The 227,089-nt window shown below is 62.6% G+C and carries 200 protein-coding genes, 2 tRNA genes, 5 pseudogenes and 2 riboswitches (2 of these 209 cut by a window edge); of the genes and pseudogenes, 118 read left to right on the top strand and 89 right to left on the bottom strand.

Features of this window, described 5'->3' with window-relative positions; genetic code table 11:
- The 5 genes from ACXAEH_RS14400 to ACXAEH_RS14380 form a co-directional block, all read left to right on the top strand.
- A protein-coding gene (locus ACXAEH_RS14400; RefSeq protein ID WP_475033726.1) for an acyl-CoA dehydrogenase family protein crosses the window boundary here: on the top strand, positions 1-260 show its final stretch. It extends 904 nt beyond the left edge of the window; the window shows 260 of its 1,164 coding nt (coding positions 905-1,164); its start codon lies off the left edge, out of view; it ends in the stop codon at positions 258-260.
- Between the two features lie 3 nt (positions 261-263).
- Positions 264-560: an Rdx family protein gene (locus tag ACXAEH_RS14395; protein ID WP_475033725.1), complete on the top strand. Its 297-nt coding sequence runs from the start codon at positions 264-266 to the stop codon at positions 558-560.
- 241 nt (positions 561-801) lie between these two features.
- Positions 802-2,832 carry an acetate--CoA ligase family protein gene (locus ACXAEH_RS14390; protein WP_475033723.1) on the top strand — a complete coding sequence of 677 codons (2,031 nt, stop codon included), beginning with the start codon at positions 802-804 and terminating at the stop codon, positions 2,830-2,832.
- A 3-nt stretch (positions 2,833-2,835) separates the two neighbouring features.
- Complete coding sequence (locus ACXAEH_RS14385) at positions 2,836-3,441, top strand: DJ-1/PfpI family protein (protein WP_475033722.1); 606 nt, start codon at positions 2,836-2,838, stop codon at positions 3,439-3,441.
- A gap of 1 nt (position 3,442) precedes the next feature.
- Positions 3,443-4,240 (top strand): carnitinyl-CoA dehydratase, encoded by a 798-nt coding sequence (locus ACXAEH_RS14380; protein WP_475033721.1) that lies wholly within the window; start codon positions 3,443-3,445, stop codon positions 4,238-4,240.
- Positions 4,241-4,588: 348 nt separating this feature from the next.
- On the opposite strand, the gene ACXAEH_RS14375 is transcribed toward ACXAEH_RS14380, so the two are convergent.
- Positions 4,589-5,224 (bottom strand): class I SAM-dependent DNA methyltransferase, encoded by a 636-nt coding sequence (locus tag ACXAEH_RS14375; protein WP_475033720.1) that lies wholly within the window; start codon positions 5,222-5,224, stop codon positions 4,589-4,591.
- A 74-nt stretch (positions 5,225-5,298) separates the two neighbouring features.
- Between ACXAEH_RS14375 and ACXAEH_RS14370 the strand changes: the two genes are divergently transcribed.
- A complete protein-coding gene (locus tag ACXAEH_RS14370; RefSeq protein ID WP_475033718.1) occupies positions 5,299-6,168 on the top strand; it encodes an SDR family oxidoreductase in 870 nt (289 codons plus the stop codon).
- Here the strand turns inward: ACXAEH_RS14370 and ACXAEH_RS14365 are convergent, their stop codons facing one another.
- The 7 genes from ACXAEH_RS14365 to ACXAEH_RS14335 all read right to left on the bottom strand — a co-directional run bounded on the left by ACXAEH_RS14365 (position 6,169) and on the right by ACXAEH_RS14335 (position 12,518).
- Positions 6,169-7,116: a restriction endonuclease gene (locus tag ACXAEH_RS14365; RefSeq protein ID WP_475033716.1), complete on the bottom strand. Its 948-nt coding sequence runs from the start codon at positions 7,114-7,116 to the stop codon at positions 6,169-6,171.
- Positions 7,117-7,138: 22 nt separating this feature from the next.
- A complete protein-coding gene (dxs, locus tag ACXAEH_RS14360; RefSeq protein WP_475033714.1) occupies positions 7,139-9,067 on the bottom strand; it encodes a 1-deoxy-D-xylulose-5-phosphate synthase in 1,929 nt (642 codons plus the stop codon).
- Positions 9,068-9,110: 43 nt separating this feature from the next.
- Entirely contained in the window at positions 9,111-10,010 is a 900-nt protein-coding gene (locus ACXAEH_RS14355; protein WP_475033712.1) for a polyprenyl synthetase family protein, read from the bottom strand.
- 3 nt (positions 10,011-10,013) lie between these two features.
- Positions 10,014-10,256, bottom strand: coding sequence for an exodeoxyribonuclease VII small subunit (locus tag ACXAEH_RS14350; protein ID WP_475033711.1), 243 nt, complete (start codon positions 10,254-10,256; stop codon positions 10,014-10,016).
- Positions 10,253-11,179: a histone deacetylase family protein gene (locus ACXAEH_RS14345; protein WP_475033710.1), complete on the bottom strand. Its 927-nt coding sequence runs from the start codon at positions 11,177-11,179 to the stop codon at positions 10,253-10,255. Before ACXAEH_RS14345 ends, ACXAEH_RS14350 begins: the two co-directional genes overlap by 4 nt.
- A gap of 128 nt (positions 11,180-11,307) precedes the next feature.
- Positions 11,308-12,009, bottom strand: a complete 702-nt coding sequence (locus ACXAEH_RS14340) for a response regulator (RefSeq protein WP_475033708.1) — start codon at positions 12,007-12,009, stop codon at positions 11,308-11,310.
- 5 nt (positions 12,010-12,014) lie between these two features.
- Positions 12,015-12,518: a MarR family winged helix-turn-helix transcriptional regulator gene (locus tag ACXAEH_RS14335; RefSeq protein ID WP_475033706.1), complete on the bottom strand. Its 504-nt coding sequence runs from the start codon at positions 12,516-12,518 to the stop codon at positions 12,015-12,017.
- Between the two features lie 160 nt (positions 12,519-12,678).
- Between ACXAEH_RS14335 and ACXAEH_RS14330 the strand changes: the two genes are divergently transcribed.
- The 4 genes from ACXAEH_RS14330 (at position 12,679) to ACXAEH_RS14315 (ending at position 15,590) form a co-directional block, all read left to right on the top strand.
- Entirely contained in the window at positions 12,679-13,545 is an 867-nt protein-coding gene (locus ACXAEH_RS14330; RefSeq protein WP_475033704.1) for a branched-chain amino acid aminotransferase, read from the top strand.
- A 172-nt stretch (positions 13,546-13,717) separates the two neighbouring features.
- On the top strand, positions 13,718-14,011 hold the full coding sequence (locus ACXAEH_RS14325) for a DUF1330 domain-containing protein (protein ID WP_475033702.1): 294 nt from the start codon (positions 13,718-13,720) through the stop codon (positions 14,009-14,011).
- 105 nt (positions 14,012-14,116) lie between these two features.
- On the top strand, positions 14,117-15,076 hold the full coding sequence (locus tag ACXAEH_RS14320; protein WP_475033700.1) for an AraC family transcriptional regulator: 960 nt from the start codon (positions 14,117-14,119) through the stop codon (positions 15,074-15,076).
- A gap of 142 nt (positions 15,077-15,218) precedes the next feature.
- A complete protein-coding gene (locus tag ACXAEH_RS14315) occupies positions 15,219-15,590 on the top strand; it encodes an SPW repeat domain-containing protein (RefSeq protein WP_475033698.1) in 372 nt (123 codons plus the stop codon).
- A gap of 3 nt (positions 15,591-15,593) precedes the next feature.
- On the opposite strand, the gene ACXAEH_RS14310 is transcribed toward ACXAEH_RS14315, so the two are convergent.
- Positions 15,594-16,430 carry a LysR substrate-binding domain-containing protein gene (locus ACXAEH_RS14310; protein WP_475033697.1) on the bottom strand — a complete coding sequence of 279 codons (837 nt, stop codon included), beginning with the start codon at positions 16,428-16,430 and terminating at the stop codon, positions 15,594-15,596.
- A 95-nt stretch (positions 16,431-16,525) separates the two neighbouring features.
- Here ACXAEH_RS14310 and ACXAEH_RS14305 point away from each other — a divergent pair, with 95 nt between their 5' ends.
- Positions 16,526-17,230, top strand: a complete 705-nt coding sequence (locus ACXAEH_RS14305; protein WP_475033695.1) for an SDR family oxidoreductase — start codon at positions 16,526-16,528, stop codon at positions 17,228-17,230.
- Between the two features lie 103 nt (positions 17,231-17,333).
- Here ACXAEH_RS14305 and ACXAEH_RS14300 read toward each other — a convergent pair whose 3' ends face one another.
- Positions 17,334-18,269 (bottom strand): DMT family transporter, encoded by a 936-nt coding sequence (locus ACXAEH_RS14300; RefSeq protein ID WP_475033694.1) that lies wholly within the window; start codon positions 18,267-18,269, stop codon positions 17,334-17,336.
- A 94-nt stretch (positions 18,270-18,363) separates the two neighbouring features.
- On the opposite strand from ACXAEH_RS14300, the gene ACXAEH_RS14295 reads away from it, so the two are divergent.
- Entirely contained in the window at positions 18,364-19,866 is a 1,503-nt protein-coding gene (locus ACXAEH_RS14295; protein ID WP_475033692.1) for a malonate--CoA ligase, read from the top strand.
- Positions 19,867-19,952: 86 nt separating this feature from the next.
- On the opposite strand, the gene ACXAEH_RS14290 is transcribed toward ACXAEH_RS14295, so the two are convergent.
- Positions 19,953-20,585 carry a cation efflux transmembrane domain-containing protein gene (locus tag ACXAEH_RS14290; RefSeq protein ID WP_475033691.1) on the bottom strand — a complete coding sequence of 211 codons (633 nt, stop codon included), beginning with the start codon at positions 20,583-20,585 and terminating at the stop codon, positions 19,953-19,955.
- A 74-nt stretch (positions 20,586-20,659) separates the two neighbouring features.
- Here ACXAEH_RS14290 and ACXAEH_RS14285 point away from each other — a divergent pair, with 74 nt between their 5' ends.
- Positions 20,660-21,076, top strand: coding sequence for a MerR family transcriptional regulator (locus tag ACXAEH_RS14285; RefSeq protein WP_475033690.1), 417 nt, complete (start codon positions 20,660-20,662; stop codon positions 21,074-21,076).
- A 2-nt stretch (positions 21,077-21,078) separates the two neighbouring features.
- On the opposite strand, the gene ACXAEH_RS14280 is transcribed toward ACXAEH_RS14285, so the two are convergent.
- Positions 21,079-21,765, bottom strand: a complete 687-nt coding sequence (locus tag ACXAEH_RS14280; protein ID WP_475033688.1) for an HD domain-containing protein — start codon at positions 21,763-21,765, stop codon at positions 21,079-21,081.
- Positions 21,762-22,868, bottom strand: a complete 1,107-nt coding sequence (gene aroC / locus ACXAEH_RS14275; RefSeq protein WP_475033687.1) for a chorismate synthase — start codon at positions 22,866-22,868, stop codon at positions 21,762-21,764. Before aroC ends, ACXAEH_RS14280 begins: the two co-directional genes overlap by 4 nt.
- Before the next feature lie 234 nt (positions 22,869-23,102).
- Positions 23,103-23,194: riboswitch (TPP riboswitch) on the top strand.
- Between the two features lie 32 nt (positions 23,195-23,226).
- Between aroC and thiB the strand changes: the two genes are divergently transcribed.
- The 3 genes from thiB to ACXAEH_RS14260 are packed head-to-tail and all read left to right on the top strand — an operon-like array spanning position 23,227 to position 26,421.
- Positions 23,227-24,204: a thiamine ABC transporter substrate binding subunit gene (thiB, locus tag ACXAEH_RS14270; RefSeq protein ID WP_475033686.1), complete on the top strand. Its 978-nt coding sequence runs from the start codon at positions 23,227-23,229 to the stop codon at positions 24,202-24,204.
- Positions 24,180-25,736 carry a thiamine/thiamine pyrophosphate ABC transporter permease ThiP gene (locus tag ACXAEH_RS14265; protein WP_475033685.1) on the top strand — a complete coding sequence of 519 codons (1,557 nt, stop codon included), beginning with the start codon at positions 24,180-24,182 and terminating at the stop codon, positions 25,734-25,736. Before thiB ends, ACXAEH_RS14265 begins: the two co-directional genes overlap by 25 nt.
- On the top strand, positions 25,723-26,421 hold the full coding sequence (locus ACXAEH_RS14260) for a thiamine ABC transporter ATP-binding protein (RefSeq protein ID WP_475033683.1): 699 nt from the start codon (positions 25,723-25,725) through the stop codon (positions 26,419-26,421). The genes ACXAEH_RS14265 and ACXAEH_RS14260 overlap by 14 nt, the downstream gene beginning before the upstream one ends.
- Positions 26,422-26,541: 120 nt before the next feature.
- Here ACXAEH_RS14260 and ACXAEH_RS14255 read toward each other — a convergent pair whose 3' ends face one another.
- Positions 26,542-26,979, bottom strand: coding sequence for a 6,7-dimethyl-8-ribityllumazine synthase (locus ACXAEH_RS14255; RefSeq protein ID WP_475033682.1), 438 nt, complete (start codon positions 26,977-26,979; stop codon positions 26,542-26,544).
- Positions 26,980-27,071: 92 nt separating this feature from the next.
- Positions 27,072-27,280: riboswitch (FMN riboswitch) on the bottom strand.
- A 157-nt stretch (positions 27,281-27,437) separates the two neighbouring features.
- On the opposite strand from ACXAEH_RS14255, the gene ACXAEH_RS14250 reads away from it, so the two are divergent.
- From ACXAEH_RS14250 to ACXAEH_RS14230, 5 genes are all read left to right on the top strand, one after another.
- Entirely contained in the window at positions 27,438-28,061 is a 624-nt protein-coding gene (locus ACXAEH_RS14250) for an FMN-binding negative transcriptional regulator (RefSeq protein ID WP_475033680.1), read from the top strand.
- A 122-nt stretch (positions 28,062-28,183) separates the two neighbouring features.
- On the top strand, positions 28,184-28,783 hold the full coding sequence (locus ACXAEH_RS14245; RefSeq protein WP_475033679.1) for a glutathione S-transferase: 600 nt from the start codon (positions 28,184-28,186) through the stop codon (positions 28,781-28,783).
- 213 nt (positions 28,784-28,996) lie between these two features.
- The gene (petA, locus tag ACXAEH_RS14240) at positions 28,997-29,557 is read left to right on the top strand and encodes a ubiquinol-cytochrome c reductase iron-sulfur subunit (RefSeq protein WP_475033678.1); all 561 of its coding nucleotides are present in this window, start codon (positions 28,997-28,999) and stop codon (positions 29,555-29,557) included.
- A gap of 12 nt (positions 29,558-29,569) precedes the next feature.
- Positions 29,570-30,904, top strand: coding sequence for a cytochrome b (petB, locus tag ACXAEH_RS14235; protein ID WP_475033676.1), 1,335 nt, complete (start codon positions 29,570-29,572; stop codon positions 30,902-30,904).
- Positions 30,905-30,923: 19 nt separating this feature from the next.
- Positions 30,924-31,709, top strand: coding sequence for a cytochrome c1 (locus ACXAEH_RS14230; protein ID WP_475033674.1), 786 nt, complete (start codon positions 30,924-30,926; stop codon positions 31,707-31,709).
- 155 nt (positions 31,710-31,864) lie between these two features.
- Here ACXAEH_RS14230 and ACXAEH_RS14225 read toward each other — a convergent pair whose 3' ends face one another.
- The 3 genes from ACXAEH_RS14225 to dapF form a co-directional block, all read right to left on the bottom strand.
- Entirely contained in the window at positions 31,865-32,302 is a 438-nt protein-coding gene (locus tag ACXAEH_RS14225) for a glyoxalase superfamily protein (protein WP_475033672.1), read from the bottom strand.
- Between the two features lie 193 nt (positions 32,303-32,495).
- Positions 32,496-33,758 (bottom strand): tRNA (N(6)-L-threonylcarbamoyladenosine(37)-C(2))-methylthiotransferase MtaB, encoded by a 1,263-nt coding sequence (gene mtaB / locus ACXAEH_RS14220; RefSeq protein WP_475033670.1) that lies wholly within the window; start codon positions 33,756-33,758, stop codon positions 32,496-32,498.
- Positions 33,755-34,597, bottom strand: coding sequence for a diaminopimelate epimerase (gene dapF, locus ACXAEH_RS14215; RefSeq protein ID WP_475033668.1), 843 nt, complete (start codon positions 34,595-34,597; stop codon positions 33,755-33,757). The genes mtaB and dapF overlap by 4 nt, the downstream gene beginning before the upstream one ends.
- A 187-nt stretch (positions 34,598-34,784) precedes the next feature.
- Between dapF and ACXAEH_RS14210 the strand changes: the two genes are divergently transcribed.
- Positions 34,785-34,860: transfer RNA gene (locus tag ACXAEH_RS14210), tRNA-Lys, on the top strand.
- A 264-nt stretch (positions 34,861-35,124) separates the two neighbouring features.
- Here ACXAEH_RS14210 and ACXAEH_RS14205 read toward each other — a convergent pair.
- A pseudogene (locus ACXAEH_RS14205) lies at positions 35,125-35,923 on the bottom strand (IS5 family transposase).
- A 362-nt stretch (positions 35,924-36,285) separates the two neighbouring features.
- Between ACXAEH_RS14205 and ACXAEH_RS14200 the strand changes: the two are divergent.
- Together ACXAEH_RS14200 and ACXAEH_RS14195 are read left to right on the top strand one after the other, a co-directional pair.
- A complete protein-coding gene (locus ACXAEH_RS14200; protein WP_475033666.1) occupies positions 36,286-36,498 on the top strand; it encodes a hypothetical protein in 213 nt (70 codons plus the stop codon).
- Positions 36,464-37,593 (top strand): IS3 family transposase gene (locus tag ACXAEH_RS14195; RefSeq protein ID WP_475033665.1). Its coding sequence is split into 2 segments (ribosomal slippage): positions 36,464-36,695 and positions 36,695-37,593, totalling 1,131 coding nucleotides; the frame shifts between segments, so codons are not numbered across the junction. Before ACXAEH_RS14200 ends, ACXAEH_RS14195 begins: the two co-directional genes overlap by 35 nt.
- A 378-nt stretch (positions 37,594-37,971) precedes the next feature.
- On the opposite strand, the gene ACXAEH_RS14190 is transcribed toward ACXAEH_RS14195, so the two are convergent.
- From ACXAEH_RS14190 to ACXAEH_RS14170, 5 genes are all read right to left on the bottom strand, one after another.
- Positions 37,972-39,633, bottom strand: a complete 1,662-nt coding sequence (locus tag ACXAEH_RS14190) for an amidohydrolase family protein (protein WP_475033664.1) — start codon at positions 39,631-39,633, stop codon at positions 37,972-37,974.
- A gap of 9 nt (positions 39,634-39,642) precedes the next feature.
- Positions 39,643-43,329, bottom strand: a complete 3,687-nt coding sequence (locus tag ACXAEH_RS14185; RefSeq protein ID WP_475033662.1) for a hypothetical protein — start codon at positions 43,327-43,329, stop codon at positions 39,643-39,645.
- A complete protein-coding gene (locus ACXAEH_RS14180) occupies positions 43,265-44,887 on the bottom strand; it encodes a trypsin-like serine peptidase (protein WP_475033661.1) in 1,623 nt (540 codons plus the stop codon). The genes ACXAEH_RS14185 and ACXAEH_RS14180 overlap by 65 nt, the downstream gene beginning before the upstream one ends.
- Positions 44,888-45,038: 151 nt before the next feature.
- Positions 45,039-46,643 carry a M12 family metallopeptidase gene (locus tag ACXAEH_RS14175; RefSeq protein WP_475033660.1) on the bottom strand — a complete coding sequence of 535 codons (1,605 nt, stop codon included), beginning with the start codon at positions 46,641-46,643 and terminating at the stop codon, positions 45,039-45,041.
- 809 nt (positions 46,644-47,452) lie between these two features.
- A complete protein-coding gene (locus ACXAEH_RS14170) occupies positions 47,453-48,085 on the bottom strand; it encodes a tyrosine-type recombinase/integrase (RefSeq protein ID WP_475033658.1) in 633 nt (210 codons plus the stop codon).
- Positions 48,086-48,748: 663 nt separating this feature from the next.
- Between ACXAEH_RS14170 and ACXAEH_RS14165 the strand changes: the two genes are divergently transcribed.
- The 13 genes and pseudogenes from ACXAEH_RS14165 (at position 48,749) to ACXAEH_RS14105 (ending at position 66,797) form a co-directional block, all read left to right on the top strand.
- Positions 48,749-49,024: a hypothetical protein gene (locus ACXAEH_RS14165; protein ID WP_475033657.1), complete on the top strand. Its 276-nt coding sequence runs from the start codon at positions 48,749-48,751 to the stop codon at positions 49,022-49,024.
- A 105-nt stretch (positions 49,025-49,129) separates the two neighbouring features.
- Positions 49,130-50,302: an IS5 family transposase gene (locus tag ACXAEH_RS14160; RefSeq protein WP_475030626.1), complete on the top strand. Its 1,173-nt coding sequence runs from the start codon at positions 49,130-49,132 to the stop codon at positions 50,300-50,302.
- A gap of 1,997 nt (positions 50,303-52,299) precedes the next feature.
- A complete protein-coding gene (locus ACXAEH_RS14155; RefSeq protein ID WP_475033655.1) occupies positions 52,300-54,615 on the top strand; it encodes a calcium-binding protein in 2,316 nt (771 codons plus the stop codon).
- 399 nt (positions 54,616-55,014) lie between these two features.
- A complete protein-coding gene (locus tag ACXAEH_RS14150) occupies positions 55,015-56,913 on the top strand; it encodes a hypothetical protein (RefSeq protein ID WP_475033653.1) in 1,899 nt (632 codons plus the stop codon).
- Positions 56,914-57,063: 150 nt separating this feature from the next.
- Positions 57,064-57,429, top strand: coding sequence for a hypothetical protein (locus ACXAEH_RS14145; protein ID WP_475033652.1), 366 nt, complete (start codon positions 57,064-57,066; stop codon positions 57,427-57,429).
- Between the two features lie 600 nt (positions 57,430-58,029).
- Positions 58,030-58,560, top strand: a complete 531-nt coding sequence (locus tag ACXAEH_RS14140) for a hypothetical protein (RefSeq protein WP_475033651.1) — start codon at positions 58,030-58,032, stop codon at positions 58,558-58,560.
- Between the two features lie 69 nt (positions 58,561-58,629).
- Complete coding sequence (locus ACXAEH_RS14135) at positions 58,630-59,802, top strand: IS5 family transposase (RefSeq protein WP_475030626.1); 1,173 nt, start codon at positions 58,630-58,632, stop codon at positions 59,800-59,802.
- Positions 59,803-60,390: 588 nt separating this feature from the next.
- Positions 60,391-62,265 carry a hypothetical protein gene (locus ACXAEH_RS14130; RefSeq protein ID WP_475033649.1) on the top strand — a complete coding sequence of 625 codons (1,875 nt, stop codon included), beginning with the start codon at positions 60,391-60,393 and terminating at the stop codon, positions 62,263-62,265.
- The gene (locus ACXAEH_RS14125) at positions 62,258-63,259 is read left to right on the top strand and encodes a TniB family NTP-binding protein (protein WP_475033648.1); all 1,002 of its coding nucleotides are present in this window, start codon (positions 62,258-62,260) and stop codon (positions 63,257-63,259) included. The genes ACXAEH_RS14130 and ACXAEH_RS14125 overlap by 8 nt, the downstream gene beginning before the upstream one ends.
- An 11-nt stretch (positions 63,260-63,270) precedes the next feature.
- Complete coding sequence (locus ACXAEH_RS14120; RefSeq protein ID WP_475033647.1) at positions 63,271-65,127, top strand: TniQ family protein; 1,857 nt, start codon at positions 63,271-63,273, stop codon at positions 65,125-65,127.
- Complete coding sequence (locus tag ACXAEH_RS14115) at positions 65,127-65,489, top strand: hypothetical protein (RefSeq protein ID WP_475030617.1); 363 nt, start codon at positions 65,127-65,129, stop codon at positions 65,487-65,489. Before ACXAEH_RS14120 ends, ACXAEH_RS14115 begins: the two co-directional genes overlap by 1 nt.
- A 210-nt stretch (positions 65,490-65,699) precedes the next feature.
- A pseudogene (locus tag ACXAEH_RS14110) lies at positions 65,700-66,605 on the top strand (tyrosine-type recombinase/integrase); the annotation flags it as partial.
- Between the two features lie 114 nt (positions 66,606-66,719).
- Positions 66,720-66,797 (top strand): helix-turn-helix domain-containing protein, encoded by a 78-nt coding sequence (locus ACXAEH_RS14105; protein WP_475035584.1) that lies wholly within the window; start codon positions 66,720-66,722, stop codon positions 66,795-66,797.
- Positions 66,798-67,031: 234 nt separating this feature from the next.
- Here the strand turns inward: ACXAEH_RS14105 and ACXAEH_RS14100 are convergent, their stop codons facing one another.
- A complete protein-coding gene (locus tag ACXAEH_RS14100; protein ID WP_475033645.1) occupies positions 67,032-67,937 on the bottom strand; it encodes a tyrosine-type recombinase/integrase in 906 nt (301 codons plus the stop codon).
- Positions 67,938-67,990: 53 nt separating this feature from the next.
- Positions 67,991-68,338, bottom strand: a complete 348-nt coding sequence (locus ACXAEH_RS14095; protein ID WP_475033643.1) for a DNA-binding domain-containing protein — start codon at positions 68,336-68,338, stop codon at positions 67,991-67,993.
- A gap of 41 nt (positions 68,339-68,379) precedes the next feature.
- On the opposite strand from ACXAEH_RS14095, the gene ACXAEH_RS14090 reads away from it, so the two are divergent.
- The 9 genes from ACXAEH_RS14090 (at position 68,380) to ACXAEH_RS14050 (ending at position 75,615) form a co-directional block, all read left to right on the top strand.
- Complete coding sequence (locus ACXAEH_RS14090) at positions 68,380-68,916, top strand: helix-turn-helix domain-containing protein (RefSeq protein ID WP_475033641.1); 537 nt, start codon at positions 68,380-68,382, stop codon at positions 68,914-68,916.
- Between the two features lie 4 nt (positions 68,917-68,920).
- Entirely contained in the window at positions 68,921-69,217 is a 297-nt protein-coding gene (locus ACXAEH_RS14085; RefSeq protein ID WP_475033639.1) for a hypothetical protein, read from the top strand.
- A 79-nt stretch (positions 69,218-69,296) separates the two neighbouring features.
- Entirely contained in the window at positions 69,297-70,196 is a 900-nt protein-coding gene (locus ACXAEH_RS14080) for an HNH endonuclease (RefSeq protein ID WP_475033637.1), read from the top strand.
- A gap of 174 nt (positions 70,197-70,370) precedes the next feature.
- Entirely contained in the window at positions 70,371-72,644 is a 2,274-nt protein-coding gene (locus ACXAEH_RS14075) for a hypothetical protein (RefSeq protein ID WP_475033635.1), read from the top strand.
- Positions 72,645-72,800: 156 nt separating this feature from the next.
- Positions 72,801-73,082: a type II toxin-antitoxin system RelE/ParE family toxin gene (locus tag ACXAEH_RS14070; protein WP_072780005.1), complete on the top strand. Its 282-nt coding sequence runs from the start codon at positions 72,801-72,803 to the stop codon at positions 73,080-73,082.
- 12 nt (positions 73,083-73,094) lie between these two features.
- Entirely contained in the window at positions 73,095-73,385 is a 291-nt protein-coding gene (locus tag ACXAEH_RS14065; protein ID WP_475033633.1) for a HigA family addiction module antitoxin, read from the top strand.
- Positions 73,386-73,599: 214 nt separating this feature from the next.
- Entirely contained in the window at positions 73,600-74,469 is an 870-nt protein-coding gene (locus ACXAEH_RS14060; RefSeq protein WP_475033631.1) for a sensor histidine kinase, read from the top strand.
- Positions 74,466-74,900, top strand: coding sequence for a response regulator (locus ACXAEH_RS14055; RefSeq protein WP_475033629.1), 435 nt, complete (start codon positions 74,466-74,468; stop codon positions 74,898-74,900). The genes ACXAEH_RS14060 and ACXAEH_RS14055 overlap by 4 nt, the downstream gene beginning before the upstream one ends.
- 1 nt (position 74,901) lies before the next feature.
- Entirely contained in the window at positions 74,902-75,615 is a 714-nt protein-coding gene (locus ACXAEH_RS14050) for a hypothetical protein (RefSeq protein WP_475033628.1), read from the top strand.
- Between the two features lie 126 nt (positions 75,616-75,741).
- Here the strand turns inward: ACXAEH_RS14050 and ACXAEH_RS14045 are convergent, their stop codons facing one another.
- The 4 genes from ACXAEH_RS14045 to ACXAEH_RS14030 all read right to left on the bottom strand — a co-directional run bounded on the left by ACXAEH_RS14045 (position 75,742) and on the right by ACXAEH_RS14030 (position 78,845).
- Positions 75,742-77,295 carry a relaxase family protein gene (locus tag ACXAEH_RS14045; RefSeq protein WP_475033627.1) on the bottom strand — a complete coding sequence of 518 codons (1,554 nt, stop codon included), beginning with the start codon at positions 77,293-77,295 and terminating at the stop codon, positions 75,742-75,744.
- Entirely contained in the window at positions 77,289-77,762 is a 474-nt protein-coding gene (locus ACXAEH_RS14040; RefSeq protein ID WP_475033626.1) for a plasmid mobilization protein, read from the bottom strand. Before ACXAEH_RS14040 ends, ACXAEH_RS14045 begins: the two co-directional genes overlap by 7 nt.
- On the bottom strand, positions 77,762-78,613 hold the full coding sequence (locus ACXAEH_RS14035) for a hypothetical protein (RefSeq protein WP_475033624.1): 852 nt from the start codon (positions 78,611-78,613) through the stop codon (positions 77,762-77,764). The genes ACXAEH_RS14040 and ACXAEH_RS14035 overlap by 1 nt, the downstream gene beginning before the upstream one ends.
- Before the next feature lie 155 nt (positions 78,614-78,768).
- Positions 78,769-78,845, bottom strand: a tRNA-Arg gene (locus ACXAEH_RS14030).
- Positions 78,846-78,992: 147 nt separating this feature from the next.
- Here ACXAEH_RS14030 and ACXAEH_RS14025 point away from each other — a divergent pair.
- Both ACXAEH_RS14025 and ACXAEH_RS14020 read left to right on the top strand, forming a co-directional pair.
- On the top strand, positions 78,993-80,018 hold the full coding sequence (locus ACXAEH_RS14025) for a LacI family DNA-binding transcriptional regulator (RefSeq protein WP_475033623.1): 1,026 nt from the start codon (positions 78,993-78,995) through the stop codon (positions 80,016-80,018).
- Complete coding sequence (locus ACXAEH_RS14020; protein ID WP_475033622.1) at positions 80,018-81,232, top strand: winged helix-turn-helix domain-containing protein; 1,215 nt, start codon at positions 80,018-80,020, stop codon at positions 81,230-81,232. Before ACXAEH_RS14025 ends, ACXAEH_RS14020 begins: the two co-directional genes overlap by 1 nt.
- 87 nt (positions 81,233-81,319) lie before the next feature.
- On the opposite strand, the pseudogene ACXAEH_RS14015 reads toward ACXAEH_RS14020, so the two are convergent.
- The 6 genes and pseudogenes from ACXAEH_RS14015 to ACXAEH_RS13990 all read right to left on the bottom strand — a co-directional run.
- Positions 81,320-82,205, bottom strand: a pseudogene (locus ACXAEH_RS14015) (IS3 family transposase); the annotation flags it as partial.
- 196 nt (positions 82,206-82,401) lie between these two features.
- Positions 82,402-82,830, bottom strand: coding sequence for an acyl-CoA thioesterase (locus ACXAEH_RS14010; protein WP_475033621.1), 429 nt, complete (start codon positions 82,828-82,830; stop codon positions 82,402-82,404).
- An 88-nt stretch (positions 82,831-82,918) separates the two neighbouring features.
- The gene (locus ACXAEH_RS14005) at positions 82,919-83,095 is read right to left on the bottom strand and encodes a hypothetical protein (protein ID WP_475033619.1); all 177 of its coding nucleotides are present in this window, start codon (positions 83,093-83,095) and stop codon (positions 82,919-82,921) included.
- A 153-nt stretch (positions 83,096-83,248) separates the two neighbouring features.
- The gene (locus ACXAEH_RS14000; RefSeq protein WP_475033618.1) at positions 83,249-84,754 is read right to left on the bottom strand and encodes a TRAP transporter large permease; all 1,506 of its coding nucleotides are present in this window, start codon (positions 84,752-84,754) and stop codon (positions 83,249-83,251) included.
- A complete protein-coding gene (locus ACXAEH_RS13995; protein WP_475033617.1) occupies positions 84,751-85,332 on the bottom strand; it encodes a TRAP transporter small permease in 582 nt (193 codons plus the stop codon). The genes ACXAEH_RS14000 and ACXAEH_RS13995 overlap by 4 nt, the downstream gene beginning before the upstream one ends.
- Before the next feature lie 79 nt (positions 85,333-85,411).
- A complete protein-coding gene (locus ACXAEH_RS13990) occupies positions 85,412-86,455 on the bottom strand; it encodes a TRAP transporter substrate-binding protein (protein ID WP_475033615.1) in 1,044 nt (347 codons plus the stop codon).
- A 546-nt stretch (positions 86,456-87,001) separates the two neighbouring features.
- On the opposite strand from ACXAEH_RS13990, the gene ACXAEH_RS13985 reads away from it, so the two are divergent.
- The 3 genes from ACXAEH_RS13985 (at position 87,002) to ACXAEH_RS13975 (ending at position 91,406) form a co-directional block, all read left to right on the top strand.
- Complete coding sequence (locus ACXAEH_RS13985; protein ID WP_475033613.1) at positions 87,002-88,021, top strand: DMT family transporter; 1,020 nt, start codon at positions 87,002-87,004, stop codon at positions 88,019-88,021.
- A 164-nt stretch (positions 88,022-88,185) separates the two neighbouring features.
- Positions 88,186-90,375: a dehydrogenase E1 component subunit alpha/beta gene (locus ACXAEH_RS13980; RefSeq protein ID WP_475033611.1), complete on the top strand. Its 2,190-nt coding sequence runs from the start codon at positions 88,186-88,188 to the stop codon at positions 90,373-90,375.
- Complete coding sequence (locus ACXAEH_RS13975) at positions 90,372-91,406, top strand: ACP S-malonyltransferase (protein ID WP_475033609.1); 1,035 nt, start codon at positions 90,372-90,374, stop codon at positions 91,404-91,406. The genes ACXAEH_RS13980 and ACXAEH_RS13975 overlap by 4 nt, the downstream gene beginning before the upstream one ends.
- 240 nt (positions 91,407-91,646) lie before the next feature.
- Here the strand turns inward: ACXAEH_RS13975 and ACXAEH_RS13970 are convergent, their stop codons facing one another.
- The 3 genes from ACXAEH_RS13970 to ACXAEH_RS13960 all read right to left on the bottom strand — a co-directional run bounded on the left by ACXAEH_RS13970 (position 91,647) and on the right by ACXAEH_RS13960 (position 94,348).
- Positions 91,647-93,236 carry a DUF427 domain-containing protein gene (locus ACXAEH_RS13970; RefSeq protein WP_475033607.1) on the bottom strand — a complete coding sequence of 530 codons (1,590 nt, stop codon included), beginning with the start codon at positions 93,234-93,236 and terminating at the stop codon, positions 91,647-91,649.
- Between the two features lie 145 nt (positions 93,237-93,381).
- Entirely contained in the window at positions 93,382-94,083 is a 702-nt protein-coding gene (locus tag ACXAEH_RS13965; protein ID WP_475033605.1) for a winged helix-turn-helix domain-containing protein, read from the bottom strand.
- The gene (locus ACXAEH_RS13960) at positions 94,055-94,348 is read right to left on the bottom strand and encodes a hypothetical protein (RefSeq protein ID WP_475035582.1); all 294 of its coding nucleotides are present in this window, start codon (positions 94,346-94,348) and stop codon (positions 94,055-94,057) included. Before ACXAEH_RS13960 ends, ACXAEH_RS13965 begins: the two co-directional genes overlap by 29 nt.
- A gap of 170 nt (positions 94,349-94,518) precedes the next feature.
- Here ACXAEH_RS13960 and ACXAEH_RS13955 point away from each other — a divergent pair, with 170 nt between their 5' ends.
- From ACXAEH_RS13955 to ACXAEH_RS13940, 4 genes are all read left to right on the top strand, one after another.
- Positions 94,519-95,031 carry a hypothetical protein gene (locus ACXAEH_RS13955; RefSeq protein WP_475033603.1) on the top strand — a complete coding sequence of 171 codons (513 nt, stop codon included), beginning with the start codon at positions 94,519-94,521 and terminating at the stop codon, positions 95,029-95,031.
- 100 nt (positions 95,032-95,131) lie between these two features.
- On the top strand, positions 95,132-95,749 hold the full coding sequence (locus ACXAEH_RS13950) for a ribonuclease HII (RefSeq protein WP_475033601.1): 618 nt from the start codon (positions 95,132-95,134) through the stop codon (positions 95,747-95,749).
- 107 nt (positions 95,750-95,856) lie between these two features.
- The gene (locus tag ACXAEH_RS13945; RefSeq protein ID WP_039164156.1) at positions 95,857-96,960 is read left to right on the top strand and encodes a site-specific DNA-methyltransferase; all 1,104 of its coding nucleotides are present in this window, start codon (positions 95,857-95,859) and stop codon (positions 96,958-96,960) included.
- Between the two features lie 190 nt (positions 96,961-97,150).
- Positions 97,151-98,542, top strand: a complete 1,392-nt coding sequence (locus tag ACXAEH_RS13940) for an adenylate/guanylate cyclase domain-containing protein (RefSeq protein ID WP_475033599.1) — start codon at positions 97,151-97,153, stop codon at positions 98,540-98,542.
- A 3-nt stretch (positions 98,543-98,545) separates the two neighbouring features.
- Here the strand turns inward: ACXAEH_RS13940 and ACXAEH_RS13935 are convergent, their stop codons facing one another.
- Complete coding sequence (locus ACXAEH_RS13935; RefSeq protein ID WP_475033597.1) at positions 98,546-99,679, bottom strand: alkane 1-monooxygenase; 1,134 nt, start codon at positions 99,677-99,679, stop codon at positions 98,546-98,548.
- Between the two features lie 227 nt (positions 99,680-99,906).
- Positions 99,907-100,971 (bottom strand): A/G-specific adenine glycosylase, encoded by a 1,065-nt coding sequence (gene mutY / locus ACXAEH_RS13930; RefSeq protein WP_475033595.1) that lies wholly within the window; start codon positions 100,969-100,971, stop codon positions 99,907-99,909.
- Positions 100,972-101,055: 84 nt separating this feature from the next.
- Here mutY and ACXAEH_RS13925 point away from each other — a divergent pair, with 84 nt between their 5' ends.
- Positions 101,056-101,583: a DUF721 domain-containing protein gene (locus ACXAEH_RS13925; protein ID WP_475033593.1), complete on the top strand. Its 528-nt coding sequence runs from the start codon at positions 101,056-101,058 to the stop codon at positions 101,581-101,583.
- Positions 101,580-102,251, top strand: a complete 672-nt coding sequence (locus ACXAEH_RS13920) for a DsbA family protein (protein WP_475033591.1) — start codon at positions 101,580-101,582, stop codon at positions 102,249-102,251. The genes ACXAEH_RS13925 and ACXAEH_RS13920 overlap by 4 nt, the downstream gene beginning before the upstream one ends.
- A 79-nt stretch (positions 102,252-102,330) precedes the next feature.
- On the opposite strand, the pseudogene lpxK reads toward ACXAEH_RS13920, so the two are convergent.
- The 4 genes and pseudogenes from lpxK to ACXAEH_RS13900 all read right to left on the bottom strand — a co-directional run bounded on the left by lpxK (position 102,331) and on the right by ACXAEH_RS13900 (position 106,755).
- Positions 102,331-103,328, bottom strand: a pseudogene (gene lpxK / locus ACXAEH_RS13915) (tetraacyldisaccharide 4'-kinase).
- A complete protein-coding gene (locus ACXAEH_RS13910) occupies positions 103,315-104,508 on the bottom strand; it encodes a 3-deoxy-D-manno-octulosonic acid transferase (protein WP_475033590.1) in 1,194 nt (397 codons plus the stop codon). The pseudogene lpxK and the gene ACXAEH_RS13910 overlap by 14 nt, the downstream one beginning before the upstream one ends.
- A 110-nt stretch (positions 104,509-104,618) precedes the next feature.
- Positions 104,619-105,422: an inositol monophosphatase family protein gene (locus tag ACXAEH_RS13905; protein ID WP_475033588.1), complete on the bottom strand. Its 804-nt coding sequence runs from the start codon at positions 105,420-105,422 to the stop codon at positions 104,619-104,621.
- A complete protein-coding gene (locus ACXAEH_RS13900; RefSeq protein WP_475033587.1) occupies positions 105,409-106,755 on the bottom strand; it encodes a TldD/PmbA family protein in 1,347 nt (448 codons plus the stop codon). Before ACXAEH_RS13900 ends, ACXAEH_RS13905 begins: the two co-directional genes overlap by 14 nt.
- On the opposite strand from ACXAEH_RS13900, the gene ACXAEH_RS13895 reads away from it, so the two are divergent.
- Complete coding sequence (locus ACXAEH_RS13895) at positions 106,754-106,885, top strand: hypothetical protein (protein ID WP_475033585.1); 132 nt, start codon at positions 106,754-106,756, stop codon at positions 106,883-106,885. The genes ACXAEH_RS13900 and ACXAEH_RS13895 overlap by 2 nt on opposite strands.
- Here ACXAEH_RS13895 and ACXAEH_RS13890 read toward each other — a convergent pair.
- Positions 106,878-108,401 (bottom strand): DUF2125 domain-containing protein, encoded by a 1,524-nt coding sequence (locus tag ACXAEH_RS13890; protein WP_475033584.1) that lies wholly within the window; start codon positions 108,399-108,401, stop codon positions 106,878-106,880. The two genes, ACXAEH_RS13895 and ACXAEH_RS13890, sit on opposite strands and share 8 nt — an antisense overlap.
- 135 nt (positions 108,402-108,536) lie before the next feature.
- Between ACXAEH_RS13890 and ACXAEH_RS13885 the strand changes: the two genes are divergently transcribed.
- The 3 genes from ACXAEH_RS13885 to ACXAEH_RS13875 are packed head-to-tail and all read left to right on the top strand — an operon-like array spanning position 108,537 to position 110,577.
- Positions 108,537-109,286: an SDR family oxidoreductase gene (locus tag ACXAEH_RS13885; RefSeq protein WP_475033582.1), complete on the top strand. Its 750-nt coding sequence runs from the start codon at positions 108,537-108,539 to the stop codon at positions 109,284-109,286.
- Entirely contained in the window at positions 109,283-109,894 is a 612-nt protein-coding gene (locus tag ACXAEH_RS13880; RefSeq protein ID WP_475033580.1) for an enoyl-CoA hydratase/isomerase family protein, read from the top strand. The genes ACXAEH_RS13885 and ACXAEH_RS13880 overlap by 4 nt, the downstream gene beginning before the upstream one ends.
- Positions 109,891-110,577: a VOC family protein gene (locus ACXAEH_RS13875; protein WP_475033579.1), complete on the top strand. Its 687-nt coding sequence runs from the start codon at positions 109,891-109,893 to the stop codon at positions 110,575-110,577. The genes ACXAEH_RS13880 and ACXAEH_RS13875 overlap by 4 nt, the downstream gene beginning before the upstream one ends.
- Before the next feature lie 10 nt (positions 110,578-110,587).
- Here the strand turns inward: ACXAEH_RS13875 and ACXAEH_RS13870 are convergent, their stop codons facing one another.
- Complete coding sequence (locus ACXAEH_RS13870) at positions 110,588-110,881, bottom strand: HNH endonuclease (protein ID WP_475033578.1); 294 nt, start codon at positions 110,879-110,881, stop codon at positions 110,588-110,590.
- Between the two features lie 68 nt (positions 110,882-110,949).
- Here ACXAEH_RS13870 and ACXAEH_RS13865 point away from each other — a divergent pair, with 68 nt between their 5' ends.
- Positions 110,950-112,149 carry a TIGR03862 family flavoprotein gene (locus ACXAEH_RS13865; RefSeq protein ID WP_475033577.1) on the top strand — a complete coding sequence of 400 codons (1,200 nt, stop codon included), beginning with the start codon at positions 110,950-110,952 and terminating at the stop codon, positions 112,147-112,149.
- Here the strand turns inward: ACXAEH_RS13865 and ACXAEH_RS13860 are convergent.
- From ACXAEH_RS13860 to ACXAEH_RS13840, 5 genes are all read right to left on the bottom strand, one after another.
- Positions 112,122-112,712 (bottom strand): glutathione S-transferase family protein, encoded by a 591-nt coding sequence (locus tag ACXAEH_RS13860; RefSeq protein ID WP_475033575.1) that lies wholly within the window; start codon positions 112,710-112,712, stop codon positions 112,122-112,124. The genes ACXAEH_RS13865 and ACXAEH_RS13860 overlap by 28 nt on opposite strands.
- Positions 112,713-112,782: 70 nt before the next feature.
- The gene (holA, locus tag ACXAEH_RS13855; RefSeq protein WP_475033574.1) at positions 112,783-113,811 is read right to left on the bottom strand and encodes a DNA polymerase III subunit delta; all 1,029 of its coding nucleotides are present in this window, start codon (positions 113,809-113,811) and stop codon (positions 112,783-112,785) included.
- Positions 113,808-114,323, bottom strand: a complete 516-nt coding sequence (gene lptE / locus ACXAEH_RS13850) for an LPS assembly lipoprotein LptE (protein WP_475033573.1) — start codon at positions 114,321-114,323, stop codon at positions 113,808-113,810. Before lptE ends, holA begins: the two co-directional genes overlap by 4 nt.
- Positions 114,310-116,904, bottom strand: a complete 2,595-nt coding sequence (gene leuS, locus ACXAEH_RS13845; RefSeq protein WP_475035580.1) for a leucine--tRNA ligase — start codon at positions 116,902-116,904, stop codon at positions 114,310-114,312. Before leuS ends, lptE begins: the two co-directional genes overlap by 14 nt.
- Before the next feature lie 88 nt (positions 116,905-116,992).
- Positions 116,993-117,481 (bottom strand): DUF3576 domain-containing protein, encoded by a 489-nt coding sequence (locus tag ACXAEH_RS13840; RefSeq protein ID WP_475033572.1) that lies wholly within the window; start codon positions 117,479-117,481, stop codon positions 116,993-116,995.
- Positions 117,482-117,792: 311 nt separating this feature from the next.
- Here ACXAEH_RS13840 and ACXAEH_RS13835 point away from each other — a divergent pair, with 311 nt between their 5' ends.
- Together ACXAEH_RS13835 and ACXAEH_RS13830 are read left to right on the top strand one after the other, a co-directional pair.
- A complete protein-coding gene (locus ACXAEH_RS13835; RefSeq protein ID WP_475033570.1) occupies positions 117,793-118,803 on the top strand; it encodes a porin in 1,011 nt (336 codons plus the stop codon).
- Between the two features lie 123 nt (positions 118,804-118,926).
- Positions 118,927-119,577 (top strand): YggS family pyridoxal phosphate-dependent enzyme, encoded by a 651-nt coding sequence (locus ACXAEH_RS13830; protein ID WP_475035578.1) that lies wholly within the window; start codon positions 118,927-118,929, stop codon positions 119,575-119,577.
- 57 nt (positions 119,578-119,634) lie between these two features.
- Here the strand turns inward: ACXAEH_RS13830 and ACXAEH_RS13825 are convergent, their stop codons facing one another.
- Positions 119,635-120,147, bottom strand: coding sequence for a L,D-transpeptidase family protein (locus ACXAEH_RS13825; RefSeq protein ID WP_475033569.1), 513 nt, complete (start codon positions 120,145-120,147; stop codon positions 119,635-119,637).
- Complete coding sequence (gene ribA / locus ACXAEH_RS13820; RefSeq protein WP_475033568.1) at positions 120,144-121,232, bottom strand: GTP cyclohydrolase II; 1,089 nt, start codon at positions 121,230-121,232, stop codon at positions 120,144-120,146. The genes ACXAEH_RS13825 and ribA overlap by 4 nt, the downstream gene beginning before the upstream one ends.
- 173 nt (positions 121,233-121,405) lie before the next feature.
- On the opposite strand from ribA, the gene ACXAEH_RS13815 reads away from it, so the two are divergent.
- Positions 121,406-122,092 carry a response regulator transcription factor gene (locus ACXAEH_RS13815; RefSeq protein WP_039164198.1) on the top strand — a complete coding sequence of 229 codons (687 nt, stop codon included), beginning with the start codon at positions 121,406-121,408 and terminating at the stop codon, positions 122,090-122,092.
- Positions 122,093-122,335: 243 nt separating this feature from the next.
- Positions 122,336-123,124: an exodeoxyribonuclease III gene (locus tag ACXAEH_RS13810; protein WP_475033566.1), complete on the top strand. Its 789-nt coding sequence runs from the start codon at positions 122,336-122,338 to the stop codon at positions 123,122-123,124.
- A 176-nt stretch (positions 123,125-123,300) separates the two neighbouring features.
- Here ACXAEH_RS13810 and ACXAEH_RS13805 read toward each other — a convergent pair whose 3' ends face one another.
- A complete protein-coding gene (locus tag ACXAEH_RS13805) occupies positions 123,301-123,822 on the bottom strand; it encodes a DUF6653 family protein (protein WP_475033565.1) in 522 nt (173 codons plus the stop codon).
- 75 nt (positions 123,823-123,897) lie between these two features.
- On the opposite strand from ACXAEH_RS13805, the gene ACXAEH_RS13800 reads away from it, so the two are divergent.
- The 3 genes from ACXAEH_RS13800 to ACXAEH_RS13790 are packed head-to-tail and all read left to right on the top strand — an operon-like array spanning position 123,898 to position 125,681.
- Positions 123,898-124,824, top strand: a complete 927-nt coding sequence (locus ACXAEH_RS13800) for a tetratricopeptide repeat protein (RefSeq protein WP_475033564.1) — start codon at positions 123,898-123,900, stop codon at positions 124,822-124,824.
- Positions 124,825-124,851: 27 nt separating this feature from the next.
- Positions 124,852-125,496, top strand: coding sequence for an LON peptidase substrate-binding domain-containing protein (locus ACXAEH_RS13795; RefSeq protein WP_475033562.1), 645 nt, complete (start codon positions 124,852-124,854; stop codon positions 125,494-125,496).
- Positions 125,493-125,681, top strand: coding sequence for a Trm112 family protein (locus tag ACXAEH_RS13790; protein WP_475033561.1), 189 nt, complete (start codon positions 125,493-125,495; stop codon positions 125,679-125,681). The genes ACXAEH_RS13795 and ACXAEH_RS13790 overlap by 4 nt, the downstream gene beginning before the upstream one ends.
- Positions 125,682-125,950: 269 nt before the next feature.
- Here ACXAEH_RS13790 and ACXAEH_RS13785 read toward each other — a convergent pair whose 3' ends face one another.
- Positions 125,951-127,177 (bottom strand): FAD-dependent monooxygenase, encoded by a 1,227-nt coding sequence (locus ACXAEH_RS13785; RefSeq protein WP_475033559.1) that lies wholly within the window; start codon positions 127,175-127,177, stop codon positions 125,951-125,953.
- Between the two features lie 109 nt (positions 127,178-127,286).
- Here ACXAEH_RS13785 and ACXAEH_RS13780 point away from each other — a divergent pair, with 109 nt between their 5' ends.
- The 4 genes from ACXAEH_RS13780 to ACXAEH_RS13765 all read left to right on the top strand — a co-directional run bounded on the left by ACXAEH_RS13780 (position 127,287) and on the right by ACXAEH_RS13765 (position 133,740).
- On the top strand, positions 127,287-128,618 hold the full coding sequence (locus tag ACXAEH_RS13780) for an amidase (protein WP_475033557.1): 1,332 nt from the start codon (positions 127,287-127,289) through the stop codon (positions 128,616-128,618).
- Positions 128,619-128,740: 122 nt separating this feature from the next.
- Positions 128,741-129,919, top strand: a complete 1,179-nt coding sequence (locus ACXAEH_RS13775; protein ID WP_475033556.1) for an aminotransferase class I/II-fold pyridoxal phosphate-dependent enzyme — start codon at positions 128,741-128,743, stop codon at positions 129,917-129,919.
- 117 nt (positions 129,920-130,036) lie between these two features.
- Positions 130,037-133,069, top strand: coding sequence for a DNA translocase FtsK (locus ACXAEH_RS13770; RefSeq protein WP_475033554.1), 3,033 nt, complete (start codon positions 130,037-130,039; stop codon positions 133,067-133,069).
- Between the two features lie 80 nt (positions 133,070-133,149).
- Complete coding sequence (locus tag ACXAEH_RS13765) at positions 133,150-133,740, top strand: LolA family protein (protein WP_475033552.1); 591 nt, start codon at positions 133,150-133,152, stop codon at positions 133,738-133,740.
- A 14-nt stretch (positions 133,741-133,754) separates the two neighbouring features.
- On the opposite strand, the gene ACXAEH_RS13760 is transcribed toward ACXAEH_RS13765, so the two are convergent.
- The 4 genes from ACXAEH_RS13760 to ACXAEH_RS13745 all read right to left on the bottom strand — a co-directional run bounded on the left by ACXAEH_RS13760 (position 133,755) and on the right by ACXAEH_RS13745 (position 136,740).
- On the bottom strand, positions 133,755-134,696 hold the full coding sequence (locus ACXAEH_RS13760) for an alpha/beta fold hydrolase (RefSeq protein WP_475033551.1): 942 nt from the start codon (positions 134,694-134,696) through the stop codon (positions 133,755-133,757).
- Entirely contained in the window at positions 134,657-135,145 is a 489-nt protein-coding gene (locus ACXAEH_RS13755; protein WP_475033549.1) for an adenylate/guanylate cyclase domain-containing protein, read from the bottom strand. The genes ACXAEH_RS13760 and ACXAEH_RS13755 overlap by 40 nt, the downstream gene beginning before the upstream one ends.
- Before the next feature lie 61 nt (positions 135,146-135,206).
- Positions 135,207-135,794 (bottom strand): transglycosylase SLT domain-containing protein, encoded by a 588-nt coding sequence (locus ACXAEH_RS13750; RefSeq protein ID WP_475033547.1) that lies wholly within the window; start codon positions 135,792-135,794, stop codon positions 135,207-135,209.
- A 58-nt stretch (positions 135,795-135,852) separates the two neighbouring features.
- Positions 135,853-136,740: an AEC family transporter gene (locus ACXAEH_RS13745; RefSeq protein WP_475033545.1), complete on the bottom strand. Its 888-nt coding sequence runs from the start codon at positions 136,738-136,740 to the stop codon at positions 135,853-135,855.
- Between the two features lie 85 nt (positions 136,741-136,825).
- Here ACXAEH_RS13745 and hspQ point away from each other — a divergent pair, with 85 nt between their 5' ends.
- Positions 136,826-137,152 carry a heat shock protein HspQ gene (hspQ, locus tag ACXAEH_RS13740; protein WP_039128385.1) on the top strand — a complete coding sequence of 109 codons (327 nt, stop codon included), beginning with the start codon at positions 136,826-136,828 and terminating at the stop codon, positions 137,150-137,152.
- Between the two features lie 23 nt (positions 137,153-137,175).
- Here the strand turns inward: hspQ and ACXAEH_RS13735 are convergent, their stop codons facing one another.
- The 3 genes from ACXAEH_RS13735 to ACXAEH_RS13725 form a co-directional block, all read right to left on the bottom strand.
- The gene (locus ACXAEH_RS13735; protein ID WP_475033543.1) at positions 137,176-138,750 is read right to left on the bottom strand and encodes a gamma-glutamyltransferase family protein; all 1,575 of its coding nucleotides are present in this window, start codon (positions 138,748-138,750) and stop codon (positions 137,176-137,178) included.
- A gap of 306 nt (positions 138,751-139,056) precedes the next feature.
- On the bottom strand, positions 139,057-139,506 hold the full coding sequence (locus tag ACXAEH_RS13730) for an ATP-binding protein (RefSeq protein WP_475033541.1): 450 nt from the start codon (positions 139,504-139,506) through the stop codon (positions 139,057-139,059).
- A 35-nt stretch (positions 139,507-139,541) separates the two neighbouring features.
- The gene (locus tag ACXAEH_RS13725) at positions 139,542-139,886 is read right to left on the bottom strand and encodes an STAS domain-containing protein (protein ID WP_475033539.1); all 345 of its coding nucleotides are present in this window, start codon (positions 139,884-139,886) and stop codon (positions 139,542-139,544) included.
- A gap of 95 nt (positions 139,887-139,981) precedes the next feature.
- Between ACXAEH_RS13725 and ACXAEH_RS13720 the strand changes: the two genes are divergently transcribed.
- The 14 genes and pseudogenes from ACXAEH_RS13720 to ACXAEH_RS13655 form a co-directional block, all read left to right on the top strand.
- A complete protein-coding gene (locus ACXAEH_RS13720) occupies positions 139,982-141,154 on the top strand; it encodes a thiolase family protein (protein WP_475033538.1) in 1,173 nt (390 codons plus the stop codon).
- A 99-nt stretch (positions 141,155-141,253) separates the two neighbouring features.
- Positions 141,254-141,709 carry a GAF domain-containing protein gene (locus ACXAEH_RS13715; RefSeq protein WP_475033536.1) on the top strand — a complete coding sequence of 152 codons (456 nt, stop codon included), beginning with the start codon at positions 141,254-141,256 and terminating at the stop codon, positions 141,707-141,709.
- Positions 141,710-141,890: 181 nt separating this feature from the next.
- Entirely contained in the window at positions 141,891-142,478 is a 588-nt protein-coding gene (locus ACXAEH_RS13710; protein ID WP_475033534.1) for a helix-turn-helix domain-containing protein, read from the top strand.
- A gap of 10 nt (positions 142,479-142,488) precedes the next feature.
- On the top strand, positions 142,489-142,875 hold the full coding sequence (locus ACXAEH_RS13705) for a GFA family protein (RefSeq protein WP_475033532.1): 387 nt from the start codon (positions 142,489-142,491) through the stop codon (positions 142,873-142,875).
- Positions 142,875-143,246: a GFA family protein gene (locus ACXAEH_RS13700; RefSeq protein WP_475033530.1), complete on the top strand. Its 372-nt coding sequence runs from the start codon at positions 142,875-142,877 to the stop codon at positions 143,244-143,246. The genes ACXAEH_RS13705 and ACXAEH_RS13700 overlap by 1 nt, the downstream gene beginning before the upstream one ends.
- 15 nt (positions 143,247-143,261) lie before the next feature.
- Entirely contained in the window at positions 143,262-145,709 is a 2,448-nt protein-coding gene (locus ACXAEH_RS13695) for a GcvT family protein (protein WP_475033529.1), read from the top strand.
- Between the two features lie 122 nt (positions 145,710-145,831).
- Positions 145,832-146,728: a homocysteine S-methyltransferase family protein gene (locus ACXAEH_RS13690; protein WP_475033527.1), complete on the top strand. Its 897-nt coding sequence runs from the start codon at positions 145,832-145,834 to the stop codon at positions 146,726-146,728.
- A 17-nt stretch (positions 146,729-146,745) separates the two neighbouring features.
- Positions 146,746-147,759, top strand: a complete 1,014-nt coding sequence (locus ACXAEH_RS13685) for a GlxA family transcriptional regulator (RefSeq protein ID WP_475033525.1) — start codon at positions 146,746-146,748, stop codon at positions 147,757-147,759.
- Between the two features lie 83 nt (positions 147,760-147,842).
- Positions 147,843-150,293: a GcvT family protein gene (locus ACXAEH_RS13680; RefSeq protein WP_475033523.1), complete on the top strand. Its 2,451-nt coding sequence runs from the start codon at positions 147,843-147,845 to the stop codon at positions 150,291-150,293.
- Between the two features lie 294 nt (positions 150,294-150,587).
- Positions 150,588-151,706, top strand: coding sequence for a DNA polymerase III subunit beta (gene dnaN / locus ACXAEH_RS13675; protein WP_475035576.1), 1,119 nt, complete (start codon positions 150,588-150,590; stop codon positions 151,704-151,706).
- A gap of 97 nt (positions 151,707-151,803) precedes the next feature.
- Positions 151,804-152,901 carry a DNA replication/repair protein RecF gene (gene recF / locus ACXAEH_RS13670; protein ID WP_475033522.1) on the top strand — a complete coding sequence of 366 codons (1,098 nt, stop codon included), beginning with the start codon at positions 151,804-151,806 and terminating at the stop codon, positions 152,899-152,901.
- On the top strand, positions 152,898-153,518 hold the full coding sequence (locus ACXAEH_RS13665) for a LysE family translocator (RefSeq protein WP_475033520.1): 621 nt from the start codon (positions 152,898-152,900) through the stop codon (positions 153,516-153,518). Before recF ends, ACXAEH_RS13665 begins: the two co-directional genes overlap by 4 nt.
- Positions 153,519-153,647: 129 nt before the next feature.
- On the top strand, positions 153,648-156,065 hold the full coding sequence (gene gyrB / locus ACXAEH_RS13660; protein WP_475033518.1) for a DNA topoisomerase (ATP-hydrolyzing) subunit B: 2,418 nt from the start codon (positions 153,648-153,650) through the stop codon (positions 156,063-156,065).
- Positions 156,066-156,614: 549 nt separating this feature from the next.
- Positions 156,615-156,758, top strand: a pseudogene (locus ACXAEH_RS13655) (transposase); the annotation flags it as partial.
- Between the two features lie 179 nt (positions 156,759-156,937).
- Here the strand turns inward: ACXAEH_RS13655 and ACXAEH_RS13650 are convergent.
- On the bottom strand, positions 156,938-157,822 hold the full coding sequence (locus tag ACXAEH_RS13650) for a LysR family transcriptional regulator (protein ID WP_475033517.1): 885 nt from the start codon (positions 157,820-157,822) through the stop codon (positions 156,938-156,940).
- Positions 157,823-157,932: 110 nt separating this feature from the next.
- Here ACXAEH_RS13650 and ACXAEH_RS13645 point away from each other — a divergent pair, with 110 nt between their 5' ends.
- Both ACXAEH_RS13645 and leuB read left to right on the top strand, forming a co-directional pair.
- The gene (locus ACXAEH_RS13645) at positions 157,933-159,129 is read left to right on the top strand and encodes a TauD/TfdA family dioxygenase (protein WP_475033515.1); all 1,197 of its coding nucleotides are present in this window, start codon (positions 157,933-157,935) and stop codon (positions 159,127-159,129) included.
- Complete coding sequence (leuB, locus tag ACXAEH_RS13640; RefSeq protein WP_475033513.1) at positions 159,126-160,238, top strand: 3-isopropylmalate dehydrogenase; 1,113 nt, start codon at positions 159,126-159,128, stop codon at positions 160,236-160,238. The genes ACXAEH_RS13645 and leuB overlap by 4 nt, the downstream gene beginning before the upstream one ends.
- A gap of 52 nt (positions 160,239-160,290) precedes the next feature.
- Here the strand turns inward: leuB and ACXAEH_RS13635 are convergent, their stop codons facing one another.
- The 4 genes from ACXAEH_RS13635 to xrtT are packed head-to-tail and all read right to left on the bottom strand — an operon-like array spanning position 160,291 to position 166,034.
- Positions 160,291-161,817 carry a histidine kinase dimerization/phospho-acceptor domain-containing protein gene (locus ACXAEH_RS13635; RefSeq protein WP_475033511.1) on the bottom strand — a complete coding sequence of 509 codons (1,527 nt, stop codon included), beginning with the start codon at positions 161,815-161,817 and terminating at the stop codon, positions 160,291-160,293.
- On the bottom strand, positions 161,814-162,548 hold the full coding sequence (locus ACXAEH_RS13630; protein WP_475033509.1) for a response regulator transcription factor: 735 nt from the start codon (positions 162,546-162,548) through the stop codon (positions 161,814-161,816). Before ACXAEH_RS13630 ends, ACXAEH_RS13635 begins: the two co-directional genes overlap by 4 nt.
- A gap of 11 nt (positions 162,549-162,559) precedes the next feature.
- Positions 162,560-164,590 carry a VIT and vWA domain-containing protein gene (locus ACXAEH_RS13625; protein ID WP_475033507.1) on the bottom strand — a complete coding sequence of 677 codons (2,031 nt, stop codon included), beginning with the start codon at positions 164,588-164,590 and terminating at the stop codon, positions 162,560-162,562.
- 22 nt (positions 164,591-164,612) lie between these two features.
- Positions 164,613-166,034 (bottom strand): exosortase T, encoded by a 1,422-nt coding sequence (gene xrtT / locus ACXAEH_RS13620; RefSeq protein WP_475033505.1) that lies wholly within the window; start codon positions 166,032-166,034, stop codon positions 164,613-164,615.
- A gap of 170 nt (positions 166,035-166,204) precedes the next feature.
- Between xrtT and ACXAEH_RS13615 the strand changes: the two genes are divergently transcribed.
- The 15 genes from ACXAEH_RS13615 (at position 166,205) to ACXAEH_RS13545 (ending at position 179,682) form a co-directional block, all read left to right on the top strand.
- A complete protein-coding gene (locus ACXAEH_RS13615) occupies positions 166,205-167,332 on the top strand; it encodes an MHYT domain-containing protein (RefSeq protein ID WP_475033503.1) in 1,128 nt (375 codons plus the stop codon).
- A gap of 127 nt (positions 167,333-167,459) precedes the next feature.
- On the top strand, positions 167,460-168,314 hold the full coding sequence (locus tag ACXAEH_RS13610) for an FAD binding domain-containing protein (protein ID WP_475033501.1): 855 nt from the start codon (positions 167,460-167,462) through the stop codon (positions 168,312-168,314).
- 13 nt (positions 168,315-168,327) lie between these two features.
- Complete coding sequence (locus ACXAEH_RS13605) at positions 168,328-168,822, top strand: (2Fe-2S)-binding protein (RefSeq protein WP_475033499.1); 495 nt, start codon at positions 168,328-168,330, stop codon at positions 168,820-168,822.
- A complete protein-coding gene (locus ACXAEH_RS13600; protein WP_475033498.1) occupies positions 168,819-171,236 on the top strand; it encodes an aerobic carbon-monoxide dehydrogenase large subunit in 2,418 nt (805 codons plus the stop codon). The genes ACXAEH_RS13605 and ACXAEH_RS13600 overlap by 4 nt, the downstream gene beginning before the upstream one ends.
- Before the next feature lie 104 nt (positions 171,237-171,340).
- Complete coding sequence (locus ACXAEH_RS13595) at positions 171,341-172,216, top strand: AAA family ATPase (protein WP_475033496.1); 876 nt, start codon at positions 171,341-171,343, stop codon at positions 172,214-172,216.
- Positions 172,213-173,391 carry a vWA domain-containing protein gene (locus ACXAEH_RS13590; protein WP_475033494.1) on the top strand — a complete coding sequence of 393 codons (1,179 nt, stop codon included), beginning with the start codon at positions 172,213-172,215 and terminating at the stop codon, positions 173,389-173,391. The genes ACXAEH_RS13595 and ACXAEH_RS13590 overlap by 4 nt, the downstream gene beginning before the upstream one ends.
- Positions 173,388-174,188, top strand: coding sequence for an XdhC family protein (locus tag ACXAEH_RS13585; protein WP_475033492.1), 801 nt, complete (start codon positions 173,388-173,390; stop codon positions 174,186-174,188). Before ACXAEH_RS13590 ends, ACXAEH_RS13585 begins: the two co-directional genes overlap by 4 nt.
- Positions 174,181-174,318 (top strand): hypothetical protein, encoded by a 138-nt coding sequence (locus ACXAEH_RS13580; protein WP_475033490.1) that lies wholly within the window; start codon positions 174,181-174,183, stop codon positions 174,316-174,318. Before ACXAEH_RS13585 ends, ACXAEH_RS13580 begins: the two co-directional genes overlap by 8 nt.
- Positions 174,319-174,331: 13 nt before the next feature.
- Positions 174,332-174,781 (top strand): CoxG family protein, encoded by a 450-nt coding sequence (locus tag ACXAEH_RS13575; RefSeq protein ID WP_475033488.1) that lies wholly within the window; start codon positions 174,332-174,334, stop codon positions 174,779-174,781.
- Positions 174,782-175,081: 300 nt separating this feature from the next.
- Entirely contained in the window at positions 175,082-175,231 is a 150-nt protein-coding gene (gene napE, locus ACXAEH_RS13570; protein ID WP_039128533.1) for a periplasmic nitrate reductase, NapE protein, read from the top strand.
- A gap of 12 nt (positions 175,232-175,243) precedes the next feature.
- The gene (napF, locus tag ACXAEH_RS13565) at positions 175,244-175,759 is read left to right on the top strand and encodes a ferredoxin-type protein NapF (RefSeq protein WP_475033486.1); all 516 of its coding nucleotides are present in this window, start codon (positions 175,244-175,246) and stop codon (positions 175,757-175,759) included.
- Complete coding sequence (locus ACXAEH_RS13560; protein WP_475033484.1) at positions 175,756-176,034, top strand: chaperone NapD; 279 nt, start codon at positions 175,756-175,758, stop codon at positions 176,032-176,034. Before napF ends, ACXAEH_RS13560 begins: the two co-directional genes overlap by 4 nt.
- Positions 176,031-178,529 (top strand): nitrate reductase catalytic subunit NapA, encoded by a 2,499-nt coding sequence (napA, locus tag ACXAEH_RS13555; RefSeq protein WP_475033482.1) that lies wholly within the window; start codon positions 176,031-176,033, stop codon positions 178,527-178,529. The genes ACXAEH_RS13560 and napA overlap by 4 nt, the downstream gene beginning before the upstream one ends.
- A gap of 8 nt (positions 178,530-178,537) precedes the next feature.
- Positions 178,538-179,008 carry a nitrate reductase cytochrome c-type subunit gene (locus ACXAEH_RS13550; protein ID WP_475033480.1) on the top strand — a complete coding sequence of 157 codons (471 nt, stop codon included), beginning with the start codon at positions 178,538-178,540 and terminating at the stop codon, positions 179,006-179,008.
- Positions 179,008-179,682, top strand: coding sequence for a cytochrome c3 family protein (locus ACXAEH_RS13545; protein WP_475033478.1), 675 nt, complete (start codon positions 179,008-179,010; stop codon positions 179,680-179,682). The genes ACXAEH_RS13550 and ACXAEH_RS13545 overlap by 1 nt, the downstream gene beginning before the upstream one ends.
- A gap of 83 nt (positions 179,683-179,765) precedes the next feature.
- Here ACXAEH_RS13545 and trhO read toward each other — a convergent pair whose 3' ends face one another.
- A complete protein-coding gene (trhO, locus tag ACXAEH_RS13540) occupies positions 179,766-180,677 on the bottom strand; it encodes an oxygen-dependent tRNA uridine(34) hydroxylase TrhO (protein WP_475033476.1) in 912 nt (303 codons plus the stop codon).
- A 180-nt stretch (positions 180,678-180,857) separates the two neighbouring features.
- Between trhO and pncA the strand changes: the two genes are divergently transcribed.
- From pncA to pncB, 3 genes are all read left to right on the top strand, one after another.
- On the top strand, positions 180,858-181,454 hold the full coding sequence (gene pncA / locus ACXAEH_RS13535) for a bifunctional nicotinamidase/pyrazinamidase (RefSeq protein ID WP_475033474.1): 597 nt from the start codon (positions 180,858-180,860) through the stop codon (positions 181,452-181,454).
- 69 nt (positions 181,455-181,523) lie between these two features.
- Positions 181,524-183,788: a hybrid sensor histidine kinase/response regulator gene (locus ACXAEH_RS13530; RefSeq protein ID WP_475033472.1), complete on the top strand. Its 2,265-nt coding sequence runs from the start codon at positions 181,524-181,526 to the stop codon at positions 183,786-183,788.
- A gap of 63 nt (positions 183,789-183,851) precedes the next feature.
- Positions 183,852-185,141 carry a nicotinate phosphoribosyltransferase gene (gene pncB, locus ACXAEH_RS13525; protein ID WP_475033470.1) on the top strand — a complete coding sequence of 430 codons (1,290 nt, stop codon included), beginning with the start codon at positions 183,852-183,854 and terminating at the stop codon, positions 185,139-185,141.
- A 120-nt stretch (positions 185,142-185,261) separates the two neighbouring features.
- Here the strand turns inward: pncB and ACXAEH_RS13520 are convergent, their stop codons facing one another.
- From ACXAEH_RS13520 to ACXAEH_RS13500, 5 genes are read right to left on the bottom strand one after another with little or no spacing between them, the layout of a single operon-like run.
- Positions 185,262-186,719 (bottom strand): aldehyde dehydrogenase family protein, encoded by a 1,458-nt coding sequence (locus ACXAEH_RS13520; protein ID WP_475033469.1) that lies wholly within the window; start codon positions 186,717-186,719, stop codon positions 185,262-185,264.
- Positions 186,712-187,185: a GNAT family N-acetyltransferase gene (locus ACXAEH_RS13515; RefSeq protein ID WP_475033467.1), complete on the bottom strand. Its 474-nt coding sequence runs from the start codon at positions 187,183-187,185 to the stop codon at positions 186,712-186,714. Before ACXAEH_RS13515 ends, ACXAEH_RS13520 begins: the two co-directional genes overlap by 8 nt.
- On the bottom strand, positions 187,182-188,774 hold the full coding sequence (locus ACXAEH_RS13510; RefSeq protein ID WP_475033465.1) for an ABC transporter ATP-binding protein: 1,593 nt from the start codon (positions 188,772-188,774) through the stop codon (positions 187,182-187,184). Before ACXAEH_RS13510 ends, ACXAEH_RS13515 begins: the two co-directional genes overlap by 4 nt.
- Positions 188,771-189,586, bottom strand: a complete 816-nt coding sequence (locus ACXAEH_RS13505) for an ABC transporter permease (RefSeq protein ID WP_475033463.1) — start codon at positions 189,584-189,586, stop codon at positions 188,771-188,773. The genes ACXAEH_RS13510 and ACXAEH_RS13505 overlap by 4 nt, the downstream gene beginning before the upstream one ends.
- Positions 189,583-190,530, bottom strand: coding sequence for an ABC transporter permease (locus ACXAEH_RS13500; RefSeq protein ID WP_475033461.1), 948 nt, complete (start codon positions 190,528-190,530; stop codon positions 189,583-189,585). Before ACXAEH_RS13500 ends, ACXAEH_RS13505 begins: the two co-directional genes overlap by 4 nt.
- 160 nt (positions 190,531-190,690) lie before the next feature.
- On the opposite strand from ACXAEH_RS13500, the gene ACXAEH_RS13495 reads away from it, so the two are divergent.
- Positions 190,691-191,809, top strand: coding sequence for an acetoin utilization protein AcuC (locus tag ACXAEH_RS13495; RefSeq protein WP_475033459.1), 1,119 nt, complete (start codon positions 190,691-190,693; stop codon positions 191,807-191,809).
- A 109-nt stretch (positions 191,810-191,918) separates the two neighbouring features.
- On the opposite strand, the gene ACXAEH_RS13490 is transcribed toward ACXAEH_RS13495, so the two are convergent.
- Positions 191,919-193,397, bottom strand: coding sequence for an ABC transporter substrate-binding protein (locus ACXAEH_RS13490; RefSeq protein ID WP_475033458.1), 1,479 nt, complete (start codon positions 193,395-193,397; stop codon positions 191,919-191,921).
- Between the two features lie 166 nt (positions 193,398-193,563).
- Between ACXAEH_RS13490 and panB the strand changes: the two genes are divergently transcribed.
- From panB to glpK, 3 genes are all read left to right on the top strand, one after another.
- On the top strand, positions 193,564-194,394 hold the full coding sequence (panB, locus tag ACXAEH_RS13485) for a 3-methyl-2-oxobutanoate hydroxymethyltransferase (RefSeq protein WP_475033456.1): 831 nt from the start codon (positions 193,564-193,566) through the stop codon (positions 194,392-194,394).
- Between the two features lie 8 nt (positions 194,395-194,402).
- The gene (gene panC / locus ACXAEH_RS13480) at positions 194,403-195,263 is read left to right on the top strand and encodes a pantoate--beta-alanine ligase (RefSeq protein ID WP_475033454.1); all 861 of its coding nucleotides are present in this window, start codon (positions 194,403-194,405) and stop codon (positions 195,261-195,263) included.
- 67 nt (positions 195,264-195,330) lie between these two features.
- On the top strand, positions 195,331-196,815 hold the full coding sequence (gene glpK, locus ACXAEH_RS13475) for a glycerol kinase GlpK (protein ID WP_475033452.1): 1,485 nt from the start codon (positions 195,331-195,333) through the stop codon (positions 196,813-196,815).
- 237 nt (positions 196,816-197,052) lie between these two features.
- On the opposite strand, the gene ACXAEH_RS13470 is transcribed toward glpK, so the two are convergent.
- From ACXAEH_RS13470 to ACXAEH_RS13415, 12 genes are all read right to left on the bottom strand, one after another.
- Entirely contained in the window at positions 197,053-198,309 is a 1,257-nt protein-coding gene (locus ACXAEH_RS13470) for a flavin-dependent oxidoreductase (RefSeq protein WP_475033450.1), read from the bottom strand.
- Between the two features lie 75 nt (positions 198,310-198,384).
- On the bottom strand, positions 198,385-198,927 hold the full coding sequence (gene idi, locus ACXAEH_RS13465) for an isopentenyl-diphosphate Delta-isomerase (RefSeq protein WP_475033448.1): 543 nt from the start codon (positions 198,925-198,927) through the stop codon (positions 198,385-198,387).
- A gap of 153 nt (positions 198,928-199,080) precedes the next feature.
- Positions 199,081-199,542 carry a c-type cytochrome gene (locus tag ACXAEH_RS13460; RefSeq protein ID WP_475033446.1) on the bottom strand — a complete coding sequence of 154 codons (462 nt, stop codon included), beginning with the start codon at positions 199,540-199,542 and terminating at the stop codon, positions 199,081-199,083.
- 109 nt (positions 199,543-199,651) lie between these two features.
- Positions 199,652-200,674 carry a P1 family peptidase gene (locus ACXAEH_RS13455; RefSeq protein ID WP_475033445.1) on the bottom strand — a complete coding sequence of 341 codons (1,023 nt, stop codon included), beginning with the start codon at positions 200,672-200,674 and terminating at the stop codon, positions 199,652-199,654.
- Positions 200,675-200,757: 83 nt separating this feature from the next.
- On the bottom strand, positions 200,758-201,111 hold the full coding sequence (locus ACXAEH_RS13450) for a cupin domain-containing protein (RefSeq protein ID WP_475033443.1): 354 nt from the start codon (positions 201,109-201,111) through the stop codon (positions 200,758-200,760).
- On the bottom strand, positions 201,108-201,854 hold the full coding sequence (locus ACXAEH_RS13445; protein ID WP_475033442.1) for an SDR family oxidoreductase: 747 nt from the start codon (positions 201,852-201,854) through the stop codon (positions 201,108-201,110). Before ACXAEH_RS13445 ends, ACXAEH_RS13450 begins: the two co-directional genes overlap by 4 nt.
- A 63-nt stretch (positions 201,855-201,917) precedes the next feature.
- Positions 201,918-202,337 carry an alternative ribosome rescue aminoacyl-tRNA hydrolase ArfB gene (gene arfB, locus ACXAEH_RS13440; protein WP_475033441.1) on the bottom strand — a complete coding sequence of 140 codons (420 nt, stop codon included), beginning with the start codon at positions 202,335-202,337 and terminating at the stop codon, positions 201,918-201,920.
- Between the two features lie 259 nt (positions 202,338-202,596).
- Complete coding sequence (locus tag ACXAEH_RS13435; protein ID WP_475033439.1) at positions 202,597-203,232, bottom strand: queuosine precursor transporter; 636 nt, start codon at positions 203,230-203,232, stop codon at positions 202,597-202,599.
- 192 nt (positions 203,233-203,424) lie between these two features.
- Positions 203,425-204,333, bottom strand: a complete 909-nt coding sequence (locus ACXAEH_RS13430) for an esterase-like activity of phytase family protein (RefSeq protein WP_475033437.1) — start codon at positions 204,331-204,333, stop codon at positions 203,425-203,427.
- Positions 204,306-205,133 carry a penicillin-insensitive murein endopeptidase gene (gene mepA / locus ACXAEH_RS13425; protein ID WP_475033435.1) on the bottom strand — a complete coding sequence of 276 codons (828 nt, stop codon included), beginning with the start codon at positions 205,131-205,133 and terminating at the stop codon, positions 204,306-204,308. The genes ACXAEH_RS13430 and mepA overlap by 28 nt, the downstream gene beginning before the upstream one ends.
- A 38-nt stretch (positions 205,134-205,171) precedes the next feature.
- Positions 205,172-206,536, bottom strand: coding sequence for an MFS transporter (locus tag ACXAEH_RS13420; RefSeq protein ID WP_475033433.1), 1,365 nt, complete (start codon positions 206,534-206,536; stop codon positions 205,172-205,174).
- 62 nt (positions 206,537-206,598) lie between these two features.
- Positions 206,599-207,147: an acyl-CoA thioesterase gene (locus ACXAEH_RS13415; RefSeq protein ID WP_475033432.1), complete on the bottom strand. Its 549-nt coding sequence runs from the start codon at positions 207,145-207,147 to the stop codon at positions 206,599-206,601.
- Positions 207,148-207,281: 134 nt separating this feature from the next.
- Between ACXAEH_RS13415 and ACXAEH_RS13410 the strand changes: the two genes are divergently transcribed.
- From ACXAEH_RS13410 to yaaA, 3 genes are all read left to right on the top strand, one after another.
- On the top strand, positions 207,282-207,569 hold the full coding sequence (locus ACXAEH_RS13410; RefSeq protein ID WP_039128614.1) for a YggT family protein: 288 nt from the start codon (positions 207,282-207,284) through the stop codon (positions 207,567-207,569).
- 140 nt (positions 207,570-207,709) lie between these two features.
- Positions 207,710-209,767: a DNA helicase RecQ gene (gene recQ / locus ACXAEH_RS13405; RefSeq protein WP_475033431.1), complete on the top strand. Its 2,058-nt coding sequence runs from the start codon at positions 207,710-207,712 to the stop codon at positions 209,765-209,767.
- Between the two features lie 42 nt (positions 209,768-209,809).
- Entirely contained in the window at positions 209,810-210,574 is a 765-nt protein-coding gene (gene yaaA / locus ACXAEH_RS13400; RefSeq protein ID WP_475033429.1) for a peroxide stress protein YaaA, read from the top strand.
- A gap of 531 nt (positions 210,575-211,105) precedes the next feature.
- Here yaaA and ACXAEH_RS13395 read toward each other — a convergent pair.
- On the bottom strand, positions 211,106-213,427 hold the full coding sequence (locus tag ACXAEH_RS13395; protein ID WP_475033428.1) for a response regulator: 2,322 nt from the start codon (positions 213,425-213,427) through the stop codon (positions 211,106-211,108).
- Between the two features lie 150 nt (positions 213,428-213,577).
- Here ACXAEH_RS13395 and ACXAEH_RS13390 point away from each other — a divergent pair, with 150 nt between their 5' ends.
- The 3 genes from ACXAEH_RS13390 (at position 213,578) to ACXAEH_RS13380 (ending at position 222,067) form a co-directional block, all read left to right on the top strand.
- Entirely contained in the window at positions 213,578-219,022 is a 5,445-nt protein-coding gene (locus tag ACXAEH_RS13390) for an alpha-2-macroglobulin family protein (RefSeq protein WP_475033426.1), read from the top strand.
- A 161-nt stretch (positions 219,023-219,183) separates the two neighbouring features.
- Positions 219,184-221,190 (top strand): penicillin-binding protein 1C, encoded by a 2,007-nt coding sequence (pbpC, locus tag ACXAEH_RS13385; RefSeq protein WP_475033424.1) that lies wholly within the window; start codon positions 219,184-219,186, stop codon positions 221,188-221,190.
- A 28-nt stretch (positions 221,191-221,218) separates the two neighbouring features.
- Complete coding sequence (locus ACXAEH_RS13380; RefSeq protein ID WP_475033422.1) at positions 221,219-222,067, top strand: 2-keto-4-pentenoate hydratase; 849 nt, start codon at positions 221,219-221,221, stop codon at positions 222,065-222,067.
- Positions 222,068-222,263: 196 nt separating this feature from the next.
- On the opposite strand, the gene ACXAEH_RS13375 is transcribed toward ACXAEH_RS13380, so the two are convergent.
- A complete protein-coding gene (locus ACXAEH_RS13375) occupies positions 222,264-224,306 on the bottom strand; it encodes a hypothetical protein (RefSeq protein WP_475033420.1) in 2,043 nt (680 codons plus the stop codon).
- Positions 224,307-224,315: 9 nt separating this feature from the next.
- Positions 224,316-227,089, bottom strand: partial view of a DUF4159 domain-containing protein gene (locus tag ACXAEH_RS13370; protein ID WP_475033419.1) — the 3' portion only. The gene runs 10 nt beyond the window's last position; 2,774 of the gene's 2,784 nt are visible here — the last part of the coding sequence; the start codon falls outside the window, past its right edge — the gene reads right to left on this strand; its stop codon occupies positions 224,316-224,318.

Genomic DNA, 227,089 nt, shown 5'->3' with positions numbered 1-227,089 from the left:
TGACCTGGGAAGCCGGCTGGAAATTCGACCAGGGCACCGTCACCGAGAGCGACATGTCGATGGCCAAGCTGAAGGCAACCGAGATGCTGGCGATGGTTGCCGACGAGGCGATCCAGATCCACGGCGGCATGGGCCTGATGGACGAGCTGCCGCTGGAACGCATCTGGCGCGACGCGCGGGTCGAGCGTATCTGGGAGGGCACCAGTGAAATCCAGCGGCATATCATCAGCCGCGAGATGCTGCGCGCCGTCGGAGGCTGATCCATGACCCAACCCGGGAAACCCATTGTAACCATAACCTACTGCACCGGCTGCAACTGGCTGCTGCGGGCGGGCTGGATGGCGCAGGAGCTGCTGCAGACCTTCCAAGGCACCTTGGGCGGGGTGACACTGGTTCCCGGAGATTTGGGCGGGATCTTTGAGATCCATGTTGATAAGGAACTGGTCTGGGAACGCAAACGGGACGGCGGCTTTCCTGATGTGAAAGAGCTGAAAACCCGCGTGCGTGACCGGATTGACCCGGACAGGGATCTGGGCCATCTCGACCGGCCGGAGACTTGAAACGAAGAATTTTTCGCCTTCGGCGAGGATATATGAAGGCCAGAAGAAGAATGAGATCAGATCCAGCCCCCGGAGGGCAGCGCCGCAACCGGGGGCCTTCTCCTGGCGCGGTCATCGGCGTCCCCGCCTGTACCGCGCAATCAGAGTTGCCAATTCTGGTTAATGAATCCCTACCCTTCTTCTGGCTGAAAATATCCCCGCCGGAGGCATCCCAAACTCTCAAACAGCGGATCCGCCAAGAATGACACGCGACCTTTCCCGCCTCTTCCGCCCGAAAACCATTGCTGTGATTGGCGGCGGCGCATGGTGCCGCCTGGTGATCGAGCAGTGTCAGAAAATGGGATTCGAGGGCACCATCTGGCCTGTCCACCCCAAGGCCGAAGAGGTCGCGGGCCTGCCTGCCTTCAAGGATGTGGACAGCCTGCCGGAGGCGCCTGATGCGGCCTTTATCGGGGTGAACCGTTTCATCACCATCGAGGTGGTGCGGGCGCTGTCGGCGCGCGGGGCTGGCGGGGCCGTGTGCTTTGCCTCCGGGTTTCTGGAGGCCGCTGCTGAGGACGCAGAAGGCGCCGATCTTCAGGCGCAGCTGCTGGAAGCGGCGGGCGACATGCCGTTCCTTGGCCCCAACTGCTATGGCTTCATCAACTATCTGGATGGCGCGCTTTTGTGGCCGGACCAGCATGGCGGCGCACGGGCAGAGAAGGGCGTGGCGCTGGTTACCCAAAGCTCCAACATCGCCATCAACCTGACCATGCAGACGCGCGGTTTGCCGGTGGCCTATGTGGTGACTGCGGGCAACCAGGCGCAGTCGGGCATTGCCGCGATTGGCGAGGCGCTGCTGGAAGATGACCGCGTCACCGCGCTGGGCCTGCACATCGAAGGTTTTGGCGATTTGCGCGCCTTTGAGGCCCTGGCAGCCCGCGCGCGCGAATTGGGCAAGCCGGTCATTGCGCTGAAAGTGGGCAAATCGGCCGAGGCCCAGGCCGCAACTGTTTCTCATACCGCCTCGCTTGCGGGCGGTGACGCGGGGGCCGGGGCTTTGCTCTCACGCCTTGGCATTCCGCGTCTGGATGACCTGCCCTCCTTCCTGGAGACGCTGAAGCTGCTGCATGCGGCGGGGCGGCTGCCCTCGAACCGCATCGCAACCATCAGCTGCTCCGGCGGGGAGGCAAGCCTGGCTGCGGATACCGGCCACGGGCGCAACGTTGAATTCCCGCCGCTGAACGATCAGCAGAAAGCAGACCTGCGCGAGGCGCTGGGTCCGATGGTGGCGCTGGCAAATCCGCTCGACTACCACACCTACATCTGGCGCGACACCGAGGCGATGACCAAGGCGTTTGCGGCGATGATGGACCCGCAACTGGCGATGACCATGCTGATTGTTGATTTCCCGCGCAGCGACCGCTGCGATGCCTCGGACTGGGAATGCGCCATTCAGGCGGCAATCGGCGCGCATCAGGCCACCGGCGCCAATGTCGGCCTGGTGGCAACCCTGCCGGAACTGCTGCCAGAGGACGTGGCCGCACGGCTGATGGACGCTGGCGTTGTGCCCTTTGCGGGCCTCAGCGAGGCTATTGCGGCTTGCGAAGCGGCCAGCATGCCGTTGCCGGAAGCGCCGGTACCGCTGCTGTTGCCGACCCCGGTTGTCGAGCCGGATCTGGTGCCCGAAGCCGAAGCCAAGTTTCAGCTTTCCGGCTATGGCTTGCGCGTCCCGCGCTCCAAGCGGGCAGCCTCTGCGACCAATGCCCGTGCAGTGGCGGTGGATGTCGGCTTTCCTGTGGTGCTGAAAGGCGAAGGCGTTGCGCACAAGACCGAAGCCGGTGCCGTGGCGCTGAACCTGAATTCCGGTCAGGAAGTGAGCGATGCAGCGTTCAACATGCCGGCCTCGCACTTCCTGGTGGAGGAGATGGTCACCGGCGCGGTGGCCGAGCTGCTGATCGGTGTGGTCAAGGACCCGGCGCATGGGTTTGTCATGACATTGGCCGCGGGCGGCACCCTGACCGAGCTGATGGAGGACAGCGCCTCCTTCCTGCTGCCGGCCGCGGATACGGAGATTGAAACCGCTCTGAAATCCTTGCGCGTGGCCAAACTGCTGGACGGATACCGCGGCGCCCCGGCTGCGGACCGCGAAGCCATCCTGCGCGCCATCCGGGCGGTTGAGGCCTATGTCATGGAGAACGCGCTGGGGCTGGAGGAGATCGAGATCAACCCGCTCTTGTGCACGCCTGCGGATGCAGTGGCAGCCGATGCGCTGATGCGGAGAAAATACTGAGCCATGCGCACCATCGGAGCGGTCATTTTTGAAGGCTTTGAGATGCTCGACTACTTCGGGCCGCTCCAGATGTTCAAGAATTTCCCCGAGGATTTCCGGATTCTCGCGGTGGCGGAGACCCCGGCGCCGGTGCGCTGTTCCGGCGGGCCGCAGGTGGTGCCGGACCGCAGCTTTTCGGACGGTGCGGCCTACGATCTGCTGCTGGTGCCAGGCGGCATGGGCACAAGGGCGGAGGCCGGGAACGCGGCAATGCTGTCCTGGCTGAGCCAGGCCGCGGGTCATGCGGAGGTCGTGATGAGTGTGTGCACCGGCGCCGCATTGCTGGCCCGGGCCGGCGTGCTGGATGGCTTGCCTGCGACCTCCAACAAGCGCGCCTTTGACTGGGTACGCTGCCAGTCGGACAAGGCGGACTGGCAGGAGCACGCCCGCTGGGTGGAGGCGGGCAAGGTCTTCACCTCCTCCGGCGTTTCTGCCGGGATGGACATGAGCCTGGCCGTGCTGGCCCGCCTGCTGGGCCGCGAAGCCGCCGGAAACGCAGCCCTTTGGGCGGAATACCTGCCCAATCTGGACCCCGATAACGACCCTTTCAGCCTGTCAGGAGAGACATGACATGAGCGACAGCCCCGAGAACAGCCCCGTAAAGACCCGCCGCGACGGCGCCATTCTGGAAGTCACGCTGGACCGGCCCAAGGCCAATGCCATCGATCTTGCGACCAGTAAGGTGATGGGTGAAGTGTTCCGCGATTTCCGCGACGATCCCGAGCTGCGGGTGGCGATCCTGACTGGCGGCGGTGAGAAGTTTTTCTGTCCCGGCTGGGATTTGAAAGCGGCGGCAGGCGGTGATGCAGTTGATGGCGACTACGGCGTTGGCGGCTTCGGCGGGTTGCAGGAGCTGCGCGACATGAACAAGCCGGTGATTGCGGCGGTGAACGGCATTGCCTGCGGCGGCGGGCTGGAGCTGGCCCTGTCGGCAGATATGATCATAGCCGCCGATCACGCCACCTTTGCGCTGCCGGAAATCCGTTCTGGCACTGTGGCGGATGCGGCCAGCGTGAAACTGCCCAAGCGCATCCCCTATCACATCGCCATGGAGCTGTTGCTGACCGGGCGCTGGTTTGATGCCGAAGAAGCCAACCGCTGGGGCCTGGTGAACGAGATCGTGGCGGCGGACCAGCTGATGGACCGGGCCTGGGAACTGGCACGGCTCCTGGCCTCCGGCCCGCCGCTGGTCTATGCGGCGATCAAGGAAATCGTGCGCGACGCCGAGGATTCCAAATTCCAGGACGCCATGAACCGCATCACCCAGCGCCAGCTGGCCACCGTGGATGTGCTTTACGGATCCGAGGACAACCTGGAAGGCGCCCGCGCCTTTGCCGAAAAGCGCGATCCGGTCTGGAAAGGACGCTGACGCAGCGCGCCGCCAGGGGCGCTGCCGGGCCCAAGGCTGCGGGGGGCACCGGAGGTGGCTCCCAAGGGCGCGGGAGCTCCCGCCTGTTTCTGGAACATCTGAAGATGTCCCTGCACAGTTGGGCCGGGCGCCGTGCTGTGCACGGCGGTGTTCACGCTGAGCAGCTCTTGAGGAGCAGGTCTGCTCCTCAAGCAGCCAGTCCAAGTGTATACCCGGTTTCACCGCCTCAAGGGCAAGCCGCGCGTGCCGCGCGGAGGCTTGGGGCTCCGCCCGTTCGCAAGCGAAACGCTCCCCCGGAGCGTTTCCTGGAAGCTTGCTCACCCCATTACCCGGCGATACCGGGGGCGCCTAGACCTTCTGGAACAGGGCAATCAGGGCGGTGTCGTCCTTGTGGTCCCCGGTCGCGCGCGGGCCATAGATGCGCAGCTCGGGCAGGGTGAGGCCTTTGATCCACTGGCCGCGCAGCAGCCGGTCGAAGGCGGCGGCAAAGCCGGCCCTTTCATAGAATTTTGCATTCACTGACAGGGCAAACTGCGCATTGGGCGCGGCGGCCCGCAGCAGGGCAGGCAGGGCTTCGGGACCGACATGGCCATGGGTGAAAGTGCCGGAGGACACCACGCCGCGGTAGGCGCCGCGGGGCACCGGGATCCCGTCCAGAAGGTCGGCCTCGATCACATCCCGGTAGGCATCCTTGCGCAGCGCTTCGGCCAGCATCTCGGGGCTGATGTCACAGGCATCTACTGGCCCCACCCCAAGCGTCTGCAGCGCCTGGCCGCAGAGGCCGGTGCCCGCACCGACGTCGAGCACCGGGCCTTGTCCTCCGGCGGCGGCAAAGGCCTTGGCAGTCAATCCGGGCAGAAGGTAATCCTGCCCGGCAGCGAAATCCTGATCGTATGAGCTGGCCCAGCCTGCATAAAGCCGTTTGGATTCCGAGGGCGTCTGCAGGGCGTAGGCGTCTGAAAGTCCCGGTTTCTGTGTGTCCATGGGCGCCATCAAAAGGCGGATGCGGATTTGAATCAACCCTTGCACAGCGGCCCTCGCCAACGCATCTAAGGGCCATGAAGAAAACGCTGCTTTGTCTTGGATTTGGCTATACCGCCCGCACGCTTGCGCCGCGTCTGCTGGCCGGGGGCTGGAGGGTCATCGGCACCTCGCGCGAGCCGGTTCAGGCGGAAGGGGTGGAGATGCTCACCTGGCCGGGGCAGGAGGTGCCGCTGGAAGGCGTGACGCATGTCCTGAGCTCCATCGGTCCGAATGCGCAGGGCGATCCGGTGCTGGCCGCGATGGGGGAGCGGATTGCCGCGGCCCCGGGCTTGGAGTGGATTGGCTATCTGTCCACCACCGCGGTTTACGGCCACCGGGATGGCGGCTGGGTGGATGAGGCGGCCGCTGTTGCGCCGACCAGCGAACGCGGCGACTGGCGCGCCCTGGCGGAGGCGCAATGGCAGGCCCTCCCTGGCCTGCCGCTGCATATCTTCCGTCTGGCAGGCATCTACGGCCCCGGTCGCGGCCCCTTTGCCAAGCTGATGGCGGGCAAGGCGCGGCGTATCATCAAGCCGGGGCAGGTGTTCTCCCGCATCCATGTAGAGGATATCGCCCAGGTGCTGGCGGCCTCGATCGCGCAGCCGCGCCCGGGCGCCATCTATAACGTCTGCGATGACGACCCCGCGCCGCCGCAGGATGTGCTGGGCCATGCTGCCGAACTGCTGGGCCTGCCGGTGCCGGCCGAGGTGCCCTTTGACGAGGCCGGCATGACTCCGATGGCGCGCAGCTTTTATGGCGAGAACAAGCGCGTCCGCAACCGCCGCATCAAGGAGGAGCTGGGGGTGGAGCTGCTCTATCCCACCTACCGCGAGGGTCTGCGGGCGGTGCTGGAGGCCGAGGATATGGAGAGCTTTGTGCCGCCTGCCGAGCCGCCGGGGGTGTGACTAGTCACCACTGAAGTAATCTTCATCCACGGAGCGCAGTACGTAAGTTTTTCGTGCGCGGACGCCAACTTCATGTTTAATCATCAATCGCGCGAGTTGATCGCCATTTATAGTCACAATCCGGTGCTGCACTCTGTTGAGGTATTCTATCGCCTCTTTAGAGAAATCGCTGGTGGTAACAAAAACGCCTTTTGTCGCCCCCTCTCCGGTCAATGAACCAACAAAGGCATTCATAGCAGGGCGGCCAACTTTGTTGTCAGGATCGTATCTTTTAGCCTGAATAAAGACTGCGTCCAGCCCAAGTTCGTCCTCGTTGATGATACCATCTATACCCCCGTCGTTTGATAACCGGGTTTGCTGGCCACGCTCGAGAAAGCCGCCGCCATAGCCCATCGCCAATAGTAGATCGACAACAAGCTTTTCGAAGCGTGCTGGGGTTAGCGACAAAACAGCTTCAATAACATCGCGTGAAAGGGCATTTTCGATTTCGGAAAAGGCTTCAACTATTCTGTCATCCGGAGTCGCGTCGAGCGAAGGCAAGCGCAGCTTTTCTTCTGGCTCTTGCTTGTAAGATGTTCGCCAACTTTCGAATTCGTCAGATTGTGAAAGTACCGCATTATCGATCCGCTCTGGAAAACGATCCAGATAGTCGCGCCCCTTCTCGGTTATGGCATGATTGTTGCGGCCCACGGTTTCCAGCAAGCCTGCCTTACCCATGTAGCTTCTCGCCCAATGAGCCCGGTTGCTGAAGATCGTTTGCTTGCCACTGGGAAGGAGCTCCTGCGCATCCTTATCCGAAACAGCGAGTTGCTGTTGCAGAGAGGGCAATGCTTCACTCACATTGCGTTTGCCCTCAGCGAACAACTTCAGAAGCGGGCGCATCATAGTTTGATAATCAGGGAGCGGCATAAGAAAACCTATCAGAAATTCTCTGATAGGTTTAGTCACTGGAATGTGTCGTGCAACCGCTTTAAGCCCGCTTCTCGCCAATCGTTGCCACACCCAGAACCTCCAGCACCTTGGCTTCGATTTGCGGTGCGTTCATCGCCGCAACTTCGTACATATCCGCTGGGCTGGCCTGGTCGATGAAGATGTCGGGCAGCACCATGGAGCGGAACTTGAACCCGCTGTCGAACACACCTTCCTCAGCCAAAAGCTGCGCCACGTGGGAGCCAAAGCCGCCGACGGCGCCTTCTTCGATGGTGATCAGCGCTTCGTGGTCTGCGGCCAGCTGCAGGATCAGATCGCGGTCCAGCGGCTTGGCAAAGCGGGCGTCGGCGATGGTCGGTGTGATGCCTTTGGCAGAGAGCGCCTCGGCAGCTTTGCGGACCTCGCCCAGGCGGGTGCCGAAGGACAGGAGGGCGACGCGCTTGCCCTGTTGGATCATACGGCCCTTGCCGATCTCCAGTACTTCAGGGGTTTCCGGCATCTCGACGCCTTCACCCTCACCGCGCGGGTAGCGGAAGGCGATGGGGCCGTCGTCATGGGCCGCAGCGGTGGCGACCATATGGGCCAGTTCGGCCTCATCGGCGGCGGCCATCACCACCATGCCGGGCAGGTTGGTCATGAAGCCGATGTCAAAGCTGCCCGCATGGGTGGCACCGTCGGCCCCCACGAGGCCTGCGCGGTCGATGGCAAAGCGCACCGGCAGGCGCTGGATCGCCACGTCGTGCACCACCTGGTCATAGCCGCGCTGCAGGAAGGTGGAATACATTGCGCAGAAGGGTTTCATGCCGCCGGCCGCCAGCGCTGCGGCAAAGGTCACGCCGTGCTGTTCGGCAATGCCCACGTCAAAGGTGCGCGAGGGGTAGCGTTCGGCCATCAGATTGAGGCCGGTGCCATCGGGCATGGCGGCGGTGACGGCGCAGATCTTGTCGTCCTTGGCGGCCAGTTTCACCAGTTCATTGCCGAAAACCGAGGTGTAGGAGGGGGCGTTGGAGGGCGCTTTCTTCTGCTCGCCGGTCACCATGTCGAATTTGGCGGTGGCATGGCCCTTGTCGCGGGCAGCCTCAGCCGGGGCGTAGCCCTTGCCCTTTTTGGTCAGCACATGGATCAGGATCGGGCCGGTGGCGCGGGCCTTGACCGTGCGCAGGACTGGCAGCAGCTGGTCCATGTTGTGCCCGTCGATGGGGCCGAGATACGAAAATCCGAGCGCCTCGAACAGGGTGCCGCCGACGGCCATGCCTTTCAGCATGTCCTTGGCACGCTTGGCGCCTTCGCGGAAGGGTTCTGGTAGCAGCGAGACCGCGCCTTTGGCGGCGGCCTTCAGCTCCTGGAAAGGTTCGCCCGCATAAAGGCGCGACAGGTAGGAGGACAGTGCCCCCACCGGCGGGGCAATCGACATTTCATTGTCGTTCAGGATCACGATCAGCCGCTTGCCCAGGTGGCCTGCGTTGTTCATCGCCTCAAACGCCATGCCGGCCGACATCGAGCCGTCGCCGATCACCGCGATGGCATCACCGTTGCCCTCGGGGATTACGCCGCCGAGGTCGCGCGCCACGGCAAAGCCAAGCGCCGCGCTGATCGAGGTGGAGCTGTGGGCAGCGCCGAACGGGTCATAGGGCGACTCGGACCGCTTGGTGAAACCGCTGAGCCCGTCCTTCATCCGCAAGGTACGGATGCGGTCGCGGCGTCCCGTGAGGATCTTGTGCGGGTAGCACTGGTGGGAAACGTCCCAGATCACCTTGTCGCGCGGGGTGTCGAACACCGCGTGCAGCGCGGTGGTCAGTTCCACCACTCCCAGGCCCGCGCCCAGGTGGCCGCCGGTGACAGAGACGGCAGCAATGGTTTCCTGCCGCAGTTCCTGCGCAACCTGCACCAGCTGCGCATCCGTCAGCCCCTTCAGATCCGCGGGGCGCGTGATCTGGTCCAGAAGCGGGGTCTTGGGCCGGTCGGACATGGTGTCTCCTTGGGCTGCGCCTTTTAGCGGCGTCGCGCGGGGGTTAGCTGTCGCGCGCAATAACGAAACGCGCGGCTTCCTTCAAGGTTGCAGCGGCCTCACCATAGGGTGACAGTGCGGCACAAGCCTCCTCGCAGAGATCTTTTGCGCGGGCTTTTGCCTCTGTCAGCCCCAGCAGCGAAACAAAGGTCGCCTTGCCGGCATCCGCATCCTTGCGCACGGCCTTGCCAACCTTTGCGGCATCGCCTTCCACATCCAAGATGTCGTCGGCGATCTGGAAAGCAAGGCCCAAGGCGCGTGCGTATTGCCGCAGCGGTGCCGGGTCCGCGCCCGCCAGCACGGCGCCAGCGGTGGCAGACCATTCGATCAGGCAGCCGGTCTTGCGGCTCTGCAGTTTGGTGATTTGTTCCAAAGTCAGCGGTGCGGCCGCAGATTCTGCCGCAATATCAAGAATCTGGCCGGAGACCATGCCGTCTTTGCCGGAGGATTGCGCCAGCCCGCGGATCAGCTCCAGCGCATGGGGGCCAACCTTCGGGCTTGCCAGCAGTTCAAAAGCAAAGGTTTGCAGGCTGTCGCCGGCCAGCACCGCCATTGCCTCATCCCATTTCCGGTGCACGGTGGGCTGGCCGCGGCGCAGGTCGTCGTCGTCCATGCAGGGCAGGTCGTCATGCACCAAGGAGTAGGCGTGAATGCATTCGATCGCCAGTGCCGCCTCGATTGCAGCCTTGGCCGGAACCTCATGCAGGCGGGCGCTTTCCAGCACCAGGAAGCCGCGCAGCATCTTGCCGCCGGTAATGGCATAGCGCATCGCGGCGTGCAGTTCGTCACCGCCTGCGAGCCGCGCCTGCATATGCGCTGTGATGCTGGTCTGTGCGTCTTTCAGCGCCTCCGCAAAGGGGCGCGCAGTTTCTAGGGAGAACTGGGTGTCTGCGGCGGCGGTCATGGCTCAGCCGGCGTCCAGCGGCTGGGTGCCCTTGGGGGCGCCGCCCGCGTCCAGGGTGATGGCGGCAACCTTTTCCTCGGCGCGCTTCAGCTCATCCTCGCAGCGTTTCTTCAGTGCCGCGCCGCGTTCATAGAGGGCAATCGAGGCATCCAGTGCAACGTCGCCGCGTTCCAGCTGGTCCACCACGCCTTCCAGCTCGCGCATCGCCTGTTCAAAGCTCATCTGGTCTACGGGGGTCTCAGTCATGCCGGTGCCTTCATCAATTCTTCCACATGCGCGCGGGTTGCCGCGGCCAGCGCGTTCAGATCATATCCGCCTTCCAAAGTCGAGACGATACGGCCCCCACAGAGTTCACTTGCAAGTTTACACAGCTCGGCGGTGAGCCAGGCGAAATCCGCGGTCGCCCAGTTGAGGCTGGCGAGCGGGTCGTCCTGATGGGCATCAAAGCCCGCGGAGATGATGATCAGCTCCGGCTTGAAGCTGCGCAGGCGCAGGAAGGCCTGGCTTTCATAGGCCGCCTGCATCTCTGCCCTGCCCGATCCCGGCGCCAGCGGCATGTTCAGGATATTGCCATGGGCGCCGTCCTCATCCGGGCGGCCGGAGCCGGGCCAGAGCGGCATCTGCTGGCTGGTGATGACCAGCGCGCGCGGCTCGTCCCACAGAAGGTCCTGTGTGCCGTTGCCGTGGTGCACGTCGAAATCCACCACTGCGACGCGTTTCAGCCCGTGATGGTCCAGCGCGTGTTTTGCCGCCAGCGCTGCATTGCCGAACAGGCAGAAGCCCATGGCGGTTTCGGTTTCGGCGTGATGCCCCGGCGGGCGCACCGCGGCAAAGGCGTTCTGCACCTCGCCGCCCAGCACCATATCGACGCCGCGCACCGCCGCGCCGGCCGCGCGGAAGGCGGCATCCAGCGAGCCCGGGGACATGAAGGTGTCGCCGTCGATCTGCACCCAGCCCTCGGACGGGGAGGATTTGCGCAGGTCCGCGAGGTAAGTGGCCGGGTGAATGCGCAGGATGTCGTCTTCCGCCGCCATCGGTGCGGTGACGCGTTTCAGCTCCAAGGGCTCCAGCGCGTGCAGGATGTGTTCGAGCCGCGCGACCTGCTCCGGGTGGCCGTCAGGGGTCACATGGGCGAGGCAGTCGGCATGGGTGATCAGGGCGGTGGTCATTGGCGGCTTCCTCCTGCGGCGGGTCTTGGCGCGACCCTAGGAGGGGGCAGGGTATGGCTGCAAGGGGATTCCCGGGGCGCTGCCCCGGACCCCGGGATATTTTCAGCCAGAAGAAGTGGCCGGGTGGGTTAGTCGGGGGCGAGCATGTAGCCGGCGCCGCGCACGGTTTGCAGGTACTGCGGCTGTTTCGGGTTCGGCTCGATCTTGCGGCGCAGGCGGGTGATCTGCACGTCCACTGCGCGCTCCTGCGCCTGGCCGCGGTCGCGGCCCAGGTCCTCGACCAGCTTTGTGCGGGAAACCGGCTCGCCGGGCTGGGCCGAGAAAATTTTCATCAGCTGGCTTTCAGTGCCGGTCAGGCGGATCAGCTCGTCGCCCTGCCACATCTCGCCGCGCTCGATGTCGTAGCGGATGGCGCCCAGATGCAGCACCTTCGGGGCGCTGTCCTGCGCCGTGGTATCTGGCATCCGCCGCAGGATGGCATTCACGCGCAGCAAAAGCTCCTTGGGTTCAAAGGGTTTCGGCAGGTAGTCGTCGGCGCCGGCCTTGAGCCCGGCTATCCGGTCTTCGGTCTCGCCCCTGGCGGTCAGCAGCAGGATCGGGGTGGCCATACTCTCGCGCAGCGACTGGGTCAGCGAGATGCCATCCTCGCCCGGCATCATCACATCCATGATGATCAGGTCGAAATCCAGCCCCGCCAGCACCCGGCGGGCATGGGCGGCATCGCGCGCGGCAGTGACCAGAAAGCCCGAGCGCATCAGGAATTTCTTCAGCAATCCGCGGATGCGCTCGTCATCATCCACGATCAGCAGATGGGCGTCGTTCATGCTCATGTGGTTCAATCCCGCAGCTTGGCATAGGCGCGGCGCATGTCCGCATCCATCATCGCTTCCAGCACCTTCTTGAAGCCCTGCACCGCTTCGGGGCCGGCGTCTTTATACGCGGCGCGCATCCGGGCGCGCTGGGCGTCCGACAGCTCCGCCTCCAGCGCCGCGCCCTGTTCGGTCAGGTAGAGATGGCGTTCGCGCTTGTCCAGTTCGCCCACCTTGCTGATCACCAGCCCGTCGCCGATCAGCGTGCGCAGCACCCGGTTCAGCGACTGTTTGGTCACGCCCAGGATGCTGAGGAGGTTGTTCACCGTGGTGCCCGGCGAGCGGTTGATGAAGTGGATTGCCCGGTGATGCGCCCGTCCATAGGACATTTCGGCCAGGATCCGGTCCGGATCGGCGGTGAAGCCGCGGTAGGCAAAGAACATTGCCTCGATCCCTTGGCGCAGCTGCTCATCTGTCAGAAACAGCAGGCTTTCGCCGCCGTAGCCCTGCCCTGATCGCCCTTCCGGCATCGGTGCCCCCTCGTCTGTCTTGGGGGTCAGTTTATGTCAGCCTTGTTGACATTCCAAGGGCGAAGATGTATCGAATCGCAGCTTTGGCGCAAGATTATGACCGAACCGGCCGTATCGGGCGCAATTAATGGAAATTCCGCTGAGTTTAGGAGGGTGCGGTATGGCAGGCTATGATGACCGCGACGGTGTGATCTGGATGGACGGCGAACTGATCGACTGGCGGGATGCCAAGGTGCATATCCTGACCCATGCGATGCATTATGCCTCCTCGGTGTTTGAGGGCGAGCGCGCCTATAACGGCAAGATCTTCAAGAGCCGCGAGCATTCCGAGCGCCTGATTGCTTCGGCCGAGGCGCTGGACATGCCGATGCCCTATACCGTCGACCAGATCGAGGCGGCCAAGGAAGAGACCCTGAAGGCTTCCGGCCTGCAGGACGCCTATGTGCGGGCACTGGTCTGGCGCGGCTCGGGTGACGACATGGGTGTGGCCTCCGCCGCCAACCCGGTGCGCATGGCAATCGCGGTCTGGGGCTGGGGCGCCTACTACGGCGACGCAAAGATGCAGGGCGCCAAACTGGCGATTGCCGAGTGGAAACGCCCCTCGCCGGAAACCATTCCGGTCCACGCCAAGGCGGCCGGCCTCTACATGATCTGCACCATCTCCAAGCACAAGGCGACCGCGCAGGGCTGCTCGGACGCGCTGTTCATGGATTGGCGCGGCTATGTGGCCGAGGCGACCGGTGCTAACATCTTCTTTGTGAAGGATGGCGAGGTGCATACCCCGCTGGCGGACTGCTTCCTTAATGGTATCACCCGCCAGACCGTGATCGGGATGCTCAAGGACAAGGGCATCACTGTGCATGAGCGCCGCATCAAGCCGGAAGAGATGGAAGACTTCGAACAGTGCTGGCTGACTGGCACCGCCGCCGAGGTGACCCCGGTTGGCGAAATCGGCCCCTACAAGTTTGAGGTCGGTGCGCTGACCCGCGAGATCGCTGAAGACTACGAGAAGCTGGTGCGCGCTTAAGCGCCGTTGCCAGCAGCAGTCTCATTAAACCCCCGCCCGCAAGCGGGGGTTTTCTTTGCCCGGGCGCCGCAACGTCAGCTCAATGGTTTATTTGCTGCGTTTGCGGTGGCATAACGCCTGAGGGGCGCGGGGCAGGCCTGCGGAAAAGGGCCTGAAAGGGCAGGTGAGGATAATGGCAGTCACGGTATTTGCGCTGACAACGGTGAACCCGGATGATCTGGAAGCGCTGAGCATGTATTTGGGAACCACCAAGCCGCTGCTGGAGGACGTCGGGGCGGAGATTGTTCAAGGGTTCGAGATTTCCGAGACCATCATCGGAGACGCGCTGCCGGAAATGGTGACCATTGTCCGCTATCCCGACCGGGCCGCGGTAGACCGGGTGTTTGAAAGCGCCGAGTATCAGGCACTGAAAGAGATCCGGCAGCGGGCGTTTCTGCGTTATCAGATCGGCATTGTTGAGGCGTGATCCAGCCGGGGCCGGCCGGGATGCGTCTTTGCCCGGCCGTTCACATTCCCTTGCAGATCGTCCTGAACCATGGACGCCGGGTGCCAGACACCTAACATAGCCGCCATGTTGGACCTGCTCAGCGATATTCTCACCCGGCTCTCCCTCAAGGGGACGTTTTATTTCCGCACATCCTTTACCCCGCCGTTCGGGATTCAAGTGCCGCCTTATGAAAACGTCGCCCGTTTCCATTTCGTGCAGCGGGGCGAGCTGAAAGTGCATGTGCCGTCAACCGGCGAGACCCTGCGGCTGAAACAGGGGGATCTGGTGCTGATCCCGCATGGGGCGGCGCATATGTTGTTGTGCAACGAGGTGCAGCCGCTGGAGGCGCTGCCGCTGGAGCAGGTGCTGGAGGAGGCCGGATATGATGGCGGCGGGGTGCTGGTTTACGGCGGCGAGGGCGCGGGGCGCGATACCCAGCTGATCTGCGGCCACTTCTCCTTTGCCGTCATGCCGGGGCGGCGCGGCACCGGCCATATGCTGATCGACCGGCTGCCGCCCTTCATCGTGATCGAGAACTACGGCGAGGAGGCCGGCGCCTGGATTGAGGCGACCCTGCGGATGATCGGGTCGGAGGTGAATGGCGCCCGCATCGGCGGCGACCTGATTGCGCTGAAACTGTCAGAGGTGCTGTTTGCCCAGGCGATCCGCGCCTATCTGGAGCACCAAAGCCCCAGCGGCTCAGCCCTGGCGGGCTTTGCCGATCCGCGGATTTCGCGGGCGCTGACCGCCTTCCACCAGTCCCCGGCGCAGGAGTGGAGCGTTGAAGGGCTGGCGCGCGAGGCCGGCATGTCGCGCACGGCGTTTGCGCAGGAATTCACCGCCAAGATGGAGGTGACGCCGATGCAATACCTGACCACCTGGCGAATGCAGATTGCCTGCCAGGGGCTGACGGAACAGGGGATGAACGTGGCCGATGCGGCGGAGCTGGCAGGCTATGCCTCCGAGGCGGCGTTCTCGCGCGTGTTCCGCAAGCAGGTCGGAATGTCGCCCGCTGCCTACCGGCAGCAGCATGTGGCGGCGTGATCCGGTTATGCCGCCGGAGTTCCGGACGATCTGCAATGTTTGCCAGATGATCTGAAATTCAACGTCCAGGAGTAAGAGGTCAGATTGGGGTCAGAGCCGCAAAGCTGCGGCCAAGACATCCTCAATCACAAGGACCTGACCCATGTCTCTGCGTTTTGTCACCCGCACCATCCACGCTTACCTCGACTACCCCGTTGCCATCGCCCTGATGGGGCTGCCGTTCCTGCTGGGCCTTGGCGAAAGCAACCCGCTGGCATTGTGGCTGTCTGTGGTGACCGGCATTGCTGCCTTTGTGCTGACAGTGCTGACCGACCATCACCTCGGCCTGATCCGGGTGCTGCCGTACAAGCTGCATCTGACCGTGGATCTGATTGTCGGCCTGACCTTCCTGGCAGCACCTTTCCTGTTCGGCTTTGCCGGGCTGGACGCGGCTTTCTACCTGCTGAATGGCGCAGCCGTGGTGGCGGTGATTTCGCTCAGCGCGCCGGAAAGCGCCGAGGCCGCGTCGGCCTGATCTCTATTGGCGCAGCAGCCAGTCCACCACTGCCTTGGCCCGGCCCTTTGTGCTGGGCCATAGCACGTAGAAGCCCTGATCCCCCAGCCGTGGCGCCTGCCACAGGATCTGCAAAGGCTGACTGCCCAGGAAAATCCGCGGCACCAGCGCGAGCCCCTGGCCATTGAGGGCGGCATCCATCGCCAAGGCGGTCTGGTTGAACTGCAGCACACGGCCTTTGGCTGACAGGCCGGCCTGCCGCAGCAGCAAGTCCCAGTGCCGGTGCCCGTCCTGGATCAGGGTTTGCGCCGCAAGATCGGTCAGTTCGATCTGTTTTCCGTTGTCTAGAGTCATATCTGCCTTGGCCACCGCCACCAGATCCACCAGTGACAGCAGCGCGGAATTCAGCCCGCTTTCCTGCGGTTTGCCGCCCTGGCGGATGGCAATGTCGATGCCGTCCCGCTTGAAATCGGTCAGGCTTTCCTCTGCCACCACCCGCAGGTCGATATCCGGATGCGCGGCCTCGAACTCCGGCAGCCGCGGCACCAGCCATTTGGCGGCAAAGGAGGGCGGCACCGACAGCGTCACCCGCTGCACCGCCGGGGCCAGCTTGTCCGTCGCTTCGCGGATCAGTTCCAGCGCCTGCCGGACCGGGGCGTGGTAGCTGCGCCCTGTGTCGGTCAGCGTCAGGCCGCGGGCATGGCGGTGGAACAGCTTGTGGCCCAGATCCGCTTCCAGTCTGCGCACCTGTTGCGCCACCGCGCCTTGCGTCAGGTGCAGTTCTTCCGCCGCGCGGCCGAAATTCAGGTGGCGGGCGGCGGCGTCAAACATCCGCAGGGCATTGAGGTTGGGCAGGCGCATCAGGTTCAGCCAGTAGTTTTTCTACAGCCTTGCGCGATGAGACATGATTGGTCAAGCGCGTCTGTAGCCCCCATCCTTGGGGCAAGCAAAGGAGTATGGATATGACCAAAGTTGCTCTCTTCACCGCCGCAGGCAGCGGCATGGGCGCAGATGCCGCCCGCCATCTTCACGAACAGGGATATGAGGTCGCCATCCTGTCTTCCTCCGGCAAGGGCGAAGCGTTGGCACAGGAGCTGGGCGGGGTGGGCCATACCGGCTCTAACATGGAGCAAAGCGACTTGCAGGCGCTGGTGGACAAGGCGATGGAGCGCTGGGGGCGGATCGATGTGCTGGTCAACTCGGCAGGCCATGGCCCCAAGGGCGACATCCTGGAGATCAGCGATGACGACTGGCATCTGGGGATGGAGTTCTACCTGATGAACGTGATCCGGCCCACCCGCCTGGTGGCACCGGTCATGGCGGCGCAGGGCAAAGGATCGATCATCAATATCTCGACCTTTGCGGTGTTCGAACCGGATCCGCTGTTCCCGACCTCCGGCGTGTTCCGGGCGGGGCTCGCGAGCTTTTCCAAACTGTTTGCCGACAAGTTCGCCGCCCAGGGCGTGCGGATGAACAACGTGCTGCCGGGGTTCATCGACAGCCTGCCGGAGGCCGAGGACCGCAAGGCGCGGATCCCGATGGGACGCTATGGCACGGCGCGTGAGATCTCGGCGCTGGTGGCCTATCTGGCCTCGGATGATGCCGCCTATACCACCGGCCAGAACATCCGTGTGGATGGCGCACTAACTCGCGCCATCTGACCTGTTCCGCCTGGACGCAGGCGGGGTGCGCCCGCCCCTTAGCTGGGGGGCGGGCGCGTCGCCCTTGCGGGCTCCAGCCGCGAAATACGCTAGTTAGAGCCTGTTATCCGCCTTTTGGGTCGATCATCGGCTTGGCCTTGCCGCGCTGCAGCCCCAGCTGGTGCTCGCGCCAGATCACCAGTCCATTGCCGGCAATCACCAGCGCCGCGCCCGCCAGCATCACCAGCGTCGGCCATTCCGCGAACCAGACATAGCCGATCACGATGGCAAAGATCATCGAGGCATAGTCATAAGGCGCCAGCATCGAGGCGGGCGCAAAGCGGTAGGAGGAGGTGACCAGGATCTGCGCCACCCCGCCGACCAGCCCGGCACCGACCAAGAGCGCCGCGGTTTGCGCATCCGGCATCACCCAGCCGAAGGGAGCCGTCAGCAGTGCCAGGGCAGAGGCGGTCAGCGAGAAATAGAACACGATGGCGGCGGTGTGTTCGGATTGCACCATGCGGCGGATGTGGATCTGAACAAAGCCGCGGGCGACTGTCGCGCCGACCACCAGCAGCACGCCCAGCATGGCGCCGTCCTCCAGATCGCCGCCCAGGCGCGGCCAGATCATGATCAGCACGCCCAAGAGGCCCACCGCCACGGCTGAAATCCGCACCAGCCGGATGGTCTCGCCCAAAAACAGCGCTGCCAGAATCAGTGTGAAGATCGGGGTGGCATAGCCGATGGCGGTGACCTCGGGCAGCGGCAGCAGCGCCAGCCCCATGAAGGTCATCCCCATCGCCGATGTCCCCACCAGCCCGCGCCACACGTGAAACATCGGTTTCCTGGTGATCAGCCCGTGCCGCAGCTCGCCGCGCATCGCCAGCCAGGCCACAATCACCGGAATCGCAAAGAACGAACGGAAAAACACCGCCTCGCCCGCCGGCACGTGCTCGGAGGTGGCCTTGATGATCCCGGAAAGCGCGGTGAACAGCGCAATTGCCGTCACCTTGAGCAGGATCGCCAGCATAGGCCGATGCGATGTTAAGGATTTTGCCATGACGCGAACCTGCGCCCCTGCGCCGCAAAGATCAATGGCTTGATTTCAGCCTTTGGCCGCGCGCAAATGGCGCCGCCAGATGAAGGAGCCGCCGATGTATGACGCCAACCACCTGATCCGCCAGCTGCGGGAATTGTCCCTGGGGCGCGAGGATGATGTCTTTACCCGCCTGCCGGATGGCAGCACAGTGAGTTTTGGCGCGCTGTTTGCAGGGGCGGAGCGGATGGCCGCAGCGCTGGCCGCGCAGGGCGTGCTGCCCGGCGACCGGGTGGCGGTGCAGGTGCAGAAGACCCTTCAGGCGATTGAGCTGTATCTGGGCACGGTTATGGCCGGCGGTATCTTCCTGCCCTTGAACACCGCTTATACCGGGCCGGAGGTGGCCTATTTCATCGGTGATGCGACACCGCGCGTGGTGGTCTGCGATCCGGCCCGGCTGGAGGAGATCCGCGCGGTTGCAGGCGCAGCGCAGGTGCTGACGCTGGACGCCAAAGGGCAGGGCTCCCTGCGCGATCTGGCGGACGGGCAGGGCGGCTTTGCGGCGGTTGCCCGGCAGCCGGGCGATCTGGCTGCAATCCTTTACACCTCGGGCACCACCGGGCGGTCCAAGGGCGCGATGCTGAACCACGATAACCTCTCCTCCAATTCGCTGATGCTGCGGGAGTACTGGCGGTTCACGGCGCAGGATGTGCTGATCCACGCGCTGCCGATCTTCCACACCCACGGGCTGTTTGTGGCAACCAATGTGGCGCTGTTTGCGGGCGCCCAGGTGGTGTTCCTGCCGGGGTTTGATGCCGATGCCATTCTGGACGCGATGCCCAATGCCACTGCGCTGATGGGGGTCCCGACCTTCTATACCCGCCTGCTGGCGGACGCGCGCCTGACTCGGGAGTGTGCGGCGAACATGCGGCTGTTCATCTCCGGTTCTGCGCCCTTGCTGGTGGATACGCATGAGCAGTGGGAGGCCCGCACCGGGCACCGCATCCTGGAACGCTACGGGATGACCGAAACCAATATGAGCACCTCGAACCCTTATGATGGCGAGCGCCGGGCCGGCACCGTCGGCTTCCCGCTGCCGGGGGTTGAAGCACGGGTGATGCAGAATGGTGCCGAGGTGCCCGCCGGTGAGATCGGTGTGCTGGAAGTGCGCGGCGCCAATGTGTTCCAGGGCTACTGGCAGATGCCGGAGAAAACCGCCGAGGAACTGCAGGCCGATGGCTGGTTCATCACCGGCGACATGGCCAAGATCGATGCGGATGGCTATGTCACCATTGTCGGGCGCGAGAAGGATCTGATTATCACCGGCGGCTTCAATGTCTACCCTAAGGAAGTGGAGAGCCTGATCGACGATCTGCCAGGAATTCTGGAAAGCGCGGTGATCGGCGTGCCGCATGCGGATTTCGGCGAGGGGGTGGTTGCGGTGGTGGTGCCGGAAGGTGACGGCACCAGTGCGGAGGCGATCACGGCGGCGCTGTCGGGGCAATTGGCCAAGTTCAAGCAGCCCAAGGAGATCATCCTTCTGGACGCCCTGCCGCGCAACACCATGGGCAAGGTGCAGAAGAAAGCCCTGCGTGAGGAATACGCGGGATTGTTCAGCTGAAAATCAACGCCCGGGCCAATGGCCCGGGCAGCGCCCGTCCGCCCCCATGGGCGGGCGCTACGCTCCGCCCGCGGCCGGGCACCGCCCTAATGCTGGTGGATCGGGGACCCTTCCTCGCGCCATTCCCGCACCGCTTGCACCAGGATCTGGAACGCAGAGCTGAGGAACAGCCCGCCCATGATGCCGGCTACGATTAGGTCCGGCCAGCCGGTCGCGGTGCCCCAGACACCAAGCGCCGCGATCATCACCGCGACATTGCCGATGGCGTCATTGCGCGAGCACAGCCAGACCGACCGCACATTGGCGTCGCCGTCCTTGTAGCGCGCCAGCAGCAGAACCGAGATCAGGTTCGCCGCCAGAGCCATGAAGCCGATCACCCCCATGATCTGCGCTTGCGGCACGCCGACGTAAAACACCTGATACACCGTGGAGCCAAACACCCAGGCGCCCATCATCAAAAGGCTGATCCCCTTGCCCAATGCCGCTAGCGCCCGCGTGCGCAAACTCGCTCCGATCACCGCCAGCGAGATGCCATAGGTCAGTGCATCGCCCAGAAAGTCCAAAGCGTCCGCCTTCAGCGCCTGGCTGCCGGACATCTGCCCCGCCCCCATTTCCACCGCGAACATGCCGGCATTGATGGCGATCACCAGCCATAGCCTGCGTTTATAGTCTGCCGAGACCCCGTCAAACCGGGCTTTGTGATTGCAGCAGCCTGCCATTGCTCTTGTCCTCATTTCTGATTCGAGATCAATGTAGGTGCTCTAGTCACTAGAGCTTCAAGAGGGTGTTGAACATGTTTTCCATCGGCGCATTGTCCAAGGCCACCGGCGTCAAGGTTCCGACCATCCGCTACTACGAGGAGATCGGCCTCTTGCCGCAGCCAGGCCGCAATGCCGGCAACCAGCGCCGCTACGGCCAGGACGGCATGGAGGCGCTGGGCTTTATCAAACATGCCCGCGACCTTGGCTTTGCGCTGGAGGATATCAAGTCGCTGATGGGGCTGGATGGGCAGCTGGGCGAGGATTGCGCCGCGGCCGACCGGATTGCCCGCAGCCAGCTGGCCAATGTGCGCGACCGCATTCGCAAGCTGGAACAGCTGGCGCTGGAGCTGGAGCGGATCAGCCATCTGTGCGACGGCGGCAACGGCGGCTGCTGCAAGGTGCTGACGGCGCTGGGCGACCACAGCCAATGCGCCGGCGACCACGGCTGATCCTATTTCAGCAGCCCCGCCCAATGGTCCGGCAGATCGGTGTCCATTTCCTTGGCCAGCTGGCGCAGGTAGGCGAGCATCAGCCGGGCGCGCTTGGCGGCGATCTTGCGGCCCTTTGCGGTCACCATTTCGCGGGGCAGCTGCAGCAGTTTCAGATGCCAATGGTCGATGGACCACGCCTGGTCATCCAGGGGCCGGCTGGCGGCAAAGGGATCGGCCGGATCGGCCAGCGCCCGGTCCATTGTGCCGGCAACCATGAAGGTACGGGCGATCCCGATGGCGCCAAGCGCATCCAGCCGGTCCGAGTCGCGCAGGATCTCCGCCTCGCGGCTTTGGGCCGGGATGGCGGCGGAATAGCTATGGGCTTCGATCACATGCTGCACCGCGGCTGTTTCCGCGGCGCTGTAGCCCAGTTTGGCCAGAATAGACTCCGCTCTTTCCGCGGACAGAACCGAGGCCCGTTGCCGTTCCGGGTGATCTTTCGGCAGGTTCACCAGATCATGCAGATAGGCGCCTGCGATCAGAACCCGCAGATCGGCGCTGCCCGGGTCGCGCTGGTTCTCGTCTGCGGCGATGCGGCGGGCATTGGCCCATACCCGGTCCAGATGCGCGATGTCATGCGCCGGATCCTGCGCCATTTGCAATTCGGCAGTGCGGCGCAGCTTCTGCAGAAGCTCCTCTAGCGTCATGCGCCGATATGGCCCTGGTTTTCACCGATCTGGCCGCGGTGCAGCAGCAGGTGGTCCAGGATCACGCAGGCCATCATCGCCTCGGCCACTGGCACCGCGCGGATGCCGACGCAGGGGTCGTGGCGGCCCTTGGTGATCACCTCGGTGGCGGAGCCGTCCTTGCGGATCGACTGGCGCGGGGTGAGGATCGAGGAGGTCGGTTTCACCGCAAAGCGCACCACCACATCCTGCCCGGTGGAGATGCCGCCAAGGATGCCGCCGGCGTGGTTGGAGGAATAGACCGGCTGGCCATCTTCGCCCATGAAGATCTCATCGGCGTTTTCCGAGCCTTTGAGGCGTGCGGCATTCATGCCTTCGCCGATCTCCACGCCTTTTACCGCGTTGATTGACATCATCGCAGCGGCCAGATCGGTGTCCAGCTTGCCATAAACCGGCGCGCCGATGCCTGCCGGGACATTGCGGGCAACAACCTCGACCACCGCGCCCACCGAATTGTGGGCTTTGCGCAGGGCTTGCAGATAGTCTTCCCACTCCTGCACCGCGCCTGCGTCGGGGATCCAGAAGTCGTTCTGCTCGATCGCGTCCCAGTCGAACCGGCTGCGGTCAATCTCCAGCTCGCCCATTTGGGTCATGTAGCCTTTGATCTCCAGCCCCGGCGCCAGCGCCTTGATTGCTTCACGTGCAACACCGCCGGCTGCCACACGCGCTGCGGTCTCGCGCGCGGAGGAGCGGCCGCCGCCGCGGTAATCGCGATTGCCGTATTTCTGGAAATAGGTGATGTCGGCGTGGCCCGGACGGAAGGTCTGAGAAATCTCGCCGTAGTCCTTGGAGCGCTGGTCGGTGTTCTCGATCATCAGCTGGATCGGCGTGCCAGTGGACATGCCGTCGAACACGCCGGACAGGATTTTCACCGCGTCCGGTTCATTGCGCTGGGTGGTGTTCTTGTTCTGGCCGGGACGGCGTTTGTCCAGCCACTGCTGCAGCATTTCGGGCGCCAGCGGCACGTTCGGCGGGCAGCCGTCGACAGTGGCGCCAAGCGCGGGCCCGTGGCTTTCACCCCAGGTGGTGACGCGGAAGAGGTGTCCAAAGCTGTTCATCGACATGAGGCGCGGTCTCCTTTGCGGCACGTGCTTAGCGGGCGGGGGGCGGTCTCTCAAGAGGTTTCCTGTTTGGCGGGCCGGGGAGGGGGCGCTGCCCCCGCCGCGCGGCGCGCGGCTCCCCCGGGATATTTTCCGCCAGAAGAACACGGGATCGGCGCCGGCAACGGTCCAGTTTGGGTGAAGCGTAGGTCCTGGCGGGGCTTTGGCTTGTCTTTGCCGCAGCCCGGGCCTAATGTCCGCGCCACCTCGGGGTGCGCGGCAGCGCTGAGAAAACACCCGTTGAACCTGAACCGGATCACACCGGCGGAGGGAAGGTACTGGACAGCCTCCACCCTTGCCCAAAGCCGCAAAGGAGGATGGCATGAAACATCTTGCATTTGCAGCGGGACTGCTCGGCGCATCGGCGGCTTTTGCTGAGACGCCCGAACTGGTCGTATATACCTATGACAGCTTTGTTTCCGACTGGGGCCCGGGGCCTGCGGTGGAGAAAGCGTTTGAGGAGACCTGCGGCTGCGACCTGAAACTGGTTGGTGCGGGCGATGGCGCGGCGCTCTTGGCGCGCATCAAGCTGGAAGGCGCGCGGTCTGATGCGGATGTGGTGCTGGGGCTCGACACCAACCTGACCGCGGCGGCCAAGGAAACCGGCCTGTTTGCCGATCATTCGGTCAGCGCCGACTATGCGCTGCCGGTCGAATGGAATGACGCGGCCTTTGTGCCCTATGACTGGGGCTATTTTGCCTTTGTCCATAACGCGGATGCTGCCGCACCTGCGGATTTCAAGGCGCTGGCGGCCAGCGACAAGAAGATTGTGATCCAGGACCCGCGGTCCTCGACCCCTGGTCTGGGCCTGCTGCTGTGGGTGAAGGCCGCCTATGGCGATGAGGCGCCGGCGATCTGGCAGGGCCTGTCGGACAACGTCGTCACCGTGACCAAGGGCTGGTCCGAGGCTTATGGCATGTTCCTGGAGGGCGAGGCCGACATGGTGCTCTCCTACACCACCTCGCCCGCCTATCACCTGATTGCGGAAGAGGATGCCTCCAAGGCGGCGGCGTCTTTTGACGAGGGCCACTACATGCAGGTGGAAGTTGCCGGCAAGCTGGCGGGGTCCGATCAGCCGGAGCTGGCGGATCAGTTCCTGGCCTTCATGGTGTCGGATGCGTTCCAGTCGATCATCCCGACCACCAACTGGATGTATCCGGCGGTGACCCCGGCGGCGGGTTTGCCGGAAGGGTTCGAGACCCTGGTACAGCCGGGTAAATCGCTGCTGCTGAGCGAGACGGAAGCGGCAGAGGTCCGTGATGCGGCGCTGGGCGAATGGCTGGACGCGCTCAGCCAGTAAGCGCCATTCCCGGGACCGGCGCGGCCCTGCTCGTCGCTGCGCTGATCCTGGGGACACTTGCGGCTGTTGCTTTCCGGGCTGAGGGTGGCACCGGGCTTGCCGCCAGCGATTGGGCCGCGCTGCGGTTCACGCTGACACAAGCCAGCCTGTCGGCACTGTTGAGCGTTGGTCTTGCCGTTCCTGTCGCCCGTGCGCTGGCGCGGCGGCGGTTTCCGGGGCGGAGCCTGCTGATTGCCCTTCTGGGCGCGCCCTTCATTCTGCCTGTCATTGTGGCCATCCTGGGCTTGCTGGCGGTTTTCGGCCGCGCGGGCTGGCTGAGCCAGGGGCTGATTTCCCTTGGGTTAGAGCCTGTTCAGATCTATGGGCTGCACGGGGTGGTGCTGGCGCATGTCTTTTTCAACCTGCCGCTGGCGACCCGGCTGATCCTGCAGGGCTGGCAGGAGATTCCGGCCGAGCAATTCCGCCTGGCCGCACAGCTGGATGCCGGGCCGCTGGCGATGTGGCGGCTGCTGGAGGCGCCAATGCTGCAGCGGGTGGCGCCCGGCACGCTGGCGGTGGTGTTTGCCATTTGCCTGTCGAGCTTTGCAGTGGCGCTGACCTTGGGCGGCGGGCCAAAGGCGACGACCATTGAACTCGCCATCTATCAGGCCTTCCGCTTTGACTTCGACCTCGGCCGTGCGGCGCTGCTGTCGGGCCTGCAGCTGGTGCTGACCGGTGCGGCTGCGCTGGTGGCGCTGCGGGTTTCTGCGGGGGAAGGGTTTGGTGCCGGGCTGGACCGGGCGGTGCGGCGCTGGGATGGGCAAGGCGGTTTGGCGCGCTCCCTGGATGGGTTTTGGATTGTCCTGTCTGCGGCGTTTCTGCTGCTGCCGCTGGCGGCAATCGTGCTGGCGGGGCTGCCGGGGATCACGTCGCTGAAATCGTCTGTCTGGCAGGCAGCGGGGAATTCCATCCTGGTTGCGGTGGTCAGCACTGCGATCCTGCTGATGCTTGCCTTGCCGATGGCGGCGGCTGCCGCTACGGGACGCAAGGGCATGGCTGAGCTGTCGGGGATTCTGGGCCTTGCGGCCTCGCCGCTGGTGATCGGAACCGGGCTGTTCATCCTGATCTACCCGGTTGCCGATCCTTTTGCCCTCGCCTTGCCGGTGACGGCGCTGGTTAATGCGGTGATGGCTTTGCCCTTTGCCATGCGCATCCTGGTGCCGCGTGCGCGGGAGGTGCTGGAGCGCTATGGCAGGTTGTCGCTGTCGCTGGATATGCAGGGCTGGGCGTTTGTGCGCCATGTCTACCTGCCGCGGATGCGGGCGCAGACCGGGTTTGCCGCCGGGCTGGCAGCAGCGCTGTCGATGGGAGACCTCGGGGTGGTTGCGCTGTTTGCCGATCCGGAGTTTGCAACCTTGCCATTGCAGATCTACCGGCTGATGGGGGCCTACCGGATGGAGGCGGCGGCAGGAGCGGCGCTGCTGCTGCTCGTGCTCTCGATGGGGGCATTCTGGATTCTGGACCGCGGAGGGCGCTGGCATGCTGAAGCTTGAGAACTGCCGGATCATCAATGGCGGCTTTGCCGTGGAGGCGGATCTGGCGGTGGCTGCTGGTGTCTGCGCAGCGGTGATCGGGCCATCGGGTGCCGGGAAATCCACGCTGATTGAGGCAATTGCAGGGTTCTTGCCGGTGAGCCGCGGGCGGATCAGCTGGGATGGTGCGGATTTGACGGTGGCGCAGCCCGGCAAACGCCCGATTGCGATGCTGTTTCAGGACGGCAACCTGTTTCCGCATCTGAGCGTGGCGCAGAACGTGGCGCTGGGCATCAATGCAAACCTGCGGCTGGCGGATGCGGACTGGCGCCGGGTGGAAAATGCCCTGGCCCGTGTCGGGCTGGAGGCCATGGGCGCCCGCAAGCCCGCAGCCTTGTCGGGCGGGCAGCAAAGCCGGGTGGCGCTGGCGCGGGTGCTGGTGCAGGGGCGGGATATCCTGCTGCTGGATGAACCTTTTGCAGCACTTGGCCCGGCGTTGAAGGCTGAAATGCTGGATCTGGTTGCGGAGCTGGCACGGGAAAGCGGCGCGACAGTGCTGATGGTGAGCCACGACCCTGGCGACGCCCGCCGGATCGCGGACCAGGTGGTGCTGGTGGCGGAAGGCACGGCGCATCCGCCGCGGGCGACTGCGGAGCTGCTGGACAATCCGCCGCCGGCTCTGAAGGCATATCTGGGCAGCTCCTGATCCTGGCAACAGTGTTGCCCTGGAGTAAGTGAAAAGGGGTTTCGCAGCGAAACCCCTTTTCTTAACAATGCGTTATATATCCGAGTCGCTGTTTCCGGATGACGTGCAACGGGTCCGCCGTCAGGCAGCCAGCGCCGCTTCCCGCGTCTTGGCGATCATCAGCGCGGCATTGGCGGCTTCGCGGCCCTTCTGCACGAAGTGTTCGCGGTAGATGGCAATGTGATGATCGGTTTCCTGAAAATGGTGCGGGGTCAGCGAGACCGACAGCACCGGCACCCCGGTGTCCATGCCTGCGCGCATCAGCCCGTCAACCACGGCCTGGGCGACAAAATCATGCCGGTAGATGCCGCCGTCGACGACCAGCGCCGCGCAGGCCACGGCGGTGTATTTGCCGGTTTTGGCCAGTTCCTGCGCCAGCAGCGGCATCTCAAAGGCGCCGGGCACGTCGAACACGTCGACCTGCTCTGCCGGGATCAGCTGCAGGAACCCCTCCAGCGCGCGGTCAACGATATCGGCATGCCATTGCGCCTTGATGAAGGCATAGCGGGTGTGTGTCATGTCGTAATCTCCTTGTGGTTCTGACACGTCACCCAAGGCGATCACGAACGGCAGGCGCACGCAGGGCTGCAAGGGCCCAAAACGGTCCTGACGCACGTTCTCTTCCATCCGGACTGTGACCGTCGGCTCTGGAGTCGCACCAGATCTGCTGACACTTCTTTGCTGGCTCCACAGCTTGGACCGAAAACCGGTGCCCGCTTTTCGGGCTGTGGACGCGTCAAACGCAGAAGCCGCTCGCGGGCTTACGGGGACAAGCCCGCTTACCGCCGGTGGGGAATTCCGCCCCGCCCTGAGAACGGGACCGACCTTGCCAAGCCGGGGCTGCGGTTTCAAGGGCAAAATGCAGCCATGCCTGTTGGCGCAGCCCGGCGGAATTGGTCTTGTGAAGGGAAACATATTTGGACCTTTCCAGCGGCGGCCCCGGCAGCCACAAAGGTTCCAGGCAGAGGAGAGACAGCATGCACCCGAACCCGGTTTTCCATGATGCTGGAACTGCGCGGAACCTGGCGTTTGCCCGCGCGCGCGGTTTCGGGGTGCTGGCGGTGTCTTCGCAAGCGGCTCCGCTGGTCAGCCATGTGCCGTTTCTGCTGTCTGATGACGGGGAATGGGCAGAGCTGCATCTGGTGCGCTCGAATCCGATCGTCCGGGCGCTCAAGGAGGCAAAACCGGCTCGGATCGCGGTGAGCGGGCCGGATGGCTATGTCTCGCCGGACTGGTACGGGGTGCCGGACCAGGTGCCGACCTGGAATTACGTGGCGGTGCATCTGACCGGAGAGCTGGAATTGCTTCCGGATGAGGAGTTGCGCAGTCTGCTGGACAGGCAATCGGAATACTTTGAAACCCGGCTGGCGCCGAAGCCGCCCTGGACCGCCGGCAAGATGGATGCCGGGGCGCTGGCCCGGATGATGCGGATGATCGTGCCGGCCCGGATGCGGATCACGGGCGTTGATGGCACCTGGAAGCTGAGCCAGAACAAGGCGGATGCGGCGCGGGCGGGGGCTGCTGAGATGGTGTCTGAAGGCATCGGAATGGACACCCGGGCGCTTGCAAGGCTCATGCAGGCCCCCCGCACGCCGGACTAAGCAGTGCAGCGCGGCAAGACTTTTGTGAAAAGTCTTGCCCAAAGTTTTTAGAAAACTTTGGGGCGCTGGCATTTGCCGGCGGCCGGGATAGAGTGGCGGCCAGACAGCGGAGGATATTTCTGATGAAGCTCACTTTTTCCCAAGCATCCCCCTTTGCCCGCAAGGTTGTGGTTTTGCTGCATGAAACCGGGCAGCTGGAGGATGTCGAAATCCTGGACGTCACCACGACGCCCTTGACCCCCAGCCCGGATGTAAAGGCCAGCAACCCGCTGGCCAAGATCCCGGCGCTGGAGCGCAATGACGGCCCGGCCTTGTATGACAGCCGGGTGATCTGCGCCTTTCTGGATGAGCGCGCGGGCGGCAGACTGTCGGGCGGCTGGGACAGCAAGGTGCTGGAGGCCACTGCCGACGGGATCATGGATGCGGCGGTGCTGATGTCCCATGAAAAGCGGCTGCGCCCGGCGGAAAAACAGTGGGACAACTGGCTGGATGCGCAGCTGGGCAAGGTGCTGGGCGGTTGTGCGGCGTTGAATGCGCGCTGGATGAGCCACCTGCAGGGGCCGCTGGATATGGGGCAGATCGCCGTGGCCTGCGCGCTGGCCTATGTGGACTTCCGCCACCCGGACACGAATTGGCGCCAGGGCAATGAAGCGCTGGCGGGCTGGTTTGCGGATTTCAATTCGCGGCCCTCGATGCAGGCCACAAAACCGCCGGCGGCCTGAGGCCTGCCCCTTGAAAACGGCCGGTGCCGCGCGCAGATGGGTGTGGCACTGTCACACAGACGCAGCAGAAAACCGGTCCTGCGGCTTTCTGCGCGCCCATGACCGCTGGACGAATTGCTTTCTCCCCGCTAGACACGCGCCTGAGTCACTGCGAGCAATCGCGGTGCATGCGCATGTTTGCCCTAAACGGGCGCTGGAATTGGAGAAAACCTCGTGTCCCACGCAGAAGACCACGAAGGAACCCGGAGAGATTTCCTCTACTACGCCACTGCCGGCGCCGGGGCAGTGACCGCGGGTGCCGCCGTATGGCCCCTGGTCAACCAGATGAACCCCTCCGCCGACGTGAAAGCGCTGTCCTCGATCCTGGTCGATGTCAGCGGCGTGGAAGTTGGCACGCAGATCTCGGTCATGTTCCTGGGCAAGCCGGTGTTCATCCGCCGCCGCACCCCGGAAGAGATCGAAGAGGCCCGTGCCGTGGAGCTGTCCGAGCTGATCGACCCGCGGTCGGAAAACCCGAACAAGCCGGGCACCGATGCCGCGGACGTCAACCGCACCATGGATGACGCCGGCGAATGGCTGGTGATGATGGGTGTGTGCACCCACCTGGGCTGTGTGCCGCTGGGCGACGGTGCCGGCGAATTCAACGGCTGGTTCTGCCCGTGCCACGGCTCGCACTACGACACCGCCGGCCGTATCCGCAAAGGCCCGGCGCCTGAGAACCTGCACGTGCCGGTGGCTGAGTTCACCGACGCCAACACCATCAAGCTGGGATAAGGAAGCGCGCTCATGTCCGGTATTCCGCACGACCATTACGAGCCGAAGACAGGCGCAGAGAAGTGGCTGCACAGCCGCCTGCCCATCGTCGGCCTGATCTATGACACCATCATGATCCCCACCCCGAAGAACCTGAACTGGTGGTGGATCTGGGGCATCGTCCTGGCGTTCTGCCTGGCGCTGCAAATCGTCACCGGCATCGTCCTGGTGATGCATTACACGCCGCATGTCGACCTGGCCTTTGCCAGCGTTGAGCACATCATGCGCAACGTCAATGGCGGCCATATGATCCGCTATCTGCACATGAACGGCGCCTCGCTGTTCTTTGTTGCCGTCTACATCCACATTTTCCGCGGCCTGTACTATGGCTCCTACAAGGCGCCCCGCGAGATCACATGGATCGTCGGCATGCTGATCTACCTGATGATGATGGGCACCGCCTTCATGGGCTACGTGCTGCCCTGGGGCCAGATGTCCTTCTGGGGCGCCACCGTGATCACCGGCCTGTTCGGCGCGATCCCCTTCATCGGCGAAGCGATCCAGACCTGGCTCCTGGGCGGGCCGGCGGTGGACAATGCCACCCTGAACCGCTTCTTCAGCTTGCACTACCTGCTGCCCTTCGTGATTGCAGCGCTGGTGATCGTGCACATCTGGGCCTTCCACACCACCGGCAACAACAACCCGACCGGCGTTGATGTCCGCAAGGGTTCGAAAGCCGAAGCCGAGAAAGACACCCTGCCGTTCTGGCCGTATTTCGTGATCAAGGACTTCCTGGGCCTGGCCGTTGTGCTGGTGATCTTCTGGGCGATCGTCGGCTTCATGCCGAACTACCTGGGCCACCCGGACAACTACATCGAAGCCAACCCGCTGGTGACGCCCGCGCATATCGTTCCGGAATGGTACTTCCTGCCGTTCTACGCGATCCTGCGTGCCTTCACCTCGGAAGTTTGGGTCGTGCAGTTCGCCTCTTTCATCACCGGCGGCATCGTGGATGCGAAGTTCTTTGGCGTGATCGCCATGTTCGGCGCGATCCTGGCGATGGCTCTGGCACCCTGGCTGGACACCAGCCGCGTCCGTTCGGGCCGCTACCGTCCGATGTTCAAGTGGTGGTTTGCGCTGCTGGTCGTGGACTTCTTTGCCCTGATGTGGCTGGGCGCTATGCCGGCGGAAGAGCCCTATGCATCGTTCTCGCTGATCGCATCGGCCTATTGGTTCGGCTACTTCTTCGTGATCCTGCCGCTCTTGGGTGTGATCGAGAAGCCGCTGGCACAGCCCGCCACCATCGAAGAGGATTTCGACGCCCACTACGGCAAGAAGTCTTCTGCTGAAGCCACTCCTGCCGAGTAAGAAGAAGGAACACCTAGCAATGTTCAAGAAACTGGCAACCGGTGCCGCCTTCGCTCTGGCCCTGATCCCTGCTGCATCCTTTGCAGCAGGCGGGGCAGGCCATGTCGAGGACTACGACTTCTCGTTCGAGGGTCCCTTTGGCACCTATGACCGCAACCAGCTGCAGCGCGGCCTGCAGGTTTACACCGAAGTCTGCGCAGCCTGCCACGGGCTGAAGCTGGTGCCGATCCGCACCCTGTCGGACGAAGGCGGCCCGCAGATGCCCGAGGATCAGGTGCGCGCCTATGCAGCTGACAACTTCAGCGTCTATGACCCGGAACTGGATGAGGACCGCCCGGCCAAGCCGGTCGACTTCTTCCCGGAGAACAACGGTGTGGGCGCCCCGGACCTCAGCATGATGGCCAAGGCGCGTGCGGGCTTTCACGGGCCCTACGGCCTGGGCCTGAACCAGCTGTTCAAAGGCATGGGCGGCGCCGAGTACATCGCGTCGCTGCTGGCTGGCTACACCGGTGAGGAAAAGGTCGAAGCAGGCACGACGTTCTATGAAAACACCGCCTTTCCGGGCGGCTGGATCTCGATGGCACCGCCGATGTCGGATGAGCAGGTGGAGTTTGCCGACGGCCACGCCAACGACGTGGAATCAATGTCGCAGGACGTCGCGGCCTTCCTGATGTGGACTGCTGAGCCCAAGATGATGGCACGCAAGCAGGCAGGTTTTGTCGGCGTGCTGTTCCTGACCGTTCTGTCGGTGCTGCTGTATCTGACCAACAAGAAACTGTGGGCGCCGCACAAGGGCAAGGATTGATCCTTGGCCGGCTGCTGACACAGCGCAGAAAGATCGACCCCCCGCAAGCACCGCTTGCGGGGGTTTTTCGTGGCTCGGGGGCAGGGGCGCTGCCCCTCTGCCCTGCGGGCATTCACCCCGGAGTATTTGCAACCAGAAAGAAGCGGGCTCAGGGGCTAGGCCAGGGGCTTGACCGTCAGATGCGGGAGACCGTTGGAGGTCTTCTGCGGCGAGCGGCCGCCAGCATTGATCACCGCGGATACCCGATGGCGCCAGGATGAGAAGCTGTCGAACCGGACCACGTCCACCGGCGTGTCGAATTGCAATGTGACCCGCCGGTGGCCGCTGTTGCCGCAAGCCGCCAGCGCGTGGATATGACCAGTGAATGGCTGGTCCAGATAGCGGCCTTCGACCCGCATGCCCACCTGTAGCTGCGATGTGCTGGAAGCGCGGGCCGAGAGCGTGTTCCAGTCGCGGTATCCGTAGTACTGGGCGATCCGCTCCAGGGCGGTGCTGTGGGGGATGGGCTGACCCTGGGCCTTGGAATGCTTGCGCAAGATCCGGACCTCGGCCTTGAGCTGCGCAACAGAAGGGAGGGCAGAGTTCGTCTGCATGGGCTTACCTTTCGCAAAAAGGGTGCAATTGCCGTTGCAGACAGGGCTCGCGTTGCTGTCCGGGCGTGCACCCAGGCGTCAGGAAAAACCTTGTCCGGATTTCACCATGGCCAGCGGCCGCGAGCGGCAGGTATCCGGGACCTGTGATGTGAGATTTAGCGGGCCGGGGCGGGGAAAGCAATTCCCCGCGCGCTCATGCCACCAGCTGGCTGGCTTTTACGCCGGTAATCGCGGCGGTGACGATCCGGCCTTCCTCCTGCGGCTGAGCAAAGGCCACCTCGGTGAATTGCTCGGTGCGGCCCATATGCGGGTTTTCCATAAGGATGCGGTGGGTCTTGCCGATCTGCGCCGCCAGGTGGCGTTCCACCTGCGCGTCTCCGGCGGCGCGCAGCCGGGCTGCGCGGTCTTTGATCACATTGCCGTTCACCTGATTCGGGATTTTCGCCGCTGGGGTGCCGTCGCGCTTGGAGTAGGGGAAGACGTGCAGCCAGGTCAGATCGCAGTCGGTGACCAGCTTCAGCGAGTTCTCGAAATGAGAGTCGGTTTCGGTCGGGAAGCCTGCGATGATGTCGGCGCCAAAGGTCATTTCCGGGCGCAGGCGGCGGGCCTCTTCGCAAAATGCGATGGCGTCGTCGCGCAGGTGGCGCCGCGCCATGCGTTTCAGGATCAGGTCGTCGCCGTGCTGCAGTGACAGGTGCAGATGCGGCATCAGGCGCGGCTCGCTGGCAATCGCTTGCATCAGGTTCTCGTCCGCCTCGATTGAATCGATCGAGGAGATGCGCAGCCGCGGCAGGTCCGGCACCAGCTTCAGGATCCGCATCACCAGATCGCCCAGGCGCGGCTGTGCAGGCAGGTCGGCGCCCCAGGAGGTGAGGTCGACGCCGGTCAGAACCACCTCGTTGTAGCCCCTGTCCACCAGCCGCTTGATCTGGTCGATCACCACGCCGGCAGGAACCGAGCGGGAGTTGCCGCGGCCATAAGGAATGATGCAGAAGGTGCAGCGGTGGTCGCAGCCGGTCTGGACCTGCACATAGGCGCGGGAGCGGGTGCCGAAGCCGTCGATCAGGTGGCCTGCGGTTTCCGTCACCGACATGATGTCGTCGACCTGAACCTTTTCCGTCGCGCCGATGAAATCCGGGCCCTTGGCGATGCCCTGCCAGGTCTCGGGCTGCATCTTCTCGGTGTTGCCGATGACGCGGGTGACCTCTTCCATTGCGGCAAAGGTTTCCGGCTCCGTCTGGGCCGCGCAGCCCGTCACGATGATCGGCGCCTCGGGGTTTTCCCGGCGCAGTTTGCGGATCTCCTGGCGGGCTTTGCGCACGGCTTCGGCAGTTACAGCGCAGGTGTTCACCACCACGGCGTTCTCCAGGCCTGCCTGCTGGCTCAGCTCTTTCATCGCCTCGGTCTCATAAGCGTTGAGGCGGCAGCCGAGGGTGGTGAATTTGGGCACGCTCATGCCAGCAATTCCAGGAACTCGCGGGTGAAGCTGCCCTCGAATACATGCATGGTCGGCCCGGTCATCCAGACACCGTCTTCGGCCCAGTCGATCCAGAGCGTGCCGCCGTCGAGATCCACTTGCACCTTGCGGCCTGTGAGCCCGCGGCGGGCGGCGGCAACGGCGGTGGCGCAGGAGGAAGAGCCGGAGGCCAGGGTGACCCCCACACCGCGCTCCCAAACGCGCATGCGGATACGGTCGGGGCCGGTGACCTGGGCAACCTGCACATTGGTGCGCTGCGGGTAGAGCGGGTGGTGCTCATAGCGGGGGCCGAACTCCGCCAGCGGAATGACCTCTGCGTCTTCGACAAAGAATGTGCAATGCGGATTGCCCATGCCGGTGGCCGTCGGGCCGCCTTCGATTGGCAGCTCCAGCGTGTCCGCTTCCTCGGCCAGCGGGATGTTCTGCCAGTCCAGCTGCGGCGCACCCATGTTGACGGAGGTGAGGCCGTTACCGGCATCGCGGGCATAAAGATCGCCCCGGTCGGTGGTCAGATGCAGATCGATCTTGCCGCTTTCCAGGATCAGGTGGCGGGCAATGCAGCGGGTGGCATTGCCGCAGGCCCCGGAGATGGAGCCGTCGGCGTTGTAGAAGGTCAGATGCGCGTCGCCCGGCCCGTTTGAAATCACCGTCAGCTGGTCGAAGCCAACGCCGAACTGGCGGTGGGCGATTCCTTTGGCCATCGCCGGGGTGATGGCAATATCCTGCGCGCGTGCGTCGACAACAACGAAGTCGTTGCCCAGCCCGTGCATCTTCATGAAGGGGAGTGCGGTATCTGCCAGAGTGCTCATGGCGGGCATATAGACCCGGCGTGCAAATGAATCCAGCCTTTGGCGAGAAAAGTTGAAAAAAGGGGTTGACCCTCCGCCGGACTGGCCCTAGATACGCCGCCTATCGGGACAGCGAGACACTAGCTGCCAAGCAGTTCCAAAGCGAAATAAGTGCTTGAACCTCTTGGAAAAAACACTTAGACCGCAACGAAGAAGTGGGCCGTTAGCTCAGTTGGTAGAGCAACTGACTTTTAATCAGTGGGTCGCAGGTTCGAATCCTGCACGGCTCACCACTTCCTTAAGTAAAATTGTCAGGTGACAAAGTAATTGTCCATTTGTGACAGGCTTCTGTCCATTTGCGACAGATATTTTGTCCATTGGTTCAGGATATTCCTTTGTTAACTAAGCTGCCCAATGGGTGAAGTGCCTTTACGGTCATCACATTTTTCGAGTTGTGTTAAGTGGGGCGGAAGACGGACCTTCGCTGCGGGTGCAAAGGGCAACTGCCAGGTTCCAAAGAGCGGACATTCGTTGCTAGGGTCTGGACTCATTGAGTTTCAAAGCCAGTAAATGACGATGGCCGCGAGAGCGATTGCTGACGGGAAGACCTTTGGGCATCTGTCGTATCGCGATGCCACGCGCCGCCAGTCTTTGAGTTTGCCGAACATTATCTCGATCCGGTTACGCCGCTTGTACCGGCGCTTGTCATATCTGATAGTCGTCTTGCGTTGCTTTCGACCAGGGATACACGGGCGTATCCCTTTGTCTTTCAACGCTTCTCTGAACCAGTCGGCGTCATAGCCACGGTCGCCAAGTAGCCAATCGACCTTTGGCAGGCTGCTCAGCAAAGCCCGCGCGCCGATATAGTCACTGACTTGTCCAGAGGTCACGAATAGATCCAGCGGTCGGCCTTGGCTGTCGCAGATGGCGTGCAGCTTTATGTTCGTTCCGCCCTTGGTTCGGCCTATCAGGCGGCCACGCCCCCCTTTTTCACCGCAAGACTGGACGCTGTTCGATGGGCTTTGAGATATTTAGCGTCGATCATGACCGTCTTCTCCTCACCATGATCAGCGGCCAAACCAATCAGCATGTCGGCGAAGATGCCCTTGGCGCTCCACCGTTTCCAACAATTCTAGAGCGTCTTGTGCGGACCGTATTCTTGGGGCGCACCACGCCAGCGTAAGCCATGCCGGTTGATGAAGATAATCCCACTCAACACACGCCTATCATCGACACGAGGTTTGCCGTGGGACTTCGGGAAGAAGGGCTCAAAGCGCGCCATTCTGCGCATCCCCTCTCGGGACATTGCTGCGCAATGCCCTGCCGGGCAGTGGTCAGCCAGAATAGATTAGACATGTTCACCGCTCGTATTTCTAAACGTAAATCATGCGGCCAAGCGGAAATCAATGGGTCCTGAGCCTAGGCCGTCAGCGATGGCCGCCAACATTTGCTGAGTTTAATGGAAACGGCGATAACCACCGAATTCTCAAGCGTCACGTCTGATCACCCGATTGTATTGCCTCTTGGGTGTGTCCGAGAAAAGCCTTACGTCGCGCATGTTGTCTATTTGCTTGTACATCAGGCCGTCATTTTTTGCTTCCGGACTTTATTTAGGCTTTTGGAGGCGTCGCAGATGTCGCGTGTCGCAAAGCTCGGTTGTGGCGAGACGACATTGCCGTACATCGCGGCGCTTTAATTCGAAGTGCATGAGTTCCCGCATGACATCCCGCATGCTGAAGGATTTGTTGCTCGAAGTATTTCATTTTAAGCCATCAAAATTTCAAAATTTTTCACGCAAACATGATTTAGATGGACTCCCTTCGTCTCCGCCATTGGACCTGTCACGGTTTGATGCCGCTCCTTTGATAGCATTTATTGCAGCAAAGGAGACGAACTATGGGAACGAAACGGACGGACGAATTCCGCGCTGATGCGGTGCGGATCGCTCTGACGAGCGGACTGACACGCAAGCAGGTTGCGTCGGATCTGGGTGTGGGCCTATCCACATTGAACAACTGGGTCACAGCGCATCGCGATACCGAGGTGGTATCCGACAAAGACCTAGACCTTGCTCGTGAGAATGAGCGGCTTCGACGCGAGAACCGCATTCTCAAGGAGGAGAGGGAGATCTTAAAAAAAGCAACGCAGTTCTTCGCGGGGCAAAAGCCATGAGGTTCAGGTTCATCGAAGAACACCGTGACGCCTTTTGCACCAAGCGTATGTGTGACGTGCTGGATGTCAGCACTCGCGGTTTGCGCGCTTATCGCAGTCGTCCGGCCAGCCAAAGGCAACGGACTGACATGGTTGTCTTGGCCCATATTAAGGAACAATCCCGTCTCAGCTTGGGCAGCTATGGCAGGCCGAGAATGACCGAAGAGTTGAAAGAGCTTGGCTTGAACGTCGGGCACCGTCGCGTCGGTCGGTTGATGCGTGAGAACGGCATTCGTGTTGAAAGGTCGAAGAAATACAAGGTGACGACCGACAGCAACCACGCCTTCAACATCGCGCCGAACCTGTTGAACAGGGACTTCCATGCCGACCGGCCCAATCAGAAATGGGCCGGTGACATCAGTTATGTCTGGACGCGCGAAGGCTGGCTGTATCTCGCTGTCATTCTCGACCTGCATTCACGGCGTGTGATCGGCTGGGCCGTCAGCAATCGCATGAAGCGGGATTTGGCGATCCGGGCATTGAAGATGGCCGTGGCGCTCCGCCAGCCTCCCAGGGGCTGCATCCACCATACCGATCGCGGCAGTCAATACTGTTCGCACGATTATCAGAAGCTCCTGCGCCAGAACGGCTGCAAGGTATCCATGAGTGGTAAAGACAATTGCTACGATAACTCAGCCGTTGAGACCTTCTTCAAGACAATCAAGGCGGAGCTAATCTGGAGGCCGTCGTGGCAAACCCGGCGGCAGGCTGAAGTGGCCATCTTCGATTACATCAATGGCTTCTACAATCCGCGTCGACGGCACTCAGCATTGGGCTGGAAAAGCCCGGTCGCCTTCGAAAGGAAAGTGGCCTAAACGAGCACTAGGGGCGGCACAAAAGCGTGACAGGTCCACTTTGGTTCATATGGTGCAATGAATACTTATGCGCTGTTTCATTGAATTCTGTGAGCGGTCCTGCATTGAGCTCCTGCATCTTCTAGCCGAACCGCATAGCCGTTCATGGTCTTCGTGTCTTGGGTTTGCCAGAAACGCGGATGTCTCGCCCTTTGAGGTGCCCCCGCACATCAAAGACGCCTCCGCATCGCCGATCATATGTCAGCGCGAAAGTGTGTGCTCCGCGCACCGCGTAGTGTCCCGCGACAGGGTCAATGCTCGATCTGGGACGCGTACAAACCCGTCTAACAGCGGCGTTCAAAAACGCCAAATGAGCGCCAGCTCTGTAGGTGCGGCTTGTCAGGCCGGCGCGGCTTGCAAGGCGCCCTCGTAGATCGGGTGGTTGCGAAAAAACGTTGCGAGGCGCGCTCGCTGCGGTCCGTCTTCATCGAGGCCTAGATAGCGAAGCGCATTTGCTCCCATCACGTTGTTGAAGCTGTCCTCGTCTTCGAGGAGCTGCCGAAGGACGCGCTCCATCCGTCCGATGTATTCGCGATGCCGGGGTACGCGCCCAATCATGGACCAGTCGGAGCCGTACATCATGCGCGTCGCAATTTCAGGGCGACGTTCGATTAACCGGGACGCCCGCACGATAACACGGGTCGCGTCGCCATGGTCGAGACCGGTCGCTTCGGTCCAATATCCAAGATCGAAGTAAAGGTTTGGGTGCGCGAGCGCAAATCGCACCATCTTCTCCTCCCAATCCACCCCTCCGTGCAGGCTTTCTTCGAAACCGCCGAAATGCGCGAGGTTTAGTCGCATGTCCCCAAGGCCTTCTAAACGCAACACGCGGTCCCAGCCGTCTGGATCAGCGAACTGGCCTGTATTTGCACCGGCGGCGACTGAATTGTTGGCATGTGTTTTGATCGGAACGTCATTCTGCACGCACCATCGGTACAAAAGCAGCAACTCGTGATCGAGGGCGGCGCCGCCACCTTTCGGCGCTCGGGGTGCCCATTCACTGACATCGGCGGTGTTTCCTATCGGGCGAAACCCCATCGGCGGGTATAGCTTGACGCCGACGAAACCGCGTTCAAGCACGGCATAGCGAACATTCGCGAGCGTGTCGGCCTCGGGGTCCGCGTCGCGCTCCAATGCAGAGCGCAACGGACAGAACGGTGCAAAGTTGAGTATGAGCCGGTCGTCTGTGCGCCGCGCGATTTCAGAAAAGAGGTCGATCTGCGTGCGTATCGGCGAAACATCGGGTTCCTGCGTTTTAAACCAGCTGCCAAAATCCACCAGCGATGGCGAGAAGACGCTGACCTGCGATCCATAAAGTGACAGGAGTTCTGCCAGGATGTCGCTGCGCGAACGCGTGAGCAGACCGGCCCAGCGAATGGTCTGGATAATCGGGCTGATGAAGCGAAAACTGGACGCTTCGCCCGATCGCCCGCCCGTCGCTCTCTCATAAATGCGGGCAGCAAGTCCGCGGGCTTGCTCCCGGGCCGTCTCTGGCGCGAGAGTGCGCGGGCGTTCGAGCTGCAACTCTGCCGACAAACGAGACAAGAGCGCGAGGTCTTCGTTGGCAAGGCGCCCTTGCACGCCGCTGCGCGCCTCGAGAGTCGTCGCTTCAAGTGCCCTTGCCACATTAGTCTGGTCTTCCGCCAGCACCCGCTCTTGTGACCTGCGAGGCAGACCGCGCAGCCGAATAAGCGCGAGTTCGCGTTCTGCGGTGGGCGTACCCGACAGCAATATGCGCGCCAAAAGCTTCAAGAACGCCCCCGTCAGTTCGTCTGGATTCACGTCCTGATGAGGATCGCGGAAGATGGTTTGTTCCACAAACCCAACGACTGGAACGTCGCGGCCGTTGAAGATATGCGCGTGGATATCGACCCAGAACTGCCCGTCGGGCAGGGGGCCAGGTCGTGGTGATGCCCCGCATCCGCCGAGCGTCGCGGCCCCGGCGAAGAAAGCAAGCTTGGCAAGAAAATGGCGGCGTGTCTGGTCGATCGGTGGCTTCATCGGGTCATCCTACTGGCTGGCGAGCGCGCGGATTTGCGGTACGACTTCGTTAACAGCAGGATCGAGCGCGTCGCTTTCCTGTGCCAACGCGCCGAGCAGCCGCTCGATTTTCGCGCGTGCGGCCTGTTGCACCGTATTGCGTGCGATCCGGACCAAAAGTTCGGCGTGCTGCTTTGGATAGCGGCCCTGCGATACGAGGCCTTGGTGCAAGGCCAGCGCCTGCTCCGGGTCGTCAAGGCAGCGGTCAAACACTTCTGCGGTCCAGAAACTGTAGGCCTCGATATCGCCGGGATCGATCTTGTCGGCTCGGACGTCATGAAGCTTCGCGGCGGCCTGCGCGATGGCTGCGCTACCCGTGCCAAAGGAGGCCGGTGCGAGCTGCCACGCGCTGCAGAAAATTGCCGTCTGAGCCAACCGCTCGAGATATGTTCCCGGCTTGACCGATGTCGCCAGTTCGCGGGCCCCAAACACGTTGGCAGAGAGCCGCAGGCGACCGGACAGAATTTCGCTCAACTGGTCGATCTCGCGGCCTGCTGCGAAAGCGATGCGGTGTTCGGGCCCGGACGCGCTAAGCTTGCCTGTCTCGTCCTGTTCTCCGGCCCTGCCGGCGGAGTTGATCCAGTCCCCGTAGACTGCACCCTCCGGCAGTTTCACGTCAAAAAAGAGCCGGGTTAGCAAGGTCGACCAAGGGGGAGCGGGTTCGGACGCCAAAGACGCAAAGCGTGTGGCATCGCGGACCACACCGTCGGACCAGACGATCAGGTGCCGGTCAGCACGGTCATTGCGCACTGTCAGCGCTGGGAGCTCTGTTCGGAACTGCGATGCCAGGTGCTGCGGAAATACATAGCGCTCGTCGAGCCGGGGCATGTCTCGATCCGAAGGCACGAACTGGGTATCAAGCACGATCACCGCATCATGCTCTCCGAGGGCTTCGGTAATCTCTGAAAGCGAGACCGTGCTACCTGTTTCGAAGAACTCGGGGAACAGCACGATTGGTTCGTTCCGCATCGCCTGCCGGGATCTGTCGGTCAGCCGCGCCTCTTCAAGCACGATCGATGGCTCCCCGGAAACAATGGCACCGCGGCCAGAGAGAACGATGATCAGCAGATCATCGTCCCAACTGTTGTCGGCAAAGGTTTTAAGTGTGGAGAGAACCTGATCTTTGTTGCTTGCACGAGCGGTTCCCGCGCCGCAATCATCGCTTGAACCCGTCGCGCCCGCTGGCGCAAACGTGCCGCGCACCTTCCAGTTTTCCAATCCTCGCAGGATTTCTTGCGCGCCCTGACAGGCAGGACCAAGATCGGGAATTTCCGGAGCCTCATACTCCATCGCGGAGAGAACCAACGGACGGATGCGCGCATCTTGCACCTTAGAAAAGTGGCGGGCGTCGACCGCTTTGATCAGGTCTTCGCGGATCTCAGGCAGAAAGTGATATAGTAGATCGTCTTCGGATGTTGAAACACGGACGTCCGAGAGAATTTCAGAGGCACGATCATAATGTCCGCGGGCTGACCAGCTGCCCGGCTCGGACCTGAGTTCGGTGATGCCGCCGATCCTGAGCCATCGGAGCGCGTCTGTGATGGGCCAGTCTTGCAGCTCCATCTCTGAGAGGTCCTTTACGAGGTCGTCGAGCGGGGTGTCGTCTCCGCCCGACGGGCTTGACAGGACGTGGATCGCGTGGCGCTGTTTACCAGTAAGAACGACCGGGACTCCGTTCGCCGCGCGAAAAGGCATCCAGTATGCAAACGCATCAAGAGCCGCGATATCGGGGCTAGCGCGGTGGCTGGTTTCAAAGTGATGGCGATCTGCGCCGCGCGCACGGTGCCAGCCCAAGGTCGCAGGCACCCATGTCTCGTCCCCAAAATTCACTTTCGACGCCAGTTTCGTGTGGCCTGTGTTGTATTCTGAAATAGCTGATAATCCCAACCCGTCGCTGACCGCTTTGAGCAGAAGGTCAGTGGAGCCTGCGCTTTGCCCCATTCCCCAAAAAGTCATTCCATTGCGTTGACTTGCAGCCAGCAAGATGCTGGCGCGTCGCTGCAAGTTTGGGGACAGCCGGTCTACAAAGGCCGGGCCGAACGGTAAGTCGATCACAATGGTGATGTCTCGTGTGCCGAAGTCGACGAGATTCAGTACGGCGACCGGGTCCACGGGACCAGACACTCGACCATCCGAACTCGCGCTACCGCCAAAGTAAACGAACACATGCTCTGCATCGCCAAATTCGTCTAGCTGCGTGGAAACTTTTGCGGCAATTGCCGCGGGCGGGCCGGACGGGTCTGGCTCCGGATACACAGATCCGACAATGTCAACACTGGCGAGCGCGGACAGCACTGCGGTCCAATCTTGGAGAACTGTTTGGTCTAGAGACCCCTCCGGCCAATTTTGTGGCAGGTCAGGCTTGAACCCCAAAAAGACCGCTGGCACCGGCGCCCGCGGATCCTCTTTATCCCAAAGGGTCGCGATCTGTGATCCAGCCTCTGCGGCACGGCGCGCCGCCTCGAAGGCGTCTGTTCCGCGTCCGTACTCGCCGGCCGCCACATGAGCCCGACCCTGCCAAAGCCGTTTCTCAGCAAGGTCGCGGTTCGACAGCCGGGCCGAACGCTCGAACATGCGGGCGGCGAGGCGGTGCAGCTCTCGTCGGTTCGCCTCCTCCTCCGCATCGAACGCAAGGGCGGCCAGCGCTTCACCCATGAGCTGGCTTTGGTGCGCTGCGAATTCGTTCGTCCGGCCGATGGTCAGTTCGCGTGCTCTGTCGCTCAGTTGATCGCTGAGATCGACCGTCACGAGTTCAAGATCGTCCCAGTTCATCACCTCGCGGAACTCGCGCTGAAGCTCCGACATCCTGGGTGCGAGCTTTGACCAAAGGCTGCCGAGCGTGATGTCCGAACGCTCAGGCTCCGTTGCATGTTTGAGAACGTCCGTCAACGCAAGCGCAAGCAGACTGCCCCTGTCCGGCCATTCGAAGGTAGACTGTTCGCCAACCGCCGCTGGGATGAAGTGCCGCTGGTCGGAGCCGCTTGCGAGCATCTTGATACGGTCCCGCATTACACTCTTGGACACGTTGGCGGCGGCCCCGGGCAGAGCGCCCGCTTTGCACATGTTCAGAATGATGATCGTATTGTTGAGCTTCGGCCCGTTGTTGTGATCGATTTCCAGATACTGGATCGGATAGTCGCGCCGAAACCCCTCTTCAAAATTCGAGGGGAGGAAGGACACACCGGTTCCGGCCCCTTCCTTGGTGTCACCATGGCCGCCGAGATAGATGAAGACGAGTTCTTCGGGCTCGATTTCGCTGGGGTTGCGCCGATCGACCTGGCTGAGGAAAGACTCGATCGTGTCTTGCACGTCGGAACGTGAGATGCCGCCTGGTTTCCATTCGACCTCGATCCCAGCCACCTGGCTTGGCGGGGTGCTGCCTGAGCCGCGCCAGACCCGGTCCGCGAGCAGGACGCGGCTGCGTGTGACGTCAATCTCCGCGATGTCAGCAACCGAACCGACCACGGCCAGTGCGTCTTCCGTGACCCATTCAAGGCGGTTCAGGTGCTCGAGATCATACAGTTCAACACCAATTGCGAGCACAACGGCGCGGGGTTTGTCGGTCTGGGCAAGAGCCGGTAGCGCAGCAAGACTAACGGCACACGCTGTTGCAATGCGCCTTAAGTGTCGGATCATCTGACCAAAGTTCAAATTCATTGTCCTTTCCCCATGCGCAAATGCGAAAGTCCTCTTGCCATGTTGGGACCTTTTGGCCGAGGTCCGCGATCACCAGTTCAATCGGAAGCGCGCCTTCGTGATGCTCCCAACCGGCGGCAAGGGTCTTCTGGAAGTCGAATTGACCTCCACGGAAAACACCGACCATATGATTGTAAAGTTTCGAGAAGACCGGCCCACCCGAGTTCCCGCCATAGGTGTTGGCTTGTAGCCCAATAGTCGGCTGACCACCGAAATGGGCACTGTGGTAGACATAACTGCCAGAGGAAGGCGGTTGCTCGACATAGCTTTCCGTCCAACGCCGGTAGAGCTCGAGAATGTGCTCTTCGTCTGCACCGGCGGCTTCGGCGGCGTCATGTAGGCTGCTGAAAACCAGCCGCGCCAAGTTGCCATAGGCGGAGCTATCAACGCGGTACGGGAAAAGGATTTTAGCCGCATCCGCCACAGTGCGATCGCGTGATTGCGGATGACCGACGACGTAGATCTCCTGTTCTCGGTGCAAGGTGAAAGTCGCAAGACAGATCTGGCGGTCGGCGATGAGGTCCGATCCAACCTCTGGCACACGCCAGACAAAAGATGCATCCGGCGTTTCAGCGATTTCGAGCAGAGCATAGTCGAGTTTCGCAGCCCCACCCGTTCCTGTTGTATCGCCAAGCGCAATGATCCGTGCCACGCCCACATCTCGGCGGGTAATCTGGAACGCCGGATCGGTTTCGAAATCGAAAATAATGCGCAGATTGCCAATCGGACGCTGGCGTATGACGCCGGTCTTTTTGTCGAAGAGGCAGTGACGGGCGGTCAGGACCGTCGAGGGGCCGACCAGCGCTCCAGAGCAATGCGGTGGAACATGTCCCGCTCCGGGCCCCACGCGCTCCCCGATGCCGACCACGCCTTGCGTGTTGTTGGCGATTTGGCGGTAGATGTGCGGACGATACTCGCGGCTGCCGGCATAGATCGATTTCTGAAACTCGGTAAGATCAAGCGGATCCTCGGGCGGCGGGCCGAGCGTACTCAGCTCTTCCTCGATCACCTGCATCAAACCGATTAAGTTGTTCACCTCCTCAAGTGAGGCGTCTGGTGCATCTAACGCTTCGATGAGCGCGCGGGTGGCTTGATCCCCTAGATTGCCCGACCGCTCTCGAAGCAGGGGCACCTTGTCGTCATTCGCCGACATACCAGTTTCGCTCAGGCTATTGTCGACGGCCTCGCGCAACGCTTGTGCGGCGGCGCGCACGCCATCATACCGTGACGCGCGCAGTGTATCCTCCAGCGATTCGAGCGTTGACAGTGACGGTAAGTTCACGTCCCGCGCGACATCCTGTCCTTCCAGAACTCGGGAGATCTCGCCGGCGGTCTGTCCGTCCACCGTCAGGCGGGGAAACTGCCTAAGCGTCTCCCCGCGTAAGCTATCGAGCTCCAGCGGAACGGCTGGAAGCGTGCTACTGTCGGGCACAAAGCGGAAACCGCCTGTTACGTCTTCGACCACGCGGCCAGTGGTCTGCGCGGAGGCGGTGACGCAGCTCACAAGCGTCACGCTCATCAGGATAATGATGAAGGTCCTCAAATGCTTGCCCACCATGGTCAGTCGGCGAACACGAAGTCGACATTCTCCGGCGTCAGGCGCACGTAAATGCCGCCGTCACCGCAGATCAGTCCGTTTGTGGCACTCCCGCCTGCCGTTGCGCGCGAGGTCACGCCCGCAAGCCGGAGAGCTTCCCCCCGGATTCCCCTTCTGGCAGCAGAAACAGAGGCCCGCCGCTGTCGCCGTTGCAGCTGTCACGTCCAAGCCCCGCTCTGCCAGCAACAATCTCAACACCGGCGACGCATCCGAAGGCATTGGCTTCGCTGGCGTTCCAGGCCGCAACGCTACCGGCGCAGTCATTGGTTGCGGACGGCACCGTTGTCTCATGCTTGATCCCAGACATCAGATTTTCCGTGAAGCCGAAGCCCGCCACCGTGTAGAGGGCCGCTGCATCAATCTCATCTTGTGAAGCCAACTTGCGCGGCGTGACATCGTCAATTGGGTCGGCCAAATGCAGCACCGCAATGTCAGGATTGGATTGAACTGCGAGCGGCGCGCAGGCATCGCCCGGAGTCCGGACGCGATCAACCGTGTGCCAGCGGCCGGTCGCATCGTTCGTGCCAACAAGAACGCGGCCACTGATCCCTGAGCAAGCGCAATGGCGCGCCGTCACAACGCGGTCCGACGCGACGAGCGTTCCCGTACATTTGACAATGTCGCTAAAGCTGGCGGCGACACCAACCACATCTGACATGCGCGGCGGAATGACGGGTGTGCCACCGAAAACCTTTTCGATGCCGCCCTCCGCCATCTTACGCACGTTCGAAAGATAGCCGGGGTGATCCTCTATGCTTATCGTGGCTGGCGCGTCCACAGGCCGATCTGGCAGGCCCGGAATGCTCCGTGCTTGCGCGCGTTCTAGCGCGGTGGCAAGGGCCGCATCGGCCTCAGAGTCCCGCAAAGCATCTGGGTCGGGCAGGACGCGGAACGGGGGCCCGTATTCCGCCGCCATGTCCATCCGATCGCCTTTGGACAAGTGTCTACGCTGACCCATGAATCTTGCGAATTCCGAGAAATCCGGCCGCGGCCTAATCGTCGTCCGCGCGAGCCCTGTGTTCGGATCCGGTTTCCCAAAAGCCGTCTGCCCGTAGTGCATCACGGAATCGAAGTCATATCCGGAAGGTGTGCGCATTGGCAGGATGCGGAAGTTCCCGAGACTGCCCGCGGGAATAGCGTCTTTTATGATCTCCACGAAATGATCGCGATCCGGCCGTTGTTGCTCATGTCCAAGACCAAGCGCGTGACCAATTTCGTGGGCGATGATGAATTTCCACTGCCAATTATGCATCTGAAGTCGCTGCATGCCGCCAACACGCCCCAGCATGGACCAATTGCCATCGCCGCTTTCGACCCGGATCCAATCGGCTTCGCTGGTCCGCTTGATGCAACGCACGGCGGCCACTTTGGACCATTCGGCGCAGGCAGCGAAAAAGCGTTTTTGGTTCTTAGGCGAAACGTTCGGATGAAAGCCAATCGGAAGCACGCCGGCAGGCCAAGGTTTGCCCGCAAACCCGCGTTCTCGCAGAGTTTCAGGATCAAAGGCCATATCGCCGATAAAGATCAGCCCCTCGTCGCTGGGTGTCGCTTCTTCGATCAGCCTTGCGACGTCGGATGATCCCGCGGTCCCTTCAAGAAGAAAGCCACCTGCGCGCAACGCGCTTGGCATGATGACAGCCAGTATCAAAAAAAATGACAGAAATGACTTGGTGAACATGTTTCCCTCCGATTTGCATCTGCAAAAAGTTTCATGCACAGGGAAAGTTGTTCTTTTTGTGGGTTTATGCCTGTTCTAAATACAAGCTGCGGCCCTCTTTGTTCTAACTGATCCCCGTTTCAAACGAGATTATGCTCGCATATCGTGTGCTTCTAGGTCAACTTTTTCCTGTGGGGCTTTTGTAAGAGCGGTGTGAGGCGAAAATGCTTTGGCGAAACCGGCACAACCGCTAGTTGAATTCAATCGTTGGCATGGCTCAAACTCAAACACATCTTTTGCATCAGCCAAAACAAAAAGGCGCGCGGGTGCCATTGTCTGTCATTCGACGGATGGCGCTTTGCAATGGGTCTTGACCCTGGAGTTTAGATCCACGCTTTGAGGCAAAGACTGTTTCGCTGACGCTGTCATATTTGGCTGCAACTCTGTGCTTGAGGAGCGGCGAAAGAGTTCAAAGCGGGTTACGGCCTCGTGGAGGTGAGCAGGCGAACGCCTTGCCTTCGGTTGAGCCCGCGTAAGACATGCCTCCTCTCGGCAGGATTTTGTCGCGCCGAAGGCGTGCTTTTGGGACGTCGCAAAAATCGCCTTCCGGTCAATCGGTGCGATCTCTCAAACAACTGGCTTGAAGGCTCCGGTAGTGCTCGATCCTAGGTCGGCTTGTCCCTTGCTGGGTAACCTATGCGTTACGGTGATGGTGTGCGTGTTGCACATACGCGTGCTTGAGCAATGTCAGCTAAACGGGATGCATCTGCAGCATCACAACAAGCCGATGGACGACAACTTTGGGCCGTCCGCGAAGACGGCCCAAGTTGCTAGATTTCAATGGCCTCTGCAATCGCAAGGGCATCTTCAAGTTCGACGCCGAGATACCGGACGGTGCTATCCATCTTGGTGTGCCCAAGTAGGAGCTGGACCGCCCGCAAGTTGCCGGTCTTCTTGTAGATCTGTGTGACTTTTGTCCTCCGCATCGAATGCGTTCCGTATGCGCTAGCCTCCAGCCCGATCGACGTGACCCAATCCCGGACGATCCGGGCATGCTGGCGGGTCGAGATGTGCAGACGTTCATGGAACCGACCCGGCCATAGGTGCTCCGAGCCGACCATGAGCTCGTTCTCCATCCACTTCTCGACCGAGGTCCGGGTGCCTTCGGAAATCTCGAAGCGGACAGGTTTCTGCGTTTTGCTTTGCAGCACCGATGCCCGTTCTTTGATCTGGCCAGACGCCATGACGTCGACGACCTTCATCTTGACCAGATCGCAGCCGCGCAGCTTGCTGTCGATCGCCATGTTGAACAGAGCGAGATCGCGATGGTTTTCTGCGAGTTCCAGTCGAACACGGATTGCCCAGACATGCTTTGGTTTCAGGGGGCGTTTCTGACCGACGATGCGGCCTTTGTTCCAGGCAGGGCGCAGAGCGCGAATGGCTGGTAAGTTTGGTGTTTCCATGACTGATCCTCCGATCCGCCATGCCCTCCCACAACGACAACCCGACGTTGACTAAAACAGTGTATCACGGGATGCTGCGCCGCGTCCGAGGTCTGCTTGGAGCCCACAGCGGACCTTGATCGCTTGCAAGGCCTTCGCTCGTGCAGCACGACGCATTCGGCGATACGCGGCCATTGCAAGGTCCGTCAGGTAAAGACGGCTGAGCAGGACCCTGCCTACTTTCACTGCAGCCGCAGACTTTTCGTGAACGGCAGCTTTTCCCCACCGGAAGCTGACATTCATTTCTCCTGGCTGAAAGATTGTATCTTTGAAGGGCGCTGTGCGGTTGAAGTTCTAGATAGGATGCGAGTCCTGGCGCCAGCCTGCGGGCTCATTGCCGTCGTGGCGAGCGATATCCGCTAGGTAGCTTTCAATCAAACAAGCCATTGGGCGGACTCCTGCATCGGTACGAAGAAAGGCAGCGTAGCGGCGCAATGTTGAAAGGCGCAACTGGCAGCAGTCGAGTTGCTTTGCGAGCTCGTTTACCTTTTGTTCACGTTCATTGTTCATGAATCAACTTAGGTGAACAAAACATGACCATGCTACCAAAGCAGGGCGACGTTGAGGCAACTGGCGCGAAGCTTTCACGAGCACCCACGGGTGGGAAATCGTGGAGAAAACCCTATGTGCAAGCTCTTTGAAAGACCCGAAAACATCAAGTGGGACAATATTCAGCCGATTTCACCTGAGAAGCTAAAAAAGCTGATCAAAGGAAAATTCAAAATTGAAGACTCTCATGAGACGGCTGAACGGCTAGGCAAGCAACTCCCGCCTGTCGACGAGAGCCTCGTTAACGGGATTGTCCGCGAGATAGAAAAACGTGAGAACTCATCCTCAATGGAAACGGTGAGCAAGGAGCACCTGGCAATCGTCCGAGCATCCAAACTGCCTTCCAGCTAGCTTCATCGGAGCGATCCAAGTTTAACAGGCTGCTGAAGAAGTCGGCTCTCGACGCGGCCTGAGGAACATGATTCACCCTCAGCACAATTTCGGCGGGGGTTGGTGATGCGCGGGACGGACGAAGCGAGCGGATCGCTTTTCAGCTATGTCGATCTGGAAGAGCGCATCCCAGCACGGCACCCTCTCCGCAAGATCAGGCAGGTGGTCAACGACGCGCTGGCCAGTCTGGATGCCGATTTCGAGGCGGTCTACACCGATTTCGGCCGCCCCTCGATCCCGCCGGAACGGCTGATCCGGGCCAGCCTGCTGCAGATCCTGTTCTCAATCCGCTCCGAGCGGCAGTTGATGGAACAGATGCAGTATAATCTGCTGTTCCGCTGGTTCGTGGGCCTCGGGATCGACGATCCGGTATGGGTGCCGACGGTGTTCACCAAGAACCGCGACCGGCTGCTGACGGCCGACATGTCGCGCAAGGTGATGGCGGCTATCCTGGCGCATCGCGAGGTCGCGCCGCTCCTGTCGGACGACCACTTCTCGGTCGATGGCACGCTCATAAAGGCCTGGGCATCGATGAAGAGTTTCCAGCCGAAGTCGGCGGGCACGCCGCCCGGCGATGATAGGCCGGATGACCCGCCCGCGACATCCATTGCCCCTGCCGCACAACCCGCCCAGACCGAACCCGAGACCGCTCCAATGCCCCGCTACAGCCGCCGCACCCGAAATCCCGAGGTCAACTTCAAGGGCGAGAAGCGTTCGAATGCGACCCATGCCTCGGTCACCGACCCGGACGCACGGCTCTATAAGAAATCCCCTGGCACAGGTGCGGTGCTGTGCTTCATGGGGCATGCGCTGATGGAGAACCGGCACGGGCTGGTTGTGCAAGGCGACCTAACCCACGCTGACGGCCGCGCCGAGCGAAAGGCTGCGCTGGACATGCTGCACCGCCACTCCCCCGGATCGACCCGGCGGCTGACCTTGGGAGCCGACAAGGGATACGATGCGGCCGAATTCGTCGCAGATCTCCGCCAGGCCTGCGTCACCCCGCACGTCGCCAGGAAGGCGCGGCATTCAGCAATCGACGGTCGCACAACCCGGCACAAAGGCTATGCCCTGTCCCAGAAGCACCGCAAACGGATCGAGGAGGCGTTTGGCTGGGCCAAGACCGTTGGCGGCATGTCCCAGACCGTCTATCGCGGCGCCGAACGGGTGCAGTCGCGCTTCATCCTGACGCTCGCAGCCGGAAATCTCGCCCGGCTGCCCCGGTTGCTGGCGGAATGAGGCTGGAGGGGGGGACGCAGGCCTGCTTCCAGCCACCCAATCCGGAAGACCGATGAGAGAACTCATTCCACCACGGAGAACAGCGTCCCACTGGCCTGACTAATTCAGCGGCCTGTTAAGCAGTGCTCATTCCTGCCGAATGGAGTTTCTCAGTAGAATACTCTACGCATTAAAAATAACGCGAGGCGGTAATTTAACGGAAAGCCGCCTCCGCGACGAAGCCATAGAGCTTCAGAACCGGTAAAACACCAGGGTTGGACTTTCCTCTTACACAGCGGAGCTGTTGACCATGCGAGAGAGCCTTTTGATGCATAAAGGTCAGAAAGCTCTGGGAGCACCTGTTGGGCGGTGACATTTTCCCCTACCGAACCCTCTTGGTTAATTTTCCGCAAAACTGGCGCTCGTTATCTGAAATGTCTTAACTGCTTCAATTTGGGATAACAAAGGCACCTACATCTCGTACGTCTTTTCCAGAAACAGCAACCTGTTGTGGTTAGAGTGTACTAATAGATTAGGAGTTTGTTTACGAACCACTCATAACCTTAGAGCAGTTGGCGAACATCGAGCCCTACCTGCTGTGTGTTTTTAAACGTCGGGGCACTGCAGGGCTGGGGGGCGAGCGGACACGGAAGCGCCGATCCATCCAGCTTCCGAACCACAGGGTTTGCCACTTCTGTGCGGGAATTTCGCTGGTTCCAGCTTGTTCCCATAACTACCACGTGGCGTACGTGAGGAATCTCTTCAGGCCATGGAAGATCAGTCAAATTCGAATGCAATGAATTCTCTTTCGTAGGTAATTCAACGCCACATTTTTTGATAAGACTGAAATAGTAGCACTCACTCCGGCGAACAAACTGAGGTAGTCGAGCGTAAATACTACAGGGGCAAGCCCCCTCAATAACGAGTTGCGACTTAGCGGTCCCAAACTGATGAAGTAGGAACCGCAATCACTCTCTGTAGGAGCTACTGAAATGTGTTCAAGAAATGATGTCACGTCAGAGTCCGGTAGGCACGAACTCCTCTCTTCTACAAAGGAACCGAGCCCCCCAAAAGTCGATGACAATGGAAATTGGCTTAGTGATGAGGAAAAAACTGACAGGTTTGTCGACGGTCTCGACAACGAAGGTTTCGCTTTGGTCATGAGTCTTCTGGCAAGCGAGGGTTACATAATTTCTATCGCCAAAGGTGGAGATGACCCTGCTCGTCCCGATGATGGGAAAGTTTCTCTTCACGCTGAGGAGAGTCCTCATCGAAACCCTGAGTGATCCTTCCCAGGAAACCTACTCTTCGAAGTCGCAGCGCCCCAAAAACTTGGGGCGCTGATATCCAAGGGCGACGGCAACTCGTTCACAGTCTAGTCCCTTGCCGAGGCGAGACATAGGCCTTCAAAAGCAAAAAACCGCACTCGTTCTTTTTCACAAAAGCAGTGAAGAGTTTGAGACCCTTATCCCGTCACCCAGAGTTAGGTTCACAATCGCCCAAAACGTGTCATCGTCATATTCATCAAATACAGATTGAAACAGCTCCACTTCGGAGGGGGAGCTAAAGTTCTTGCGCATCTCTCTCTGGACAATTTTTCGAGCAATCGGCCGCGTTCTTACAATACTGAACCCACACTTCCCTTTGCCACTATTTTTCTCCCTACCCCTCACCACTCAAGCCTTTCCCTCAATCCGAATATCCAAATTTCAAAAATACAGTGCCACAAATAAGAATTTGAGCCAACCTTCAAAGGATTACCCCCCCCCCCCCCCCCCCCGCACACCCCCATTACGTGCAAAAGTCTCTTTTCTCACCTTCTGAAGAACTCCTATTCCCGAAGCGCTCACACACACACAGCTAAATCATTAGAATTTTAGAGAGCTGACAAGTCCGGATTAAGCGGATCTTCACCTCGGACCCCAATTGTTCCCCCATTGTTCACACTTGGTTCTCAGTGAGCGCAGGCGCAATCGGGGCGCAACCGCACGGCTGCCCAAGGAGTTAGGAGATTCAGAATGGTTTCATACGCTCTTGTCGCAACAGGTGGAGAAGCTTACAGCGTTAACCACCAAATGTTCGGTGCGAATATCATTGGCGAGACCAACGAGACTTCTGGCACTCCAAACAGCAAGTTCGTTGATGCAATGGCCGAACTCGGAATCACTCGCCTTAGGTACCCGGCAGGTAAAGCCGAGGTTGAGAACATTACGGAGCTTGACCACTCGAAGACCGGTACAAACAAACTTCGCGCTGATTTGATTCAGTATCTCAATTGGGTGAAGGATTCGCAGACAGAAACCACTTTGGTTCTCCCGGCACTCGAAAGTAAGGCCAGCAGTGCGGACTTCCGCGAGTGGTCAGAGCTTGTCATGGAGTTTATGGGCGACGATGTCGAACTGATTGTCGCTTACGAAATAGGCAACGAGTACTGGGGGACTGCTGACGAAGTAGAGTACGGTTCCAATGCCCGTAAAATTATTGACGCTCTCAATGAAAGCATGGCGGGAGATGGGGTTTCACATGAACCAGGCATTTGGATCCAGACTGCAAACCCGGTTGGCGGTTCATCGAATTACAACAACGGGAAATCTGGATCTGTCAGCGATATCGACGCTGTTAATGCTTTAGAAACTTGGGATGTAGCCGACCGCCCCAGTGAATGGCAATTCGGGCACAGCGCAAGCCAGTTTTACTTTTCGCTCGGCAACTTCGAAAGGAGAATTATCAAAGCGAATTTAGAACTTCTGGAGCAACTTGACGGGGACCGTGACATTTCCAACGGGTTCCAAGCCGGTTTCGAAGGGCTGAGCGTCGATGGAATTGTGGCGCATTTCTACTACACCAAGTCACACAATGAATTTGGTGGCAGCCACGAGGCTTGGCAGAGTAACTACCTGCACCACCGCTTCTCGGTCTGGGAAGCAATGCTGCCCCAGGACGTAGAAATTCAGATCACAGAATGGAATGTGAAATCCAGAAATTCCTTCGAAACCGGAATGAAGGCCGCTGGGGTTGTGCAAGAATTGTTCCAGAGCATGCTTGAATTGGGCGTCGACGGCGCTGACATCTGGGCCTTGAGACACAATACCCCCAATTCAATCGCAGGAGATCACCGGGGTGAAGATCCGGTGTCCTTGACCCCTGCCGGCTATATGTTCAAGTACATTTCGGAGAGTCTTTCACCGGGTTCTCATGATACGATGACGACGCTGGACATTTCCGGGTATGACAGTGCAGACGTTGAGATCAATGCATACGAGGGCGAGTACAAGACTGTCATCTATTTGACATCTCGCTCTGAAGATTTCGGCAAGGAAATTTCCCTTGATATCAGTGGCATCATAAACGGTGCCAAGAGTTGGACTGGCCGGAAAGTTGGCATCGACCAATCCACTTCCAACGGGCTAAGCGAAAATTGGGCGTACGACGAAGACGGGCAGAAGATTGAAGGCACAAGACTTCCGAAGCGCGAAATCTCAACTGAGGAGCGTGACGCCCTCCGGGCTCTGCTTGGCGAAGGTCTTGCGGACCAGCATATAAGCTATGACGAAGTGAAGGGGTACATCACTTACCTTCCCAACGTTGAAGGCATCATCCCGAAGGTAGGCAATCCTTCTTCGCTGGACGATTTCTACTTCGCGACTGAAGCGGACGTTCGAGGCTTGGAGACCATACTTTCGCAACAAGACCTGGGAAGTGATGTAAAGAACCTTTCCCTGGAATTGGACCCGTTCGAGTTCATCGAAATCACCGTAGAAAAAGCACAACGAATCGGCGGCGACAGCTCTGCTGAAAAGCTCGTAGGAGACTGGGGGCGAGACGTGGTTTTCGCCAAGGCCGGAAATGACCAGGTGCATGGTAAACGAGGCGCCGACAAACTATTTGGCGGAAATGGGTCTGATGCTATTTTTGGCGGGCATGGACGCGACACCATCAAGGGCGGCAATGGAGCCGACGCCATTTTTGGCGGCAATTGGCACGACCGGATTGATGGTGGGAATGGCAACGACATCATCCGTGGCGGGAAGGGTAAAGACATCATAGCCGGCGGAGCTGGTGAGGACGTGTTTGTCTTCAATCAAGGGGATCTCTTAAAGTTTGATGCGTCGCACAGACAAAGGTTGGACAAGATCAGCGACTTCACTGTAGGCGAAGACAAAATCCGCCTAGAATTGGATGCTGTTAACAACCTCAGCGACCTAAGAATGTGGCGCGACAACGCGAACGAACAGTTCGTGATCGCGGTTCGGGGTGCTGACGAGCGGATACTCCTCGAAGGTGACTTTCTTTGGTCTGAAATGTACTCCGCTTCGAACTTCGACTTTCTGTGACAGTCTTTGCACCCGAAAGTTGGGCCACTGTTTTCGCAGAGGAAAGGGGGACGGAAGATGGCTCGAAGACGGTATACCTCCTGATAAGTCGGATTCACCGGACGAACACGCATGAAGCGTCTGTTTTGAAGCCAGATCCCGCGACTTTGCAAAGGCCGCTATCTGCGCATTGCGACCATCAGGCACGGACCAGGCTGCATGTGCGGCGAACGGCGGTTCCGTCCCGCATTGTTAAAGTTCGGCGGCCCATTGGTTTCGCACTTGCGGCGAATGACGGGAATGCGGGCTGCGACCGCAGCATCCAAACACGGTTCTGAGAGGCCGCTAAGGGCCGAATATGCCATGCCGCAACTATTTCAACACCTTGTGAAAACCCGTGAGTGCCACCATTTCTGATGAATGAAAGATGAAGCCCCGAATTTTAGCGAGATCGGGCGCGAGAAGGCACGGTGGACCGACTTAACTCTGCGGGCTCACTATCCTTGCGCGCGAACGGAACTTTGGCAAATTGCCACGCACAGCTACCTGCTCTTTGTGCCAATCGAGGATCTTGATGCGGATAAGCATCGAAGCTGGTTCGATGAGACTGTACGGCAGGTGGGGTGTCAGATCGCTCTTACCAACCTGCGTGTAGAGAATGCTATTCGGGTTCCGATCATTCAGGACGAGGATATTGGTGGGGCTCTGGCGGCGATGCCGCTGACCCGGGCGGATGTGGAACTCGTCCTTGCAGGGCGTTTTCCTGCGCTGCCACCAATCCGTCTCGCAAACGAGGGGCCTGGCAGCCGCCACTATACTTGCGACGGCCCCTTAGAGCCTGAACTTGGCGTGGCGGTGCAGGACATGCTGCAGAAAATACTGCCAGGCTTCGATGTAACATTGGAGGGCAAGGAACAATCTACCGAGACACCCTCCAACTCTCCCGATTCCAGAGATGGTCTCCGAACACAGCCATTGTCCCAGCGCCGTGATCTGCCTGAGTTCGTGGGCGATGAGGAAGCGGCATGGTTTGCGAATTTTGAGGCCATGATAGCCGGAGAGTTTAAGGCTGCGGACTTTCCAATCTGCCGCCGGGGGAATGCGACTGCCTGCTTCTTGCCGAGTTCGGTTGGCCAAACCGCCGACTTGCGGCAGGTGTTGATGGCCTTTGACGTCGTGTATCTCGAACTTCCGGTAATAGATATTCCCACCCCAGGCAGTGTCGAGGGGACCTTCGGTATCTCCAGGGAGGATCTGTTTGAACTTGTTCAATGCGGACGTGCCCGGATCGTAACACGGCAACCCGAGGAGCGTATCGATCGTGGCCTGCTGCGTGAGCTGCATGAGGTTCGTTCTGATGCGGTCGCCGGCCGACGGGCAACCGCGGGGGTGGTGGTGTCGGACCTCGTTCGTACAGTGCGGAACTCACTTTTTGCTCAGCCAGAGGTACGTTCCGTCTTGCCAGCGTTGTCAGAAGCGATTGCACGGCAATCCGGGCGCGATAACGCAGAAGAACTGCGCCGTCTTCTCTTGCCAGAAACCATGTTGCGGAGAGCGGTTCCATCCTTCCTGTCGCACGGAATCTCGATGATTGGATCCGTCGGGGTAGGCGAGACTATTGCCAAAGACCTGGAGCGTTTGAAAAATAAAGATTTCCGGGTCGAGGCCTACCACTTTGCGGGCGATATTCACCTGGCCCACGCGCTCGGTGCGACACTTCTGCCGCGACCTGAGCAAGAACTTACGGAATCCTGGCTGCCGCTCATGAGGGGAATGGGCGAGATGCTTAACTTTCATGCTGGCTGCACGCCAGAAATGTTCGAAACATGGCTAGCGAACTCACGTGCGAGAGACCATGGCGAAGTCGTTTTGCCGCCTGTCCCGGTCTTCGCCTTCGAGGACCCTTGGCGAAACGATAGCAGTTTGTGCGATGTACTTGATGTAACCACACGTGGTTCCGACCGGACCCGAGCGCTTGCTCTGATTTCCCGCCTTGCGAATTTGCCGCCTGAAGCACGGGTAGCGGAGGCTGATCGGCTCGCATCTGAGATGGGAACTTGGTTTGGAAAACGTCGCGGCCAAATCAATCGGATCGACTTCGCGGGCGAGGCAGCTGGAGTTTTGGGTATTCCCCTCGCTGGGTTGTTGCTCAAGGCTCTGTCGTTCAGCACAGAGCGCATTGCTTCACATTTTCCCGCGATTGATCAGTTCGCCGACGCCGTTTCCCGCACGGTTCGCCGAGGTCGGAATGAGGATATCGATCTGCTTGCAAAGGTTCACCGAGTAGCGCGCCTTCGTGTGAGTAAAGACAGCTCGTAGTAGGATCGATGTTTGCGGACCTGCGTTGGGCGACTAAGTTCAAACACTACTCGTCAATGTTGAAAGGTGTGCGCGATGTCTCATGATCGGCCTCTTACACCGCTAGAGTTCTATGCCGTGCGGTGTTCGATCAGCTACGGAGAGGTTTGGATGACGCCTGATCGCCTCGCAGCAATCCTTCGCGACGGTGCAGAGCCCACCGACAGTGAAAGGGCGCAGTTGCTTCAAGGGCTGACGGAGACGCCAGCGACTTCCCTCGACAGAAACTCAGCTCAGGATTTGGCGGAAGCGTTGGGAGTGACACTGGACCAGCTCGACGCGCGTTGCCGGGCGCTTTGCTATGGAAAAGGTATGGGTGAAAACGCCTTTTCAGTTCTCGAACAGTTGATCGAAATCGGGATAATTGCCCGTTTCGGCAATGATCCAACAGGCCAAAAAGCCGTGCGAAAACTTGTGATTGAGGAGTTGCGAGCGCGGGGATGGTCTCTACCTCTCTATACCAGTCAAGACGGGTGAAGAGGGGTATATACTGTTATAGACTATTTCGCAGTGGATCTCATTACGGCGTGAAATTGCAATCCCCCTAGTGCTTGGATTTTGAAATGGTGGTCTGGAGTAGATGCGCAGACAGTGCGCTTCAATTCTTAAAATTTGATGTCTGTTATTTTTGCGCGCTCAAAATAAAACAGCCGCATACGTCTGATAAAAATCTATATATAGGATCGCCTGTCTGAATTTGCGCTTTATATTGATTTTCCGATCTCTAAATGCAATTCGGTAAAGGCGAATCAGCCTGTGTATGCGTAGTGCTGGAGATCGAAGATCGCTGCGGATGGCCAAAAGTCGCGCTATCTGCGCTCTTTATCCTTCTACAGAAACGCACGCCTGGCTGGCGATACCGCCGAAGTTGATACGAGGGGGAGTAATCATGGTTTAGAGAAATCGCCTAATCCCGTGTGAAAAGGCAAAGGCCCGGAAGCTGCAACTTCCGAGCCCTTTGTAAAGATCAATGATCTCTCCGTTGGCTCATTGGTCGTCTTTTCCAAAGCAGAAGTCAATAGAAAACGCGTGCAGCCGCTGCCCGCGAACACTTCAACTTGCTTAAAGGAAACACCAATGAGTAGCTTTGAAAGTGCGGAGAATATCTCTGGCGTCAGCCTTCCCCTCATGTCACGCGCTACCCGCAAGATCGCGATGCGCTCCAGATTCAGCTGCCGCGGCTGGACAACCATTGTCAGGAAACAAGACGGTCGCCGATTTCGTGTCCAATTCGAAAGCTTACTCGAATTGATGACCATCCAGATGGCAGCAACTCACCCGAGATTTGTAGATCTGATCGAGCAGCCATTCGAAGTATCATTTGTTGATGCGGCTGGCAGGAGAGCTCGGCATCACATTGACCTCAAGGTAACTTTGACCGACGGGCGCAAGCTTGCGATCGCTGTAAAGCCCGCAGCCAAGGTGACCACTGAATTCCATGAGAGGCTGGCTGCCGTGAAGCGGTACCTGTCCGCCGACCAAGCGGACGATCTGATACTCGTCACAGATCAGGACTTTACGCGCGCGCAGGCTCAAAATGCCCGCCGCTATATCGAATTTTCCAAGAGGCCTGACCCTGATGCCGACCGAGCGTTAGCAGGCTGCTGAAGAAGTCGGCTCTCGACGCGGCCTGAGGAACATGATTCACCCTCAGCACAATTTCGGCGGGGGTTGGTGATGCGCGGGACGGACGAAGCGAGCGGATCGCTTTTCAGCTATGTCGATCTGGAAGAGCGCATCCCAGCACGGCACCCTCTCCGCAAGATCAGGCAGGTGGTCAACGACGCGCTGGCCAGTCTGGATGCCGATTTCGAGGCGGTCTACACCGATTTCGGCCGCCCCTCGATCCCGCCGGAACGGCTGATCCGGGCCAGCCTGCTGCAGATCCTGTTCTCAATCCGCTCCGAGCGGCAGTTGATGGAACAGATGCAGTATAATCTGCTGTTCCGCTGGTTCGTGGGCCTCGGGATCGACGATCCGGTATGGGTGCCGACGGTGTTCACCAAGAACCGCGACCGGCTGCTGACGGCCGACATGTCGCGCAAGGTGATGGCGGCTATCCTGGCGCATCGCGAGGTCGCGCCGCTCCTGTCGGACGACCACTTCTCGGTCGATGGCACGCTCATAAAGGCCTGGGCATCGATGAAGAGTTTCCAGCCGAAGTCGGCGGGCACGCCGCCCGGCGATGATAGGCCGGATGACCCGCCCGCGACATCCATTGCCCCTGCCGCACAACCCGCCCAGACCGAACCCGAGACCGCTCCAATGCCCCGCTACAGCCGCCGCACCCGAAATCCCGAGGTCAACTTCAAGGGCGAGAAGCGTTCGAATGCGACCCATGCCTCGGTCACCGACCCGGACGCACGGCTCTATAAGAAATCCCCTGGCACAGGTGCGGTGCTGTGCTTCATGGGGCATGCGCTGATGGAGAACCGGCACGGGCTGGTTGTGCAAGGCGACCTAACCCACGCTGACGGCCGCGCCGAGCGAAAGGCTGCGCTGGACATGCTGCACCGCCACTCCCCCGGATCGACCCGGCGGCTGACCTTGGGAGCCGACAAGGGATACGATGCGGCCGAATTCGTCGCAGATCTCCGCCAGGCCTGCGTCACCCCGCACGTCGCCAGGAAGGCGCGGCATTCAGCAATCGACGGTCGCACAACCCGGCACAAAGGCTATGCCCTGTCCCAGAAGCACCGCAAACGGATCGAGGAGGCGTTTGGCTGGGCCAAGACCGTTGGCGGCATGTCCCAGACCGTCTATCGCGGCGCCGAACGGGTGCAGTCGCGCTTCATCCTGACGCTCGCAGCCGGAAATCTCGCCCGGCTGCCCCGGTTGCTGGCGGAATGAGGCTGGAGGGGGGGACGCAGGCCTGCTTCCAGCCACCCAATCCGGAAGACCGATGAGAGAACTCATTCCACCACGGAGAACAGCGTCCCACTGGCCTGACTAATTCAGCGGCCTGTTAGAGCGAGTGTTGGGCACCCTCTGTGGTACGATGAAGATCGCTGATCTCGCAGCCATGACAGGCTTAGCTGGGCGGGGGTATCGAGCGGCGTTTCGAGCTGCCTTCAGCGGTCACCTCCAGGTCTTGAGCGAGGGTATCATTGGCCAGCACAGCCTCGTGAAAGCGAGGGCAGCATGACAATACCATCCATACCGATATCACGGCCAATCCTACGTTCGCTGCGCCCAGGGGCTACTGTCAGGATTGGATCGATTTACTACACACCTGAAGTCTCGGACTATAGCGGCACCACTCTCCGGCGACTCGATCAAACTGAAATTGCTGAGTTTTTCAGTTGGGAAGATGTCGCCAAACTGCGAGCAAGCGGACAGTGGCGGTATACGCCGCCCCCAGCCATGCGCACGGGCCCGGCTACCTATAATTGCGATCTTACACTCATCAAACCTAAAGAGCGGGCAAAGGTTGTTTTCATGGGACGGATTCTCTGTGCCATCCACGAACTTGAAACTGAATCCAGGCTTACGTTCACCGATAAGGGGCTTGAAGCGGCCTTGGCCGAAGTTCTTCCCAAGCTGTCAGAAGCGTTCAGAAACCAGCAGTTCCCTGATCGCGCGCCGAGATTTGGTGACCGCATCGAACTTCCTCAAGCGCCTTCGACCCGCTCTATTCGCCGGGTCTACCGCAAATTTGTCAGCGCAGGCTTTGATTTGCGCGTCTTGGTCCGCAAGAGGCATCGTGGCAAAGAGGCAAACCATTTCGAACCAGAGGTAGAAGAGCTCCTCCAACAAGGTATTCGTGAGTTCGCAAAGGAGGGTGGCAGTGACGCCCGAACCGTTGCAACGAATACCAGGCACATGCTCAAACGTGTCAGCTCAGCCAGGGTTGAAAAAGGGCTGCCAGTGTTTCCGGTCCCCAGTATCCGCACCATTGAGCGGCGCATTTCCAGCTTGGATCAGTTTGAAATGGTTGCCATGCGCGAAGGTATTGACGCCGCCCGGAGGCGGTTTGCTTCCAGCGGCATCGGCATTCAGGAAATGGCACAATTTCCTGGGGAGCGCATTGAGATTGATGAATGGGAGGTCGATCTCTGGAGCTACTTTTCGCGCATTGGTTTGATGCGTGCGCTTCCTGCTGAAATCCGTTGTAACATCCCGAAGGGCCGTCGCTATCTGTATGCGGTCATTGATAGTGCGACGCGTTGCATCTTGGCTCTGGCAGTTGTCAAAAGCCCCAGTGCAGAAGCGGCCATGAGGTCTCTCCGCATGGCGTCCGTCGATAAGACCGATTTTGCACGCGCGTTTGGGGCAAAAAGTTCTTGGTCGTTTTGTGCCGGGTTTTCGACTGTGTGCGCGGACACCGGGGCAGCGTTTGTTTCCAATGATTTTATGGCAGGGGTGAACAGTATAGGCGCGACGATGCTGTTTCCGCCGGTGAAAATCCCGGAACTCCGGGCGCATCAAGAAAGGTTCTTCGGAAATCTAAGTCAGAACCTGATGCCATACCTTTCTGGCCGCACGTTTCACAACCCGCAGGCAAGGGGCGACTATCCTACTGAGCAGCGTACCGCGCTGGATGATGAGGATCTAACGCGCGTGCTGTCGCTCTATGTCGTAGACTATTATCACAATCGTCCACATCGTGGCTTGAATGGTCAGTCGCCAGCTAATCGATGGCGGGAACTAGAGGAGCAATTCGCGGTTACAGAACCCGCCGATCTCCACACATTGCGAGCAGCGCTAGGCGTGGAATTCACACGCAAACCGTCGAAAAAGGGTGTTGAGCTGTTTTCGCATCATTATTCTTGTGGTGCTCTGCGGCAGCATTGGGCGCGTGGAAAGCGGGCTGCGCTGCGGGTAAAAGCTGACCCGGCGGACATTGGTGCGGTTTCGATTGAGATTGACGGAAGGTGGGAGACTGCTGAAGCACTTTCTGCCACGCCTTTGTATGGCATTTCTTTGAACGAATGGATCACACAGTTCCGAGAAATTAAGCAGCGCTTTTCTCATGAGGCGGAACTCACGGAATCCATTCGTGATCGGGCCATCCAAGAAATCTGTGCGACCGACAAGGCCGCACGCATCCGCTCAGCAGTTTTGCCTGGGGAGCCATCCTATAAGCAGATCAAAGCTGTCCAAGCCAATTTGTTTAATGGCACCTGTTTTCGAACTGGCCCCGCGATCCTTGAAACTCCAGCAGAAGATTTTTTCGGTCAGAAAATCACGCTTCCTGATAGTCATGCAAACTCTCCGGTGGTTTCCGAGGACGCTGTTGCCGGCGATGCGGACGAACCGGATGAATCCATTTCAGACTCCGACGGCAGTGAGTGGGGGTTCGATGATGAGTAAGGGCACCTCCTTGACGGCCGGTATCGGCGTCGATGACATCGACCGAAGACTTGCCACACTTCGCGCACGCTTTTTCGCTCACCGGAACTATCGTGAACTGCAAAGCGCTTTCACTAGATTGCTCAATCGTCGTCGTGCCGATCTGGAGCTCGGTACGCAAAAGGAAACCCCTGGTATTGCAGTGATAGGTGACTCGGGATCGGGAAAGACCACGGCAGTGAGGCGTTTGTTTGCTACTCACCCGAATTTGCAAACTTTGCAGCCGGGCGTGGAAAAAGCGGAAGCCGTCAGCTTGAGCGTTCCTTCGCCTGCCAGCGTCAAATTTGTCGGTCTCGCCTGCTTGAATGTGTTGGGATACCCTCTGCGGAGAGACCGGACTTCAGCGATCATCTGGGATTTGGTTCAGAGGAATCTACACCTGCGTCAAACTCTCGTGCTGCATTTTGATGAGGCTCAGGATTTTTGTGTTAACCAGAACCCACGCGAAATTCAGGCCGTCATTAATACGCTGAAGGCGTTGATGAACAACCCAAACTGGCCGGTCAGCACGATCTTGAGCGGCATGCCGCAGTTGTGTGACTTGATTAACAAAGACCCGCAGTTGGCTCGGCGCTTCACGCCTGTTCAGTTCACAAAGCTCGACCCTGCTCAGGACGGATCACCTATTAGGAAAATGGTGGTCAGTTACGCTGAAGCTGGCGATCTTTCAGTCGGCAGCGATTTGCAAGACGGGCAATTTGTGAGGCGGCTGATACATGCCGCAGATGGTGAGTTCGGCTTGACTGTTGAATTGCTTTTATCTGCTTTGGAAATCGCCATGCGTGCCGGGACAAATGAACTGGGTGCGTCCTGTTTTGTGCAGGCTTTTGCACAGCGGTCAGGTTGCGTTGCGGATTTCAACCCATTCCTGCGCGAAGACTATACATCCATCAATGCCCGCTTGCTGCTGCTTGGACGAGAACCTCAGGATGATGCCAAGGGGTTGGGCACATGAAGCAAAGAGCCATGACACCGCTTCAATTGACACTGCCTGCGTTCCCGTACGAGCCCGCGCTTAGCTTGGCCTCCCGCATCGCAATGAAACATGGAATTGCCCCAGTTTCTGATTTGGTGAGCGATCTCGGGGCCAACTGGACCAATATAAATCGGGGCCGCAAATCCGCAATTGAGCACTTTGCGAGAATTGTCGGAGCAGATGGATCCCAGCTCGTACGTGAAGCCTTTTTGCCTCGTCCTGAGAGGCGTTTTGAGTTTCGCGGCCACCTTCTTGATCGACCTGTAAAGAACCGGAGCTACGTGCGTCTCTGTCCGCGTTGCATCGTCAACGATTATGAACAGGGTGGGCGGCTTGCTCGCCACAGCAGGGCACACTGGCAGCTAGCTCAGTTCCGAACTTGCCCGGAACACAATGTACCAATCCTGGGTTTGCCGTCTGGATCAGCGTTGCGTTACACTGTGGATTTCGCGCAGATCATTGAAGACCAATTCCAAGTCATTCAAAGCGCGGCGGAGGGGGCCGAAACCCGTTCAGCTGACTTTGAGACATGGCTACTACGCCGGTTGGCAGGGCGACGAACCGGCCACTGGCTGGATCAGCTCGAAACCAGTGTTGTTGCGTTACTTTGTGAAAAGGCTGGCGCAGCGTTGACCTTCGGTGCTCAAGCGTCTCCTAGTCGGCTTGATGAGGGTGAACTATCAATTGCGACCGAAGCCGCGTTTCATAGTCTCTTTCGCTCGGATAAAGGATTGGAGCCTTTGCTCACCGAGATATGGGAAGAACGCGCTTCTGATCGTTCTGGCCACTACGCTGCGTTTGGAATTTTCGGGCGCTGGCTCGAAAAGGTAAAAGCGGACCTGCGCTATGAAAGTATTCTCGACGAAGCGGCCGAGTTTGTTTTCAACCATCATCCGATACCGGAAGGGGAAACTATTTATGGGCGAAACTGCAAGGAGCGCAAATTTCATACTGTAAGCAGCGCCGCAACCGAATACGGGCTAAATATCTCCCGGGCGGAGCGAATTCTGAAAAAGATGACAGGAAACAGCAGATCTCTCGCGGTCGAAGACGTAGATACGCTGCTGTCAGGGATCAGTTCGCATTTACCACGGGTACAGGCTGCTAAGCGGCTTGGTGTTTCGGGGGAGATGTTCGACCGCTTTAAGCGCATTGATTTGGTTCGCTCCGTCGTGAGAATGGAAAACGTGGCGGAAATCTTTGATGTGGGCGAGCTTGATAGCTTGCGTGAAGCTGTTTTCCGCCGGGTACAAATGCTGCAAAGCCTCCCGCCTAGATGCTCACCTATTGCCGCTGCCGCAGGTGCCGTGTCACTTCCGTCTGAGATGATCATTGAGATGCTGGCTCAGCAAAAAATCGAGTTTGTTGGCCAACTGCCTGGCAGCGAAAATATGTACGACTTGATTGTAAGTCGGGACGAACTGCGCCGCATCGTTTTTGGTCCTGAGATTTGGCCCCCAGAAGGACAACTGACGCTCTCACAAGCAAGGGCTGCCCTGAAATTGAACGCCTCAACAGTGGCGTGGCTTGTGCGCGAAGGGTATTTGTTGGGAACTCAGTGTTGGCGCCCGAGCCGCCGTCAGCATTGTCGATTGTTCGCTTTCACGGAAATTGACCGGTTCGCCGGCAAATATGTGTCGCTCGGCTCGCTGGCTGCCGAGGCAGGAATTCAAGCCAACCACGTTGCCCGCAGGTTGGAGAGGCAGGGCATCTATCCGCTTGGCTTCCCAAGCCATTTGAGCAAGATCTACCTCAGAGAAGCTGTCCACCCACCTGATCATGTTGGCAGGCCGACGCATTCTCCTTCGCGTGAACGAGATTCGTCAGTCAAAAACAGGGCAAAGTGATGAGCGAGAGATTTTGGGAAGCACTCACGGCTGGAGCGGCAGCCACTCGAAAGTTTACGGATGAGCTTTGGAAGGTTTGGAGATGGTTCGGCATCGGGATGCTTGGCCTTCACACTTATGACGCCACAGCGGATGTCAGGGCCCTAATTTTTGGGCTCGGAATGTCTGTTGTTGGGGTGGTTGCACTCGCAAGCTGGATCTTTGGCAGTATCGTCCCTGGTGTGACAAGAAAGGGAAGGGTATCTGGGGTGGCAGCCGGTGTAGCGATCTTCTTGGGGATCTTCCTTATTTCCGTTTACTTTGCCGTACAGCTCTGGGCCGTCGTAGCTCTGCTGGCACTGCCTGTATTTTCGATGCAGTAGTCTTACGCCAACGTCTAAATCGGGAAAGCACCGCTTCACCAGCGGTGCTTTTTCATTGCGACTGGTTCATTTTGTTCGGAAGCAATGGACAACATTTCTGTCAACAATGGGCAGTTGCTTGTCACGCGAGAACATGTCTATCTAATGATTTCAATACGTTGCTGAGATCGCAATGGACAACTATCGTGTCACCTGACAAAAATCAAATAGATGCCACCTAGGCGTATCAGCATTCCGCCTGGAGCGCCGGGTTTGGTGCAAAATCAGTGCAAAACTCGCCGAAAACCTACTAAACTGGGCCACAACCAACATTGCCAATGGGGTGGCGGGTTTGGCGTCTGTTCAAAGTGCCAAAGGTGTTCATTGGCGGACCCAGGTTCGCCGCGAGGCTACGAGCAGCAGTCTTCCTATTTTGACCGGAAAAGTGATGCTGAGGCTTGGGCCAGGCATATCGAGGCAGGGATTGATGCTGGCAAGGTTCCTATTGGATCAGAGGCAAAGAAACACACGTTGGCGGACGTGATCGACCGTTACGTTCTGGAAGTTTTGCCCGACAAGAAGCCGGCCAAAGATCAGAACCAGCAATTTGGTGTTTGGAAGAACTTGCTTGGAGACCTGAAGCTTTCGGAGATTACCACTGACCGGCTTCTGAAGGCGAGAATGTCTATCTCGGAACATCGTGGTCGGCAGGGAGGCAAAGTTACGAATGCGACTGTAAATCGCTATTGGGCCAAGCTCCATCATGTACTCGAAGTGACTGTACGAGAGTATGGCTGGCTGGAACAAAATCCAATGAAGCGGATCAAGAAACTGAAGGAGACGCAGGGCAGGGTGAGATTCCTGGACGCGGCAAAGCGAGAGGCACTTCTCAACGCATGCGCCGAGAGTGAAAACCCGTTCTTAGAGACGATAGTTCTGATCGCTCTAACGACAGGTTTGCGTCGGCAGGAGATCCTTGGGCTGGACTGGAGCAGGGTGAACCTTGAGACAGGCCAAGTCATTGTAGAAGAGACGAAGAACGGAATGTGCCGTTCAACTGACTTGCTTGCCCCCGTTCTTTCGCGGTTGAAGCATCTCTTTGAACAAAACGGCGAGAGATCGGATTTTCTGTTCCCTGGCCGAACAGGTTTGCGCCCCATCGACATAAAGTCGGCATTCCGGCTTGGTGCTCCTTCAGGATGCCAATGATCTGTTCTTCGCTGAAACGGCTTCTCCGCATCGTCTGCCTCCTTGCTTGACGGGAACACGAAACGCCAGATTGCCCAGCTCCTAGGTATCTCAGAGCGGTCGGTCTATCGGGTCGTTTGAGGTTCATTTGGCGGGGGCCTAGCGCCCCTTCCTAGGTAGTGGACATCACGTGACGGTCAAGAAGCAAGCTGCCATCAAGTGTGTGGGGGAGGCGTGTGGGGGAGGTGTGTGGGGCGCGAAGTTTCTCCGCCCATACATTTATTTATCAATAACTTAACTGGATTGATTGTGTCTGGCGACCCCGGCAGGATTCGAACCTGCAACCTGCCCCTTAGGAGGGAACCGTTCATAGCGCTATTCCTTCTTTGATTTCTTACTCTTGGGTGTTTGTACAGCGTCCGCTTGTACGTAATTTGTACGAAAACGGGCCCTCACATCGGCCTCATCTGTCTCTGCGTGGGCGTAGATACGCATGGGCAAATTGGGGTCAGACCAGCGGCCAGCCTTGGCCGCAGTGACTGGATCGACCCCCTGTCGCACAACCAATTCTGTAAAGAACCCGTGCCGCCCTGCTGGGTGCGCTGAGAGGTACGGGATGCCTGCACTCTTGCAGATCGTCTTCCAGCGCGTGTTGTAACCTGTGGAGCTACCATAGCCGAACACACGCGGCTTCATGAACTTGCCGGTTTTGCGGTTCTTGGGGCGCTTTGGCGGCAATGCTAGGAGCTCGTCCATCATCTGAGGCGAGACAGTGATCCAGCCTTCGGGATGACCCTTCTGTGCTTTGACTCTGACTTTGTTCTCAGCGGGCCGCAGATCGTCAGGCTCAATTGAGACGGCCTGATCGATCCGCGCCGCTGTTTCGAACATGAAGCGGACCAAAGCGGCGTTGTAGGGATCGGCGGCTCGGCAAAACGCATCGATCCATTCCTTGTCCGCTGGTTTTCGCTCCACACGACTCGGTTTATTTCGTCGTTTGTCTTGAGCGATCCGCTCAAAGTTGTCGTATGCCTTTACGCGGATCATTGGCGTATTCTTCAAATCATGGGCATTGTTGATCACCGCACAGGCGGGCGTCACAATTTCCCGCCACCATGTGTCTGTGCAAGCATCTGGCTTTAACTTTGGCCCTAGCTCCTTAAGCATCCTGCCTGAGATCGCGGACAGAGGCAGATCGCCAATCTCTTCGACGATTGGCATGAGCTGTTTTGCCGCTTTCGGGGATGCTTTGTAGATCAATATCGCGTCAGAGAAGGTCATGCGCGGTTCATCCCCGAAAACGTATCGGTGAATCTGCGCCTCTGTTTCGCGGGCTACCCAGTCCCGTGCGCCTGCTTCTGTAGATGCCTTAGTGCTTCGCCGGTATGGGCCTGCGATGCGCCTGCCGTTGTACTCGACCCAACCTTTCGCCCAGTAAACTCGGCCCCTCTTGTAGATTTCGAGCGGCATGCCTGGCCTCCTTCAAAAATCTTGTCGATCTGCGCCGGTGTGATCAGCATTGTCCGCCCAAGGCGGTAGAATGCACCAGTCTCGTTTGCTCGCTCCCGCAGGGTTCGCTCAGAAATGTCGATGCCCATATCCGCCATCAGCTCGACCCATTCGGAAGGCTTTTTCCCAAGGCCGAGGATTTGGGAGCTGTCTGATTTGTCGGTCTCTGTCATTTCAGTCGTCCTTGTCCGCTTGAGTTGAAAGTGCACGCCGCATGGAATCGCTTGTTAAGCACCATTTGACGTGGTCAGATGGAAATAACCGGAATAGTTCGTCATTTTTTGCAATGTTTGCGAAAAAATACGACATCGTCAAATGGAAACTGCGAATGGCGCGGAAAGACGCTGAATTGTTTGCTTCGATGGGCGCGCGCCTAACCATTGCGCGCAACGAAGCAGGGTTGTCTCAAGCTGCGATGGCTGAAGCGCTTGGTGTGTCACCACGGGCGTATCATAGCTACGAGAAGGGCCAGCGCGGTATTCCAGTTGAAGCGTTGGTGGCCTTTGGTGAGCAATTCGAGGTCGATGTGCCGTGGCTGCTATTAGGCACGAAGGCGATACGCGCAGGCCACGATTTCAATGCTTTGAAGGAGATCGAGACCTCGCTCGATCAGCACCTGAACGCAGAAAACATCAAAATCAAAAGTGAGAAGCGCGGGGCAATCGTCGCGCGTTGGTACCAGTCGCATGTCGAGGGTCGGGAAGTAACGGATGATGACGTTCACACTTGGATCGAACTCGTAAGGGAGTAGGCAAATGCAAAAACCAAGCAACCAATGGAAGAAACTTCGCCGCGCTGCGCTGGAACGTGCACGCCGCAATATGATCGAACCTTTGGAGGCCGTTCACCTCGCACTTCTCGGTGCTAGCGCGCTGTACTTGGCCGGATTTCTGCGGCTGAACCTATTCGGTCAGAACGGCGAATTCTCGCTGGCTTCTGGAGCCTTCATTCTCCTCGCAGCTGCTGCCGGACTACTTGTGCCTGTTCTGACAGGATCAGCATTGACCCTGCACTTCGCCGACCAACGCCTTGGAAAGCTCCTGCGTGAATGACAACACTGCAATGATGGGCTCTCGGGCCGCACAGCGACTGACGCACAATGCTCGCGCGCAGCGAAAGGGCCTTACCTGAATGGCCTTCGGAGTGTTCATTCACCGCAGTGACTCGATCTACGATGACGTTCCCTCCGAACGGTATCAGTTCCCGCGCCAATACTTGTCCCGCGCTCAACAATGCGAAGGCGACTGGGTCGTCTATCTTGAGCCGAGAAAGGTGAAAGACACAAAGGGGTACTTCGCAGTCGCAAAGGTGCAAGAGATCATCTCTGACCCTCGGAAATCTGAAATGTACTTGGCCGTGATCCAGCCTGGAACGTATCTCGATTTCGGTGATCCAGTGCCCTTCCGCGATACTGAGAATATCGTTGAGAGAGGCCTCTTGAACGATGAAGGCCGCATATCTGGCCGCGCACAAGCAGCTGTCAGAACGCTATCCAATGAAGACTTCGCCCGGATTATCGAGCGTGGGTTAGACGCTGAGGACGGCATTCTACCCCGTGTAGGAGACCTTGCGGCTGCCAAGGGCTTTCAAGATGAGCAAGCGCCCTTCGAACACATGCCAGCGCGTGAGCGCGTCAATCAGCTTACCAGCAGGGCAGTGCGGGACCGGAACTTCCGCAAGAACGTGCTGCGAGCATATGGCGAGCGCTGCGCTGTTACGGGTTTGCGATTGATCAACGGTGGTGGGCGTGCTGAAGTTGAGGCTGCGCACATTAGGCCGGTCGAGCACGAAGGACCAGACATTGTTAGTAATGGGCTCGCCTTGTCGGGAACGGCACACTGGATGTTTGATCGGGGCCTAGTAGGCATCGCAGATGACCTTTCAATAATGATTTCGCGTCAGAGCAACGACCCCGAGGCGGTGAGAGCCATGGTCAACTCTACCGGCAAGCTCCTGGTCCCTTCGCGAGATGCAAATCGCCCAAGGGCTGAATTCGTTTCTTGGCACCGGGATTTTTGCTTCAAGCAATGAACATCGGATAAGATATTTGGCACCATCTTTTGAAAATCACTGACCAGTCACCGCAGCTACGCTTTTCGTTAACAGCTTCATAGCGGGCTGCGCGATTCAACTAGACCAACCAGTTTTTGCGACGTGTCAAATTCTTGATTTCTGCCTATATATATGGTGCTGTGTCTACTTTAGATGCACCAGATGCTGGAGGTCATTGAATTGGATACGGTCGATCCGCGGGTAATTGAAATCGCCCTATCCAGAGTAGGGGGAACAGACTTCGAGAACTTCGCGCAAGGTTTTTTTGCTGCGACGTTGGGTGCTGACTATGTGCCAATGGGTGGCTTCCATGACGGTGGCGCAGATGGCGCTTTAGATGACCGTGTGTATGAAACAGTAGGCACACAGAAATTTATGCAAGCATCTATAACTGGTGAGCCCAAGGCGAAAATCCGGCAAACCGTCAGGCGGCTCCGGGAGTTTGGGCGCGATCCGCGCAGCCTGATATATGCTACCAGTCGCAAGCTGACCTTGATCGATCAGCTGCAGGAAGAATTGAGCGATGAGCTCGACTGCAGAATTGTAATTCGCGAGGCGCATTACTTCCAGCACCAGATCAATGCCACGCCTGGCGCATTGCAGTCATACAAAGCGTACGTCGCGGGTGCAGCGTCCTATTTGGGAGGTATAGGCACTGCGGACACTCTGCAGTTATCTCAGGGTCTTCCGGCAAAAACGCTGTGTGTTTTCCTCGGCCAGGAGTTGGATCGTCGCCGTGGGAAAAGTGATCTCCTTGAAGCAGTATCAGACAGCTTAATTTTGTGGTCCCTCGAAGGTACCGATCCATCAAAAGACAAGTTCCTAACCATCGAGGAAATCGAGGCAAAAGTTATCGATGCGCTCCCAACCGCGAAGACTTTCATAAAGGGAGTGCTGCAACACCGACTGGATCAGTTGGTCTCGAAAGGTGACGGCGGCCGAAAAGTCAACTTCCACAGAAAGAACAAGGGCTACTGTCTGCCTTACGAGACGCGCAAGAAGATTACCGAAGAAAACGTGGACGACGAAGCTCTCAAGCTTGAGGTGAGTGAGGTCTTTCGCAACCGGGCTTCGACAGATGTATCCACCGCAAGCGACAACTCTTCATTGATCGAATTGGCAGTCGAAACCTGCCATGACGTGATCCACCGTTCGTTTCACGCGCAAGGCCTTGAGATGGCGATGTTCTTAGAGAGCGAAGATGGAAGCGACAGCGATCTCCCGTCCATTAATGACACATTGGATCAGGCTATCTCCGACCGAGGAATGTCGGGCGCTGACGCGGGATTGTTGGCACAGCTGTGTTTGTCGATCTTGCGGGGAACGTACTACAATAGTTCAAAGGTCGAGCGCCGATACCTCCGGAAACTATCGCGAACGTATGTGTTGCTTTTCATGCTCAAAAATGAGCCGCGTGTGGTCGAGTATTTCCGAAGCATGAGCTCCAACTTCAATTTGTATGTTGGGGCCGATCTGGTGGTTCGATCTCTTTCCGAGCACATGTTGCCGAAAGATGATCAGATGACAAAGAACGCGCTGCGGCTACTCAAAGCAGCCGGGTCAAAACTGATTCTGACCGACAAGACTCTGGACGAAGTCTGGCATCACCTAAGAACGTCCCACCTTGAGTTTGTGAATAACTATCAAGATGTCCAAAATTATATGACTTTCGAATTGGCAAAGCAGATTGATCGCATTCTGATCCGCGCCTTTTTCTACGCTAAACTTGAAAGGTCCGCGCAGAAGAAGGGCCCGCTTACTTGGGGCAACTACCTGGGTCAATTCATCTCCGTGGCCGAGATTGCAAGAGACGCCGGAAGAGATGAGCTGCGGGAGTATCTTGTGAACGAATTCGGGTTCAAGTTTGAGACTGAAGACGAAATGCTCAAGGGTATCGAAGAAGAGAAACTTGAAGCGCTGACACAAAAGATTAAGGGGAGCCGGAACAACTTTAATCGAGACAGTGCAAGCGAAGAAATTCTCTGCCGCAACGCGGCTCTTACCATTCTTCGGGTCTATCAGGTCAGAAAGTCACAAAGTGAGCGAAGCGGTGGAAATCCATATGGGTTCAAAACCTGGTGGCTCACTCAGCAAACTCGTGTTCAAGGTGCAACTGGTCAATTAGTCGCCGAGAACGGTACTAGGTACATGATGCGCCCTGAATTCGTTCTTCACTTTCTTGCATCCGTCCCCTCTGCAAAGGCGGTTCAGGACAGTTTTGAGAGCATTTTTCCAACAATCCTCGGTGTTAAACTTGGCAACCGCATGGACGAAACCGCGTTTAAGAAGATCATTTCGAAGGCTCGGGAAGTGCACGAGAACATTGATAAATCACGCGCCAAGGTTCTTCTTGCGAAAGCATCTTCGCAGCTACAATCGGACTTCATCAAGAGATATGAGGACGCATCGTTCTTCCAAAAGGTGTAAAGATCACCAGCTATCCGGGGTGGCCCACATAACCGGCACTTTTCCGTTGAAGAAGTGCCAACAGAGACGTTGCTGGATAGCTGCTTCGCTGAGCGGAGCAGGAGTGAAAATGTATCACATATTGACACTTGTATCACTTAGTGATACACGCCGACTATGATCCAAAGCACCAAGGGCAAACTCGCCGCCAACGCTGTGAAGGGCAAGTACGGCAAAGGCTTCCCGGGTGACTTGGTGAAGCGCACGCGGGCGATGCTTTCGGCGCTAGACGCTGCAGTCGTTGTCGAGGATTTGCGGTTCCCGCCCGGCAACCACCTGGAAGAACTGAAGGGGGATCGGGCCGGGCAACACTCCGTGCGGATTAACGGGCAATGGCGCATCTGCTTTGTCTGGACGCCGAACGGCCCCGCCGATGTCGAAATTGTGGACTACCATTGAGAGGATACGCTGATGAGCATGCTTGAAGACCCGATGCACCCCGGTGAAGTCCTGAAGGAGCTTTACCTCGACCCCCTTGAGATGGGGGCCATCGCGTTTGCGCGGCGTCTGGGTGTTCCTCGGACGAGGATCGAGCGGTTGATCAAGGGCACGACCGGGATCACGCCTGATACGGCGTTGCGCCTCGCGCGTGTGTTCAACACGACCCCGGCTTACTGGGTGAACTTGCAGACGAACTACGACATGGTGCAGGCGGTCAAGGAGATTGACGTGTCTGACATTGAGCCGCTTGTGGCAGCGTAACTTAGTAGATGGGACTTTGCACAGCGCAGAATTGGGCCGGGGCGAAAGCGAAGGACTAGGGCCTACTTGATCGTCCGAAACTGCAGAGCAATACGAGTGGGTATCGCCAATCATTCAGAGTTTTCACGATGGCACATCGGGATTGCATCCCTGTTCCAACTCTGCATTAGTCTGACAGCCAAGTGCGCCCTCCGAATAGCTTAGGGAATAACTGTTGTTAGGAAGCGAACAGATCGAGTTTTCAAAGAGAGACTATGAGCTTCTGGCGCAGCGAGTTCAAATCCTTGGGCATGAACTGCAGATGCCTCTTGTATTAATTTACGAAACAGCGCTTCGACAGCTGGAAGTACTGCAACGTGTTCGTTCAATGCCTGTCCGCATGCAACAACGAGAACTTCAAGACATTCTGGATTCTGCCGAATACGTAATGACAATGTCTGAATCCCTCGCCTACATGCAGAATGTAGAACCAATTCCTGCAGCTGAGCGATACAAACCCGAACTGGTCAATCTGAGAGACCTAGCGCGTCGCGCAAAGCAGATTTGTTCAATTCAAGCAAAAAAGTACGGCCTTAACGCAAGCAATATTTCTATTTCAGAGGAGTTACCTTCTCTATTCATGGATAGTGGGGCCTTAATGCAAGTTATGGTAAACCTTCTGACCAATGCGATTAAGTACCACGATCCAAGCTGTCAGCAGGAGTTTTCTGTCAGTGTATGGGCGGAAAAAGTATCCGTTGACGAAGCCAAACGGTTGCCAATTTCGAGCGAAATCGACGCCAAGCTGCACTACACTGGGGTCAAGTTTCTTGTTTCAGACAATGGTGTTGGCGTTTCAGAACTGGAAAGCGAGAGTATTTTTCAACCGGGGTATCGTGGCAAGTCAGAAAAGTCGGTCGGAGCGTTTGGCGTAGGCTTGGGCCTGTCAATAGTAAGGCAAATACTTAATGATCACCAGGCTGAGATCTGGATTGAGTCGCATGCCAAACCTACTGTTTTTGCAATGTTTTTTCCTGATGCGTTGTTAGAAGGGACATACACCGAAGCCAAGTTTTGGACCTCAAAAGAGAAAGCCACACAATGAGTAACAAAAGGTTCTTACTTTGGATCGACGACGATCATCAACTGCTAGACCATGCAGTGTCCAGATTAAGGGAAAATGGAATAGCTGTACAAGTCGAGCCCAGTGTCGACAAAGCCATTGAGGTCATCAAGGAAGAAAAATCCAATATTATCGGTGTACTAGTAGATCTGATGATGGATCCCGGTTTAACCTTAGAAAAATACCCGACCGAGGGAGGTTTTGAAACCGGCTACCGCCTGGTCGACTACTTGAATGATAACGGTTTGTTGGAAGACCTAAAGGTAAGGATTTTCACAAATGCTCAGACTTCATCGCGAGGATACTCTCCTAGCGGATCAGAGGCTAACATTCCAATAGAGCGAAAAGCGCGTTTCAGAGGCACTAAACTCGTCGAATTCGTGAAAGAAGAATTCACGCAAAAGGGTGAGTGAAATGTCCAAGAAGAAACTGCGTGGCTGGCAAGTTCCCGTACTATGGCTTTTGGCGGTTGCCGCTCTGTTGATGTCAAGTGCAGCAGTGAGTTTACAGATACGTGGCAGTGCTGCGTTGTCTGTGCAGCCTGGTGACCTGTTGAATTTTCTTGGTTTTTCTATTGGTGCTGTAGCTCTGGTTGCTACGGTTGGGTTTTTGGTTCTAGCTTTCCCAATCTGGAGTGAGATGAGCGAAATCGCAGAGGAAAGGAAGGAGATTTCGCGAGCGAAGGAGGAAACAGAAAAGATACAAATCGATATCCGGCGAACGCTTGATGACCTAAACGCCCCATATAGCCGCTTCACAGATTTGTATCAATCACTGCAGCTCTTTAGTTTGGTTATTAGATACATCGGCATGCCCGCTGCAGATACAACGAGCGACGAGAGCTTAGAAAGTGAGAGCGAACGTATTGAACGCCACGTGAGCATTGTGCGTCACTTAATGGCTGCGATGTCTGTTGATCCTGAACGTGATACGGCAGTCTATCTTTCTTTGGTTAGGGATGCCGTTGGCCACTTGCAAGCATCTGACGACGAGACGTTTTTTGAATTCATTGAAACCAGAATTTCAGCTGTACGTCCCCGAGAAGCTAAACTTCAAGAAATGAAACAGAAGACTCGGCAACGTTTCGATATCGTTCGCGGCAACGCAGCAGAATTACGTCAAACTTAGTTTCCGGCATGGATGGGTTTGCGAAATTCGGAGTCGTCTGAATGAAAGCCGATCTGCACCATCTCCAGCTTTCCCACGGTAGTCAAACACGGCTTCAACAGACTACAGTCCTGTGGCCTTACACCTTCAATGCGTCAACCCCCGCTCCGCATGCGCCTCCTGGCTGTCTAGCTGTCCCTCAATCTCTCGGCGGCGGCCTTCGCTAAGGTCAAGCTCTGCTGCAAGTTCTCGTTCAGCGTCTTGTAGCTCGCCTCGTCGTTCAGCAATCCGTTCAAGGCCTTCATGGATGCGGCTTGAGACCGAATGAGCAAGGCCACGCAGTCTTTCAAGCCAGCCAGTTCCTTCTCGATCCTGCCGGTCGAGCGTGTCTCCAAGGCGGTCAAATCCCTCGCGGATGCCTCTGAGGCCGTCACCAACCGCTCGACGCAGGCGAGCAAGTCGCGTTCCAAGGCTGTCAGTTGGGTCATCTAGTCCTCCTCGATCCGAATACAGGTGACGTGGCGCTCGCCCATCGTGCAGGTCCTGAGCCGCGTCTTCGACGGGTCCAGGATTAGCCAGGTCCCCTCGGGTCGTTCGATCCGTGTAAGGCCCATCTCCGTCAGCTCCGAGCGGCTCAGATGCGCCGTCCAGAAGAAGCTCGCGGCCATCATCAAGGCGATCCCCGTCAGCACCATCGCCGCGATTAGCCAGGGCGAGATCGTCAGCCAGAGACGGATCGACCTCAGCCGCGTCTCGAACAAGCTCGCGGTCTCGGTCTGAAAGCGGCGCGTATCGCTCGCGATGGTATGCTGCGCGGCGCCCACAATGTTCTTCAAATCGATCCTGAAGCTCTTGAGCTGGGACGAGATCGAGGCGACGTGTTCGGCCCGCATCGTGTCGAGCTCCGCGTTCAGCTTCTCGCTCAGCCGGGTCGGCTTGCCAGTCTTCATGGAAAATTTCTCCTTTCAGCCGCCAGCGCTCGCCCGTGTCGGGGTCGCGGGCGGTGATGTAGGCCTTGCCGGTGCGCGGCAGGTCGAAGCCCGCTTCGGTGAGGGCGTCGATCATGGTTGCGCGGTCTGAGATCAGACCAATGTCGATCTGGTCCTGTATCCACGCATGGAGCTCGTCACGGCCCTGCGCGCGGGTTGGGGCCTCGACGGTGTTTCGGACCTCCTGCGCCCGTTCCACATCCATCGGGTCGGCCCAGCCATGGCGCTGGTTCATCACGTCCCGCAGGCTGTCATAGGCGTCCTGGTAGCCCGGTGGTGCGATGTTGAGGCTCTTGCCCGTCGTCAGTTCCAGGCGCGGCGTGCAGAAGTGCAGCTCGACCCGGCCTTCGTGGCGATGGCGGACCCAGAGCACCTCATACTGCTCAGGGTCCAGCCCCGCGAAGACCAGCCGCTCGAACCCATCCATGACCTCGGCTTGCTGATCTTCGGTCGGGTTATCGCTGTCGGCAAAGCTGATCACGCCCGCGCGGTAGGTCCACTGGTGGCGGCTCGCGTCGATCAGGGCCTCGGTGCGCTCCGGATTGCCGCGCAGAACCTCGGGCAGTGGATCGCGCATGACAGTCTTGGGCTGGCCATCGGCATCGCGGATCAGGTCGCGGTTGCCGTCATAGGCCAAGACGCGCTCGGCCACGAGATAGTGGACCGGCCCCGCGCCCGCGCCTTTGCCGTTGGGGAAGAACTTGATCAGCACTGCCGCGCCTCATCGAGGAGTGCTGCGAGCTGGCGTTCGATCACCAAGAGGCGGCGCGCGACCGTCAGCGTGTCGAGGTCGGTGCGCCCGACCATCATGGCGTGGTTCAGCCAGCGGGCGATCTGGTTGAGGTTGCCACCGATGCGCCCGACGGCCAGCACCAGCGCTGGATCGACGCGTGGGATAGGCTTGCGTCGACGGGCCTCGGTCAGGCCAAGCGCCTCGCGCAAAAGCGTCGAGGCAGGCAGGCCAGCCGCCGCGGCCTTGGCGCGCAGCTGGGCCTTCTCGGACGCGGTACAGCGGAAGACGAAGGTCTCGGTCAGCGGCTCTTCGGCGGGGGCTTTGCCCGCGCCGGTGGGGTTCGAAGGGGAGGCGTGCCGCCCCTCGCAAGGTCCCGTGTCTTCGGCGCAGCCGTATGACATGGGTCGCCTTGCTGTTTGCGCTTCGGTGGAATCGGAGATGCTCATCATCTGAGGCCCGCCGCCTGGATTTGCGCCTGCGTGACCAGCTCTGCGGCCAAGAGCGCATCGATCTGGCCGGGTGTGATATGGCGGCAGAGAGGGTGCTTGTCGGTAACCCAAATCGCCAAGCCCGCCAGCATCTCGTCTTCCTTGGCTTTTGACTCTTCTCGGTTCTTGGCGATGTCCTCGACGTAGCTCCGCCATCGTTCCGACTTGAACCAGTTGTCCGAGAAACAGACCTTCGACCGTGTGAAACCCGCGCTTTCGGTTGCGTAGGCCTTCACGGCTTGCAGCAGGACCTCGGCCTCCGTCCCAGCATTCAGGATGTCCCTGATCCGACCCAGGCACTCAGCCTTCCCGCGCAAACGGTCGGGCGGATAGGCAGCCAACACCTTCTCAGCTTCTTCCTCCTCTGCTGCCACGCGCTCGCGCGTAGGTGGTTTATGGATGGTTTTAGGATGGTTTGGGGGCCGTGGTGGCCCCGGTACCCCGGCCACTGTGGCCCCCGTTCCGGGTCCAGTCTGGACGGGGTCCACAGTGGCCCCCGTCTCGATATCGGGTTCTGCGGTCAGTTCCAAAGCCTCGATCCGGGTCAGATCGATCCGATAGACGACAGTGAAACCGTTCTTGCACCCCCGCGCGCCGGTCTCGACCAGGATGCCTTCCTTCAGGAATTCCCGGATCGTGCGTTTGACGGTTGTCTCACCGAGCTCGGTGTGCCGCTGGATCGTCCCCTTCGAACACCAGATGCCCGAGCCGTCATCCGAGGCCTTGTCCGCCAGAAACATGATGATCTGCTTGCGCGTCGCACTCCCGAATTTGCGCTCAGCACAAGCGTTTGCCACCCGCCAGCTCATCGGATCGCCCCAAAAGCCGCACGGACGTGCGAATTTTGTACAGGTTTTGTACGAGATTTCGGTCGTTTTCGGAGAATTCGGCGGAAAACGAAACGGGCGTTCCTGCACGCTTCTGCACAACAAGCTGAAAATAAGCCATATTTTTCAGGTGTTTTTGGCGACCCCGGCAGGATTCGAACCTGCAACCTGCCCCTTAGGAGGGGGCTGCTCTATCCAGTTGAGCCACGGGGCCGCGCATTTTAACGCGATAGCAAATCCTTCCTGCGATCACAATGGGATGGGTGCAGGCGAAAGCCGTTTTGCCGCGCTCAGTTTCCATTGTGCAGCATCCTCTGTCTGCGCTAACGTTGCAGGCAGCACAAACAAGAGGCTCAGGAACGTGACAACGGACAGCAAGCGCCCGCTTACCCTTCGTGATGTATCCGAAGCAACCGGTGTTTCCGAAATGACAGTGAGCCGCGTGCTGCGCAACCGCGGGGACGTGTCGGAGAAAACCCGCACCAAGGTGCTGACCGCCGCCAAGGAGCTGGGCTACGTGCCCAACAAGATCGCCGGCGCGCTGGCCTCGAACCGGGTGAACCTGGTGGCGGTGATCATCCCGTCACTTTCGAACATGGTGTTTCCCGAGGTGCTGACCGGCGTCAACAAGGTGCTGGAAAACACCGAGCTGCAACCGGTGGTCGGCGTCACTGACTACAAGCCGGAGAAAGAAGAAAAGGTGCTCTACGAGATGCTCTCGTGGCGGCCCTCCGGCGTGATCATCGCGGGGCTTGAGCACACGGACGCCGCCCGTGCAATGCTGAACAATGCCGGCATCCCGGTTGTCGAAATCATGGATACGGATGGCAAGCCCGTGGACTCGATGGTGGGCATCTCGCACCGCCGGGCCGGCCGGGAAATGGCAAAGGCGATTCTGAAGGCGGGGTATCAGCACATCGGCTTCATGGGCACCAAGATGCCGCTGGACCACCGGGCCCGGAAGCGTTTTGAAGGCTTTACCGAGGCGCTGGCCAAGGAAGGGGTCGAGATCGAGGATCGCGAGTTTTACTCCGGCGGCTCGGCGCTGGCCAAGGGGCGAGAGATGACCCAGGCCATGCTGGAGCGCTCGCCGGAGCTGGATTTCCTCTATTTCTCCAATGACATGATCGGCGCGGGCGGGCTTTTGTACCTGCTGGAGAAAGGAATTGATGTTCCTGGCCAGATCGGCCTGGCTGGGTTTAACGGGGTTGAGCTGCTTCAGGGCTTGCCGCGCAAGCTTGCCACTATGGACGCCTGCAGGCAGGAGATCGGCAGAAAGGCTGCTGAGATCATCGCGGCCCAGCTGGAAGACCCGGACGCCGAGCTTGAGCAGCATGTAACGCTGACCCCGACCATTTCCTATGGCGATACGCTGAAACGCCGCTGATGGCGGTTCAGCGACTGGACAACCAGACCGCGCGGCGGCTGTTCCTGGACCGCCACGCCCTGCTAGAACAGCCGGCGGGCCCGGCTAAGGGGGCAGATCTGCTGGCGCTGATCCAGCGGCTGGGATTTGTGCAGCTCGACAGTATCAACACAGTGGCGCGCGCTCATGACGTGATCCTTTATTCACGCCGGCCGGGATACCGCTCCAGGCATTTGAAACAGCTCTATGAACGGGATCGCGGGCTGTTTGAGCATTGGACCCATGACGCCGCGATGATCCCGATGGCGTTTTATCCGCATTGGCACCTGCGGTTTCAGCGCGATACCGAGCAGCTGCGCAAACGCTGGCGCAACTGGCGGCGCGACGGTTTTGAGGCACAGTTCGAGACCGTTCTGACCCATGTCCGCGATCACGGGCCGGTCAGTTCCTCCGATGTTGGCAAGGATGAGAAGAAAGGTTCCGGCGGCTGGTGGGATTGGCATCCGTCCAAGACCGCGCTGGAGTATCTCTGGCGCTCCGGCGCGCTGACCGTAGTGGGGCGCGAGGGGTTTCAGAAACGCTATGACCTCACTGAGCGGGTGATTGACGCGCAACTTTGCCCTGGCGCTATGCCCTGCGATGCGCAGGCGACGGTCGGTTGGCTGTGTTCTGCGGCGCTGGACCGGCTGGGCTTTGCCACATCCGGCGAACTGGCCGCCTTTTGGGATACGGCTTCCGCGGCTGAGGCCAAGGCGTGGTGCGCCGAACAGCTGCGCCGGGGTGAGCTGGAGGAGATTGAAATCGAGCAGGCGGATGGCAAGCTGCGCAAGGTATTCGCCCGTCCTGGCACGGTGGAGGCCGCAGGGGAGCTGGGGCAGGCTCCGGGGCGGATGCGGGTGCTCAGCCCCTTTGACCCGGCCCTGCGCGACCGCAATCGCGCCGAACGGCTGTTTGGGTTTCACTACCGGATCGAGGTCTTCACACCGGCCCCCAAGCGCCAGTACGGCTATTACGTCTTTCCGCTGTTGGAAGGCGCCCGGCTGGCGGGGCGTATCGACATGAAGGCCGACCGCGACGCAGGCATCCTGCGTGTCGCTGCGGTCTGGCCGGAGCGGGGTGTGAAATGGTCTGGAGCCCGCGTCAAGCGGCTGGAAGCGGAGCTGGACCGGGTGGCGCGGTTTGCCGGTGTCAGCAGCGCCACCTGCGCGGCCGGCTGGCTGCGCGAGCCGGTCTGAGGCAGGGCACCGGAAAAGTCCAATTTTTCTGGGCCGGAGTTTTCGTAAGGCTCTAGACCATTGACCTGCCCCCCGCTGGTCCCTCGCTCATGACGAGAGTTTGGGGGTTTGATTTTGGTAGTCGTCGGTTTCGGGTTTGGCAAGCGCGGAGCCCTCAAATAGCTCAAGCGCCTGCCGCGCTTGCTTTGGCGTTCTGTTCCCCAGCGAAGATGCGGCCTGGCGTTGTTGTAATCGTAGCGCCACAGCGCCAGCTTGCGGCGGGCATCGTCCAGGGTGCCGAACAGCTCTTCATTGAGAGGCTCGTCCCGCAGGCTGCCGTTGAATGACTCGATAAAGGCATTCTGCTGCGGTTTTCCTGGGCCGATGCAAGGCCGATCCACGCCGTTCCTGCCGGCCCATCTCAGGATTGCCCGGCTGGTGAATTCCGTGCCCCTCGCCCTTGGGCTCGAACCAATGGCGCCTCAATGGCTCGATCACTGACAATGCAAGCAGGTTCTCCGCAGATCCGGACGAGCGCGTCCAGCTCCCGGGCAACGCGCTCACCTGAAATGCTGGTGTCTGCCGCCCGGCACAGGTTTTCCCGGCAGCAGCCGTCATTCACGGCCAGGATGCGGAGCTTCCGCGACGCGCCGAAGCTGTCTGCCAGGAAGTCCAGGGTTCCCATTGCCCGGCAGGCGATTTGCGAAGCAAATCTGCCGAGAGGGGGCGCTGGTTGGGCTGTGTGGCTTCGGGCATCGGCGTTCTCGAGCCCCGGGCGCGTTTGCGGCCCCGCCGCCGTTTCACTGCAAGGCCCTCCTCCCGGTAGAGGCGGTAAAGCTTTTTGTGGTTCACGATCATGCCTTTTCGCTCAAGCAGCAGGCCGATCCGCCGGCAGCCGAACCGGCGGCGTTTGCCAGCGATCTCCTTCATCTCCTGGCGGATCTCAGGATGCCGGGCGGGCGCGTTCGCGCCGGACCGTCTTGGGGCCGGCACCCCCTCTCGGGACATTGCTGCGCAATCGCCTGCCGGGCAGCGGATGATTTGCGCCTCGATGAAACGGCTCTTACGCATTCGTCTGCTCCTGCATATAGGTTGGGCAGACTCTACTTCATCGTGAGGGATTTTGCGGGGGGGCAGGTCGCGATCAATTCTGTGGTATGATGGTCAAATGCCAAACAAAAAAGAACGGGTTATTCTGGCCGCAGCTGCGCTTCGATCACTTGCCGGTAATCTTCCGGTGCAGGCCTGGCGGTGAAGGTTTCAGGCGCGATGAAAACGCAAACGAATTTGCCTTCAAAACACAAGTTGCCATCCTGCCGCCCGTTCACTCGGAACGTCACCGATTTTTTTCCCAACGCAGAGGGCCAGACCTCGCACATCAGCCGGTGCCGGGGTGTTACGGGCGAGCGGAAGTCTATGCTTATGTGCACAAAAGGCGTGCCGGTGCCGCGGTCGAGCTCCATTTGGAACCAGCCGTCACCATTCAGGTGGTGTTCCCACCAGGCGTCTATCGCCTCCAGCGCAAAGGTGGGCAGCCGTCCGGTATAGGCTATCCGGGCCGGATCGCAATCGCCCCAGCCCACGCGGATTTCGTGGATGAAACTGTCCTGCTCTGCCATTGTTGACCGCTCCGCGTAAAGCTTGCGCGGGTATCCTACCGGTGCGGGCCGGCAGCATCAAACGGCAAAGGCGGCCAGGGCCGCTGCGTCAGGTATTGCTGCGCTTGCGCGACAGGATCAGGTCGGGAAGCACCAGGGTGTCGATCAGCGCGTCGCACAGGCCGACGCAATTGGTGCAGCCGACGCAAGGCCCCTGCAACTCAGACACTTCGGTTGCCAGGGCCTTGACCTTGGGCGCGGTGGATTTGCTGCGGCTGATCTGCATGGCGGGTCTCCCCAGTTTGCTGCGGCACATTCCGGCCAGCGGAACCCGGAAAGGTGATTCAGGTCAATCCTGGCTCATGTCACGAAATATTTCGATATTCTGCATTGTCCGTAAGCAGCCCCTCCCCGGCACGCCGGAAAGGGGCCGCATTTATTACTGCGTCAGCATCAAGGGCAGCAGTGTGATCACCGGGAAAGCCACAAGGATGATCACCCGGATGATGTCGGAGGCGACAAAGAACATCACCGCCTTATAGGTGTCGATCATCTTGGTCTTGCGGTCCATCGCATTGATGATGAACAGGTTCATCCCCACTGGCGGGGTGATCAGGCCGACCTCCACCACGATCAGCACAAGGACTCCGAACCAGATCGCGACATATTCCGCCTCGATCCGGTTCACCCGGCCTTCGGTCACCCGGATGCCCAGTTCCTTCATCTGCTCACGGGTGAGCTCCGCGCCGGTCGCAATGGCATCCTGTATTGAGGCGAGCATCTCTGCTCCCATCCCCTCGGGCACACCTGCCTTCAGCACCTCCATTGCCGCATCCGCCTGCATTGCGGGCAGGGACAGCAGGCCGAAATCCATCGCCGAGATCACCGGGAAAAAAATCGGAATGGTCAGCAGGATCATCGACAGCGAGTCCATCAGGCAGCCGAACACCAGGTAGAAGGCCAGGATCAGCGTCAGCACCACCCAGGGGCTGAGGCCCTGGCCGACCACGAAATCCGCCAACTCCTGCGGCACCTTGGTCAGCGCCAGGAAGCCATTGTAGAAACCCGCCCCCAGCACGATGAAGAAGATCATCGCGGTGGAGCGCGCCGTGACCATGAAGCTCTCGCCCAGGGTCTCGCGGGTGAGCCCGCCGTTCAGCCAGGCAATCAGCCCGGTGCCGAAGGCACCCACGGCCGCGCCTTCGGTCGGGGTGAACCAGCCGAGATAGATGCCGCCGACCACCAAGCCAAAGACCAGCAGCACGGGCCAGACATGGAACAGCGCTGCAAAGCGTTCGCGCATCGGAACCGGCGGGCGGGTGCCCGCACTTTCCGGGAACAGGCGGACGTAGATAGAGATTGCAATCACATAGCCCAGGGCCGCCAGCAGGCCGGGGATGAAGGCCGATAGGAACAGTTTGGCGATGTTCTGCTCGGTCAAGATGGCATAGATCACCAGCACCACAGAGGGCGGGATCAGGATGCCCAGCGTGCCGCCCGCCGCTAGCGTCGCGGTCGAAAACCCGCCAGCGTAGCCGTATTGCTTCAGCTCTGGCAGCGCCACGCGGCCCATGGTGGCGGCGGTGGCCAGAGACGAGCCGCAGATTGCGCCAAACCCTGCGCAAGCGCCGATGGAGGCCATCGCCACGCCGCCCTTGCGGTGCCCCAGGAACCCTTCGGCAGCCTTGAACAGCGCCGTCGACATGCCGCCCAGCGTTGCGAAATGCCCCATCAGCAGGAACATCGGCACGATGGTCAGCGAATAGGAGGAGAAGGTCGTATAGGTCTCGCTTTTCAGCCGTCCGAACGCCACCTGGGTGCCATCGGTCACCCAGATCAGCCCGCCAAGCCCGACCAGAAACATTGAAAGCCCGATCGGGACCCGCAGGAAAATAAGCAGCATCAGAACCGGAAAGGAGGCGATGCCAATCTCAAGAGCCGTCACGTTTCGCCCTCCACGCCGTCCCAAACCAGGATGCGGCCGGTAAAGAATTCAATGGTGCGCACCGCACCCATGTAGATGCCGACAATGGCGGCCACCACCGCCGCCACCATGCTGATGGCGTAGGCCCACCAGACCGGGAACTCGAGCAGGAAAGAGGTCTCGCCATTGGCGTATTTGCTGGCCAGCCCCGCCCCCAGCCGCCAGGCGATCAGCACCAGAACGGCCGCAAACACCAGTTCGGTCACCATTCGCAGGAACCGTTTCACCCCGCGCGGAAAGGCATTGGCCACCACATCCACCGATGCATGGCCCGCGGTGATCTGACACAGCGGCAGGAACGCGAAGATGGCAAAGGCCACACCTGCCTCGACCAGCTCAAAGTCGCCGTTCACGGGGCCGACCCAGCCCGTCATCCATTTCGAAAACCCAGGTGCAATCCGCTCCATCAGATCGCCATGGAAGACGCCGTTCAGCAGACGCCCGGCGATCGAGACACATGTCAGAATGATCAGAAGAGTGAGGACCGCACCGCCCAGGTAGGCCATGGCCTTGGCCAGCCGCATCATGAGCTTGTGCATGGTTCTATTGCCTTATTCCGGTATGCAAAGGGCCGCTGCCAATGCCGCGCGGCCCTTCACCAATATCAGTCAATCCGCGTTACTGGTACTGCGGCGTGTATTTCTCGATCAGCCCGCTGGCCTCTTCGATCAGCGCGGCACCGTCGATGCCCTTTTCGTTCATGTCGGCGATCCATTTGTCATAGATCGGCTGCGAACGCTCACGCCAGATAGCGGTCTGTTCTTCGTCCAGGGTGATGACAGTGTTGCCAAGATCCAGCGCCATCTCGCGCGAAGGGCCGTCGGAATCTGCCTGGGTGCCGCCTGCAAAGACCGAGAACTCCAGGCCGGAGTTGTCGTCGATGGCCTTCTTCAGGTCATCCGGCAGGCTTTCGTACTTGTCCTTGTTCATCGCCAGAACGAAGGTCAGCGTATACAGCGCCTTGCCGGTGAACTCGGTGTGGTTTTCCACCAATTCCGGAACCTTCAGCGCCGCGGTCACTTCCCACGGAATGGTGGTGCCGTCGATCACGCCTTTGGACAGGCCTTCCGGGATCGCCGGAACCGGCATCCCCACCGGGGTTGCGCCCAGTTCGGTCAGCAGCGCGTTGACCGAGCGGCCGCCGCCGCGGATCTTCATGCCCTCCAGATCTTCCGGTGTTTCCACCGGATCGGCGGTGTGGATCATGCCCGGACCATGCACCCAGGTGCCCAGGATATGCACGTCCTTGAACTCTGTGTCCTTCATGTGCTTGTCGAACATTTCCCAATAGGCATGCGACACGGCGCGGGCGTTGGTCATCATGAAGGGCAGTTCGAACACTTCAGTCGAGGGGTAGCGGCCGGGGGTATAACCCACCACGGTCCAGACGATGTCGGCCACACCATCAATGGCCTGGTCCATCAGCTCCGGCGGCTTGCCGCCCAGCTGCATCGACGGAAAACGGTCGATCTTGATGCGGCCGTCCGAGGATTCTTCGACATTGTCCGCCCAGACGTCCAGGATCAGCTTCGGCACATTGGCCTGCGCCGGCAGGAACTGGTGCAGTTTCAGGGTGACTTCCTGGGCAATTGCCGGTGCCGCGCACATTGCTGCAACGGCTGCCGCGCCTACAGCGCCAAGTAGCTTTCTCCGAGTGGTCATGTTGTCCTCCCTTGACCTAATAACTTGCCGGATACCCAGTGCACGCAATATTGCTGCGGCATCCCGCCAAAATCTTTCCGTTTCTGCCGTCGAGGCCCCGTTTTAGGTTCATTTATCGAACCGCTTGCTTCCCTGCTATTAGGTGCATTTGTAACTATCAACAGCAGATTATGCATTTTCCCCTCATCAAATTTACCAGCAGGCCAGGCCCGCAGACAAATTCATGAGCTCAAATGTTACGAGTCCTTCGGTTTGTTCGTGCAAATTGATACATATCAAATCGGCCGTATGGCAACAACAATCATGGCTTGATCCGGTGTTGCGTCATTCCGCAGCAGCCAAATGCAGTGCAATCCTGACCGCACCTGCCTGGCTTTCAAGCCACCCACCCAGGACTTCAAAGGGGTCCTCTGTAAACCCTTGACTCCCATTGTAACGTTTTGAATTTTCACACCCACGCGCCTGCCAGCGACGCGGGTGTCGCAGTTCCGCCAGAAGCACCCGGCGGCTAAGGCAGTCTGGAGCTCCTGCATGAGGAGTCGCGCGATGGCTGCAACAGAAGCAAACACACCGGAATTTGCCCCCCAATCCGCCCAGATACAGGACGCTCCGGATTCGCGGCCTGTGGCCGGAATTCTGTTTCTGCTTTTGGCCACAACGCTGTTTCCGGTTCAGGATGTGATTATCAAGAGCCTCAGCGGCGATTTCGCGGTGCATCAGATCGTGTTCTGGCGCGGAGTCTTTGCGCTGCCGATTGTCGCTGCAATCGCCTGGTATGACGGCACCCTCTGGCCGCTGCGCCTGGGATCAATTCCGCTGCAGCTCTTGCGCGCTGCGGCCGGCTTCAGCTCTTACCTGGTCTACTACATGGCGCTGGCTGCCATCGGGTTGGCCGAAACCGCGGCCATCACTTTTTCCACCCCGATCTTTGTGACTATGCTCGCGACGGTTTTCCTGGGCGAGAAAATCGGCCTGTTCCGGTGGTTTGCCGTCTTCATCGGCCTCGCGGGCGTTTTGGTGATCGTGCAGCCCGGCGCCGGCGTGTTCGAGCCTGCGGCCGTGCTGGCGCTGCTTGCCGCCGTTGCCTATGCGGTGTCGATCATCACCACCCGCAAGCTGGGCAACCGCACCAATGGCGGCTCGATGACCCTGTTCACGCTGGTGTTCTTCATCATTGCTGGGGCGGTACTTGGTCTGGTCTTTTCAAACCTGCAGACTGAATCCCCGCACCCCAGCCTGGCCTTTCTGTACCGCGAGTGGGCAGCACCCAGCCAGCGCGACTGGATGCTGCTGCTGGCGCTTGGCGGGATTTCAGGCGTCGGCTTTTTCGCCCTTTCCCAAGCATACCGCCTGGCCGAGGCGTCGGTGGTCACCCCGTTTGAATACACCTATCTGCCGTGGTCGGTGTTCTGGGGCTGGATAATCTTCGGCAGCCTGCCCGGCATCACTACCTGGATCGGTTTGTCGATGATTGTCGGGGCCGGGTTGCTGATCGTGTTTCGCGAGGCAGTCAAAGGCCGCCGGCTGGTGCGCCGCAAGGGGCTGGGGATTCTGCGGCAGCGCTAGCGCGGCTGCAATTAGCCTAGGCATCAAGGCCAGAACGCTGAGCAACCGGACTGAATTGGCGTTAACTCATTCCGATTCAGAATGTGCGCAGAACACAATCTCATTGGCGCCGTGGGCTTGGATCGCAGATAAATGCGGCCAGCATTTGCTCCCAAGGAGGCCGCATGGACCGCGCCCAGATTGTGCATCAGAACTTCCTCAGACGGGTTGCCGCCGGGGATTTCCCGGCAGGGGCGGCCCCCGCCGGGCCGCTTTCGGCGGCTGAGGCCGTTGCCACCTTCCGTGCCCAGGTGCTGAGCCGGGCGCTGGATCTGACGAGCCGGGCCATGCAGAAAGCCGGAGAGGGGTTCTATACCATCGGCTCTTCTGGGCATGAGGGCATGGCGGCAGTCGCCCGGGCGTTGCGGCCCGCAGATTTGGCCTTCCTGCATTACCGTGACGCGGCGTTCCAGATTGCCCGGGCGGATCAGGTGCCGGGGCAGCGGATAGCCTGGGACATGCTGCTGTCCTTTGCCTGCTCCAGCGAGGACCCGACGTCTGGCGGGCGGCACAAGGTGCTGGGCTCCAGGGACTTGATGATCCCGCCGCAGACCTCGACCATTGCCTCGCATCTGCCCAAGGCGGTCGGCGCGGCCTATTCTGTCGGGGCGGCGAAGCGGCACAAGCCGGAACATCAAGTGCTGCCTGAGGACGCGATTGTCATGTGCTCCTTCGGGGACGCTTCGGCAAATCACTCGACCGCGCAGGGGGCAATCAACACGGCGGGATGGACCTCGGTGCAGTCGACGCCGCTGCCGTTGCTGTTTGTTTGCGAGGACAATGGCATCGGAATTTCGGTGAAGACACCGAAGGGCTGGATCGAGGCGTCGATGGCGGGGCGGCCCGGGATCAAGTATTTCAAGGCGGACGGGCTGGATATCTACAACGCCTATCAAGTGGCGCAGGAGGCGGAGGAGTATGTGCGCACGCGCAGGAAACCGGCGTTTCTGCATCTGCGTACGGTGCGGCTCTACGGTCATGCCGGGGCAGATGTGCCGACCACCTATCTGAGCAAAGCTGAGGTAGAGGCGGATGAGGCCAATGATCCGCTGCTGCATTCGGTGCGGCTTATGTCAGAGACCGGTGCGCTGCGCCCCGAAGAAGCGCTGAAGATCTATCAGGACACCTGCGCGCGGGTGGAGCGGATCCGGGCCGAGGCGGTGACGCGGCCGCATCTGAAGACGGCCGGGGATGTTGCGGCCAGCCTGATCCCGCCGAGGCGGGAGTGCGCGCCGACCAATGGACCGAGTGAAGAAGCGCGCTCGGAGGTCTTTGGCAGTGACATGCGGGCGATGGAGGAGCAGCAACCGATGTCGCGCCTGATCAACTGGGCGCTGACCGATCTGATGCTGGAGCACGGCGAGATCGTCATGATGGGCGAGGATGTGGGCCGCAAGGGCGGGGTTTACGGTGTCAGCCAGAAGCTGCAGCAACGGTTCGGGCCGGACCGGGTGATCGATACCCTATTGGATGAGCAGTCGATCCTGGGGCTGGCGATCGGCATGGGGCACAACGGCTTTGTGCCGGTGCCGGAAATCCAGTTCCTTGCCTATCTTCATAACGCCGAGGATCAGTTGCGCGGTGAGGCGGCGACCTTGCCGTTTTTCTCCAACGGGCAGTTCGCGAACCCGATGGTGCTGCGGATTGCCGGGCTTGGCTATCAGAAGGGCTTTGGCGGCCATTTCCACAACGACAACTCGCTGGCCGTTCTGCGGGATATTCCTGGGCTGGTGGTGGCCTGTCCCTCGGACGGGGCGGAGGCTGCGATGATGATGCGCGAGGCGGTGCGGCTGGCGCGCGAGGAGCAGCGGGTGGTGGTCTTTGTCGAGCCGATTGCGCTTTATCCGATGCGGGATCTGCATGAGGCCAAAGATGGCGGTTGGATGCGCAGCTATCCCTCGCCGGACCGGCGCATTGGCCTGGGAGAGGTCGGCGTGCATGGGGACGGCACCGATCTGGCGATCGTGACCTATGGTAACGGGCGGTATCTATCCACTCAGGCGCAAGCGGCGCTGGCAGAGCGAGACGTGCATGCGCGGATCGTGGACCTGCGCTGGCTGGCGCCCTTGCCGGAAGCGGCGCTGCTGGAGGCGGTTAAGACCTGCAACCATGTGCTGATCGTCGATGAATGCCGTATCACCGGCAGCCAGTCGGAGGCGCTTATGGCGCTGTTTTCGGAGCGATCCGGCATTCCCACGGCGCGGATCGCCGCAAGTGACTGCTTCATTGCCACCGGGCCGGCCTATGGCGCCACGCTGCCGTCGAAAGACAGCATCGTTGAGGCGGCACTGAAGCTGGTGGGAGGCAAGAAATGACCCGCACTGCTGTTCTGATCTGCCCGGGCCGGGGCACCTACAACAAAGCAGAGCTTGGCTATCTGCACCGCCACCACGCCGATAAGGCGGCGCTGTTTGCCGGTTTTGACGCGCAGCGCAAGGCGGCCGGGCAAGAGGAAGTTACAGCGCTTGATTGCGCCACCCGGTTTTTTGTGTCGAAGTATTCCCGCGGGGATATTGCCTCGCCGCTGATCTATGCCTCGGCGCTGGCGGATGCTCGGTCCTTGGCGGAAGACATCGAAGTGGTTGCGGTCACCGGCAATTCGATGGGCTGGTACATCGCGCTGGCGGCGGCCGGGGCGCTGTGCGCCGATGACGGGTTCAACGTTGTGAACACCATGGGCACGCTGATGCAAGAGCAGCTGATCGGGGGTCAGCTGGTCTATCCATTTGCCGGGGCGGACTGGCAGAACGATCCCAGGCGCAAGGCAGAGCTGCTGGCACTGGCGGCAGAGATCGATGCGCGCGAGGGGCATGATCTGGCGCTGTCGATTGATCTGGGCGGGATGCTGGTGCTGGCCGGCAACGAGGCCGGGCTGGCGGCGTTTGAGGCTGCGGTTCCGGTGGTAGAAGAGCGCTTTCCAATGCGTCTGGCCAATCACGCGGCGTTTCACACAAGTTTGCAGGCGCCGGTTGCGGCGGAAGGGCGCAAGCGGCTGGGGGCGGAGATGTTCGCCCAGCCCAAGGTTCCGCTGATTGACGGGCGCGGGCAGATCTGGTGGCCGGGGGCAACGGATACTACGGCGCTTTGGGACTACACGCTGGGGCATCAGGTGGTGGAGGCTTATGAATTCACCCGCGCGGTGCAGAATGCCGCCTGCGAGTTTGCGCCGGATCTGTTCATCGTGACCGGACCCGGCACCACGCTGGGCGGTGCCGTGGCGCAATCGCTGGTGCAGGCGGGCTGGCAGGGGATGACCTCCAAAGACGCGTTCAAGGCGCGCCAGGCTGAGGCGCCGCTGCTGCTCTCGATGGGAAACGCGGCGCAGCGTTCATCGGCAACGGGCTGAGTCTTTCGTCAAGCGGCGTCTCCCGCGCCTGTTGCCTGCATCAAAGATGCCGGCAAAGCAGCCTTGGGCGTGGCCCTGCCCTGCGGGCAGGGCGGAAGGTTGCTGCTGAGAAGCCCTTCAGGGGCAGGTTTGCCCTGAACGCCGTTTTCGGTTGTAGGAGGTTCATCCCCGCCTCAAGGGTAAACCGCGCTTTCGCGCGGCGGCTGCGCCGCCCTTGACCCGGGGCTGAACGGCGGGGGGCTACTCTGCGGCGGCTTGCGGTTTTTCGGCCGCGGGGACGGCGAAGCAGGTGACCGGCTGGGACACATTGTGCAGGCTGACCGCGCCGAGAGGGATGCCCTGGGAAGGATCGCTCAGGATGTCGCGGCTGACGACCACCGGGTGGCTGACGGTTTTGCCGTAGTCGCCCAGCCGGGCGGCGATATTGGCGGCCTGGCCGATCACCGTGAAATCCAACCGCTCGCGCGAGCCGACGTTGCCGTAAGTGACCCGTCCATAGGCGATGCCGATGGCAGCTTCGCAACGGTGGCCGTCCGGCTGATGGGCGATCTCCTCCAGCCGGGCAACGATGGTGCGGGCGCTGTCGAGCGCTTGGCCGCGGGCCTTGGCTGGGTTGCGGCCCGCGGGGAACACTGCCAGCACAGCGTCACCGATGAACTTCAGCACTTCGCCGCCGTGATCATGCACGATGGTCGAGGCCGTCTCGAAGAACTGATTGAGCAGCGAGATATAGTCCTTGCGGCCCAGCTGCTCTTCCAGCCGGGTCGAGCCGCGCAGGTCGCAGAACATGATGGCGGCGTCGATCTCGTCGCCGTCGCCTCGGCGGATCTCGCCACCGAGCACCCGGGCACCGGTGCGTTTGCCGACATAGGTTTCCAGGAGCGACTGGGCGTTTTCGCGCTGCATGAAGATTTCATAGTAGCGGGCAATCACGTCGGAGCATTCGAATATCAGTCCCAGGTTGGCAGTGGAGAAGCCGTTTGGGTGGTTGCTGGTCAAGGTGAGCACGTTGATGCGCCCGTCAGAGAAACGCAGCGGCATGGCGACATAGTCGGTGGCGCCCTCCTTGCGGAGGTCTTCGAGGATCGGGAAGGCATCATCCATACAGCAGCTGTCCAGCCGATGGCGTACGCCGCCCAGGCCGTTGGAGACATGGCGCAGCGGGCTGTTCTGATAGGCGGGGTGGTCGTGGATCTCGTAGGAGGGCGCGTAGGTGGTGACTTCGCCCGTTTTCTTCTGCCAGATGAAGTTCTTGCCGGCGATCAGCGGATGCAGCGACCAGGCCATGACTGAGAGGCGGGAGAGATAGATGCCCTGTTCGACGAATTTTTCCGCCAGTGCGGAGGTCAGCTCCTCTGGTGTTTGCACCAGTGCGGCATCGCGCAGAAGCCAGTCAATCGCCGGACCGGAGATATTGCCGTAGTCCGGCATCTCCACCGTGTTGCTGCCCAGGTCGAATTCGGCAGCAGCACCAGGCATGAAGCCGACATGGCCCGCTATGGCCGAGGCTTCGGGCATGGCTTCTTCATAAGCCCAGACGCCGTTTTGCACACCGCCATCAGGCAGCAGGATATCGCGGTAGCTGGCAGTGCCCTTGAACGGGCAGAAGGTTTGCAGATCGGTAGGGGACGAGAGCGGCGCGGCCACGTCTTCGGCCGGGAAGTAGATCGCAGGCGGAAGCCGGGTTTCATACATCACTTTGGCGCGGCTGCTTTGCGCCAGGATGGTGCCGTTGCGCCGGGCTGTGATCAATCCTCGAAGCGGCTCGACAATAATGCCGTAGCCTTGCCGCCGGGTTCGCGCCTGTGTGGTTCGCGCCTGTGTGTCCATCCCCGAGGTCCTTGTCCTTGTGCCGAAACGTGCCAAAACCAGGACCGGCCGGCGTGGGCCGGTTCTAGGCTAATTGGGGTCTTGGCGCCGGAAATCCAGAGGGGCACACAGGATGTTGAGTAAAGCGGAGCAGGCCCGCCCTGCATCAAACCATGCGGATCACGTCCTTGCTGATCGACAGCACATAGCCGCGTTTGGCAATATTCTTGACCAGCAATTCGCTGACCATCTGGTTGCCCAGCGTGTCGCGCAGGCGCTTGATGCGCGTGGCGCCGGCAGCTTCCTCGCAGTCGGCGGAGGCGCGGCCGGAAATCACCGACTCGATTTCTGCTCCCGACAGCACGTCGTCATCCAAACGGGCTTCGGCCAGGACGGAGAGGGTTTCCATTGCGGCCGGTGTCAGCTTGAATCCCATATTATTGAGATAAACGGTGTTCTCGTCGCGGCTGATCAGTAGTTCGGTCACCTGGATGCCGGCTCGTTCGATCTGCGCCATGCGCCGGTTCAGCATCACCAGCATGCCCAGCACTGTCAGCGCTGCCACCATCATTGCGGTGGCAAAGACCAGAAGCACAAAGATCACCATCCGGTAGCTGGTTAGAGTGTCGGCAAAGGCGGTGCCGGACTGGGCCAGGATCTCCAGCAGCTTGATTTCTCCTTGCGTGGTCAGGTCGTTCTCGATGAACAGGGTCTCGACCCGGGCGTTGAAGGCATTGGCATCGGGCAGGGTCAGCAGCAACACCGTGCCCGCAATCACCAAGAGCGCTACGATGGCGGCGATGCCAAGCGCAATCACCTTGCTGCCGGAAGCGCGGGCCTCAGAAACGGAGATAGTAGGATCCGGCATTGGCTTTCCTCTGCTGCAGGCCTTCCGGGCCAAAGACGGACAGGACATTCAAAAGTTTCCAACCGCCGGGCGCAATACGGGCCTGGATTTCCTGGCGTGCGGCCTTCTTCTTGCAGGCGCCGGAAAGCTGGATGACGCCGTAATGCAGGCGCAGCGGATTATCCTGCTTGGCTTTGTAGTCGGCATAGCAGTCAGCCGCCTGTGCCGGCGGTGAAAGCGTCAGTAGGGCGGCCGCAAGGGCGGGTATCAGGAGGTGCTGTTTCATAGGGGCATCCTGCGGTGAAGCCGGGTGAAATTCAATAACCGCAGGGGGTTGAGGTGGCTGATATCCGATAACACGCGGCCGATATTGCCTGTCTGAAGGGGGCGGGAGCAGGTTGGGCTTATCCAAGCGCAAAGGCTGCGCATCTGACAATCAAGAAGAAAGGTCCCGACATGGCCCAGACACAAGGTTCCAAACCGCATCGCAAGTTCATCGCGCTGATCGTGGCAGTTTCCATTGCTATCACCGGCTTCTCTGCGGCTCCCGCCCGCGCCGATGAGGATGTTGCCAAGTTCATTGCCGGGATGGCACTGCTGGGGATCCTGGGGGCTGCCATCAATGATGCCAGGAAAGATGACGACCGCCATGTTTCCCGGACTTACAACCCGCCGCACAACAATCGTCACGGTTCCGGGCATCACTCGCACAACCGTCACGGCGGCCATGTGAAACCGCTGCCGCCGCGGGTGCGCCGTTACGATCTGCCCGCCCAGTGTGTACGTTACTTCCCGCGCTACAGCCGTAATTACCCGCTGGCCGGGAAGGGGTGCCTGGACCGTAACTATGGTGCGACGCACCGGCTGCCGAAAGCCTGCAAGGTGACGTTCTGGAACGGCCAGCGCCATCGCACCGGTTTCAAGCCCCACTGCCTCAAGCGGCACGGCTACCGGATGGTCAACTGGTAAGTCAGAAATTCAGTTTCGAGCAGCAGCAAACCTGGGGGGCTCCGGCCCCCCTTTTTTCATGCGGGTTGCATCCGTTGCCCGGATTGGATTTGTGGAAGGCATGACACAGCCTGACTACAATCTGGAAGACGCCGCCCGTGCCAAGGGGTTCCTGAGAATTGCCGGAGTGGACGAGGTGGGCCGCGGCCCGCTGGCCGGTCCGGTGACCGCCGCCGCGGTGGTGCTGGAGGCCGCAGCCATCCCTGAAGGCCTCAATGACTCCAAGAAGCTGAGCCCGAAGAAACGCGAGGCGGTGGAGGTGGAAATCCTGGCCGCGGCCCAGGTCGCCATTGCCCATGCCTCGGTGGAAGAGATTGATTCCCTGAATATTCTGCGCGCCTCGCATCTGGCGATGGAACGGGCGGTGGCAGCGCTGGACCCGGCGCCGGACTATCTGCTGATCGACGGCAACCTGATCCCCAAGGGGTTGAGCCTGCCGTCTGAGGCTGTCGTCAAGGGCGATGCCAAATCACTCTCCATCGCGGCCGCTTCGATCGTGGCCAAACTGGCCCGCGACAGGATCATGGTGGATTTGGCGCAACAGTTCCCGGGATATGGCTGGGAGAAAAACGCAGGCTATCCCTCGAAACAACACCGGGACGCGCTAATTGATCTCGGGGTGACCCCACATCATCGGCGGTCCTTCAAACCCGTACACAACATCTTGTATCAAGACTGAACCGCAGGCTGTTGTTCTAAAAAACAAATTGACCTCGAATCCGCGATGACTCATCCTGTGGACAACCTAATGAGCGCAAAAATGCGCCGTGGTTTTGAGGCAGAGCAATGAATACAACCATCAAAAAGGGCGCGGCAGCGCTCCCTTTAAACACGATTATTGGCGGCGACTGTATCGAGGCAATGAACAGCCTGCCGGCCAATTCGGTCGATCTGATCTTTGCAGATCCGCCCTATAACCTGCAGCTGAAAGGCCAGCTGCACCGTCCCGACAACTCCAAAGTTGATGCTGTGGATGATCACTGGGACCAGTTTTCCAGTTTCCAGGCCTATGACAAATTCACCCGCGAGTGGCTGAAGGCGGCGCGCCGCCTGCTGAAGCCGAACGGCTCGATCTGGGTGATCGGCTCTTACCACAATATCTTCCGGGTCGGCTCGGTGCTGCAAGACGAAGGTTACTGGGTGCTGAACGACGTCATCTGGCGCAAATCGAACCCGATGCCGAACTTCCGCGGCAAGCGGTTCACCAACGCGCATGAGACGATGATCTGGGCGTCGAAATCGGAAGGTGCAAAATACACTTTCAACTACGAGGCGCTGAAGGCCCTGAACGAAGGCATTCAGATGCGTTCGGACTGGGTGCTGCCGATCTGCACCGGCCATGAGCGTCTGAAGGACGAGAACGGCGACAAGGCGCATCCCACCCAAAAGCCGGAATCGCTTCTGCACCGGATCCTGGTCGGCTCGACCAACCCGGGCGATGTGGTGCTGGATCCGTTCTTTGGCACCGGCACCACCGGCGCAGTTGCCAAGATGCTGGGCCGCGAGTTCATCGGCATCGAGCGCGAGGAAGCCTACCGCAAGGTGGCCGAGAAACGCATCAAGGCGGTGCGCAAGTTCGACCGCGAGGCGCTGGAGGTTTCCGCCAGCAAACGCGCGGCGCCGCGTGTGCCATTCGGCCAGCTGGTCGAACGCGGAATGCTGCGCCCGGGCGAGGAGCTTTACTCGATGAACCGCCGCCACAAGGCCAAGGTGCGGGCAGACGGCACTCTGGTCGGCGATAACGTCAAGGGCTCGATCCACCAGGTGGGTGCGCATTTGGAGAACGCGCCATCCTGCAACGGCTGGACCTACTGGTGCTTCAAGCGCGAAGGCAAGACGGTGCCGATCGACGTGCTGCGCCAGCAGATCCGAGCCGAGATGCAGAACTGAGATCCAGCTATTCAGAACACAACAGCCTATTGCAGGTGCCTGTGCGTGACGCACAGGCACACACCTTGCCCCGCCTGCAAAAGGCGGGGTTTTTTGCGCAGTTATGCCAGGATGCGCTATTCCCTGAGTAAGGCAGAACCACTATCTGCAAGGGGAAACCGTGGCTGCCATCGGCGGAAAGGGATCTGTCATGACCGATACAGCGCTTGCACCGGGCGGCCGGGCTTCAGAGGCAACACGCAGCGCCGGTCAGGGCCGGGCGACCGAGGCGGAAACCCGCTTTGCCGAAGCCGCGCTGGAAGCGCACAAGCGGCGCGGGCTGCAGCTGGCGGTGCGGGCGCGCTGGATTGCGATGCCGATCATCGGCGTGTTCATCATTTTTCTGAACCCGTCGTGGAATGTCCTCTACTACCATGCGATTCTGGCTCTGTTGTGCCTCAACGGCTGGTTCATCGGCCGTGCGGGCAAGATCGGGCGGTCCAAGCTGGAACTGTTCCTGATCTTTCTCGACCTGTTGATCATGACTTTGGCCCTGATCGTGCCGAACCCCTTCGACAGCCGCGGCCTGCCGCTGCCCTTGCAGTACCGGTTTGACAACTTTCAGTACTTTTTTGTCATTCTCGCGGCCGGCACCATGGCCTATTCCTGGCGCACGGTGATTGCGATCGGCACTTGGACGGCAGCGATGTGGCTGGGCGCGCTGGGAGTGGTCTGGTGGGTTACCGATCCGGTTCCTGGTCTCTCGGACGCGGTGAATGCTGCCCTTGGCTTTAATCCGGAGCTGATGGAGTTCTTTGATCCGAACAGTTTTATTGTGAAGCTGAGGGTGCAGGAGGCAGTCGTCTTTGTTCTTGTGGCGGTGACACTGGGGTTCTCGGTGCGCCGTTTCAACGGGCTGCTGATGAGCAATGCCAGCCTGGAGCGCGAGCGGGCCAATCTTTCACGCTACTTCTCTCCGAACGTTGTGGACCAGCTGTCTCAGAATGACGAACCGCTGAAGCAGGTGCGCAGCGAGAACGTGGCGGTTTTGTTTATCGATATCGTCGGTTTTACCCGGCTGTCGGCAGAGCAGGACCCGCATGCGGTCATCGACCTCTTGCGCGAGTTTCATGGCCGGATGGAACGCGAAGTGTTCCGCCACCATGGAACGCTGGACAAGTATCTGGGTGACGGGCTGATGGCGACCTTTGGCACACCTGTGGCTGGTGAGCAGGATGCCAGCAACGCACTGGCCTGCGCCCAGGCGATGCAGGCCTCACTGGCCAAATGGAACACGGAACGCGCACGTATCGGCCTGCCGGAGATCCGCGCCGGGATTGGCATCCATTTTGGCGAGGCGCTGCTGGGAGACATTGGCGCTAACCGGCTGGAATATGCAGTGCTGGGCATGGCGGTGAACATCGCCTCGCGGCTGGAGAAGCTGACCCGGCCGCTGGAGGCCCGCATCGCCGTCAGCGAAGCCTTGGCTGACCAGGTGCGCGCGGAACGCGCTGGCGCGGATCTGCTGGAAGGCGCGGTCCGGCACTCGGGTCAGGAGGTGCGCGGGCTGGATACGCCGATGACGGTGCTTGCCTGGGGGTAAGGCTTAGCGCGGCTGCGGGTTCAGCGCCTTGTTGTAGGGGTGCCAGTCGGTGATTTCCGGGTAATAGGCCTGCCGCCAGCGCCGCACCCGCGGGTTCATCACCCGGCGCCACAAGGGCGGGATCATCGCGGCAACTGTCATCACCGGATAGCCGTATGGCAGCTGAGGCGCGTCCGCCTCGGTATAGTTCTGCAGCAGCGGAAAGCGGCGGTTGGGCTTGTAATGGTGGTCCGAGTGGCGCTGCAGGTTGATCAGCAGCCAGTTCGACGCCTTGTGCGCCGCGTTCCACGAATGGCGCGGCTGCACAGGCTCGTATTTTCCGTCGCCCAGATGTTTGCGGGTCAGCCCGTAGTGTTCCACATAATTGACCAGCTCCAGCTGCCAGATGGCGACACCGGCCTGGACCAGGAACAGAAGCACGCCTGTCATGCCGCCCAGCAGCAGCGCCAAAAGCAGCATGGCGCCCTGCAGCGCCCAATAGCGGAAAAACGGGTTCGACGGGTCCGTCCATGGGCGGTTCTTCTTGGCCAGTTTCTCTTTCTCCGCGCGGAAGGCAGAGTGCCAGCATTGCCGCAGCACCCGCGGGTAGAAGCGATGGAAACCCTCGTTGTAGCGCGCTGTTACCGGGTCGCGCGGGGTGCCGACATAACGGTGATGCACCAGCAGGTGTTCAGAGCGGAAGTGCGAATAAAGCACCATTGCCAGCAGGATATCCCCCAGCCAACGCTCCGCCCGGCTGGATTGGTGCATCAGTTCATGGCTGTAGTTGATTCCGACGGCACCGGTGATGACGCCAACCCCAAAGAACACGGCGAACTTCTCAAAGCCGTTCAGATGATCCGCGCCGCTCACGTACCAGATCAGTGCAAACAGGGTCACGAACTGCAGCGGCACCCAGGCAGCGGTCAGCAGCTTGTACCATTTAAGGTCGCTGTCAGGGGTTTCGGGGTCGGCGTTTTCCAGGTTGAGGCCGAACATCCCGTCCAGCACCGCAAACAGATGCCAGGTCACCAGCGGCGGCAGGATCAGGGCCCAGCCGCCCTGCAGCGCAGCAATCCACGCCAGGGGCAGCAGCAGGAAGGACATCCAGAACGGCAGGGCGCTTTGCCAGCGGGCAAGGGTTTCGGGGGCAATCATGCCTGTGTCTCCAAAAGCTTATGCGCGCGTTTGCCACGGAGACTACGCCGGTTGCACGGAAAACCCAAGCCTGGTGATGCCGTTCAAAAAGGCGACCTGCCCCTCACCTTTTTCGCACCGAATTTATTGTAGCGCGAAGGGCAGTGTCCGACCCTGGGTGGGCGTGAAGCGCCCTCCCGTGGGGAGGGTCGGGCGCTGCCCGGCTTGCAGCCGGGCAGGAGGTTTCCTTACGTGTCCAGTGTCAGATCGAAGGCCTTGCGCATCACGGTGGGCAGGCTGGAGGGGCGGAAGCCTTGGCGCGGGATCAGCTCTTGGTCTTCTGTTGGGTTGAAACCGGCGGGCAGTTCCGCTGTCCGAACCTGCAGGATCAGATGGAAATGGGTGAAGGTATGGCGGACTTCACCTCCCAGATCCTGCCACTCGGCCTCAAACGGCGGGTTCGGTGCCGGGGCGTCGTTCCACTCTGATCCGGGCCAGCCCAGCATGCCGCCCAGAAGGCCCTTGTCCGGGCGCCGCTCCAATAGCCAAGTCCCCTCAGCCGATTTTGCCAGGTAAACGATGCCGTATCGGGTTGGCTTTGGCTTCTTGGGCGTCTTCTTGGGCAATTCTGCGGCCGTCCCCGCGATCCGCGCGGAACATGGATCGCGCCAGGGGCAAATGCCGCAGGCCGGGTTGCGGGGGGTGCAGATGGTGGCGCCAAGGTCCATCACCGCCTGGGCATAGTCGCCGGGGCGCTGCGACGGCGTCAGTTCCGCGGCGCGTTCCTTGAGCACGGGTTTCACACCGGGCAGCGGCTCGTGGATGTCATGGATTCGCGCCATAACCCGCTCGACATTGCCATCCAGAACGGTCTCGGGCCGGTCGAAAGCGATCGAGGATATGGCAGCGGCGGTATAGGGGCCGATGCCGGGCAGTTTCAGCAGGCCGTCATATGTATCTGGAAAGCGGCCGCCGAACTCACCGGCAACCGCGCGGGCGCATTTGAGCAGGTTGCGGGCGCGGGCGTAGTAGCCGAGGCCGGCCCATTCGCTCATCACATCGGCATCTTCTGCCGCTGCTAGATCCAGCACCGTCGGCCAGCGGCTGGTGAAACGCAGGAAATATTCCCGAACGGCGGCCACGGTGGTCTGCTGCAGCATGACCTCGCTGAGCCAGACCTTATAGGGATCGGGCCGCGCACCACCCGCGCGCTCTGCCGGGCCGACCCGCCAGGGCATCGCGCGGGCATGCACGTCGTACCAGGCAAGCAGGTCTCCACTCATCGCGGCGGAATGGCTGTTCAAGTCACGCATTCGTTATTCCTTGGCTTGCTGTTAGGCTGGCGCCTGTACCCGGGCTCTTTACAATAGGGTACGCAGTCGAGCAAAAGCTAGATCATGGCATTCAGGCGAAGCACCACACGCGGGTTCTCCCGGACCTCCAAGCTCCTCAGCGAGCAGATCCGCAAGGCGGGGGAAAGCCGGGGATTCGCGGTATCGCGCCTGCTCACCCATTGGGAAGAGATCGCCGGGCCGGATATTGCCACAATGGCGCGGCCGGTGAACGTGGGGTACGGGCGCGGCTCCTTTGGCGCTACGCTGACGGTGCTGACGACCGGGGCCAATGCGCCAATGCTCGAAATGCAAAAGGAACGCCTGCGCGAGCGGGTGAATGCGGTCTATGGTTTCAATGCCATTTCCAAGGTGCGGATCACGCAAACCGCACCGACGGGATTTTCCGACGGCCGCGTGGAATTCAAATATGCCCCCAAAGTGCAAGCCCCGCTGCAGCCGGATCCAAAGGATGCGGCCGAGGCCAGCAAAGCGGCGGAAGGGGTGGAAAACGACGATTTGCGCGCTGCCCTGGAGCGTCTGGGGCGCAATGTGCTGACAAAACAGAAAACGCAAGGAAAGGGGTTCAAATGACCCGTCTTATGTCTGGTGTCTTTGCCGCGGTTGCGGTTGTTGCGGGCGGTTATGCCCTGTCAGGCTTGGGCAGCCAGAGCAATCTGCCGCAAAACCCGCTGGTCGGCGCCGCCTTTGCGCAGGAAGCCGAAGTGGACACCTCCACCATCACTGAGATGACCCTGGGGGCCGAGGATGCGCCGGTCACGCTGATCGAATACGCCTCCTACACCTGCCCGCATTGCGCCAACTTCCACAACAACACCTTCAAGCAGCTGAAGGCGGATTACATTGACACCGGCAAGGTGAAGTTCATCTACCGCGAGGTCTATTTCGACCGCTACGGCCTGTGGGCATCGATGATCGCGCGTTGCGGCGGCACTGAAAAGTTCTTTGGTATCTCCGACCTGATCTACAAAGGCCAGTCGGATTGGGCACGGGCTGGCGATGCCTCGGCAATTGTCGACGAGCTTCGCAAGATCGGCCGCCTGGCCGGCATCGAGAACGAACAGCTGGAAGCCTGCCTGCAGGACGGCACCAAGGCGCAGACCCTGGTGACCTGGTATCAGGAAAACGCGACCGAGCATGGCATCGAGTCGACGCCTTCGTTCATTTTGAACGGCGAGAAGGTTTCCAACCAGTCTTATGCGGACTTCAAGAAGCTGCTGGACGCTGAGCTGGAAGGCTGAACTTATTTAGCTGTCAAAACGATGAGCCCGGGCGTATGCCCGGGCTTTTATTGTTTTGCCTATCAAATGCCGGGCAGGATCACGGCGTAGGCGCGGCCTTCATTAGCAGCTCTTTCAAGGCGTCATCCCTGGCGATCAGCAAACGCACCGGCAGGGTAATCACTTTGGGCCGGAAGCTGTCCGGCAGGCGGACGGCGTCTTTTTCGGTCGTCACCAGTTGCGCGTTCAGCAGTTTGGATTCGTTCTCCAGCCGGTTCAGCAATGCGCCTGTCAGCGGCTGGTGATCGTCCAACGCCTCGGCCCGGGCGATGTCGGCGCCAAGGCTGCGCAGAGTGTTGAAGAACTTTTGCGGATGGCCAATGCCGGCAAAGGCCAGCACTTTTGTGCCGTTCCATGGCATGCCGGTCTGCAGCGGCTCCAGCGCGCCGGTGAAATGCGGCAGGCCCTGCATCTGACTGCTCCAAGAGGCTGCGAAAATCTTCTGCGCGGGTTCAGGCCCCAGCGACAATACCGCATCGGCGCGTTTCAGGCCGGTGGCGACGGGTTCCCGCAAAGGGCCGGCAGGCAGCGGCCGTTGCCGAACCCTTGCTGAGCGTCCACCACGACCAGCGACAGGTCCTTGGCCACGGCCGGGTTCTGGAAGCCGTCATCAAGGACAATCACGGTCGCGCCAGCTCCGGCTGCGGCACGGGCGCCGGCGGCGCGGTCCTTGGCCACCCAGACCTCGGCGAAGGCGGCCAGCAACAGCGGCTCATCGCCAGTCTGTGCCGCTTTGTGCTGCCCGGGAATGACCTGCACCGGCCCGTCCAGAGAGCCGCCATAGCCGCGGGTCACTACATGCGGTTCGTGGCCCAGGTTGCGCAGGGTTTCCAGCAGCCAGATCACGGTAGGCGTCTTGCCGGTGCCGCCGGCGTTCAGGTTGCCGACGCAGATCACTGGCACCCCGGGCGCCGCCGGGCTGCCCTTGGCCAGCCGCGAGGCTGTTGCACGGCCATAGGCCCAGCCCAATGGCGCCAGCAAAGCCGCCCGCAGATCAAAGGAACCGGGCGGCTTGTGCCAGAAATCAGGTGCCCGCATTTGTGTCCTCGCGCTGGTCCAGCAGAGCCTGAACCTTGTCCAATAGTTTATCGGTGGTGGCCGCGCTTTCGGTGACGCTCTGCCAGCCGGCCAGGGCCATCTCAGCCGCTTTGTCGGGTGCGGAGAGGGCGACAACCGCGTCGGCCATGTCGGCTTGGGCGCGCACTGGCTGCGCAGCGCCGGCTTTGGCCAGCCGCTCGTAAAGCTCACGATGGGCATGGATGCCGGGGCCGTGCAGCAGGGCAGAGCCCAGGGCAGCGGCATCCAGCGGCGACTGCCCCTGAGCTGCCGGGTCCAGGCTGCTGGCGATCAGAGCAACGGGAGACAGCCGGTACCAAAGCCCCAGATCCTCGCCGCTGGTGAGCAGCACCTGGCACAGGTCTTCCGGCTCGCCGCCGTTTTCCCAATCGGCAAAGGGCAGGCCGCTGTCCTGCAGCAGCTTGGCGGCGGCGTCCAAATCCTGCGGATCGTCCAGCGCAATGACCAGAAGCAGCCGATGCAGCAGCCGCAAAGCCGCCCGGTGGGTTTCGAGGATCTGCGGCAGTTCGCTGAGTTTGGCATGGGCAGCCAGCCAGACCGGGCGGCTTCCCATGACCTGCTGCATGGATGCCAGTTCGTCGTCATTGCAGCCGGGCGGGATGGCTGAAACCCGCAGTTTTGCCGCCAGCTCGACCCTCCCGGCCGGGAAGCCGGCCCGGATCAGCCGTGCTTGCACCGCCTTGGACGGGGTCAGAATGCAAGTCAGCCCATCAAGCAGGCGCCTGCGCTGATCCGGCAGCCAGCGGCTGGCGCGGTTCGGGACTTCATGCTCCAGCAAGTCGGCCAGCAGCACGCCGGTTTTCCGCTCCCGCAGCTGTTTCAACATGATGCGCCGTGACGGTGTTCCGGTCCAGATGCAGGCATCCGGCTGCCAGTGGTTGAGGAAATCGCGGGCCTCAGTTGCGGTGTCTTCAGGGAGAGGGCCGATCGGAATGTCGCAGCCGACCGTGCCTGTCAGCCGCAATTCAGCCTCCCAGCTGGCCAGAACCAAAAGGTCCGGGCGCAGGCTTTTCAGGCGGCGGCCAACGTCGCAGAGCGCCAGGTAGCGTTCAGGCGTGGTCGCGTGCAGCCACAGCAGCTCGCCTTTGGGACGTGGCTGCAGCACGGAGGAGCGGCTGGGAGCTGTGGTTCGCCGTTGCATCTGGTTCGATCTGAATTTTCCGGCCCAAGGTATCTGCAACATGCGGGTTTGTCTGTGAAAACTTTGCGTCTGGCTGTGGCGGGGCTGCCGCCGCTTAAGGCCTGGTGGCTTCAATGTCCAGCAATGCCGGGGCTGTCCGGGTTGAGCCGCACCATCAGAGCCTGGTGCAAATCCCCGCTGCCCGCGACCACCCCGTTCAGTCGCGGGTGCGGGTTGTTGAAGCGCAGGGGGGCGGAGGTTCTGTCGGTGATGATGCCACCGGCCTCGCGGATCAGCAAATCACCCGCGGCAATATCCCACTCCCAGCTGGGCCGCAGTGTCAGCATGGCGCCAAAGCGGCCATCCGCCACCTTGGCCAGGCGGTAGGCCAGCGACGGCCGGTAGCTGCGGACGAACTCCGGCGGGGTGCCGCCGAGCCAGTGATGGGCCTGGAGGTTCGGTTTGGCGGCCAGCACCTCGGCGCTTGCCAGTTCGGCGTCCGTAGAAACATGTATCGGCGTGCCATTGCAGGCCGCGCCTTGGCCCTTGGCGGCGGTGAACATCAGATCGCGCTGGGGCAAATAGATCACCGCCGCCGTGACCTCGCCCTGTTCGGCCACCGCAAAGGAATGCGCCCAGGTGCGGGAGCCTTCGGCAAAGCTGCGGGTGCCGTCGATCGGGTCTATGATGAACACCCGCTCGCACGACAGGCGTGCGCCGCTGTCCTCGGTCTCTTCCGACAGCCAGCCGTAGCCGGGCCGCGCCGCGGGCAGCATGTCTTCCAGCATGGTGTTTACGGCCAGATCCGCCTCGGTCACTGGACCGGCACCGCCAGGTTTGTCCCAGCGCTTGGCCTCGGGGCCCGTATAGCGGCATGCGATGTCTCCGGCTTGTTCCGCCGCTTTCACAAGCAGGGAAAGATCAGTTGCCGGCAAGTGTCATTCCTTCGATCAGCAGCGACGGCACCACGGTCGACAGGTGCTGGCGGGCGTCATTTGCGGGCACGATCCGGCGCAGCATGTCGTGCAGGTTGCCGGCGATGGTGCATTCATTGACCGGGTAGGCAATCTCGCCGTTTTCTACCCAGAAACCGGATGCGCCACGCGAGTAATCGCCGGTGTTCGGGTTGATGGTGGAGCCGATCATTGAGGTGACCAGAAGGCCGGTGCCCATTTGTGCAATCAGATCCTCGCGGCTGGCCTCGCCTTGGGTCAGCGCGATGTTCCAGGTCGAGGGCGACGGCACCCCGCCGATGCCGCGGGCCGCGTTGGCGGTGCTTTCTAGCCCCAATTTGCGGGCAGATGCCAGGTCCAGGGTCCATCCGGTCAGCACTCCCTTGTCGACCACAGTGCGCTTGCGGGTCGCCAGGCCTTCGCCGTCGAACGGGCGGGAGCCGGAAATACGCGGGCGGTGCGGGTCCTCGATGACCGAAAGCGCCTCGGGAAGCACTTGCTGGCCCAGTGAGTCCTTCAGCCAGGAAGAGCCGCGGGCAATCGCCGCACCATTGGCGGCGGACAGCAGGTGGCCGATCAGCGAGGAGGAGATGCGTTCGTCGAACAGCACCGGGAAGCTGCCGGTCTTGGGTTTGCGGGCGCCAAGCCGTGCCACTGTGCGCTCGCCCGCGGTGCGGCCGATATCCTGGGCACTGCGCAGGTCGGCCTGGAAAGTGCGCGAGTCGCCGTCGTGGTCGCGTTCCATGCCGGTGCCTGTGCCCGCGATCCCGGTGGCCGACAGCGACCGGCCAGTGCGCTGGTAGCCACCGGAGAAGCCGTTGGTTGCGGCCAGATGCACTACATGGCGGCCATAGCCGGCACCTGCCGATTGAACCTGGGTGATGCCGTCGATGCCCTGGCACGCAGCCTCAGCGGCCAGCGCGTCTGCCTGCAGCGCCGCGGGTTCCGGTTCACCGCTGGGATCTTCCAGCTCAAGCGCGGCCAGGTCCCAGCTCTGTGCCAGCTGCGACGGATCGGCGAGGCCGGTATAGGGATCCTCTGGCGCTTCCTTGGCCATGGCGACAGCCCGCTCGGCCATCGCTGCGATGGTTTCCGGGCGCATGTCAGAGGATGAAACCAGCGCCTGGCGCTTGCCCACAAACACTCGCAGTCCCAGATCGGTGCCCTCGGAGCGCTCCGCGTGCTCCAGCTTGCCCTCGCGGACTTCGATGCTGAGGGAACTGCCCTCGGCAGCCATGGCATCGGCAGCATCCGCGCCGGCCTTGCGGGCGGCGTCAATCAGGGCGTGGCAAAGCGCTTCGGGGGACTGGGTCATGGGCACCTTCTGTTCTGCTCCCTATCAGAGCTATCCAGACAAAGGGCTTGCCGCAAGGGCGGGCAGCAAAAAAGGGGCCGCCGAAGGCAGCCCCTTTGCCGGACTTGTCTGGGATTTGATGGTTATTTGATGCGCTGGCCGTTGGCGTGGATCTGGCCGTCGTCGGAGATCTCGATCTTCGAGGTCAGCGTGTCCTCGCCTTCGCCCGGCACTGCCAGCATGCCCATCATCATCCGCGCGCCCATAGCGTCGCTGTCAGACATCAGGCCCATGCCGATCAGCTTGTCGATCAGAGCATTTGCGCCGACAAGTTTGAGGTTGGCCGCGCCCGACGGTGCCGGCATGCCGTCAAAGCTCACCAGGTCTTCGTTGTTGAAGGTGAAATCGCCGGTGCCGGTCAGCTCGGCGCCAGCAGCGGAAACCTGCAACTGCTTGACGGTCAGCGCGTTCAGTTCGCCCGGCTGCTCGTCGCCGGATTCCACTGCGACCATGGCTTCCGGGTCAAATAGATCAAACAGCACTTTGCCCTTGCCGGCCAGGTCCAGGATCACAGTGGCCGGATCATGCGGCAGCTGGCCGGTCGGGTCGACCATGCCCCAGAGCATTTCCGGAACCGCAAAGTCGCGCAGGGTGATACCCAGGGCAAAATCCTGCTCCTCGTCGGATTTCGCCAGCGGCATCATCATCTTGAATCCGGTTTCGGCCATGCTTAGCGCCAGCGGGAACGGAATTTCGGAGCCGGAGATATTCACGGTGGTGCCGGTCTGAGACACGTCGTAGGTCAGGCTCTGTTTATCCATTGCTACGGCAATGGAGCCGCCTTGCGAGCTGCTTTCCATGGCAAAGCTGTCACCGCCGTCGACGCCGGACACCGCGCCGTTGCCGCCGGTAAAGGTGAAGGTACCGTCAAAGGCGAAACCGGCCTCCAGCAGCGCCTGCATGTCGGGCCCTTCCAGGCCAGTGGGCACTGTGCTGGTGCCGCTGAAGTTCAGCCCTTGCAGAGCGCCCTTGAAGGAGCCGGTGCCGTTGCTCTCGGGGTCGTTGAAGCCCATGTCGTAGCTGAGGCTGGAGGCCGTCAGCGTCTGCGCATAGCTGCGCGCACCGGCAATCGTCATGTCGGTCTGGGTGGCGACGTCGTTCATGGTGATCAGCACTTTTGCCACATCGGCCGGAATTGCCTCGCCATCGGCGGTCAGCCCGTCCAGGGTCATGGTGACCTTGGAGGACGTATAGCCGTAGCTCATGTTTTCGGCGTCGCCGGACACGGTCATCGGAGTGCCGTCATGGGCGTAGATCAGCTTGCCCGAGAAGCTCTCGCCGTCGCCGGAAAATTCAAACCCCATCGGAAATTCGGCAGGCAGCAGCACGTTGACGGTGCCATCGCCGTTTTCCACGAATTGGATTTCCGGCAAGCTCACAGTGCCGGAGCCGTCTTCCTCGGGGATCGGCATGACCATCGACACATCAGTGACGGTCAGGGTGCTGCCGGATACGGATTTATTGCCGGACACAGTGTAGCCGGTGCTGGTCAGATAGGCTTTCCAGTCGGCCCAGACATCCTGGGCGCTGAGGTCGGCCAGGGCACCTTGGGCGGAAATAACAACAATAGCCGCGGCGGCACCGCCGCGAGCAATAAATACGGACATAAGAGAACCTTTCCCTGTAAGCGAATTGAATACATCGTCTGCCCCGCGGCTGCGTGCGTCAAGGGGGCCTTGGGCTGGACCGTTCCCCCTAACCGCATTACCACATGGGTTATCAGTCACTTGGAGGGACGGCCGATGGATTTCAACGGAAAAACAGTTGCAATTACAGGGGCCAGCCGCGGCATCGGCGCTGATGCAGCCCGGATTTTTGCCGCCGCCGGGGCCAATCTGGCCTTGCTGGCAAGGAGCGCGGACGCCCTGGAGGCGCTGGCGAAAGAGATCGGCGGAAATGTGCTGACGTTTGCCTGCGACGTGGCGGACTGTGCCGCGGTTGAGGCGGCGCTGGGCGAAACGCACGCGAAGTTCGGCAGTTTGGACATCCTGATCAACAATGCCGGGGTGATCGAGCCGATCGCCCGGCTGTCGGAAGCGCAGCCGGAGGACTGGGGCAAGCTGATCGACATCAACCTCAAAGGCGTGTTCAACGGCATGCGTGCGGCGCTGCCGCTGATGAAGCCCGCGGGCGGCGGCACCATCATCACCGTGAGCTCCGGTGCGGCGCACAGGCCGCTGGAGGGCTGGAGCGCCTATTGTTCCTCCAAGGCAGGTGCAGCGATGCTGACCTCTGCCCTGGATCTGGAAGAACGCGGCAACGGCATCCGTGCCATGGGCCTGTCGCCGGGAACCGTGGCCACCCAGATGCAGCGCGAGATCAAGGCCAGCGGCATCAATCCGGTGAGTGAGATGGAGTGGGAAGACCACATTCCCGCGGAATGGCCTGCGCGGGCGCTGATGTGGATGTGCACTGCGGATGCGGATGGCTATATCGGCCAGGAGGTTTCGCTGCGCGAAGACAGCATCCGCCAGCGGGTGGGGCTGGTATGATCGGGCTGGAGATTGCCGAAAACGGCCTTTGGACCGTCACCATCAACCGTCCGGACAAGGCCAACTCGCTGACGGAGGCGATGCTGACCGAACTGGCGGAAATCGCTGAGCGCGCCGGGGAGGCCCGGGGGCTGATCCTGACCGGCACCGGCAAGGTGTTCAGTGCCGGTGCCGATCTGGACGAGGCGCGGGCAGGCCTCGCGACGTCTCCGGTGTGGGAGCGGCTGTCAAATGCCTTGGCCGCGGTGTCTTGCCTGAAGGTGGCGGCGCTGAACGGCACTTTGGCAGGCGGCGCCAACGGCATGGCGCTGGCCTGCGACATCCGCATTGCGGTGCCTTCGGCCAAGGTCTTTTACCCGGTGATGAAGCTCGGCTACCTGCCGCAGCCGTCGGATGCCAAGCGGATGGCGGCGCTGATCGGCCCCGCGCGCACCAAGATGATCCTGGCAGCAGGTCAGAAGATCACTGCGCAGGAGGCTTATGTTTATGGTCTGGTAGACCGGATCGTGGAACCGGAGGCGCTGATGGAAACAGCACATGATCTGCTGGCCCATGCGCTGGAGGCCAAGCCGGAAATTGCGGCCGGCATCCTGGAGATGTGCCGGTGAAGCGTCTGTCCGGAGTCCGGCTGCAGGTAGAAAACCCTGAGCGGCTGGCCGGTTTCTATGCCGATGTGTTTGGCATGAAGGCACGGGCCGGGGGAGATACCTGGCGGGTGGGGTTTGCGGGAGAGGACGCGGACCTGATCCTGCTGCCCGGCGGCACACAGACTGCGCGCTCCCGCGATGAGCGCTACTGGAAAATCGGCATCTGCCTGCCTGATTTGGACTTGGCCTGCGAGCAGCTGCGGCAGAATGGGATGGAGGTCTCCGCTCCGCATCAGTTCCGCGATATCGGTTATATGGCGCACCTGCATGATCCTGAGGGGTTTTCTATCGAGCTGCTGCAGCATGATTTCCAGGGCAACCGGCCAGATGATGCTGGTGATCCTGCGCTGCCGCTGGGTGGCGGTGCGCATGTGGGGCAGGTCACCTTGCGAACCGGGGATATCGCAGCGGAGCTTGCCGAACATGCGGAAATGAAACTGCTGTCGGTGCAGGATGTCTCAGAATTCGGGTTCGATCTGCACTTCCTGGCCTACACATATGAGACCCCGCCGGATCCGGATCTGACGGCTGTGGCAAACCGTGAATGGCTGTGGCGCCGCCCCTATACCACGCTGGAATTCCAGCATATCGCCGGGGCAGAGATGCAGGACAGCCCGGCGTTTCAGGGGCTAGAGATTACCTAAGGTTTTGACCCTAACGCTTGCGGCGTTTGCCAGGCACGCGGGAGTTGAATTCCGGAGGGCGCTTTTGCACCCAGGCGATGAACTTGGCCAGCCTCGGATGCGCCTTCAGCGCGTCGGGCGTGCTGTAATCGCGGGCCAGTTCCGCCTCGGTCAGCGTGGCATGGATCTCGCGGTGGCAGATGTCATGCAGCAGAACCACCGGCCCGCCCTTGCCTCCTTTCAGTTTTGGGATCAGATGGTGCAGGCTTTGCGGCACGCCGCCCGGAATGGGGCGGCCGCAGAGCGGGCAGATCGGATCAGGCATGCGCAGGCCTCTTTGGGTTTGGTGCAGTGAATAGACACGCCGGCGGCAAGGGCTGGCAAGGGGATGGCATGGCAGAGGCATGGGACGCAGTGGTGATCGGTGCAGGTCCGGCCGGGCTGATGGCCGCCGAGGTACTGGGCCGGGCCGGGCACCGGGTGCTGGTTCTGGAGGCCAAACCGTCGGTTGCGCGCAAGTTCCTGATGGCGGGGAAATCCGGTCTGAACCTGACCAAGGATGAGCCGTTTACGCAATTGATCACACAGTACGGAGAAGCAGCGGAGTGGCTTGCGCCGATGATCCGGGAGTTTGACGCGCAGGCAGTGCAGGACTGGGCACGCGGCCTCGGCAGTGAGCTGTTCACCGGCTCGACTGGCCGGGTGTTTCCCACGGTGATGAAAGCCTCGCCGCTACTGCGCGCCTGGCTGGCACGGCTGGGTGGATATGATGCCGAACTTCGCACCCGCTGGCGCTGGGCTGGCTGGGACAAAAATCAGCTTGCCTTTGAAACGCCGGAAGGCCCAAAGCGGATCGAGGCCGGCGCCGTTGTTCTGGCGCTGGGCGGCGCAAGCTGGGCACGGCTCGGCGCCGACGGAACCTGGGCGTTGCTTTTGCAGGATAATGAAGTGGAAACCGCTCCGTTTAAACCTGCCAATGCGGGGCTATTGGTGGAATGGTCCAGCCATATGGAGCCGCAATTCGGCCAGCCCCTGAAAGGCATAGCGCTGAAGTCTGGCCAGCTTTCTTCGCGGGGAGAGGCTGTGATCTCGCAGCGCGGTCTGGAAGGCGGCGGCATTTACTCTGTCTGTGTGGAGGTGCGGGAAGGCCAGGAACTAAAAATAGATCTTCTGCCTGACGTGCAGGATGCCGAAGTGGCTCGCAGGCTGTCCCGGCCGCGTGGCAAGGCGAGTTTTTCCAATCACTTGCGCAAGGTGCTAAAGCTGGGCGCGGCACGGACCGCCGTGCTGCAGGAGTTTGGCCGTCCCTTGCCGCAGGAGCCGGAAGCTCTGGCACAGCTGATCAAAGCGCTGCCGGTGAAACACGTCGGCCTGCGCCCGATGGATGAAGCCATTTCCACCGCCGGCGGGGTGAGCCGCGAGGCGCTGGACGAAGGGCTGATGCTGAAACAGCTCCCCGGCACCTTTTGCGCCGGGGAAATGCTGGATTGGGAGGCGCCGACGGGCGGCTACCTGCTGACCGCCTGCCTGGCGACCGGGCGCTGGGCGGGGCGGGCGGCTGCGGATTACTTGGCGAGTGCCGCCACCCGCTGAAACGCTTCGCGCTCACGCATCCGCTTGCCATAGTCCTGCAGTTTTTCACCTTCGACCGGGAATTTGGCGCTGCGGGCCCAGTTCAGGCAATGGGTGCAGATTATATCGGCGATGGTGAAGTCCTCGCCCATCAGAAAGGGGCCGGCCATCTTGGCCTCAAGCCGGGCCAGGTTGTGGGCGAACTCCCATTTCAGGCTGCCTTTCACCTCCGGCACCCGCTGGTCCTCGGGCAGGATGAAACTGTGGCGGGCGGCGGCCCAGAGGACGGCGTCGACCTCGTCCAGCAGAAGGTGGGTCATTGCGTCCTGCTTGGCGCGGGCCACGGTGCCGGCCGGGGCGGTCAGCGCGCCGTGCTTGTCAGCCAGATAGGTCAGGATGGCAGTCGAATCGGTGATGGTCTCACCTTCTGCCTGCAGCACTGGCACTTTGCCCGAGACATTCAGCGCCTGGACTTCCGGGCTGCGGGGCCCATGCTGATGCAGCTCGTAAGGCACGCCAAGCTCTTCAAGCGCCCAGAGAACCCGGAAGGTGCGGGTGAGCGGGATGCCAGTGACCGTATACATCGTCTCTCTCCTGTTGTGTGCAGTTAAGATGGGCTGCGCGGGAGAGGGGATCAAGGTAATGGGCGCAGCGTCAGCGGGCGCGGCTCAGCATGGCCAGCCGGATCAGCGCACGTTCCATCAGCGCCAGCGCGGGCGCAGTCTGCCCGGCCGAGCGCAGCGCCAGGTCGGTGTCGGTGATGATCGTCAGCGCGGTTTCCAGCCGGTTTGCGCCCCAGTTCTGCGCCTGGCGCAGCATCCGGTCGCGCCGTTTGCCATAGAGCGGCGGGCGCAGCTGGCCGATACCCTGCGCCGGGCCGCCGGGGGCCGCGGCGATGGTGTACAGCGTGCGGAAATGCCGGGTGGCGCCGATGCAGAGCGTCACCGCACTGGTGCCCTGCGCCTGCAAGCGGCGGATCAGCGGGCCGATTTCCGGGCTGCGCCCCTCGGCCACCACGTTCAGCACGTCATCCAGCGCGGCTTCGGTCGACTGCGGAGCAACGGCGCCGATGTCGTCCAGCGACAGCGGGCTGCTGTCTCCATGCTTGTAAAGCGCCAGCTTTTCGATCATTCGGGAGAAATCGCCGGGGCCGGTGTCATTGGCAATGTCCGTCAGCGCCGACATGCTGTCGCCGGGCACGTCGCGGATGCCGGCTTCGCCCAGGATCCGCTCGATTTCGGCACGTGAGGGCGGGTCGTCATAGATCCCAACCGCATAGGCATTATTGTGGCTTTCAAAGGCCTTGCGCAGTTTCGAGGAGGCCTTGAGCAGGCCCGCCGTGACCACGATTTGCGCATCGCCCGGTTGCCATTCCTCCAGCGCGGCGGCAATCGCGGGGGTGGCCGTATCATTGGCGCCTTCGACAAACACCGCCCGGACACCGGGGAAAAACCCCACCGCCTTGACCGCATCCAGCAGCTGCGCCGGGTCTTTGCGCAGGTCGCTGCCGGGCAGCCGGGTCAGACGCATTTCTTCCTCGGCGCCAGGCCCAAGCAGGGCTGCCAGCACCTGCTGCCGCTTGAGTGACACGCGCATTGCATCGGCGCCATAGATCAGGATGCCGGTCTTGCCCGGATCGGGCCTGGCGAAATAGCCATCCGCCTCGCGCGGCGAGAGTTTCATTCGGCAGGCGCGGAGAGATCCGCAGTTGCTAGAATCTGCGCAGTGATCTGATCGGCCAGAATCACCATCAGCCGCTCATGCGCATCGCGTTCGCCTGCCAGTGTCTCCACTGTGGAGCCGGTGGCGGAGTAGCCGGTGAAATTCTCGACCCTGCCGCTGGAGGCGACCTTGCCGTCCGACAGGCGGGTCAGCGAATAGCGGGCCGTGCCGATCACCGAATAGCGGGTGATGTCATTGCCTGCGGTAATCGCCTGGCCTTCTTCCCGCGTGCGCAGCGTCAGGTCCAGCTTGTAAGTCGCGCTGCCGCCGCGGCCCAGGCGCTGTTCCAGGTTCTGTACCAGGAAATAGGCGTCGGTGCCGCTGGCGGTCCTGATCTCTTCCGGCGCCTGCACTTCGATCTGGCCATGCAGCGCGGACCCGGTGCCGCCAGGGGCATACACCGGGGTAAAGCCGCAGGCCGCTGCCACCAGGGGCAGGGCCAGCAGCAGGGTTCTGCGGTTAAGCAACGACATTCACAATCCGGCCCGGCACCACGATCACCTTTTTCGGAGCGCCGCCATTCAGCGCCTTTTGCACAGCTTCGTGCGCCAGGGCGAGTTTTTCAACCTCTGCCTTGTCCAGGTCCTTGGCGACTTCGATTTCGCCGCGGCGCTTGCCGTTGATCTGGATCGGCAGGGTGACGGTGTTCTCGACCAGCATCGCTTCATCCGCAACCGGCCAAGGCGCGGTGGCCACCAGTCCCGCGCCGCCCTGATGGCTCCAGATGTCCTCGGCCAAATGCGGGGTCATCGGCGCCATCAGCTGGGCCAGGGTCATGATCGCCTGGCGCTGTGTCTTGTGGCTGGCCTTGGATTTGGCAAGCGTGCTGGTGAAGGCGTAAAGTTTGGCAATTGCCGCGTTGAAGCCAAAGGAATTGACGCCCAGGGTCACGTCGCGGATGCACTTGTGCATCTCGCGCAGCAGATCCGCGTCGCCTTCCCCTGCCGCTTCCGGGTCCATTTCGCCGATCCGGTCGCACAGGTTCCAGACCCGGTTCAGGTGTTTATAGGCGGCCTCGGCACCCGATGCGGTCCATTCCACGTCGCGCTCGGGGGGCGAATCGGACAGCACGAACCAGCGTGCGGTGTCCGCGCCGAAGGATGAGATAATGTGCAGCGGGTCCACCACGTTGTTCTTGGACTTGGACATCTTGGCCGACGGGATGATCTCCACCTCGGTGCCGTCCTTCAGGAAGCCCTTGCCGTCGCGCAGCTCGACTTCCTCGGGGTAGTGGTACTTGTGAAATTTAATGCCGGGACCGCGTGGATCACCTTCTTTTGTGACCTGCTGGGACTGATAGATCGCGTGGGTCACCATGCCTTGGGTGAACAGCGCATCAAAGGGTTCTGCCGATTTCTCCGGCAGGTGGCCGCAGATCTGCATCGCGCGCGCGAAGAAGCGCGAATAGAGCAGGTGCAGAATTGCATGCTCGATGCCGCCGATGTACTGGTCGACGTTCATCCAGTATTCGGCTTCGGCCATGTCGGTTGGGGTTTCGGCGCGCGGGGCGGTGAACCGGGCAAAGTACCAGCTTGAGTTGACAAAGGTGTCCATGGTGTCGGTTTCGCGCTGCGCAGGCTTGCCGCAAGAAGGGCAGGCACAGTTGCGCCAGCTGGGGTGGCGGTCCAGCGGGTTGCCCGGAACTGAGAAGTCGATGGCCTTGCCGTCTTCGTCATAGGGCAGGGCGATCGGCAGGTTCTCTTTCTTCTCCGGCACCACGCCGCAGTCTTCGCAGTGAACCACGGGAATCGGGCAGCCCCAGTAGCGCTGGCGGGAAAGCCCCCAGTCGCGCAGGCGGTATTTGGTGACGCCCTGGCCCCAGCCGGCCTTTTCCGCAAAATCGACGGTGGCGTTGATCGCCTCTTCGCCAGTGGCCTCGGTCAGCCCGGAAAAGTGATCAACCCAGCGGACTTTCTCGGTTTTCGGCGGCACAAAGGCTTCGCCTGCCACTGGAGAATCATTGTCCAGAGCAAAGAAGGTGTCGGTGACCGGCAGATCATACTTACGGCAGAAGTCGAGGTCGCGCTGGTCGTGCGCCGGGCAGGCGAAGATTGCGCCGGTGCCGTAATCCATCAGGATGAAGTTGGCGATCCAGACCGGCAGTTCCCAATCCGGGTTCAGCGGGTGCTTCACCCGGATGCCGGTGTCATAGCCCAGCTTCTCGGCGGTCTCGATGGCTTCCTCGGTGGTGCCGCCCTTGCGGCACTCGGCAACAAAGGCTGCAACCTCTGCCGATTCGGCTTCCAAGCCTTTTGCAATCGGGTGGTCGGGCGAGATGCCGACAAAAGACGCGCCCATCAGCGTGTCGGGGCGGGTGGTGTAGACCTCGATTGCCTCGCTGCCATCTGTGCGTTCAAACGAGAATTGCAGGCCGCGCGACTTGCCGATCCAGTTTTCCTGCATCAGGCGCACCTTGGCGGGCCAGTTTTCCAAGCCGTCCAGTGCTGACAGCAGCTCTTCGGACATATCCGAGATCTTGAAGAACCACTGCGTCAGCTCGCGCCGCTCCACCAGCGCGCCAGAGCGCCAGCCGCGGCCGTTTTCGACCTGCTCGTTGGCCAGCACGGTCATGTCGACCGGGTCCCAGTTCACCACCGCGTTTTTGCGGTAAACCAGGCCCTTTTCCAGGAAATCGAGGAACAGCGCCTGCTGCTGGCCGTAATACTCCGGGTCGCAGGTGGCGAACATGCGGGACCAATCGAGCGACAGGCCCAGCGGTTTCATCTGCTCGACCATCGTGTCGATGTTCGAATAGGTCCAGTCCTTGGGGTGCCCGCCCGAAGCCATCGCAGCGTTTTCAGCCGGCATGCCGAAGGCGTCAAAACCCATTGGGTGCAAGACGTTATGGCCGGTGGACAGCTTGTAGCGTGCGATCACGTCGCCCATTGTGTAGTTGCGCACATGGCCCATGTGCAGCTTACCCGACGGATAGGGGAACATCTCCAGCACATAATACTTCGGCTTGTCGCCGGTACGCTTGGCCTGAAAAATCCCGGCCTTGTCCCAGGCTTCCTGCCATTTTACTTCGATTTCCGTGGCGGAGTAACGCGACATCAGAGCGGTCCTTTGCATGAAAACGCCGGGCTAGGGGCCCGGCGCTTCTGATAATGGGGTTTGGCTGGTGATTCCAGAGGGCAGCGGGTCAGAACTTCTTGTCTGCAATCCGCAGCTGCCGCGCCCGGGAGAGAATCGCATCTTCAACCGCGCGGGTGGTGCTGGCGCTGACCGGGCCGCCCTTGGATTGCAGCGAGACGTTCAAGGAGCGCGCGTCCAGCGCCGGGTCCTTGATGTGCACGGTCGCCCGGTAGGAGCGGCCGCCGCCTGGAGGGGTGCCGTATCCGGTCACGATGACACCGGTGAACGGGTCGACCGATTGCACCGGCAGGAAGTTCAGCACATCCAGGCTGGCGCTCCAAAGGTAGCGGTTGACCTGCACATTCTGGTCTGGCTTGCCGCGGAACACATCCCAGATGGAGGAGGGCGTGTTGCCGGCAGCCAGCGTGTCGCGGTCCTCACGGTCTTTGCCAAGTTGCGTGCCGGGCAACGTTTCCCTGTTGCCGCCGCCGCATGCTGCAAGGCTGAGACACAGCGCACCGATCAAAGTTGCCTGCAGGGTCTTTGTCTTAGTCATAACCGCTCCCGGAGCCAATTTCTGCGCGAACACCTATCGCAAGCGGCGCAGGCGGAGCAAGAGGTTAGGCAGCTATAGTGCAGCTGCCATTGCGGATTGCCTGTATCAGACCAGCAGCGCTTTGCCCGATCGCGGGGTTTGAGCAGCCGGCATCGGAAGGACTGTGGCAAAGCTGCACCATCCCGTGGTGCATCGTTTCCCCTGACTTTCCCAAGCCTTGCCAAAACGGGGGTGAAAGAGCGAAACCCCTTGGCATACCCACGCCGGATTCCCCGGTTTGGGCTGAGGAATAGAAAACCGAGGGAAAAACTATGAAAAAGGTTCTCTTCGCGACCACCGCGCTGATCGCCACCGCAGGCATGGCCGCGGCCGAAGTCAAGCTGTCCGGTTATGGCCGCTTTGGCCTGGACTACAACGACGGCAACGAAACCGTTGTCGGCCGTGACGAAGTCAACATCACCAGCCGTCTGCGTATCCAGTTCGACATGTCGACCGAAACCGACGGCGGTGTGACCGTTGGCGCACGTGCCCGCGCTCAGTTCGAAAGCCGTGACGGCACCCCCGGCACCGGCGCATTCAACGGCGCTCAGTTCCACGTCGCTTATGGCGGCCTGCGTGTGAACGTCGGCAACATCTGGGGCGCAATCGACTCCATGCCGGGCCTGTACCTGGAAACCCGTTCGGCTGGCCTGGGCATCGACGGCGCTGGCTTCCAGTCGCTGGTTACCCAAACCGGCAACAACAGCTTTGACTGGGATACCTACACCTCCGCAGCAGCTGGCCGTAACGGCATCGAAGCTCTGTACTCCGCAGGCGGCTTCTCGGGTCACCTGTCCTACTCGCAGTCGAACGGCGGCACCGTTGCCGGCTCCGCGGACGGCACTCAGCGTACCGGCGTGCACGTTGCTTACACCTTCGGCGACTGGACCGCAGCTCTGGGCTACCAGGACTCCAACGTGGTTGGCGAAGACAAGATCCTGGCAACCATCCAGGGTGACCTGGGTCAGTTCGGCGTTCGCCTGGCCTATGCCAACAACCAGGACTCCGCGACCGTTGCAGGCGGCGCACTGGACGACACCGACAAGCTCGGCCTGTACGGCACCGTTGAACTGGGCGCAGCTTCCAAACTGGTTGCTTATGTCACCAGCGAAGACAACCCGGACCTGACCACCGGTGCGGCTACCGCGGGCAGCACCGACGGCACCGGCTACGGCATCCACTACTCCTACGACCTGGGTGGCGGTGTGTCCTTCGAAGCTGGCGCACGCGAAGCTTCCAACGACAACACCACCGTTCAGGCAGGCCTGTACTTCAGCTTCTAAGCTGAAGCACGCCTAGCGTGACTTCGGGGCGGGTTCCTTCGGGACCCGCCCTTTTCTTTTGCGGCTTAACATTTCCCGGCAAACAGTGTTTTTTGCAGCCAAACAGATATGAGGCCCGAAACCATGCCGCTTGCAGAGATCACATCCCGGATTGCCAAGGCTGAACAGAAGGCCGGACGCGCCGCTGGCAGCGTGCAATTGATTGCCGTGTCCAAGGTGCAGCCGAATGAACGGGTCGAGGCGGTGCTGGAAGAAGGCCACCGCTGTTTCGGCGAGAACAAGGTGCAGGAAGCGGCTGGGAAGTGGCCGGCTTTTGCCGGGAAGTTCGAGGGTATCGACCTGCACCTGATCGGGCCCTTGCAAACCAACAAGGCGCGCCAGGCGATGGAGCTCTTTGACAGAATCCATTCGGTCGACCGCCCCAAGCTGGCCAATACACTGGCCCGGCTGGCTCAGGAACTGGGCAAATGCCCCGAACTGTTTGTTCAGGTGAACACCGGCGAGGAACAGCAGAAGGCAGGCGTGATGCCGGCAGAGGCGGATGCCTTTGTTTCCGAATGCCGTAAGCTGGACCTGCCGGTGAAAGGGCTGATGTGCATCCCGCCTGTGGACGAAGAGCCCAGTCTGCACTTTGCTTTGCTGGCCAAGATTGCCGAACGCAACGGTCTGCAAGGCCTGTCGATGGGCATGAGCGGCGATTTCGAGAAGGCGATTGCGCTGGGGGCCACCCATGTGCGGGTCGGCTCTGCTATCTTCGGCGCCCGGAGCTATTGAGGCGCAAAAGTTTTCCAAAAACTTTTGCCAAGACTTTTCTGAAAAGTCTTGGCCCCGTCAGCGGCGGACCTGCGCCGGCACAAATACCCGGGTGCCTGGCTGGATCCGGGCGGCGAGCCAATGCAGATCGGTTCGGGAAAAGGCAATACAGCCTTCGGTCGGGTAGCCAGGGCGCCGCCATTGGTGGATGAAGATGGCGGAGCCATTGCCGGGAATGGCATCCGGCCAGTTCCAGTCGGTGATCAGGACGAGATCGTACAGAGGATCTGCCCGGCGCAGTATTTCATGGCTGAATCTATAGGGCACGCGCACATGCTGATTGTAACGCGAGTCGCTCATGTCATCCGACCACAGGTCGCCGGGGCCAATCGGCCTGGCCCAAGGGGCGGGGCGGGGCAAACGGTCCGGGCGGTAGTACATCCCGGCGATGCGGTGCATGCCAACCGGCGTGGCGCCATCGCCTTCGCGTTTGGCAGCAGAGAGCCCGCCTTTGCCGATTGTGCAGGGCAGCACCCGCCCCTGAAAGCGGACCCCGCGCGGGGTCAGAACCAGATCGACAGGCGATGTCACAGCATATGCCCAGACTTGCGCGCCTTGGTGGCCAGATAGTGCTGATTGTGGGCGTTTCTCCCGACTTTCAGCGCCACCCGCTCGGCCACGGCGATACCGGTTTTCTCCATCATTGCGATCTTGTTCGGGTTGTTGGTCAGCAGCCGCACCTGGGAGAACCCCATCTTTTGCAGGATAGCGGCGCCCAGGCGGAAATCGCGCTCGTCATCCTCGAACCCGAGCCGGTGGTTGGCTTCCACCGTGTCGAACCCCTGGTCCTGCAGCGAATAGGCCCGCATCTTGTTGGCGAGGCCGATGCCGCGGCCCTCTTGGTTGAGGTACAGCAGAACGCCCGCGCCTTCATCGCCCATCTGCGCGAGCGCGCCGCGCAGTTGCGGGCCGCAATCGCATTTGAGCGAGCCAAGCACGTCGCCGGTGAAACAGGCGGAGTGCAGCCGAGCCAGGACCGGCTTGGACCGGTCGGGGCGCCCGATTTCCACCGCATAATGTTCTTCGGCACCGTCTTCCGGGCGGTAGATATGCAGCCGGCCGGCCTCGGCGGCATCCATCGGCAGCCGGGCCGCGGCAACCGGATGCAAAGGCGAGCTTGCGCTGAGCAAAGGCTCTGCAGCAGTCCGGGATATGGTGGTGAGGCCGTGGGCGGCGGCAAATCCGGCCGCTTCACTGAGGGGCACAAGCGCGGCTGCCGGCAAAAGCCGCGCGGACTTGACCAGCGCAATCGCCAGCCGGTGCAGATCGGCGGAGCCGCTGCGCAGGCTGGACAGCGGGCCTTTCATCGGGGTGTTCAGATCGTCTGCAGGATCGGCCAGCGCCTGGATCCATTGCAGCCCCTCTGAGGCCGGAACTTTGATGCGGGCAATGTCTTCGTCATAAACTCGGGCTTTCAGCGTCTCCGCCCGCCGCGCGGTCAGCGCCAGCGATAGGGCGCCCAAGGCGCGCATGTCGGCCAGGCGGGCAGTGCTCAACGCCTCCACGCTGATCGCAAGCACTGCGTCCGGACCGCTGGTCAGCACCACCGGCAGCCCCATGCGCAGATCAACCCGGGCGCGGGCCAGCAATTCGATCATCGTGGGCATCAGGCTCATGCGGGGAATCCGGTGTTATTTTGTAACAAAGGCTCGCTGTCTTTACGCCTAAATGCAACGGATGTGAAACAATTTCCATGCCATGGACACGTCGGCGTGAGAGTTTTGCAGCAAATCTTGCCGGCGGCGTGAAGGATACGCATGTGTGGTCAGGAGAACAGGAGGGCGAGCCGATGGCGCAACTGAAGAAAATTTTGCTGGTTGATGACGATGAGGATCTGCGCGAGGCCTTGAGCGAGCAGTTGGTGATGACCGAGGATTTTGATGTCTTCGAGGCCGAAAACGGCCAAAGTGCAATGGAGCGCGCCAAGGAAGCTCTTTATGACTTGATCATTCTGGATGTCGGCCTGCCGGACACCGATGGCCGTGAGCTGTGCCGCCTGATGCGCAAGCAGGGGGTGAAGGCACCAATCCTGATGCTGACCGGCCATGACAGCGATGCAGACACCATTCTGGGCCTGGATGCTGGTGCCAATGACTATGTCTCGAAGCCGTTCAAGTTCCCGGTGCTTCTGGCCCGGATCCGCGCCCAGCTGCGCCAGCATGAGCAGTCGGAGGACGCGGTTTTTGCGCTGGGGCCTTATACCTTCAAACCATCAATGAAGCTCTTGATCACAGAAGACGACCGCAAGATCCGGCTGACCGAGAAGGAAACCAATATCCTTAAGTTCCTGTACCGCTCCAGCGACGGTGTGGTGCCGCGCGATGTGCTGCTGCACGAGGTCTGGGGCTATAACGCCGGCGTCACCACCCACACGTTGGAAACCCATATCTACCGCCTGCGGCAGAAGATTGAGCCCGATCCGTCGAATGCGCGCCTGCTGGTGACGGAATCAGGCGGATACCGCCTGGTTGCCTGAGCTATAGGGCAGTTGACCCAGATCAATGAGGTGCCCAAGGCGCATCTTTAGACTGCCCATGATCCCGCGCATATCCGGGTTACGGTATGCACCTCCCTGTTGGACTTGGCCGGGCCGCGCGCCCGGCCTTTTTTGCCGGGGCGCAATGGAAAGTTCTGTGCCGGGCGCATAATCGCCTCTGGCCCTTCCTTGCCCGGACAGGCAGTATCGCGCCGGAACCCGGAACTCAGCATGAGGCGCGCGATGCCATTTACCCTTGCCACCTGGAACATCAACTCGGTCCGCCTGCGCGAGCCGATCGTGCAGAAGCTTTTGCAGGAGGAAGGCCCCGATGTGCTGTGCCTGCAGGAGTGCAAGAGCCCGGTGGAGAAGATCCCGATGGAGGGGTTTGCGGCACTTGGCTACAGCCACATGATTGCCCGCGGGCAAAAGGGGTATAACGGGGTTGCCATCCTGTCGCGGCTGCCGATCGAGGATATCGGTGACAAGGATTTTGCCGGTCTTGGCCACGCACGCCATGTGGCGGGGCGGCTGGAGAACGGTACAGTCATCCATAACTTCTATGTGCCTGCAGGCGGTGACGTACCGGACCGGGAGCAGAATGAGAAATTCGGGCAGAAGCTCGACTACCTCACCGATATGCGCGACTGGTTCAAGGCAGAGAAGCCGGAGAAGTCGATCCTGGTGGGCGACCTCAACATTGCCCCGCGCGAGGATGACGTCTGGGACCACAAGAAGCTGCTGAAGGTGGTCAGCCATACGCCCATCGAGGTGGAGCATTTTGCCGATGTTATGGAGGCGGGCAGCTGGTCCGATGTCACCCGGAACGATATTCCTGACGGCCGCTTGTACAGCTGGTGGAGCTACCGGGCCAAGGATTGGGATGCCGCTGACAAGGGGCGCCGCCTCGACCATGTCTGGGCCACGCCGGACATCCGCAATGCGGCGCACTCCAGCCGGATCCTGCGTGATGCCCGCGGCTGGGAAAAGCCCAGCGATCACGCGCCGGTCTTTGCAACCTTCGATCTCTGACCGTAAGCGGGGCGCTCCCGCCTGATCCAGGGCATCCGGGGATGCCCAACTCAGTTGGGCATGGCACTGCGTTGGCGCGCAGTGCGGGCCCGCCGCGCATCAAAGCGGCGCGCGGCCCAACGCGGCAATGGGGCTGGCGCAGCCAGAACCTGCTCCTAGGGGCGGGAGCGCTTCGGCTAACGCAGCCAGCTTTTGTATTCCGGGTGCTGGTCCCGCATGTCCTGATAGAGCCATACCATCCGGTCCACGAACCAGAGCTTGCCGCCAATCATCAGCACCAGCCCGCAAAGGGTCAGCCCCGGGTCAAACCGCCAAAGCCCCAGCAGCCAGGGCAGGGCACCCAGTCCTGAAACCCAGGCCAGCCCCTTGGCCCAGCGGATGTGATGCGCCGGAACCGGCACTAGCCGGCGGATCAGGAAGACCCGCTCCCCGAACGTTCCGCGGGACGCCCAGCTATCCGTGCCCGCAGGCGGGCCAAAGGCGCGCGGGTTCCACCACGTCCATGCCAGAACAAGTGCTACGGGCAGCAAGACCCCCCAGCCAAACCAAACTCGCGACCAGATGGCCAGCGTCATCAGTGGCAGGATCGTCATGCGGCTGAAGACGCTCCATGGGTTGGCATGCCGCGCCCAGGCGGCCTCATCCATGCGCATCAGCCTTCCGGACGCGGCAAAGAGATCGAACCGGCGGCAGGCCATTGGCAAACTCCTCTCTTGGTTTCCGGCGCGCAGGATTCCATATAGGGGGCAAGTTCCAAGCGGAGAACATGAGAAATGACCGATATTCTGGGCGCCGCCGCTCCGGCGGATGATCTGATCAAAGACGTGACCGAAGCCACCTTCATGCGGGACGTTGTCGAAGCGTCAATGCAAGCGCCGGTGATTGTCGACTTCTGGGCGCCTTGGTGCGGGCCTTGCAAAACTTTGGGCCCGATGCTGGAAGCCGCGGTCGCCAAGGTCAAAGGCGCGGCCACCATGGCCAAAATCAACGTGGATGAGAATCAGCGCCTGGCGCAGGCGCTGGCCCAGCAGGGGCTGCCGCTGCAATCCATCCCGACCGTTGTCGCCTTTGTGCAGGGGCGGCCCATCGACATGTTCCAGGGCGCGCTGCCCGCATCCGAAATCGATGCCTTCCTGAAAAAGGTGATCGAAGCGGCAGGCGGTTCCGCTGACGGCGGCCTTGGCGAGGCGCTGGATGCGGCAGAACAGATGCTGGCCGAAGGCGCAGCTGCGGATGCCGCACAGACCTTTGCCGCCATTCTGGGCGAGGACGGCAGTAACGCGGCCGCTTATGGCGGACTGGCGCGTGCGCATATTGCTCTGGAGGACCTGGATCAGGCGGAAGCGGTGCTGAACGGTGCTCCGGCAGAAATCGCCGAGGCTGCGGAAATCGAAGCGGCCTTTGCCCAGATCGAGTTGGCCCGGCAGGCAGAGAATGCCGGCCCGGTGGCCGAGCTGCGGGCGGCCGTAGAGGCCAGCCCGGACGACCATCAGGCCCGGTTCGACCTGGCGCAGGCGCTGCACGCGGCCGGGGAGGCCGAAGCCGCAGTGGACGAATTGCTGGAGTTGTTCCGCCGCGATCGCGAGTGGAACGATGGCGCCGCCAAGACCCAGCTGTTCACCATCTTCGATGCGCTCAAGCCGAATGACCCGGTGGTTCTGAACGGGCGCCGCAAACTGAGCTCGATGATATTTGCCTAAGAGAGGGGCAGCACTACACTCTGTCCCATGATCCAGCCTGCCGACCTGCCGGACACGATTGCCGTGTTCCCCCTGCCCGGGGCGCTCTTGCTGCCCCGCTCACGGCTGCCGCTGCATATCTTCGAGCCGCGCTACCTGCAGATGCTGGAAGATACGCTGAAAACCCGGCAGCGGCTGATCGGCATGGTGCAGCCCTGCCCCAACCCGCAAGGCGGGGAAGATGAGCTGCACAGCATCGGCTGTGCCGGGCGGGTCACCCAGTTTTCCGAGACCGAGGACGGGAGATACCTGATTACACTGTCGGGGGTGTCCCGCTTCCGGATCACCAGGGAAACCAGCGGATTTACGCCGTACAGGCGTTGCGATGTCAGCTGGTCCGGCTTCGACCGGGATCTTGGGCGGTCCGAGGCCGACGCGCTGCTTGACCGGCCTTCCTTTCTTGACCTGCTGGAGCGGTTCTTTACAGCGCGCAGCCTGTCGACTGACTGGGAGGCCTTGAAAGATGCGGATGACGAGCTGCTGATCAATTCTTTGGCGATGCTGCTTGAGTTTGACGCCGAGGACAAACAGGCCTTGCTCGAGGCGCCCTGCCTTGCCACAAGGCGGGAAACCCTTGTTACTTTGATCGAATTCGCCCTGCGCGGCGGATCCCAGGAGGAAACCCTGCAATGACCGAACCACAGGCGCCTGCCTTCGACCGGCGGATGCTGGAAGCCTTGGTCTGCCCGCTGACGCAGACGGTGCTGGAGTATGACCCGCAGGCGCAGGAACTGATTTCCCGGGCCGCCAACGTAGCCTTTCCGATCCGGAACGGCATCCCCGTGATGCTGGTGGACGAAGCCCGCGATCTGGAATGATCCTGACGTAAGCTGCTCTGGGGGCGGAGAAACTCCCGCGCCTTCAGGTGCACCGGCTGCGCCGGCCCTCCCTTGCCAGGCTTGGGTCCGGCGCCGCGCCAGGGCGCGGCGCGGTTGTGCTGCTGCTCTGAGATGCTGGCTTGAGCCGGAAGGCAACGGCGGGCGGCGGAGGGCATTTGGCCTTGTAATCCGCTAGTGTTCCGCGGTGCTGGGCCCAAGGGTGCAGGGACATCCTTTGGATGTTCCGGAACCGGCGGGAGGGCCCGGTTTCAGATCGGGCGGCCCTGCATCAGCCGGGGCATGTCGCCGGTCAGCCCCGCGGCCTCCCGCACGAATCCACGGCGCAGGCCGGGGAGGGATCCGGCCAGCCCCATGCCGAGATCGCGGCCCAGCCGCAGCAGCGGGTTGTCGTTGGAGAACAGGCGGTTGAACACATCTGTCGCAGCCACCAGAGACGCGGTGTCGAAGCGGCGCCACTGCTGGTAGCGTTCCATCACCAGCGAGGACCCGATGTCCTCACCGCGGCGGGTGGCGCCGGTGATCACCTCCGCAAGCGCTCCGACATCGCGCAGGCCCGCGTTCAGGCCCTGGCCCGCTATCGGATGCATCCCGTGCGCGGCGTCTCCGATCAGCGCCATGCGGTCGCCGATGAAGTTGTTGGCGATGGTCAGGTTCAGTGGATAAGTGAAGCGTTTGCCGGCCAGGGAAATGTCTCCCAGGAAATCGCCGAACCGCGGCCGCAGCGCCTGGATATAGCCATCGTCATCCAACGCGTGGATGGCCCTGGCAGTCTCTGTCCGCTCGCTCCACACGATCGACGACCGGTTGCCCGGAAGCGGCAGGATCGCCAGCGGCCCGGGCGGCATGAAGAACTGATGGGCAATGCCATTGTGCGGCTTTTCGTGATCAATGGCGCAGACCAGCGCAGTCTGGCCGTAGTCCCAGCCGGTGCGCTTGATGCCCGCGCGCTGGGCGGTGCCGCTGCGGCGTCCGTCCGAGCCGACCAGAACCTGGCCGCGCAGCTCGCCGCCGTCATCCAGCGTGACGGTCACGCCCGTAGGATCCGGCGTCTGCCCCACAACGGTGCGGCCTGAAACCAGCGTGATGCCGGGCGCATCCTCCATCGCCTGCAGGAAGGCGCGGCGCAGGTAGCGGTCCTCTGCCATGTACCCCATCGGGCCTTCTTCCAGCTCGGCATGGTCGAAATGAATGAAGAAGGGCGAGGGTCCTTGACCGGCATGGCCGTCCGTGACCTTGATCTCCAGCATGGCTTGCGCGTTGTCTCCAACGTGCTGCCACACACCTATCTGCTGCAGCAGCCGCTGCGAGGCCAGCGCCAGCGCATAACCGCGCCCGTCAAAGGCCTCGTCTGCCAGCTTGTCGGGTGTGAGCGAGTTGACCACGGTGACGCTGTGCCCGGTCTGCGCCAGGGCCAGGGCAAGAGCAGGGCCGTTCAGCCCGCCGCCCACAATCAGGATATCGGACGCATTTTTCATGCCCCGCAATATGCGCCTGCTGGCGGGATTGTCCATGCAGGAAGCGCGGGATTGTACCTGCGTCCTGCTGCCGCTACCGTTTGCGCAGCAGCAACCGGGAGAGTGCGGGATGAAAGACTGGCTGACGATGACGGCCGCAGAGCTGGGGCGCGGGATTAGTGCCGGGGAGATCAGCCCTGTGGCGCTGACCCGTTGCTATCTGGACGCGATAGATGCCCATCCCCTGAAGCACCGGGTCTACACCCAAATCACGCATGACAGGGCCCTGGCTGAGGCGGAAGCTGCTGAAGCACGCGCAGGTCTGGGGTTGCGCCGCTCGCTGCTGGACGGCGTGCCGATCAGCTGGAAAGACCTGTTCGATAGCGCAGGCACGGCCACGGAATCTGGTTCGGACCTGCTCAAGGGCCGGGTTCCGGAGCAAGATGCAGCGGCGCTGCGCAATGCCACCCAAATGGGCACCGTTTGCCTTGGCAAGACCCAGATGAGCGAGCTGGCCTTCTCTGGCCTCGGCTTCAATCCGGTCAAGGAAACCCCGCCTTGCATCAACGATCAGGACGCCGCGCCTGGCGGGTCGTCTTCCGGGGCGGCAGCTTCGGTGGCTTACGGGCTGGCAGCGGCTGGCATTGGCTCGGACACCGGCGGTTCAGTGCGGATCCCGTCGTCCTGGAATGATCTGGTGGGGCTCAAGACGACTTCCGGCCGAATCACCCTGGAGGGCGTGGTGCCGCTGTGCCTGAAGTTTGACACTATCGGCCCGCTGGCCCGTTCGGTCGAGGACGCGGGCTTGCTGCTGGGCATCTTGGAAGGCATCCCCGGCCCGGATCTGCGCAGCCCAGCCTTACTCAAAGGACGCCGTTTCGCCGATTTGCAGACCGTGGCGCAGAATGACCTGAACCCGAAAATAGCGGCAGCTTACCAGGAAACGCTTCAAAAGCTGAAAGATGCCGGCGCAGAAATCGTGCCGCTGGACGTGCCCGAGCTGGAGGAGGCAATGGGCCTTAGCCCAATTCTCTACACCACCGAAGCCTACGGGCTTTGGAAAGACGTGATTGAGGCCGCGCCGCAGCTGATGTATGCGGAAATCCTGGAACGCTTCCGCTCCGGTGCGCAGTTCAGCGGCTCTGACTATGTTGCGGCCTGGGGCAAGCTGGAGCAATGCCGGATGGCCTGGGACCAGGCGGTGGCCGGGTTTGATGCGGTGCTGAGCCCGGTGTCTCCAATCCTGCCGCCGAACCTGGAGCGGCTGCAAAGCGATCACGGCTACTACGTCCAGTCCAATCTGCTGGCGCTGCGCAACACGCGCATCGGCAACCTGATGGGGCTGTGCGGGCTATCGCTGCCCACCGGCACCCCCAGCTGCGGCCTGCAGGTGCTGGGCCAGCCGGATTGCGAAGAGGCCCTGTTGCGCACGGGTGCCGCGATCGAGGCTGCCTTGGCCTGACAGCTTGGCCTGAAAGCCACATTCGGCCCAAGGGGCTACTCACCGGGTGGACGCATCCGCCCGCCCTCTGTAACCTAAGGCGCAAACGGGGCGCAAATGATCCCGTGACCGAGGCATAAGACATGGATTTTCCTGAGCGGTTTTCGAACCTGCCAGCCTACGCATTCCCGCGCCTGCGGGCGCTGTTGGACCATCACACCCCTGGCGGGGATGTGGTGCATATGACCATTGGCGAGCCGAAACATGCGTTTCCGGCCTGGGTCACCGATGTGATCACCGAGAACGCGGCCGGATTTAACCAGTACCCGAACAACGACGGCACGCCTGAGCTGCGCGGTGCCATCTCGGAGTGGATCAGCCGCCGCTATGGTGTGACGGCCGACCCGGACAACCGGATCATGGCACTGAACGGCACCCGCGAGGGGCTGTACAACGCAGCCATGGCGCTGTGCCCGGAGCAGAAAAACGGCCAGAAGCCGGTGGTGCTGATCCCGAACCCCTTCTACCAGGTTTATATGGTGGCGACGCTCTCGGTCGCGGCCGAGCCGGTGTTTGTGCCCGCAACCGCCGCTACCGGCCACCTGCCGGATTACGAGAATCTGCCCGAGGATGTGCTGAACCGCACCGCCGTGGCCTATATCTGCTCGCCTGCCAACCCGCAGGGTGCGGTGGCCTCGCGCGCCTATTGGACCCGGCTGATCCAGCTTGCCGAAAAATACGATTTCCGCATTTTTGCGGATGAATGCTATTCCGAGATCTACCGCTCAGAGGAACCCGTCGGCGCGCTGACCGTTGCCCAGGAGCTGGGCGCCGACCCCGAGCGGGTGGTGCTGTTCAATTCGCTGTCCAAGCGTTCCAACCTGCCGGGCCTGCGGTCCGGACTGATCGCCGCCGGTCCCGACACCATCAAACGCGTGAAACAGCTGCGCGCCTATTCCGGCGCGCCGCTGCCGGCACCACTGCAGGCAGCTGCGGCCCGTGTCTGGGCGGATGAGGCGCATGTGGTCGACAACCGCGCGCTCTACCAGGAGAAATACACCATCGCGGATGAGGTCTTTGCCGGCCTCAACGGATACATGGCGCCTGAAGCGGGCTTCTTTCTGTGGCTGCCAGTGGAAAACGGCGAGCAGGCCGCGCTGAAGCTGTGGCAGGAGACTGGCGTGCGGGTGCTGCCCGGCGCCTATCTGGCTCAGGGCGAACCGGGGCAGAACCCGGGCGAGACATACATAAGGGTGGCGCTGGTCGCCGCCGCGGAGGATACCCGCAACGCGCTGACCACGCTGCGCGGCTGCCTCTACTGAGATTGACGCTGCGCGGCCCCATGAGCAGGGCGGGCCGCACAGCCAAAACCAATAATCGGGCGCGCAGACCTGCGGTGAACAGCGGACAGCGCCAAAAGATACGGAACTGAGGTAGGCATGGCATTTCAAACCCGCAGCCGCGATCCGCTGCTCGACAGCAACATGCAGGCGGCCATTGAAAAGCGCGGCAAGGAATTGATCGGGCTGGCATTGATCCTGGCAGGGCTGGTGATTGCTGCCATGCTGGGTTCCTATACGCCCGAAGATCCGAACTGGACCGTCTCCACCGATGCGCCAGTGCAGAACTGGCTGGGCCGTCCCGGTGCCTCTGTCTCCTTCATCCTGATCACCCTGTTCGGCAAGGCAAGCTGGGCGCTGCCGCTGTTCCTGTCTGCCTGGGGCCTGCGCTTTGTGCTGCACCGGGGCGAGGACCGGGTGGTCTGGCCACTGCTCTTGTCGGTGCCGTGGCTGCTGGTGGTGGCTCTGCACATGGAGACCCTGAACGCCAGCAGCACCTGGCAGCAGAACTATGATTTCGGCCTGGGCGGCATGGTTGGCTACACCTTCCTGGGTGCGCTGCTGGCGCTCTTGCCAGTCAGCCTGCACTTCATGGTCAAGATCATGTCCCTGCTCAGCGCCGCCGGCATGCTGGCGCTTGGCTGCGCGGTGCTCGGCTTTACCTGGCCCGAGGTGAAAAAGGGCCTGCACAAGGTGATGATCGGCCTGATCCTGGCCTATGGCGCAGTTGCAGGTCTGCTGGGCCGCGGCGCCTCGAACGGTCTGCAGGCGGCTCTTACCTACCGCAAGGAACGTGCGGCCCGTGCCGAGGCCGCTGGCGAATACACCGAGGCAGAGCCGGAGATGTTTGAAGACTACCCGGATGACGTCTACGCAGCTGAGGCCGGGCATGAAGAGCCTGAGGCCCCCGCCAAGGGCGGCTTGCTGTCGCGCGTGCCCGGGCTTATCCGCCGTGCTGCACCGGAGGCTGAGGTGGCAGATCCTCATGCGGCTGAAGTGCAGGCAATTGAAGCGGAAGAGCTGCAATTAGACGGCGCAACCTCTGAAGACCGGGTGTCGCAGAAGATTGCCAATGCGGTGCGGATCCGCCGCGCCGCCGAGGTGCCGCCGGAAGAAGACCCCAACCTGCCGCTCACCAAGGGCCGCGGCCAGCGCCCGGCGCCGCTGATCTTCAACCCCGCCGCAGCAGAGGACGGCCTGCCGCCGGAGCCGCCGCTGACGGCTGCACAGGTGCCTGCAGCACCGCTGCCGGAAGAGCCGCCGCTGACCTGGCAGGCGCCGGAAGAGCAGGCCCTTGCGCCTGAAACACCGGTTTCTGCCGCGCAAACGGGTGCAGAGGCCGAAGATTTCGCCGCTGATCACGGCGTGATCACCCCCGACCATGTGCCCTCCGAAGCGCTGCCGGATGTTGCAGAACCCGCCGCAGCGGCCGTTGCCGTACCGGTTCCGCCTGCCGCCCCTGTGCCTGCGGCTCCAGGCCCGCGCCTGACAGTGGATCTGCCGGTGGCAGAGCCGCGCAAGGCAGTGGTTGAAAAGCCTGCCCGCAAAGCCGTGCAGCCCTCCACCCGTGCCAAGGCGGAAGCCCAGCCCAATCTGGCCTTTGAAGACAGCGGCAGCGATTTCGAATTGCCGCCGCTCAACCTGCTGACCAACCCGATGAACATCGAGCGCCATCACCTCAGCGATGAGGCGCTGGAAGAAAACGCACGAATGCTGGAAACGGTGCTGGATGACTATGGTGTCAAAGGCGAGATTGTCTCAGTCCGTCCCGGCCCCGTTGTCACCATGTACGAGCTGGAGCCCGCCCCGGGCCTCAAGGCCTCCCGCGTGATCGGTCTGGCCGACGACATCGCCCGGTCCATGTCGGCGCTGTCGGCGCGGGTCTCGACCGTGCCCGGCCGCACCGTGATCGGTATCGAACTGCCGAATGAGAACCGCGAGAAAGTGGTGCTGCGCGAAATCCTGTCGTCCCGCGATTTCGGCGACGGCAACCACGCGCTGCCGCTGGCGCTGGGCAAGGACATTGGCGGCGACGCCATGGTCGCAAACCTCGCCAAAATGCCCCACCTGCTGATCGCCGGTACCACCGGTTCCGGTAAGTCGGTGGCGATCAATACCATGATCCTGTCGCTGCTCTATAAGCTGACCCCGGATGAATGCCGCCTGATCATGATCGACCCCAAGATGCTGGAACTCAGCGTCTATGACGGTATCCCGCATCTGCTGTCGCCGGTTGTGACCGACCCCAAGAAGGCGGTTGTCGCCCTGAAATGGGTGGTGGGCGAGATGGAAGACCGCTACCGCAAGATGTCCAAGATGGGTGTGCGCAACATCGCAGGCTACAACGGCCGCGTGAAAGAGGCCCTGGCAAAGGGCGAGCTGTTCTCGCGCACCGTTCAGACCGGTTTTGACGATGACACCGGCGAGCCGGTGTTCGAGACCGAAGAGTTCGAACCCAAGGCACTGCCCTACATCGTCGTCATCGTCGATGAAATGGCCGACCTGATGATGGTCGCGGGCAAGGAAATCGAGGCCTGCATCCAGCGTCTGGCGCAGATGGCCCGTGCTTCGGGCATCCACCTGATCATGGCCACCCAGCGCCCCTCGGTCGATGTGATCACCGGCACCATCAAGGCCAACTTCCCGACCCGGATTTCCTTCCAGGTGACCTCCAAGGTCGACAGCCGTACCATTCTGGGCGAGATGGGTGCCGAGCAGCTTTTGGGCATGGGCGACATGCTTTATATGGCGGGCGGCGCCAAGATCACCCGCTGCCACGGCCCGTTCTGTTCCGATGAAGAGGTTGAGGAAGTGGTGAACCACCTCAAACAATTCGGCCCGCCGGATTATGTCGGCAGCGTGCTGGATGGCCCGGATGAGGACAAGGCTGATAACATCGACGCGGTTCTGGGACTGAACACCGGTGGCAATACGGGTGGCGAAGATGCGCTCTACGACCAGGCGGTGGCGATTGTGATCAAGGACCGCAAGTGCTCGACCTCCTACATCCAGCGCAAGCTGGCAATCGGCTACAACAAGGCCGCGCGGCTGGTGGAGCAAATGGAAGACGAAGGCGTCGTCTCCCCCGCAAACCATGTGGGCAAGCGGGAAATTCTGGTTCCCGAACAGTAAGCTGACGGAAAACCGCCGATGCCGGGACCTTGAAGGTTCCGGCATCTTCACTTCTGCAGCGGCATACTTATGTTGAAGCCATGAAACGAATTACACTTGCCCTGGCACTGATCTTCGCAGCCCCCGCTTCCTGGGCAGCGGAACAGCTGAGCCTGAACGAGATTTCCCGTTACTTGAACGGGATTTCCACGGCCTCGTCGCCTTTTACCCAGATCAACGATGATGGCAGCCTTTCAACAGGCAAGCTGTATATGCACCGGCCGGGCCGGATGCGGTTTGAATATGACGGCAAGGGCGGCAGCACCGTCGTCGTTGGCAGCGGCGCGGTGGAGATTCATGACCCCAAGTCGAACCAGCCGCCCGAAACCTACCCGCTGAGGCGGACGCCGCTGTCTATCGTCCTGGCCCGCAACGTGGATCTGGGGCGCGCCAATATGGTGGTCGGGCATTCGTTCGACGGTACCTCGACGGTTGTGCGGGCCCAGGACCCGGAGCACCCGGACTACGGCAGTATCGAGCTGATGTTCACCGGCGATCCGGTTGAGCTGCGCAAATGGGTGATCCATGACAGCGCCGGCGGTCAGACAACCGTTGTTCTGGGAGCCATGGAAACCGGCCAGAAGCTCTCTTCCAGCCTGTTCAATACCAGCGGCCGCGGCGCCTCCCGCTAAGCCAGCTGTGCCCTTTAGGCCGCGTGGCGCTGGATGAAGGGCATTGCGATGTCAAAGAACTCCTGGAAATCCGGATGCCCGCCAACCATGCAATGGTTGTTGCCGGGCAGTTCGACAAAGCTTGCAGCAGGGATCAGCCGGGCCGCCAGCCGCCCTTCTTCAACGGGCACTGCGCGGTCGCCCCGGCAGTGCAGAATAAGCGTTGGAACCCTGATTTCTGCGGCATGGGGCGCAGCATCGACAGCGGCGTTCATCCCGAGGATACGCAGTGCGTTTTCCGGGTTTGTGGACAGCCGCTGCAACTCATCGAAGGAATCGCCGTCCTTGGCCGCCGCGTCAGGCATGTAGGTTGTTGTGAAAAAGTGCCGGTAGACGGAATTGGGCGAGCCCCAGCCATCCCGGATCATGTTGTAGCCGATCTGATAGAACCGGTCCGCTTCCGGATCTCCCCGGCGCAAGGGTCCGCGCACGTAGCCGCCCAGCGGGATCAGGCATTTCACCCGCTCCGGGTATTGCGCCGCAAACCGCATCGAAAAGGCGGCGCCCTGGCTGATGCCGAACAGGGCAAAACGGTCCAGCCTGGCTGCATCTGCCACCGCCAGCATGTCGTCGATCATCCGGTCTTCGGAAATCTCGTCCACCTCCCAATCCGCCAGCCCGTTGCCGCGCTGGTCAAAGCGGGTCAGGCTGCAGCTGCCCGAGAACGCTGTCAGGAACTGGCCCCACACCGGGCTTTGCCATTCATATTCTATGTGGTTGATCCAGTTCGGCGCTTTCAGAACCTGCGGGCCGCTGCCGGTTGTCGAATTGGCCAGATGCGTTCCGTCGGCAGAGGTGCAGTATTTGACCTGCTGATGCAGCGCCGCTTCTGGTGCTTTGCGCTCCGGTTTCGCATCGGGGGCCCATTGCCAGACCCTTACAGGCTGCGAGATGTTCGTGACCCGTTGCGATCCCATGTCGCGGAAGCTTTCCCCCAGCTGGCCCACAACGTTTCATGCACGATGCCGGATATGCATATGCCGCCTGGCTCGGCCAGGCCTTCCAGCCGGGCGGCGACATTGACGCCGTCGCCAAAGATATCGTCACCATCAAAGACAACGTCGCCGATGTTGATGCCTACACGGTAGCGGATGCGGGTCTGTTCCGCCGCCTCCGCTTCCCACTCCGCCATCGCCTTCTGGATTTCCAAGGCGCTGCGGACAGCATCATGGGCAGAGGCAAACTCCGCCAGCATCCCGTCGCCGGTGGTCTTGACGATATGGCCGCGATTGGCTGCGACTTGCGGATCTATCAGATCCCGGCGATAGCGCTTCTGGCGCGTCAGAACGCCCTCTTCGTCCTCTTCCATGAGCCGGGAACAGCCCGCCATATCAGCGACCAGAACGGCGGTAAGTCTGCGTTCCATGCTGTGCCCTCCCCCCTGAATGCTAGGGGGGGAGAAGGCAGAAACCCAGTTGGGCTGCAGGTCAGCGGAACTTGCGGCAAGTGGCGAGTTGCGCCTGATAGGTCTGGGAGCGCGACTGAACCTGCCCGGCAACCCGCAGCAGCCAGGATTTCGAGCGGTAGCTGCCCCGCGCATAGCCGGTGTGGCCTTCGTGATAGGCCAGGTACTGGTTGCGCGCGTCATAGAGCGGAATGCCGTTCTTCTCGTAGCTTTTGCGCATGTACCAGCCCATGAAATCCGCGGCATCGCTGATCCGGTCGCGTTTGGCCCTCCGCCGCCCGGTGTCGCGGCGGTAGTCGTCCCAAGTGCCGTCCAGGGCCTGGCTGTAGCCGTAGGCGCTGGACTGCCGCCCGACCGGGATCACTCCCAGCACGAACTGATGCGGCGTGCGGGCGTCGCCGCGGAACCGGCTTTCGTGATAGATCGTTGCCATCTGCACATGCACCGGCACGCCCCAGCGGCGCTGCGATGCACGGAAGGCCTTCAGGTATTCCGGCCGCTGCTGGATGATGCTGCAGGCATTATCCAGGTTCCGCGGCGGCGCCTTGTGCCCGCCTCCGCAAGACGCAACCGCCAAGAGGAGAACGAGGGCGCTTATGAGTTTGCTCATTGCCTCTGCCCATTATCTTGTTTTGGGCAAGTTTAGCGGATTGGCGGGCGCGTGGAAATCACAATTCCAGAAGCTGGCTCAGCAGCAGTGGCAGCAGGACCGCGGACATCAGGGTGGAAACCACGACCAGGCCCGCCACAGCACTGGAATTGGCCTCAAACTTCTCCGCCAGCAGGTAGGCAGTCACCGCAACCGGCGTTGCCAGCTGCAGGATCAGCACGCCAGAGGCAACAGGGTCCAGCCCGAATGCCGCTGCCAGCCCCCAGCCCGCGGCGGTGCAGATCAGGAACTTCACCAGCGAGAATGCAATGGCGGTCCCGGTCTTCCCCGGAGTCAGCCGCGCCACTGCGGTGCCCAGCGTGATCAGCATCAGCGGCACCGCCATCTGCCCGGTCAGTTCCAGCGCATTGGTCAGAAACCGGGGTGTCTCCCAATCCTGCCACAGGAACAGCCCGCCCAGGAGCGTCGCCCAGACCATCGGCTCCCGCACCGCCTTGCTGCCGGCGCTGCGGCCGGCCACCAGGTAGATGCCATAGGTGAACGACAGGATGGCCGACACGGCCAGCATGACGACGGCATAGCCAAGGCCGGCCTCGCCAAAGGCAAACAGAGACAGGGGAATGCCAAGGTTTCCGGTATTGCCGAACACAAACGGCGCCATATAGGTCTGCCGGTCCAGCCGCCCCAAACGGCACAAAACCTCACCCGCCACTGCCAGCATCAAATGGCCCGCCAGGGCTGCCAGCATGAAGGTGCCAAGCGCACCCTTGTCCAGCTCGGTGCTCATCAGCGCGGTGAAGATCAGGCAGGGCACCGCCAGCGTCATCGCCAGCCGGGTCACGAACTGGGTGCGGTATTCAAATCCCAGCTTCACCCAGATAAAACCGGCCGCAGCCAGCAGGAACACCGGAGCGGTGATTTCGAGCACTGTCAAAGCGAGGTTCACAGTCTGTTTCCCTGAAAATTTGCGTCAAGAGTTGGACAATCCCTGCGCGAGCGCGCTATTTAAACAGGACGGGGGCTGCAAGACCATGTTGAGAACACGAGCAAAATACAATCTTGGACAGGTCGTCCGCCACCGGAAGCACCCCTTCCGCGGCGTGGTGTTCGACGTCGACCCCGAGTTTGCCAATACCGAGGAATGGTATGAAGCCATTCCCGAGGACAGCCGGCCTGTGAAGGACCAGCCGTTCTACCATCTTCTGGCAGAAAACGACCAGTCCTACTACGTGGCCTATGTCTCGGAGCAGAACTTGGTTGCCGACTATTCCGGTGAGCCCATCGGCCATCCGGATGTGCCTGAAATGTTTGGAAATTTCGATGGCGGCGCCTATGCGCTGCATTATCAGCTGAACTGACCGTTGCACCTGCCCCCCGGGCTTCAATAACCGATCGCACAGCCGTCCTTGCGCGGATCGCTGGCGCCTTCCAGCACGCCCGAAGCATTGATCCGGACCGCCTGCGCCCCGCCCAGGGGCGTATCCGGGACCTCGACCTTGTGGCCCATCTCTGCCAGGTCCTGGCGCACCGAAGCCGCATAACCGCGCTCAACTTTCAGCACACCGCCATCGGCAAAGCAGCGCGGCGCGTCGATGGCTTGCTGCAGATCCATCCCGAAATCGCTGAGGTTCGACACCAGCCGCGCATGGCCCGTAGGCTGATATCCGCCGCCCATCACGCCAAACGGCATGATCACGCCGCCGTCCTGTTTCAGCATGGCGGGGATGATTGTGTGCATCGGCTGCTTGCCTGGCGCCAGTTCATTCGGGTGGCCCTCTTCCAGTGTAAACCCGGCACCGCGGTTCTGCAGCAGGATGCCGAATTTTTCAGATGCGATGCCGGAACCGAAGCCGTGGAAGATCGAGTAAATCAGCGACACCGCCATGCGGTCTTTGTCGACCACGGTGATATAGACGGTGTCCTTGTGCACGGCCTCCGTCAGCGGCGCTGCAGCCGGCATGGCGTGCTTCGGATCGATCAGGGCTGCCAGCTTTTCTGCAGTTTCGGCCGCCAGCATATGTTCCAGCCGGGCAGTATGGTCCGGGTCCGCCAGAAACCGATTGCGGGCATCATAGGCAAGCTTGGCAGCCTCCGCCTCGATATGCGCCCGTTCCGGACCGAACGGCTCCATCCCGGCGATGTCAAAGTGTTTGAGAATGTTCAGCAGCAGCAGTGCGGTGGCGCCTTGGCCATTAGGCGGGTGCTCCACCAGATCCTGCCCCTTGTAGCGGCCTTCCACCGGCTGGGCGGCAAAGCTGCAGGCAGCGGCGAAATCCTCCAGCGTGTGCACGCCGCCCAGGGCAGACAGGGCGATTGCCATGTCCTCGGCCACCTCGCCGCTGTAAAATGCATCGCGCCCATGTTTGGCGATGCGGCGCAGTACCTCGGCCTGGCCGGGGGCGCGGAAGACATCGCCGGTGCGCAGCGGCGCGCCGTCCTTCAAATAGTGCTGCCGGGCTGCGCCCTGCAAGGTTGCCGCACTGTTGTGCCAGTCAAATGCGGTGCGCGGCGCCACCGGAACTCCTTCCTCGGCATAACGGATGGAGGGTTGCAGCAGCGCATCCAGTCCCAGGCAGCCTTCGGCCTCGGCCAGGTGGCAGAAGGCGTCGATGGCGCAGGGCACGGTGACTGCATCCGGGCTGTCCAGCGGCACAGCCGTCAGCCCTTTCGCCCGCAGCGCCGCGGCGCTGGCGCCAGCGGGCGCGCGGCCGGACCCGTTCAATGCCTGAACACCGCTGCCGGGACGTGAATAGAGCACAAAGCAATCGCCGCCGATGCCGGTCATCTGCGGCTCGCAAATGCCCAGCAGCACCGCGCCGGCCAAGGCCGCATCCATCGCATTGCCGCCCCGTTTCAGGATATCCACCGCCACGCTGGCAGCCAGCGGATGCGAGGTTGCGCACAGGCCGTTCTGAGCAAAGACCGCTGACCGGCCGGGAAGGTGGAAATCGCGCATCATCCTGCTCCTTGCTTCTGCCGCGCCGAGCCTAGGCGCATGATGCAGGAAGGCAACTCAAATCCCCGGTAGGCTGGTTGGAACGATACGTAACATGTGCAGGGAAGGGCAGGCTGAAATGATGTGTCCCCGGTGCCGCGCTCTGGTGGGGGCTAGGATACGCGGCACCAGGGGAAGCTCGTTTCAGCTACAGGTAAGGTTTCGCATATCTGTTGGGCTGCGGTGGGCCGGGAATGCGGCGCCAATGTGGCGAAGCGTTAAAATTGCGGGTAACGCAGTTTGCGGAAGGGGCGGGCTCCCGCCGCGTCAGACCTCGGCTGCGGGGCTGGTGACCTGGATTTCAAAGCAGAGCGACAGGTTGTTGCTGCCTTCGGTTCGTTCGTATTGCACTTGGCTGGCAAGCTCCCGGATCAGGAACCAGCCGAACCCGCCTTCGGGCAGGTGCTCTGTGGCGACGCCGACATCCGCAGGCTTGCCTTCCGGCAACTCCCCTTCGGGGAAGGGGGCGCCTGCATCCTGAATGCTGATCCACAGCCGCTCCGGATACAGCTCGCCCCGGATCCGCACATCACCCGGTGCGGCCCCCTCATAGGCGTGTTCGACCACGTTGTTCACGGCTTCGGTCAAGGCGATCTGCACCTCGTCCACGCGGGCGCCGGGGATTCCCAGGGACCGCAACTGGGTCACGACAGAAGAGATGCCGGAGCGGGCATCCAAATTCGTGGCCGTGAACGAGCAGGCAAAGGTTTTTACCATCGAATTCTCGCTTTGCGCCGCCAGCGCATTCGTCTTCAGGAGTTTGCGCCAGCCGGAGCGGTTGCGTCGCTGAGCGTGCCGTAAAGGTCAAAGACCGTGTCCATGCGGGTCAGGCGGAAGACTTTCTCCACCATCGGGGTCAGCCCGGCCAGATCCAGCTTGCGGCTGCCGCCCAGCTGCTTCATCGCGGCGACAATCGCGCCCAGCCCGCTGGAATCGATGAATTGCACGTCGGACAGATCCAGGATGACCCGGTCCGGACCGCTTTCGGTTTCCGTGCGCATGTCCTCCTTGAACTGGATGGCCATGGCGGCATCAATGCGCTCTGCATTGACTTTGACGATCTGTGCATCGCCCGTCATGGTGGTCGTCAGGCTCATATCTGTCCCCCGGGATGTAACGTCATTTCGCAGCACTCTAGACCGCAAAGCTTACTATTCTGTAGGTTTTATTTTGACGATTGGAGGAAAATTGCATGAAAGATGTTGTTATCGCCGGAGCGGCCCGGACGCCGATGGGCGGGTTCCAGGGCATGTACGAGGGCGTAACGGCAGCGGAGCTGGGCGGCGCCGCCATCCGGGCAGCGCTGGAGGGCGCCGGCACGGCTACTGTCGACGAGGTGCTGATGGGCTGCGTGCTGCCTGCGGGCCAGGGTCAGGCACCCGCGCGCCAGGCAGGGTTTGCTGCGGGGCTGGGCGAAGAGGTTCCCGCGACCACGCTCAACAAGATGTGCGGCTCCGGCATGAAGGCGGCGATGATCGCCTATGACCAGATCGCGCTGGGGTATGCGGATACGATAATCGCTGGCGGCATGGAAAGCATGACCAATGCGCCCTATGTGCTGCCCAAGATGCGCGGCGGCGCCCGCATCGGCCATGGCCAGGTGATCGACCATATGTTCCTGGACGGGCTCGAGGATGCCTATGACAAGGGCCGCCTGATGGGCACCTTTGCCGAGGACTGTGCCGAAAAGTTCCAGTTCACCCGCGAGGCCCAGGATGAATACGCTCTGAAATCATTGTCCAATGCGCTGGAAGCCCAGGAGAGCGGCGCCTTTGACGGAGAGATTGCGGCGGTCACCGTGAAAACCCGCAAGGGCGAAGTAGTGACCGATGCGGATGAACAGCCGAAATCGGCGCGCCCTGAAAAGATCCCCACGCTGAAACCCGCCTTCCGCAAGGATGGCACGGTGACAGCGGCCAATGCCTCCTCGATTTCGGACGGTGCGGCGGCGCTGGTGCTGGCCTCCTCCGAGGCCGCCGCGGCCCAGGGCCTGCAGGTCCGCGCCCGCATCCTGGGTCACGCCAGCCATGCCCAGGCGCCGGGCTGGTTCACCACCGCGCCGGTCCCGGCGGCGCAAAAGCTGCTGAAAGACATCGGCTGGCAGGTGGAAGACGTCGATCTATGGGAAGTGAACGAAGCCTTTGCCGTGGTGCCGATGGCCTTCATGCATGAAATGGGCCTCACCCGCGACAAGGTGAATGTAAACGGCGGCGCCTGTGCGCTGGGCCACCCGATCGGCGCCTCCGGCGCCCGGATCATGGTCACCCTGCTGAACGCGCTGGAAAAACGCGGCCTCAAACGCGGTGTGGCCGCCATCTGCATTGGCGGCGGCGAGGGCACAGCAATTGCGATTGAACGGGTCTGATCCGCTTTCCCTCTTGCCGAAAATATCCTCGGGGGTGAATTGACCGTCAGGTCAAGAGGGGGCAGACAGCCCCCTTAATGCGTTGAAGGAGAGCTGCCCATGCGGGCCGATTATGAATCCCTGGCCAAAACCATCGCCGCACTGACCGAAGGCGAAACGGATGAGGTTGCACTGATGGCGACCGTGGCCTGCGAAGTGCATCATGCCGACAGCCGTTTCGACTGGACCGGATTTTATCGCGCAGTGGCGCCGGAACTGCTGAAGATCGGCCCCTACCAGGGCGGCCACGGCTGCCTGCAGATCCCGTTTTCCCGCGGCGTCTGCGGCGCAGCGGCACGCACCGGCGAGGTGCAGCTGGTGCCGGATGTGGAGGCTTTTCCCGGCCATATCGCCTGCGCGTCCTCGACCCGCTCGGAGCTGGTGCTGCCGGTCTGGAACGGGCAGGGAAATCTGATCGGTGTCTTTGACATCGACAGCGATCAGCCGGATGCCTTCACCCAGGAGGATGCGGAGCATCTGGCGGGGATCCTGGCCCAAGTGTTCGGCCGGTTGTGATTCGGCGGTGAAGGGGCTTTGCCCCTCGGCCTGGCGGTCTCGCCCCAGGATATTTGGAACCAGAAAGAATCAGCCCGGCGCCTTTATGCGCTGGGTTTTTTCATGGGGTGTCCCGGTCCGTGAAAAAATGCTTGGAAATTTCACGGATTCGGGGCATCGTGAAAAACGAGGAGATTTTTTCATGGACGGGAGAGAGCTGGTGAACGACCAGGCGCTGGCAGCGGCCACATTGGGAGCGGACATCCGGGCCTTGCGCAAGGCGCGCGGGCTGACGCTGGCGGATGTCGCGGCGGTGCTGAACCGTTCGGTCGGCTGGCTGAGCCAGGTCGAGCGGGACATGTCGGAACCGTCGATCTCGGACCTGCGCGAGCTGGCCCAGGCGCTGGGCGTGCCGATGTCGATGCTGTTTGCCCATACCGAGGCGCCCGCCGAGGAGCATGGCTATGTGGTGCGCGCAGGCAGCCGCCGCCCGATGGGCTCGGGCGAGGAAGGTCTGATCGAAGAGCTGTTGTCGCCGGACCTGACCGATGATTTCGAGATGGTGCACTCCACCTTCCAGCCGAACTCGCGGATGCAGACCCCGGCGCACCGGCCGACGCAGGAAGTCGGCTACATGATCTCGGGCAAGCTGGACCTGCTGATCGGCGGCCGTGCCTTTACCGTTGGTCCCGGCGACAGTTTCCGCATCAAGCATGAACCCTATCAGTGGTCGAACCCCTATGACGCGCCCGCCGTGGCCGTCTGGGTGATCGCGCCGCCGGTCTACTAGGAGACACGTGATGCACAAGGGATCCTGTGAATGCGGTGCGGTGGCCTTTGAAGTTCATGGGCCGCTGCGGGCCGTGACTATCTGCCACTGCAGCCAGTGCCGCAAGACCAGCGGCCATCTTTGGGCCGCCACCTCGGCCGCGGATGCGGATTTGGTGATCACTCGCGGGGACGGGCTGAAGTGGTTTCATTCCTCGGATGCGGCCAAACGCGGATTTTGCACCGGTTGCGGTTCCAGCCTGTTCTACAAGCGGGACGGCATCGACAAAACCGCCATCGGCGCGGGCACGCTGGATGGTGAAACCGGGCTGCAAGTGACCAAGCATATCTTCCTGAAAAACAAGGGGGATTACTACGATGTCGCCTGCACCGCCAAACAAATCCAGGGGTGGGAGTGATGATCAAGGGATCCTGCCTCTGCGGCGGCATCCGGTTTGAAACCGCAGCGCACCCGCAAGGCCCGTCCATGTGCCACTGCAGCCAGTGCCGCAAGCAATCGGGCGGCATCTGGTCCTCGGCCTATGTCAAGGACACGGAACTGACCATCACCGGCCCGGTCAGCTGGTATGAAGCCAGCCCGCAGGCCAAACGCGGCAGCTGCCCGCGCTGCGCATCCTTCCTGTTCTGGAAGGCGCATGATGAGGACACCACCAGCTTTGCGCTTGGCGCCGTCGATGGCGCCACGGGCCTGAAGATCGAAAAGCACATCTTCACCGCCAGCAAAGGCGATTTTTACGAGATTGCGGACGGCGTGCCGCAAAAGGACTGAGACTAGGGAGCGAACATGTCTGATTTTCCAACCAAGGCCCGCGTGGTCATCATCGGCGGCGGCGTCGTCGGCTGCTCGTCGCTTTATCATCTGGCCAAGAAGGGCTGGACCGATTGTGTGCTGCTGGAGAAAAACGAGCTGACTGCCGGCTCGACCTGGCACGCGGCGGGCAACGTGCCGACCTTCTCGACCTCCTGGGCGATCATGAACATGCAGCGCTACTCGACCGAGCTGTATTCGGGCCTGGCCGAAGAGGTCGACTACCCGATGAACTACCATGTTTCGGGTTCGATCCGTCTGGCGCACAGCAAAGAGCGAATGCAGGAATTTGAACGCGCGATGTCCATGGGCCGCTACCAGGGTATCCCGATGGAAATGTGGACCCCGGAAGAAACCAAGGAGCACTATCCCTTCCTGGAGACCCATGACCTGGCGGGGGTTCTCTATGACCCGACCGACGGCGACATCGACCCGGCACAGCTGACCCAGGCCCTGGCCAAGGGTGCGCGCGACATGGGCGCGAAGATCCTGCGCTTCACCCCGGCGACCGATGTGACCCAGCACGAAGACGGCACCTGGACCGTGCACACCGAAAAGGGCGACATCGACTGCGACTATGTGGTGAACGCCGCCGGTTACTATGCACAGCGCGTGGGTGAGATGTTCAAGCCCTACGGCGGCCGGACCGTGCCTGCCATGGTGATGGAGCACCAGTATCTGCTGACCGAGCAGATCCCCGAGGTCGAAGCCTGGTCCAAGGAACACGGCGGCAAGCTGCCCCTGATCCGAGACGTGGACGTGTCCTACTACCTGCGTCAGGAAAAGCACGGCTACAACCTCGGCCCATATGAACCAAACTGCAAAGGCCACTGGCTGACCGAAGACGATCCGATGCCCGAGGACTTCTCGTTCCAGCTGTGGCAGGAAGATCTGGACCGGATCGAGGATATCGTCACCGACGCGATGGAGCGGGTGCCGCTGATGGCGTCCTCCGGTGTCTCCAGCGTGATCAACGGCCCGATCCCCTATGCCCCCGATGGTCTGCCGATGATCGGCCCGATGCCGGGTGTGAAGAACGCGTTTGAAGCCCACAGCTTCACCTTCGGCATTGCCCAGGGCGGCGGCGCCGGCAAGGTGCTGGCCGAGTGGATCGTCGATGGCGCGACCGAGTGGGACATGTGGGCGGTCGATCCGCGCCGCTACACCGACTACACCGACCAGGACTACTGCAACCAGAAGGGTCTGGAAGTCTACGGCAACGAATACGCCATGCACTTCCCGCACCACGAGTGGCCGGCCGCGCGCGACAAGAAGGTCAGCCAGGTGCATGCCCAGATCAAGGAAATGGGCGGCGTGATGGGGGCCTACAACGGCTGGGAACGCGCCAACTGGTTTGCCAAGGATGGTGACGATACCTCCGAGGAAGCCACCCACACCTGGGGCCGCTCCGGCCCGTGGCAGCAGCGCATCAAGGAAGAATGCGAAGCGGTCCGCGACGGCGTCGGCGTGCTGGACCTGCCGGGCTTCTCGCGCTTCAACCTGGAAGGCGAAGGCGCCGCAGAGTTCCTGCGCGGCCTGGTCACCGGCGGCCTGCCCAAGATTGGCCGGATGAACCTGGTCTACTTTTCGGACGACCGCGGCCGTATCCTGACCGAGATGTCCTGTGTCCGTCACGGCGAAGACCACTTCACCATGATCACCGCAGGCTCGGCCCAGTGGCACGACTTTGAGATCCTGCGCAACGCTCTGCCCGCAGGCCTCTCCCTGACCGACTGCACCACCGAATACGCGACCATGATCGTCACCGGTCCGAAATCGCGTGAGCTGTTTGCCTCGCTGTCCGACGCCGATCTGTCGCTTGGCTGGCTGACCCACCAGGAAGCCACCGTCGCAGGCAAGCCCGCCTTCCTGGCGCGCGTCTCCTACGCCGGCGAACTCGGCTGGGAAGTCCACTGCGCCAACGAGCATCAGGCCGGCATCTATGCGGCTCTGATCGAAGGCGGTGCCAAGCCGTTTGGCATGTACGCGCTGAACTCGCTGCGCATCGAAAAGGGCTACCGCACCTGGAAGGGCGACCTCAGCACCGACTATACGCTGCTCGAAGGCGGGCTGGAGCGTTTCGTCAAGCTGGACAAACCGCAGGACTTCCCGGGCAAGGCCGCGATCCAGAACGAAAAGCAGCAGGGCGTGAAGAAGACCTTCGTCACCCTGATCGTCGAGGCGGGCGACGCGGATGCACCGTACATGTCCTGCATCTGGAAAGACGGCGAGATCGTGGGCGAAACCACCTCCGGCGATTGGGGCTATCGTGTGAACGCCTCCATCGCGCTGGGCATGGTGCGGCCTGAGCTGGCGGTGCCGGGCACCGAGCTGGAGGTTGAGATCTACGGGCAGAAATGCCGCGCGGTGGTTCAGAAAGACGAACCGCTGTGGGATCCGGCCAACGAGCGCCTGCGCGCCTGATGACGGGCATCGGCCTGGGCTGCAGCAGCCCGGGCTGACGCCTCAAAGAATGACAGCCTGCGCCGCCGGATCGTTTTATGTATCCTGGCGGCGCTGGCGCACTAACGAAAGGTCACTGTGTTATGGCTGAGATCACGCTTCTGGATGGCTCGATCGGGCAGGAAGTTGTCAAACGCTCCGGCGACCGGGCGACGCCCTTGTGGTCCACGTCGGTGATGATCGAAAAGCCCGAGGTGGTGGGCAGCGTTCACGCCGACTATTTCGCTGCCGGTGCCACCATTGCCACCATGAACACCTACGCCGTGCTGCGCGACCGGCTGGTCCGGGCCGGTATCGAAACCCATTTCGAAGAATTGCTGGCCAAGGCTGCCACCCAGGCCGCCGCCGCCCGCGAAACACATGGTTCAGGCCGCGTTGCTGCCGCGCTTGGCCCCTTGATCGCCTCCTACCGCCCCGACATCTGCCCGCCCGCGGAAGAGGCCAAACTCGCTTACGCCGAACTGGTCCAGCTGCTGGAGCCAACTGCGGATCTGTTCCTGATCGAAACCGTTTCCTCGCTGGAGCAGGCCAAGGGCACGCTGATGGGCTGCGCGGGCACGGACAAACCCGTCTGGCTGGCCGCATCTGTCTCCGACGAAGACGGCACCCTGCTGCGCTCCAGCGAGCCGCTGGCAGACCTTGCCCCGATATTCGAGGACTTCCAGCCGGACGCGGTACTGCTCAACTGCTCCCGCCCCGAAGTGATCGGCGCAGGCCTTGAAATCGTGAAACGCTTCGGCAAGCCCTTTGGCGCCTACGCCAACGGCTTCACCCGGATTTCCGAAGGCTTCCTTCAGGACGCCCCCACCGTCGACGCGCTGGAACAGCGCCAGGACCTGGGGCCTAAACCTTATGCGGAGTTTGCGATGGGCTGGGTTGCCCAAGGTGCCACCATCGTAGGCGGCTGCTGCGAGGTTGGCCCGGACCACATCGCCGAACTGGCCCGCTGCTTGCGCGCAGCCGGGCACCGGATCGTCTGACGAAAGGGGGGATCAGCATGGCAACTTCCGAAAAACCCAAAGCCGCCGACCCGGCCCGGGTCTGGAGCATCGACATCGTGGTCTGTGATGGCTTCGTGCTGACTGAGATGTCGGCCGTGGTCGAAGTGCTGCGGATCGCCAATCGGGTGCTGGCCCAGCCGCCGTTCAAATGGACCGTGCGTTCGCTGCAGGGCGGGCGTATCGGCTGCAAGGCGGGCCTCAGCGTCGATACCGAGCCCTTCGCGACCAAACCGGACGCGGATTTTGCCTTCTTCCTTGGCAATTCCGACCCGGATCACCCCGGCCTCAGCCTGGGCCGCGTGATCTCCAGCTACACGTCGCGTGGCGGCAAGGTCTATCTGCTGGCCGAGGCCGCCGCCCGCTATATCCGCGACCAGGGCGGTGCGGCCGGACGGCTGACGACCCATTGGGAAAATTCCGTCCTGCTGCGTGAGCGCATGGGGCTGAATGACTCAAGCCATGCGCTGGCCAGCGAAGACGGGCTGGTGGTGACTTGCGCAGGCATGGGCTCCACCGTCGACATTGTGCTGGCGCTGGTTGGCCGTCTCACTTCTGCTGCGGCTCAAATGACGGTGGGCAACATCATGCTGCATGAGCAGGTGCGCGATTCTTCCTCGCTGCAGCCGTTCTCGGGCGTGAAGCCGACAATCACCGGCGACAGCGAGCTCGACCACTGCATCCGGATCATGCAGGACAATATCGAGGAACCGGTTCCGATCAATGAGATCGTGGATGAACTGGGCATCTCAACCCGCTCTTTAGAGCGCAAGTTCAAGACCTTCCTGGGAACAACCCCCAACGGCTTCTACCGGGAAATGCGGCTCTCCAAGGCCAACAACCTGCTGCTGAACACCACCATGAGTGTTCGCGAAATCGGTCTCGCCTGCGGGTTTCCGAACGGATTCTCCAGCCTTTACAAGAGCTTCTTCGGAATCACACCCTTTGTCCTGCGCAAGCGCCGCCGGATGGGGGAGGACGGGGCGGAAAATATCCTCAAGGCCGGAGAATAGCTACGGAAGCCTGACGTTTTTCATGCATTTTGCGCCGCCTATTCGTGATAGTCAGGCGCGAATACTCATTCAGGAGCGATGACATGAGCGATCTTCCCAACAAGGCCCGCGTGGTCATTATCGGCGGCGGCGTGATTGGCTGCTCGGTGGCTTACCATCTGGCGAAACTGGGCTGGAAGGATGTGGTGCTGCTGGAGCGCAAGCAGCTGACCTCCGGCACCACCTGGCACGCCGCGGGCCTGATCGCCCAGCTGCGCGCCACCGCCAACATGACCAAGCTGGCGAAATACTCGCAAGAGCTTTACGGCTCGCTGGAAGAGGAAACCGGCGTCGCCACCGGCTTCAAGCGCTGCGGCTCGATCACCGTGGCTCTGACAGACGAGCGCAAGGAAGAGATCTTCCGCCAGGCCGCCATGGCGCGCGCATTCGGCGTCGAGGTTGAGGAAATCTCGCCGGAAGAAGTCAAAGCCCGCTACGAGCACCTGAACATCGGCGATGTGACCGGCGGCGTCTGGCTGCCGAAAGACGGCCAAGGCGACCCGGCCAACATCGCGCTGGCCCTGGCCAAAGGCGCCCGCCAGCGCGGCGCGCTGGTCAAGGAGCGCATCAAGGTCACCGGTATCTCCAAGGAAGGCCGCCGCGTCACTGGCGTCGACTGGGCCAGCGATGACGGCCAGTCCCAAGGTCACATCGAAGCCGACATGGTGGTGAACTGCGCCGGGATGTGGGGTCACGAGGTCGGCCGCATGGCGGGCGTCAACGTGCCGCTGCACGCTTGCGAGCACTTTTACATCGTCACCGAAGGCATCGAAGGCCTGACTCAGATGCCGGTGCTGCGCGTGCCGGACGAATGCGCCTACTACAAGGAAGACGCGGGCAAGATCCTGCTTGGTGCCTTTGAGCCCAACGCCAAGCCCTGGGCGATGAACGGCATCCCCGACAGCTTCGAATTCGACCAGCTGCCCGAGGACTTCGACCACTTCGAACCGATCCTGGAGGCCGCCTGCAACCGGATGCCGATGCTGGCCGAGGCCGGTATCCATACCTTCTTCAACGGCCCGGAATCCTTCACCCCGGACGACGCCTACCACCTGGGCCTGGCGCCCGAGATGGACAACTTCTGGGTCGCCGCGGGTTTCAACTCGATCGGCATCCAGTCCGCGGGCGGCGCAGGCATGGCGCTGGCGCAGTGGATGGACGAAGGCGAAAAGCCGTTCGATCTGGGCGATGTGGACATCAGCCGGATGCACCCGTTCCAGGGCAACAAGCATTACCTGTTCGAGCGCTCCAAAGAGACCCTGGGCCTTCTGTACGCCGACCACTTCCCCTACCGCCAAAAGGCCACCGCCCGCGGCGTGCGCCGGACCCCGTTCCACCACCACCTGCTGGAGCAGGGCGCGGTGATGGGTGAAATCGGCGGCTGGGAACGCGCCAACTGGTTTGCCAACGAAGGCCAGGAGCGTGAGTACCAGTACAGCTGGAAGCGCCAGAACTGGTTCGAAAATTCGGCAGCTGAACACAAGGCTGTACGCGAAAACGCCGGCATGTACGACATGTCCTCCTTCGGCAAGATCCGTGTCGAAGGCCCGGATGCCGAAACCTTCCTGAACTATATCTGCGGCGCCAACCTCAGCGTCCCGGCGGGCAAGATCGTCTACACCCAGTTCCTGAATTCCCGCGGCGGCATCGAGGCCGATGTGACCGTCACCCGCCTGTCTGAGACCGCCTATCTGGTGGTGACCCCGGCGGTAACCCGTCTGGCTGACCAGACCTGGATGATGCGCCATGTTGGCGACCACCGCGTGGTGATCACCGATGTGACCGCAGGCGAGGGCGTGCTGGCGGTGATGGGCCCGAACGCGCGCAAGCTGCTGCAGAAAGTGTCGCCCAACGATTTCTCCAACGAGGTGAATCCCTTCGGCACCGCGCAGGAGATCGAGCTGGGCATGGGCCTCGCCCGTGTGCACCGCGTAACTTATGTCGGCGAACTGGGCTGGGAAATCTATGTCGGCGCCGACATGGCCGGCCACGCGTTCGAAACCCTGTGGGACGCCGGCCAGGACATGGGGCTCAAGCTCTGCGGCATGCACATGATGGACAGCTGCCGGATCGAGAAGGGCTTCCGCCACTTCGGCCACGACATCACCTGCGAGGACAATGTGATCGACGCTGGCCTGGGCTTTGCGGTCAAGACCGACAAGGCGGATTTCATCGGCAAGGCGGCGGTGCTGGAGCGCAAGGAGACCGGTCCCAAGAACCGCATGCTGCAGTTCAAGCTGACCGATGCCGAGCCGCTGTTGTTCCACAACGAGCCGATCATCCGCGACGGCAAATACGTGGGCTACCTCAGCTCCGGCAACTACGGGCACACCCTGGGGGCTGCCATTGGCATGGGGTACGTGCCCTGCGAGGGCGAAAGTGCTGCGGATGTGCTGGGCTCCACCTATGAGATTGACGTCATGGGCACCAAAGTGAAGGCCGAGGCCTCGCTGAAGCCGATGTACGATCCGAAATCGGAGCGGGTGAAGGCCTAAGCACCTCTCCAGTGCATTCACTTGCCCCGTACCACGCCCCGGCCCAAGCGCCGGGGCGTTTTTCGTGCCTGTCCCCGCGGGGACAGGCCTAGGTTTTGCAGCCCTGTCCCCGCCGGGACAGTTCCGGGTTCTGCTGCAACGTTTGCCCCGGTTTCGCGCCCCAGCCGCGCAGCCCCCCTTGACCCCGCCGGAAATCCCCTTGAGAAATCCATAAAAAGCCTTGTGCGGCAGGGGTAAACAGGTAGGTTGCTTGTCCCGGCACCAGACACGGGCATGACGAAGAGGATTTGGGACATGAAGATCAGCATCGAACGCGGCACGCTTCTCAAGGCTGTAGCTCAGGCGCAGTCGGTGGTCGAGCGCCGCAACACCATTCCGATCCTGGCAAATGTGCTGATCGAAGCCGAGGGCGACAGTGTCCAATTCCGCGCCACCGACCTGGATATCGAGGTGGTCGACAAGGCCCCCGCCCAGGTCGAGCGGGGTGGCGCCACCACCGTTGCCGCCACCACCCTGCACGAGATTGTCCGCAAGCTGCCCGACGGCGCCCTGGTTACCCTGACCGCCGACGCCGCAACCGGCCGTCTGGCGGTGGAGGCCGGCCGGTCGAACTTCTCGCTGGCGACCCTGCCGCGCGAGGATTTTCCGGTGATGGCGTCCTCGGAGTATCATTCGAACTTTGCCGCCAAAGCCGCGGTGCTGCGCCGCCTGTTCGACAAGTCGAAATTTGCAATCTCCACCGAGGAGACCCGGTATTACCTGAACGGTGTCTATCTGCATGTGTCATCTGGTGATGGCGGCAAGGTTCTGCGCGCTGTCGCCACCGACGGCCACCGCCTGGCCCGCATCGACGCCGAGCTGCCGCTGGGCGCTGAGGACATGCCGGGCGTGATTGTGCCGCGCAAGACCGTGGGCGAGCTGCGCAAGCTCTTGGACGATGACGATATGGACATCGCGGTGTCGGTTTCGGAAACCAAGGTGCGCTTTGCCACCCCGAATATCACCCTGACCTCCAAGGTGATCGACGGAACCTTCCCCGACTACACCCGGGTGATCCCGGCCGGCAACACCCGCCGCCTGGAAGTGGACGCCGCCGAGTTTGCCCAGGCTGTCGACCGGGTGGCCACCGTGTCCTCCGAACGCTCCCGCGCAGTGAAGCTGCAGCTGGAGGAAGACCGGCTGATCCTGTCGGTGAACGCGCCGGACAGCGGTGCCGCCGAGGAAGAGCTGGCGGTTGCCTACAACGACGAGCGGCTGGAAATCGGTTTTAACGCCAAATACTTGCTGGAAATCGCCAATCAGGTGGACCGCGAAAACGCTGTCTTTATGTTCAACTCTTCCGGCGATCCGACCCTGATGCGCGAAGGCAGTGACGAAAGCGCCGTTTACGTCGTGATGCCGATGCGGGTTTGAAGCGCCTGACGGCGCTGCCTCCCCTCTCGGCGGCTAAGCCGCCTGCCGGGCAGCGGGACGGGGATATTTTAGGCCAGAAGAACTAGGGAGCTCCCGCGTGCTGGCTCTGACGTCACTTGTTTTGTCCCATTTCCGCTCGCATTTGCGGGCGGAATTGCATTTGGACGGGCGGCCGGTGGCCATTCACGGCAACAACGGCGCGGGCAAGACCAATATCCTGGAAGCGGTCTCGCTGTTCTCGCCGGGCCGCGGGTTGCGCCGCGCCAGTGCCGCCGACATGGCGCGCCAGCCGGAGGCGCTGGGGTGGAAGCTGAAGGGCGAGCTGCGGGCGCCTTCGCAGGCCTATGAGGTGGAAACCTGGTCCGAGGGCGGCAATGCCCGGCAGGTGAAGATCGACAACAAATCCGCCAGCCAGCTGGCGCTGGGGCAGGTGGCCCGAGTGGTCTGGCTGATCCCGGCGATGGACCGGCTGTGGATCGAAGCGGCCGAGGGTCGGCGGCGGTTCCTGGACCGGATTGCGCTCAGTTTCGAACCCGCTCATGCTGAGGCCTCGCTGGCCTATGAAAAAGCAATGCGGGAGCGCAACCGGCTGCTGAAGGAGCAGATCCGCGACGCTGCCTGGTACCGGGTGCTGGAAGACCGCATGGCGGCTGCCGGGCACCGCGTGCATGCGGCACGGGTGCAGGCGGTGGATTTTCTGCAGCTGGCGCAGGCAGAGGCAGAAACCGCGTTTCCTGCTGCGGAATTGGAGCTGTTGCAGTCCGAAGGCAGCATGCCGTCTACTGAGGCGGATTTCAAAGAAGCCTTGGAGGAAAGCCGGTTCCGGGACCTGGCCGCGGGCCGCACCCTGGTGGGGCCGCACAGGACCGATCTGATCGGCACCTACCGGGCCAAGGGGGTTCCGGCCAGGGATTGTTCCACCGGGGAGCAGAAGGCGCTGCTGGTGTCTTTGATCCTGGCCAATGCGCGGGCGCTGGCGCAGCGCGAAGGGGCGCCGCCGATCCTGCTGCTGGACGAGGTTGCGGCGCATCTGGATGCAGCGCGGCGGGCGGCGCTGTATGATGAAATTTGCGCGCTTGGCACCCAAGCCTGGATGACAGGTACCGGGCCGGAGCTGTTTGACGGGCTGGAAGGCCGGGCGCAGGTGCTGGAGGTGTCCGACAGTGGCGGCACGTCAGAGGTGATCCCGCAATGACGGTTACGTCCTGGGACCTGCTGCTTTATGCGGGCGCCTTGCTGATCCTGTTCCTGACCCCTGGCCCGGTGTGGCTGGCGCTGATGGCGCGCTCGGTTTCGGGCGGGTTTCAGGCGGCCTGGCCGCTGGCGTTGGGGGTCGCCTGCGGCGATATCCTGTGGCCGCTGATTGCCGTGGCGGGCATGTCCTGGGTGGTGTCCGAATTCACCGGCATCATGACCGCGCTGCGCTGGGTGGCCTGTTTGATGTTTCTTGGCATGGGGTATCTGCTGATCCGCCATGCGGGCGAGGCGGTGCAGGAGAACCGGGCGCTGACAAGGCCCGGCATCTGGGCCGGCTTCATGGCGGGGATTGCGGCGATCCTGGGCAATCCCAAGGCGATCCTGTTTTACATGGGAGTGCTGCCCGGTTTCTTTGACCTATCCGGCACGTCCTGGCCGGATGTGGCGGCGATCGTGACCCTGTCCTTCGTGATCCCGCTGGCCGGCAACCTGGCTTTGGCAGGTATGGTGCACCGGGTGCGCAAGGCCATCACCTCGCCCCGGATCTTGCGCCGGATCAACCTGGTGTCGGGCGGTTTGCTGATCGCCGTTGGGCTGATTATACCCTTCACCTGAGGCTGGCCGCTGCCGGTGCGGCTGGCAGGCCGTGAACGGCCTGATTCCGCCAAGAAAAAAGGGGTGTTGCGGGTGACATTCCCCCCGGGGTTTCGTATAAAATCCTGAAGCAAAGACAGGAAGATGCGAATGTCCGGAAACGAGCAGGCTCCCGCAGAATATGGCGCGGATTCCATCAAGGTTCTTAAAGGCTTGGAGGCGGTTCGCAAGCGCCCCGGCATGTATATCGGGGACACGGATGACGGCTCGGGCCTGCACCACATGGTCTATGAGGTTGTGGACAATGGCATCGACGAGGCGCTGGCAGGCCACGCCGACCATGTGACGGTGAAAATTCACGCCGATTCCAGCGTCTCAGTCAGTGACAACGGGCGCGGAATTCCGGTGGATATCCACGCTGAGGAAGGTGTCTCTGCGGCAGAGGTCATCATGACCCAGCTGCACGCGGGCGGTAAGTTCGACTCGAACTCCTACAAGGTTTCCGGCGGCCTGCACGGCGTGGGTGTTTCGGTGGTGAACGCGCTGTCCGATTGGCTGGAGCTGCGGATCTGGCGCAACGGCAAGGAACACGTGGCCCGGTTTGAACGCGGCGATACCGTCAAACATCTGGAAGTGGTCGGCGAGTGCGGCGACCAGACCGGCACCGAAGTCCGCTTCATGGCGTCGACGGACACATTCTCGAACCTGGAGTATTCATTCGAGACGCTGGAAAAGCGCTTGCGCGAGCTGGCCTTCCTCAACTCCGGTGTGCGGATCATTCTGGAAGACGAGCGTCCGGCAGAGAAACTCTCGGCTGAGCTGTTCTACGAGGGTGGCGTCAAGGAATTTGTCAAGTACCTGGACCGGCACAAGACTCCGGTGATGGAGGCTCCGGTCTACATCGTGGGGGAAAAGGACGATATCGGCGTCGAGATCGCCATGTGGTGGAACGACAGCTACCACGAGACGGTGCTGCCCTTCACCAACAACATCCCGCAGCGTGACGGCGGTACCCATGTGGCGGGCTTCCGCGGTGCGCTGACACGGACCATCAACAACTATGCTCAGACTTCGGGCATCGCCAAGAAAGAGAAGGTCTCCTTCACTGGTGACGACGCCCGCGAAGGCCTGACCTGTGTTCTGTCGGTCAAGGTGCCGGACCCGAAATTCTCCAGCCAGACCAAGGACAAGCTGGTGTCCTCCGAGGTGCGCCCGGTGGTTGAAAGCCTGATGGGCGAAAAGCTGGCCGAGTGGTTCGAGGAAAACCCGAACGAGGCCAAGCAGATCGTTGGCAAGATCGTTGAGGCCGCGCTGGCGCGCGAGGCCGCCCGCAAGGCACGCGAACTGACCCGCCGCAAGACCGCGATGGACGTGAACTATCTGGCGGGCAAGCTGAAAGACTGTTCTGAGAAGGATCCGTCGAAGACCGAAGTCTTCCTGGTCGAGGGGGACTCGGCCGGCGGTTCGGCCCAGACAGGCCGGGACCGGATGACCCAGGCGATCCTGCCCCTGCGCGGCAAGATTCTGAACGTGGAACGCGCGCGCTTTGACCGGATGCTGTCGAGCCAGGAGATCGGCAACCTGGTGATGGCGCTGGGTACCGGCATCGGCCGGGATGAATTCAACATCGAAAAACTGCGCTACCACAAGATTGTCATCATGACCGACGCCGATGTTGATGGCGCCCACATCCGCACCCTGCTGCTTACCTTCTTCTACCGGCAGATGCCGGAGCTGATCGAGGGCGGCTATCTCTATATTGCGCAGCCGCCGCTTTACAAGGTGGCGCGTGGCAAGTCCGAGGTCTACCTCAAGGACCAGGCAGCGCTGGATGATTACCTGATCAACCAGGGCGTCGACGGCGCGGTGCTGAAGCTGGGCAACGGGTCTGAGATGGCCGGCGCCGACCTCACCCGCGTGGTGGATGAGGCGCGGCAGCTGAAACGCGTGCTGGATGCCTTCCCGACCCACTATCCTCGCCACATTCTGGAGCAGGCCGCTGTGGCCGGCGCCTTTGTGCCAGGCGCGGTGGATTCCGATCTGCAGGGCGTGGCCGACAAGGTGGCCGCGCGGCTGGACGCCATTGCGCTGGAATACGAACGCGGCTGGCAGGGCCGGATCACCCAGGATCACGGCATCCGCCTGGCCCGCATCCTGCGCGGCGTCGAAGAAGTGCGCACCCTGGACGGCCCGATGCTGCGTTCCGGCGAAGCCCGCAAGACCGGCAGTTTCACCCAAAGCCTGCAAGAGGTCTACGGCTCCACCGCCCAGCTGGTCCGCCGCGACCGCAGCCAGATCATCCACGGCCCGCTTGGCCTGCTGGCCGCAATTCTGGAGGAAGGCGAAAAGGGCCTGACCTTGCAGCGTTACAAGGGTCTGGGCGAAATGAACCCGGACCAGCTATGGGAAACCACCCTGGACCCGGACGCCCGCACGCTATTGCAGGTGCGCGTCGACGATATGGTCGAGGCGGATGATCTGTTCACCAAGCTGATGGGCGACGTGGTGGAACCGCGCCGGGAATTCATCCAGAAAAATGCGCTGAGCGTGGAAAACCTGGACTTCTGATTTGTTGTGGGACCGCCCAAAAGCGTGTTTTAGACCCATACTTTTGCGCAAATTGCCCATAGTTTTGGTTCTAGCACACGGTAAAGGTGAGCTGAGGACTAGAGGCCGCGCAGTTCTCTCGCTTGAGTTGACCTTAGGGTTTCTTGCTCTTGGCGCTTCTTCATGATTGCCGCTCCGGCTAGCTGTACTCGCCGAGAGCACGGTGAGTTGTGGAGTAGGTCACAGGCGCATTGAAGGCTCAAGAGTGCCCTGTGCGGCCGAGATCAACTCTGCCTCCGCACACCTGGTTGTTTGTTTTCCTCTAAGAGCCCCTGGCAGGCGCCCGTTGCCAGGCAGCCTCTGGCATGTGCAGCAGAGGATCATTGGCGCAATACGAGCGTTTGGGCCCCGGCTACCAAATGGCTGCTGAGCGGGACAAGCTTCGCAGGGTTTTGCAGTGATTTCACTAGCTAGAACCACACACCAAAGCGGGTGTAACCTCATTTAGTCGCTACCTCAAAGTTGTGTCTCTCCCGCATGTCCGGCGGCAGCGCCAATAGGACGGTTTAGGCAGAGGAGAAAATCAGGATCGTCCTGGACGGTCTGAACCGCGAGGACAGCATTGCAGAGCTGAGTTGCCGCGAGGGTATTGCGCAGAGCTTGTATTACAGTTGGTCCAAGGAATCCCTCGAGGCTGCCCTCGCTGCGCTGGCAGAGGTGATCCGGTATGAGCAGGTGCTTGCCCCTCAAGGCAGTAGGACGCTGCTGCCCATGGGCACCGGAAACTATCGTTCCGATGGACCTGGCGCCAGCGATACACTGGTAATCAATTTCGGCCGCTCAAGTAGGACGGATTGACTTGCAAAGATGGTTCGCACCGTTCCGGCACGGAATCATGTCTCTGCTCCGGTGCAGAGTATCAGTTCCTTCGCCTGTTCTTTGACCCAGCTGGCAAATACTCCGGCTTTTGGCCTGGCGTCTGAATTCACTTGCAGAAAGTAGCCCCGGTTGGAGCGGATCGAATGGGTTCCCACATGCACAAGCCGCCCCTGGCCGAAGAATATGCCGATAAAGGGCAGAAAGCCGATCGCAATGCCCCGCCTGTATGCGGCCGCTTCCAAAACCATGTGGGGCTCTTCCAGGACTTCGCCGCGTTCTGCAAAGCCGGCCGGCGCACCGATCGCCGACAGCCAATCACGCCAGGTTGACCGGTCGCGGTAGTGGATGGGCGCCAGCGCTTCCTCCCAGAAGTTGCTGCCGGTCTGCAGGCCAGGTGCGGCAACTGGAACGGCATTGGTATCAAACAGCAATTCCGCGCCGGATGCAGGGCTGTCCAGCCCGGCCCAGATGATCGAGACATCCGCCAGACCGGCATCCGGTGGTCCGATCGTATGGATCAGATCCACCCGCAGGCCGGGATGCTGCGCTTCGAAGGCGCCAATTCTGGGAAGCAGCCATTGCGACGACAGATAGGGTCCGACCGAGACCCGCAGCACCTCCTGGGTTGTCAGTTTTCCGGTGATCCCAGTGAGTTCCTTCCAGATCAACGCCGTGGCGCGCGCCAGTTCGGCGCCATCCTGCGTCAGCCTGACTTCACGCACGCGGCGTTCGAACAACCGTTTGCCAATGGCATTTTCAAGCGCCGTGATGCGGTGGCTGACTGCAGAAGGCGTCACGTTCAAGGCTTGGGCCGCACGGGAAAAGCTCAGGCTTTCGGCGGCATGGTGAAAATAAACCAGGGCACCCAGGTAAGAGGGGTCTTTGGGATCGGGCAGCATCTGCAGTCCATGTGTGAGCCTGGCTCAACCATCCTGTGTTGAATTGGAATTTGTCAAACAAATTCGAAAGCGGCTTTATTGCGGGCAGGAAACCCGCGAGGAACAGACCAATGCCATCGGCACGCCACTGCATCCGCTCCGCCGCCGCCACCAAAAGCGGCCTATTGACCGTAACCTGGGAGGACGGCCACGAAAGCCGGTTTCATCCCATCTGGCTGCGTCATCAATGCTGGTGTGCGGACTGCGGCACCCCGGAGACCGGCGTGCGCGGCATCCGCTTGCATCACATCGGCGAAGAAATCTCTATCGAAAGCGCAGAGCTGCAAGGCGAAGGTGTTCTGGTCACCTGGCCGGACGGCCACCGCTCCGAATATGCCGCGCGCTGGCTGCGCAATCACTGTTACTCGGATGCTGAGCGTGCGCGCAGGCGGGTGCAGCCTGTCCTGTGGGGCAGCTCAATCAGCGCGGATCTTCCGGTTGGATCGCTGACCGGGGCAGAGGCGGATCCGGCAGCCCGGTTGAAAATCCTGGAAACGGTGCGGGATTACGGGTTCTGCAAGATCGTGGATGCGCCCACCGACAGAGCGGAAAGCCAGCGGATGATCAATCTGGTTGGGGCGCAGCGGCAGACGCACTACGGCACCTATACGCTGAAAAAGAAATCAACCGTAACCAATGTGGGTGACACCACCGGCCCGCTGGACCCGCATGTGGATGAACCCTACCGCTATGCGGCGATCGGGATCACCGTGTTTCAGGTTCTGCGGCCCAGCTCGAACGGAGGCGCCTCGACGCTGGTGGACGGGTTCGAAGCCGCCCGGCGGCTGAAGGAGCAATGGCCGGAGGACTTTGAGCTGCTGTGCAACACGCCAGTCACCTGCCAGCGTTTTGACCCGGGCGATAACAGCCATGGCAACATGCGCTGGTACAAATCCCGCCTGCCTGTGATCCGGCTGGATGACCAGGGCGAGGTCAGCGGTGTGCGGATGAATGAACGGCAAATTTCTCCGCTGGATGTGCCGGCAGATCAGGTGATGCCAGTCTACCGCGCCTTGAAACGGCTGTTTGAGCTTCTCTATAGCGCGGACCTGCGCCTGACCTTGGATCTGAAGGCGGGCGAGGGGCTGCTGTTCGACAACCAGCGGCTGCTGCACGGGCGGACCGGCTTCACGCCCGAAACCCCGCCGCGTGCGGTGCTGACATCTTCGGTGGACCTGGACGATTTCCATTCCAGCATGCGCCTGCTTCAGCGGGATCTGGACCCTGACGCCATGCATCTGGTGCTGCAGCAGGGCATGGCAGGATGAGCGGCCCGTTCAAGGTGCTGGCTCTGGGCGGTGACCATATTGGCCCAGAAGTTGTAGCGAGCGGGCTGGAAGTGCTGCGTCAGGCCGCGGATCAATTCGGTGTGGCGGTTGAGGTTGAGGAAGACCTCCTAGGCGGCGCATCCTGGGATGTTCATGGCACCTTCTGCACGGATGCGGTTGTGGCCAAGGCGCGGGCAGCGGATGCCATCCTGGTCGGTGCGGTTGGCGGGCCGGAGTGGGATGGCATCAGGATTGACGGGCCCATAACCGAAACGGACGGGCTGACCCGCCTGCGGATCGAGCTGGATGTGTACAACGCTCTGCGCCCCGCGCGTGCCTGGTCCGCGCTCCTTCCGCAGACATCCTACCGGCAGGAGGTTGTGGTAGGCGCTGACCTGATGGTCGTGCGGGAAAACTCGGGCGGCATCTACTATGGCGAACCCCGGGGGCGCGAGGTGCTGAGTGACGGCCAGATCCGGGCTTTTGAAATCAGCGAATACCGCACGGCCGAGATTGAACGCATCGCACGTTGCGCCTTTGAGGCGGCCCGCGGGCGGCGGGGGCATGTCACCTCACTGGACAAGTCCAACGTGATGGAAAGCGGCAAGCTCTGGCGTGAAACAGTGGAACGGATAGGGCGCGACGAGTACCCGGATGTAACCCTGCAGCACCTGCTGATGGACTATGCGCTGTTTGCCGTTGCCCGCGCGCCGCGGAACTTTGACGTGCTCTTGGCCGACAACCTGTTCGGGGATCTCATCTCGGATCTGATCGCAGTGGTCTCAGGGTCTCTGGGCATGCTGCCGTCAGCGACCCTGCCTGCCGCCGCGCGGGCAGGGCACCCGGTGAAAGGCGGGCTTTACGAGCCGACCCATGGCAGCGCGCCGGATATCTCCGGACAAGGGATCGCCAATCCAATCGGCGCAATCCTGTCTGTGGCGATGATGTTTGAGCATGGCTTTGGCCAGCCTGCGGCCGCGCGTGTCATCGAACAGGCCGTGGATGAGGCTTTGAATGCTGGGCTGCTGCCGCCGGATCTGGGCGGGGCGGCTGATACGGCTGCCGTCACCCAAGCGGTGCTGCGCCGGTTGCGGCAGGGCACATCATGATTGGATCACTGCCGGAGCAGGTCAGGCGGCGCTGGCGGGCAGGGAGCCTGGGTCAGGTAAAGCGGATTTCGAAGACGGCCCCATGGGGGGCTGCAACCGGGGTCAGCGCCGCGCCGTAGCCGTCAAGCACAGCGGTCACGATTGCCAGCCCCATGCCGGTGCCGCCCGCATCACGGCGGGTGGTAAAGAACGGATCCGCCAGCCGTGGAATATCGCTTTCGCTCAACCCCTCGCCGTCGTCCGAAATCCGCAGCAGCCCGCTGTCATACTGCAAATCCAGCGCCGTGGCCCCATGGGCGCGGGCATTTTGCGCCATATGGGCCAGGATGACCTGGCCATGCTCTTCCGACAAAGGCACAAGCCCGTCTCCGGGAGAAACGATCCGGACCGACAGCCCGTCAATCGCAGGCAGCATGTCTTGCAGGCGCCCGGGACCTGATTTGCTGGCCTGGCGCAGCTGCGCCATCTCGCGCAGGCCGGTCAGCAGGGTGTTCATGCGGGCGGCTTCGCTGCGGATGTTGTCCAGCAGCCTGTTCCGGTCTTCAGCAGACAGGGCAGGCTCCGACAGCAGCTCGGCGGCGCCGGTGATCGAGGTGACCGGCGATTTCAGCTCGTGGGTGACGTGGTCGGTGTAGGTGGCGATTTCGCGCGACCGGCTATGCAGCGTGCCGGCCATCGACAGCATGCTCTGGCCCAGCTCGGCCAGCTCGCGTACCCCGTAGTGCTGCAGCGGCTGCGCGGGCGGCTTGCCGCCCTCGGCAATGGCCCGCGCCTCATCGCGCAGGCCGCGCACCGGGCGCGACATCAGCCGCAGCATCAGATAGCCGGTCAGCGCAGCGCCAGTGAGGGTGAACAGCGCCATGATGATCAGCGCATCACGCTCGCGGAACAGGAATTTGCTGAGGTTCAGCGGCGTGCGCGACAGCAGGATCACGCCGATCACCCGGCTGTGCGACAGCACCGGGTAGGCGACAAAGACCCGGTATCCGGTGTCGCGGCTGAGCGAGGCCAGCGGGTGGCGGCCATAGGCGTCGTCGCGGGCGCGCAACGCGGTGCCAAGCTGTCCGGCCAGCGCCGCCTGCACCTCGGGCAGGGCGGCATGGGAGCGCAGCCCCTCTTCGCCGGTGCCATTCCCCTCGTGATCCAGAAAGATCACCCCGGCCAAGGTGCTCTTGCCCGCGGCCCGGGCCATTTCGATCAGCGCAGGCAGCAGCGCCTGGTGGCGCGGGTCGGGCAAGGTACCGGCCGCATCGCCGGCGGGCATCGGCGGCAGCACAGGGTCGCGGCGCAGGTTGATGCTGGCCCGCGCCGGGCGCAGATCGCTGGCCCAGAACTCAAGCACTTCCTTTTCGGGAATATTGCCAATGCTGCGGCCACTGGCGGCTTCAAAGCGGCTGCGGTAGATTTCGGCATAGATGGCGCCCTGCTGCAGCAGGGCCTGCTCGGTCTCGCGCACAAACTGGCTGGAGGTCAGCCGCACCGTCAGCATCGCCGCCAGCGGGATCGAGACCAGCGCGCAGCAGACCATCGCCACCACCAGGGCCATCGACGGGCGCCATTTGCGGTGAACGCGCCTCACCCCGGGCACGTGCAGGCGCCCAGTTTCACGCCGACGCCGTGAACGGTGGTGATGACGTCGATGCAACCCGCCTGCGCCGCCTTGGCACGGATGTTGCGGATGTGGCTGTCGATGGTGCGGCCGGACATGGTGGAGTTTGCCCCATAGACCGCTTCGATCAGCACATTGCGGTCATGGACCTGAGACGGATGGCGCAGGAGCGTTGCCAGCAGCTGGAATTCGGTTGCGGTCAGATCGATAGCGGAGCCGCCGACGCGGCAGGCGTGCCCGCTCGTGTCCAGTTCCAGTGCCCCGTGCTGCAAGGCTTGCGGCTGCGCCCGGCGGCCGCGGGCCAGGATCGCCTTGATCCGCAGCACCAGCTCGCGCGGGCTGAAGGGTTTGGCGACAAAATCATCGGCTCCCAGTTGAAACCCCAGCACCCGGTCGATCTCGTCATCCTTCGCGGTCAGGAACAGCACTGGCAGGTCCGAGCGCGCCCGGATTGCCTTGCAGCATTCAAACCCGTCCATCTGTGGCATGCCTATATCCAGCAGCACCAGGTCTATGGGGTCGCGCCCCAGATGTGTCAGCGCGTCCTGGCCGTTGGCGGCCTCACTGGTGCGCATGCCGGCACCCTGCACGGCGATGCGGATCACGTCGCGGATCTTGGGGTCGTCATCGACGATCAGGATATGCGGTTCCATGCCCGGTTTTTCGCAAGCGGTTTTCGCGTTGTCCACCAGAAGCTGCATCAGCGGCGGTCCTATGCCCGCCGGGCCCGACGCGGGCGCAGGCCCAGCAGTGTCATTGCCGCAACCAGCGCCAGGCCGAGGATGGCTTCGGGCTCGGGTGAGGAGGAGCCCGAGAACCCCTGCGACGGGTAAGCCTGTGCAGTCACACCTGAAACCATCGGCAGCGGAACAGTGGCGGCCCGCGCGGTCTGGCCGGTGCTGTTCACAACTTGGCTGGACACGGCGACAAAGGAGGTGTTGCGGGTTTGCAGGGCGTACTCCAGGCCCAGGTGGGTAATCTCCTTTTCGGCCGCTCCAGAGCGGTCGCCGACAGCGATCTGGCGCTCCAAGGTGGCGATCCGGTTGCGGGCCCAGACCAGCGGCAGTGCGGCGTTGCTTGCATCATCAGTCAGGGTCAGCTGCACCGGCATCTGCGCGGGCCGCCCTTGCACCAGCCCCTTGAGCAGGATCTGCCCCTTCTGCGTGCCTTTGTAGCGGGCATGGATTCGCAGGCTGCTGCCGGCGAAAAGGTCAGGCAGACGCGAAGGTGTCACCTCGGAGACCTCCAATCCGCCCCAGTCCACCTCGATATCCGTCAGGAGCGGTGTCTTGAGGTTTGCGGCCAGAACTTCGGCCGCTTCCAGCGCGTCCTCGTCCAGCCCGACATGGCGGGAGTAGCCGCGGCCTTCCTCTGCCATTGCGTCCAGCAGGTAGCGGTTCACTGAATTGCCGATGCCAAAGGCATAGATGCGGGCCTGGCCGATCTGCTTGCGGATGGTGCGCAGCACCCGGGCCTCATCGCCGATATAGCCGTCCGACAGGAACACCACGATGCGCATGGCATCTGCCGGGCTGGCGGTCGCGAATGCGGTGCGGACGGCATGGTCGATCTCGGTGCCGCCGCCGGCGGACAGGCGCGAGACGAACTTACGGCCCTTGCGGATGCTGGCGGCAGTCGCCGGGGTGGCGATGTCCGAGAAATGGCGGGCGGAGCTGGCAAAGGGGATGATGCGGAAATAATCGCCGGGACGCAGGTCCTGCAGTGCCGCGTCCATAAAGCGTTTGCTGGCGGCCATCGGCTGGCCGGACATCGAGCCGGAGGTGTCGAGAACAAACACCAGTTCGCGCGGGGTGGCGGTGGCCTCATCGGCAGCGGCAGGCGGTTCCACCAGCAGCGACAGGAAACTGCCGCGTGCGTCCTGATGCGACAGGGCAGCGGCCTGCAAATCCTCTCCGCCCAGTTCGTAACGCAGCACCAGGTCGCGGTTGTCCAAAACCTTGCCATCTGCGAAGGCAGCGATCAGGCCGGCTTCATCTTCTGTGGTGGTCAGCGGATGGGTTGGGCTGTGAAAGCCAGAGACCTCAACACCGCTTTTCAGGGTCAGGTCCAGCGACACCCGCTCAGGCGTGACTGTCTCCGGCAGGTCGAGGCCTGCGACCTGAGGATAGGCGGGCAGCGGGTCCACCGACCAGGTGGCATTTTCCAGCGGGGCCTCTTCTGCACGCGCCGATTGCGGCTCTAATCCGGGGCTTTGATAGCGCGGACCGACGATCAGCGGCACAACCAGTTCGTGCTGGCCGTCGATCTTGGGCACCATCTGAACATAGCGCAGTGTCACCTCCACCGGCAGGCCTGGCATCAGGTTGGCAATGCGCTGAGTGAACATGTTGGGACGGTGCTGGGTCAGCAGCGCGGCGGCCTTGCCTTCCTCTGCAGCCCGCTCAAATTCTGCCTCGGCCTGAGCCTTCCTGCGGATCACCGCTTGCACGGTTTCCTTTCCCACCTGCATCACCATTCCATAGACCGCTGCGTGCTGGTTCAGCGGGAAGAGATACTCCGCCTCCACAGGCACGCGCGCGGGGTTTTGGAAGGTTTGGCGCACCTCGACCGTGGCCATGTCGCCCTGGATGCTGACCTTCAGCGCGCTGTCCACAAGCGGCAGGTCAAAGGTCTCGCTGCCGGCGCGGGCCACCACCCGTCCGCCCAGATCATCGCGGGTGGGGTCGGCATGGGCAGCAACGGGCCAGATGAAAACAGCCAGAAAAATCGTCAGGATACGCATGGATCAATCTCCTTATGGAAAGTCACAGATCAAGGGCCGCCAGCACCGCGGCCTCATAGGCGGCGCGGTCCGGTTCGGGCATGGAATGCGGGGTGATACGCTGCACCGACTGCCAGACGCGGGAAGAGCCGTTAAGCCAGCTCCACACTGCCTCGCCCACCCCGGCAGTGCGGGCGCCATCCTGCGAGACAAAGCTGACGGCCACATGCCAGACGCGGCCATCGGGGCCGGTGGCCTCATAAACCGAGGTCGGCAGCGGCTCGAACCTGGTGCCGAGGAAGCGCACGCTGTAGCCCATGCCCAGAAGGCAGGTGGCGGGCGAGTGCAGATGGCGCAGCGGCGAGGCGGTGCGCACAAGGTTCACGCCCATCGGGCCAAACTGCGCCTTTTGCGCGGTGCCGCCATAAGAGGCGAAATAAGCGCGCTCCATCTCTGACAGCGCAACAGATTCACCGCGCTGGCCCAGCAGCTGGCCCGGCAGTTCGGCTTGGCTGACCGGGGCAGACCGGTCCAGCGGCTGGCGCGGTGCATTGACCACGGCGATGGCAAAGCCAAGCGCCACCACCGCCGCCGGGAAATGCAGCCTGTCAGGGATGGACAGCGCGGGCATCATCCGCCGCCCGGCAGGCGCGGGGCGGGGGCGGTAGAACAGCAGCACCGGCAGCGCCGCAGCAGCCAGGGTGCCCAGCCCGATACCGGTGTGCAGCGCCGGCGCCATCGTGTCGATACCATTGGCCAGCCCCGCCGCCAAAAGCGTAATCCGCAGCCCGTTCCCCAGCACCGCCACGCAGGCAATCGCAAAGCCGCCCAGCAGTGCATGGGGCAGGGCGGGCCGGTAGATCACGTTCAAAAAGGCCCAGAGGCTGACCAGTTGCAGCAGGCCCGAAGCGCCGGAGCAGGGCAGGTCCACCAGCACGTCCAGCCCGTTCAGCCGCAGCCGGACGCCCTCGCAGGCCAAATCCGAAAAGAACGGCGTCAGCATTGCACAGGCCACTCGGGCTGAGATCATCTGCAAAGGGAAACCCGCCACCCGCTCAAGGACTGGCGCCAGCGGCAGGCAGAACAGAAACAGCACTGCCAGCCACAACGGCGACAGCGCAATCCGGCGCTGATCCAGCCGCAGGAACGCCGCCAGTGCAAAAACGTCCACCGCCAGCGCCAGCGCGCTGAGGATGTTGATGGCCAGCATTTGCCCGGCCAGCCGGACACAGGCCGCAGCCAGAAACAGCACCAGAACCCGCGCCCGCCGGTCCTCGCCGTTTGGTGCCGAGCTGGCCAGCGACACGGCGGCCAGCCCGGCCAGCAGCAAGCCGTAAAGCCCGCCGTCGGATTGGTAGGAGGGATCGTGCCAGCTGTCTATCAGCCAGCGGACCGGTTCAATGGCCAAGAGGGCCGATGCGGCGGCAAGGCCGCTCCAGAGCAGGGTATCACGTTTTTGTTCCATGCCGCCTTGTTGCAGGCGGATGTGCATCTCAACCGGTCAAGTTGTGCAGGGTTTGTGCAGAACCTGCCCTGCTGCGGGGGCCGATGGGACCGGCCCCAATCTGTCCCTCTGGAGGGTGATCGCGACAGGTTTATTGCAGGGCGCTGTGCGAGCGGCTAATGATTCCCGCCATGCAAGTCCTGGACTACACGCATAACCAAGGGCTGGTGGCCGCTTCCTTTTTCGTTGCGCTGGTGGCGGGGTTCACCGGGCTGTCGCTGACCAAGGGATTGTCCGCGCGTTCCTTCGTGCAGCGGAAGCTGGCGATTGCTCTGTCGTCCGTGGCGCTGGGCGGCGGCATCTGGTCGATGCATTTTGTGGCCATGCTGGGGCTGCAGCTGCCGATCCAGTTCTATTACGACTCCGCCGTCACTCTGGCCTCGGCGCTGGTGGCGATCCTGGTGGTCGGCGTGGCGCTGTTGATCCTGCATTTCTGGCAGCGCACCCGGATGACCCTGGCGCTGGCGGGTACCACGGTGGGGCTTGGGGTGCTGGCGATGCATTACATCGGCATGGCCGGGCTGGAGCTGTGCCGCGCGCTCTATTCGCCCAGCGGCATCCTGATGGCGGTTGCGGCCTCTTGCGTGCTGAACATCGCGGCGTTCTCAATCGCCTATGGCGAGCGCAACCACCGCAACATTCTGCTGGGCACGGCCGGTTTCGGCCTTGCCGTCTTCACGGTGCATTTCATTGCCATTGCCGGCACCAGTTTCATCCCGCTGGAGGTGACCAATCAGGTCGGCCCGCTGATCGGCAACGAAACCCTGGCCATTGGCGTGGTGCTGACCAGTTTTGCCCTCTGCGGGGCGTTTCTGCTGACCGGGGTCACCTATCTGAAACCATCCCAGGCCGCTCAGGCAGAGCCGCAAGAGGGGGTGGCCTCACTGCCCGCCGCCCAAGCAGAACCGGAAGCTGAGGCATCCCCTGCGGCGCGGCAGATCCCATATGAGCAGGAAGGCCGCACTCAGTTCTTCAGCACCGATGCGGTGGCGGCAATCCGGGCCGAGGGGCATTACACCCATCTTTACACCGCCGCAGGCCAGCATTTCTGCAGCTGGTCGATCACCGAGGCCGAGCGGCGGCTGGCGCAGACGGATTTCATCAGGACCCACCGTTCCTATCTGATCAATCCGGCGCATGTCAGCGGCTTTGTGCGGCTGAAGGACAACGGCGTCTGCCACTTCGATATCCCGGGCCTCGCCAAGGTGCCGGTGTCGCGCTCGCGGCTCAAGGACGTGCGGGCGGCGTTGGGCGTCTAACGTCATCGCATCTCGTGCGCGCCTATTCGCATTTCGTGCAGGAAACTGCGAAAACCGTTGAAATCCCCGGGCCTTAACACGCCGTGGCAGACAGTCTCTTCCTCAGCCAGTTGAGGGAGGACAAGCGATGATACCAGCGGCGTTTGAGTATCACAGACCGGCGGACATGGCCGGCGTGATCGCGCTTTTGGAAGAACACGGGGATGATGCGAGGGTGATGGCGGGCGGGCACAGCCTGATTCCGATGATGAAGCTGCGCATGGCCGAGATACCGCATCTGATCGACCTGCAGGATGTGGCGGGTTTGAAGGGCATCACCATTGCGGACGGCCGGGTGACCCTCGGCTCCATGGTCACCCAGCATGAGCTGATCCAGCATGACGGGCTGGCGGACGCTGCCCCGATCCTGCGCGAGGCAGCGCTGGTCATTGCCGACCCGCAGGTGCGCTACATGGGCACCGTAGGCGGCAATGTCGCCAACGGCGATCCCGGCAACGACATGCCGGGGCTGATGCAGTGCCTGGATGCGGAGTTCACCCTTGCTGGCCCCGATGGCGAACGCACTGTGTCCGCCCGCGACTTCTATGAAGCGGCCTACATGACCGAGCGCGAGGATGAAGAAGTTCTGACGGCGATCAGCTTTGCCGCGCCGTCGGGCGGTTACGCCTATGAAAAGCAGAAGCGCAAGATCGGTGACTACGCAACGGCCGCCGCTGCGGTGATCCTGCAGAAGGACGGCGGCACCTGCACCGCGGCCTCCATCGCCATGACCAACCTCAGCGATGTGCCGGTGTGGTCGGAGGCGGCAGGTGAGGCCCTGACCGGCACCGCCGTGGACGCGGCCGCCGTGCAAGCCGCCGTCCGGGCCGTTCTCGATGACATCGACCCGGTCGAGGACAACCGCGGCCCGGTGGCGTTCAAGCGCCATGTGGCCGGCATCATCCTGACCCGCGCCATCCAGCGCGCCTGGGACCGTGCCTGAGGGAAGATTGGACATGAACAACAAGATGCATATCAAACTGAAGGTGAACGGCGAGGACCGCGAGTTCCTGGCCGAACCGCGCGAGCTGCTGATCTATGCCCTGCGCGAACACCTGGATCTGACCGGCCCGCATGTGGGCTGCGACACTTCCCACTGCGGTGCCTGCACGGTCACCGTGGACGGCAAGTCGGTGAAATCCTGCACCATGTTTGTGGCGCAGGCCAACGGCGCCGAGATCACCACCATCGAAGGCATCGGCCAGCCCGACGCTTTGCACGTGCTGCAAGAAAGCTTCCGCGAGCATCACGGGCTGCAATGCGGCTTCTGCACCCCGGGCATGATCACCCGTGCCACCAAGCTGCTGGAAGAAAACCCGAACCCGACGGAGGAAGAAATCCGTTTCGGCATGGCCGGCAATATCTGCCGCTGCACCGGCTATCAGAACATCGTGAAATCGATCCAGGCTGCGGCCACTGAAATGAACTCAGCCAAGGAGGCCGCGGAATGAACGATATGACCCCCGACCGTGAAGACCGTTCTGCAAACCTCAAGGGCTTGGGATGTTCCCGCAAGCGGGTGGAGGACGTCCGCTTCACCCAGGGAAAAGGCAACTATGTCGATGACGTGAAGCTGCCTGGCATGCTGCACGGCGACTTTGTGCGCTCTCCGTATGCCCATGCGCGGATCAAATCGATCAACACCGAGGCCGCCATGGCGCTGGACGGTGTGGTGGCCGTGCTGACCGCCGAAGATCTGGCGCCGCTGAACCTGCACTGGATGCCGACCCTTGCGGGTGATAAACAGATGGTTCTGGCTGACGGCAAGGTGCTGTTCCAAGGCCAGGAGGTGGCTTTTGTCGTGGCCCGCGACCGCTATGTGGCCGCCGACGCGGTGGAGCTGGTCGAGGTCGACTACGAAGAACTCCCCGTCCTTGTCGACCCGTTTGAGGCGCTGCAATCCGAGGTCGTCCTGCGCGAGGATCTGGAGCCCGGAGCCGACGGCGCGCACGGTCCCCGCAAGCATCACAACCACATTTTCCTGTGGGAAGCAGGCGACGAGGAGACCACCAGCCAGGTACTGAACGACGCCGAGGTTGTGGCCGAAGAAACCATGTACTACCACCGCACCCACCCCTGCCCGCTGGAAACCTGCGGCTCGGTGGCGTCGATGGACAAGGTCAATGGCAAGCTGACCCTCTGGGGCACCTTCCAGGCGCCGCATGTGGTGCGCACCGTGGCCTCGCTGCTGTCCGGCATCGAAGAGCACAACATCCGGGTGATCTCCCCCGATATCGGCGGCGGCTTTGGCAACAAGGTGGGGGTCTACCCCGGCTATGTCTGCTCGATTGTCGCCTCCATCGTCACCGGAAAGCCGGTGAAATGGATCGAGGACCGGATGGAAAACCTGATGTCCACCGCCTTTGCCCGTGACTACTGGATGACCGGCAAGATCTCGGCCACCAAGGAAGGCAAGATCACCGGGCTGCATTGCCATGTGACCGCCGACCACGGCGCCTTCGACGCCTGTGCCGACCCGACCAAATACCCGGCGGGCTTCATGAACATCTGCACCGGCTCCTACGACATTCCGGTGGCTTACTTGGGCGTCGATGGCGTCTACACCAACAAGGCGCCGGGCGGGGTCAGCTACCGCTGTTCCTTCCGGGTGACGGAGGCGGTCTATTTCATCGAGCGGATGATTGAGGTTCTGGCGATTGAACTGAACATGGATGCGGCTGAGCTGCGCCGGATCAACTTCATCAAGAAGGAGCAATTCCCCTACACAGCCGCTCTGGGCTGGGAATACGACTCCGGCGACTATCACACCGCCTGGGACAAGGCGCTGAAGACCGTCGAGTATGACGCGCTGCGGCAGGAGCAGGCGGAGCGCATCGAGGCCTTCAAACGCGGCGAGACCCGCAAGCTGATGGGCATCGGCCTCAGCTTCTTTACCGAGATTGTCGGGGCAGGTCCGGTCAAGAACTGCGATATCCTTGGCATGGGGATGTTCGACAGCTGCGAGATCCGCATCCACCCGACGGGATCGGCCATCGCGCGGCTGGGCACCATTAGCCAGGGCCAGGGGCATGCGACCACCTTTGCCCAGATCCTGGCCAGCGAGACCGGCATCCCCGCCGACAGCATCACCATCGAGGAAGGCGACACCGACACCGCACCTTATGGTCTTGGCACCTACGGCTCGCGCTCAACCCCGGTGGCGGGGGCCGCGACGGCTCTGGCAGGCCGCAAGATCCGCGCCAAGGCGCAGATGATCGCGGCCTATCTGCTGGAGGTCCACGACGACGACGTGGAATTCGACGTCGATCGCTTTGCGGTCAAGGGCGCGCCGGAGCGATTCAGGACCATGAAGGACATCGCCTATGCCGCCTATAACCAGGCGATCCCTGGCGTGGAGCCGGGGCTGGAGGCAGTCAGCTATTACGATCCGCCGAACATGACCTACCCCTTCGGCGCCTATGTCTGCGTGATGGACATCGATGTTGATACCGGCGTGCCGGAAATCCGCCGTTTCTATGCGCTGGATGACTGCGGCACCCGGATCAACCCGATGATCATCGAGGGCCAGGTGCATGGCGGCCTGACCGAAGCGCTGGCCGTCGCCCTGGGGCAGGAGATTGCCTATGACGACCTGGGCAATGTGAAAACGGCGACGCTGATGGACTTCTTCCTGCCCACCGCCTGGGAGACGCCGAACTACGAGACCGACCACACGGTGACCCCCTCGCCGCATCACCCGATCGGTGCCAAGGGCGTGGGTGAAAGCCCGCATGTGGGCGGCGTGCCCTGCTTTTCCAATGCGGTGCAGGATGCGTTCCGGGCCTTTGGCCTGCGCCATACGCATATGCCGCATGACCATTGGCGGATCTGGAAGACCGCCAATGAGCTGGGCCTGCATGGGTAATGGGTTTCGAACCGGCATTGCCTGGTTCGGCCAGCCGGAGGGAGCCAGCCCCCTCCGGACCTCCCCCGGGATATTTTGAGCCAGAAGAAGAATGGATCCTTGTTGTGACACATGGTGAGCTGAAAGAGGCGTTGGCCGCCCAAGGCTATGTTGCCGGAGAGGACCTCGCGATGGCGGTGCACCTGGCGCTGGCGCTGGGCCGCCCGCTGCTGCTGGAGGGAGCCGCTGGGGTTGGCAAGACCGAGGTGGCGCGGGTGCTGGCGGCGGTTTTGGAGACGCAGCTGATCCGGTTGCAGTGTTATGAAGGGCTGGACGCCGCCCAGGCGATCTATGAGTGGAACTATCAGCGCCAACTGCTGGCAATCCGGGCTGCGGCGGAGGATGGCGAGACCGGGCGGGGGGTGGAAAGCCGCATTTTTTCAGAAGAGTTCCTGCTGGAACGGCCGCTTCTGAAGGCGATCCGGCAGGAGACAGCTCCGGTCCTGCTGATCGATGAGATTGACCGCGCGGATGAGGAATTCGAAGCTTATCTGCTGGAAGTGCTGTCGGAATTTCAGATCACCGTGCCGGAGCTGGGCACCATTTCAGCCACGTCCCGCCCCGTGGTGATCCTGACCGCCAATGGCACCCGCGACCTCAGCGATGCGCTGCGGCGGCGTTGCCTCTATGCCCATGTGGACTATCCGGATCCGGCAGCCGAGCTGGCCATTTTGCAGGCCCGCTGCGCTGGGATCGAAGATCATTTGGCCCGGCAAATCATCGGCTTCGTGCAGGCTCTGCGTAAGGAAGAACTGGAGAAAACCCCAGGCATTGCCGAAACGCTCGACTTTGCGGCTGCGCTGATGGGGCTGGGCGTGGCTGACCTGACCGATGATCCGCAGCAGCTGCTGGCGACCCTGACCGCTCTGCTGAAGACCCAAAGCGACCGCGCAAACATCACCACCGAGGTTGCCCAGCGTCTGGCGGGAAAAGCGGCATGAGCCGGGTGACGAAGTTTGCGGCCCGCGACCCCGGGCCTGCGGCGCGGATGGCGGGCTTCATGGCGCATCTGCGCGCCAATGGGCTGCGCCTGGGAACGGCAGAAACCCGGACGGCCCTGGAGGCGCTGGCTTGTATCGGCGCCTGCAATGCCGATGACTGTTGCCGCGCGCTCAAAACCGTCTGTGCCGGCAGCGCTGAGGATGCGGCCCAATTCGGCGATCTGTTCGACAGTTTTTGGCGCAATGGCGGCCGCGTGTCTTCCAAGGCTGTGCCGGTGCCATCGCCGGATATGTCCTCGGTTCATTCTTCGCGCGAGGCCAAAGGCGAAGACAGCGGCAGCGGCGGCAAGGCCAGCACGCCGGACGGCAGCGGCGGTGCAGCAGAAACCGGCGGCGAGGGGAGATTGGCTGCCGTCAGCTCTCGCAGCCTGATGAAGAAGGACCTGCGCGATCTGGTGCAGAAGGAAGACATCGCCGCAGCAGAAGCCGTGGCCCGCCGCCTGGGGGAGGCACTGCGCGACCGGCGCGCGCGCCGCCGCAAGGCCTCCCGCAAGGGCAGCGGGCTGCATCTGCGCAGGGTGATCCGCAGCAGCCTGTCCACGGGTGGCGAGCCTCTGCGCCTGTACCGGAAAACCCGCCCGGACCGGCCGGTGAAGGTTGTAGCCATCTGCGACGTTTCCGGATCGATGACGCTGTACGCCCGTGTTTTTCTCGCCTTTTTGGCTGGCCTGATGCGCGCTGATCCGGCCAGCGATGCCTATCTGTTCCACACCCGCCTGGTGCGGATCACCGATGCGTTGCGCGATAAGGATGCCTTGCGCGCGCTGGGCCGCCTGTCGGTCATGGCGGAGGGCTTTGGCGGCGGTTCAAAGATCGGCGCGTCGCTGGACCACTTCTCACGCAGCTACGCGCGCCGCTTCGTGGACGGCCGCACCGTGGTTCTGATCTTGTCGGACGGCTATGACACCGATCCGCCTGAACTGCTGGGCGCGGCGCTGGCGCGGTTGCGCAAGCGCGGCTGCCGGATCATCTGGCTCAATCCGGTGAGAGGATGGGCCGGGTATCAGCCCATCGCCCGCGGCATGGCCGCCGCCCTGCCGTATCTTGACCTGTTCAGCGCGGCAAACCGGCTGGACGACCTGGCCGCCCTCGAACCGGAGCTTGCCCGGCTATGACACCTGCAGAACTGACAGACCGGGATCTTGCTGCCGTGACCCAGGCGCTGCGCACTGAAGGGGCGCCCTTTGCCATTGCCACGGTGATCCGCACCGTGGGCCTGACCGCGGCCAAGCCCGGGGCCAAGGCCGTGCTGCTGGCGGATGGAGAAATTGCCCATGGCTGGGTGGGTGGCAGCTGTGTGCGTTCCGCTTTGGCGCGGGCGGTGAAACAGGCAGTCGCAGAGAGGCAGCCGCAGCTGATCTCACTGAAACCGCAGGACATGCTGGAGGCCGAAGGCATCACCCCGGGCACCGAACAGGATGGTACACGCTTTGCCAGGAACGGCTGCCCGTCAAAGGGCTCGCTAGACATCTTTGTCGAACCGGTGCTGCCGTTGCCCGAACTGCTGGTCTATGGCGCGTCGCCTGTGGCGGAAGCGCTGAAAGCGCTGGCAGCGCAGTTTCAATGGGCGGTGGCAGCGGGCAGCGCAGATGCGGCCCCTGCAAATGTGCCTGACGGCAGCCGCCGGATGATCGTGGTGGCCACCCAGGGCAAGGATGATGCCGCCAGCCTGCGCAGGGCCCTGAATGCCGGGGCGGAATTCATCGCCTTTGTCGGCAGCCGCCGGAAGTTCGCCTCTCTTTCCGAAAAACTGACCGCGGAGGGACGCGACCCCGCGCTTTTGGCCGCCGTCCATGCGCCGGCAGGGCTGGCCATAGATGCCGTCACCCCGGAAGAGATTGCCCTCTCGATCCTGGCGCAGCTGACACAGGTGCGGCGCCGGCGCCAGCGCGGAGACCAGAGTGATGCCTGACACCAGCCGCCGCCTCCGAAACTCCAAACCTGGCGGGCTGCTGGCCCGCTTATGGCGCCGCCTGACGCGGGTTTCGCTGTCCAAGGAACACGCCGAGCTGCTGTCCAAGATCAAATTCCCCTGTTGCTGAGAAGGAACCGCATATGGAACTGAACGACGAGATCATCATCGACGCGCCGATGGCCCGGGTCTACGAGGCCTTGAATGACCCGGAGATCCTGCAGCAATGCATCCCGGGCTGCGAAGAGCTGATCATGCATTCCGGTACTGAGCTGGAGGCCAAGGTTGTGCTCAAGGTCGGCCCCGTGAAGGCGCGGTTCAGCGGCAATGTCGCGCTGGACACCTCGGGTGCGCCGGATGCGTTTTCGCTGTCCGGACAGGGCAATGGCGGCGCAGCCGGCCACGCCAAGGGCGCCGCCGATGTGACGCTGGAGGAAGCGGACGGCAAGACAGTGCTGAAATACACCGCCAGGGCCGAGATCGGTGGCAAGCTGGCACAGCTGGGCAGCCGTCTGATTCAGAGCACGGCCAAGAAACTGGCAGCCAGGTTCTTTAAGAAATTTGCAGAGGTTATGGCACCGGCAGAGGCCTGATTGCGGCTCTGCCAAAGCGGATATGGCCCTGCATTGCCTGGCGGCGGTGCAGGGCTGGCTACATTGTGACGGGGCCGGGCCGCTGCGGTCTTGGCCAGGAACGTTAACAATTTCAATTTCTTGAATATTTCTATTATCAAAAACAACCGCCTAGTATATGATTCAGATCAATGTGCCCCTGCGCGGTCCTGCGCATTCTCCGGGCAGCGAAGCAACGCTGCCATGAAGACACGGAATCACTGAAGGTTCTGTCCAGTCAGCCTTGCTGCGCCACTTTTGCAGGAGCCAAGGAGGACAAACATGTCCGAACAGCCAACAAAAGCCGAAGAGCGGAACACCTTCCTGTTCCTCGCCGTGGTTCTGGCGCCAGTCCTGGCGGTGGGAATCGTTGGCGGCTACGGCTTGATCATCTGGATTTCGCAGATCTTCCTGGGCCCGCCTGCTGGATAAGAGACCCGGACGATGCCAGCGAGTGCCAGCACAGCCCCCTCGCGCCGCGCCTTCCTGACCGGCCGCGTCGCGCGCCCCAAGCCGCAGTTCCGTCCGCCCTGGACGGATGAGGACCGGGTGCAGGATCATTGCACCAGCTGCAATGCCTGCGTGGAGGCGTGCCCGGAACAGATCATTGAATTCGACAGCCGGGGCCGTCCGCGGATCAATTTCCGGGGCGGCGAATGCAGCTTTTGCGCGGCTTGCGCCGAGGCCTGCCCGGAGCCGGTTTTCGACCTGCTGCAGCCGCAGCCCTGGCCCGTCACCGTAACCATCGGAAGCGATTGCCTTTTGGCGGCAGGCATCAGCTGCCAGCTCTGCACCGACAGCTGTGATCCGCGCGCCCTTCGCATGGATCTGTCAGCCCGTCCCGTCGGCGCCATCCGGATCGACTCAGACGCCTGCACGGGCTGCGGCGCCTGTCTTGCCACCTGTCCCAATGATGCCATCGCGATCCGCGATCCACGCCAGCAAAGGAGCCACGCGTGACAGAAGAGCTTCACATTTCCAGCCTGCTGGTGCGCAGCAACCCGGCCTGCATGGAGGCCGTGCTGGAGACCATCACAACCATGCCCAACGCCGAGATTTCGCAAACCGACCCCTCGGGCAAAATCGTTGTTCTGTTCGAAGCGGACAGTGACCGTGCCATCGGCGATGCCCTGGCAAAGATCCAGCTTCTCGACGGAGTTGCCAGCGCGGCGCTTGTCTTCCATCAGGCCTGCGATGCCCAGGACCTCGCCCTTCAAGAAGGAACCCTCCAATGACCGGAATCACCCGCCGAGACGCCATCAAGGCGCAGGCCGCCGCCGCTGCGGCGCTTGCTGCCGGGCTGCCGATCCCTGCCGCCGCGCAGAACCTTGTCACCGACGCCGATCTGACCCAGCTGAAATGGTCCAAGGCGCCCTGCCGCTTCTGCGGCACCGGCTGCTCGATCATGGTTGCCACCAAGGCCGGCCGCGTGGTCGCCACCCATGGCGACACCCAGGCAGAGGTCAACCGCGGCTTGAACTGCGTCAAGGGCTACTTCCTCTCCAAGATCATGTATGGCGCCGACCGCCTGACCACACCGCTGCTGCGGAAAACCAATGGCGAATATGACAAGAACGGCGAATTCACCCCGGTGAGCTGGGATGAAGCCTTTGATATCATGGCCGAGAAATGGAAGAAGACCCTGGCCGAGAAAGGCCCCGAGGGCATCGGCATGTTCGGCTCCGGCCAATGGACCGTCTGGGAAGGCTATGCCGCCTCCAAGCTGATGAAGGCGGGCTTCCGCTCCAACAACATCGACCCCAACGCGCGCCACTGCATGGCCTCGGCTGTGGGCGGCTTCATGCGGACCTTCGGCATCGACGAGCCGATGGGCTGCTATGACGACTTCGAGAACGCCGACGCCTTTGTGCTGTGGGGTTCCAACATGGCGGAGATGCACCCGATCCTGTGGACCCGCATCACCGACCGCCGCTTCAGCCATCCGCACGTCAAGGTGGCGGTGCTGTCGACCTTCACCCACCGCAGCTTTGACCTCGCTGACATCCCGGCGGTGTTCACCCCGCAGACCGACCTGGTGATCCTGAACTACATCGCCAACTACATCATCCAGAATGATGCGGTGCATAAGGACTTTGTCGCCAAGCACGTCAACTTCCGCCGCGGCAACCAGGACATCGGCTATGGCCTGCGCCCGGAGCACCCGCTGGAACAGGCAGCGGCCAATGCCGGCAAGGCAGGCGGTTCCGAAGAGATGAGCTTTGAGGAATTCGCTGAGTTCGTGTCTGAATACACGCTTGAAAAAGCGGAGGAAATGTCCGGCGTTCCCGCCGCAACCCTGGAAAAGATCGCGCAGCTTTATGCCGATCCGGACACCAAGGTCATGTCGCTGTGGACCATGGGCGCCAACCAGCACACCCGCGGTGTCTGGGCCAACAACCTGCTCTACAACATTCACTTGCTGACCGGCAAAATCTCCACCCCCGGCAACTCGCCGTTCTCGCTGACCGGCCAGCCCTCGGCCTGCGGCACCGCGCGCGAGGTGGGCACCTTCTCGCACCGCCTGCCTGCCGACATGGTCGTGAAGAACCCCGAACACCGCGCTTATGCCGAAAAGATCTGGAAACTGCCCGAGGGCACCATTCCGGGCTGGGTCGGCTCCCACGCGGTGAAGCAGAACCGCGACCTGAAAGACGGCAAGATCAACTGCTACTGGGTGCAGGTGAACAACAACATGCAGGCCGCGCCCAACATGATGGAGGAAGGGCTGCCGGGCTACCGTAACCCCGACAACTTCATCGTGGTGTCGGACGCCTATCCGACAGTGACAGCGGAGGCCGCCGACCTGATCCTGCCCGCCGCCATGTGGGTGGAAAAGGAAGGCGCCTATGGCAACGCCGAACGCCGCACCCAGTTCTGGTACCAGCTGGTCAATGCACCGGGCGAGTCCATGTCCGACCTGTGGCAGCTGGCCGAGTTCTCCAAGCGGTTCACCACCGATGAGGTCTGGCCGGCCGAACTGCTGGACGCCAACCCCGAATACAAGGGCAAGACCCTGTTCGACGTGCTGTTCGCCAATGGCAAGGTCAACAAGTATGAGCTGACCGAGAAGGCAAAGGAATACGGCAACCACGAATCCGAGGACTTCGGCTTCTACATCCAGAAAGGCCTGTTCGAGGAATACGCCGAATTCGGCCGCGGCAAGGCGCACGATCTGGCGCCGTTTGACACCTACCACGAGGTGCGCGGGTTGCGCTGGCCTGTGGTGGACGGCAAGGAAACCCAGTGGCGCTTCAAGGAGGGCTCCGACCCCTATGTGACCCCGGGCGCGGATTACGAATTCTACGGCAAGCCCGACGGCAAGGCGGTGATCTTTGCCCTGCCCTATGAGCCGCCGGCCGAAAGCCCGGACGCCGAATACCCGATGTGGCTGGCCACCGGGCGGGTGCTGGAGCACTGGCACTCCGGCTCGATGACCCAGCGGGTGCCGGAACTGTACCAGGCCGTGCCTGACGCGCTCTGCTACATGCACCCGGACGATGCCAAGGCCCAAGGGTTCCGGCGCGGCACAGAGGTGCGGATCATCTCCCGGCGCGGCGAAATCCGCACAAGGGTTGAGACCCGCGGCCGCAACAAGCCGCCCAAAGGCTTGGTCTTTGTGCCCTGGTTCGATGCGCGCCGGCTGATCAACAAGGTCACGCTGGACGCCACCGATCCGATCTCGAAACAGACGGATTTCAAAAAATGCGCAATCCGTATCGAAGCAGTGTGAGGCCTGTCATGAAACATCTCCGTCTCGCCATCCTGGCTGTTCCGGTCTTTCTGGCCACCGCAGCCTTTGCCCAGAACCAGGTCGCCACGCTGCGCAACACCGCGCCGCTGGACCAAGAGGGCGAAGCCACCCAGATTCCCGGCATCGTCAACACCGACATCCGCCAGGTGCGCAACTACCCGGATCAGCCGCCGCTGATCCCGCATAAGACCGACAACTATCAGGTCGATCTGAACTCCAACAAATGCCTGACCTGCCACAGCCGCACCGCGGTGGAGGTGAGCCAGGCGCCGATGATCTCGGTCACCCACTTCATGAACCGCGAGGGCCAGACCCTGGGCGCGGTCAGCCCGCGGCGCTACTTCTGCAACCAGTGCCACGTAGTTCAAACCAACGCCCGGCCCCTGGTCGAGAATGAGTTCGTCGATGTCGACCGCGTGATCGACTACGTCAATGCACAGCAAAGCGGGGCGGACTGATGTGGGGTTTCATCAAACGGCTCTGGTGGATCATCAGGCGTCCCAGCGCTTTCTTCTCGCTTGGCTTTCTGACCATGGGCGGCTTTGTGATGGGGATCATCTTCTGGGGCGGCTTCAACACCGCGCTTGAGGTCACCAACACCGAGGCCTTCTGCACCAGCTGCCACGAAATGCGCGACAACGTGTTTGAGGAGCTGAAGCCGACGATCCACTATTCCAACCGCTCCGGCGTCCGCGCGTCCTGCCCGGACTGCCACGTGCCGCACAACTGGACCAACAAGATCGCCCGCAAGATGCAGGCCTCCAAGGAGGTCTGGGGCAAGATCTTCGGCACCATCAACACGCGGGAGAAATTCCTGGAGCACCGGCTGGAGCTGGCGCAGCACGAGTGGGCGCGGCTGGAGGCGAATGACTCGCTGGAATGCCGCAACTGCCACTCGGACGAGTCGATGGACATCACCCGCCAGTCTAAACGCGCTGCGGATGCGCATGAGCGTTTCCTGTTCACCGGCGAGAAGACCTGCATCAACTGCCACAAGGGCATCGCCCACCAGCTGCCCGACATGAGCGCGGCAGAGGGCGAGGACCATGCAGGCCTGCTGGCCCCGGTCTCTGCCCACGGCGAGGGCCTGCTGGCCAGTACCCGCAGCTATCTGGGGATGAGCAGCGACTGACGCAGCCCACCCCGCAAAACCACTAAAAAGGCCGCTGTCCCGATGGGCAGCGGCCTTTTTAGTGTCTGTTTTCAGGCTCAGGCTTATAGCGGGATACTGCCCAGGTGGCCTTCACCGCGCTCCCGCGCCAGCTTCATCTGCTTCTGCCGTTCGCGGAACCGGGCCTTGTCCGCGTCCGAGGTCTGATCGATGCACAGGTGGCAGGAGACGCCCTGTTCAAACTCAGGCCGCGCCTTGTCTTCAGGCAGGATCGGGCGGCGGCATCCGTGGCATAGCTCATGCGGGCCTTCGACCAGCCCGTGGCCGACCGAAACCCGGTTATCGAAGACAAAGCACTCGCCTTCCCAGGTGCTGTTGTCCGCAGGCATTTCCTCCAGATAGCGCAGGATGCCGCCCTTCAGGTGATAGACATCATCCACCCCCTGGCCCAGCAGGTAATTGGTGGATTTCTCGCAGCGGATGCCGCCGGTGCAGAACATCGCAACCCGCTTGTTGTGAAAGCGGTCTTTGTTCTCCTCCCACCAGGCGGGGAAGTCGCGAAAGCTCTCGGTCTTGGGGTCGATCGCGCCCTCAAAAGTGCCGATGGCCACCTCGTAATCGTTGCGGGTGTCGATCAGCACCACATCGTCCTGGCGGATCAGGTCGTTCCATTCCTCCGGCTCGACGTAATGCCCGACAGAGGCCAGCGGATCCACGTCCGGCTGGCCCATGGTCACGATCTCTTTCTTCAGGCGCACCTTCATCTTGCCAAAGGGCGGCTCAGCGGCGGTTGCCTCTTTCCACTCCAGCCCCGCACATCCCGGCAGCGCCTTGATATGCGCCAGCACCGCGTCGATACCTGCGCGCGGGCCTGCAATGGTGCCATTGATCCCCTCCTGCGCCAGCAAGAGCGACCCCTTGACGCCTTGCGCCTGGCACAGCTCCAGCAGGGCCGGCCGGATGGCGGCGGGATCGGGAAAACGGGTGAAGTGATAGAGGGCGGCAATCGTGTACATGCCCCGCCCTTAGAACCCTGGCGGGGGTAATTCAAGAGAAAGAACCATCGCCTGCGCGCCAGTAAAATAAGGGTATTGAATGCATCTATTGCACCTCCCGGCCCCCTGTCTGCCCAGCAAGAGTTCCCAAGACGCCCCCGCACCGCTAGATATTGTGTATGCCGGAAGAAGGAGCAGGTGATGACCCAGGCGCTGATCGTTGTCGATGTGCAGAACGATTTCTGTCCCGGAGGCGCGCTGGCCGTGCCCGGCGGCGACGAGGTGGTGGCCCCCATCAACGCGATGATGGCGCAATTCGAGACCGTGATCCTCACCCAGGACTGGCACCCGGCCGGGCATTCCTCCTTTGCCTCCTCGCATCCCGGCAAAGCGCCGTTTGAAACCGTTGAGATGGCCTATGGCACCCAGGTGCTTTGGCCCGATCACTGTGTCCAGGGCAGCGAAGGCGCCGCCTTCCGCGAGGGGTTGCGCACCGATGGCGACCTGATCCTGCGCAAGGGGTTCCGGGCCGGTATCGACAGCTACTCCGGGTTCTTCGAGAACGACCAGACCACCCCCACCGGGCTGGAGGGCTATCTGCGCAGCCGTGGCATCACCCGCCTCACCCTGGCCGGGCTGGCCACTGATTTCTGCGTTGCTTTCACCGCTCTGGACGCGGCGCGGCTTGGCTTTGCGGTGACGGTGGAACTGGCCGCCTGCCGGGCGATCGACCTGGACGGATCGCTGCAGGTGTCGCTGTCCCGGATGAAGGATGCCGGAATTGATATTCAATCCTGAGTTGATGCCTGAAAAAATTAACAATACCTGGTGTAAGCTGCCTGCAAACCCGGACGGCAAGGCAGATTGATGGATACTGCGGACAGGAGCGGCACCGGCCCTCTGGCCAGCTATTACAGGAAATACGGCTCGCTTGAGCTGCTGCTGCGCTATGCCCGCGGCCGGGTCCGTATGTTCTGGCCGCGCCAGCTGTTCATGTTCCTCGCCTTTGCTGTTCTTGGCCTGGTTGTGCCGCCGCTCTTTGCCCTGGCGGCCTTCACCGCCACCCTGGCAGGTGATGCCGCCGATTGCCTGCTGCTGCGCCAGGCGCGCGCGCTGGTCCGGCGCGGCATGTCCGAGGCCAGGCTGCGGCTGCTGACGACGCTGACCGCCTTCCTGCACGCCCTGTCGCTTAGCGCCGCCGCCACCACGCCCTTCTGGGTCGAAATGCCCTCGCTGATGGCGCATACCCATAACGAGCCGTTATACACCATCGGCCTGCTGGCCGGGGCGGGACTCAATGCCGGGCTGGTGCTGCCTTACCACCCGCGGGCAGTCATCGCCAAACTGCTGACCTATGCGGCGCTGCCGGTTGGTTTCCTCGCGGTGGAGATCATCGAAACCCCGGTTCTGGCACCGATGTATAACCTGCACCTGGCCGGTCTGGCGGTGCTCTATGTCTCCTATGGCTGGTTTCTGGCCTTTGTCATGCGCAACTTTGCCCGCACGCGCAGCAATATACTTGCCCAGGCCTTGCAGCAGCAGGAATTGGAAGGGGCCTATGCGCGGCTGTCCGAACAGCAGATGGAGGCCAAGCGCCTGGCCCTGGTGGCAGAGAATGCCAGCGACAGTGTCATGCTGATGGACCGGGAGGGGCGGATCACCTGGGTCAACGACAGTTTTACCCGCCTCACCGGCTATACCTCCCACGAGGCGGTGGGCCGGATGCCCGGCGATCTGCTGAACAGCGGCGAAACCGACCCCGCCACGATCCGGCAGCTGCAGGACAGCGTCCGCTATGCCCGGCCGGTGCGGGCGGAGATTTGCAACCGCCGCAAGGACGGGCAGCATATCTGGATCGAGACCAGCCAGGTTCCGATGCTGGACAGCGATGGCAAGCTGGAAACGCTGATCGCGGTGGAGCGGGACATTTCCGCCGCCAAGCAGCACGCCGAGCAGCTCGAAGAGGCGCGCATCGCCGCCGAAGAGGGCGCCCGGGCCAAGGCCGACTTCCTGGCCACCATGAGCCATGAGATCCGCACCCCGATGAACGGGGTGATCGGCATGGCGCAGCTGCTGCGCGACAGCGGGCTGAACGAAGAGCAGGAGCTTTATGCCGGTGCCATCCTCAGCTCGGCCGACACCCTGCTGGCGCTGATCAACGATGTCCTGGATTTCTCCAAGATGGAGTCCGAAGGCCTCACACTCAGCCAGACCAATTTCGATCCGCTTGCCTGTTTCAGCGAAACGGTCCAGTTGCTGCAGCCGCAGGCAGAGGCCAAGGGGCTGCAACTCAATCTCAGCATCGCGGAAGGGGTGCCGGGCCAGCTCTACGGCGATGACCGGCGGATCCGCCAGATCCTGATGAACCTGGCGGGCAATGCAATCAAATTCACCGAGCAGGGCCAGGTGCAGGTGGCACTCGATGCGGAGCCGGCCGGGGCGGGATACGATCTTGTCTTCTCGGTGACCGACACCGGCATCGGCATCGCCGAGGACAAGCTTGACGCGGTGTTCGAACGGTTCTCGCAGGCCGACGCCGCCATCAGCCGCCGCTTTGGCGGCACCGGTCTGGGGCTGGCCATTTCCCGCCGCCTGGCAAAGGCAATGGGCGGCAGCATCTCCGTGACGTCGGAACCGGGCCAGGGCTCCTGCTTTACCGCACGGCTGCGCCTGTCCGCGCCCCGGGCGAAACCCGAACCACCCGGCGCTGCGGCGGCAGCAACACCGGGCAGCGCGCCGGCTCTGGACGGGCTGCGGGTACTGGTGGCCGAAGACAATGCCCTGAACCGGGTACTGCTGGAAAAATTCCTGCAATCCGCCCCGGTGGAGCTGGATTTTGCCGAAAACGGCCGCGTGGCGGTGGACCGGTTCGAGACCTTTGCGCCGGACATCATCCTGATGGACATGTCGATGCCAGAGATGGACGGGCTGGAGGCGACCCGCGCGATCCGCGCTTTGGCACGGCCGCAGCCGGCCATTGTCGCGCTCACCGCCAATGCGTTTGACTCCGACCGCGAGGCCTGCCTGGCCGCCGGCATGGATGATTTCATGAGCAAACCCGTCAACCGGGGCAAGCTATTGGAGCTTTTGGAGCAATTGGCCCCGCAGGTGCAAAGCCGCCGGGCCGGCTGATTTCCTTTGCTCCCGCCCGCGGGCTATCCTATCAATCAATGACCCTTACGCACGAGGCCGCCGGTGGATATTGCAACCCGCGTCTACAATCACAAGTGGAAGATTGATCCGATTGTCCGGTCGCTGATCGACACGGATTTCTACAAGCTCTTGATGTGCCAGTCGGTGTTCCGCAACAAGCCGGACACCAATGTGACTTTCTCGCTGATCAACCGGTCCACCCATGTGCCACTGGCCAAGCTGATCGACGAGGGCGAGCTGCGCGAGCAGCTGGACCACATCCGCTCGCTGTCTCTCTCCCGCGGCGAAAGCACCTGGCTGCGCGGCAACACCTTCTATGGCAAGCGGCAGATGTTCCGCCCGGATTTCATGGAATGGTTCGAGGGCCTGCGCCTGCCGCCCTATCAGCTGGAACGCAAGGGCGACCAGTATGAGCTGACGTTCGAGGGCAAATGGCACGAGGTGATGCTGTGGGAAATCCCGGCGCTGGCCGTGCTGATGGAGCTGCGCAGCCGCGCGGTGATCAACAGCATGGGCCGGTTCGAGCTGCAGGTGCTCTATGCCCGCGCCATGACAAGGGTCTGGGAAAAGATCGAACGCCTGCGCACCGTGGACGGGCTGACGATTGCCGATTTCGGCACCCGCCGCCGCCATTCCTTCCTGTGGCAGGACTGGTGCGTGCAGGCAATGATCGAGGGGCTGGGCGAGAAATTCACCGGCACCTCCAACTGCCTCATTGCCATGCGCCGCGAGGTGGAGGCGATCGGCACCAACGCCCATGAACTGCCGATGGTCTACTCCGCGCTGGCCGAAGGCGACGCGGCATTGGCCCAGGCGCCCTATGACGTGCTGTCCGACTGGCATGATGAGCATGAGGGGAACCTGCGCATCATCCTGCCCGACACCTACGGCACCAAGGGCTTCCTCGACCGCGCACCGGACTGGCTGGCCGGCTGGACCGGCATCCGCATCGACAGCGGCGACCCGGCCAAGGGCGCCGAGGTGGCGATCAACTGGTGGAAGGCGCGCCGCGAGGATCCGGCAGAGAAGCGGGTGATCTTCTCCGATGGCCTCGACGTGCAGCAGATCCAGGACCTGCACGCGCAGTTCTCAGGCCGCACCAAGGTCTCCTTCGGCTGGGGCACGCTCTTGACCAACGACTTCCGCAAGCTGGTGCCGGATGACGCGCTGGCACCGTTCTCGCTGGTCTGCAAGGCCGTCGCCGCCAATAGCCGGCCCACGGTGAAATTGTCAGACAACCCGGAAAAGGCGATGGGTCCGGCGGAGGAAATCGCCCGCTACAAGCGCGTTTTCGGCGTCGGCCAACAGGAGCGGCAGGCGGTCATCGTTTGATAACACTTCGCCGGTATTGCGCCGGGTAATCTGCAAAGTAATACAATTTGTGGCAGAGCTTCTGCCCAATTGTTTCGCGCGCGAAACATTGGGACATAATGGCTGACCTATTTTCAGACACTAGCCGTGATGCGCCGCCACGGTCTTGAGCTGCGAGAATCCGTAAAGCGCCTCGAACCCTTTTTCCCGCCCGTGTCCGGATTTACCAACGCCGCCGAACGGCAGCTCTACCCCGCCGCCGGCTCCGTAGTTGTTGACAAACACCTGCCCCGCGCGCAGGCGTTTTGCCAGCCGCATCTGGCGGCCGCCATCCCGGGTCCAAACGCTGGCAACCAGCCCGTAGTCGGTGGCATTGGCAATCCGCAGCGCGTCGTCTTCGGTGTCAAAGGGGATCAGCACCTGCACCGGGCCAAAGATCTCCTCCCGCGCCAGGGCGTGATCCGGCGGCACATCGGCAAACAGAGTGGGGCGCACATAGGCGCCGGTCTTGGGCGCATGCTCCACGATGGCCCCCTGCGCCGCCACCGGCAGGTCCGCGCCCTGTTCCAGGTAACCCTCGACGATTTGTTTCTGCCGGGCAGAGATCAACGGCCCGACCCGCAGGTCTTCTGCCGCGGGCCCCACGGTCAGCGCGGCATAGGCTTCTGCCATACGGGCCTTCACATCTTCATAGACGCCGCGCTGCACCAGGATGCGGGAGGAGGCCGAACAGGTCTGACCCGCGTTCTGTATCCCGGCGTTGACTAGAAACGGCAGGGCCGCGTCCAGATCGGCATCATCAAACACCAGCTGAGGCGACTTGCCGCCCAATTCGAGCGTCACCGGCACCACGTTGACGCCTGCCGCCTGCTGTACCAGCGCGCCCGTGCGCACTGACCCGGTGAAGGAGATATGCTGCACGCCAGGGTGCCCCGCCAGCGCCGCGCCGGCCTCGGCGCCCAGGCCTGGCACCACGTTCAACGCACCCGCGGGCAACCCGGCCTCCATCGCGATATGGGCAAAGGCCAGCGCGGTCAGGCAGGCCTCCTCCGCCGGTTTCAACACACAGGCATTGCCCATGGCCAGTGCGGCGCCGACAGACCGTCCGATGATCTGCATCGGGTAGTTCCAGGGCACGATATGGCCGGTCACCCCATGCGGCTCGCGCAGGGTATAGACGGTGTAGCCGTCCAAGTAAGGGATGGTCTCCCCCATCACCTTGTCTGCTGCGCCGCCGTAGAATTCACAGTACCGCGCCAGCGCCACCGCATCGGCGCGCGCCTGGGTCAGCGGCTTGCCCACGTCCAATGCTTCAATCGCGGCCAGGAGGTCCACCCGCTCCAGCACGAACTGGCTGATCCGGGTCAGGATGCGGCCCCGCTCCAGCGCAGTCATGCGGCCCCAGTCTCCGTCCAGCGCGGCCTGTGCTGCATGCACGGCGGCGTCAATGTCCGCGGGGCCGCCCCGGGCAATCCGGCATATCCCGCTGCCATCCGAAGGGTTTACCAGCGGCAGGGTTTCGCCGCTGGCGCCAGGCACCCAAGCGCCGCCCACAAGGCAAAGCGCGGGATCGAACCAGAGGGGGGAGGTGTCAGTCATCATGCGCTCCTGCGATGTCGAAGCTGTAGCTTTTGATCTGATGTTCGGTGAAAGGCGCGCCCTCGCGCAAGCCCCGTATGCCCGGCAGAATGCTGAGGCAGGTGCCCCAGAAGGCCACCGCCTGGCGCGAGGACTTGGACAGCCCCATGCGCCAGCGGCCCGGAAACTCCCGCAAGATCAGCGTTGCGGCCTGCTGCCCCCAGCCTTGGCGGCGGTGCTGCGGCAGGATGCAGAACTCCGACAGCTCGCGCCGGTCGTCGGGCAGGTTCAGCACGATGGCAAACCCGATGCGCTGAGCATCCCTTCTGATCCAGAAAGCCGTGACATCCTTGCGATGCAGCATCTGGCCTGCGCGTCCGGTCGGGTCAATTGCCGCCTGCGGTGCCACTTCGGTGAAATACGGGGCCAGCGCGGCTGCAAAGAGGGCCTGCTCCCGCGGCAGGATCAGCGCCAGCGACAGGGTCATGCCGCCCCCTGATCCAGATCAGGCAGCACAGGTGCTGCGGCGATCAGCTGCCGGGTGTAGGGGTGCTGCGGATTGGAGAAGACGTCTTCGGTCAGGCCCTGTTCGACGATCTCGCCCTTTTGCATCACCAGGCAGCGATCGGTGATGGTGCGCACCACGCTCAGGTCGTGGCTGATGAACAGATAGGTGAGGGCATAGGCCTCGCACAGCTCTGCCAGCAAATCCAGAATGCGGGCGCGGACCGAGACATCGAGAGCGGAAACCGCCTCGTCAAAGATGATCAGCTCCGGCCTTGTGATCAGGGCGCGGGCGACGGCGATGCGCTGGCGCTGGCCGCCGGAGAACTGATGGATGTATTTCTGCGCATCTCCGGGCTGCAATCCAACGGCAGTGAGGGTTTCGGCAATCAGATCCCTGCGGGCGGTGCCGGCGGGCGGAGCCTCCAGCATGTGGAAAGGCTCGGTGATCAGCCGCTCCACCTTATGGCGCGGATTGAAGCTGCCGTAGGGGTCCTGGAACACCACTTGCATCTTGCCGCGGAGGCTGGGTTCCAGCTGAGTCGCAATGGGCGTTCCATCCAGCCGGATTTCCCCGCCTTGCAGCGGCTCCAAGCCCAGAATGGCCCTTGTTAGGGTCGATTTTCCGCAGCCCGACTCGCCCACCAGCCCCAGCCGTTCACCACGGTTCAGGGTGAAGGAGACGTCCTTGACGGCGCGGAATATACCGGGTTCGGAGAACAGCGATCCGCGCGGTGTCTTGTAGTCGCGGACTGCGTTCCGGACCTCCAGCAGCGGCGCCGGAGCGGGTGGTTCCGGCAACGCCACCTGATGGTTGGACGCGGCAAACAGCATCCGCGAGTAGGGGTGGCGCATGTTGCGCAGCAGCCAGTCTGTGCGGCCGGTTTCCACCACTTCGCCATTGCGCATCACGACGATGCGGTCGGCCAGATCCGCCACCACCGCCAGGTCATGGGTGATGATCATCAGCCCCATGCCGTAGTCCTGCACCAAGTCCTTGAGCAGCGCGAGGATCTGCGCCTGGGTGGTCACGTCCAGCGCGGTTGTCGGCTCATCCGCGATCAGCAGCTTGGGGCGCAGGGCGATGGCCATGGCAATCACCACCCGCTGGCGCTGGCCGCCCGACAGCTCATGCGGATAGCGCGACAGCGGAAAGCGGTCCGCAGGCAGGCCGACCCGGTCCAGCACGTCGCGTGCGCGTGCCTCGGCCTTCTCGCGCGGCATCGCGCCATGGATCAGGATGGTCTCCATCACCTGCGCACCGATGGTCTTGACCGGATTGAGCGCGGTCATCGGCTCCTGGAACACCATGCCAACGGATTGGCCGCGGATGGCGCACATCTGCGTCTCGCTCTGCTCCAGCAACTGGGTGCCGTCCAGCGTGACATAGCCCTTGGCCTGCGCCGGATCGGGCAGCAGCCCCATCACCGCCAGCGCCGTCATTGACTTGCCGGAGCCGCTCTCGCCGGTGATGGCCACGATCTCGCCCGGATCAACGTGGAAGGACACGTCCTTCAGCACTTGAAAGGCGCCGATCCTGACCGACAGGCTGGTGACATCCAACAGAGTCATGTCCGTGCCACCCTCAGCTTCGGGTCCAGATAGTCGCGCAACCCGTCGCCCAGCAGGTTCAGCCCCAGCACGGTCAGGATGATCGCCATACCCGGGACCAGCGCCAGATGCGGGGCAAAGCTGACCATGGTCTGCGCATCGGCCAGCATCCGGCCCCAACTGGGTGTGGGCGGCTGTGCGCCCAGGCCGACATAGCTGAGGCCAGCCTCCGCCAGGATACCGAGCGAGAACTGGATGGTGCCCTGCACGATCAAGAGGTTCAGCACATTGGGCAGGATATGCTCGGCCGAGATCCGCGCGGCGCCCTTGCCCGCAACCCGCGCGGCCAGGATGAACTCCCGCTCCCATAAGGAAAGCGCCGCGCCGCGGGTGATGCGGGCAAAGACGGGGATGTTGAAGATGCCGATGGCGATAATGGCGTTGACTGCCCCGGCCCCCAGCACGGCGGTGATCAGGATGGCGATCACCAGCGAGGGAAAGGCAAAGACCAGATCGTTGCCGCGCATGATCGCCTCATCCAGCCACGATCCTTTGCGCGCGGCGGCGGCCAGCCCCAGCGGAACGCCCGCGCCCATGCCGATGCCAACCGCCACCAGTGCCACCGCGATGGAGGTGCGGGCGCCGACCATGATCATCGACATCAGGTCGCGGCCGAAGTGATCGGTGCCCAGCCAGTGCTGTGCATTGGGCGTTTGCAGCTTGGCCGGGATGTTCATCGCCGCGTGGTCAAACGGCGTCCACAAGAACGACACCGCCGCCGCCAGCAGCACCAGCGAGGACAGCAGGCCGCCGAGGATCAGGTTTCGGGTCATGTCCGGCTCCTGAGGCGGGGGTCGACCAGCGCATAGGCCAGGTCGACCAGGAAATTCACTGTAATGACGGCAAAGACCAGGAGCATGACCACTGATTCCACCACGATCAGATCGCGCGAGGAAATCGCCTGGAACACAAGCCGCCCAAGACCGGGCAGGTAGAACACCTGCTCAATGATGATGGCGCCCGCCAGCAGGAAGGAGAACTGCAACCCGATGATGGTCAGCACCGGGATCAAGGCGTTGCGGACCCCGTGCCGCCACAGTGCCTGGTTCCTTGTCAGCCCCTTGGCCCGGGCAGTGCGGATGAAATCCTCACCCAGGATGTCCAAGAGGGACGACCGCATGACCCGCGTCAGGATTGCCGCCTGCGGCAGCGCCAGCGCGATGGCGGGCAGGGTGAGCGCGTGAAGACCAGCCCACAGCCCGGCCTCCCAGCCCGGAAACCCGCCGGCGCTGAACCAGCGCAGGTTGATGGCAAAGATCAGGACCAGCATCATCGCAAACCAGAAGTTCGGCACCGCGACGCCCAGCTGGGTGGCGCCCATTACCGCCATGTCGCCCGGCTTGCCGCGGCGGGCGGCGGCATAGATGCCTGCCGGAAAGGCGATCAGGGTGGACAGCGTCAGCGCATAAAGCGCCAGCGGCAGCGACACCCACATCCGGTCTGCGATCATCCCCGCAACCGGCGTGCGGTAGGTGTAGGAGGTGCCGAAATCGCCGCTCAGCATGCCGGCGGCCCAGGCCAGGTAGCGGGCGGGTTTGCTTTGATCCAGCCCCAGCTCCGCCTTCAGTGCGGCGACGGTGTCGGCCTGTGCATTGACCCCCAGCATGAAAGACGCGGGATCGCCCGGCGCCACTTCCACCACGAGGAAGATCACCAGCGAGGCCACGGCCAGGCTGAGGATCAGGGACAACAGGCGTTTCAGGGCATAACGCAGCATGGCTGTCACGTTAGGAGACCGCGGAGGACGGGTCTAGAGGGCGGCAGAGGGAAACCTGAGCGGGCAGGTAAAAATGCGCAACGTCAAAGGGTTGGGCGTATCTCCCCCGAATTGGCCGCAGGCCCTTTGGCATCCGGCCGAAACCGTCTATCACTGTGCCATGCTGTCCCGTCCCCTGTTCATCGGATCGGAAATCTACCGCGGGTCGTCTTATGGGCGCACCCATCCTCTGCGGGTGCCGCGGGTCTCAACGGTGATGGACCTCTCCCGCGCGCTGGGCTGGCTGCCGGATGCGGTCTATGTGAACTCTCCCCGCGCCAAACCCGCGGCGCTGACGGTGTGGCACACGCCAGAGTATGTCGCGGCGCTGCAGGCGGCTGAGGCGGCGCAGGAGGTGAGTGCGGAGGTGCGCGCACGGCACCACCTGGGCACCATTTCCAACCCGGTGTTCCCGGAGATCTTCCGCCGCCCGGCCACCGCTGCGGGCGGGTCGATCCTGGCGGGGGAGCTGCTGGCGGAGGGCGGCATCGTTTATAATCCCGCGGGCGGTACTCACCATGGGATGCCCGACCGCGCCAACGGCTTCTGCTATCTGAACGATCCGGTGCTGGCGATGCTGTCGCTGCGCCATCACGGCGCGCAGCGCATCGCCTATGTGGACATCGACGCCCATCACGCCGACGGGGTGGAGCATGGCTTTGCCGGCGATCCGGACGTGCTGATGATCTCGGTGCATGAGGAAAACCTTTGGCCCAAGACCGGCAGGCTGACCGATGACGCGGGCGGCTCTGCCCTGAACCTGCCGGTGCCGCGCGGGTTCAACGATGATGAGATGGCCCACATCCGCGACGCGCTGATCCTGCCGGCGGTCGAGGCGTTTCAACCGGATGCCATCGTGCTGCAATGCGGGGCGGATGCCGTCACCGAAGACCCGCTGCCGCATCTGGAGCTGTCGAACAACGCGCATTGGGCGGTGGTGCGGATGCTGATGGGGATAGCGCCGCGTTATCTGGTGCTTGGCGGGGGCGGCTATAACCCGTGGTCCGTCGGGCGACTCTGGACCGGCGTCTGGGCCACGCTGAACGGGTTTGACGTGCCGCAGCAGTTGCCTGAACCGGCGGAACAGGTCCTGCGCGGGCTGGAGTTCAACGGCAACCGCCTGGGCCGCAACCCGCCGCAGCATTGGTTCACCACGCTGCGCGACCAGCCGCGCGGCGGCGAGGTGCGGCGGGAAATCCGGGAGAGGGTGAATTATTTGCGGAATACACGGGGGCTGTGATTTGTAAAGGGCATCGCCCGCGTCGTGCTGGAAGCACGCCTCCGGCATGACGGGGGGCGGTTCGGGCGCTGCCCGGCCTGCCGGCCGGGCGTTCGGTTGCAAGCTGGGACTATTCCGCCCAGCTGAGCGCGCTGAGGTCGATGGCCGCTGTCGGCGCGTTCTCCCACAGCCCCTGCAGCCCCGCCTTGGCCACCCCCAGCTTGGCCAGCTGGAACAGGTAGCCGTTTACATAATCCGCCGCGATCATCTCCTGCGCCTCCTGCAGGATCGCAGTGCGGGCCTCCGGACCGGTGGTGGCGGTCAGTTTGGCCATCAGTTCCTGGAAGGATTTGCTGTCGTACTGGAAATAATACTCGGGCCGGGCATAGATGCCGATGTCCATCGGCTCAGTGTGGCTGACGATGGTCAGGCCAAAGTTCTTGCCGCGGAACACGCTTTCCAGCCATTGCGCCCATTCGACGTTGATGATCTCGGCCCTGATCCCCACTTCCGCCAGCTGCGCCGCAACAATCTCGCCGCCGCGGCGGGCGTAGGAGGGAGGCGGCAGGTGCAGCGTGGTCTCGAACCCGTCCGGGAAGCCCGCCTCCGCCAGCAGCGCCTTTGCCTGCTCCGGGTCGTAAGAGGACGCGCCGGTCAGGTCCTTGTAGGCCGGGTGGTGCGGCGCAAAATGGGTGCCGATCGGGGTGCCATAGCCGAACATGGCACCGTCGATGATCGCCTGCCGGTCGATGGCATGGGCCAGGGCTTGCCGCACCCGGATGTCATCAAACGGCGGCTGCTTGTTGTTGGTGGACAGGATCGTCTCGCCCTCGGTCGAGCCGACCAGCACCTGGAACCGCGGATCGGCGTCGAACTGCGGCAGGTTCTCCGGCGCCGGGAAGTTGTCGAAGGCGTCGATGTCCTCCGCCATCATCGCGGCAAAGGCAGCGGTGGGATCGGAGATGAACTTGAATGTGGCCGAGGCCAGCGCGGGCTGCGCGCCCCAGTAATCGGGGTTGCGCGCCAGCGTGATGCGGTCGCCCTGCACCCACTCCTGGAACGTATAGGCGCCGGTGCCGACCGGATTGGTCTTGATGTCTCCGATGCTCTCCGGTGCCACGATCACCGCATCGCCCCAGGCGAGGTTGAACAGCAGGCTGCCGTTTGGCGCCTCCAGCGTGACCTTCACCGTCTGCGGATCCACCGCCTCTACTGATGTAATCCCGGCAAACAGCGCCTTTTGCGCGTTGGTGCTGTCTTCGGCGCGCGCACGGTCGAGCGAGAATTTCACATCCTCTGCATCCATCGCGCTGCCGTCGTGGAAGGTGACATCCTCACGCAGCTTGAAGGTATAGACGGTGCCGTCCTCAGAGATCTCCCAGCTTTCCGCCAGCCCCGGCACCACCGATCCATCGCCCATAAACCGCGTAAGCCCCTCGAAGATATTGCTGTAAACCACCGAGTCGATGGCCTGTGCGGCGGCGCTGGTCGGGTCCAGATGCGGCGGCTCCAGCTGCATGGCGATGGTGACGCTGTCCTTGGCCCAGGCGCTGCCTGCCATCAGGGCCAGCGCGGAACTTGCCGCAAGAACGAAGGATTTGAATGCCATTTGAAAACTCCCTGATGTGCTATACTCGGGCCCGGAACGGCGCTTATGGGAAACGAGTTTCCCACTTTCCCGGGCGTAATCAAGGCTTAGGGACATTTCGCGCACTGGAAGCACGCGGCGTTAATTGATAATCCGTGCGCACTTAAGGAACCGCGGACAGGAAGCCATGAGCGCAACAGCCAAGAAACAGGCGCCCAACGCCGAAGACATCCGGGCCCGCAAGGGCGGCACGCCTTTGGTGAGCCTGACAGCCTATACCACGCCGATGGCGCGGCTGATGGATGAGCACTGCGATTTCGTACTGGTCGGCGACAGCGTCGGCATGGTGCTGCACGGGCTGACCTCAACCCTGTCTGTCACCATGGAGATGATGATCCTGCACGGCCAGGCGGTGGCGCGCGGGCTGGACAAGGCAATGCTGGTCATCGACATGCCATTCGGGTCTTACGAGGAAGATCCGCAGCAGGCCTTCCGCAACGCCGCCCGGCTGATGGCCGAGACCGGCTGCGCCGCGGTCAAGCTGGAGGGCGGTGTCGAGATGGCCGAAACCATCCGCTTTCTCGTGAAGCGCGGCATCCCGGTGATGGCGCATATCGGCCTGACACCGCAGTCGATCAACACGCTGGGCGGCTACAAGGTGCAGGGCCGCGAGGAGCAGGCCGAAGCGGTGCTGGCCGACGCCCGCGCTGTGGCCGAGGCCGGGGCGTTTTCGGTCGTGCTGGAGAAGGTGCCGCAGGTGCTGGCCGACAAGATCACGTCTGAGGTGGCAATCCCCACCATCGGTATCGGCGCCAGTGCCGGTTGCGATGGGCAGATCCTGGTGGTCGACGACATGCTGGGCTTCTTCACCGCCTTCAAACCGAAATTCGTGAAACGCTATGCCGACCTCGGCCCGCTGGCTGAGGCTGCTATTGCCGAATATGCCGCCGAGGTGCGCGCCCGCAGCTTCCCGGCGGCCGAACACGTCTTTGCCGACCAGGCGCCCTCCAAAGGATGACTTCCGAAATGACCGCACCGATCCTGCGCCGCCTGTCTGACCTGCGCGCCAAGACAGCCGAATGGCGCCGCAACGGCGAGACCATTGGCCTGGTGCCCACCATGGGCGCGCTGCACGCAGGCCACCTGTCGCTGGCTGCTGCCGCCAAACAGGACTGCGACCGGGTGATCGTCACCATTTTCGTGAACCCCAAGCAGTTCAACAAACCGGAAGACCTGGCGAACTACCCGCGCACCGAAAACGAGGATGCGGAAAAACTCGCGCATCTCGGCATCGACCTGATCTATTGCCCTGACCCGGACCAGATTTATCCCGACGGCTATGCCACCAATGTCTCGGTCGGCGGCAGTATCACTGCGGTGATGGAGGGCCCCTTCCGCCCCGGCCATTTCGACGGGGTGGCAACGGTTGTTGCCAAACTCTTCCTGCAGACCAGCGCCGACAAGGCGTTCTTTGGCCAGAAGGATTACCAGCAGCTGATGGTGGTCACCCGCATGGCCCGCGATCTGGACATCCCGATCGAGGTGGTCGGCTGCGAAACCGTGCGCGAGGCTTCGGGCCTCGCCATGTCGTCGCGCAATCTGCTCTTGTCTGATGCGGCTTTGGCCAAGGCGGCCGCCTTGAACGCAGCGATGCGGGAGGCCGCTGCCAAGGCTTCGGCAGGCGAACCCTGGGCGCCATTGGAAGCCGCTGCCCGGCAGGGGCTGGCGGATGCCGGTTTTGGCGATGTCGAGTATTTCGACCTGCGCTGTGCCCAAACGCTGGAGGCGCTGGACACGCCCTCCCGCCCCGCCCGCCTGCTGGCGGCCGCCTGGATGGATGGCGTCCGGCTGATCGACAATATCGAAGTTCCTGAACTAAACGCTTAGTAAGGGCTGGTAGCGGTACCGGATTTGCGTTTATTGTCCCCGGTCAAAGGAGACTGGAGGGCAGCAGATGACCTATATTCTGGCGATTGACCAGGGCACCACCTCGACCCGGGCGATCCTGTTTGACGATGCCATGCAGGTTGCAGGCACGGCGCAGCAGGAGTTCACCCAGCACTACCCGCAGGCGGGCTGGGTGGAGCATGACCCGGAAGAGATCTGGTCCACCACCGTTGCCGTCTGCCGCCAGGTGATGGCGGAGCTGGACGTCTCTGCCGCGGATATTGCCGGCATCGGCATCACCAACCAGCGCGAAACCACCGTGGTCTGGGACAAATCCAGCGGCAAAGCAATCCACAACGCCATCGTTTGGCAGGACCGCCGCACCGCCGCCATCTGCGAGGAACTGCGCGCGGCAGGCCATGAAGAGATGGTCACTGACCGCACCGGCCTGCTGCTGGACCCGTATTTCTCGGGCACCAAGGTGAAATGGATCCTCGACACCGTGCCCGGCGCACGCCAGAAGGCCGCAGCGGGCGAGCTGCTGTTCGGCACCGTCGACAGCTTCCTGATCTGGCGTCTCACCGGCGGTGCGTCCCACGTGACGGACGCGACCAATGCGGCGCGCACGCTGATGTATGACATCCGCAAGGGCCGCTGGAGCCGCACCATCAGCGACCTGCTGGAGGTGCCGCAGCAGATGCTGCCGGAGGTGAAGGACAGCGCCGCGGAATTTGGTACCACGGACCCGGAAATCCTGGGCGGCGCGATCCCGATCCTAGGCGTGGCGGGGGACCAGCAGGCGGCCACCATCGGCCAGGCCTGTTTCCAGCCGGGCATGATGAAGTCGACTTATGGCACCGGTTGTTTTGCGCTGCTGAACACCGGCGATGCGCCGGTCGTGTCCAAGAACCGGATGCTGACCACCATTGCCTATCAGCTGGACGGCAAACCCGCTTACGCGCTGGAAGGCTCCATCTTTATCGCCGGGGCCGCGGTGCAATGGCTGCGCGACGGGTTGGGGATCATCAAACAGGCGTCAGAGTCCGGCGAATTGGCGCTGCGCGCTGATCCAGGCCAGGACGTGATGCTGGTCCCCGCCTTCACCGGCCTCGGCGCGCCCTATTGGAAGCCGGACTGCCAGGGCGCGGTCTTTGGCCTGACCCGCAACTCCGGCCCTGCCGAGTTTGCGCGCGCGGCGCTGCAAAGCGTCGCCTATCAGACCCGCGACCTGTGGGAGGCGATGCGGGCCGACTGGGGTGGTGACACCAATGTCACCCTGCGTGTCGACGGCGGCATGAGTGCCAGCGACTGGACCATGCAGAGCCTGTCGGACATCCTGGGTGCTGCGGTCGACCGCCCGGTGATGCAGGAAACCACCGCGCTGGGTGCGGCCTGGCTGGCGGGGATGCGGGCTGGGATCTACCCGGACCAGACGGAGTTTGCAGCGACTTGGAAACTTGACCGCCAGTTCACCCCGATGATGCAGCCGGAAGTGCGCGAAGCGGCTTATGCCCGCTGGCAGCGCGCGGTTCAGGCGGTGATTGGCGTGTAAGGCACAGGGGTGGCTCCCGCCTGTTCCCGCCGCATTCAAAGAATGCGTCCTCACAGTTGGGCGTAGCGCCGCGCTTTGCGCGGCGGTTTCTTTCTGCTGAGAAGCGGTTTAAGTGCAGGTTTGCACTCAAACGCGCCTTTCCAAGTTTGTTCAGGCCATCCGCGCCTCAAGGGTGAACCGTGCCTGCGGCACGGCGGCTGTGCCGCCCTTGACCCGCGGCTGGCCGAAGTGCGCATCTCAGCTGAACCGGGCGCCTGCCGGGATGGTAGCGGGACGCGCGTTCAGCTCCGCAATCGAAAAACTTGCAATGGATTTGTACTTGGCGGCATGGGCCGCCAGCTCTGCCTGCGGGATCACCTCGGTGATGTCCTGGAAGCCGCCGCCGCAAAGGTCCTCGACCCGTTGCAGCACCCCGTCCGGCCCGCCGCCTGCACGGTTGGCCATACCTACTGCGGTTGTGAGCGGACGCACCGTTGCTTCATAGGCCTGCAGCGCGGCGGCAGCCGCGCCGTGCGCCAGCAGCTTCGCACCGATCACCCGGGCATCCACGATCGCCTGGCTGGCGCCATTGGAGCCTACCGGATAGGTCGGATGCGCGGCGTCGCCCATCAGAGTGGCGTTGCCCGTGGTCCAGCGCTCCAGCGGATCGCGGTCCACCATCGGGTATTCATAAACCGCTTCGGCGCCGCGGATCATGGCAGGCACATCAATCCAGCCGAAGCGCCAATCTTCGAAGTCCGGCAGAAACCCGGCGGTATCCGCAGGCCGGTTCCAGTCTTCCTTGCGCCAGGGGGACGACGGGTCAAAGCGTTTCTCGGCAATCCAGTTCATCACCACCCGGCCATCTGCGTCCGGCTGTGAAACCGGGTAGGCCACCAGCCGCAGCCGGTCATGGCCGATCATCGCCATCGCCGCGCCGCCCTTGAACGCCGGTGCCCGCGCCGTGGCGCGCCACAGGATGCGGCCGTTCCAGATGGGCTCCCCCTCACCCGGCACCATTTGCGCGCGCAGGGCGGAATGGATGCCGTCGGCGGCAATCACCAGCCTGCCGTCAACCCTGCGGCCGTCTGCGAGCAGCAGAACGGCGCCGCTGGCGCTGGTCTCAAACCCAACCGCCCGCGTCCCGGTGCTGAGGCAGCCCGGCCCCGCCCGCTGCATCAGCGCGTGGTACAGCATCATCTGCAAGGCGCCCCGGTGCACCGAATACTGCGGCCAGGCATACCCCGCCCAGGTGCCGCGCGGCTCTTCCCAGATCGTCTTGCCCAGTTTGCTGTAAAACCCCAGCTGCCGGGTCTTCACGCCGATGGCGTCAAGCTCCTGCTCCAGGTCGAGATCATACAGCTCCCGCACTGCATTGGGCTGCAGGTTGATGCCCACGCCCAGCGGTTTCAGCTCCCGCACGGCTTCATAGATGTGAAAGGGCACGCCGATCTGATGCAGGGTCAGGCCAAGCGTCAGGCCTGCGATACCGCCGCCTGCGATAAGAACGGTCATGATAAGTGCACCTCCTATTTGCCCGGACACAAAACCACAGCCTTGGCGCCGGAACAACAGGGGACGGCGGCTGCTTCAGCCTCTGCCGGCGATGATCAGGTCGGGGCCAAAGATCACATCGGCGTAGTTATGCAGGTAGATCTTGAGCCAGGGGGTGAAACGTTCCGGGTGGCGGCTCACTTCGGCCAGGAGGTCATGGTAATCGACCCAGCGGGTTTCCATTACCTCATCAGGATTGGGGACCACTTTCAGCGGACGGTGGACATGGGCCAGAAAGACATCCACGGCTTCATGCTCGACCAATCCATTGCCGACATCGGCGCGGTATTCCAGATGATGGCGGAATTCCGGGTAGAGCCCGGAGATCCCCAGCTCCTCCTGCATCCGCCGCACCGCGCAGGCTGAGGGCTGCTCGTCCCACATCGGATGGGTGCAGCAGGTGTTCGCCCAAAGCCCCGGCGTATGGTACTTGCCCATCGCGCGGCGCTGCATCAGGATTTCCACGCCTTTCACCACAAAGACGGAAACCGCCTTGTGCTTCAGCCCGCGCTCATGCGCTGCGAGCTTGTCAACCGGTGTCAAATCGCCGTTCACCCAGGCGGGGATCATGTGGCTCATGCTGTGTCCGTGACGGTGTTCAATTGGTGCGGCATGCCGCATTTCGCAAAATCCGTCTTCTAGCGCTACCGCCTGCAGGTTACGAAAGCAATTACGCGAAAAGCCGCGGCGAAAATGCCGCGGCTTCAGGGCCGGCAAGTTCCGGCGCCAGGCTTATTCGGAGGCGGCTTCGGCGCTGTCTTCCGCTGCCGCGTCTTCTGCCGGTGCAGGGCCATGGCTGGACAGGAAGGCAAAGATGTCCTCGCCGCCCTTCTTCAGGCGGAAGGACATTTTCGACTTGGCGCTGGTGCTGCCGGTCTCCGCCTGCAGGAATTTCTTGGGATCGGCGGTGAAGGCGACGAATTTCTCCTCGTCCCAGACCAGCCCGGCTTCGCCTGCAGCCACCAGGTCCTTGCCGTATTTGAAACCATCAACGGTGCCCGCGGTGCGGCCGGCAATGCCCCACAGGTTGGGGCCGGTCTTGCCGCCCTTGACGATGACGTCACCGGTGTCGGAGGTGACGGTGTGGCAGGATTTGCATTTGTTGAACCCCTTCTCGCCCTTGGCCGGGTCGCCTTCGGCAAAGGCGGGGGCGGCGAGGAGGCCGAAAATGGCGGCAGTGATAAGAGGTTTCATATTGCTTGCTCCAGTTTTGAGTTGGCACGTGTGACTCATGGTTTAATAGCCGGCAGTGTCAACCGGCAGTTTGACGCGCGTCAAAGTCCCGGCAGGTCGCTGCTGTATTTCATGGCGCCGCCCAGCAGGGCAGCAGGTCGCCGGGCTCGGGCCGGGCGTGATAGACGGCACGGGCGATGGCGCGACTGAGACACAGCGCGGCGGCATGGCAAAGCGGTCCGAGCTCCGTTTCAGGAGCCTCTAGCGCCCGCGCCCCGGTGCTGGCGGCAAAGACCAGATCACCGTCGCCGGGGGAATGGGCGGGCACGATGGCGCGGCCGATGCCGTCATGGGCGGCGGTGGCCAGCCGCTGGCACTGCGCCTTGGACAGGCGGGCATCGGTGGCGATGATGGCGATGGTGGTATTGGCACGCTCCGGCGGCAGCGGCGCACCGCCCAGTTTCTGGATCGCCTCGATCTTGCGGCTCTGCAGGTTGCGGCCCAGGCCGGCGGCGGTGTCAGGTCCGATCCCGCCGAATTCATCGCCGATTTCAAACGGCGCCGCCCAGAAGTGCTGTTCGCCCGGAGTGGTGACGGCGCCCAGCGGGTTGGCGGCCACCAGCGCCCCCACGGTGACGCCGCTGTCCAGCACCAGCGAGGCGGACCCCAGCCCGCCCTTCAGCATTGCGGTCAGCGCACCGGTGCCGGCCCCGGCGGTGCCTAGGGCGAAATCCTCTGCCGCCGCCTCAAACGCAGCCCGTCCCAAGGCGCGGTAGGGGTTTTCACCCCAGTCTTTCTTGCCGCCGTTCAGCAAGTCGAACAGGATCGCCCCTGGCACCAGCGGCACCCGCGCCAGGCCAACCGGAAAGCCGCGGTTGCGCGCCCGCAGCGCCTCCATCACCCCGGAGCAGGCATCCAGCCCAAAGGCCGAGCCGCCCGACAGCACCAGCGCGTCGATCTGTGCCACCGATTTGTCCGGCGCCAGCAGGTCGGTTTCCCGGGTGCCCGGCGCGCCGCCCATCACATGCACCGAGGCAGTGAATGGCTTGGCCGAGGTCAGCACGGTGGAGCCGGATTTCAGCGCCGCATCCTGAGCATTGCCGACCAGCAGGCCGGGCACATCGGTGATCAGGTTCTTCGGGCCGGGGATCATGACGCGTTTTCCTTCTGTGTCCGAAGCACGCTTGCGCGTGCTGCCTCCGGCGGGAGTATTTGGTGCAAGATGAAAGAGCGGGATTAAATCCGCGGTTTGGGTGCTGCGGTTGCCGGGTCGCCGCTGTTCGGCTCTCCCTTGGGTTCGATCAACAGCACCTTGCATTCCTGTACGGCGCGGGGGCGGTGGGTTACGCCTTTGGGCACCACGAACAGCTCGCCGGCGTGGACTGTCTGGGGCGGATGGCCTTCGATGTCCATCACCATTTCGCCCTCGAGCACCAGGAAGAAATCATCGGTATCCGGGTGGCGGTGAAACGGAAATTCACCCTGGAACTTCACCACCATCACGTCGTTGCCATTGTAATCGGCCACCACATGCGGGTCCCAGTGGCTGGAGAACATTGCCAGCTTCTCTGCCAGGTTTACGGGTTTCATATGCAGCGGCCTCCGTCCACTTCCATTGCCACGCCAGTCACCATGCTGGCCTCGTCCGAGCACAGGTAACAGGCGGCGTTGCCCATGTCCTCTGGTGTGGAAAACCGGCCGATCGGGATTGTCGACAGGAACTTGGCGCGGATTTCCGGGGTGTCTTCGCCCATGAAGGATTTGAGGAGCGGGGTTTCGCCCGCCACCGGGTTGATCGCGTTGACCCGTACCCCGTGCGGGGCGAGCTCGACCGCCATGGTCTTGGTGGCGGTGACCATCCAGCCCTTGGAGGCGTTGTACCAGTTGAGGTTGGGGCGGGGAGAGACGCCCGCGGTGGACGCGACATTCAGGATGGCGCCGGACTGGCGGTCTTTCATATGCGGCACCAGGGCGCGGGCGGTCAGGTAGACCGATTTCATGTTGACCGCCATCACCCGGTCGAAGTCGTCCTCGGATATGTCTTCCAAAGGGGCGGGCAGATGGGTGACGCCCGCGTTGTTGACCAGGATGCCGAGATGCCCGAAGGCGGCCAGCGCCGCCTCGGCCATGGCATTGACCGAGGCGCGGTCCGAGACATCCACGGTCTGCGCCACGGCATTGCCGCCCAGTTCCGCCGCCATCTCCTGTGCGGCAGCGCCGTTGATGTCGGCAATCATCACCCTTGCGCCCTCGGCCAGGAACTTGCGCACTATGCCCGCTCCGAACCCCGAGGCGCCGCCAGTCACGATGGCGGTCTTTCCCTCCAGCCGCATGATCTTCCTCCTGAATTGCCTGAGGCCAGAATGGGCCGGGCCGGACGGCGGCGCAATCCCAAGTCAGTCCGGGTCGATCTTACCGCGCGTCGCTTTCAGCTCGCCGCGCTGCTTCTTGGCCTCCAGCCGCCGCTTGACCGAGCCGCGGGTGGGTTTGGTGGCGATGCGGCGCTTGGGGGCCACCAGCGCCTTGCGCACCAGTTCGGCCAGGCGTTCGCGCACAATCTCGCGGTTCCTTTGCTGCGAGCGGGTCTCGTCGCATTGCAGGATGATGGCGCCATCCTTGGTCCAGCGCCGCCCGGCCAGCCGTTTCAGCCGGGATTTGACCGCAGGCGCAAGCGCAGGCGAGCGGGCGGCCTCGAACCGCAGTTCAACGGCAGTGGCCACCTTGTTCACATTCTGCCCGCCGGGGCCCGAGGCGCGCATGAAGCTCTCGGTCATTTCCCAGTCCTGCAGGGCGATTTGGTCGGTGATACGGATCATATCTGGTTATTGCAGGGCGGCATGGAAAGCGAAAGGGCCGCTCCCACACGCGGGAACAGCCCTTCGAGATGATAGGAGGTGCACCGGTTAGGTCAGCACCAATTCAAAGTTCTATACGCGCCAAGGGCTGCCTCGGCCGCACTCCTTCTGAACTGTTCCGGCACTGCTCTCCATAGCTTCTCTAGACAATGGGCACCTCCTTTCTGAATGTTTCGTGTGCCCTCAGCCTGCCACAGATTCGGTTAATGTCAAAACAAAATCATGTGGTCTTTGTGGTGAGTTTACGCACGATGATGCGGAAGGGCACAAGGGCGAGGAGCGCGAGGGACAATTTCACCAGCCAGTCGGCCACGGCAAGGGAGACCCAAAGCGGCGCCACCGGGCCCGCGCCCAGCAGCGGCAGGGCCTCAGCGGCCCAGGAGACGTCGTTGCCAGGCTCCAGCCAGCTGAGCGCACCGGAAAAGGCGATGGAGAAGAACAGAGCGGTGTCCACCGAGGAGCCGATCAGGGTGGAGGCCAGCGGCGCCCGCCACCATTTCCCCTCGCGCAGGGCGGAGAAGACGGCAACGTCCAGCATCTGCGCCGTCAGGAAGGCAAGGCCGGAGCCGATGGCGATGCGCAGGGTAACGGCCGGGTAGGTGAAACCGTCGCCCTGCAGCATGACCTGGGTGCCGATCAGCGAGCAGATCACCCCCGCGACGAAACCGGCCAGGACCACCTTGCGGGCCGCTGCGGTGCCATAGACCCGGTTCATCACGTCGGTGACCAGGAAGGCGATGGGATAGGTGAAGGCGCCCCAGGTCAGCCATTGGCCGAACAGGAACTGCACCAGGATGTTGGAGGCCGCAACAACAGCGGCCATGGCAGCAATGCCAGGGATATGCGAGCGGTTCATTGTTGGTTCCGTTTTTTAGACAAGGTCGCGGCGACTTGTTCCGCCGGTGCGGAAGACCGGCCCTTGTAAGGTGCCTTGACCGCTGCTGCAAGGAGCGTGCTGAGTTGGGGAGGGCTCCCGCCTGCGCCGCCGCAGCCAGGGGCTGCAGCTTGCAGTTGGGCGTGGCGCCGCTGGCGCGGCGCGGGGCCCGGCTCAGCGGGGCAGGGCGTATTCCACCAGCTCGGTGCGCTGCAGCGGCAGGAAATTGTCGTCCGACACCATGGTGGCGCGCAGCTCTCCATCGGGCGCGCGCCAGACCGACAGCCCTTCGAGATTGTCATGGGTGCCGGCCCGGGTTTGCAGCAGGATCGCCTCGTTCACCGGGCCGGCCGCGGTGATGTCCCAGCGGCGCAACCGGCTGCGGAAACCGAGCAGGGTGAAGTCGCGCTCCAGCAGGTAAAACCGCCCGTCGGGGCCGAAATCCGCATCCACCGGCAGAAAGCCGCCCTCGGGCGGCAGGCTGAAGGGGCGGCTCCAGCGGCGGCCGTTCCAGCGCCAGACCGGGATCTGCCCCTGGGCATCCAGCGCCCGTTCCGGCATCGTGTAGAGACGCCCGCGAGCGTCGATGGCCAGGGATTCCAGCGATTTGTTGGGCGGCAGCCTGCGGAAGGCCTTGGGGCGGGGCAGCACCTTGGCGCGGTCCCCGGGACGCAGGTAGCGTGCCACCCGGGCGGCGCCCTCAAAGGAGATATAGCGGCTGCCGTCCGCCGCAATGGCAAGGCCCTCGCTGTCCCCGGCCCGGCCCTTCAGCTGCTTGCCGGTGGTGGCCCGCAGCTCATGCGTGGCTTTCGCGGTGACGCCGGCAATGGCGCCGTTGCGGCGCTGAACCTCGGTGGTGACCAATGTGGCGCGGTCGCTGAGCACCGTCATGGCGGTGCCGCCATTGGTGAGCTTCAACGCCGAAAAGCCGCCGAACCAGGGCTGGTTCAGCGTCCAGGTATAGCTGCCCAGATAGCGCGCCTGGCCGCTGGCACCGGGGCGGTTGGCGGCATAGGCCGCCGCCGCCAGGCTGGCAGCGGCGCAGAGGGACAGGATCAGTTTGAGTGCAGAACGGCGGCGCATTGCTGAGGCAGATCCGATAGGGTGTAGTCACGCCGCGGTTTAGGCTTTGGCGCATTGGGGTCAACCGGTTTCGGCGGCGGCGGGTTCAGAATGTCATTGACCCAGCGTTGCGCATCGGCACAGCCGTCGCCCTTGGGCGGGGCCGCCTGGTCGACACAGCCGCGGGCGCCGCGCGGGCAGGCCAGCCGCACATGGAAATGGTAGTGATGCCCCCACCAGGGCCGGATCTTGCGCAGCCATTTGCGGCTGCCCTTCTCATCATTGCACATCTGCACCTTGGCACCCGGAAAGACGAATATCCGCGCCACCCGTTTGTCCTGCGCGGCTGCCTTGAGGATCTCGTGGTGGGCGCGGGTCCAGCTGGCATTCACATAGGCGCCCTTGGCCCGGCGCATGGAGATCGAGGAGATGTTTTCGCGCGCACTGCGGCTGAGGTTCAGCCGGTCCGGCGGGCGCATCCAGATGTCGATGTCGAGGCCGATCTGGTGGCTGCGGTGGCCCGACAGCATCGGCCCGCCGCGCGGCTGGCTGATGTCGCCGATATAAAGCCCCTTCCAGCCCGGCCGGGTGGCGGCAAAGCGGCTGAGGTCCTTGACGAAATCAACCGCCTCCGGGTGGCCCCAGTTGCGGTTGCGGCTGAGCCGCATCGCCTGCCAGGTGGGGCCGGTTTCGGGCAATTGCTCGGCGCCCGCGACGCAGCCCTTGGCGTAGGACCCAAACGGCGCCGGGCGCTGCTGCGAGGCGCTGGGCTTGGCTCCGAACAGCGCCTTGGCGGGGGTCTGTGCGCTTGCCGAACTCATAAAACCAGCAACCGCTAAACATATGGCAAGGAACAGTCTCAATCCTGATCTCCTTCTGCTTGAACCCAGAACAACAGTATCAATCCGACCAGAAACAGCGCGATGACCGGGGTGATCCCCAGCCGGGCGCTGCCGGTCACCGTGGTGGCCACGCCGATCAGCATCGGCGCCAGAAAGGCGGTCGCGCGGCCCGACAGCCCGTAAAGGCCAAAGCTCTCGGTGGCATTGGCGGGGCTGGTGTGGCGCACCATCAGGCTGCGGCTGGCCGATTGCAGGATGCCGCCAAAGCCGCCGATCAGCACGCCGCAGCCAAAGAACACCGCATCGGGCAGCTTGGATCCCTCAGCCAGCGCGATGCCCAGGATCTGCTCGCGCGACATGGAGACGATGATCATGCAGACAAGGGTCAGGATCAGGATCGAGATGATGATCACCGGTTTCGGCCCAAAGCGCCGGTCCGCCTTGCCGCCCAGCCAGCTGAACACAGTGGCAGCAAAGGCGGCAACAATGCCGAAGACGCCGATCAGGGTGATCTCCCAGCCCAGCACCAGCTTGGCGTAAACGCCGCCAAAACCGTATAACCCGTTCAGCGCGTCGCGGTAAAACATGGCAGAGCCCAGGTAGCTGGCCAGGCTCAACCGGTGCCGCAGGCCCGCGACCAGCTTCACCACCTTTTGCCAGGCCTTGCCCAGGCTTGCCTTGCGCCCAGTTGCGCCGCGGTCCTTCACCCACAGGAAGTAGGGGATCATGAAGACCGCAAACCAGATCGCAACAAAAGGGCCGACAGCCCGGGTGCCCTCGCGCGCCCCGGCATCCAGGCCAAAGGCGGGGCTGAGGCCGATCAGGGTCTTGCCGGTGCCCTGTTCCACAAACAGCAAAAGCATGATGAACAGCGACAGCACCCCGCCGAGGTAGCCAAAGGCAAAACCCGAGCCGGAGATGTCGCCCACATCCTCGCGGCTGGCCAGCGTCGGCAGCTGCGCGTTGACAAAGATCAGCGCAAACTCGGCCCCGATGAAGCCAAAGCCGAAGCTGATCAGCATCCACCACAGGTTTGAACCGTCCGGGTCCATGAACCATAGGCCCCAGGCGCCGATCAGATACATCAGCGAAAACATCATGATCCAGGGCAGCCGCTTGCCGGTTATATCCGCCAGCGCCCCCAGGAACGGCGCGCCGAAGCCGATGATCAGACCGGTCACGGTCAGGCACATCGACCAGATGGTCTGCGCCTGTGCCTTGGCGGCCTCGCTCTCCAGTCCCTGACCCATGAAGTAATCGGCGGCCACGGCGGCAAAGAACGGGCTGAAGACAAAGGTCACCAGCAGTGTCTGATACGGCTGGCTGGCCCAGTCAAAGAACCACCACCCCCAGATCCGCTTGCGCGTGGACACCTGCTGCATACCCGGCCTCTTGTTACGGGGCTATGCCCTCTTGCCTTCAGGTATGACAGGCGGGCAGGGGCCTAGGCAAGCCCGTCCTGCATCGGCGGCCAGGGGCGGCCGGCATCCGCTTGGCACCAGTTCCGGATCCACTCGGGCAATTCAGGCGAAACCGCCGCATCATGCCCCAGTGCTTCCAGCACCCGCGCAGGCGGCACGATGCCGCTGCGGTCCGTCACCGCCGTGCGCAGCATCACATGGCTGGCGCAATCGCCGTTTTTCTTCCAGATGGATTGCTCGACATAGATGAACTTTTCATCCCAGCCCGCCGCACGGCTGCGCATCTCGAACCGCTCAAAGCCCCGGATGCGGCGGCGGTAGCGCACCGAAGAGCCCGCCACCGTCAACCCCCAACGGTTCTGCCGCAAGGCCTTGATCAGCCCGACCCGCTGCGCCAGCATGGTGCGCCCCAGATCATACAGCGTCATGGTGCGGCCGTTGTTCAGCTCCATCCACATGTCCAGATCCCAGGGCCAGCAGATGTGGTGCGAGACATGCAGCCCAGTGATCTCCAGCGGGGCCATGCGGCTGGCCAGAACTGTATCCTTGATCAGGCGGACAATCGGGTACATGGGCACGGGCTCCTGTTTCACTTGTGCCCGTGATGCCACCCGTTTACAGCGCGTCAACCGCAACCTCGCGGAAGCCTTGCAGATTCCGCCGTGTCTGCTTACCTGTGAGGCTGTTCGAAAAAGGGAAAAAACAGATGGTCTCGCTGTTCCAAATCCTGATGCTGATCCTGGACATCGTCTGGTTCTTCATCATTGCCCATGTGATCATGAGCTGGCTGATCAACTTCCAGGTGCTGAACCTGCACCAGCAGCTGGTGGCGCAGATCTGGTATATGCTGAACCGGATTCTGGAACCGCTTTATGCCCCGGTACGCCGCCTGATGCCCAATATGGGCGGTATCGACCTGGCGCCGCTGGTGGTGCTGATCGCGGTCTACGCCGTACGCATCATTCTGGTGAACAATATTTCGGCCTTCTACTGATCTGAAAATCAGTTCTTTCTGCCTTGAGCCCGGCGGCACCCGCCGGGCTTTTGCGTTTGCGGCCCCTTGCCGCCTGAATCCTCCTGTGGGATTGTGCCTGCCATAACGAGCAGACCATCACCACGAGGCCCTCCGCCCCCATGACGGACACCGCAGAACTGTCAGGCGCCGCACCCATCCTGCGCGAGATTTTCGGCTTTGACGCCTTCCGCCCGGGGCAGGAGGAGATCGTCGATGCGGTAACTGCCGGGGAAAACGTGCTGGCGATCATGCCCACCGGCGGCGGCAAATCCCTGTGCTACCAGCTGCCCGCCCTGCTGCGCGATGGCATCACCGTGGTGATCTCACCCCTCATTGCGCTGATGCGCGACCAGGTCCGCGCCCTGCAGGAGGCCGGCGTGACCGCCGGTGCCCTCACCTCCGGCAACACCGATGAGGAAACCGAACTAGTCTGGGAGGCGATTGAGGCTGGGCGGCTCAAACTCCTTTACATGGCGCCCGAACGCCTCGCCTCCGGCGCCGCCATGGGCATGCTGCGCCGCATCGGCGTCAGCCTGATTGCGGTGGACGAGGCGCACTGCGTCAGCCAGTGGGGCCATGACTTCCGCCCCGATTACCTGCGCATCGGCGAGCTGCGCCGCGCCCTAGACGTGCCGCTGGCGGCCTTCACGGCCACCGCCGACCAGGAAACGCAGGAAGAGATCGTCCAGAAACTGTTCGACGGCGAGGCCCCCCGCAGCTTTCTGCGCGGCTTTGACCGGCCCAACATCCATCTGGCCTTCGGCGCCAAGGACAGCCCGCGCCGCCAGATCCTGGAATTCGCCGCCGCCCGCAAGGGGCAGTCCGGCATCGTCTACTGCGGCACCCGCGCCAAGACCGAAGCGCTGTCCTCCGCCCTGCGCGAGGCCGGCCACAGCGCCTGTTTCTATCACGGCGGCATGGACCCCGAGGACCGCCGCTTTGTCGAAACCCGCTTTGCCCGCGAGGATGGCTTGATCGTGGTCGCCACCGTCGCCTTTGGCATGGGGATCGACAAGCCCGACATCCGCTGGGTTGCTCACGCCGACCTGCCGAAAAGCATCGAGGCCTATTACCAGGAAATCGGCCGCGCGGGCCGCGATGGCGCCCCTGCCGAAACCCTCACCCTGTTCGGCCCCGACGACATTCGCCTGCGCCGCAGCCAGATTGACGAGGGCCTCGCCCCGCCCGAACGCCGCGCCGCCGATCACGCCCGGCTGAATGCGCTTCTGGGCCTGGCCGAGGCGCTGCACTGCCGCCGCCAGAAGCTGCTGGGTTATTTCGGCGAGACGGCGGAACCCTGTGGTAATTGCGATCTCTGCGACACGCCCGCCGATGTCTTCGACGGCACTACTGCGGTGCGCAAAGCGCTGTCGGCGGTGCTCAGGACCGAGGAATGGTTCGGCTCCGGCCATCTGATCGACATCCTCCTGGGCAACGAAACCGACCGGGTGCAGGCCCGCCGCCACGACCAGCTGTCGGTCTTCGGCTGCGGCAAGGAATACAGCAAACGCGAATGGCAGGCGGTGTTCCGCCAGATGATGGGGCACGATCTGCTGCGCCCCGACCCTGAACGCCATGGCGCCCTGCGGTTTACCGAAGCGGCGCAGCCGGTGTTGCGCGGCGAGCAGCAGATCTCCTTGCGCAAGGACACCATCCGCAAGGCCGACCGCCGCCCGGCGGTGAAGGCGCTGGTCTCGGAGGAGGACGCGCCCTTGCTGTCGGCGCTCAAGGCCAAGCGCCGGGCGCTGGCCGAGGCGCAGAAAGTGCCGGCTTATGTGATTTTCCCGGACCGCACCCTCATTGAGATGGCCGAAGCGCGCCCTGAAACCCTGGACCAGATGGCCCGGATCAACGGGGTTGGTGCCAAGAAGCTGGAACGCTACGGCGATGATTTCCTCGCTGTAATCACCGGTTCGGCGGAACAGCTTCACCCGGCGCGGCGCAAGCTGGCGGGGCGCGAGGCAGGCTCGGTCTATGACCGGCTGCTGGAGGTGCAGGCGCAGCTTGCGCGCGGGGACTGCGGCACCCTGAAGCCCTTGACCTGCTCGGCCTCATTGCTGGCCAAGGTGGCGCAGCTGCGAGGCGACGACGCGGCCGGCATCACAAGGCTGTTAGGGGAGCGCCGCGCCGAACGTTTCGCTTCGGCGTTTCTGGACGTCCTGCGCGGCGCGGGCTAGGGTCGCGCCAAGAACAACGCCTGTAATCTGAGGGGGCAGGAAATGCTGGTAGTGACCTCTCCGGCCAAGAAGCTGGACTGGGCAGAGCGGGATCAGGAGATGACCTGGCCGCAGCTGCATGACGAGGCTGTGGCGCTGGCTGAGGTGGCCCGTGGGCAATCCGTGGCGGATCTGATGAAGCTGATGCATATCAGCGAGGATCTGGCCAAGCTGAACCACGGCCGGTTCCAGGACTTCTCCGCCGATCCGGCCACCGCAGCCACCCGCCCGGCAGCGCTGGCCTTTGCCGGCGATACCTATCAGGGCCTGGAAGCCGCCTCGCTGGATGCGGAAGAAATGGCCTGGGCGCAGGATCATTTCCGTATTCTCTCCGGCCTCTACGGTGTGCTGCGGCCGCTGGATGCGATGCAGCCCTATCGGCTGGAGATGGGCTCGCGGCTGAAGAATGGGCGCGGCAAGAACCTGTATCAGTTCTGGGGCAGCCGGATTTCCGAAGCTCTGAACGCGCAGGCGCAGGCCACGGGCAGCAGTGTCCTGGTGAATTGCGCCAGCCAGGAGTATTTCGGTGCGGTGGACTTGGCGGCCCTGAAGCCGAAGGTGATCACCCCGGTTTTCATGGAAGACAAGAACGGCACCCCGAAGGTGGTCAGCTTCTATGCCAAACGCGCCCGCGGCGCGATGGCGCGCTACATCATCCAGCACCGCCTGGACGATGCAGAGGCGCTGAAGGATTTCGATGCCGGCGGCTATGCCTATCAGCCAGCGCTGTCCGAACCGGACAAGCCCGTCTTCCTGCGCAGCGCCTGAGACGGCGGCGGAAGCTCCCGCCCGCTCAGCCGCATTCAAGGAATGCACCGTCCCGGTTGGGCCCGGCAGCGCGCTTTGCGCGCTGCCGGGCCCAAGGCCGCATGAAAGGCGTGCCGGCGCAGCCGGTGCGCCTGCGGGCGCGGGAGTGCTTGTTTGCCGCGGGCAGCGGCGGGCGGAGGGTTCCGCGGCAGCCTGGCTGTTCAACCCGTCATTGGCAGCACATCTGAAAGTATGAGTTTCCGCCGGAGAAGGTCTTTCAAATGGCCTGGGCTTGCAGAGCCATCCCGGCAGAACGCCATTCCGGCAGGCAGGCTTTCCAGGTCTGAAGAAAAGGTGCAGGCGGCACCTGGGAGCGGGTCCCGCACCTTGGCACCCGGGCTTTGCAGCTGCATCTTTGCGGCCTCTCTCGGCGGCTGGTGCTTTATACCGGGTGCTCCGGACGCGGACAGGCAGCTGGCGCAGCAGACTTTGCAACGATGGAGCGCAGGCAGTGGCCTTTGCCAAGCCTGGCCGTCTGAAAGCTCCGTCAGATCAGCTCCGCGCGGCGGCAGCGGACCCGCCTGTGTCCAGAGGCTGAGCGTCCTCTGGCGCAAAGCTGCGGATCTTTTCGTGGATCAGCGCCTTGCGCAAAGGCTTGGTGAGGTAATGGTCCAGCCCGGCAGCCAGTATGCCTTCCGAATCGCCGGTCATCGCATGGGCGGTCAGCGCGACAATGGGAACATGGGTGCCGGTGCCGGCTTCGATCCTGCGGATTTCGGCGGTGGCCTCCTTGCCGTCCATCATCGGCATCGAAATGTCCATGAAGATCAGGTCCGGAGCAAAGGACTTGAACCCCTCAACCGCCTCAAGCCCGTTGTTGGCGAACTGCAGGTCGATGTTCAGCTCCTTTACCATCTTGCGGAACACCAGCTGGTTGGTCTTGTTGTCTTCGGCCGCCAGCACCCGCATCCGGCGGATGTCCGGCTGCGGCGGAACGGCCGGAGGCTGCGGCACTTCTTCCGCCGCGGCCATTGCCGCCCCAGCTGCCGCCGTCCCTGTCTCAGCCGCCGGAGGCGCATCCTGCGGGCCCGGCCGCTCCGCCGCCGCGGCGTCTGCCCCGGTCCCGCCGGCACTCAGCTTGGCCAGCTGGCGGAACAGATCGTCCCGCGGTGCCGGATTCTGCAGCACCCCGTTCACAAGCTGGCGGATCTCGGGATCATTGGCGGCCTGCGGGCTGGAGTTCAGCAGCAGCACCGGCACCTCGCTCCAGGGTCCGGATTTGAGATCCTTGGCCAGCTGCACGCCATCCAGCGCCGGCAGGCTGTGGCCGCTGATGACCAGATCGATCCCCGGCTGCATCGCCGCCAGCGCGGCGGGTGCGGTTTCGGCCGCGGTCACCTGAATGCCCAGCATCTGCAGATGCTTCTGCAGGATCTCGCAGTTGAGCGGCACGTCATCCACCAGCAGCACATGGCGCAGCGAACTGGGCAGCTTCTGGGCCGGCTGCTCCGGGCCGCACTCCATCGGCAGCGGCAGGCGGAAGCCGAAACAGGAGCCCTTGCCCTCTTCGCTGTCGACCCAGATCTCGCCGCCCATCATCTCGATCAGCCGCTTGGAGATCGCCAGCCCCAGACCGGTGCCCTCGAACTTGCGGTTGCGCTCGTCCTCGACCTGATTGAACTCGCCGAAAATATGCTCGATCTTCTCCTCGGGGATGCCGATGCCGGTGTCCTCGATGTTGACATGCACCGCGCATTGCTTGTCGTCCGGCGAGGAGATGCCGGTCACCCGCAGGGTCACGTGACCCTCCTTGGTGAATTTCACCGCATTGCCGGCCAGATTGGTCAGCACCTGCCGGATCCGGCCCGGGTCGCCGGTGAACTTGGTCGGCAGGAACAGGTCGTAGTCCACCAGGAGCGCCAGCCCCTTGTCGCGCGCGGTGGGCTGCAGCAGCATCACCACCTCATGCAGGCTGCGCTCCAGGTCAAAGGGCTCCGGGTGCAGCTCCAGCTTGTCGGCCTCGATCTTGGAATAGTCGAGCACGTCGTTGATGATGACCAGCAGCGCCTCGCCCGAGTTCTTGATGGTGCTGGCATAAAGCTTCTGCTCGTCGTCCAGCTCGGTGTCGTTAAGCAGCTCGGCCATGCCCACCACCCCGTTCATCGGGGTGCGGATTTCGTGGCTCATATTGGCAAGGAAGGCGGATTTGGCGCGGTTGGCGGCCTCGGCACGGGCGCGGGAATCACGCAGCTCCTTCTCGTAGCGCACGGTCGAGGTGATATCGAGCGCCAGCGACACCACGTCGCCGCCATGGCCGCGCTGGTCCATCAGCCGCAGGTAACGCTCATCCCACAGCTGGATGTCGACAGGCTCCGGCGCCGGCAGGTGCCAGCGCTCGGTCATCATCGTTTGCCAGTCCTGCGGGCTCATGTCGCCGGTATTGATCAGGCCTTCATCCGTCAGCAGCTGCAGGATGCGCATATAGGAGATGCCGGGCGTGACCTCTTCCAGCCCGTCGAAAATATTCAGGTAAGCGGTGTTGGCGCCGATCAGGTTGCCGCCGGAATCAAAGAACGCAAACCCGTCCTGGAACGCCTGGATCGAATGCCACAGCCGCCGCTCAGCGGTTTCGATCTTTTCGTTGGCGGTGTGAAGGTCGGATTTCACGGTGTGAAGATCAGACTTCACCTTCTCGTTTTCGTCCCGCACGGTGGCCACTTCGGCCTGGGTCTGGCCGATCTGCTTGGTCAGCGCCAGCGCGTGGCGGCCCAGCTTGCGGTTGGCGGCAGAAAGCTCGGCCTGCTTGAGCTCAAGCAGCCGTTCGGCGGCCAGCCGGGCCCGCCTTTCTTCCGCTAATTTTTCTGCAAGGCTCATCCCTGCGTACTCCGGCAATACTCTAACACGTACAGCGCGCGGCAATTTCCGCACGCAGGCGGCAGCTGGGCTGCTCCTATCGTGTTACGCGGGTGAATCTTGCTATGACGTTAAGCCCGTGCCAGCCTGCACCCAGTATTGGAGGGTGCCATGCCGCGTCTTTTTGCCTATTTTTCCTTTTTCTGCCTTGGAGTTCTGATTTCCCTGACCGTTGCCCGCGCCGGGCCGGCAGTGCCGGACTTCCGCTATCAGTCTTTTGCCAACACGGATTTCTTCGGCTCCGACCTGCAGCCGCTGTTCGATACCGATCAGGCTGCCTGTGCGCGGGCCTGCTCGGCGCAGGCCGATTGCGCTGGTTTTGTTTTCAACCAGCGTTCCAACGCATGTTTCCCGAAATCGGTGCTGCAGCAGCCCAGCCCTTACGAGGGCGCGCTGTCCGCGGTGAAGCAGATGGCACCCGCCACCCTGGCCGCAGCGGCCCAGCACCGTGCGGCCCGGCTTGAAAGCGTCAGCGCGCAGGATGTGCAGCGGGCGGCAAAGCTGGCCCGGTCGCTGGGGCTCGCGTATCCGCTGACAGCCAAGGACGCGGCTGAGGCCTTCTCGGCAGCGCGCTCCTTGATTCGCGCTGGCGATCCGCTCGCCGCCCTGCGCTGGATGGGGCAGGCGGTGGTGCTGACGGATTCGGCGCGCGACTGGACCCGCTTCTCGGACTATCTTCTGCGCGCCGCCAAGGAACGCGGCAGCAGCCGCCAGCAGCGCCGGTTCCGGCAGGACGCCTATCTTGCGGCTCTCAACGGCTACCTGCGGGCAGATGCGCCCGCGGATCAGGCCGCGGCGCTGGCAGCTGCCGCCGATGCGCAGGAGGCCCGCGGGCAGGGGCGCAGCATGATCCCGCTGCTGCGCCTGGCCGAGGATCTTGCGCCGGGGGCGGTCCCGGATGGCCGGCTGGATGACGCCCTCGCCAAATACGGTTTCCGGGTCACCGGCTCCACGGTGGAAAGCGACAGCGCCGCGCCGCGGATCTGCGCCGAGTTCTCCGAGGACCTGGAGCAGGCGGGCACGGATTACGAAAACTATGTCCGCCTGCCGCAGGGCGGCCTGGCCGTCAGCGCCTCCGGGCGGCAGCTGTGTTTCGACGGGGTGGAGCACGGCCAGCGCTACCGCCTGACCCTGCGCCGCGGATTGCCCGCCGCCAGCGGCGAGCAGCTGTTCAAAGATGTGGAGCTGACCCACTACGTGCGCGACCGCGCACCCAAGGTCCGCTTCCCGGGCCGCGCCTATGTGCTGCCCGCCGGCGGTGAGGCGGCGCTGCCGGTGGAAACCGTGAACCTGACGGAGCTGGACCTGCGCCTGCGCCGGGTCAGCAGCCGCAACGTGCTGCGCACCCTGCAGGAGGGGTATTTCGCCAAGCCGCTCTCTCATTGGGAAGACGAACACTTTGCCTCGGATATTGCCGAGGAGATCTGGCAGGGCAGCGCCGGAGTGGACACCGCCATCAACCAGACCATGACCAGCCGCTTGCCGCTGGATCAGGCTCTAACCGGGCAGAAGCCGGGGCTTTACGCGCTGACTGCCCGGGTGCCGGGCGCCGATCCCTACGACGATGCCGGGGCGACGCAGTGGTTTGTGATGACCGGCCTCGGCCTCAGCACCATGTCCGGCAGCGACGGGCTGCATGTGCAGGTGCAGGGGCTGGCCGATGCCAGGCCCCATGCCGGCGCCAAGGTCCGCCTGATCTCCTCCGCCAACGAAGTGCTGGCCACGGAAACCAGTGATGCCAGCGGCTATGTCCGCTTTGCCCCCGGGCTGATCCGCGGCTCCGGCGGCGGTGCGCCCGCGCTGATCACCGCACAGGCCGGGGAGGCGGATTTCACCTTCCTGCCGCTGAGTGATGCCGCCTTCGACCTTTCCGACCGCGGCGTTGCCGGGCGGCCCGCGCCGGGTCCGGTGGATGTGTTCCTGGCCACCACCCGCGGCGCCTTCCGTGCGGGCGAGACGGTGCACGTGACGGCGCTGGCCCGCGACAGCAAGGCGCAAGCCCTCGGCGGCCTGCCGCTGACCGCGGTCCTTTTGCGCCCCGACGGGGTGGAATACACCCGCCAGACCTCCGCCGCAGGCCATCAGGGCGGCCATGTCTTTGCCCTTGCCACCGGCCCCGCCGCGCCGCGCGGCACCTGGCGGATCGAGATCAAGAGCGACCTCAAGGCCCCCGCATTGGCCTCCCGCCAGATCCTGGTTGAGGATTTCCTGCCCGAGCGCATCGATTTCACCCAGACGGTGGCCAATGCAGACAGCCTCCAGCCCGGCAGCGCCGCGCAGCTGGATCTGCAGGCCGATTACCTGTTCGGCGCCCCCGGTGCCGGGCTGAAGGTGGAGGGCGGTATCCGCCTCACCGCCGCCAGCACGCTGGACCAATGGCCCGGCTTCCGTTTCGGCCGCTATGACGAACCTTCCTCGGCCCAAACCGCCCATTTCGGCGGACAGGTCACCGGTCCGGACGGCCATGCGGCTTTCCCGGCGGGCCTGCCGGACACCCTCCCGGCCGAGGGCAAACCGCTGCTGGCCACGCTGACCACCCGGGTGGCCGATGGCGCCGCGCGCCCCGTGGAGCGCTCACTGGAACTGCCGGTGAAACCCGCCGGTCCCGTCATCGGCATCAAGCCGCTGTTTGAAGAGGTCGCCGCCGAAGGCGCCGAGGCCGGTTTCAACCTCATCGCCCTGGCGCCGGACCTGACTCCGATGCCGATGCGGGTGAAATGGACCCTGAACCGGGTTGAGACCCGCTACCAGTGGTATCAGCTTTACGGCAACTGGAACTGGGAGCCCATCACCCGCCGCACCCGCATCGCCACCGGCGAGGCGCAGCTGGGCAGTGATCCGCTGCCGCTGTCGCAGCCGGTCGATTGGGGCCGCTATGAGCTGGTGGTGGAACGCCTCGACGGCAGCTATGCCTCTGCAGCCTATGATTTCTACGCCGGCTGGTACGCACCCGCGGGCAGCCAGGACACGCCCGCCCGGCTGGAGCTGTCGCTGGACCGCGAAGACTACACCCCCGGCGATACCGCCCGCCTGCGCATCGTGCCGCAGGCCGCAGGCACGGCACTGGTCTCGGTGGTCTCCGACCGGCTGATCCACCGGATGGCGGTGGAGGTTCCGGCCGGCGAAACCGTGATCCCGCTGGACGTCACCCAGGACTGGGGCAGCGGCGCCTATGTGGCTGCCACGGTGATCCAGCCTGTGGCAGGCAAAGAGGGCCGCACCCCGCTGCGCGCCCTGGGCCTCGCCCATGCCGCCGTCACCCAGCCCGGCCAGCAGCTTGAGGTCGCGATAGACGTGCCCGAAGTGGCCCGCCCGCGCGGCACGCAAATGACCAAAATCCATGTGGATGGTGCGGCTGAGGGCGAGGAAGTCTGGCTCACCGTTGCCGCCGTCGACCTTGGCATCCTCAACCTCACCGGCTTCACCAGCCCCGACCCCAGCGCGCATTATTACGGCCAGCGCCGCCTGGGGATGGAGCTGCGCGACGTCTACGGCCGCCTGATTGACCCCGGCAACGGCGCTCTCGGCCGCATCCGTTCCGGCGGCGACGCGGACAGCGGCCTCAAAATGCAATCGCCGCCGCCCACCCAGGATCTGGTGGCGCTGTTCTCCGGTCCCTTGCAGGTGGACGCCAATGGCGAGGCGGAGTTCCCCATTACCCTTCCTGCCTTCAACGGCACCGTGCGGCTGATGGCGGTCGCGTGGTCTGGCAAAGCCGTGGGCCAGGCCGAGGCTGACATGCTGGTGCGCGACCCGGTGGTGGTCACTGCCTCCCTGCCGCGTTTCCTGGCGCCGGGCGATCAAAGCCGCGCCCGCATCGAAATCGTCCACGCTGACGGCCCGGCGGGAGAGATGGCGCTGACAGCCAGCACTGCAGGCGGTCTCTCACTGGGCAGCCTGCCCGCTGCTATCACCCTGGCTGAGCAGGGCAAGATGGTGCTGGAACTGCCGGTCGCTGCGGAAACCGTGGGGGATCATGAGCTGACCCTCACCCTCACCACACCCGGCGAGCAGGAGCTGCGGCAGACCCTGCGGATGCCGGTCCGCGCCAATGATCCGGTAGTATCACAGACCCGCCGCTTCACCCTGGCGGCCGGCGATACTTTCCTGTTCAACGGCGAGGTCTTTACCGGCCTGCGCCCCGGCACCGCCCGCGCCACCATTTCCTCCGGCCCGCTCGCCAAGTTCGACGTGCCGGGGCTGCTCGCGGATCTCGACCAATACCCCTACGGCTGCACCGAGCAGGTGACCTCCAAGGCGCTGCCGCTGCTTTACCTCAGCAGCGTTGCCGGTGCGGCGGGACTGGGTGATGGCCCGGCAGTGGACAAACGGATCAACGCCGCCATCCGCAAGGTGCTGACCCGCCAGGCGCCCAGCGGTGCCTTCGGGATGTGGCGCGCGGACAGCGGCGAGTTCTGGCTCGATGCCTATGCCAGCGACTTCCTCAGCCGCGCCCGCGCGCAAGGCTACGCGGTGCCGCAGCAGGCCTTTGCCCAGGCGATGGACAACCTGCGCAACCGTATCAACTATGCCCCCGACTTCGACAAGGGCGGCGAGGAGATCGCCTATGCGCTGCTGGTGCTGGCCCGCGAAGGCGCCGCCCAGATGGGCGACCTGCGCTATTATGCCGATGTGAAGGGCGGGGCCTTTGACACCCCGCTCGCCGCCGCCCAATTGGGGGCGGCCCTTGCAGCATACGGCGATCAGCGCCGCGCCGACCGGATGTTTGCCCGGGCTGCACAGATGCTGAAGGGAGGCCGCGAGGACGCCGCCCTGTGGCGCGCCGATTTCGGCACCGCCCTGCGCGATACAGCAGGCGTGCTGGCGCTGGCAGCCGAGGCCGGATCAAATGCCGTGGACCGCAGCAGCCTGTCGGCCCGGATCGTACAGGCCTCCAGCCGCCGCTCCACCCAGGAAGCGGCCTGGACGCTGATGGCCGCCCACGCCCTGGCGCAAACCCCGGAAGACTCGGGCCTGCTGGTCAATGGCCAGCCGGTTCAGGGGCCCTTTGTGCAGGCCGCAGGCGGGCTGGAAGCCCCGGAACTGGCCCTGACCGCCGCCAGCGGGCGCACGGCAGAGATCACCCTGACCACGCTCGGCGTGCCCGAGGTACCACCGCAGGCAGGCGGCTTCGGCTACACCATCGACCGCAGCTATTTCACGCTGGAGGGCCAGCCGCTGGACATCCAATCGGTGCAGGCAGGCACCCGCTTCGTCACCGTGCTGCAGGTCCGCCCGCATGAAAAGACCGGCGCCCGGCTGATGATCAACGACCCGCTGCCCGCCGGGTTTGAGATCGACAACCCCAGCCTCCTGCGCTCCGGCGACCTGCGCGATCTGGACTGGCTGAACCCGGCAACGGCCGAACACGCCGAATTCCGCAGCGACCGTTTCCTGGCCGCAGTGGACGTGCGCGAGGCCGCGCCGGTGACACTCGCCTACATCGCCCGCGCGGTGACGCCCGGCGTGTTCCACCACCCGGCGGCCTCGGTCGAGGACATGTACCGCCCCGCCTACCGCGCGAGGACTGGCACGGGGCGTGTGAAAGTCAGGTGAAACCCCTGTTCAACAGAACTAAGGGCATCGCCCGTCCGCGGGTGGACGCGAAGCGCCCGCCGCCGTGCTGCAAGCACGCCTACGGCGTGACGGGGGCGGACGGGCGCTGCCCGGCTTATCGGCCAGGCAGGAAGTGGAAACGAAGCGCACTGGCCCTGGCGGTGCTGACTGCGGTCACGTTCGCCGCCTGGCGCGGCTTCGACGCTTGGATCGACCGCACCGACCTCCCCCTTACCCTTGCGGAAACCTCCACCGAAGTCCTCGACCGCAACGGCAAGCTCTTGCGCGCCTACCCGGTGGGCGACGGCCTCTGGCGCCTTGCTGTCCGGCCGGAGCAGACCGATCCGCGCTTCCTGGCCATGCTGCTGCGCTATGAGGACAAGCGCTTCCGCACCCATGCCGGCGTCGATCCCATCGCCCTACTGCGCGCCGCGGGCCAGGCGCTGTGGAACGGCCGCACCGTCTCCGGCGGCTCCACCCTCACCATGCAGGTCGCGCGCCTGCTGGAGGACGGCAGCACCGGCCGCTGGTCCGGCAAGCTGCGCCAGATGCGGGTGGCGCTGGCGCTGGAGCGCCGCCTCAGCAAGGAGGAGATCCTCACCCTCTACCTGACCCACGCCCCTTATGGCGGCGCGGCCGAGGGGATCCGCGCGGCCGCCTACAGCTGGTTCGGCAAGGAACCGAAACGCCTGACGCCTGCCGAGGCTGCGCTGCTGGTCGCCCTGCCGCAGAGTCCCGAACGCCGCCGCCCCGACCGCTTCCCCGAGGCCGCGCAGGACGCCCGCAACCGGGTGCTGGCACGGATGCAGCGCCAGGGCGTTCTGAGCGGCGAAGATGCAGAGGCCGCCCGCCGCACCCCGCTGCCGCACCGCATGGCCGCCTTCCCGCGCCTGGCGCCGCATCTGGCCGGCCGGATGGCAGCCCGGCACCCCGGCAAGCGCCAGCTGCGCCTCACCCTCGACCGCGCGGTGCAGGCACGGATGGAGACACTTCTGGCAGAGGCCGTACGCAGCAGCCCGCGCCTCTCCGCTGCCCTCATCGCCGCCGACCACCGGACCGGCGAGGTGCTGGCGATGGTGGGCTCCTCCGGCTATTCCGACGCCGCCCGCCGCGGCTTTGTCGACATGACCCAGGCGGTGCGCTCGCCCGGCTCCACCCTGAAACCGCTGGTCTACGGCATGGCCTTCGACCGGGGGCTGGCGCATCCGGAAACGCTGATCCACGACGGCCCGGTCAATTTCACAGGCTACGCGCCGCAGAATTTCGACGGCGAATTCCGCGGCGACATCCGGCTGCGCGAAGCGCTGCAGCTGTCGCTCAACATCCCCGTCGTGAAACTGACCCAAGAGCTGGGACCGGCGCGGCTGATGGCAGCCATGCGCGCAGGCGGTGCCGAGCCGCAGCTGCCGGGCGGCGCGCCCGGGCTGGCGCTGGCGCTGGGCGGGGTCGGGATCAGCCTGCAGGACCTGGTGCAGCTTTACGCCGGGCTCGCCGCAGGCGGGCAGGGGCCGGGCCTTCGCGTGATGCAGGGCGAGGCGCCGCAGCCCGCGGGACGCCTCACCTCGCCCGAGGCCGCCTGGCAGGTAGCAGATATCCTGCGCGGCCTGCCGGTGCCCGCTGGCGCGCGGGCCGGAACCATCGCCTACAAGACCGGCACCTCCTACGGCCACCGCGATGCCTGGGCCATCGGCTGGGACGGGCGCCACGTGATCGGCATCTGGATGGGCCGCGCCGACGGCACCCCGGTGCCCGGCATCTTTGGCGGCGATCTGGCCGCCCCGGTCCTGTTCGAGGCTTTCGGCCGCCTGAAACCCGTACTCGACCCAGCGCCGCCGCCGCCGCCCGCGGCGCTGATCGTCAGCTCCGCAGACCTGCCGCCGCCGTTGCAGCGCTTCCGCCCGCGCAGCGCTGCCTTTGCAGAGACCGAAGACGCGCCCGAGCTCCTCTTCCCGCCCGACGGCGCCCGCCTGGCCCTGGACGGCGGCAGCCTGACCCTGAAACTGCGCGGCGGCACCGCACCCTTCCTGGTGCTGGCGGACGGCCTTCCGGTTCTCTCCGGCCAGCGCCGCCGCGAGTTCCCTGTGCCCAGCCCCGGCCCCGGTTTCTCCTCGCTGGTGATTGTCGATAGCGCAGGCCGCTCGGACCGGGTTAACCTGCGGATCGATTGATCCCTGTCTTTGCCCCGAGGCCCGTTCCATGCTGAGACCCCTTCTTGCCGCCTGCGCCATCGCCCTCACCCCTGCCGCCGCCCTGGCCGCCTGCGCCACGGATGCCGAAATCGCCGCCTTTGCGGACAGCTACACCGCCAAGACACCGGCCCGGGCGCTCTCGCCCGGCGGCAGCATGGCGGATGCGCTTTGCACCCAGGCCAAGCTCGCGGCCGCGCTGACGCCGCACATGGGGCCGGTCGCCGGCTACAAGGCCGGCCTCACCAGCACACCCGCGCAAGAGCGTTTCGGAACTGATGAACCGGTGCAGGGGCTGCTCTATGAAAAGATGATGCTCCAGGACGGCGCCACGGTTGATACGCCCTGGGGTGCGGTGCCGATGGTGGAGGCGGATCTGCTGCTGGTGGTCAAGGACGCCGGGATCAACACGGCAGAAACGCCTGAGGAAGCCCTGGCCCATACCGCCGCCATCCGCCCCTTCATCGAGCTCCCCGATCTGGCGCTGGCCCAGGGTGAGCCCATCACCCCGGTGACCATCACCGCAATGGGGGTGGGGGCCCGGCTCGGCGTGCTTGGCCTCCCGGTGCCGGTCGGTGACCCTGCCGCAATGGCCCGCATGCTGGAGGAGATGGAGGTCACCATGCGGGACCGGGCCGGGGGCGTGCTGGTGCAGGCACCAGGCCGGGCGGTGCTGGGCAACCCGGTGAATTCCGTCCTTTGGCTGCGCTCCAAGGGCATTGTTTTCAAGGCGGGCGATCTGGTTTCCCTTGGCTCTTTCGGCCCGCTGGTGCCGCCGCAGAAAACCGGGGGCGGGGTCAGCGTCACCTATCAGGGGCTGCCCGGTGATCCCTCGGTTCGCGTGGTCTTTGCTGAATAAGGGAACTGCAGGGTACCCGCGCCGCCGGCAGGGCTGGCAATGAGGTGTTCCGCTTCGGGCTTTGCCCGAAGCGGCCCGCGCCGCGCCTTTGGCGCGGCGCCTGGCCCAACCAGCGCGGGTTTCATCAGAAACCCGGCGATGGGCGGGAGGGCTGCCTTGGCGGATAGTTGCTGCGCTGTGAAGCGAGGGCAGACGCTCAGCGCCGTCCCTCGCGCAGCCAGCCGGCCACCAGGAAGAACGCCGCCAGCAGCAGGGCCAGCCAGGCCGGCAGCAGCGGACCCTGGCTCACCGACAGGGTTTCATAAGCCTCGCGCGGGGTCAGGCCGATCCAGCCGCGCCCCGCCGCAGGCCGCCCGGCACGCACGCTGCGCAAAGACGGCAGGCCCTCCTCCAGCCGCAGGACGCCGCCGCGCAGGGGCGCCAGCACCGGTGCCAGCACAGCACCGGTGGCAATGGTCTCCTCGAACTCCTTCGGCGCCGCAGGCCCCAGCCCGGCCACCGCCGTCTCGCCGCCTTCCTCCAGCCGGTAAAGCCCCGGTTCTGGCCCCTCATAGCGGGTCTCCCACTGGCCCGGTGCGCTTGGACGCAATTCCAGCTCGACGGTGGAGCCATCCGGGTTGGTCACCGTCACCGGCCCCGCCTGTCCCGCCAGCGTGCGGCGCAGGATGCGCATCCGCTGGCCCGAGGCCTCGGCCCACAGGGCCTCCTCCTCCAGCTCCGGCTCCTTCATCATCCAATGGGCCAGACGGCGCAAAAGCTCCAGCTGCGGCCCGCCGCCCTCATAGCCGCGGCTCCATAGCCAGGCGTGGTCCGAGGCCAAAAGCGCAACCCGGCCCTCGCCAACCCGGTTCAGCACCAGCAAGGGCCGTTCGCCCGCCCCGTTCATCAGCACATGACCCTCCGGCGTCTTCAGCTCGACCTGGCGCAGCCAGCGGCCCCAGTCCCCGGTGCCTTCCAGGCCCGAGGTCACCGGATGCTGCTTGCCCAGATCGGTCACTTCCGGCCGGTAAGGCTCTTCCAGCACCCGCGCCGACGGCTCGGCCGGCAGGATCAGCGACAGCGGCGAGCGATAGATACTGTCGGCGCTGGCAAAATCCGGCCCCGCCGCCACCAGCACCGCGCCGCCGCCCATGGCGTAATTGGCCACATTGTCCAAATAGACCGCAGGCAGGATGCCGCGGCGCTTGTAGCGGTCAAAGATGATCAGGTCGAAATCGTCGATCTTCTCCAGGAACAGCTCGCGGGTCGGGAAGGCGATCAGCGACAGCTCCTCCACCGGCACCCCGTCCTGCTTTTCCGGCGGGCGCAGGATGGTGAAATGCACCAGGTCCACCGCGCTGTCGGACTTCAAGAGGTTGCGCCAGGTCCGCCCGCCCGCATGCGGCTCGCCCGACACCAGCAAGACCCGCAGCCGGTCGCGCACCCCGTTGATCTGCACCAGCGCGGTGTTGTTGCGCGCGGTCAGCTCGCCCGGTTCTTCCGGCACGCTGAACTGGATCACGTTGCGGCCGCCGTGCTGCAGCACCATCGGCAGTTCGAAATCCACGCCCACCGGCAGGGTAAACCGCTGCGGCGCCTCCCCGCCGACTGAGATCTCCAGCTCGGCAAAGCCGCCGGGGTCCGGCACCGCCCCCTGATCCTCGATTCGCAAGGTCAGCTTCACCGGCTCGCCGATGATGGCAAAGCCGGGGGCGTTCTTGACGATCAGCCGCCGGTCCCAATCCTCCGCGCGGCCAGTCAGCAGCAGATGCATCGGTGCGGGCAAGGCCAGCGCCTGGCCGGCATCATGCACCTGCCCGTCCGACAGGGCGATGATGCCCGCGACGCGCGCCCGCGGCTCATCCGCCAGCGCGCCGGCAATCGCCTCCATCAGCTGGGTGCCCTCATCACCGGTCCCATCTTCCACCGTGATCCAGCGCACCTCGGTGCCGGGCCGGTCCGCCAATGCCGCCTTCAGCCGGGTGCGCGCCCGCGCCATCTGCTCGGGCCGGGTGCTGAGCTGCTGGCTCGCGGTCTGGTCTTCGGCCACAATCACGATGTCGCTCAGCGGCGCGCGGTCCTCGCTCTGATGCACCGGGCCGGCAAGCGCCGCCAGTAGCACCAGGGCGGCCAAGGCCCGCAAAGCCCAGCCCGACAGCCCCTTCCACAGCCCCAGCAGCAGTGCGGCCAGGGTCACAGCCCCGGCGGCCCAGATCACGGGCCAGGGCACCAGCGGGTCAAACAGGATCGTCTGTGTCATCGCGCGCTCCTATTGCCCCAGCCGGTCCAAGAGGGCCGGCACATGCACCTGGTCGGATTTGTAATTGCCGGTCAGCACATGCATCACCAGGTTGACGCCAAAGCGAAACGCCAGCTCCCGCTGCCGCTCGCCGGCATAGCCGCGCCCCACCGGCAGCAGCGGCCGGCCGTTCTCATCCACCGCCCAGGCCGCCGCCCAGTCATTGCCGCCGATCACCACCGGCGTCACCCCGTCATTGAGGTTGCGGAAGGGGATGCCCTCGGCCTGCTCCGCATCCGGCGGCGCCGCCTCGACCCAGACCGCACCCCGGCCGTGCCGCCCCGGAAAGGCCTGCAGCAGATAGAAAGCGCGGGTCAGCACATGATCCTCCGGCACCACCTCCAGCGGCGGAATGTCGAGCGGCAGCGCAATCTGCTGCAGCCGCCGCGCCGCCGGGCTGGTGGCGCCCGAGGTGCTCAGATCGGCGTCGCGGGTGTCAAACAGGATCATCCCGCCCGCCCGCAGATAGGCGTTCAGCTTGCCGTAGGCCTCGGACGAGGGCAGCGGCTGATCACGGGTAATGGGCCAGTAAAGGAGCGGGTAAAACGCCAGCTCATCCTGCTCCAGATCCACGCCTGCCGGATTGGCCGGCTCCACCGAGGTGCGGAAGAACAGCGTGTCCGACAGCCCGCGCAGCCCCGCTTCGGCAATGCGGTCGACCTGAGGATCGCCGGTCAGCACATGCGCCAGCACCAGTTCCGCGGCCAGCTCCGCCGCCCGGAAATCCTCTGCCGCCGGCGGGGCCTGGGCCCGTGCGTCCTGCGGCAGCGCCAATGCCGCCAGCCCGATCGCGCCAGCCAGCGCGGCAGTGCGGGCACCGCCCAGCAGGCCTGAGACCAGCAGCGTGCCCAGCACATCCAGCGCCAGCAGCATGAGCGCCAAGGTCAGCAGCGCACCGCCCAAGGGCAGCTCCTGCGGCGCGCCGTAGCCGCTGACTTCAACCGAAGCAGGCCAGCGCGCCGCCTCCAGCGTGTCGCCCGGGCGCAGCACATTGCGCGCCAGCATCCGCCGCCCGCCGTCATAGACCCCGGGCCGCAGCTCCGGCCCGGCGGCCGCCGCCACCAGATCCGGGCCCTTGACCCCCGGCAGCGTCTCCGCGGCCTCCAGCCGCCCAAACCCGTCCAGCACTTCCACCGGCGTCCAGGTTGTGCCCTCCAAGTCTTCAGCATCCGGCTGCGCCGCCGAAGACGACACCGCCAGCCGCTCCAGCATCGAGACAAACAGGCCGGACAGCGGCAGGCTGCTCCATTCCGCATTGGCGGTCACGTGAAACAAGACCACCTGGCCCTGGCCCAGCGTCTTGCGCGTCACCAGGGGCGTGCCGTCCGCCAGCTCGGCAATCACCCGCGCGGCCAGCTCAGGGTCAGGCTGCGCCACCACCTGCGAACTGATCGAGACCTCTTCCGGCACCTCCAGCCCATAGAACGGAGAGCCTTCGCCAAAGGGCGCCAAGGTCTTCGGCTCCCCCCAGCTCATCGCTCCGCCGATGCTGCGGCCGCCAATGCGCAGGCGCACCGGCATCAGGGGTTCCTCGCCCGCGCGGGCGGTATCGCTCGCTGCCAGCCGCGGCCCGGCAAAGCGCAAGAGCAGCCCGCCGTTTTCCACCCATTCGATCACCGCCTCTTCCTGCGCAGGCGCCAGCCGCGCCACATCGGCCAGCACGATCACATCCGGATTGGCCGGCAGCAGGTCGGCCAGCGCGCCCTCCAGCAGCTCCGCCGAGGGCACCAGCGCCTGGCGCAGGTAATGCAGCGGCGACAGCAGGGCGAGGCCTTCATCCTCGCTCTGGGCCGACACCAGCGCCACCTCGCGGCGGCGCAAGGAGTCGTCGGTCAGCGCCACGGCGCCTGCGGACTTCATGTCGCGGAGTTCAAACCGCGACAGCCGCGCGCGCAGTTCGGCCGGCAGGGACAGCTCGGCTGAGGTCGTGCGGGCGCCATCGCCAAACCGCAGCGGCAGCGCCGCCAGGCTGCGCGGGGTGCCGCCCGGGTCCACGCCCTGCGCCAGCACGGTGACCTCTTGCGCGGGCCCTGCGCGGCTGCGCTGCGCCGTCAGTTCGATATTGCCGCCGGTGTAATTCGCAGGCAGCAGCCCCAGCACCGGCACCGGCTGTTCAAACACCTCTATATCCCCGCGGCGGCTCAGCGCTTCGATCAGCCCGCCGCGGCCCGCATATTCCAGCCCGTCGCTGAACCACAGCGTGTCAAAGCCGCCCTCGGCACCGACAATCGCCGCCAAGGCGCCCTGCACTTGCTCCGGCCCCGGCTGCCAGGGCAGGGGCACCAGCCCTGCGAGCTGCCGCTGCCAATCGCTGGCGGCGCGGAACTGCAAGGGCTCCGGTGCGGTCAGCCGCAGCACCGCCACCGGCCGCCCGGCGCGTCCGGCCTCTTCCAGCTGCGCCGCCGCCTGGGCGCTGGTCTGCTTCCAGCCCGCCGCGCCGCCCCAGCTGGCATCCATCACAACCAGCAAGGGCCCGCTGCCGCCGCTTTCCTCAGCCGAGGGGTTCAGCACCGGCCCCGCCAAGCCAACGATCGCCGCCGCCACCGCCAGCATCCTGAGCAGAAGCAGCCACCAGGGCGTGCGGTCCGACAGGCTCTCGTCGTCCTTCAGACCCAGCAGCAGCGTCACCGCCGGAAACGGCTGCCGCTTGGGCGCCGGCGGAATTGCCCGCAAGAGCAGCCACAGCACCGGCAGTGCCAAGAGCCCCAGCAGCAGCCAGGGCGCGGTAAAGCCGATGCCCGCAA

Source organism: Leisingera sp. ABM4_060, from assembly GCF_056158765.1.
Note: the sequence above shows the minus strand (reverse complement) of the source record. Positions and strands in the feature narration are given on the sequence as shown.

Coding starts and splice junctions, on each gene's coding strand:
- dxs (WP_475033714.1), bottom strand. CDS start 9,067: ATGTCCGACCGGCCCAAGACCCCGCTTCTGGACCAGATCACGCGCCCC.
- ACXAEH_RS13765 (WP_475033552.1), top strand. CDS start 133,150: ATGAAACGAATTACACTTGCCCTGGCACTGATCTTCGCAGCCCCCGCT.
- ACXAEH_RS13805 (WP_475033565.1), bottom strand. CDS start 123,822: ATGGCCTGCCGCCGGTTCGATCTCTTTGCCGCGTCCGGAAGGCTGATG.
- ACXAEH_RS13575 (WP_475033488.1), top strand. CDS start 174,332: ATGGAACTGAACGACGAGATCATCATCGACGCGCCGATGGCCCGGGTC.
- ACXAEH_RS14340 (WP_475033708.1), bottom strand. CDS start 12,009: ATGAGCATGAACGACGCCCATCTGCTGATCGTGGATGATGACGAGCGC.
- gyrB (WP_475033518.1), top strand. CDS start 153,648: ATGTCCGGAAACGAGCAGGCTCCCGCAGAATATGGCGCGGATTCCATC.
- ACXAEH_RS13985 (WP_475033613.1), top strand. CDS start 87,002: ATGGCTGCAACAGAAGCAAACACACCGGAATTTGCCCCCCAATCCGCC.
- ACXAEH_RS14020 (WP_475033622.1), top strand. CDS start 80,018: ATGGCGGTTCAGCGACTGGACAACCAGACCGCGCGGCGGCTGTTCCTG.
- ACXAEH_RS13625 (WP_475033507.1), bottom strand. CDS start 164,590: ATGCGTATCCTGACGATTTTTCTGGCTGTTTTCATCTGGCCCGTTGCT.
- ACXAEH_RS13760 (WP_475033551.1), bottom strand. CDS start 134,696: ATGGGATCGCAACGGGTCACGAACATCTCGCAGCCTGTAAGGGTCTGG.
- ACXAEH_RS13880 (WP_475033580.1), top strand. CDS start 109,283: ATGATCGGGCTGGAGATTGCCGAAAACGGCCTTTGGACCGTCACCATC.
- ACXAEH_RS13430 (WP_475033437.1), bottom strand. CDS start 204,333: ATGCGCCGCCGTTCTGCACTCAAACTGATCCTGTCCCTCTGCGCCGCT.
- ACXAEH_RS14310 (WP_475033697.1), bottom strand. CDS start 16,430: ATGCGCCTGCCCAACCTCAATGCCCTGCGGATGTTTGACGCCGCCGCC.
- ACXAEH_RS13510 (WP_475033465.1), bottom strand. CDS start 188,774: ATGACTCTGTTGGATGTCACCAGCCTGTCGGTCAGGATCGGCGCCTTT.
- ACXAEH_RS13725 (WP_475033539.1), bottom strand. CDS start 139,886: ATGAGCCTGACGACCACCATGACGGGCGATGCACAGATCGTCAAAGTC.
- ACXAEH_RS13545 (WP_475033478.1), top strand. CDS start 179,008: ATGTGGGGTTTCATCAAACGGCTCTGGTGGATCATCAGGCGTCCCAGC.
- ACXAEH_RS14265 (WP_475033685.1), top strand. CDS start 24,180: ATGGCTGGACGCGCTCAGCCAGTAAGCGCCATTCCCGGGACCGGCGCG.
- ACXAEH_RS14295 (WP_475033692.1), top strand. CDS start 18,364: ATGTATGACGCCAACCACCTGATCCGCCAGCTGCGGGAATTGTCCCTG.
- ACXAEH_RS13505 (WP_475033463.1), bottom strand. CDS start 189,586: ATGACCCGAAACCTGATCCTCGGCGGCCTGCTGTCCTCGCTGGTGCTG.
- ACXAEH_RS13680 (WP_475033523.1), top strand. CDS start 147,843: ATGAGCGATCTTCCCAACAAGGCCCGCGTGGTCATTATCGGCGGCGGC.
- ACXAEH_RS14315 (WP_475033698.1), top strand. CDS start 15,219: ATGTCTCTGCGTTTTGTCACCCGCACCATCCACGCTTACCTCGACTAC.
- napE (WP_039128533.1), top strand. CDS start 175,082: ATGTCCGAACAGCCAACAAAAGCCGAAGAGCGGAACACCTTCCTGTTC.
- ACXAEH_RS13950 (WP_475033601.1), top strand. CDS start 95,132: ATGACACAGCCTGACTACAATCTGGAAGACGCCGCCCGTGCCAAGGGG.
- ACXAEH_RS13650 (WP_475033517.1), bottom strand. CDS start 157,822: ATGCTGCCCGATCCCAAAGACCCCTCTTACCTGGGTGCCCTGGTTTAT.
- ACXAEH_RS14330 (WP_475033704.1), top strand. CDS start 12,679: ATGGCAGGCTATGATGACCGCGACGGTGTGATCTGGATGGACGGCGAA.
- ACXAEH_RS13435 (WP_475033439.1), bottom strand. CDS start 203,232: ATGAACCGCTCGCATATCCCTGGCATTGCTGCCATGGCCGCTGTTGTT.
- ACXAEH_RS13460 (WP_475033446.1), bottom strand. CDS start 199,542: ATGAAACCTCTTATCACTGCCGCCATTTTCGGCCTCCTCGCCGCCCCC.
- ACXAEH_RS14395 (WP_475033725.1), top strand. CDS start 264: ATGACCCAACCCGGGAAACCCATTGTAACCATAACCTACTGCACCGGC.
- ACXAEH_RS14370 (WP_475033718.1), top strand. CDS start 5,299: ATGAAGAAAACGCTGCTTTGTCTTGGATTTGGCTATACCGCCCGCACG.
- ACXAEH_RS14155 (WP_475033655.1), top strand. CDS start 52,300: ATGGTTTCATACGCTCTTGTCGCAACAGGTGGAGAAGCTTACAGCGTT.
- ACXAEH_RS14300 (WP_475033694.1), bottom strand. CDS start 18,269: ATGGCAAAATCCTTAACATCGCATCGGCCTATGCTGGCGATCCTGCTC.
- ACXAEH_RS14055 (WP_475033629.1), top strand. CDS start 74,466: ATGAGTAACAAAAGGTTCTTACTTTGGATCGACGACGATCATCAACTG.
- ACXAEH_RS14390 (WP_475033723.1), top strand. CDS start 802: ATGACACGCGACCTTTCCCGCCTCTTCCGCCCGAAAACCATTGCTGTG.
- ACXAEH_RS14290 (WP_475033691.1), bottom strand. CDS start 20,585: ATGGCAGGCTGCTGCAATCACAAAGCCCGGTTTGACGGGGTCTCGGCA.
- ACXAEH_RS13715 (WP_475033536.1), top strand. CDS start 141,254: ATGCGGGCCGATTATGAATCCCTGGCCAAAACCATCGCCGCACTGACC.
- ACXAEH_RS14140 (WP_475033651.1), top strand. CDS start 58,030: ATGAGTAGCTTTGAAAGTGCGGAGAATATCTCTGGCGTCAGCCTTCCC.
- ACXAEH_RS13380 (WP_475033422.1), top strand. CDS start 221,219: ATGCTGAGACCCCTTCTTGCCGCCTGCGCCATCGCCCTCACCCCTGCC.
- ACXAEH_RS13500 (WP_475033461.1), bottom strand. CDS start 190,530: ATGCTGCGTTATGCCCTGAAACGCCTGTTGTCCCTGATCCTCAGCCTG.
- ACXAEH_RS13645 (WP_475033515.1), top strand. CDS start 157,933: ATGCCATCGGCACGCCACTGCATCCGCTCCGCCGCCGCCACCAAAAGC.
- arfB (WP_475033441.1), bottom strand. CDS start 202,337: ATGATCCGTATCACCGACCAAATCGCCCTGCAGGACTGGGAAATGACC.
- ACXAEH_RS14260 (WP_475033683.1), top strand. CDS start 25,723: ATGCTGAAGCTTGAGAACTGCCGGATCATCAATGGCGGCTTTGCCGTG.
- ACXAEH_RS14150 (WP_475033653.1), top strand. CDS start 55,015: ATGAAAGATGAAGCCCCGAATTTTAGCGAGATCGGGCGCGAGAAGGCA.
- ACXAEH_RS13630 (WP_475033509.1), bottom strand. CDS start 162,548: ATGCAGCTTCTGGTGGACAACGCGAAAACCGCTTGCGAAAAACCGGGC.
- ACXAEH_RS13750 (WP_475033547.1), bottom strand. CDS start 135,794: ATGAGCAAACTCATAAGCGCCCTCGTTCTCCTCTTGGCGGTTGCGTCT.
- mtaB (WP_475033670.1), bottom strand. CDS start 33,758: ATGAGCGTGCCCAAATTCACCACCCTCGGCTGCCGCCTCAACGCTTAT.
- ACXAEH_RS13665 (WP_475033520.1), top strand. CDS start 152,898: ATGACGGTTACGTCCTGGGACCTGCTGCTTTATGCGGGCGCCTTGCTG.
- ACXAEH_RS13375 (WP_475033420.1), bottom strand. CDS start 224,306: ATGACACAGACGATCCTGTTTGACCCGCTGGTGCCCTGGCCCGTGATC.
- napF (WP_475033486.1), top strand. CDS start 175,244: ATGCCAGCGAGTGCCAGCACAGCCCCCTCGCGCCGCGCCTTCCTGACC.
- ACXAEH_RS13445 (WP_475033442.1), bottom strand. CDS start 201,854: ATGCGGCTGGAGGGAAAGACCGCCATCGTGACTGGCGGCGCCTCGGGG.
- ACXAEH_RS14065 (WP_475033633.1), top strand. CDS start 73,095: ATGAGCATGCTTGAAGACCCGATGCACCCCGGTGAAGTCCTGAAGGAG.
- ACXAEH_RS14335 (WP_475033706.1), bottom strand. CDS start 12,518: ATGCCGGAAGGGCGATCAGGGCAGGGCTACGGCGGCGAAAGCCTGCTG.
- ACXAEH_RS13925 (WP_475033593.1), top strand. CDS start 101,056: ATGGCATTCAGGCGAAGCACCACACGCGGGTTCTCCCGGACCTCCAAG.
- ACXAEH_RS13415 (WP_475033432.1), bottom strand. CDS start 207,147: ATGTACCCGATTGTCCGCCTGATCAAGGATACAGTTCTGGCCAGCCGC.
- ACXAEH_RS14175 (WP_475033660.1), bottom strand. CDS start 46,643: ATGTTCACCAAGTCATTTCTGTCATTTTTTTTGATACTGGCTGTCATC.
- ACXAEH_RS14165 (WP_475033657.1), top strand. CDS start 48,749: ATGTGCAAGCTCTTTGAAAGACCCGAAAACATCAAGTGGGACAATATT.
- petB (WP_475033676.1), top strand. CDS start 29,570: ATGTCCGGTATTCCGCACGACCATTACGAGCCGAAGACAGGCGCAGAG.
- ACXAEH_RS14255 (WP_475033682.1), bottom strand. CDS start 26,979: ATGACACACACCCGCTATGCCTTCATCAAGGCGCAATGGCATGCCGAT.
- ACXAEH_RS13410 (WP_039128614.1), top strand. CDS start 207,282: ATGGTCTCGCTGTTCCAAATCCTGATGCTGATCCTGGACATCGTCTGG.
- ACXAEH_RS13975 (WP_475033609.1), top strand. CDS start 90,372: ATGACCCGCACTGCTGTTCTGATCTGCCCGGGCCGGGGCACCTACAAC.
- ACXAEH_RS14100 (WP_475033645.1), bottom strand. CDS start 67,937: ATGACCTTCTCTGACGCGATATTGATCTACAAAGCATCCCCGAAAGCG.
- thiB (WP_475033686.1), top strand. CDS start 23,227: ATGAAACATCTTGCATTTGCAGCGGGACTGCTCGGCGCATCGGCGGCT.
- ACXAEH_RS14080 (WP_475033637.1), top strand. CDS start 69,297: ATGGCCTTCGGAGTGTTCATTCACCGCAGTGACTCGATCTACGATGAC.
- ACXAEH_RS13785 (WP_475033559.1), bottom strand. CDS start 127,177: ATGAAAAATGCGTCCGATATCCTGATTGTGGGCGGCGGGCTGAACGGC.
- ACXAEH_RS14170 (WP_475033658.1), bottom strand. CDS start 48,085: ATGGAAACACCAAACTTACCAGCCATTCGCGCTCTGCGCCCTGCCTGG.
- ACXAEH_RS13580 (WP_475033490.1), top strand. CDS start 174,181: ATGCCTGACACCAGCCGCCGCCTCCGAAACTCCAAACCTGGCGGGCTG.
- ACXAEH_RS14075 (WP_475033635.1), top strand. CDS start 70,371: ATGCACCAGATGCTGGAGGTCATTGAATTGGATACGGTCGATCCGCGG.
- ACXAEH_RS13720 (WP_475033538.1), top strand. CDS start 139,982: ATGAAAGATGTTGTTATCGCCGGAGCGGCCCGGACGCCGATGGGCGGG.
- dapF (WP_475033668.1), bottom strand. CDS start 34,597: ATGCCCGCCATGAGCACTCTGGCAGATACCGCACTCCCCTTCATGAAG.
- ACXAEH_RS13585 (WP_475033492.1), top strand. CDS start 173,388: ATGACACCTGCAGAACTGACAGACCGGGATCTTGCTGCCGTGACCCAG.
- ACXAEH_RS13970 (WP_475033607.1), bottom strand. CDS start 93,236: ATGGACACACAGGCGCGAACCACACAGGCGCGAACCCGGCGGCAAGGC.
- ACXAEH_RS14050 (WP_475033628.1), top strand. CDS start 74,902: ATGTCCAAGAAGAAACTGCGTGGCTGGCAAGTTCCCGTACTATGGCTT.
- ACXAEH_RS13455 (WP_475033445.1), bottom strand. CDS start 200,674: ATGATCCCCGGCCCGAAGAACCTGATCACCGATGTGCCCGGCCTGCTG.
- ACXAEH_RS14325 (WP_475033702.1), top strand. CDS start 13,718: ATGGCAGTCACGGTATTTGCGCTGACAACGGTGAACCCGGATGATCTG.
- ACXAEH_RS13695 (WP_475033529.1), top strand. CDS start 143,262: ATGTCTGATTTTCCAACCAAGGCCCGCGTGGTCATCATCGGCGGCGGC.
- ACXAEH_RS14225 (WP_475033672.1), bottom strand. CDS start 32,302: ATGCAGACGAACTCTGCCCTCCCTTCTGTTGCGCAGCTCAAGGCCGAG.
- mepA (WP_475033435.1), bottom strand. CDS start 205,133: ATGAGTTCGGCAAGCGCACAGACCCCCGCCAAGGCGCTGTTCGGAGCC.
- ACXAEH_RS13730 (WP_475033541.1), bottom strand. CDS start 139,506: ATGGTAAAAACCTTTGCCTGCTCGTTCACGGCCACGAATTTGGATGCC.
- ACXAEH_RS13800 (WP_475033564.1), top strand. CDS start 123,898: ATGACCGATATTCTGGGCGCCGCCGCTCCGGCGGATGATCTGATCAAA.
- yaaA (WP_475033429.1), top strand. CDS start 209,810: ATGCTGGTAGTGACCTCTCCGGCCAAGAAGCTGGACTGGGCAGAGCGG.
- napA (WP_475033482.1), top strand. CDS start 176,031: ATGACCGGAATCACCCGCCGAGACGCCATCAAGGCGCAGGCCGCCGCC.
- pncA (WP_475033474.1), top strand. CDS start 180,858: ATGACCCAGGCGCTGATCGTTGTCGATGTGCAGAACGATTTCTGTCCC.
- ACXAEH_RS13755 (WP_475033549.1), bottom strand. CDS start 135,145: ATGGAACGCAGACTTACCGCCGTTCTGGTCGCTGATATGGCGGGCTGT.
- ACXAEH_RS13840 (WP_475033572.1), bottom strand. CDS start 117,481: ATGACTAAGACAAAGACCCTGCAGGCAACTTTGATCGGTGCGCTGTGT.
- ACXAEH_RS13520 (WP_475033469.1), bottom strand. CDS start 186,719: ATGACTGACACCTCCCCCCTCTGGTTCGATCCCGCGCTTTGCCTTGTG.
- ACXAEH_RS13795 (WP_475033562.1), top strand. CDS start 124,852: ATGATCCAGCCTGCCGACCTGCCGGACACGATTGCCGTGTTCCCCCTG.
- ACXAEH_RS13550 (WP_475033480.1), top strand. CDS start 178,538: ATGAAACATCTCCGTCTCGCCATCCTGGCTGTTCCGGTCTTTCTGGCC.
- ACXAEH_RS13450 (WP_475033443.1), bottom strand. CDS start 201,111: ATGAAACCCGTAAACCTGGCAGAGAAGCTGGCAATGTTCTCCAGCCAC.
- ACXAEH_RS14040 (WP_475033626.1), bottom strand. CDS start 77,762: ATGAGCATCTCCGATTCCACCGAAGCGCAAACAGCAAGGCGACCCATG.
- ACXAEH_RS13775 (WP_475033556.1), top strand. CDS start 128,741: ATGGATTTTCCTGAGCGGTTTTCGAACCTGCCAGCCTACGCATTCCCG.
- ACXAEH_RS14280 (WP_475033688.1), bottom strand. CDS start 21,765: ATGACGCTAGAGGAGCTTCTGCAGAAGCTGCGCCGCACTGCCGAATTG.
- ACXAEH_RS13600 (WP_475033498.1), top strand. CDS start 168,819: ATGAACGATATGACCCCCGACCGTGAAGACCGTTCTGCAAACCTCAAG.
- ACXAEH_RS13900 (WP_475033587.1), bottom strand. CDS start 106,755: ATGACCCAGTCCCCCGAAGCGCTTTGCCACGCCCTGATTGACGCCGCC.
- ACXAEH_RS14130 (WP_475033649.1), top strand. CDS start 60,391: ATGGGACGGATTCTCTGTGCCATCCACGAACTTGAAACTGAATCCAGG.
- ACXAEH_RS14385 (WP_475033722.1), top strand. CDS start 2,836: ATGCGCACCATCGGAGCGGTCATTTTTGAAGGCTTTGAGATGCTCGAC.
- ACXAEH_RS14070 (WP_072780005.1), top strand. CDS start 72,801: ATGATCCAAAGCACCAAGGGCAAACTCGCCGCCAACGCTGTGAAGGGC.
- ACXAEH_RS13980 (WP_475033611.1), top strand. CDS start 88,186: ATGGACCGCGCCCAGATTGTGCATCAGAACTTCCTCAGACGGGTTGCC.
- leuB (WP_475033513.1), top strand. CDS start 159,126: ATGAGCGGCCCGTTCAAGGTGCTGGCTCTGGGCGGTGACCATATTGGC.
- ACXAEH_RS13605 (WP_475033499.1), top strand. CDS start 168,328: ATGAACAACAAGATGCATATCAAACTGAAGGTGAACGGCGAGGACCGC.
- xrtT (WP_475033505.1), bottom strand. CDS start 166,034: ATGGAACAAAAACGTGATACCCTGCTCTGGAGCGGCCTTGCCGCCGCA.
- ACXAEH_RS13770 (WP_475033554.1), top strand. CDS start 130,037: ATGGCATTTCAAACCCGCAGCCGCGATCCGCTGCTCGACAGCAACATG.
- ACXAEH_RS13940 (WP_475033599.1), top strand. CDS start 97,151: ATGACCGATACAGCGCTTGCACCGGGCGGCCGGGCTTCAGAGGCAACA.
- glpK (WP_475033452.1), top strand. CDS start 195,331: ATGACCTATATTCTGGCGATTGACCAGGGCACCACCTCGACCCGGGCG.
- ACXAEH_RS14185 (WP_475033662.1), bottom strand. CDS start 43,329: ATGAATTTGAACTTTGGTCAGATGATCCGACACTTAAGGCGCATTGCA.
- ACXAEH_RS13780 (WP_475033557.1), top strand. CDS start 127,287: ATGAAAGACTGGCTGACGATGACGGCCGCAGAGCTGGGGCGCGGGATT.
- ACXAEH_RS13910 (WP_475033590.1), bottom strand. CDS start 104,508: ATGCAACGGCGAACCACAGCTCCCAGCCGCTCCTCCGTGCTGCAGCCA.
- aroC (WP_475033687.1), bottom strand. CDS start 22,868: ATGTCGATGAACAGCTTTGGACACCTCTTCCGCGTCACCACCTGGGGT.
- ACXAEH_RS13990 (WP_475033615.1), bottom strand. CDS start 86,455: ATGACCACTCGGAGAAAGCTACTTGGCGCTGTAGGCGCGGCAGCCGTT.
- ACXAEH_RS13685 (WP_475033525.1), top strand. CDS start 146,746: ATGGCAACTTCCGAAAAACCCAAAGCCGCCGACCCGGCCCGGGTCTGG.
- ACXAEH_RS14125 (WP_475033648.1), top strand. CDS start 62,258: ATGAGTAAGGGCACCTCCTTGACGGCCGGTATCGGCGTCGATGACATC.
- ACXAEH_RS14200 (WP_475033666.1), top strand. CDS start 36,286: ATGACATCCCGCATGCTGAAGGATTTGTTGCTCGAAGTATTTCATTTT.
- ACXAEH_RS13830 (WP_475035578.1), top strand. CDS start 118,927: ATGCCGCTTGCAGAGATCACATCCCGGATTGCCAAGGCTGAACAGAAG.
- ACXAEH_RS13610 (WP_475033501.1), top strand. CDS start 167,460: ATGATACCAGCGGCGTTTGAGTATCACAGACCGGCGGACATGGCCGGC.
- hspQ (WP_039128385.1), top strand. CDS start 136,826: ATGTTGAGAACACGAGCAAAATACAATCTTGGACAGGTCGTCCGCCAC.
- ACXAEH_RS13700 (WP_475033530.1), top strand. CDS start 142,875: ATGATCAAGGGATCCTGCCTCTGCGGCGGCATCCGGTTTGAAACCGCA.
- ACXAEH_RS13705 (WP_475033532.1), top strand. CDS start 142,489: ATGCACAAGGGATCCTGTGAATGCGGTGCGGTGGCCTTTGAAGTTCAT.
- ACXAEH_RS14305 (WP_475033695.1), top strand. CDS start 16,526: ATGGATATGACCAAAGTTGCTCTCTTCACCGCCGCAGGCAGCGGCATG.
- ACXAEH_RS14380 (WP_475033721.1), top strand. CDS start 3,443: ATGAGCGACAGCCCCGAGAACAGCCCCGTAAAGACCCGCCGCGACGGC.
- panC (WP_475033454.1), top strand. CDS start 194,403: ATGACCGCACCGATCCTGCGCCGCCTGTCTGACCTGCGCGCCAAGACA.
- ACXAEH_RS14035 (WP_475033624.1), bottom strand. CDS start 78,613: ATGAGCTGGCGGGTGGCAAACGCTTGTGCTGAGCGCAAATTCGGGAGT.
- ACXAEH_RS13960 (WP_475035582.1), bottom strand. CDS start 94,348: ATGAAACAGCACCTCCTGATACCCGCCCTTGCGGCCGCCCTACTGACG.
- ACXAEH_RS13735 (WP_475033543.1), bottom strand. CDS start 138,750: ATGCGCGATTTCCACCTTCCCGGCCGGTCAGCGGTCTTTGCTCAGAAC.
- ACXAEH_RS14230 (WP_475033674.1), top strand. CDS start 30,924: ATGTTCAAGAAACTGGCAACCGGTGCCGCCTTCGCTCTGGCCCTGATC.
- ribA (WP_475033568.1), bottom strand. CDS start 121,232: ATGAGCCTGATGCCCACGATGATCGAATTGCTGGCCCGCGCCCGGGTT.
- ACXAEH_RS13615 (WP_475033503.1), top strand. CDS start 166,205: ATGCAAGTCCTGGACTACACGCATAACCAAGGGCTGGTGGCCGCTTCC.
- mutY (WP_475033595.1), bottom strand. CDS start 100,971: ATGCGTGACTTGAACAGCCATTCCGCCGCGATGAGTGGAGACCTGCTT.
- ACXAEH_RS14345 (WP_475033710.1), bottom strand. CDS start 11,179: ATGACCACCGCCCTGATCACCCATGCCGACTGCCTCGCCCATGTGACC.
- ACXAEH_RS13965 (WP_475033605.1), bottom strand. CDS start 94,083: ATGCCGGATCCTACTATCTCCGTTTCTGAGGCCCGCGCTTCCGGCAGC.
- ACXAEH_RS14115 (WP_475030617.1), top strand. CDS start 65,127: ATGAGCGAGAGATTTTGGGAAGCACTCACGGCTGGAGCGGCAGCCACT.
- ACXAEH_RS13710 (WP_475033534.1), top strand. CDS start 141,891: ATGGACGGGAGAGAGCTGGTGAACGACCAGGCGCTGGCAGCGGCCACA.
- ACXAEH_RS13920 (WP_475033591.1), top strand. CDS start 101,580: ATGACCCGTCTTATGTCTGGTGTCTTTGCCGCGGTTGCGGTTGTTGCG.
- ACXAEH_RS14180 (WP_475033661.1), bottom strand. CDS start 44,887: ATGAGCGTGACGCTTGTGAGCTGCGTCACCGCCTCCGCGCAGACCACT.
- ACXAEH_RS13945 (WP_039164156.1), top strand. CDS start 95,857: ATGAATACAACCATCAAAAAGGGCGCGGCAGCGCTCCCTTTAAACACG.
- ACXAEH_RS14355 (WP_475033712.1), bottom strand. CDS start 10,010: ATGACCGCCGCCGCAGACACCCAGTTCTCCCTAGAAACTGCGCGCCCC.
- holA (WP_475033574.1), bottom strand. CDS start 113,811: ATGAAACTCTCGCCGCGCGAGGCGGATGGCTATTTCGCCAGGCCCGAT.
- ACXAEH_RS13470 (WP_475033450.1), bottom strand. CDS start 198,309: ATGACCGTTCTTATCGCAGGCGGCGGTATCGCAGGCCTGACGCTTGGC.
- ACXAEH_RS13895 (WP_475033585.1), top strand. CDS start 106,754: ATGGGCACCTTCTGTTCTGCTCCCTATCAGAGCTATCCAGACAAAGGG.
- ACXAEH_RS13935 (WP_475033597.1), bottom strand. CDS start 99,679: ATGATTGCCCCCGAAACCCTTGCCCGCTGGCAAAGCGCCCTGCCGTTC.
- ACXAEH_RS13995 (WP_475033617.1), bottom strand. CDS start 85,332: ATGCACAAGCTCATGATGCGGCTGGCCAAGGCCATGGCCTACCTGGGC.
- ACXAEH_RS14320 (WP_475033700.1), top strand. CDS start 14,117: ATGTTGGACCTGCTCAGCGATATTCTCACCCGGCTCTCCCTCAAGGGG.
- panB (WP_475033456.1), top strand. CDS start 193,564: ATGAGCGCAACAGCCAAGAAACAGGCGCCCAACGCCGAAGACATCCGG.
- ACXAEH_RS13810 (WP_475033566.1), top strand. CDS start 122,336: ATGCCATTTACCCTTGCCACCTGGAACATCAACTCGGTCCGCCTGCGC.
- ACXAEH_RS13870 (WP_475033578.1), bottom strand. CDS start 110,881: ATGCCTGATCCGATCTGCCCGCTCTGCGGCCGCCCCATTCCGGGCGGC.
- lptE (WP_475033573.1), bottom strand. CDS start 114,323: ATGTCGTTGCTTAACCGCAGAACCCTGCTGCTGGCCCTGCCCCTGGTG.
- ACXAEH_RS13890 (WP_475033584.1), bottom strand. CDS start 108,401: ATGTCCGTATTTATTGCTCGCGGCGGTGCCGCCGCGGCTATTGTTGTT.
- ACXAEH_RS14090 (WP_475033641.1), top strand. CDS start 68,380: ATGGAATCGCTTGTTAAGCACCATTTGACGTGGTCAGATGGAAATAAC.
- ACXAEH_RS14085 (WP_475033639.1), top strand. CDS start 68,921: ATGCAAAAACCAAGCAACCAATGGAAGAAACTTCGCCGCGCTGCGCTG.
- ACXAEH_RS13420 (WP_475033433.1), bottom strand. CDS start 206,536: ATGCAGCAGGTGTCCACGCGCAAGCGGATCTGGGGGTGGTGGTTCTTT.
- ACXAEH_RS13835 (WP_475033570.1), top strand. CDS start 117,793: ATGAAAAAGGTTCTCTTCGCGACCACCGCGCTGATCGCCACCGCAGGC.
- idi (WP_475033448.1), bottom strand. CDS start 198,927: ATGAGCCACATGATCCCCGCCTGGGTGAACGGCGATTTGACACCGGTT.
- ACXAEH_RS13515 (WP_475033467.1), bottom strand. CDS start 187,185: ATGACCCTGTCGCTGGCGCTGATCCTGCCGCGGGAGCAGGCCCTCTTT.
- ACXAEH_RS13790 (WP_475033561.1), top strand. CDS start 125,493: ATGACCGAACCACAGGCGCCTGCCTTCGACCGGCGGATGCTGGAAGCC.
- ACXAEH_RS14245 (WP_475033679.1), top strand. CDS start 28,184: ATGAAGCTCACTTTTTCCCAAGCATCCCCCTTTGCCCGCAAGGTTGTG.
- ACXAEH_RS13865 (WP_475033577.1), top strand. CDS start 110,950: ATGGCAGAGGCATGGGACGCAGTGGTGATCGGTGCAGGTCCGGCCGGG.
- ACXAEH_RS14005 (WP_475033619.1), bottom strand. CDS start 83,095: ATGCAGATCAGCCGCAGCAAATCCACCGCGCCCAAGGTCAAGGCCCTG.
- ACXAEH_RS14285 (WP_475033690.1), top strand. CDS start 20,660: ATGTTTTCCATCGGCGCATTGTCCAAGGCCACCGGCGTCAAGGTTCCG.
- ACXAEH_RS14145 (WP_475033652.1), top strand. CDS start 57,064: ATGACGCCTGATCGCCTCGCAGCAATCCTTCGCGACGGTGCAGAGCCC.
- ACXAEH_RS13395 (WP_475033428.1), bottom strand. CDS start 213,427: ATGAGCCTTGCAGAAAAATTAGCGGAAGAAAGGCGGGCCCGGCTGGCC.
- ACXAEH_RS14160 (WP_475030626.1), top strand. CDS start 49,130: ATGCGCGGGACGGACGAAGCGAGCGGATCGCTTTTCAGCTATGTCGAT.
- ACXAEH_RS13860 (WP_475033575.1), bottom strand. CDS start 112,712: ATGTATACGGTCACTGGCATCCCGCTCACCCGCACCTTCCGGGTTCTC.
- ACXAEH_RS14375 (WP_475033720.1), bottom strand. CDS start 5,224: ATGGACACACAGAAACCGGGACTTTCAGACGCCTACGCCCTGCAGACG.
- ACXAEH_RS14010 (WP_475033621.1), bottom strand. CDS start 82,830: ATGGCAGAGCAGGACAGTTTCATCCACGAAATCCGCGTGGGCTGGGGC.
- leuS (WP_475035580.1), bottom strand. CDS start 116,904: ATGTCGCGTTACTCCGCCACGGAAATCGAAGTAAAATGGCAGGAAGCC.
- ACXAEH_RS13495 (WP_475033459.1), top strand. CDS start 190,691: ATGCTGTCCCGTCCCCTGTTCATCGGATCGGAAATCTACCGCGGGTCG.
- ACXAEH_RS14250 (WP_475033680.1), top strand. CDS start 27,438: ATGCACCCGAACCCGGTTTTCCATGATGCTGGAACTGCGCGGAACCTG.
- ACXAEH_RS13490 (WP_475033458.1), bottom strand. CDS start 193,397: ATGGCATTCAAATCCTTCGTTCTTGCGGCAAGTTCCGCGCTGGCCCTG.
- ACXAEH_RS14135 (WP_475030626.1), top strand. CDS start 58,630: ATGCGCGGGACGGACGAAGCGAGCGGATCGCTTTTCAGCTATGTCGAT.
- ACXAEH_RS14350 (WP_475033711.1), bottom strand. CDS start 10,256: ATGACTGAGACCCCCGTAGACCAGATGAGCTTTGAACAGGCGATGCGC.
- ACXAEH_RS13690 (WP_475033527.1), top strand. CDS start 145,832: ATGGCTGAGATCACGCTTCTGGATGGCTCGATCGGGCAGGAAGTTGTC.
- ACXAEH_RS13590 (WP_475033494.1), top strand. CDS start 172,213: ATGAGCCGGGTGACGAAGTTTGCGGCCCGCGACCCCGGGCCTGCGGCG.
- ACXAEH_RS14120 (WP_475033647.1), top strand. CDS start 63,271: ATGACACCGCTTCAATTGACACTGCCTGCGTTCCCGTACGAGCCCGCG.
- ACXAEH_RS13815 (WP_039164198.1), top strand. CDS start 121,406: ATGGCGCAACTGAAGAAAATTTTGCTGGTTGATGACGATGAGGATCTG.
- trhO (WP_475033476.1), bottom strand. CDS start 180,677: ATGTACACGATTGCCGCCCTCTATCACTTCACCCGTTTTCCCGATCCC.
- ACXAEH_RS13955 (WP_475033603.1), top strand. CDS start 94,519: ATGGCCCAGACACAAGGTTCCAAACCGCATCGCAAGTTCATCGCGCTG.
- ACXAEH_RS13530 (WP_475033472.1), top strand. CDS start 181,524: ATGGATACTGCGGACAGGAGCGGCACCGGCCCTCTGGCCAGCTATTAC.
- ACXAEH_RS13885 (WP_475033582.1), top strand. CDS start 108,537: ATGGATTTCAACGGAAAAACAGTTGCAATTACAGGGGCCAGCCGCGGC.
- dnaN (WP_475035576.1), top strand. CDS start 150,588: ATGAAGATCAGCATCGAACGCGGCACGCTTCTCAAGGCTGTAGCTCAG.
- ACXAEH_RS13390 (WP_475033426.1), top strand. CDS start 213,578: ATGCCGCGTCTTTTTGCCTATTTTTCCTTTTTCTGCCTTGGAGTTCTG.
- ACXAEH_RS14095 (WP_475033643.1), bottom strand. CDS start 68,338: ATGACAGAGACCGACAAATCAGACAGCTCCCAAATCCTCGGCCTTGGG.
- ACXAEH_RS14190 (WP_475033664.1), bottom strand. CDS start 39,633: ATGAAGCCACCGATCGACCAGACACGCCGCCATTTTCTTGCCAAGCTT.
- recQ (WP_475033431.1), top strand. CDS start 207,710: ATGACGGACACCGCAGAACTGTCAGGCGCCGCACCCATCCTGCGCGAG.